At 64.7% G+C, this 225,166-nt stretch carries 217 protein-coding genes and 10 tRNA genes (1 of these 227 only partly in view); 127 read left to right on the top strand and 100 right to left on the bottom strand.

Translation table 11 applies throughout. The features are described 5' to 3' along the window. The first annotated feature begins 52 nt into the window (after positions 1 to 52). Positions 53 to 793, top strand: a complete 741-nt coding sequence (locus tag QOL79_RS08370) for a hypothetical protein (protein ID WP_283419301.1) — start codon at positions 53 to 55, stop codon at positions 791 to 793. Positions 794 to 911: 118 nt separating this feature from the next. Continuing rightward, positions 912 to 1,784, top strand: coding sequence for a hypothetical protein (locus QOL79_RS08375; protein ID WP_283419302.1), 873 nt, complete (start codon positions 912 to 914; stop codon positions 1,782 to 1,784). Between the two features lie 54 nt (positions 1,785 to 1,838). On the opposite strand, the gene hemF is transcribed toward QOL79_RS08375, so the two are convergent. Both hemF and QOL79_RS08385 read right to left on the bottom strand, forming a co-directional pair. Next, positions 1,839 to 2,699: an oxygen-dependent coproporphyrinogen oxidase gene (gene hemF / locus QOL79_RS08380; protein WP_283419303.1), complete on the bottom strand. Its 861-nt coding sequence runs from the start codon at positions 2,697 to 2,699 to the stop codon at positions 1,839 to 1,841. Then, the gene (locus QOL79_RS08385; protein WP_283419304.1) at positions 2,696 to 3,154 is read right to left on the bottom strand and encodes a tRNA (cytidine(34)-2'-O)-methyltransferase; all 459 of its coding nucleotides are present in this window, start codon (positions 3,152 to 3,154) and stop codon (positions 2,696 to 2,698) included. Before QOL79_RS08385 ends, hemF begins: the two co-directional genes overlap by 4 nt. 225 nt (positions 3,155 to 3,379) lie before the next feature. On the opposite strand from QOL79_RS08385, the gene petA reads away from it, so the two are divergent. The 4 genes from petA to QOL79_RS08405 are packed head-to-tail and all read left to right on the top strand — an operon-like array spanning position 3,380 to position 6,653. Next, the gene (gene petA / locus QOL79_RS08390) at positions 3,380 to 3,937 is read left to right on the top strand and encodes a ubiquinol-cytochrome c reductase iron-sulfur subunit (RefSeq protein WP_204992699.1); all 558 of its coding nucleotides are present in this window, start codon (positions 3,380 to 3,382) and stop codon (positions 3,935 to 3,937) included. A 13-nt stretch (positions 3,938 to 3,950) separates the two neighbouring features. Continuing rightward, positions 3,951 to 5,231: a cytochrome b gene (locus tag QOL79_RS08395; RefSeq protein WP_283419305.1), complete on the top strand. Its 1,281-nt coding sequence runs from the start codon at positions 3,951 to 3,953 to the stop codon at positions 5,229 to 5,231. 31 nt (positions 5,232 to 5,262) lie between these two features. Beyond that, positions 5,263 to 6,072: a cytochrome c1 gene (locus tag QOL79_RS08400; RefSeq protein WP_058457151.1), complete on the top strand. Its 810-nt coding sequence runs from the start codon at positions 5,263 to 5,265 to the stop codon at positions 6,070 to 6,072. Between the two features lie 26 nt (positions 6,073 to 6,098). Next, positions 6,099 to 6,653: an adenine phosphoribosyltransferase gene (locus QOL79_RS08405; RefSeq protein ID WP_283419306.1), complete on the top strand. Its 555-nt coding sequence runs from the start codon at positions 6,099 to 6,101 to the stop codon at positions 6,651 to 6,653. Between the two features lie 620 nt (positions 6,654 to 7,273). On the opposite strand, the gene QOL79_RS08410 is transcribed toward QOL79_RS08405, so the two are convergent. Further along, positions 7,274 to 8,029 carry a DUF1134 domain-containing protein gene (locus QOL79_RS08410; protein ID WP_082657732.1) on the bottom strand — a complete coding sequence of 252 codons (756 nt, stop codon included), beginning with the start codon at positions 8,027 to 8,029 and terminating at the stop codon, positions 7,274 to 7,276. Between the two features lie 242 nt (positions 8,030 to 8,271). Here QOL79_RS08410 and QOL79_RS08415 point away from each other — a divergent pair. From QOL79_RS08415 to QOL79_RS08435, 5 genes are all read left to right on the top strand, one after another. Beyond that, positions 8,272 to 8,364: transfer RNA gene (locus tag QOL79_RS08415), tRNA-Ser, on the top strand. 169 nt (positions 8,365 to 8,533) lie between these two features. Then, positions 8,534 to 9,175: a PepSY-associated TM helix domain-containing protein gene (locus QOL79_RS08420; protein ID WP_283419307.1), complete on the top strand. Its 642-nt coding sequence runs from the start codon at positions 8,534 to 8,536 to the stop codon at positions 9,173 to 9,175. Between the two features lie 11 nt (positions 9,176 to 9,186). Beyond that, complete coding sequence (locus QOL79_RS08425) at positions 9,187 to 9,714, top strand: DUF2271 domain-containing protein (protein ID WP_283419308.1); 528 nt, start codon at positions 9,187 to 9,189, stop codon at positions 9,712 to 9,714. A 20-nt stretch (positions 9,715 to 9,734) separates the two neighbouring features. Further along, the gene (locus QOL79_RS08430; RefSeq protein WP_283419309.1) at positions 9,735 to 10,562 is read left to right on the top strand and encodes a DUF4198 domain-containing protein; all 828 of its coding nucleotides are present in this window, start codon (positions 9,735 to 9,737) and stop codon (positions 10,560 to 10,562) included. Positions 10,563 to 10,588: 26 nt separating this feature from the next. Beyond that, a complete protein-coding gene (locus QOL79_RS08435) occupies positions 10,589 to 11,518 on the top strand; it encodes an FAD:protein FMN transferase (protein WP_283419310.1) in 930 nt (309 codons plus the stop codon). On the opposite strand, the gene QOL79_RS08440 is transcribed toward QOL79_RS08435, so the two are convergent. The 4 genes from QOL79_RS08440 to QOL79_RS08455 form a co-directional block, all read right to left on the bottom strand. After that, complete coding sequence (locus QOL79_RS08440; protein WP_283419311.1) at positions 11,515 to 12,198, bottom strand: Fe2+-dependent dioxygenase; 684 nt, start codon at positions 12,196 to 12,198, stop codon at positions 11,515 to 11,517. The genes QOL79_RS08435 and QOL79_RS08440 overlap by 4 nt on opposite strands. A gap of 61 nt (positions 12,199 to 12,259) precedes the next feature. Further along, positions 12,260 to 14,650, bottom strand: coding sequence for a TonB-dependent receptor (locus QOL79_RS08445; protein WP_283419312.1), 2,391 nt, complete (start codon positions 14,648 to 14,650; stop codon positions 12,260 to 12,262). A 131-nt stretch (positions 14,651 to 14,781) separates the two neighbouring features. Beyond that, the gene (locus QOL79_RS08450) at positions 14,782 to 15,510 is read right to left on the bottom strand and encodes an energy transducer TonB (RefSeq protein WP_283419313.1); all 729 of its coding nucleotides are present in this window, start codon (positions 15,508 to 15,510) and stop codon (positions 14,782 to 14,784) included. 46 nt (positions 15,511 to 15,556) lie between these two features. Further along, the gene (locus QOL79_RS08455; RefSeq protein WP_204992722.1) at positions 15,557 to 16,423 is read right to left on the bottom strand and encodes an alpha/beta fold hydrolase; all 867 of its coding nucleotides are present in this window, start codon (positions 16,421 to 16,423) and stop codon (positions 15,557 to 15,559) included. Positions 16,424 to 16,517: 94 nt separating this feature from the next. Here QOL79_RS08455 and QOL79_RS08460 point away from each other — a divergent pair, with 94 nt between their 5' ends. Continuing rightward, positions 16,518 to 17,309, top strand: coding sequence for an SDR family oxidoreductase (locus tag QOL79_RS08460; protein ID WP_283419314.1), 792 nt, complete (start codon positions 16,518 to 16,520; stop codon positions 17,307 to 17,309). A 43-nt stretch (positions 17,310 to 17,352) separates the two neighbouring features. Here QOL79_RS08460 and QOL79_RS08465 read toward each other — a convergent pair. Together QOL79_RS08465 and cpdR are read right to left on the bottom strand one after the other, a co-directional pair. Continuing rightward, positions 17,353 to 17,427, bottom strand: a tRNA-Val gene (locus QOL79_RS08465). Between the two features lie 71 nt (positions 17,428 to 17,498). Continuing rightward, positions 17,499 to 17,876, bottom strand: a complete 378-nt coding sequence (gene cpdR / locus QOL79_RS08470; RefSeq protein ID WP_058456696.1) for a cell cycle two-component system response regulator CpdR — start codon at positions 17,874 to 17,876, stop codon at positions 17,499 to 17,501. Between the two features lie 207 nt (positions 17,877 to 18,083). Here cpdR and QOL79_RS08475 point away from each other — a divergent pair, with 207 nt between their 5' ends. Further along, positions 18,084 to 18,890, top strand: a complete 807-nt coding sequence (locus QOL79_RS08475; RefSeq protein ID WP_283419315.1) for an N-formylglutamate amidohydrolase — start codon at positions 18,084 to 18,086, stop codon at positions 18,888 to 18,890. Positions 18,891 to 19,057: 167 nt separating this feature from the next. Here QOL79_RS08475 and QOL79_RS08480 read toward each other — a convergent pair. Together QOL79_RS08480 and QOL79_RS08485 are read right to left on the bottom strand one after the other, a co-directional pair. Beyond that, positions 19,058 to 19,134, bottom strand: a tRNA-Pro gene (locus QOL79_RS08480). 104 nt (positions 19,135 to 19,238) lie between these two features. Further along, positions 19,239 to 19,679, bottom strand: coding sequence for a JAB domain-containing protein (locus QOL79_RS08485; protein WP_283419316.1), 441 nt, complete (start codon positions 19,677 to 19,679; stop codon positions 19,239 to 19,241). 129 nt (positions 19,680 to 19,808) lie between these two features. Between QOL79_RS08485 and thyA the strand changes: the two genes are divergently transcribed. The 4 genes from thyA to QOL79_RS08505 all read left to right on the top strand — a co-directional run bounded on the left by thyA (position 19,809) and on the right by QOL79_RS08505 (position 24,438). Then, positions 19,809 to 20,744: a thymidylate synthase gene (thyA, locus tag QOL79_RS08490; protein WP_283419317.1), complete on the top strand. Its 936-nt coding sequence runs from the start codon at positions 19,809 to 19,811 to the stop codon at positions 20,742 to 20,744. A gap of 93 nt (positions 20,745 to 20,837) precedes the next feature. After that, positions 20,838 to 22,133: a 3-methyl-2-oxobutanoate dehydrogenase (2-methylpropanoyl-transferring) subunit alpha gene (locus QOL79_RS08495; RefSeq protein ID WP_283419318.1), complete on the top strand. Its 1,296-nt coding sequence runs from the start codon at positions 20,838 to 20,840 to the stop codon at positions 22,131 to 22,133. A gap of 20 nt (positions 22,134 to 22,153) precedes the next feature. Next, the gene (locus QOL79_RS08500; protein ID WP_283419670.1) at positions 22,154 to 23,158 is read left to right on the top strand and encodes an alpha-ketoacid dehydrogenase subunit beta; all 1,005 of its coding nucleotides are present in this window, start codon (positions 22,154 to 22,156) and stop codon (positions 23,156 to 23,158) included. Between the two features lie 5 nt (positions 23,159 to 23,163). Continuing rightward, on the top strand, positions 23,164 to 24,438 hold the full coding sequence (locus tag QOL79_RS08505) for a dihydrolipoamide acetyltransferase family protein (RefSeq protein WP_283419319.1): 1,275 nt from the start codon (positions 23,164 to 23,166) through the stop codon (positions 24,436 to 24,438). Here the strand turns inward: QOL79_RS08505 and QOL79_RS08510 are convergent. The 4 genes from QOL79_RS08510 to QOL79_RS08525 form a co-directional block, all read right to left on the bottom strand. Beyond that, positions 24,435 to 29,513 carry a hypothetical protein gene (locus QOL79_RS08510; RefSeq protein WP_283419320.1) on the bottom strand — a complete coding sequence of 1,693 codons (5,079 nt, stop codon included), beginning with the start codon at positions 29,511 to 29,513 and terminating at the stop codon, positions 24,435 to 24,437. The genes QOL79_RS08505 and QOL79_RS08510 overlap by 4 nt on opposite strands. Before the next feature lie 88 nt (positions 29,514 to 29,601). Continuing rightward, positions 29,602 to 30,660 carry a hypothetical protein gene (locus tag QOL79_RS08515; protein ID WP_283419321.1) on the bottom strand — a complete coding sequence of 353 codons (1,059 nt, stop codon included), beginning with the start codon at positions 30,658 to 30,660 and terminating at the stop codon, positions 29,602 to 29,604. A gap of 74 nt (positions 30,661 to 30,734) precedes the next feature. Then, complete coding sequence (locus QOL79_RS08520) at positions 30,735 to 31,199, bottom strand: hypothetical protein (RefSeq protein ID WP_283419322.1); 465 nt, start codon at positions 31,197 to 31,199, stop codon at positions 30,735 to 30,737. Beyond that, on the bottom strand, positions 31,199 to 32,119 hold the full coding sequence (locus tag QOL79_RS08525; protein WP_283419671.1) for a hypothetical protein: 921 nt from the start codon (positions 32,117 to 32,119) through the stop codon (positions 31,199 to 31,201). Before QOL79_RS08525 ends, QOL79_RS08520 begins: the two co-directional genes overlap by 1 nt. A 278-nt stretch (positions 32,120 to 32,397) precedes the next feature. On the opposite strand from QOL79_RS08525, the gene QOL79_RS08530 reads away from it, so the two are divergent. Together QOL79_RS08530 and QOL79_RS08535 are read left to right on the top strand one after the other, a co-directional pair. Then, the gene (locus QOL79_RS08530) at positions 32,398 to 33,597 is read left to right on the top strand and encodes an AI-2E family transporter (protein WP_058456702.1); all 1,200 of its coding nucleotides are present in this window, start codon (positions 32,398 to 32,400) and stop codon (positions 33,595 to 33,597) included. Positions 33,598 to 33,640: 43 nt separating this feature from the next. Beyond that, positions 33,641 to 33,717, top strand: a tRNA-Asp gene (locus QOL79_RS08535). 78 nt (positions 33,718 to 33,795) lie between these two features. Here the strand turns inward: QOL79_RS08535 and QOL79_RS08540 are convergent. The 4 genes from QOL79_RS08540 to QOL79_RS08555 form a co-directional block, all read right to left on the bottom strand. After that, entirely contained in the window at positions 33,796 to 34,026 is a 231-nt protein-coding gene (locus tag QOL79_RS08540) for a DUF2842 domain-containing protein (RefSeq protein WP_269433235.1), read from the bottom strand. Then, on the bottom strand, positions 34,023 to 34,661 hold the full coding sequence (locus QOL79_RS08545; RefSeq protein ID WP_349306415.1) for a 5-formyltetrahydrofolate cyclo-ligase: 639 nt from the start codon (positions 34,659 to 34,661) through the stop codon (positions 34,023 to 34,025). Before QOL79_RS08545 ends, QOL79_RS08540 begins: the two co-directional genes overlap by 4 nt. A 177-nt stretch (positions 34,662 to 34,838) precedes the next feature. Further along, complete coding sequence (locus tag QOL79_RS08550) at positions 34,839 to 35,261, bottom strand: cell division protein ZapA (protein ID WP_282949655.1); 423 nt, start codon at positions 35,259 to 35,261, stop codon at positions 34,839 to 34,841. After that, positions 35,254 to 35,454, bottom strand: coding sequence for a hypothetical protein (locus QOL79_RS08555; RefSeq protein WP_058456705.1), 201 nt, complete (start codon positions 35,452 to 35,454; stop codon positions 35,254 to 35,256). Before QOL79_RS08555 ends, QOL79_RS08550 begins: the two co-directional genes overlap by 8 nt. 157 nt (positions 35,455 to 35,611) lie before the next feature. On the opposite strand from QOL79_RS08555, the gene tkt reads away from it, so the two are divergent. The 5 genes from tkt (at position 35,612) to QOL79_RS08580 (ending at position 41,594) form a co-directional block, all read left to right on the top strand. Continuing rightward, on the top strand, positions 35,612 to 37,579 hold the full coding sequence (gene tkt, locus QOL79_RS08560) for a transketolase (RefSeq protein ID WP_283419324.1): 1,968 nt from the start codon (positions 35,612 to 35,614) through the stop codon (positions 37,577 to 37,579). 36 nt (positions 37,580 to 37,615) lie between these two features. After that, positions 37,616 to 38,623 (top strand): type I glyceraldehyde-3-phosphate dehydrogenase, encoded by a 1,008-nt coding sequence (gap, locus tag QOL79_RS08565; protein WP_282949657.1) that lies wholly within the window; start codon positions 37,616 to 37,618, stop codon positions 38,621 to 38,623. Positions 38,624 to 38,769: 146 nt separating this feature from the next. Continuing rightward, positions 38,770 to 39,963, top strand: a complete 1,194-nt coding sequence (locus QOL79_RS08570; RefSeq protein ID WP_282949658.1) for a phosphoglycerate kinase — start codon at positions 38,770 to 38,772, stop codon at positions 39,961 to 39,963. Positions 39,964 to 40,042: 79 nt separating this feature from the next. After that, a complete protein-coding gene (locus tag QOL79_RS08575; RefSeq protein WP_502957479.1) occupies positions 40,043 to 40,933 on the top strand; it encodes a fructose bisphosphate aldolase in 891 nt (296 codons plus the stop codon). A gap of 1 nt (position 40,934) precedes the next feature. Continuing rightward, on the top strand, positions 40,935 to 41,594 hold the full coding sequence (locus tag QOL79_RS08580) for an O-methyltransferase (protein WP_283419325.1): 660 nt from the start codon (positions 40,935 to 40,937) through the stop codon (positions 41,592 to 41,594). On the opposite strand, the gene QOL79_RS08585 is transcribed toward QOL79_RS08580, so the two are convergent. Then, entirely contained in the window at positions 41,591 to 41,992 is a 402-nt protein-coding gene (locus QOL79_RS08585; protein ID WP_283419326.1) for a hypothetical protein, read from the bottom strand. The genes QOL79_RS08580 and QOL79_RS08585 overlap by 4 nt on opposite strands. A 35-nt stretch (positions 41,993 to 42,027) precedes the next feature. Here QOL79_RS08585 and thiE point away from each other — a divergent pair, with 35 nt between their 5' ends. Beyond that, a complete protein-coding gene (thiE, locus tag QOL79_RS08590) occupies positions 42,028 to 42,663 on the top strand; it encodes a thiamine phosphate synthase (protein WP_204992736.1) in 636 nt (211 codons plus the stop codon). On the opposite strand, the gene QOL79_RS08595 is transcribed toward thiE, so the two are convergent. After that, positions 42,648 to 42,812 carry a hypothetical protein gene (locus tag QOL79_RS08595; protein WP_156416627.1) on the bottom strand — a complete coding sequence of 55 codons (165 nt, stop codon included), beginning with the start codon at positions 42,810 to 42,812 and terminating at the stop codon, positions 42,648 to 42,650. The two genes, thiE and QOL79_RS08595, sit on opposite strands and share 16 nt — an antisense overlap. A gap of 136 nt (positions 42,813 to 42,948) precedes the next feature. Here QOL79_RS08595 and QOL79_RS08600 point away from each other — a divergent pair, with 136 nt between their 5' ends. The 3 genes from QOL79_RS08600 to QOL79_RS08610 all read left to right on the top strand — a co-directional run bounded on the left by QOL79_RS08600 (position 42,949) and on the right by QOL79_RS08610 (position 46,435). Beyond that, the gene (locus tag QOL79_RS08600) at positions 42,949 to 44,904 is read left to right on the top strand and encodes an OPT family oligopeptide transporter (RefSeq protein WP_283419327.1); all 1,956 of its coding nucleotides are present in this window, start codon (positions 42,949 to 42,951) and stop codon (positions 44,902 to 44,904) included. Between the two features lie 106 nt (positions 44,905 to 45,010). Beyond that, positions 45,011 to 45,574 carry an elongation factor P gene (gene efp, locus QOL79_RS08605; protein WP_283419328.1) on the top strand — a complete coding sequence of 188 codons (564 nt, stop codon included), beginning with the start codon at positions 45,011 to 45,013 and terminating at the stop codon, positions 45,572 to 45,574. Between the two features lie 42 nt (positions 45,575 to 45,616). After that, the gene (locus QOL79_RS08610) at positions 45,617 to 46,435 is read left to right on the top strand and encodes an inositol monophosphatase family protein (RefSeq protein ID WP_058456714.1); all 819 of its coding nucleotides are present in this window, start codon (positions 45,617 to 45,619) and stop codon (positions 46,433 to 46,435) included. 122 nt (positions 46,436 to 46,557) lie between these two features. On the opposite strand, the gene QOL79_RS08615 is transcribed toward QOL79_RS08610, so the two are convergent. Next, complete coding sequence (locus tag QOL79_RS08615; RefSeq protein ID WP_058456715.1) at positions 46,558 to 47,040, bottom strand: YbjN domain-containing protein; 483 nt, start codon at positions 47,038 to 47,040, stop codon at positions 46,558 to 46,560. Positions 47,041 to 47,258: 218 nt separating this feature from the next. On the opposite strand from QOL79_RS08615, the gene QOL79_RS08620 reads away from it, so the two are divergent. The 22 genes from QOL79_RS08620 to QOL79_RS08725 all read left to right on the top strand — a co-directional run bounded on the left by QOL79_RS08620 (position 47,259) and on the right by QOL79_RS08725 (position 66,911). After that, complete coding sequence (locus QOL79_RS08620) at positions 47,259 to 47,633, top strand: NADH-quinone oxidoreductase subunit A (protein ID WP_058456716.1); 375 nt, start codon at positions 47,259 to 47,261, stop codon at positions 47,631 to 47,633. A gap of 17 nt (positions 47,634 to 47,650) precedes the next feature. Next, positions 47,651 to 48,196, top strand: a complete 546-nt coding sequence (locus QOL79_RS08625) for a NuoB/complex I 20 kDa subunit family protein (protein WP_374395133.1) — start codon at positions 47,651 to 47,653, stop codon at positions 48,194 to 48,196. After that, positions 48,196 to 49,116 carry an NADH-quinone oxidoreductase subunit C gene (locus QOL79_RS08630; protein WP_283419329.1) on the top strand — a complete coding sequence of 307 codons (921 nt, stop codon included), beginning with the start codon at positions 48,196 to 48,198 and terminating at the stop codon, positions 49,114 to 49,116. Before QOL79_RS08625 ends, QOL79_RS08630 begins: the two co-directional genes overlap by 1 nt. Positions 49,117 to 49,151: 35 nt before the next feature. Next, positions 49,152 to 50,369: an NADH-quinone oxidoreductase subunit D gene (locus QOL79_RS08635; RefSeq protein WP_204993054.1), complete on the top strand. Its 1,218-nt coding sequence runs from the start codon at positions 49,152 to 49,154 to the stop codon at positions 50,367 to 50,369. After that, a complete protein-coding gene (locus QOL79_RS08640) occupies positions 50,366 to 50,581 on the top strand; it encodes a hypothetical protein (protein ID WP_283419330.1) in 216 nt (71 codons plus the stop codon). The genes QOL79_RS08635 and QOL79_RS08640 overlap by 4 nt, the downstream gene beginning before the upstream one ends. Further along, positions 50,574 to 51,242, top strand: a complete 669-nt coding sequence (locus tag QOL79_RS08645; RefSeq protein WP_283419331.1) for a complex I 24 kDa subunit family protein — start codon at positions 50,574 to 50,576, stop codon at positions 51,240 to 51,242. The genes QOL79_RS08640 and QOL79_RS08645 overlap by 8 nt, the downstream gene beginning before the upstream one ends. 112 nt (positions 51,243 to 51,354) lie before the next feature. Then, a complete protein-coding gene (nuoF, locus tag QOL79_RS08650; RefSeq protein ID WP_283419332.1) occupies positions 51,355 to 52,647 on the top strand; it encodes an NADH-quinone oxidoreductase subunit NuoF in 1,293 nt (430 codons plus the stop codon). Beyond that, on the top strand, positions 52,644 to 53,345 hold the full coding sequence (locus QOL79_RS08655; RefSeq protein WP_282949669.1) for a hypothetical protein: 702 nt from the start codon (positions 52,644 to 52,646) through the stop codon (positions 53,343 to 53,345). Before nuoF ends, QOL79_RS08655 begins: the two co-directional genes overlap by 4 nt. Beyond that, positions 53,345 to 55,357: an NADH-quinone oxidoreductase subunit NuoG gene (gene nuoG, locus QOL79_RS08660; RefSeq protein WP_283419333.1), complete on the top strand. Its 2,013-nt coding sequence runs from the start codon at positions 53,345 to 53,347 to the stop codon at positions 55,355 to 55,357. The genes QOL79_RS08655 and nuoG overlap by 1 nt, the downstream gene beginning before the upstream one ends. Further along, positions 55,354 to 55,494: a hypothetical protein gene (locus tag QOL79_RS08665; RefSeq protein ID WP_283419334.1), complete on the top strand. Its 141-nt coding sequence runs from the start codon at positions 55,354 to 55,356 to the stop codon at positions 55,492 to 55,494. The genes nuoG and QOL79_RS08665 overlap by 4 nt, the downstream gene beginning before the upstream one ends. Continuing rightward, positions 55,491 to 56,537, top strand: a complete 1,047-nt coding sequence (gene nuoH, locus QOL79_RS08670) for an NADH-quinone oxidoreductase subunit NuoH (RefSeq protein ID WP_283419335.1) — start codon at positions 55,491 to 55,493, stop codon at positions 56,535 to 56,537. Before QOL79_RS08665 ends, nuoH begins: the two co-directional genes overlap by 4 nt. Further along, positions 56,534 to 57,016 (top strand): hypothetical protein, encoded by a 483-nt coding sequence (locus QOL79_RS08675; RefSeq protein WP_058456725.1) that lies wholly within the window; start codon positions 56,534 to 56,536, stop codon positions 57,014 to 57,016. Before nuoH ends, QOL79_RS08675 begins: the two co-directional genes overlap by 4 nt. Then, positions 57,013 to 57,531, top strand: a complete 519-nt coding sequence (gene nuoI / locus QOL79_RS08680; RefSeq protein ID WP_283419336.1) for an NADH-quinone oxidoreductase subunit NuoI — start codon at positions 57,013 to 57,015, stop codon at positions 57,529 to 57,531. The genes QOL79_RS08675 and nuoI overlap by 4 nt, the downstream gene beginning before the upstream one ends. 12 nt (positions 57,532 to 57,543) lie before the next feature. Continuing rightward, entirely contained in the window at positions 57,544 to 58,155 is a 612-nt protein-coding gene (locus QOL79_RS08685) for an NADH-quinone oxidoreductase subunit J (RefSeq protein WP_204992746.1), read from the top strand. Then, positions 58,152 to 58,457 (top strand): NADH-quinone oxidoreductase subunit NuoK, encoded by a 306-nt coding sequence (gene nuoK, locus QOL79_RS08690; protein ID WP_058456728.1) that lies wholly within the window; start codon positions 58,152 to 58,154, stop codon positions 58,455 to 58,457. Before QOL79_RS08685 ends, nuoK begins: the two co-directional genes overlap by 4 nt. A 4-nt stretch (positions 58,458 to 58,461) precedes the next feature. After that, positions 58,462 to 60,513, top strand: coding sequence for an NADH-quinone oxidoreductase subunit L (gene nuoL, locus QOL79_RS08695; protein WP_283419337.1), 2,052 nt, complete (start codon positions 58,462 to 58,464; stop codon positions 60,511 to 60,513). Further along, complete coding sequence (locus tag QOL79_RS08700) at positions 60,510 to 62,066, top strand: NADH-quinone oxidoreductase subunit M (RefSeq protein ID WP_283419338.1); 1,557 nt, start codon at positions 60,510 to 60,512, stop codon at positions 62,064 to 62,066. Before nuoL ends, QOL79_RS08700 begins: the two co-directional genes overlap by 4 nt. Then, positions 62,063 to 63,496 carry an NADH-quinone oxidoreductase subunit NuoN gene (gene nuoN, locus QOL79_RS08705; protein ID WP_282949675.1) on the top strand — a complete coding sequence of 478 codons (1,434 nt, stop codon included), beginning with the start codon at positions 62,063 to 62,065 and terminating at the stop codon, positions 63,494 to 63,496. The genes QOL79_RS08700 and nuoN overlap by 4 nt, the downstream gene beginning before the upstream one ends. Then, the gene (locus QOL79_RS08710) at positions 63,418 to 64,218 is read left to right on the top strand and encodes a biotin--[acetyl-CoA-carboxylase] ligase (protein ID WP_502957480.1); all 801 of its coding nucleotides are present in this window, start codon (positions 63,418 to 63,420) and stop codon (positions 64,216 to 64,218) included. The genes nuoN and QOL79_RS08710 overlap by 79 nt, the downstream gene beginning before the upstream one ends. Before the next feature lie 12 nt (positions 64,219 to 64,230). Continuing rightward, the gene (locus QOL79_RS08715) at positions 64,231 to 65,016 is read left to right on the top strand and encodes a type III pantothenate kinase (protein WP_283419674.1); all 786 of its coding nucleotides are present in this window, start codon (positions 64,231 to 64,233) and stop codon (positions 65,014 to 65,016) included. Further along, positions 65,013 to 66,647, top strand: coding sequence for a ribonuclease J (locus tag QOL79_RS08720; RefSeq protein ID WP_283419339.1), 1,635 nt, complete (start codon positions 65,013 to 65,015; stop codon positions 66,645 to 66,647). Before QOL79_RS08715 ends, QOL79_RS08720 begins: the two co-directional genes overlap by 4 nt. A gap of 3 nt (positions 66,648 to 66,650) precedes the next feature. Continuing rightward, the gene (locus tag QOL79_RS08725; protein WP_058456733.1) at positions 66,651 to 66,911 is read left to right on the top strand and encodes a DUF1467 family protein; all 261 of its coding nucleotides are present in this window, start codon (positions 66,651 to 66,653) and stop codon (positions 66,909 to 66,911) included. A 239-nt stretch (positions 66,912 to 67,150) separates the two neighbouring features. On the opposite strand, the gene QOL79_RS08730 is transcribed toward QOL79_RS08725, so the two are convergent. Then, positions 67,151 to 69,514 (bottom strand): coiled-coil domain-containing protein, encoded by a 2,364-nt coding sequence (locus QOL79_RS08730; protein ID WP_283419340.1) that lies wholly within the window; start codon positions 69,512 to 69,514, stop codon positions 67,151 to 67,153. Positions 69,515 to 69,582: 68 nt separating this feature from the next. Here QOL79_RS08730 and QOL79_RS08735 point away from each other — a divergent pair, with 68 nt between their 5' ends. Then, positions 69,583 to 69,879: an Hpt domain-containing protein gene (locus tag QOL79_RS08735; RefSeq protein WP_283419341.1), complete on the top strand. Its 297-nt coding sequence runs from the start codon at positions 69,583 to 69,585 to the stop codon at positions 69,877 to 69,879. Positions 69,880 to 70,038: 159 nt separating this feature from the next. Continuing rightward, positions 70,039 to 71,313, top strand: a complete 1,275-nt coding sequence (locus tag QOL79_RS08740; protein WP_283419342.1) for a tetratricopeptide repeat protein — start codon at positions 70,039 to 70,041, stop codon at positions 71,311 to 71,313. A gap of 74 nt (positions 71,314 to 71,387) precedes the next feature. Here the strand turns inward: QOL79_RS08740 and QOL79_RS08745 are convergent, their stop codons facing one another. Then, positions 71,388 to 71,861: an Lrp/AsnC family transcriptional regulator gene (locus tag QOL79_RS08745; protein ID WP_058456737.1), complete on the bottom strand. Its 474-nt coding sequence runs from the start codon at positions 71,859 to 71,861 to the stop codon at positions 71,388 to 71,390. Between the two features lie 167 nt (positions 71,862 to 72,028). Here QOL79_RS08745 and QOL79_RS08750 point away from each other — a divergent pair, with 167 nt between their 5' ends. The 4 genes from QOL79_RS08750 (at position 72,029) to QOL79_RS08765 (ending at position 76,386) form a co-directional block, all read left to right on the top strand. After that, positions 72,029 to 73,669 carry a sensor histidine kinase gene (locus QOL79_RS08750; protein ID WP_283419343.1) on the top strand — a complete coding sequence of 547 codons (1,641 nt, stop codon included), beginning with the start codon at positions 72,029 to 72,031 and terminating at the stop codon, positions 73,667 to 73,669. A 25-nt stretch (positions 73,670 to 73,694) separates the two neighbouring features. Then, positions 73,695 to 74,717, top strand: a complete 1,023-nt coding sequence (locus QOL79_RS08755; RefSeq protein ID WP_283419344.1) for a polysaccharide deacetylase family protein — start codon at positions 73,695 to 73,697, stop codon at positions 74,715 to 74,717. A gap of 60 nt (positions 74,718 to 74,777) precedes the next feature. Continuing rightward, positions 74,778 to 74,853, top strand: a tRNA-Ile gene (locus tag QOL79_RS08760). A gap of 57 nt (positions 74,854 to 74,910) precedes the next feature. After that, the gene (locus tag QOL79_RS08765) at positions 74,911 to 76,386 is read left to right on the top strand and encodes a M20 family peptidase (RefSeq protein WP_283419345.1); all 1,476 of its coding nucleotides are present in this window, start codon (positions 74,911 to 74,913) and stop codon (positions 76,384 to 76,386) included. A 6-nt stretch (positions 76,387 to 76,392) separates the two neighbouring features. Here the strand turns inward: QOL79_RS08765 and QOL79_RS08770 are convergent. The 3 genes from QOL79_RS08770 to QOL79_RS08780 all read right to left on the bottom strand — a co-directional run bounded on the left by QOL79_RS08770 (position 76,393) and on the right by QOL79_RS08780 (position 77,375). After that, positions 76,393 to 76,469 (bottom strand) — tRNA-Pro (locus QOL79_RS08770). Continuing rightward, the gene (locus QOL79_RS08775) at positions 76,460 to 76,837 is read right to left on the bottom strand and encodes a hypothetical protein (protein WP_156416629.1); all 378 of its coding nucleotides are present in this window, start codon (positions 76,835 to 76,837) and stop codon (positions 76,460 to 76,462) included. Before QOL79_RS08775 ends, QOL79_RS08770 begins: the two co-directional genes overlap by 10 nt. Positions 76,838 to 77,042: 205 nt before the next feature. After that, positions 77,043 to 77,375 carry a hypothetical protein gene (locus QOL79_RS08780; RefSeq protein WP_283419346.1) on the bottom strand — a complete coding sequence of 111 codons (333 nt, stop codon included), beginning with the start codon at positions 77,373 to 77,375 and terminating at the stop codon, positions 77,043 to 77,045. Between QOL79_RS08780 and ettA the strand changes: the two genes are divergently transcribed. From ettA to QOL79_RS08795, 3 genes are all read left to right on the top strand, one after another. Continuing rightward, positions 77,364 to 79,043 carry an energy-dependent translational throttle protein EttA gene (ettA, locus tag QOL79_RS08785; protein WP_058456740.1) on the top strand — a complete coding sequence of 560 codons (1,680 nt, stop codon included), beginning with the start codon at positions 77,364 to 77,366 and terminating at the stop codon, positions 79,041 to 79,043. The genes QOL79_RS08780 and ettA overlap by 12 nt on opposite strands. 59 nt (positions 79,044 to 79,102) lie before the next feature. Continuing rightward, positions 79,103 to 79,507 carry a PaaI family thioesterase gene (locus QOL79_RS08790; RefSeq protein ID WP_283419347.1) on the top strand — a complete coding sequence of 135 codons (405 nt, stop codon included), beginning with the start codon at positions 79,103 to 79,105 and terminating at the stop codon, positions 79,505 to 79,507. 76 nt (positions 79,508 to 79,583) lie between these two features. Next, positions 79,584 to 80,033 (top strand): hypothetical protein, encoded by a 450-nt coding sequence (locus tag QOL79_RS08795; RefSeq protein WP_283419348.1) that lies wholly within the window; start codon positions 79,584 to 79,586, stop codon positions 80,031 to 80,033. 342 nt (positions 80,034 to 80,375) lie between these two features. Here QOL79_RS08795 and QOL79_RS08800 read toward each other — a convergent pair whose 3' ends face one another. Together QOL79_RS08800 and QOL79_RS08805 are read right to left on the bottom strand one after the other, a co-directional pair. Then, positions 80,376 to 80,954 (bottom strand): DUF2846 domain-containing protein, encoded by a 579-nt coding sequence (locus QOL79_RS08800; RefSeq protein WP_283419349.1) that lies wholly within the window; start codon positions 80,952 to 80,954, stop codon positions 80,376 to 80,378. Between the two features lie 22 nt (positions 80,955 to 80,976). Beyond that, positions 80,977 to 81,615, bottom strand: a complete 639-nt coding sequence (locus QOL79_RS08805) for a carbonic anhydrase (RefSeq protein WP_283419350.1) — start codon at positions 81,613 to 81,615, stop codon at positions 80,977 to 80,979. 62 nt (positions 81,616 to 81,677) lie between these two features. Between QOL79_RS08805 and lipA the strand changes: the two genes are divergently transcribed. Both lipA and QOL79_RS08815 read left to right on the top strand, forming a co-directional pair. Then, complete coding sequence (lipA, locus tag QOL79_RS08810) at positions 81,678 to 82,622, top strand: lipoyl synthase (RefSeq protein ID WP_349306416.1); 945 nt, start codon at positions 81,678 to 81,680, stop codon at positions 82,620 to 82,622. Then, a complete protein-coding gene (locus QOL79_RS08815; RefSeq protein WP_058455894.1) occupies positions 82,623 to 83,102 on the top strand; it encodes a type II toxin-antitoxin system RatA family toxin in 480 nt (159 codons plus the stop codon). Here QOL79_RS08815 and QOL79_RS08820 read toward each other — a convergent pair. Both QOL79_RS08820 and QOL79_RS08825 read right to left on the bottom strand, forming a co-directional pair. Continuing rightward, a complete protein-coding gene (locus tag QOL79_RS08820) occupies positions 83,045 to 83,602 on the bottom strand; it encodes a CinA family protein (RefSeq protein WP_058455893.1) in 558 nt (185 codons plus the stop codon). The genes QOL79_RS08815 and QOL79_RS08820 overlap by 58 nt on opposite strands. Before the next feature lie 2 nt (positions 83,603 to 83,604). Continuing rightward, positions 83,605 to 84,780, bottom strand: coding sequence for a bifunctional 2-C-methyl-D-erythritol 4-phosphate cytidylyltransferase/2-C-methyl-D-erythritol 2,4-cyclodiphosphate synthase (locus QOL79_RS08825; RefSeq protein WP_283419351.1), 1,176 nt, complete (start codon positions 84,778 to 84,780; stop codon positions 83,605 to 83,607). A 97-nt stretch (positions 84,781 to 84,877) separates the two neighbouring features. Between QOL79_RS08825 and dusB the strand changes: the two genes are divergently transcribed. The 7 genes from dusB (at position 84,878) to hflX (ending at position 94,087) form a co-directional block, all read left to right on the top strand. Beyond that, entirely contained in the window at positions 84,878 to 85,876 is a 999-nt protein-coding gene (gene dusB / locus QOL79_RS08830; protein ID WP_283419352.1) for a tRNA dihydrouridine synthase DusB, read from the top strand. Beyond that, on the top strand, positions 85,873 to 86,967 hold the full coding sequence (locus QOL79_RS08835) for a two-component system sensor histidine kinase NtrB (RefSeq protein ID WP_283419353.1): 1,095 nt from the start codon (positions 85,873 to 85,875) through the stop codon (positions 86,965 to 86,967). The genes dusB and QOL79_RS08835 overlap by 4 nt, the downstream gene beginning before the upstream one ends. After that, on the top strand, positions 86,964 to 88,379 hold the full coding sequence (gene ntrC, locus QOL79_RS08840; protein ID WP_283419354.1) for a nitrogen regulation protein NR(I): 1,416 nt from the start codon (positions 86,964 to 86,966) through the stop codon (positions 88,377 to 88,379). Before QOL79_RS08835 ends, ntrC begins: the two co-directional genes overlap by 4 nt. A gap of 86 nt (positions 88,380 to 88,465) precedes the next feature. Continuing rightward, on the top strand, positions 88,466 to 90,757 hold the full coding sequence (locus tag QOL79_RS08845; protein WP_283419355.1) for a sensor histidine kinase: 2,292 nt from the start codon (positions 88,466 to 88,468) through the stop codon (positions 90,755 to 90,757). After that, the gene (ntrX, locus tag QOL79_RS08850) at positions 90,747 to 92,126 is read left to right on the top strand and encodes a nitrogen assimilation response regulator NtrX (RefSeq protein WP_058455887.1); all 1,380 of its coding nucleotides are present in this window, start codon (positions 90,747 to 90,749) and stop codon (positions 92,124 to 92,126) included. The genes QOL79_RS08845 and ntrX overlap by 11 nt, the downstream gene beginning before the upstream one ends. A gap of 118 nt (positions 92,127 to 92,244) precedes the next feature. Then, positions 92,245 to 92,745, top strand: a complete 501-nt coding sequence (hfq, locus tag QOL79_RS08855; protein ID WP_502957481.1) for an RNA chaperone Hfq — start codon at positions 92,245 to 92,247, stop codon at positions 92,743 to 92,745. A gap of 10 nt (positions 92,746 to 92,755) precedes the next feature. Continuing rightward, complete coding sequence (gene hflX, locus QOL79_RS08860; RefSeq protein ID WP_283419356.1) at positions 92,756 to 94,087, top strand: GTPase HflX; 1,332 nt, start codon at positions 92,756 to 92,758, stop codon at positions 94,085 to 94,087. A 10-nt stretch (positions 94,088 to 94,097) separates the two neighbouring features. Here the strand turns inward: hflX and mazG are convergent, their stop codons facing one another. Genes mazG through QOL79_RS08910 form a run of 10 tightly spaced genes read right to left on the bottom strand, consistent with a single transcriptional unit; the run spans position 94,098 to position 103,055 of the window. After that, the gene (mazG, locus tag QOL79_RS08865; RefSeq protein WP_283419357.1) at positions 94,098 to 94,880 is read right to left on the bottom strand and encodes a nucleoside triphosphate pyrophosphohydrolase; all 783 of its coding nucleotides are present in this window, start codon (positions 94,878 to 94,880) and stop codon (positions 94,098 to 94,100) included. 56 nt (positions 94,881 to 94,936) lie between these two features. Continuing rightward, the gene (locus QOL79_RS08870; protein WP_283419358.1) at positions 94,937 to 95,119 is read right to left on the bottom strand and encodes a hypothetical protein; all 183 of its coding nucleotides are present in this window, start codon (positions 95,117 to 95,119) and stop codon (positions 94,937 to 94,939) included. Beyond that, on the bottom strand, positions 95,116 to 95,880 hold the full coding sequence (locus QOL79_RS08875; RefSeq protein WP_283419359.1) for an MBL fold metallo-hydrolase: 765 nt from the start codon (positions 95,878 to 95,880) through the stop codon (positions 95,116 to 95,118). Before QOL79_RS08875 ends, QOL79_RS08870 begins: the two co-directional genes overlap by 4 nt. 13 nt (positions 95,881 to 95,893) lie before the next feature. After that, positions 95,894 to 96,670: a TatD family hydrolase gene (locus tag QOL79_RS08880; protein WP_204992771.1), complete on the bottom strand. Its 777-nt coding sequence runs from the start codon at positions 96,668 to 96,670 to the stop codon at positions 95,894 to 95,896. Continuing rightward, entirely contained in the window at positions 96,670 to 98,238 is a 1,569-nt protein-coding gene (metG, locus tag QOL79_RS08885; RefSeq protein ID WP_283419360.1) for a methionine--tRNA ligase, read from the bottom strand. The genes QOL79_RS08880 and metG overlap by 1 nt, the downstream gene beginning before the upstream one ends. A gap of 38 nt (positions 98,239 to 98,276) precedes the next feature. After that, a complete protein-coding gene (locus QOL79_RS08890; protein ID WP_283419361.1) occupies positions 98,277 to 99,260 on the bottom strand; it encodes a DNA polymerase III subunit delta' in 984 nt (327 codons plus the stop codon). Continuing rightward, positions 99,248 to 99,877 carry a dTMP kinase gene (tmk, locus tag QOL79_RS08895; RefSeq protein ID WP_283419676.1) on the bottom strand — a complete coding sequence of 210 codons (630 nt, stop codon included), beginning with the start codon at positions 99,875 to 99,877 and terminating at the stop codon, positions 99,248 to 99,250. The genes QOL79_RS08890 and tmk overlap by 13 nt, the downstream gene beginning before the upstream one ends. Further along, positions 99,871 to 101,094, bottom strand: a complete 1,224-nt coding sequence (locus tag QOL79_RS08900) for a D-alanyl-D-alanine carboxypeptidase family protein (protein ID WP_283419362.1) — start codon at positions 101,092 to 101,094, stop codon at positions 99,871 to 99,873. Before QOL79_RS08900 ends, tmk begins: the two co-directional genes overlap by 7 nt. Positions 101,095 to 101,101: 7 nt before the next feature. After that, positions 101,102 to 102,079: a septal ring lytic transglycosylase RlpA family protein gene (locus QOL79_RS08905; protein ID WP_283419363.1), complete on the bottom strand. Its 978-nt coding sequence runs from the start codon at positions 102,077 to 102,079 to the stop codon at positions 101,102 to 101,104. Further along, complete coding sequence (locus QOL79_RS08910; protein WP_283419677.1) at positions 102,063 to 103,055, bottom strand: lytic murein transglycosylase; 993 nt, start codon at positions 103,053 to 103,055, stop codon at positions 102,063 to 102,065. The genes QOL79_RS08905 and QOL79_RS08910 overlap by 17 nt, the downstream gene beginning before the upstream one ends. A gap of 226 nt (positions 103,056 to 103,281) precedes the next feature. Between QOL79_RS08910 and QOL79_RS08915 the strand changes: the two genes are divergently transcribed. Next, positions 103,282 to 103,371, top strand: a tRNA-Ser gene (locus QOL79_RS08915). Between the two features lie 4 nt (positions 103,372 to 103,375). Here the strand turns inward: QOL79_RS08915 and QOL79_RS08920 are convergent. After that, on the bottom strand, positions 103,376 to 104,092 hold the full coding sequence (locus QOL79_RS08920; protein ID WP_283419364.1) for a 2OG-Fe(II) oxygenase: 717 nt from the start codon (positions 104,090 to 104,092) through the stop codon (positions 103,376 to 103,378). Positions 104,093 to 104,266: 174 nt separating this feature from the next. On the opposite strand from QOL79_RS08920, the gene QOL79_RS08925 reads away from it, so the two are divergent. The 4 genes from QOL79_RS08925 to QOL79_RS08940 all read left to right on the top strand — a co-directional run bounded on the left by QOL79_RS08925 (position 104,267) and on the right by QOL79_RS08940 (position 111,661). Further along, positions 104,267 to 107,470: an autotransporter outer membrane beta-barrel domain-containing protein gene (locus QOL79_RS08925; RefSeq protein WP_283419365.1), complete on the top strand. Its 3,204-nt coding sequence runs from the start codon at positions 104,267 to 104,269 to the stop codon at positions 107,468 to 107,470. Between the two features lie 250 nt (positions 107,471 to 107,720). After that, positions 107,721 to 108,239 (top strand): RNA polymerase sigma factor, encoded by a 519-nt coding sequence (locus QOL79_RS08930; RefSeq protein ID WP_283419366.1) that lies wholly within the window; start codon positions 107,721 to 107,723, stop codon positions 108,237 to 108,239. Further along, positions 108,232 to 109,167 carry a FecR family protein gene (locus QOL79_RS08935; protein WP_283419367.1) on the top strand — a complete coding sequence of 312 codons (936 nt, stop codon included), beginning with the start codon at positions 108,232 to 108,234 and terminating at the stop codon, positions 109,165 to 109,167. The genes QOL79_RS08930 and QOL79_RS08935 overlap by 8 nt, the downstream gene beginning before the upstream one ends. Before the next feature lies 1 nt (position 109,168). Further along, a complete protein-coding gene (locus tag QOL79_RS08940) occupies positions 109,169 to 111,661 on the top strand; it encodes a TonB-dependent receptor (protein WP_283419368.1) in 2,493 nt (830 codons plus the stop codon). A gap of 22 nt (positions 111,662 to 111,683) precedes the next feature. Here the strand turns inward: QOL79_RS08940 and QOL79_RS08945 are convergent, their stop codons facing one another. After that, positions 111,684 to 112,823, bottom strand: coding sequence for an acyl-CoA dehydrogenase family protein (locus QOL79_RS08945; protein ID WP_283419369.1), 1,140 nt, complete (start codon positions 112,821 to 112,823; stop codon positions 111,684 to 111,686). A 111-nt stretch (positions 112,824 to 112,934) separates the two neighbouring features. Next, complete coding sequence (locus QOL79_RS08950; protein WP_058455870.1) at positions 112,935 to 114,128, bottom strand: acyl-CoA dehydrogenase family protein; 1,194 nt, start codon at positions 114,126 to 114,128, stop codon at positions 112,935 to 112,937. Between the two features lie 153 nt (positions 114,129 to 114,281). Here QOL79_RS08950 and QOL79_RS08955 point away from each other — a divergent pair, with 153 nt between their 5' ends. Then, a complete protein-coding gene (locus QOL79_RS08955) occupies positions 114,282 to 115,358 on the top strand; it encodes an MBL fold metallo-hydrolase (protein WP_283419370.1) in 1,077 nt (358 codons plus the stop codon). On the opposite strand, the gene QOL79_RS08960 is transcribed toward QOL79_RS08955, so the two are convergent. The 5 genes from QOL79_RS08960 to QOL79_RS08980 form a co-directional block, all read right to left on the bottom strand. Further along, complete coding sequence (locus QOL79_RS08960) at positions 115,355 to 116,374, bottom strand: PAS domain-containing protein (protein ID WP_283419371.1); 1,020 nt, start codon at positions 116,372 to 116,374, stop codon at positions 115,355 to 115,357. The two genes, QOL79_RS08955 and QOL79_RS08960, sit on opposite strands and share 4 nt — an antisense overlap. Beyond that, complete coding sequence (locus QOL79_RS08965; RefSeq protein ID WP_283419372.1) at positions 116,350 to 117,972, bottom strand: TadG family pilus assembly protein; 1,623 nt, start codon at positions 117,970 to 117,972, stop codon at positions 116,350 to 116,352. Before QOL79_RS08965 ends, QOL79_RS08960 begins: the two co-directional genes overlap by 25 nt. Before the next feature lie 2 nt (positions 117,973 to 117,974). Further along, complete coding sequence (locus QOL79_RS08970; RefSeq protein ID WP_058455915.1) at positions 117,975 to 118,421, bottom strand: TadE/TadG family type IV pilus assembly protein; 447 nt, start codon at positions 118,419 to 118,421, stop codon at positions 117,975 to 117,977. A gap of 158 nt (positions 118,422 to 118,579) precedes the next feature. Further along, positions 118,580 to 119,461, bottom strand: coding sequence for a glutathione-dependent disulfide-bond oxidoreductase (gene yghU, locus QOL79_RS08975; RefSeq protein ID WP_058455866.1), 882 nt, complete (start codon positions 119,459 to 119,461; stop codon positions 118,580 to 118,582). Positions 119,462 to 119,536: 75 nt separating this feature from the next. Further along, complete coding sequence (locus QOL79_RS08980) at positions 119,537 to 120,730, bottom strand: CaiB/BaiF CoA transferase family protein (RefSeq protein WP_058455865.1); 1,194 nt, start codon at positions 120,728 to 120,730, stop codon at positions 119,537 to 119,539. A 126-nt stretch (positions 120,731 to 120,856) separates the two neighbouring features. Between QOL79_RS08980 and QOL79_RS08985 the strand changes: the two genes are divergently transcribed. Both QOL79_RS08985 and QOL79_RS08990 read left to right on the top strand, forming a co-directional pair. Then, positions 120,857 to 124,090 (top strand): amidohydrolase family protein, encoded by a 3,234-nt coding sequence (locus QOL79_RS08985; RefSeq protein ID WP_283419373.1) that lies wholly within the window; start codon positions 120,857 to 120,859, stop codon positions 124,088 to 124,090. A 91-nt stretch (positions 124,091 to 124,181) separates the two neighbouring features. Further along, positions 124,182 to 124,271, top strand: a tRNA-Ser gene (locus tag QOL79_RS08990). A gap of 62 nt (positions 124,272 to 124,333) precedes the next feature. Here the strand turns inward: QOL79_RS08990 and QOL79_RS08995 are convergent. After that, on the bottom strand, positions 124,334 to 124,963 hold the full coding sequence (locus QOL79_RS08995; RefSeq protein WP_283419374.1) for a Yip1 family protein: 630 nt from the start codon (positions 124,961 to 124,963) through the stop codon (positions 124,334 to 124,336). A gap of 186 nt (positions 124,964 to 125,149) precedes the next feature. Here QOL79_RS08995 and hspQ point away from each other — a divergent pair, with 186 nt between their 5' ends. Beyond that, the gene (gene hspQ, locus QOL79_RS09000; protein WP_204992804.1) at positions 125,150 to 125,536 is read left to right on the top strand and encodes a heat shock protein HspQ; all 387 of its coding nucleotides are present in this window, start codon (positions 125,150 to 125,152) and stop codon (positions 125,534 to 125,536) included. 21 nt (positions 125,537 to 125,557) lie between these two features. Here the strand turns inward: hspQ and QOL79_RS09005 are convergent, their stop codons facing one another. Further along, complete coding sequence (locus QOL79_RS09005) at positions 125,558 to 126,430, bottom strand: ABC transporter permease (RefSeq protein WP_283419375.1); 873 nt, start codon at positions 126,428 to 126,430, stop codon at positions 125,558 to 125,560. Between the two features lie 125 nt (positions 126,431 to 126,555). Between QOL79_RS09005 and QOL79_RS09010 the strand changes: the two genes are divergently transcribed. Beyond that, on the top strand, positions 126,556 to 127,242 hold the full coding sequence (locus QOL79_RS09010) for a GcrA family cell cycle regulator (RefSeq protein WP_058455860.1): 687 nt from the start codon (positions 126,556 to 126,558) through the stop codon (positions 127,240 to 127,242). Positions 127,243 to 127,252: 10 nt separating this feature from the next. Further along, positions 127,253 to 127,651 carry a PaaI family thioesterase gene (locus QOL79_RS09015; RefSeq protein ID WP_204992807.1) on the top strand — a complete coding sequence of 133 codons (399 nt, stop codon included), beginning with the start codon at positions 127,253 to 127,255 and terminating at the stop codon, positions 127,649 to 127,651. A 60-nt stretch (positions 127,652 to 127,711) separates the two neighbouring features. Here the strand turns inward: QOL79_RS09015 and QOL79_RS09020 are convergent, their stop codons facing one another. Next, positions 127,712 to 128,551: an outer membrane protein gene (locus QOL79_RS09020; protein ID WP_283419376.1), complete on the bottom strand. Its 840-nt coding sequence runs from the start codon at positions 128,549 to 128,551 to the stop codon at positions 127,712 to 127,714. 169 nt (positions 128,552 to 128,720) lie between these two features. Between QOL79_RS09020 and parE the strand changes: the two genes are divergently transcribed. Both parE and QOL79_RS09030 read left to right on the top strand, forming a co-directional pair. After that, positions 128,721 to 130,700: a DNA topoisomerase IV subunit B gene (gene parE / locus QOL79_RS09025; protein WP_283419377.1), complete on the top strand. Its 1,980-nt coding sequence runs from the start codon at positions 128,721 to 128,723 to the stop codon at positions 130,698 to 130,700. Positions 130,701 to 130,893: 193 nt separating this feature from the next. Continuing rightward, complete coding sequence (locus QOL79_RS09030; RefSeq protein ID WP_283419378.1) at positions 130,894 to 132,027, top strand: serine hydrolase; 1,134 nt, start codon at positions 130,894 to 130,896, stop codon at positions 132,025 to 132,027. On the opposite strand, the gene QOL79_RS09035 is transcribed toward QOL79_RS09030, so the two are convergent. The 7 genes from QOL79_RS09035 to uvrC are packed head-to-tail and all read right to left on the bottom strand — an operon-like array spanning position 132,028 to position 138,628. Beyond that, entirely contained in the window at positions 132,028 to 132,819 is a 792-nt protein-coding gene (locus QOL79_RS09035) for a LysR substrate-binding domain-containing protein (protein WP_058455855.1), read from the bottom strand. After that, positions 132,816 to 133,217 carry a Co2+/Mg2+ efflux facilitator ApaG/CorD gene (apaG, locus tag QOL79_RS09040; protein ID WP_058455914.1) on the bottom strand — a complete coding sequence of 134 codons (402 nt, stop codon included), beginning with the start codon at positions 133,215 to 133,217 and terminating at the stop codon, positions 132,816 to 132,818. The genes QOL79_RS09035 and apaG overlap by 4 nt, the downstream gene beginning before the upstream one ends. 17 nt (positions 133,218 to 133,234) lie before the next feature. After that, positions 133,235 to 134,440 (bottom strand): trans-sulfuration enzyme family protein, encoded by a 1,206-nt coding sequence (locus QOL79_RS09045; protein WP_058455854.1) that lies wholly within the window; start codon positions 134,438 to 134,440, stop codon positions 133,235 to 133,237. A 16-nt stretch (positions 134,441 to 134,456) separates the two neighbouring features. After that, on the bottom strand, positions 134,457 to 135,503 hold the full coding sequence (leuB, locus tag QOL79_RS09050; RefSeq protein ID WP_058455853.1) for a 3-isopropylmalate dehydrogenase: 1,047 nt from the start codon (positions 135,501 to 135,503) through the stop codon (positions 134,457 to 134,459). 48 nt (positions 135,504 to 135,551) lie between these two features. Continuing rightward, on the bottom strand, positions 135,552 to 136,289 hold the full coding sequence (recO, locus tag QOL79_RS09055; protein ID WP_058455852.1) for a DNA repair protein RecO: 738 nt from the start codon (positions 136,287 to 136,289) through the stop codon (positions 135,552 to 135,554). Beyond that, complete coding sequence (locus QOL79_RS09060; protein WP_058455851.1) at positions 136,277 to 136,669, bottom strand: PaaI family thioesterase; 393 nt, start codon at positions 136,667 to 136,669, stop codon at positions 136,277 to 136,279. The genes recO and QOL79_RS09060 overlap by 13 nt, the downstream gene beginning before the upstream one ends. Positions 136,670 to 136,693: 24 nt before the next feature. Then, positions 136,694 to 138,628: an excinuclease ABC subunit UvrC gene (uvrC, locus tag QOL79_RS09065; protein WP_283419379.1), complete on the bottom strand. Its 1,935-nt coding sequence runs from the start codon at positions 138,626 to 138,628 to the stop codon at positions 136,694 to 136,696. Between the two features lie 70 nt (positions 138,629 to 138,698). Between uvrC and QOL79_RS09070 the strand changes: the two genes are divergently transcribed. Together QOL79_RS09070 and QOL79_RS09075 are read left to right on the top strand one after the other, a co-directional pair. Beyond that, the gene (locus QOL79_RS09070) at positions 138,699 to 139,418 is read left to right on the top strand and encodes an SDR family oxidoreductase (RefSeq protein WP_283419380.1); all 720 of its coding nucleotides are present in this window, start codon (positions 138,699 to 138,701) and stop codon (positions 139,416 to 139,418) included. A gap of 11 nt (positions 139,419 to 139,429) precedes the next feature. After that, a complete protein-coding gene (locus tag QOL79_RS09075) occupies positions 139,430 to 140,080 on the top strand; it encodes a glutathione S-transferase family protein (protein WP_283419381.1) in 651 nt (216 codons plus the stop codon). Between the two features lie 52 nt (positions 140,081 to 140,132). On the opposite strand, the gene QOL79_RS09080 is transcribed toward QOL79_RS09075, so the two are convergent. From QOL79_RS09080 to QOL79_RS09115, 8 genes are all read right to left on the bottom strand, one after another. Then, positions 140,133 to 140,675, bottom strand: coding sequence for a F0F1 ATP synthase subunit B family protein (locus QOL79_RS09080; protein WP_283419382.1), 543 nt, complete (start codon positions 140,673 to 140,675; stop codon positions 140,133 to 140,135). Continuing rightward, complete coding sequence (locus QOL79_RS09085; protein ID WP_204992819.1) at positions 140,668 to 141,168, bottom strand: F0F1 ATP synthase subunit B family protein; 501 nt, start codon at positions 141,166 to 141,168, stop codon at positions 140,668 to 140,670. Before QOL79_RS09085 ends, QOL79_RS09080 begins: the two co-directional genes overlap by 8 nt. 82 nt (positions 141,169 to 141,250) lie before the next feature. After that, a complete protein-coding gene (locus QOL79_RS09090) occupies positions 141,251 to 141,478 on the bottom strand; it encodes a F0F1 ATP synthase subunit C (protein ID WP_003044110.1) in 228 nt (75 codons plus the stop codon). A gap of 41 nt (positions 141,479 to 141,519) precedes the next feature. Then, positions 141,520 to 142,305, bottom strand: coding sequence for a F0F1 ATP synthase subunit A (locus QOL79_RS09095; protein ID WP_204992820.1), 786 nt, complete (start codon positions 142,303 to 142,305; stop codon positions 141,520 to 141,522). Between the two features lie 67 nt (positions 142,306 to 142,372). Next, positions 142,373 to 142,693, bottom strand: a complete 321-nt coding sequence (locus QOL79_RS09100; RefSeq protein WP_058455844.1) for an AtpZ/AtpI family protein — start codon at positions 142,691 to 142,693, stop codon at positions 142,373 to 142,375. 205 nt (positions 142,694 to 142,898) lie between these two features. Beyond that, positions 142,899 to 143,210: a YdbL family probable chaperone protein gene (locus QOL79_RS09105; RefSeq protein ID WP_349306418.1), complete on the bottom strand. Its 312-nt coding sequence runs from the start codon at positions 143,208 to 143,210 to the stop codon at positions 142,899 to 142,901. Between the two features lie 100 nt (positions 143,211 to 143,310). Next, a complete protein-coding gene (locus QOL79_RS09110) occupies positions 143,311 to 143,526 on the bottom strand; it encodes a YnbE family lipoprotein (protein WP_349306417.1) in 216 nt (71 codons plus the stop codon). Beyond that, positions 143,523 to 146,681, bottom strand: a complete 3,159-nt coding sequence (locus QOL79_RS09115) for an intermembrane phospholipid transport YdbH family protein (protein ID WP_283419383.1) — start codon at positions 146,679 to 146,681, stop codon at positions 143,523 to 143,525. The genes QOL79_RS09110 and QOL79_RS09115 overlap by 4 nt, the downstream gene beginning before the upstream one ends. Before the next feature lie 196 nt (positions 146,682 to 146,877). On the opposite strand from QOL79_RS09115, the gene radC reads away from it, so the two are divergent. Then, positions 146,878 to 147,567, top strand: coding sequence for a RadC family protein (gene radC, locus QOL79_RS09120; RefSeq protein ID WP_283419384.1), 690 nt, complete (start codon positions 146,878 to 146,880; stop codon positions 147,565 to 147,567). Between the two features lie 218 nt (positions 147,568 to 147,785). Further along, positions 147,786 to 148,199: a nucleoside diphosphate kinase regulator gene (gene rnk / locus QOL79_RS09125; RefSeq protein ID WP_058455841.1), complete on the top strand. Its 414-nt coding sequence runs from the start codon at positions 147,786 to 147,788 to the stop codon at positions 148,197 to 148,199. 71 nt (positions 148,200 to 148,270) lie between these two features. On the opposite strand, the gene QOL79_RS09130 is transcribed toward rnk, so the two are convergent. Beyond that, positions 148,271 to 148,708, bottom strand: coding sequence for an EF-hand domain-containing protein (locus QOL79_RS09130; RefSeq protein ID WP_283419385.1), 438 nt, complete (start codon positions 148,706 to 148,708; stop codon positions 148,271 to 148,273). Between the two features lie 198 nt (positions 148,709 to 148,906). Here QOL79_RS09130 and purB point away from each other — a divergent pair, with 198 nt between their 5' ends. The 8 genes from purB to QOL79_RS09170 all read left to right on the top strand — a co-directional run bounded on the left by purB (position 148,907) and on the right by QOL79_RS09170 (position 156,468). After that, positions 148,907 to 150,223 (top strand): adenylosuccinate lyase, encoded by a 1,317-nt coding sequence (purB, locus tag QOL79_RS09135; RefSeq protein ID WP_283419386.1) that lies wholly within the window; start codon positions 148,907 to 148,909, stop codon positions 150,221 to 150,223. Between the two features lie 60 nt (positions 150,224 to 150,283). Next, positions 150,284 to 150,634, top strand: a complete 351-nt coding sequence (locus tag QOL79_RS09140; protein ID WP_058455838.1) for a lipopolysaccharide assembly protein LapA domain-containing protein — start codon at positions 150,284 to 150,286, stop codon at positions 150,632 to 150,634. Then, on the top strand, positions 150,631 to 151,305 hold the full coding sequence (gene pyrF, locus QOL79_RS09145) for an orotidine-5'-phosphate decarboxylase (protein ID WP_058455837.1): 675 nt from the start codon (positions 150,631 to 150,633) through the stop codon (positions 151,303 to 151,305). The genes QOL79_RS09140 and pyrF overlap by 4 nt, the downstream gene beginning before the upstream one ends. 10 nt (positions 151,306 to 151,315) lie before the next feature. Further along, on the top strand, positions 151,316 to 151,948 hold the full coding sequence (locus QOL79_RS09150) for a phosphoribosylanthranilate isomerase (protein ID WP_283419387.1): 633 nt from the start codon (positions 151,316 to 151,318) through the stop codon (positions 151,946 to 151,948). Between the two features lie 97 nt (positions 151,949 to 152,045). Beyond that, positions 152,046 to 153,266: a tryptophan synthase subunit beta gene (gene trpB, locus QOL79_RS09155; RefSeq protein WP_283419388.1), complete on the top strand. Its 1,221-nt coding sequence runs from the start codon at positions 152,046 to 152,048 to the stop codon at positions 153,264 to 153,266. 199 nt (positions 153,267 to 153,465) lie between these two features. After that, positions 153,466 to 154,260: a tryptophan synthase subunit alpha gene (gene trpA / locus QOL79_RS09160; protein ID WP_283419389.1), complete on the top strand. Its 795-nt coding sequence runs from the start codon at positions 153,466 to 153,468 to the stop codon at positions 154,258 to 154,260. Next, positions 154,257 to 155,108, top strand: a complete 852-nt coding sequence (gene accD, locus QOL79_RS09165) for an acetyl-CoA carboxylase, carboxyltransferase subunit beta (RefSeq protein WP_058455834.1) — start codon at positions 154,257 to 154,259, stop codon at positions 155,106 to 155,108. Before trpA ends, accD begins: the two co-directional genes overlap by 4 nt. Before the next feature lie 19 nt (positions 155,109 to 155,127). Further along, complete coding sequence (locus QOL79_RS09170; RefSeq protein ID WP_283419390.1) at positions 155,128 to 156,468, top strand: bifunctional folylpolyglutamate synthase/dihydrofolate synthase; 1,341 nt, start codon at positions 155,128 to 155,130, stop codon at positions 156,466 to 156,468. Here the strand turns inward: QOL79_RS09170 and QOL79_RS09175 are convergent. The 4 genes from QOL79_RS09175 to QOL79_RS09190 form a co-directional block, all read right to left on the bottom strand. Then, on the bottom strand, positions 156,465 to 157,208 hold the full coding sequence (locus tag QOL79_RS09175; protein ID WP_058455832.1) for a tetratricopeptide repeat protein: 744 nt from the start codon (positions 157,206 to 157,208) through the stop codon (positions 156,465 to 156,467). The genes QOL79_RS09170 and QOL79_RS09175 overlap by 4 nt on opposite strands. Positions 157,209 to 157,212: 4 nt before the next feature. After that, a complete protein-coding gene (locus QOL79_RS09180) occupies positions 157,213 to 158,559 on the bottom strand; it encodes an AmpG family muropeptide MFS transporter (RefSeq protein WP_283419391.1) in 1,347 nt (448 codons plus the stop codon). A gap of 106 nt (positions 158,560 to 158,665) precedes the next feature. Continuing rightward, positions 158,666 to 159,409, bottom strand: coding sequence for a DUF1223 domain-containing protein (locus tag QOL79_RS09185; protein WP_283419392.1), 744 nt, complete (start codon positions 159,407 to 159,409; stop codon positions 158,666 to 158,668). Positions 159,410 to 159,469: 60 nt separating this feature from the next. Next, entirely contained in the window at positions 159,470 to 159,907 is a 438-nt protein-coding gene (locus QOL79_RS09190; RefSeq protein ID WP_058455829.1) for a response regulator, read from the bottom strand. Positions 159,908 to 160,062: 155 nt separating this feature from the next. Between QOL79_RS09190 and QOL79_RS09195 the strand changes: the two genes are divergently transcribed. Further along, on the top strand, positions 160,063 to 160,911 hold the full coding sequence (locus QOL79_RS09195) for a pseudouridine synthase (RefSeq protein WP_283419393.1): 849 nt from the start codon (positions 160,063 to 160,065) through the stop codon (positions 160,909 to 160,911). Beyond that, positions 160,908 to 161,450, top strand: a complete 543-nt coding sequence (rsmD, locus tag QOL79_RS09200) for a 16S rRNA (guanine(966)-N(2))-methyltransferase RsmD (RefSeq protein ID WP_283419394.1) — start codon at positions 160,908 to 160,910, stop codon at positions 161,448 to 161,450. The genes QOL79_RS09195 and rsmD overlap by 4 nt, the downstream gene beginning before the upstream one ends. Here the strand turns inward: rsmD and QOL79_RS09205 are convergent. Continuing rightward, on the bottom strand, positions 161,437 to 162,705 hold the full coding sequence (locus QOL79_RS09205; protein ID WP_283419395.1) for an MFS transporter: 1,269 nt from the start codon (positions 162,703 to 162,705) through the stop codon (positions 161,437 to 161,439). The genes rsmD and QOL79_RS09205 overlap by 14 nt on opposite strands. Before the next feature lie 110 nt (positions 162,706 to 162,815). On the opposite strand from QOL79_RS09205, the gene QOL79_RS09210 reads away from it, so the two are divergent. The 3 genes from QOL79_RS09210 (at position 162,816) to QOL79_RS09220 (ending at position 167,029) form a co-directional block, all read left to right on the top strand. Next, positions 162,816 to 163,685, top strand: a complete 870-nt coding sequence (locus tag QOL79_RS09210; RefSeq protein WP_283419396.1) for a Rossmann-like and DUF2520 domain-containing protein — start codon at positions 162,816 to 162,818, stop codon at positions 163,683 to 163,685. Between the two features lie 78 nt (positions 163,686 to 163,763). Beyond that, positions 163,764 to 166,046 carry an ATP-dependent helicase gene (locus QOL79_RS09215; protein WP_283419679.1) on the top strand — a complete coding sequence of 761 codons (2,283 nt, stop codon included), beginning with the start codon at positions 163,764 to 163,766 and terminating at the stop codon, positions 166,044 to 166,046. Positions 166,047 to 166,075: 29 nt separating this feature from the next. Further along, positions 166,076 to 167,029 (top strand): DUF4349 domain-containing protein, encoded by a 954-nt coding sequence (locus tag QOL79_RS09220; protein ID WP_082657763.1) that lies wholly within the window; start codon positions 166,076 to 166,078, stop codon positions 167,027 to 167,029. Positions 167,030 to 167,148: 119 nt separating this feature from the next. Here the strand turns inward: QOL79_RS09220 and QOL79_RS09225 are convergent. After that, a tRNA-Ala gene (locus QOL79_RS09225) sits at positions 167,149 to 167,224 on the bottom strand. Positions 167,225 to 167,325: 101 nt separating this feature from the next. Between QOL79_RS09225 and QOL79_RS09230 the strand changes: the two genes are divergently transcribed. Then, positions 167,326 to 168,342, top strand: coding sequence for an NADP-dependent oxidoreductase (locus QOL79_RS09230; RefSeq protein WP_283419397.1), 1,017 nt, complete (start codon positions 167,326 to 167,328; stop codon positions 168,340 to 168,342). Positions 168,343 to 169,110: 768 nt separating this feature from the next. Here QOL79_RS09230 and QOL79_RS09235 read toward each other — a convergent pair. Both QOL79_RS09235 and QOL79_RS09240 read right to left on the bottom strand, forming a co-directional pair. Then, on the bottom strand, positions 169,111 to 170,475 hold the full coding sequence (locus tag QOL79_RS09235) for a DEAD/DEAH box helicase (RefSeq protein WP_283419398.1): 1,365 nt from the start codon (positions 170,473 to 170,475) through the stop codon (positions 169,111 to 169,113). Positions 170,476 to 170,588: 113 nt separating this feature from the next. Continuing rightward, positions 170,589 to 171,119, bottom strand: coding sequence for a hypothetical protein (locus tag QOL79_RS09240; protein ID WP_058455821.1), 531 nt, complete (start codon positions 171,117 to 171,119; stop codon positions 170,589 to 170,591). Positions 171,120 to 171,303: 184 nt separating this feature from the next. On the opposite strand from QOL79_RS09240, the gene QOL79_RS09245 reads away from it, so the two are divergent. From QOL79_RS09245 to QOL79_RS09255, 3 genes are all read left to right on the top strand, one after another. Beyond that, positions 171,304 to 172,728 carry an FAD-binding oxidoreductase gene (locus QOL79_RS09245; RefSeq protein WP_283419399.1) on the top strand — a complete coding sequence of 475 codons (1,425 nt, stop codon included), beginning with the start codon at positions 171,304 to 171,306 and terminating at the stop codon, positions 172,726 to 172,728. Between the two features lie 109 nt (positions 172,729 to 172,837). After that, entirely contained in the window at positions 172,838 to 173,614 is a 777-nt protein-coding gene (locus QOL79_RS09250) for a SapC family protein (RefSeq protein WP_058455820.1), read from the top strand. Positions 173,615 to 173,627: 13 nt separating this feature from the next. Then, positions 173,628 to 174,170 carry a cytochrome b gene (locus tag QOL79_RS09255; protein WP_283419400.1) on the top strand — a complete coding sequence of 181 codons (543 nt, stop codon included), beginning with the start codon at positions 173,628 to 173,630 and terminating at the stop codon, positions 174,168 to 174,170. A 17-nt stretch (positions 174,171 to 174,187) separates the two neighbouring features. Here QOL79_RS09255 and QOL79_RS09260 read toward each other — a convergent pair whose 3' ends face one another. After that, positions 174,188 to 174,394 carry a DUF1674 domain-containing protein gene (locus QOL79_RS09260; RefSeq protein WP_058455818.1) on the bottom strand — a complete coding sequence of 69 codons (207 nt, stop codon included), beginning with the start codon at positions 174,392 to 174,394 and terminating at the stop codon, positions 174,188 to 174,190. Positions 174,395 to 174,452: 58 nt separating this feature from the next. On the opposite strand from QOL79_RS09260, the gene QOL79_RS09265 reads away from it, so the two are divergent. Beyond that, positions 174,453 to 175,751 carry an RsmB/NOP family class I SAM-dependent RNA methyltransferase gene (locus QOL79_RS09265; RefSeq protein WP_283419401.1) on the top strand — a complete coding sequence of 433 codons (1,299 nt, stop codon included), beginning with the start codon at positions 174,453 to 174,455 and terminating at the stop codon, positions 175,749 to 175,751. Here the strand turns inward: QOL79_RS09265 and QOL79_RS09270 are convergent. From QOL79_RS09270 to QOL79_RS09280, 3 genes are read right to left on the bottom strand one after another with little or no spacing between them, the layout of a single operon-like run. Then, positions 175,743 to 177,518 carry an adenylate/guanylate cyclase domain-containing protein gene (locus QOL79_RS09270; RefSeq protein ID WP_283419402.1) on the bottom strand — a complete coding sequence of 592 codons (1,776 nt, stop codon included), beginning with the start codon at positions 177,516 to 177,518 and terminating at the stop codon, positions 175,743 to 175,745. The two genes, QOL79_RS09265 and QOL79_RS09270, sit on opposite strands and share 9 nt — an antisense overlap. Next, positions 177,515 to 178,684, bottom strand: coding sequence for a TIR domain-containing protein (locus tag QOL79_RS09275; RefSeq protein WP_283419403.1), 1,170 nt, complete (start codon positions 178,682 to 178,684; stop codon positions 177,515 to 177,517). Before QOL79_RS09275 ends, QOL79_RS09270 begins: the two co-directional genes overlap by 4 nt. A gap of 54 nt (positions 178,685 to 178,738) precedes the next feature. Next, entirely contained in the window at positions 178,739 to 180,460 is a 1,722-nt protein-coding gene (locus QOL79_RS09280) for a DUF885 domain-containing protein (protein ID WP_283419404.1), read from the bottom strand. 127 nt (positions 180,461 to 180,587) lie between these two features. On the opposite strand from QOL79_RS09280, the gene QOL79_RS09285 reads away from it, so the two are divergent. From QOL79_RS09285 to QOL79_RS09300, 4 genes are all read left to right on the top strand, one after another. After that, complete coding sequence (locus QOL79_RS09285; protein ID WP_283419405.1) at positions 180,588 to 181,898, top strand: MFS transporter; 1,311 nt, start codon at positions 180,588 to 180,590, stop codon at positions 181,896 to 181,898. Positions 181,899 to 182,062: 164 nt separating this feature from the next. Further along, positions 182,063 to 182,719 (top strand): RBBP9/YdeN family alpha/beta hydrolase, encoded by a 657-nt coding sequence (locus tag QOL79_RS09290; protein WP_283419406.1) that lies wholly within the window; start codon positions 182,063 to 182,065, stop codon positions 182,717 to 182,719. Beyond that, positions 182,716 to 183,636, top strand: coding sequence for a cysteine synthase A (cysK, locus tag QOL79_RS09295; RefSeq protein ID WP_204992853.1), 921 nt, complete (start codon positions 182,716 to 182,718; stop codon positions 183,634 to 183,636). The genes QOL79_RS09290 and cysK overlap by 4 nt, the downstream gene beginning before the upstream one ends. Positions 183,637 to 183,645: 9 nt before the next feature. Continuing rightward, a complete protein-coding gene (locus tag QOL79_RS09300) occupies positions 183,646 to 184,800 on the top strand; it encodes a cell wall hydrolase (protein ID WP_282948132.1) in 1,155 nt (384 codons plus the stop codon). A gap of 49 nt (positions 184,801 to 184,849) precedes the next feature. On the opposite strand, the gene QOL79_RS09305 is transcribed toward QOL79_RS09300, so the two are convergent. Next, on the bottom strand, positions 184,850 to 185,587 hold the full coding sequence (locus QOL79_RS09305; RefSeq protein ID WP_283419407.1) for a glutathione S-transferase C-terminal domain-containing protein: 738 nt from the start codon (positions 185,585 to 185,587) through the stop codon (positions 184,850 to 184,852). A 91-nt stretch (positions 185,588 to 185,678) separates the two neighbouring features. Here QOL79_RS09305 and QOL79_RS09310 point away from each other — a divergent pair, with 91 nt between their 5' ends. Next, a complete protein-coding gene (locus tag QOL79_RS09310; RefSeq protein WP_283419408.1) occupies positions 185,679 to 186,389 on the top strand; it encodes a helix-turn-helix transcriptional regulator in 711 nt (236 codons plus the stop codon). Here the strand turns inward: QOL79_RS09310 and QOL79_RS09315 are convergent. The 5 genes from QOL79_RS09315 to QOL79_RS09335 form a co-directional block, all read right to left on the bottom strand. Next, on the bottom strand, positions 186,386 to 187,519 hold the full coding sequence (locus tag QOL79_RS09315) for a zinc-binding dehydrogenase (RefSeq protein ID WP_283419409.1): 1,134 nt from the start codon (positions 187,517 to 187,519) through the stop codon (positions 186,386 to 186,388). The genes QOL79_RS09310 and QOL79_RS09315 overlap by 4 nt on opposite strands. A 76-nt stretch (positions 187,520 to 187,595) precedes the next feature. Continuing rightward, the gene (locus tag QOL79_RS09320; protein ID WP_283419410.1) at positions 187,596 to 188,345 is read right to left on the bottom strand and encodes a 3'(2'),5'-bisphosphate nucleotidase CysQ; all 750 of its coding nucleotides are present in this window, start codon (positions 188,343 to 188,345) and stop codon (positions 187,596 to 187,598) included. A gap of 3 nt (positions 188,346 to 188,348) precedes the next feature. After that, entirely contained in the window at positions 188,349 to 190,250 is a 1,902-nt protein-coding gene (cysN, locus tag QOL79_RS09325; protein WP_283419411.1) for a sulfate adenylyltransferase subunit CysN, read from the bottom strand. Next, positions 190,250 to 191,155: a sulfate adenylyltransferase subunit CysD gene (gene cysD, locus QOL79_RS09330; protein WP_283419412.1), complete on the bottom strand. Its 906-nt coding sequence runs from the start codon at positions 191,153 to 191,155 to the stop codon at positions 190,250 to 190,252. Before cysD ends, cysN begins: the two co-directional genes overlap by 1 nt. A gap of 75 nt (positions 191,156 to 191,230) precedes the next feature. Beyond that, the gene (locus QOL79_RS09335; RefSeq protein WP_283419413.1) at positions 191,231 to 192,127 is read right to left on the bottom strand and encodes a LysR family transcriptional regulator; all 897 of its coding nucleotides are present in this window, start codon (positions 192,125 to 192,127) and stop codon (positions 191,231 to 191,233) included. A gap of 100 nt (positions 192,128 to 192,227) precedes the next feature. Between QOL79_RS09335 and QOL79_RS09340 the strand changes: the two genes are divergently transcribed. From QOL79_RS09340 to QOL79_RS09355, 4 genes are read left to right on the top strand one after another with little or no spacing between them, the layout of a single operon-like run. Beyond that, positions 192,228 to 193,397: an isovaleryl-CoA dehydrogenase gene (locus tag QOL79_RS09340; protein ID WP_283419414.1), complete on the top strand. Its 1,170-nt coding sequence runs from the start codon at positions 192,228 to 192,230 to the stop codon at positions 193,395 to 193,397. Continuing rightward, complete coding sequence (locus QOL79_RS09345) at positions 193,394 to 193,744, top strand: hypothetical protein (protein WP_283419415.1); 351 nt, start codon at positions 193,394 to 193,396, stop codon at positions 193,742 to 193,744. The genes QOL79_RS09340 and QOL79_RS09345 overlap by 4 nt, the downstream gene beginning before the upstream one ends. 1 nt (position 193,745) lies before the next feature. Next, positions 193,746 to 194,159, top strand: a complete 414-nt coding sequence (locus tag QOL79_RS09350; RefSeq protein WP_283419416.1) for a VOC family protein — start codon at positions 193,746 to 193,748, stop codon at positions 194,157 to 194,159. Further along, a complete protein-coding gene (locus tag QOL79_RS09355) occupies positions 194,156 to 194,434 on the top strand; it encodes a hypothetical protein (protein ID WP_283419417.1) in 279 nt (92 codons plus the stop codon). The genes QOL79_RS09350 and QOL79_RS09355 overlap by 4 nt, the downstream gene beginning before the upstream one ends. Positions 194,435 to 194,451: 17 nt before the next feature. Here QOL79_RS09355 and QOL79_RS09360 read toward each other — a convergent pair whose 3' ends face one another. Beyond that, positions 194,452 to 196,536, bottom strand: coding sequence for a M13 family metallopeptidase (locus QOL79_RS09360; RefSeq protein ID WP_283419418.1), 2,085 nt, complete (start codon positions 196,534 to 196,536; stop codon positions 194,452 to 194,454). A gap of 170 nt (positions 196,537 to 196,706) precedes the next feature. On the opposite strand from QOL79_RS09360, the gene QOL79_RS09365 reads away from it, so the two are divergent. From QOL79_RS09365 to QOL79_RS09390, 6 genes are read left to right on the top strand one after another with little or no spacing between them, the layout of a single operon-like run. Next, positions 196,707 to 198,341 carry a carboxyl transferase domain-containing protein gene (locus tag QOL79_RS09365; RefSeq protein ID WP_502957482.1) on the top strand — a complete coding sequence of 545 codons (1,635 nt, stop codon included), beginning with the start codon at positions 196,707 to 196,709 and terminating at the stop codon, positions 198,339 to 198,341. 5 nt (positions 198,342 to 198,346) lie between these two features. Next, positions 198,347 to 198,661, top strand: a complete 315-nt coding sequence (locus tag QOL79_RS09370; protein ID WP_283419420.1) for a hypothetical protein — start codon at positions 198,347 to 198,349, stop codon at positions 198,659 to 198,661. Next, positions 198,654 to 200,534, top strand: a complete 1,881-nt coding sequence (locus QOL79_RS09375) for an acetyl/propionyl/methylcrotonyl-CoA carboxylase subunit alpha (protein WP_283419421.1) — start codon at positions 198,654 to 198,656, stop codon at positions 200,532 to 200,534. Before QOL79_RS09370 ends, QOL79_RS09375 begins: the two co-directional genes overlap by 8 nt. Beyond that, positions 200,531 to 200,989 carry a GNAT family N-acetyltransferase gene (locus QOL79_RS09380; protein WP_283419422.1) on the top strand — a complete coding sequence of 153 codons (459 nt, stop codon included), beginning with the start codon at positions 200,531 to 200,533 and terminating at the stop codon, positions 200,987 to 200,989. The genes QOL79_RS09375 and QOL79_RS09380 overlap by 4 nt, the downstream gene beginning before the upstream one ends. A 2-nt stretch (positions 200,990 to 200,991) precedes the next feature. Next, on the top strand, positions 200,992 to 201,444 hold the full coding sequence (locus QOL79_RS09385) for a MaoC family dehydratase (protein ID WP_058455797.1): 453 nt from the start codon (positions 200,992 to 200,994) through the stop codon (positions 201,442 to 201,444). After that, on the top strand, positions 201,444 to 202,295 hold the full coding sequence (locus QOL79_RS09390) for an HpcH/HpaI aldolase/citrate lyase family protein (RefSeq protein WP_058455796.1): 852 nt from the start codon (positions 201,444 to 201,446) through the stop codon (positions 202,293 to 202,295). Before QOL79_RS09385 ends, QOL79_RS09390 begins: the two co-directional genes overlap by 1 nt. On the opposite strand, the gene QOL79_RS09395 is transcribed toward QOL79_RS09390, so the two are convergent. From QOL79_RS09395 to hisI, 5 genes are all read right to left on the bottom strand, one after another. Next, positions 202,292 to 203,782 (bottom strand): phospholipase D-like domain-containing protein, encoded by a 1,491-nt coding sequence (locus QOL79_RS09395; protein WP_283419423.1) that lies wholly within the window; start codon positions 203,780 to 203,782, stop codon positions 202,292 to 202,294. The two genes, QOL79_RS09390 and QOL79_RS09395, sit on opposite strands and share 4 nt — an antisense overlap. Before the next feature lie 45 nt (positions 203,783 to 203,827). Beyond that, the gene (locus tag QOL79_RS09400; RefSeq protein ID WP_283419424.1) at positions 203,828 to 205,630 is read right to left on the bottom strand and encodes an acyl-CoA dehydrogenase C-terminal domain-containing protein; all 1,803 of its coding nucleotides are present in this window, start codon (positions 205,628 to 205,630) and stop codon (positions 203,828 to 203,830) included. 63 nt (positions 205,631 to 205,693) lie between these two features. Further along, the gene (locus QOL79_RS09405) at positions 205,694 to 206,125 is read right to left on the bottom strand and encodes a MerR family transcriptional regulator (RefSeq protein WP_058455793.1); all 432 of its coding nucleotides are present in this window, start codon (positions 206,123 to 206,125) and stop codon (positions 205,694 to 205,696) included. Positions 206,126 to 206,190: 65 nt separating this feature from the next. Further along, the gene (locus QOL79_RS09410) at positions 206,191 to 206,730 is read right to left on the bottom strand and encodes a hypothetical protein (RefSeq protein WP_283419425.1); all 540 of its coding nucleotides are present in this window, start codon (positions 206,728 to 206,730) and stop codon (positions 206,191 to 206,193) included. Further along, positions 206,723 to 207,097: a phosphoribosyl-AMP cyclohydrolase gene (gene hisI, locus QOL79_RS09415; RefSeq protein ID WP_283419426.1), complete on the bottom strand. Its 375-nt coding sequence runs from the start codon at positions 207,095 to 207,097 to the stop codon at positions 206,723 to 206,725. The genes QOL79_RS09410 and hisI overlap by 8 nt, the downstream gene beginning before the upstream one ends. A gap of 154 nt (positions 207,098 to 207,251) precedes the next feature. Between hisI and purF the strand changes: the two genes are divergently transcribed. Genes purF through QOL79_RS09430 form a run of 3 tightly spaced genes read left to right on the top strand, consistent with a single transcriptional unit; the run spans position 207,252 to position 209,901 of the window. Next, positions 207,252 to 208,709, top strand: coding sequence for an amidophosphoribosyltransferase (purF, locus tag QOL79_RS09420; RefSeq protein ID WP_215350911.1), 1,458 nt, complete (start codon positions 207,252 to 207,254; stop codon positions 208,707 to 208,709). A gap of 10 nt (positions 208,710 to 208,719) precedes the next feature. Further along, on the top strand, positions 208,720 to 209,448 hold the full coding sequence (locus tag QOL79_RS09425; protein WP_283419427.1) for an SDR family NAD(P)-dependent oxidoreductase: 729 nt from the start codon (positions 208,720 to 208,722) through the stop codon (positions 209,446 to 209,448). 60 nt (positions 209,449 to 209,508) lie between these two features. Continuing rightward, on the top strand, positions 209,509 to 209,901 hold the full coding sequence (locus QOL79_RS09430; protein WP_282948073.1) for a hypothetical protein: 393 nt from the start codon (positions 209,509 to 209,511) through the stop codon (positions 209,899 to 209,901). A gap of 6 nt (positions 209,902 to 209,907) precedes the next feature. Here the strand turns inward: QOL79_RS09430 and QOL79_RS09435 are convergent, their stop codons facing one another. The 6 genes from QOL79_RS09435 to QOL79_RS09460 all read right to left on the bottom strand — a co-directional run bounded on the left by QOL79_RS09435 (position 209,908) and on the right by QOL79_RS09460 (position 216,673). Next, positions 209,908 to 210,981, bottom strand: a complete 1,074-nt coding sequence (locus QOL79_RS09435) for a serine hydrolase domain-containing protein (RefSeq protein WP_283419428.1) — start codon at positions 210,979 to 210,981, stop codon at positions 209,908 to 209,910. A gap of 134 nt (positions 210,982 to 211,115) precedes the next feature. Then, on the bottom strand, positions 211,116 to 212,396 hold the full coding sequence (locus tag QOL79_RS09440) for a class I SAM-dependent methyltransferase (protein ID WP_282948069.1): 1,281 nt from the start codon (positions 212,394 to 212,396) through the stop codon (positions 211,116 to 211,118). 141 nt (positions 212,397 to 212,537) lie between these two features. After that, entirely contained in the window at positions 212,538 to 213,488 is a 951-nt protein-coding gene (locus tag QOL79_RS09445) for a metal-dependent hydrolase (protein ID WP_282948067.1), read from the bottom strand. 40 nt (positions 213,489 to 213,528) lie between these two features. Continuing rightward, the gene (locus QOL79_RS09450; protein WP_282948065.1) at positions 213,529 to 214,566 is read right to left on the bottom strand and encodes a 2-oxoacid:ferredoxin oxidoreductase subunit beta; all 1,038 of its coding nucleotides are present in this window, start codon (positions 214,564 to 214,566) and stop codon (positions 213,529 to 213,531) included. After that, positions 214,563 to 214,814: a CPCC family cysteine-rich protein gene (locus QOL79_RS09455; protein WP_197410153.1), complete on the bottom strand. Its 252-nt coding sequence runs from the start codon at positions 214,812 to 214,814 to the stop codon at positions 214,563 to 214,565. Before QOL79_RS09455 ends, QOL79_RS09450 begins: the two co-directional genes overlap by 4 nt. Next, positions 214,811 to 216,673 carry a 2-oxoacid:acceptor oxidoreductase subunit alpha gene (locus tag QOL79_RS09460; protein WP_058455783.1) on the bottom strand — a complete coding sequence of 621 codons (1,863 nt, stop codon included), beginning with the start codon at positions 216,671 to 216,673 and terminating at the stop codon, positions 214,811 to 214,813. The genes QOL79_RS09455 and QOL79_RS09460 overlap by 4 nt, the downstream gene beginning before the upstream one ends. 187 nt (positions 216,674 to 216,860) lie before the next feature. Between QOL79_RS09460 and QOL79_RS09465 the strand changes: the two genes are divergently transcribed. Then, positions 216,861 to 217,802: an alpha/beta hydrolase gene (locus tag QOL79_RS09465; protein ID WP_283419429.1), complete on the top strand. Its 942-nt coding sequence runs from the start codon at positions 216,861 to 216,863 to the stop codon at positions 217,800 to 217,802. After that, a complete protein-coding gene (locus QOL79_RS09470; protein ID WP_058455782.1) occupies positions 217,799 to 218,272 on the top strand; it encodes an RNA pyrophosphohydrolase in 474 nt (157 codons plus the stop codon). Before QOL79_RS09465 ends, QOL79_RS09470 begins: the two co-directional genes overlap by 4 nt. Here the strand turns inward: QOL79_RS09470 and QOL79_RS09475 are convergent. Next, positions 218,233 to 218,922, bottom strand: a complete 690-nt coding sequence (locus tag QOL79_RS09475; RefSeq protein ID WP_204992885.1) for a uracil-DNA glycosylase — start codon at positions 218,920 to 218,922, stop codon at positions 218,233 to 218,235. The genes QOL79_RS09470 and QOL79_RS09475 overlap by 40 nt on opposite strands. A gap of 23 nt (positions 218,923 to 218,945) precedes the next feature. Here QOL79_RS09475 and folK point away from each other — a divergent pair, with 23 nt between their 5' ends. Further along, positions 218,946 to 219,467 carry a 2-amino-4-hydroxy-6-hydroxymethyldihydropteridine diphosphokinase gene (gene folK, locus QOL79_RS09480; protein ID WP_204992886.1) on the top strand — a complete coding sequence of 174 codons (522 nt, stop codon included), beginning with the start codon at positions 218,946 to 218,948 and terminating at the stop codon, positions 219,465 to 219,467. Between the two features lie 43 nt (positions 219,468 to 219,510). Beyond that, positions 219,511 to 219,586: transfer RNA gene (locus QOL79_RS09485), tRNA-Lys, on the top strand. Between the two features lie 10 nt (positions 219,587 to 219,596). Here the strand turns inward: QOL79_RS09485 and QOL79_RS09490 are convergent. After that, positions 219,597 to 222,227 (bottom strand): LuxR C-terminal-related transcriptional regulator, encoded by a 2,631-nt coding sequence (locus QOL79_RS09490; RefSeq protein WP_283419430.1) that lies wholly within the window; start codon positions 222,225 to 222,227, stop codon positions 219,597 to 219,599. 177 nt (positions 222,228 to 222,404) lie between these two features. Between QOL79_RS09490 and QOL79_RS09495 the strand changes: the two genes are divergently transcribed. Together QOL79_RS09495 and QOL79_RS09500 are read left to right on the top strand one after the other, a co-directional pair. Continuing rightward, a complete protein-coding gene (locus tag QOL79_RS09495) occupies positions 222,405 to 224,990 on the top strand; it encodes a TonB-dependent receptor (RefSeq protein ID WP_283419431.1) in 2,586 nt (861 codons plus the stop codon). Positions 224,991 to 225,066: 76 nt separating this feature from the next. Continuing rightward, positions 225,067 to 225,166, top strand: partial view of a glucose 1-dehydrogenase gene (locus tag QOL79_RS09500; protein WP_283419432.1) — the 5' end (the start) only. It continues 671 nt past the right edge of the window; 100 of the gene's 771 nt are visible here — the first part of the coding sequence; it begins with the start codon at positions 225,067 to 225,069; the stop codon falls past the right edge of the window.

Raw genomic sequence — 225,166 nt, forward strand, 5'->3', positions numbered from 1 at the left:
GAACAAGGTCAGTCTCCGGTTTCGGGCATGTGCCGATAAATATGGGGTATCAATGGCAAAATTCGACATGGGTGCAGCGTGGGAGGACAGCGTTGCATTGCTGAAGTCGCATACGACGCTGACCGGGACTATCGCGGCAGTTTTCCTGTTTCTGCCTGCGCTCGCCGTTGCATGGTTCGGACCCGCCCCGATCGAACCGCCTCCGGGCGCGACGCTCGAGCAGATATCGACAACGTTCCAGCAGAATGCCTGGCAGATGCTGCCCTATCAGCTGACGGTCGCGGTGTTCGCGATTGTCGGAACGGTCGCGATCTTGCGGCTCTGGCTGTCGCGTACCGCGACGAGCGTCGGCGAGGCGCTGGCCTTTGCCGCGCGGATGATCCCGACGCTGATCGGCCTGCAGATCCTGACCGGGCTGATCGTCGGGATCGGCTTCGTTGTTCTGATCATTCCGGGCCTTTACCTGATCGGGCGCCTCGCGCTCGTCTCGCCGCTGGTCGCCGACCGCGGTATCGGCAATCCGGTCGAGGCGATCCGCACGAGCTGGGACATGACGCGCGACAATGGCTGGGCGATCTTCTTCTTCCTGCTGCTGGTGACGATCGTGATCGTGATCATCATGCTGATCCTGATGGGCGTCGTGAGCGTCGTCACCGGAACGGGGCCCGGGATCGGGCATATCGTGAGCGGTTTCCTCGAATCGGCGCTCGGCGTCGCCGCAACGATGGTGACGATCGCGATTTCCGCAGCGGCCTACCGGCAACTCGCGACGCGGGCGTCGACCTTCGAATAAGGGCATTACCCCGTCCGCGCCGGGGAAGGATGCGCGACTGGATGTGAATAGAACATAGGAGGTTTGGGGTCGCCTGACGTGACGCAACAACAAGGTCAGGTATGAAAGGGGGAATGAGATGAACAAGATGAGTATCGGTGCGGCTTTTTCGGAGACGTTCGCGTTCCTGAAGGCCAATTGGGTGCAGATGTTGATCTGGTTCGGCGGCGCGTTGCTGCTTCTAGGGCTGCTCGGCTATCTGCTTTTGGGCTCCACATTCTCGGCCATGGCAATGTCGCCGGGCGATCCATCGGTGGCGATGGGGGCATTCGGCAAGATCGGGCTTTTCTCGTTGCTTGCCGCCGTCATCCTCTATGGCGTCTGTATGCTGATATGGCGCGGCGGGATGTATCCGGGCGAGGCGCCAAACTTCGGCTGGGCGTTCCAGGCGGGGCCGGCCTTCGCGCTCGGGATGATGGTGGTGATGATCGCCGCCTATATCCTGATCTTCATCGTGATGCTGATTTTCGGGCTCGTCTTCGGCGCGGCGCTCGGCGGGGCAGGGGCATTTTCGCCGGGGGCGCTTGAATCGGGCGCGGTCGGCGGCGGCGCCATCTTCGTCGGCGTCATTCTATATATCGCGCTGATCCTGTTCCTGCTCTGGGTGCAAGGCCGGTTTATCGTCGCCGGACCGGTGATGGCGGATCGTCTGACGCGCAACCCGATCACGGGCTTGAGCGAATCGTGGCGGCTGACGCAGGCGTCGCAATGGACCATCGTCGGCTTCTACGTCGTCTTCGCGATACTCGTGTTCGTCTATGCGATCGTGGTCGGCATGGTCGTGGGCGGGATTTTCGGGTCGCTCGCGGGCGGGTCGATGGCCGGCGCGATGATCTCGCTGATCATCTCGGCAGCGCTGATCTACCTCCCGCTGATCATGGTGTCCTTCTCGGTGCCGGTCGGCGTCTATCGGGCGATTGCGCCGAAGGCATCGGCCGACGTTTTCGCCTGAACGAGGCCCGTCGAGAAAGGGGCGCTCCTGAAAACGGGGTGCCTTTTTCCTATATCAGCTCCACTTGGCGAGCGGTGGCAGGCTCATCAGGATCGCGTCGATATTGCCGCCGGTCTTGAGCCCGAACAACGTCCCGCGATCATAGACGAGGTTGAATTCGGCGTAGCGGCCGCGCCACACGAGCTGCTCCTCGCGCTCCGCCTCGGTAAAAGGCTGGCCCATCCGCCGGCGGACGATCTGCGGGAAGACGTCAAGAAAGGCCTCGCCGACCGCTTGCGTGAAGGCGAAGTTGCGATCGAACTCGGGATCGTCGCCGCATTCGAGATGGTCGTAGAAGATGCCGCCGACGCCGCGATGTACACCGCGGTGTGGGATGAAGAAATAATCCTCGGCCCATTTCGAATAGCGTTGATAGACGTCGGGACCGTAAGGCGCACATGCCGCGCGCAACCGCGCGTGGAAGGCGTCGGTGTCTTCCTGGTAGGGAATCGGCGGGTTGAGGTCGGCGCCGCCGCCGAACCAGCGCCTCGTCGTCGCAAGGAAGCGCGTGTTCATATGGACGGCGGGGACATGCGGGTTCGCCATATGCGCGACCAGGCTGATGCCGGTCGCGAAGAAATTCGGATCGTCGCCCGCGCCGTGGATCGATTTGGCGAAGTCGGGCGCGAACTCGCCGCCGACGGTCGACACGTTGACCCCGACCTTTTCGAAGACCTTGCCGGTCATCACGCCGCGGACGCCGCCGCCGCCTTCGCCCGGCGCGGTGCCTTCGGCCTCGCGGTCCCACGGCGTATAGGTGAAGGCGGCATCGCTGCCCGCCTCGCGCTCGATGGCTTCGAATTCGGCGCAGATGCGGTCGCGGAGCGATTCGAACCAGGTGCGCGCAGCCTGCTGCTGGGGATCGAGCGGGATCATCGGGGAAAGCCTTTCGTCTGCCGGAGCGCCTCGGCGAGCGCGATGCCAGCCGCGACCGCGACATTCAAGGATCGAAAGCCCGGCTGCATCGGAATCGCGACCCGCGCGGCCACGGCCTCGTGAACATGGTGCGGAACGCCGGCGCTCTCTGATCCGAACAGCAGCACGTCGCCATGACCGAAATCAAAGTCGGAAAGCGGCGTGGCGCCCGCGGTCGTCAGCAGCACGATGCGCTGTCCGCCGATCTGCGACCATTGCCGGAAGGCCTGCCAGTCGGGGTGGCGCCGGACATTCGCGCGCACCGCATAATCCATCCCGGCCCGCTTCAGCGCGGCGTCGCCGAACGGGAATCCGCAGGGTTCGATGATATGCGCGGGGACGCCGAAACAGGCGGCAGTGCGCAATATCGTGCCGACATTGCCGGCGATGTCGGGCTGGAACAGGGCGATTTCCATGCCGCTCCCATAGCGCCGGAAGGGCCGGGAATCGAGGGGAGGACGGCGAAGCGCAAGCCAGCATGGACAAAGCGGAAATTGCCTGTTGGCAAGCCCGGACAGTGCGGCTATCAGGCCCGCAATTCCCGGAGGGGCCGCCGGGCTGCGCCATTTCGCGTGCGCGTTGGCAGGGGCGGGTCATCCTTCTGGGGAGCTATGTCAGTTCACCCATGCAAGGGCAGTCGAATGACCAGTGAAACCGATATTTCCGCCGGCATCGAAGATGGCGTGCGGCGCCGGGACTTCATCAACATCGCAGCAGTGAGTTTTGCCGGTGTCGGTGCGGCCGCGGTGGTGCTTCCCCTGGTCAATCAGATGAATCCGTCGGCCGACGTGCTTGCGCAGTCCACCACCGAAATCGACATTTCGGCGATCCAGTCCGGGCAGGCGATCAAGACGAGCTGGCGCAAGCAGCCGGTGTTCGTCCGTAACCTGACGCCCGTCGAAATCGCGGAAGCGAAAAAAGTGCCGCTTTCGGATCTGCGCGACCCGCAGACGATCGACGAGCGCACGAAGCCCGGCAAGGAAAACTGGCTGATCACGCTGGGCGTCTGCACCCACCTCGGCTGCGTGCCACTCGGCGCCGCCGAGGGCGAGAATCGTGGCGATTTCGGCGGTTATTTCTGCCCGTGCCACGGTTCGCACTACGACACCGCGGCGCGCATCCGCAAAGGTCCGGCGCCCAAGAATCTGGTCGTGCCGCCCTATGAATTCAACAGCGACACCGTCGTGACGATCGGCTGAGGAGCGAGATAAGATGAGCTTTCCCTGGGCCAAGAACTACGAACCCAAGCAGCCGCTGATGAAGTGGCTGGACGAGAAGCTGCCGCTGCCGCGTCTCGTCTATAACGCCATCGGCGCCGGCTATCCGGTGCCGCGCAACCTCAACTATTTCTGGAACTTCGGCGTTCTCGCGGGCGCCGCGCTGGTTATCCAGATCGTCACCGGCATCGTGCTGGCGATGCATTATGCCGCCAACGCGGGCGTCGCGTTCAACTCGGTCGAGCATATCATGCGCGACGTGAACGCCGGCTGGTTCATCCGCTACGCGCACATGAACGGCGCGAGCATGTTCTTCATCGTCGTCTATCTGCACATCTTCCGCGGCCTTTATTATGGTTCGTACAAGGCGCCGCGCGAAATGGTGTGGCTGCTCGGCGTCGTGATCTTCCTGCTGATGATGGCGACCGCCTTCATGGGCTATGTCCTTCCCTGGGGCCAGATGAGCTTCTGGGGCGCGCAGGTGATCACCGGCTTCTTCTCGGCGATACCCGTCGTGGGCGAGCCGATCCGCGTCTGGCTGCTCGGCGGCTTTGCGCCGGACAATGCCGCGCTCAACCGCTTCTTCTCGCTGCACTATCTGCTGCCCTTCGTGATCGCGGGCGTCATCATCCTGCACATCTGGGCGCTGCACATCCCGGGCTCGTCGAATCCGACCGGTATCGAGGTGAAGGACGAACAGGACACCGTCCCGTTCCACCCCTATTATACTGCGAAGGACGGCGTCGGCGTCGGCGTGTTCCTGCTGCTGTTCGTCGCGCTGACCTTCTTCAGCCCGAACCTGCTCGGTCATGCCGACAACTATATCGCCGCGAACCCGCTTTCGACGCCTGCGCATATCGTGCCCGAATGGTATTTCTGGCCTTTCTACGCGATCCTGCGCGCCTTCACCTTCAACTTCCTGTGGATCGATGCGAAGCTGTGGGGCGTCATCGCGATGTTCGCGGCGATCGCTTTGCTGTTCTTCCTGCCCTGGCTCGACAGCTCGCCGGTGAAGTCGTCGAACTATCGCCCGCTCAACCGCATCTTCTTCTGGGTGCTCGTGGTCGACGTGCTGATCCTCGGCTATTGCGGCAAGAGCCCGGCCGAACAGCCCTATGTGCTGCTAAGCCAGCTCGGCGCGATCTACTACTTCGCCCACTTCCTGATCATCCTGCCGATCGTCTCGCGGATCGAACGTCCGCTGCCGATGCCGAATTCGATCACCGAAGCGGTCCTCTCAAAGCATGCCGACGACACGTCGGCGGCCACGGCCTGAGCGCCGGACTTTAATAGGAGCTGATACAGCCATGGTTCGTCCGCTCGGTTTCCTCGTCGGCCTGGGTTTCATTGCCGCGCTGCTGTTCGCGATCTTCACGACGCCGCTGACCAATGAGCCCAACGCTTCGCACGAGTTCCACAAACATCCGAAGCATCTGAAGCTGGCCAGCGATGGCCTGATGCCGCACTGGGACAAAGCCCAGCTGCAGCGCGGTCTTCAGGTGTACAAGGAGGTCTGCTCGGCCTGCCACAGCCTGCACCTCGTCGCCTTCCGCGATATTCAGGATCTGGGCTACACCGAAGGCCAGGTGAAGACCTTCGCCAAGGGTTTCCAGGTCCCGTCGGTCAACCCCGACACGGGCGAACCGGCGACGCGTGACGGCCTGCCGTCGGATTATTTCCCCGGCCCTTATGCGAACGAAGTCGCCGCGCGCGCAGCCAACAACAATGCGCTGCCGCCCGATCTCTCGCTGATCACCAAGGCGCGCGAGGGCGGCAAGGACTATGTCTATTCGCTGCTGACCGGTTTCCAGAACCCGCCGGCGAACCTGCCGAAGGAACTGAAGCCGGGCACGGGCCTGCACTTCAACCCCTATTTCGCGAACCTCAACCTTGCGATGGCGCCGCCGCTCACCAAGGGCCAGGTGACCTTCGCCGACGGCTCGCCGAACACGGTCGATGCGATGGCCAAGGACGTTACCGCGTTCCTGGTGTGGACCGCCGAGCCCAAGCTGGTGAAGCGCGTGCAGGTGGGCTGGGCGGCCTTCCTCTTCCTGCTCATCTTCACCACGCTGACCTATCTGTCGTACCGCAACATCTGGGCCGACAAGAAGCATTGAGGACATAAGGGAGGGCGGCCACCACAATGATCGCCCTCCCGCCTCAGCCCGACCTCGACCTCGCGTCGCTCGTCCGTACCATCCCGGACTTTCCGAAGCGGGGCATCCAGTTCCGCGACATCACCACCCTGATCGGCGACGCGGCCGGTTTCTCCGAAAGCGTCCGGCGTCTGGCCGCGCGCGCTGCCGCCTATCGTCCCGACTTCATCGTGGCGGTCGAGGCGCGGGGCTTCCTGTTCGGCGCGGCGATGGCGACCGCCTTGGGGATCGGCCTCGTCCCTGTGCGCAAGGCGGGCAAGCTGCCCGGTGTGACGATCGGCGTCGACTATGAGCTGGAATATGGCACCGACCGGCTTGAGCTACACGAAGGCGCGATCCTGCCGGGGCACCGCGTCGTGCTGGTCGACGACCTGCTGGCGACGGGCGGAACGATCCTCGCCACGGCCGCGCTGATGCGGAGCGTCGGCGCCGAGGTCGCGGCGGCGCTGTTCGTCATCGACTTGCCCGACCTCGGCGGCTCGCAGCGGCTGGAGGCCGCCGGACTGGCATGCGAGACGCTGATCGCCTTTGACGGGGATTAGGATAGCTGTCCGCTTCGGCGTGAAGTGCCGTCACGCCTGCCTTGGTCATCGCGGCATAGTTGGCAAAGTTCAGGAAAGTTCAGCCCATTGCAGCGCCCGTTTGGGGCCGGGAGGGTTGCCGAACGCATTTCGCGTGCCTTGCCGCGGCCGCAAGCCGAGCCGGACCACAACCGGGTTTGTCCGCCAGATGAAAGAGCCGGACGAAGGCTGGCATAGCGGGATAATGTAGGAAAGGCCTATTTGAGGGTGGTGGCGGCTTTGGGGTGGTGAGCGGTCACAGCCCGCCACCCCTCGTCACCCCGGACTTGATCCGGTGTCCATGACTTCGACGCCGCGATGGATCCCGGATCAAGTCCGGGATGACGAAGCGAGAAGCATCCTCCCTGTCGCGTAGCGATGGGGAGGGGGACCGTCGCCGTAGGCGGTGGTGGAGGGGCAGCAACGTCGCGCCATCGCCCCTCCGTGAGCGCTTTGCGCTGCCACCTCCCCATGGCTGCGCCACAGGGAGGAACGAATGTCCACCTTCGGTCGAAACCAGCCGCGCACCACCCCCTGGCCACAAAAGAAAAGCCCGCGCCGGAGCGCGGCTGCGTTCGCCCCCTTGGCGCGATCCCTGGCCCTTAGAAGGGGATCCAGTTCTGCTTCTTGCGAATCTTCATATAGCCGGCGTTGATGCCCAGCCGCGCGCCGACGCCGACGCGGATCGGGATCAGCACCACGTCGCCGCGGCGCAAGTAGCTCGCGTTGAAGCCGCCAACGAGATAGGCGGCGCCTTCGCCCGCCGGATAGCGCTTGTAGAGATCCTCGGTGTCGAAGAGGTTATAGACGAGGACGAAGGTATTGCCCGCATTGGCACCCGCGTCGAAGCCGATCGACGGGCCGGTCCAGTAAGCGGGCTTTTCCCCCTCGACCTTGTGATGGAGCGTGCCCGAACCGTAGCGCAGCCCGATGCCGAGCGCGCCGCCGGCCTCGCGCCCGACGATATAGGCGTTGGGCTGGCCCTGCTTCTTGAGGATATCCTCGATCAGTCCGGCGAGGCCCTGCGCGCCCTTGCCGAACACGCCCTCCGCCGCCCCGATCAGATCGTCTTCCTTGTAGGTCGCGCTGGAATCGGCGGTTGTCACCGTTGCCGGCGGCGTTGCCGCGCCAGTGTCGGGGGTCGCGTCATATTGCTGGCTGCCCGTCGCAAGGTCGCTGCTGTAGCTGTCGTTCGCGGGCGGCGTCGACGGTGGAGGCGGCGAGGGATTGTTGAGATCGGCATCGATCGCCGTGTTCGGGTCGACCGAGGTCATCTGCGCGGCCGCCGGGAGCGGCGACAGCGCAAGGCCGATCGCGGCGATGGCCGCGGCGGTGAAGGTGGCAAGGGCTCTACGCATAAATTCCCCCAAAATCGGTCGGCGCCCGCGGCGCGTTACAGCTTAACCATGACTCGGACAGTGAATCCTCGGCAATGAACCGGCGATGACCCGAGTCGATTTTGCGCCAGACCGAATCATTTTTGCTGCGAACGGCGCAATCGGGGATCAAAAAAGAGCAATGTTTGACGTTGCGGGGCGCGAAACGCATGGCTATAGCGACCCGCCTGAGGCCAGCCTGTCGTTAGCGCGACAGACCATGCGGAGACGTGGGTGAGTGGCTGAAACCAACGGTTTGCTAAACCGTCGTACTGGTAAATCCGGTACCGAGGGTTCGAATCCCTCCGTCTCCGCCACCTTCCTTCAAACCCTTTTGATCCTGCCGACGGGGCTCCGGTCACGGTTCTGGCGATCCGCGCCGCACGTCTCCGCCCACAATGTCTTGTCGGGCCGCCCCCTTTTTTATTGTAATTGCGAATCGTTCTCGATAATGGCGGGCCTCCTTTTTCGATAGATTCTGTCCCGATGCACGCACCCCAATCCCGGCAATCGACAGCAAAGAAGGGCCGGAAGGCCTTCTGGTTGAAACAGTTGCACATGTGGCACTGGATGAGCTCGGCGATCAGCCTGATCGGGCTCGTGCTGTTCGCGATCACCGGCTTCACGCTTAATCACGCCGCCGATATCGAGGGAACGCCCAAGGTCGTCGAGAAAACGGCGCAGATGCCGCCCGCCGTGCTCGGCGAGCTTGACGCCGATCCGGCGGGCGGCAAGGGCAGGCTGCCAGCACCCGTCGCCACATGGGTCGAGGATCATTTTCCGGTGAAGGCATCGGGCGAGGCCGAATGGTCGGCGGACGAGGTCTATCTGCCGGCGCCGCGTCCGGGGGGCGACGCCTGGGTCGCGATCGACCGTGCGACCGGCACGGTGACCAGCGAGGTTACCGATCGCGGCTGGATCTCGTACCTCAACGACCTCCACAAGGGCCGCAATTCGGGTGGCGAGTGGAGCCTGTTCATCGATATCTTCGCCTTTGCCTGTCTGGTCTTCGCGATCACAGGCCTGTTCCTGCTGTGGCTGCATTCGGCGAAGCGCAAGAGCACCTGGCCGCTCGTCGGCGCGGGGCTCGTCCTGCCCGCGGCCATCGCCATTATCTTCATCCATTAGGGAGAAACTTCATGCAGTCGCCATCGCGAACGATCCTGATCGGCGGAACGCTGGGCGCGGCGCTCACCGCACCCGTCATGGCCGCCGCCGCGCCCGCCACGATGGATGTGACAATCACGATCCCGCAGCTGAAAGTGGCTGAATATCACCGGCCTTACGTCGCGATCTGGGTCGAGAAGGCAGGGGCGCCCGCAAAGACGGTCGCGGTCTGGTACGACTATGACATGAAGGGCAATGAGGGCACCAAATGGCTGCGCGACGTGCGGCAATGGTGGCGCGCCTCGGGCCGCACGATGACCTTCCCCGCGAATGGCATCACCGGCGCGACGCGCGCACCGGGGGCCCAGAAAATCTCGTTCAGCCGGGCGCAGCTCGGCGCGACCGCGGCGGGCGACTATACGCTCGTCATCGAGGCGGCCCGCGAAGTCGGCGGGCGCGAACTGCTCCGCATCCCCTTTACCTGGCCGGCCAAGGCGGGCGTGGGCGGGCGCGCGGCGGGCAAGGCCGAACTTGGCGCCGTCACGGTTGCCTTCCGCTGAATTTTCGAAAGGGCAGGGACATGAAAAAGCAGATCCTGGGTTTGGTCGCGACGGTCGCGATCGCGGCAATGGCGGCGGTTCCCGCGAGCGCGCATCGCCAGTGGATGATGCCGTCGTCGACGGTGCTGTCGGGCGACGATGTGTGGGTGACGGTCGACGCCGCGGTGTCGAACGATCTCTTCTATTTCGAGCACCAGCCGCTGCGGCTCGATGCGGTCAAGGCGTGGGCGCCCGATGGCACCGAGGTCACGATCGAGAACAAGGCGACGGGCCGCTATCGCAGCACCTTCGACGTCCATCTGACGCAGAAAGGCACCTATCGCATTGCGTCGGTCGCCGACATGCTGATGGGCAGCTATGACCTCAACGGCAAGACCGAGCGCCTGCCGCGCGGCACGACCGCCGCGAATCTTGCCGAGCGGGTTCCCGCGGGCGCGACCAACGTGAAGACCGCCGAGGCGAACAACCGCAACGAGATTTTCGTGACGGTGGGCGAGCCGACGACGACGCTGTTCAAGCCGACCGGCAAAGGCATCGAGCTCGTTCCGGTGACGCACCCGAACGACCTGATCGCGGGCGAGGCGGCGACCTTCCAGTTCCTGCTCGACGGCAAACCCGCGGCCGATCTGCCGGTGACCGTGATCCCCGGCGGCATCCGCTATCGCGACCAGCTGGGCGAAATGCACCTCAAGACCGGCGCCGACGGCAAGGTCGAGATCAGGTGGGCCGAACCCGGCATGTACTGGCTCAACGTCACGACGCCGCAAGCGGGCGGCGAAGAAGGCGCGCCGCCGCCGATCGCGCGCCGGGCAAGCTATGTGACGACGCTGGAAGTCCTGGCGCCCTGACCGACCGCATCCTGATTCCGCGCGCGTTGACGCCTGCGGCTTTCGCGGGGCGCGAGGCATGCGCGGCGATCACCAGCTTCGCCGGCGAGACCATGGGGACAAGCTGGTCGCTGCACGCGGTTTCGCCGCCGGCAGGAACGATGGCGGGCGTGCAGGCGGCGTTCGACCTTGTTGTCGCGCAGATGAGCCAGTGGGAGCCGGAATCGGACCTATCGCGCTTCAATCGCGCGCCTGCGGGCGAATGGCGCCGCGTGCCCGCCGAACTCGCGCATGTCGTCTCGGCGGCGCTCGAGATTACGGCGGCGAGCGGCGGGGCGTTCGACCCGTGCTTGGGCGATCTGACCGAGCGCTGGGGCTTCGGCAGCACGGGGCCGGTGAACGGGGTGCCCGCCGATGGCGAGGGAGCGGACCGCAGCATCGAATGGGACGCCGGCGCGTCGCGACTGCGCCGCGGCGAAGGGGCGTTCCTCGACCTTTCGGGCATCGCCAAGGGCTATGGCGTCGATCTGGCGGCCGAGTGGCTGCTTGGTAACGGCGTGCGGCATTTCCTGCTGGAAGCCGGCGGCGAGCTCAGGGGCGAAGGAATCCGGCCCGACGGTCAGCCCTGGTGGGTCGATACCGAAACGCCGCCGACGTCGTCGGCGCAGCCATGGCGCATCGCGCTGCACGATTTGTCGGTCGCGACGTCGGGCAGCTACCGGCGGGGCCTTGCGGTCGGCGACCGGCATTATTCGCACAGCTTCGACCCGCGCTCGGGCCAGCCGATCGTCAACGGTGTCTCGTCGGTGACCGTGCTCCATCGCAGCTGCATGATGGCGGATGGCTGGGCGACCACGCTTACGGTGCTCGGTCCGGATCAGGGAATTGCGCTGGCGGACGCGCGCGGTCTGGCGGCATCGATCCTCCGCGGCGACCGGGAGTTCACCTCGTGCGCGTGGCGCGATATGCTGGGTTAGCTGTCAGCCCAGCGCCGCAGCAGATTGTGATAGACGCCGGTCAGCCGCACGACGGTCGCGTCGCCCTGGCCCAGCGTCATCGCCGCGCCCTGTACCCCCATGTCGAGGTCGAACAGCAGGTCGCGCTGCCCCTGGTCGCGCACCATCGACTGGATCCACATGAAGCTGGCGACGCGCGCGCCGGCGGTTACCGGCTCGACGCGATGGACGGTGCTCGACGGGTAGAGGACCATATGCCCGGCGGGAAGCTTGAGCCCCGGGGGCGCGGTCATGCCTTCGATGACGAGGCCACCGCCTTCGTAACTGCCGGGATCGGCGAGGAAGAGCGTCGCCGAGAGGTCGGCGCGCATCCGGAAATCGCTGCCGCGCCGCATCCGGATCGCATTGTCGATATGATCGCCGAACGTCTCGCCGCCCGAGTAGCGGTTGAAATAGGGCGGGTAGATTTTGAGCGGAAGCGCTGCCGCGATGAACATTGGCGTGCGGCCGAGCGCATCGAGGACCAGGCGTCCTGCCTCGGCCGCGGCTTCGCCCAATTCGGGGAGTTGCTGGTTGCGTTTGACGAGCGCCGCCTGCGGGCCGGAGGTTTCGTTGCCGTCGATCCAGTCGGCGGCGTCGAGGATGGCGCGGAGCCGGGCGACGCCGTCGGCGTCGAGTACGTCGGGAATGATGCGGATCATGGCGCCGCTTCTAGGCAGAAAAGGGCGGGAACGGCAATGCGCCGTGCCCGCCCGTTTGCGATCAGAAGGTGTAGAAGAGGCTGAACACCGCCGAGCGTGCATCGCCGGGGGTGGCCCAGCCGCCGGTGACGACGCCGGTCGTCGCGTTCACATTGTTGCGGACGCCGGTGTAAAAATCCTCGTTGGTCAGGTTGGTCACATTGAGCTGCGCGACCAAGCCGTTGTTGAAGTCATACGACACAAACGCACGATGGATGAGATAGTCGTCGACCATGAATTGCGTACGCTGGAGCAGGTTGCGCTGGTTGGTTGCAAACCTGTCCTGATAGGTCAGGCCGTAACCGATCTGGAGGCCGAACGGAAAGGCGTAGGTGGTGAACAGGCTGCCCGAATGTTTCGGGGTCTGGATCAGGCGATCGCCGGCCTGCGGGTCGGGGATCGCAACGCTGTTGCTGCAGCCTGTCGCGCCCGGCGAGGTGAGGCAGAAGTCGGAGACGCTCTGCTTTACCTTGCTGTCGAGGTAAGTGTAGTTGGCAAAGATCGCCCATTCGGGAGTGAGATTGCCGGTCACGCCAATAGCAACTCCGTCGACGCGCGATTCGCCGTCAAGAACCTGAAGCGAGTTCGGCAGCGACGGGTCGTTCGAAGGCGTGCGGAAGTTGGTGCGTTCGTTGCGGAACAGAGCGGCGGTCAGCAGAAGCTTCTTGTTCGCCAACTCGGCTTTGGCACCGATTTCATAAGTGCGCGCCTTTTCCGGGGCGACAGCGCAGGGATCGGCGGCGCCCGTCGCGGGGATCACGCCGCAGCCGAGACGCACCGTAGCCGAGGACGGCGTCCTGGCGTTGCCATAGGCGCCATAGAAGCTGACGTTCTCGATCGGGTGGAACACGGCGCCGAAGCGATAGGAGAAGAGATTTTCGTCGCTGATCTGCGGTTCGCGCTGCGCCGGCGTTAGCGCGGTCGTGCCCGGCGGGACGACGAGCAGCGGAATGTTCCGGAACTCTGCGCGATTGCTCTCGTAGCGCAGGCCCGCGTTCAATTCGAACATCGTGCCGAGTTCGAGCGTATCGAAAGCGTAGATCGCCTTGTTGTTGCTGCGGCCCTTCGACCGTGCCGTAACGGTGAAGTTGATCGGGCCGGAGTATGTGGTTTCGGGATTGAAGAGATTGATCGGCGGCAGCGTCACCGCCGAACCATCGGGGTTTCGCGCCAGCGACGCGGTCGTGATTTCATAGTCTTCGCGTGAGATGGAGGCGCCGATTACCAGTGTGTTACGCGTGCCTCCCGTTTCTCCGGTTACGACGGTGAGGTCGGTCTGGTTGTGGAGCAGGTCGTTGACCTGATCGCGGACGAGGCCGCGCGGACCGCTGGGATAATAGGTGCCGGGCGTGTTCCGGTCTGTGGGGCAAGCGATGCCGACTGTCGACGTCGGGCCCGAGCCCACGGGCTGCAGGCCGTTGGCAAGACAGAATACGCCCTGCGGTGCGCTCGTCTGGCTATACTGGTGGACACGCTGCCAGCGGGTAAGGTTGCGGATCGACACATTCTCGCTGAACGCATGGCGAAAGGTCGCGGTCAGGCGATTCACCTTCGTCTTCTGTTCGTCGAGATTGACGATGCCGAAATAGTCGCTGTCGTCGACCCCCGGCAGCGGGCCGTCGTTCACGCCGCTGAGGAAGAAGGGCACGCCATAAATCGGCGTGTTGTCGTCGTCCTGGTGGATATAGGCGAGCGTCAGGCTGGTGTCGCTGTCGACACCGATCGTGATCGACGGCGCGACCCCCCAGCGTTGATAGGATTCGACGTCGCGGCCCGGAACGTCATTCTCGTGATACATGGCGTTCAGGCGGACGGCGATCAGGTCGTTCAGGCGCCAGTTGCTGTCGACCGACGCACGGTAATAATTGTCGGTGCCGACCGCAGCCTGCACGGTCGTCGCGCTGCGCGAGAACGGGATCTTGCTGACGAGATTGATCGTGCCGCCGACGCTTCCCGATCCGTTGAAGACCGAGTTGGCGCCGTTATAGACTTCGATCTGCTGCAGGTTGAAGGGGTCGGTGCGGCTGTACTGGGCGCTGTCGCGGACACCGTCGACGGTCAGGTCGTTGTTCGCCGAATAGCCGCGCAGGTTGATCGAGTCGCCATAGCCGCCACCGCCCTCGCCGGCGCCGAAGGTGATGCCGGGGATCGTGGCGAGCGCATCGCGCAGCGTGAGCAGATTCTGCTGGCGCAGCGCCTCCTGCGTCACGACGGTGATGGTTTGCGGCGTATCGACGAGCGGCGCCGTCGACTTGGGCGATTCGACTTCGGTCGCGAGCCTGCCGGTGACGACGATGTCGGTGCGGCCGCCGGGTGCGTCCTGCGCGGCATCGGCCTCGGTAGCGAGCGCGGGAGCACTGATCAGGCTGCCCACGCAGGAGAGAGCGAGGAACGAGGCGGACGAAGTTTTCACGGATAACCCCCTTGTTTTGGTTTGGTCGTCCACGCCGCTATTGAGAGTCGTTCGCAGTGTCAATCGCTATTGATAATGGTTCGCGATATTGTCGCAATTTCTGTGGGTGCTGAGGCCGCCGTCGAAGGGCTTCAGTTACGTCGCTCGAGCCACCAGGTCTGCCGCCAGCCATAGGGGCTGCGGATCGCTTCGCCCGCAGCGTTGGTCGCGGGCTTGAAACGAAAGCGCTCTTCGATCAGCCGACAGGTCGTCGCATCGAGCGACGCATCGCCGCTCGATCGGCTGACGCGGCATCCCGTCACCCGTCCGGTCGCTTCTATGGTGAAGCGAACCTCGACCTCGCCGCCGACCCTGGCGCGGCTGGCTTCGCGCGGATAGTCGCTGTCGCGGATCGTGCCGCTGCGCCAGGCCGCCTTGCTGCCGCCACCGGTGCCGCTGCCCGAACCGCCGGCGCCGGTCCCGTCGCCGCGCCCGCCGGCGCCCGATCCGGGGCCGGGGACGGGGGTAGCCCCGGCCGACGCATCGCTGCCCGTGCCTGGCCGGGGGGCGGCGCTGACCGGAGGCGGTTCGGGTGGTGGCAGCCTGGGTTCGGGGGCGGCGACGGGGGCTGCTCTTGCAAATCTGTTGGCGGCCGATGCCTTGGCGCTTGCCTTCTCGTGCTGCGTCTTGGTGGGCACGATGACGCCTTGCGGAGGTTTCGGCGCGGGGATGGCGATGGCGCTGATCGCCTCGCTGGCGGCGCGAACGACATGGAGGTCGAGCCCGCCGACAAGCCCGGCCCCGATCGCGAATGCCGCGAGCAGCGCAGCGCTGCCAGCGATAAGCCGCTGACGTCCGGTTATCTGCCCCGTATAGGCCATGACAACATCCGCGGCGAACGCCCTTCGTCCGCCTTCGCCATGCCGTTTATAGGAAGTCCTCTAGCGTGGACATGAACCGGTCGAACTGGTCGTGATGCAGCCAGTGACCGGCATTCTCGAATTCGATCACTCTAGCGGTATTGAAATGCGCGATGCGTCCGTCTTTTTCGGGGTTGGAAGCCCAGCTGTCGGCGCCATAAAGAAGAAGCGTCGGGCAGCTGATCGCTGCCCAGAGCGATTCGAGTTCGCTTTGCGGAAGGTCGACCACCGGCCAGACGTTCAGATAATTGTCGAACTTCCAGCTCCAGCTGCCGTCCTCGTTGCGGTTGATGCCATGGATCGTCAGGTGGCGCGCCTGATCGGGGGTCAGATAGCTGTTCTCGGCGATCATCCGCGCCAGCGCGTCGTCGAGCGTCGCATAGCGGCGCGGCGTGCGGCCCGCCGCCTGGCGCTTCTTGTCGATCCAGCCGCGAAAACGTTCGGCGAAGGGCGTCTCGGCACGCTCGGCCAGAACCTTGGGCGAGGGGCCGAGTCCTTCGATTGCGACGAGCTTGCGGACGTTATCGGGATAGAGGCCGGTATAACGCAACGAGACATTGCCGCCCATCGAGTGCGATACGATCGTCACCGGCGCGAGATCGAGCTGGTGGATGAGCTGCGCGAGGTCATAGACGAAGGCGCCCATCTCGTAATTGCCGTCGGGCGCCCAAGCGCTGTCGCCATGGCCGCGCAGGTCCGGCGCGATGACATGATAGCGATCGGCGAGCTTTTCGGCGACCCAGTCCCAGCTTCGGCAATGGTCGCGGCCGCCATGGACAAGCAGGAGCGGCGGCGCGTCGCGATTGCCCCAATCGACATAATGGAGCTTCAGCCGCTGCGAAATGATGCTGTTCGAGGTCGGGCCGCTTGCCATCTTGTCGTCCTTGCTGTCTGATCGGGTTTCAAAAGGCGACTGAATGGCATCCGTCAAGCCCGGTCGCGATCATCGGGAAGGGAGCGGCAGGCGCATGACGACATTTCGGGACAATCTGCTTGCGGGCAAGACGGCCTTCGTCGCCGGCGGCACGAGCGGCATCAACCTGGGCATTGCGAAGCGCTTCGCCGAGCTTGGCGCCAAGGTCGCGGTCGCGGGGCGCGACCCCGACAAGGCGCGCCGCGCCGCAGACGAGATCGGACCGGGGGCAATCGGCCTGTCGGGCGATGTGCGCGACTATGCCGCGATCCGCGGCGTGATGGAGACCGTCGTCGACAGACTCGGGCCGATGGATATCGTGATCTCTGGCGCAGCGGGCAATTTCCTGGCGCCGGTGCTCGGCATGTCAGCGAACGCTTTCCGCACGGTGGTGGATATCGATCTCAATGGCACATTCAACGTGTTCCGGGGATGCCATGACCTGCTGAAGCGGCCCGGGGCATCGCTGATCGCGATCACGGCGGGGCAAGCGGTCAACGCTTCGGCGCTGCAGGCCCATGCCTGCGCCGCGAAGGCCGGGATCAACCAGCTGATTCGCGTCCTGGCGCTCGAATGGGGCCCCGACGTGCGCGTGAACGGCATTTCCCCGGGGCCGATCGCCGACACCGAAGGGATGAAACGCCTCGCGCCCGACGCCGGGACGCGTCAGGCGCATTATGACCGCATTGCGATGAAGCGCTGGGGAACGATCGCCGAGGTCGCCGAATCGGCGGTGTTCCTCTGTTCGCCGGCCGCGGGCTATATCACCGGCACGATCCTCGACTGCGACGGCGGCAGCCAGATCGGCGACGCCTCGCGCGGCGATCTGGCGAAGGGCATGGCCTGAACGCAAAAACGCCGCCAACCCATTGGGTCGGCGGCGTTTTTAATGGTGGGCGTGGCAAGGATTGAACTTGCGACCCCTGCGATGTCAACACAGTGCTCTACCACTGAGCTACACGCCCATCCCTTGGGGTGACGCGCCCCCTAATCTCCTCCGCCGGGCTTTGCAACCCCTTCGCGCGAAGAAGCGTCGTTATTGTTGGTGCGACTGGTCGGCGCGCCCGAACAGGCTGTCGACCTCGCGCACCAGATCCTTGAGGTGGAAGGGCTTCGACAGCAGCTTCGCCTGCGGCACATTTTCCTCGGCGCGGAGCGACACGGCGGCAAAACCGGTGATGAACATCACCTGCGTTTGCGGCGCGACTTTGGCGGCGTGCTGCGCCAGCTCGATACCGTCCATCTCGGGCATCACGATATCCGACAGCAGCAGGTCGAAGGTGCCCGATTCGACATAGGGCACGGCCTCGGTCCCGCGATCGACGGCGGTCACATGATAGCCGGCGCTGGTCAGCGCGCGCGCCAGATACTCGCGCATCACATCATCATCTTCCGCGAGCAAAATGCGAATCATGGCCCGAAATACGCTCCCTGGTCCTTCATGGCGCCCGTTCCCGGCGCCGTCCGTGGTGAAACTGTCCTATAGCGGGAGACATTTAACAAATTGCGGCGCGGCTGGATTTGCTTCTCCTTTTTTGCCACGCTTCCCGCAATGACCCTTTTCAGCATTCCGTCCAGCGCCATCGCTGTCAATCGGCCCGCGTCGGGCGGCCCCGTTATCGTGTCGATTCCCCACGCCGGGCGCATCTATCCGCCCGAGATACTGGCGGCCGCGCGTGTCGGGCGGGAGCAGCTAGAACGGCTCGAAGACAGTTGGTGCGACCTGATCGCGGGGCAAGCCGCCGATCGCGGGGCGACGGTCGTCCAGGCGGTATGGGCGCGTGCAGTCGCCGATTGCAATCGCGGCGAAGGGCAAATGGCGCCCGGAGATGTCGCGTTACCGCTGCGCGCGCAATTTTCCGCACCTGGACGGAAGGAACGCGCCGGGCTCGGCGTCATCCCGACGCGACTTGCCGATTGCGGTTCCCTCTGGCGATTTCCGATCGACCGGCATGGATTGAACTGGCGGCTCGAATCCTTTCATCGCCCCTATCATCTGGCGCTGTCGCGCGAACTGGTGCGCGCACGCGCCAGGTTCGGCCATGCCGTTCTCATCGACCTGCACAGTATGCCGGCGATTCCCGCCGGTCAGTCGGGGCACGGCGCGCGGATCGTCATCGGCGACCGTTTCGGACGAACCGCCGATGAACGGATTACGGACGCTGTCGTCGAGCATGCCGAGAGGCTGGGCGTCGCGGTGACGCGGAACCAGCCCTATGCCGGGGGGCATATCGTGTCGGCGCACGGCCGGCCGGACCGGTCGATCCACGCGGTGCAGATCGAGATCGACCGCAGTCTCTATCTTCGCTCGGACCGATCCCCCGATCATGAGGCGGTTGTCCGGATGTCCGAGTGGTTCGGTGGGCTGATCGACCGGCTGGCGAGCATTGCGCCCGGCGAAGACGAGGTGCCGCTCGCTGCCGAATAAAAAACCACCTCGTACCGAAGTACGAGGTGGCCAGGGTCCAGGGAGGACGCGCCCGCGTCGAACGACGGGGCACTCGCCGAAATGGAAAGGGGGAAAACCACGACGGCGTGGGGACAATCTAGGGATAGTCGCCGCGCGTTACAAGGTCTGTTGATTACAAAAGATACTGGTCGGGGAGAGAGGATTCGAACCTCCGGCCCCTGCCTCCCGAAGACAGTGCTCTACCAGGCTGAGCTACTCCCCGACCGATCCGGCGCCGGCAGTCCGGCGCGAGGGCAGGGCGGTCCTCTAGACGCGCATTTTGCGAACATCAAGCGCCAATCGGCATAGTGGTCACGATTGTTCGGTCTAGATCAGCAGGGCATTGCGGAAGCTGAAATGTCCGCTTTCGACGAAAATCAGATGATCGGTGAGATCGATGCCGACAAGCCGCAGGAACTGCGCGGCTTCGCGCGTGCATTGCAGGTCGGCGGCGCTCGGCCGCGCTATTCCCGACGGGTGGTTATGCGCCATCTGCACCGCCACGACACGGCCGCCGAGCAGCCGGTGCCAGCATTGCGGCGTGATGACGCATCGGTCGGTTGCCTCGCCCGCAATGCGCTGGAAGCTGGCAAGCCGGGCATAGGCGTCGAAGCCTGCGAGGATCACGATTTCGCGATCGGCGGGGATCGTCGGGCGGTACAGCAGGCGCGCGATCTCGTCCTCCGCCTCGCGCGGTATGAAGCCGGCCGCGATCGTCGATCGGGACAGCTTGCCGATGGGCTCGATCAGGGTCACCGGGCTGCTCATGCGGCCGATAACGAAGCGGCGAAAGACGGGATTGGGCCGTATCGGACGATAGGTCCGTCCGCGAGGCCGCGCCCCTTGTCGCGCGGCGCGGCGCGGCCTAGCAAAGACGATGAAAGCGAGGAGCGAGTCTTGCCCGAATCCATCCATTATGAACTGCAATATCTCGACCTGATGCGGCGCATCTGGGTCGAGGGCGACGAGCGCGTCGACCGCACGGGGGTTGGCACGCGCTCGCTGTTCGGCGAGACGATGCGATTCTCGCTGGCGGACGATGCGATCCCGCTCCTGACCACGAAGCGCGTCTATTGGAAAACCGCGCTGCGCGAGATGCTGTGGTTCCTGACCGGCGACACGAATATCCGGTCGCTGGTGGCGCAGGGGGTCCGGATCTGGACCGACTGGCCGCTCGACAAATATCGCCGCGCGACCGGCGACGAGATCAGTGCCGAGGATTTCGAGGCACGGATCGTCGCCGACGAAGATTTCGCGGCGCAATGGGGCGATCTCGGCCCCGTTTACGGCCATCAATGGGTGAATTGGCCGCGCTACGAACCGGTGGGCGACGGGCTCTTCCGCCGCGCGGGCCAGGGCTACAACCAGATTGCGACGCTGATCGACTCGCTGCGCACCAATCCGGGGTCGCGGCGGCACATCTTTAGCGGCTGGAACGTCGCCGACCTCGACCGCATGGCCTTGCCACCGTGCCACATGACCTATCAATTCCACGTCCGCAGCGACGGGGGATTGTCGTGCCTGCTGTTCCAGCGCTCGTGCGATCTGGGGCTGGGATTTGCCTTCAACATTTTCGAGGCCGCGCTGCTGACGCGGATGATCGCGCAGCAATGCGATCTCACCGCGCACGAAGTCGTCTGGACCGGCGGCGACGTTCATCTCTATCTCAATCATGCCGAGCTGGTCGAACAGCAGCTGCGACGCGTTCCGCAGGGGGCGCCCAAGCTGCGCATCCTTCGCCAGCCCTCGAGCATTTTCGGCTACAGGTTCGAGGATTTCGCGGTCGACGCCTATGCACCGCAAGCGCATATTCCCGCCCCTGTCGCGGTCTGATCGCTGCCGTTGCATTCGTATGGCGACCGTAATAATATGTCGCCACGCTGAAATATAACTAGGCGCGCGATTCGCGGCCGAAGGGAAGAAGATATGCCTGAGTCGGACAGCCGACCGGCGAGCAATCTGCCGCCGCTCTCGCTCCATATTCCCGAACCTCGCTATCGCCCCGGCGACACGCCCGACTTCGGCGATATCGTCGTTCCGGCGGTCGATGCGACGCCGCGCCCGGGTGAAGATACGAAGCCCGATGCGATGCGCGACATGTGCTACGGGCTGGTCCGCGTGCTCGACTTCGACGGGGTTGCGAAGGGGCTGTGGGATCCCAAGCTTTCGACCGAGCGCTTGCGTGCGATGCTGCGCTACATGATGCTGACCCGCGCCTTCGACGAGCGGATGTTCCGTGCGCAGCGGCAGGGCAAGACGAGCTTCTACATGAAATGCACCGGCGAAGAGGCGACTTCGGTCGCTTCGACGATGGCGATCGACCGGTCGGACATGTGCTTCCCGAGCTATCGCCAGCAGGGCATTTTGATCACGCGCGATTATCCGCTGATCCAGATGATGAACCAGATCTACTCGAACCGCGGCGACCACCTCCTCGGCCGCCAGTTGCCGATCATGTATTCGGCGCCCGAGCATGGTTTTTTCAGCGTGTCGGGCAATCTGGCGACGCAATATCCGCAGGCGGTCGGCTGGGCGATGGCGTCGGCGTCGAAGGGCGATACGCGGATCGCGACCGTGTGGTGCGGCGAGGGCTCGTCGGCCGAGGGGGATTTCCATTCGGCGCTGACCTTCGCGACCGTCTATAATGCGCCGGTCATCTTCAATGTCGTGAACAACCAGTGGGCGATTTCGAGCTTTTCCGGCTTCGCCGGCGGGGAGCGGACGACCTTCGCGGCGCGCGCGGTGGGCTATGGTATCGCGGGCCTGCGCGTCGACGGCAACGATCCGCTTGCGGTCTATGCCGCGACGCAGTGGGCGGCCGATCGCGCGCGCACCAACAACGGCCCGACCTTGATCGAGCATTTCACCTATCGTAGCGAAGGACACAGCACGTCCGACGATCCGAGTGCCTACCGCGCCGCCGACGAGGCGACCGCGTGGCCGTTCGGCGATCCGATCGCGCGGCTGAAGCAGCATCTGGAAGTGCTGGGCGAATGGGACGATGAACGTCATCAGGCGCAGGCCCGGGAGCTCGAAGATCTGGTAAAGACGACCCAGAAACAATCGGAAAAGCTCGGTGTTCTTGGTCACGGAATGCACCAGCCGTTCGAGACGATGTTCGAGGACGTGTTCGAGGAGATGCCCTGGCACCTCAAGGAGCAATGCGATCAGATGCTCGCCGAGCAAGAGGCCAAGTTCGGCCCGAACTGGAAGCCCGAATGATGAGCGCCGATACCAAGACCATGAACATGATCGAGGCGATCAACAGCGCCATGGATATCATGCTCCAACGCGACCCCAACACAGTCGTGATGGGCGAGGATGTCGGTTATTTCGGCGGCGTCTTCCGCGCGACCGCGGGCTTGCAGAAAAAGCACGGAAAGACGCGGGTGTTCGACACACCGATCAACGAATGCGGCATCATCGGCGTCGCGGTCGGGATGGGCGCATATGGCCTCCGCCCGGTCCCCGAAATCCAGTTCGCTGACTATATCTATCCAGGGCTCGACCAGCTCGTCAGCGAGGCGGCGCGGCTGCGCTATCGGTCGGCGAACGACTTCATCTGCCCGATGACGGTGCGCACCCCCTTCGGCGGGGGCATTTTTGGCGGTCAGACGCACAGCCAGTCGCCCGAGAGCATAATGACCCACATTTGCGGCGTGAAAACCGTCATTCCTTCGAATCCCTATGACGCAAAGGGCCTGTTGATCGCGGCGATCGAGGATAATGACCCGGTCGTGTTTCTCGAACCCAAGCGCATCTACAACGGCCCGTTCAGCGGCTATTACGACCGGCCGGTCGAGCCCTGGTCGAGGCATGAGGCGAGCGCGGTGCCCGAAGGCTATTATCGCATCGACCTCGGCAAGGCGGCGACGGTGCGTGCGGGCGAGGCGGTGACCGTGCTCGCTTACGGCACGATGGTTCATGTCGCGAAGACGGTGGTCGAGGAACGCGGCATCGACGCCGAAATCCTCGACCTGCGCACGCTGCTGCCCCTCGATATCGACGCGATCGAGGCCTCGGTAAAGAAGACCGGACGCTGCCTCATCATCCACGAAGCGACCCGAACCTCGGGCTTCGGCGCCGAGCTTGCCGCCTTGGTGCAGGAGCGCTGCTTCTATCATCTCGAGGCGCCGGTGGAACGGGTCACGGGCTTCGACACGCCGTATCCGCACAGCCTTGAATGGGCCTATTTCCCTGGACCGGTGCGCATCGCGACCGCGCTCGACAAGATTCTGAAGGACTGATCGCCATGGCTCGTTTTTCGTTCCGTCTGCCCGACATCGGCGAAGGCATCGCCGAGGCCGAAATCGTCGCCTGGCACGTGCGGGTCGGCGACCGCATCGAGGAAGATTCGCAGCTCGCCGACATGATGACCGACAAGGCGACCGTCGAGATGGAATCGCCGGTTTCGGGGATCGTCGTCGAACTCGCGGGCGAAGTCGGCGACATGGTGTCGATCGGCTCGACGCTCGCGGTGATCGAGACCGAAGGCGAGGGCGTTGACGACGCGCCGCCGGCAGATACGCCGGTCGAGGAAGAAATCGTCGCGGAAACACCGGGAACCGAGGAGGTTACGGTTGTCGAGGTTGCGCCTGCTCCAGCACCCGCGCCCGCTACGGCGCCCGAGCCAGTTCCGGCTCCTGAAACTCCGGCGGCTCATAGTCGCGCTGTTCTTGCATCTCCGGCCGTCCGCGCGCGCGCGCGCGATCTCGGGGTCGATCTCGGCCAGGTTCATGCCGAGGGCGACCGTATCCGCCACGCCGACCTCGACGCCTTCCTGCGTTACAGTGGCGGGCAGGGCTATTATGCCCCGGGCGCCTCGCGCGCCCGCGCCGACGAACCGATCAAGGTCATCGGGATGCGCCGCAAGATCGCCGAGAATATGGCGGCTTCGAAGCGCACGATCCCGCACTTCACCTATGTCGAGGAAATGGACGTCACCGCGCTCGAGGATATGCGCGCCGACCTCAACGCCAACCGCGGCGGCCGTCCGAAGCTGACGATGCTGCCCTTCCTGATCGTCGCGATCTGCCGCACAATCCCTGAGTTTCCGATGATCAACGCGCGCTACGACGACGAAGGCGGCGTGGTGACGCGTTACGGCGCGGTGCATCTCGGCATGGCGACGCAGACCGACGCAGGGCTGATGGTTCCGGTCATCCGCGACGCGCAAGACAAGAATGTCTGGCAACTCGCGAGCGAAATCAGCCGCTTGGCAGAAGCTGCGCGCACCGGAAAGGCGAAGGTCGAGGAACTGACCGGCGGCACGTTGACCGTCACCTCGCTCGGCCCGCTCGGGGGCATCGCGACGACGCCGGTGATCAACCGCCCCGAGGTTGCGATCATCGGCCCGAACAAGATCGTCGAACGCCCCGTGTTTGACGGCGACGACATCCGCCGCGCCAAACTGATGAACCTGTCGATCAGTTGCGACCACCGCGTCGTCGATGGCTGGGACGCCGCAAGCTATGTGCAGGCGCTCAAGAAGCTGATCGAGACGCCGGTTTTGCTGTTCGCCGATTAGAGGCCGAGCCCCGCAAAGCTCGTCTGGTCGAACTTCAGCTTGAAGGTGACATAGGCCCCCGACCGCGAGAAGCGCGCGTCTTCGAAGTCGCGGTCGTGGAAGCCGGCGAAATTATAGCCGAAGGTGATGTTGGCGTTCTTCATCGGCGCCAGCGTCACCGTCGGACCGCCCGCCCACGCGAGGGTGTCGCCGCCGGTGCCGATGCGCGCGGTGCCCGAGGCGCCGACATCGACATTCTCGGTCAGGTTGAAGCGGAGGTCGGCGCCGAGCAGGTTCGACCAGCCCTCGACATCGTCGGCGCCGAAGCGGTCGAAATTGTAGCGCGTGCCCCAGAACAGGCCGATTTCGGCGCGTTCGTACCAATTGTTGCCGCTGCCGATCCCGCGGTTGCCGAGCGGGGTCCAGTTGATCGACAGGCTGTTGAGCAGGCGGCGGCTCGTCGCGTCGCCGTCGATCGTCAGCACGGCGCCGCCGATCGGCCCGGCCTGACCCGCAATGGCATCGCGAACCTTGTCCGAGCGGAACTCGCTCTTGTTGAGCCACGAAATCTGCGAGTCGGCGGGGCGGTGCGCCCAGCTTGCCTCGAAGGTGATGACTTCGGTCGTCGGGGTCGAGCCGCTGCCGCTGGCCTTCGCATAGGTGAAGAGCGCGCCGAGGGCCTGGCCCTCGCCGAGCTGGCGGAGGCCGCCGAGCGTCAGGCCATAGCGGTTGGCCAGCTCGCCATCGCGATATTCGGCGCGGCCGGTGATCGTCCAGCGCTGCGTACGATACGTCGCCCCCGCGCTGATCGCGGTGAAATCCTCGGTCAGCGTGCCGTTGTCGCCCAGGAAGCCGCCCGATGCGACCGGCTGGTCGACATTGAGCACGTCGCTGGCGCGAATGCCGCCGATCGTGCGGTTGCCGTCGAGCGACAGGTCGACCGACCAGTGCTCGTCGAGCTTCAATGACTGCGACAGGCCATAGGCGGCGAAGCTGCGCGGCCCATATTCGCCGATTTCCTGCTGGTTCGCAGTCGCGAGAAGTCGTGCGCCAGCCCACGGCGCAAGATCGAAGCCGATGCGGGCGGTGCGGGCGCGCACTGTGTCGCCATCGGCGATTTCATAGCTGCCGACGAGGTTCACGTCGCGCGTCACCGCATAGCGCGCACCGATGCGGTGGCGGGTCGGAAAATCGACGCTCGCGTCCTTGCTTCCGAGGGCGAATTCGGTCTGGGCGTCGAGTTCGAGCTTCTTGTCGAATAGCCGCTGCGTCGCGCCGAGCTGGACGATGTTCGAGGTGTTGCGCGAGCCGTCCGACAGGTGGTCGTCGGCGTGCGTCAGGCCGGCCCGGATCAGCGTCGTGCCGTTGTCATATTCGACAAGCGCGCGTGCGGCGCGGCGGCGCGCATCGACGTCGAGATAGTCTTCCTGCCAGGCGCTGCCGGTCACCGACAGATTGCGCGTTGCCTTCAGGCGCGCGTCGAAGCCGAACTTGCGTGTGCCATCCTCGCCGCTGTTAAGCTGGCCCGTGCCGAAGCCCGCTTCGCGTTCGCGGACGTAGGCCAGGAAGTCGGCGTTGCGGCTGTGATGCTCGGCCTCGATCAGCCACGCCTTGGCAGTGCCGACCGCAGCGGTGCTGCTGCCATTCTTCGCCTTTGCGTCGCTCACCGCATATTCAGCGCGTACTTCGGTATCGACGTTCGGACGATAGCGGGCGTCGACGCCGCCGAGGTTCGTCTTGGCGCTATTGTCCTCGTCATGGATGAAGGTCGCGCCAACGCGCAGCTTTTCGTCGCTCGACTGGTAGCTGACCCGCCCGCCTGCATTCAGGACGCGCTCACCGACACCGTCGACCTCGTATTCAGCGACGATGAACTGCGGGTCGAGGTTCGACGAGCGGCTGAGGACGGGGCTGCGGAAGCGCAGCGTGCCGGCCAGATAATCGATATCATAATCGACGTGGCGCGTCAGCGTGACGCTCTCGACAATCCGCTCGCTGTGCAGCCGGTCGCGCGTTTCGATGACGATGCGCTCGCTGTTCGGCAAGATGTCGCGTGCGCCGAGCTGGTAGGGACCGGTCAGGCCATTGCCCTGAATCTCGTCGCGGCGGAAGCGGTACGGCGTGTCGGCAATGAACGCGGTGGCGGCGAGGTTGCGGCCGCGATACTCGGCCTTGCCGCCATTCAGCGCGCGCTGGTAGCGGGCGAGCTGCGGTTCGGCGATGCCGGTCTCGATATCGCCGAACATCGCATAGAATTGCGGGCGTTCGAGGCGCAGATAGAGTTTGCGCACCGATGCGGCGTCATAGCGTGTCTCGTTGCGATCGGCGTAGATGGTGTAATAGGCGCGCGGATCGATCACACCGCCGAAGCGTGCGTCATCCTTGTCCTTGTCGCTGTCGTACGACAGCGTCATCAGCCATTTACCCTGCACGCGGCCCTTCGCATAGAGCGCGAGGCGGGCGTCGGCATTGAGATCGTCGAGCGTCTCGGCGACGGGCTCCATGCGGTCGTCGAGCGTGTTGTAACCGATCGTGCCGGCAGCGAAGCCGACGACGGTCCACGGACGATTGCCGGGATCGAGCCAGGTTTCGATCGTCTGCTTGCGCGTCACCTTGTCGTCGCGGAAATTGAAATCCATCGTCAGTGTGCCCGACGCGGTCGTCGGTTCGAGCTCGATATAGGCGATGCCGTCGTCGCCATCGATGCGCCAGACCGGCTGCGCGCGTTCGAGGCCGGCGAGTTGCCGCGCCTGCTGCGCATCGGCCTCGACGGCGGGATAATAGGGGGCAGGGACGCTGAAATCGCCGGTCAGGCCCGAACGGACCGGTTTGCCGTCGCGGTCGGTCAGGCGCACCGCGATCACCGGACGCGTCACGCCGTCGGCGATCAGTACCGACTTTTCGCGGATCAGCGTCGCGCGCATCGCGGTGATCGAATAATGGACGCTGCGTTCGAGCGTTTCGAGCACCGCGCCATTCTCGTCCGTCACCTGCGCGACTAGTCTGTTCTCGCCTTCGCGGATCTCGACGGCGCGCCACAGGCTGACCGCGACCAGCCCGTCGGCCGACTTGCTCGTGCCTTCGAACGTGAGCGGATCGACGGGTTTGCCGTTGATCGTCAGCGTCACCTTCTGGCCCGGTGCGTGCTTGATCGCCGCGCGGATCGCCTTGGTGCGCGGATTATGGCCGGCTTCGGGGAAGAGCCAGCCGATGCCCGGCGCCTGACCCGCAAGCCAATTGCGGTTCGCGCCTGCGGCTTCCGGGTCGCCGACCGGCTTGGGCGCTTCGAAGGCCGCGGTTTTTGGCGCTGCTCGCGGGGCGACCGCAATGGCGCGGAAGTCGGCGCGCTCCAGCGAGCCCCCGCGCCCCTCGACGAAGCGCGAGATCGTGCTGCCCGCGCTTGCGGTCGAACGCGCGCAATCGATGGCCTCGCGGTCGAGCGGCAGGGTCGACGGATCGATCTGGACCACATGGAGCCCGGGACGAACGCCCTCGAAATGGTAACGGCCATCCTCGTCGGTGACGGTGTAACTGCCGTCCTGCAGCATCACGCGGACGCCCGCGATGCCCGGTGCCTTGCCGGGGTTCACGCTGCAGCCGCCATCGGTGATACGGCCGATGATCGTCATGCGGTCGCCGAGCTGGTCGCGTTTGATCGCGATGGTCGCTTCGGCGATGTTGCTTTCGGTGCGGCGGTTGTCGACGGCGCTTGCGCGGTTGAGCGCGTTGCCGGGCTGGGCGGAGACCGTCACTTCGGCGATATAGGTCAGCAGGGCAGTCGCGCCGGGCGCGAGCGGGGGCAGGCTGACGGTGAAATCGCGGCCGTTGGCGGTCGCGACGGCGTCGATCCGTTGGCCGTTGGCGCGCACGGTATCGGGGCGCAGACGCATCCCGGCGGGCAGAGCGTCGCTGACGGTGACAGCGCCGGTCGAGCGGCGCGCATCGCGGTTCGTGACCTCGATACGATATTGGACGACGTCGCCCGGCGCGGCGGACTGTGTCGAGGTCGTCTTGCGCAGGATCAGCGGCAGGCCGGGCTGGTCGACGGGAAGGTCGACGCGAACAGGCGCGGGGCTGTCGAGCGTGAATGTGCGGCTGTAGCTCGCGTCGCTGATGGTGAAGGGCAGGCCATCGTCGGGACGGCGCAACGGCGCGAGGTCGGCAGGGCTTGACGTCGACGGTGCGGTGTAGGGCGCGGGGGGCTCGACGATCAGGCGATAGGAGCCGGGCGCGACGAACGGAAAGCGATAGTCGCCCGGCGGATAGCTGTAGAGCCTGCCGCTGGCATCGGTGACGGTCTGACCCGTAACGACGGTCGATGGGTAAGCGGATACGCCGTCGTCGCCGAACACCTGCGCGGGCTGGCCGGTCGCGGCGTCGATCAGCGTGACGCGGCTGCCCGCGACCGCCGATCCGTCGCCGCTGTCGAACACGATGCCGAAGGGGTCGACAAGGAAATCGATCGTCGCGGTGGCGACGAGGCTGGCGTTCGCCTGATCGGTGACGCGAAGCTGGAGCGGCGATCCTGGATTGACCGACAGGCGGCAATCGCCCTGGACGACGACGGGCGGCACGCCGATCGTGTTGATGAAGCCGGTGAATTCGCCGCTGTTCGATGCGGTCTCGGTAAGCGTGATCTGTTCGCGATCGCCGTTGGCAAGATCAAGGACGACCGGCAGGGTATCGACCGCGTTCGGATCGGTATTGGCCGAGGCGAGGGTGAGGCCGACGACCAGCACTTCCCCGGCGCGAAACGCGTTGCTGCTCTGGAGTGACGCCGGGTTGGTCGGCACGCTGGCATAGACACCGGCGAGCTGGATGAGATTGCCGGTACTGGCGCTTGCGGCGATGATCGAGCCCCCGCATTGCGTGGGACGCAGCGGCGCCGATTTGTTGCCGCCGTTTTCGAGCAGGCGATAGGTCTGGATCACCGGCTGCTCGGGCGGGCGTGACCGGACGGTCACGTCGACGCGGTTCGACAGCGTTTGACCGGCGCGGCCATTGTCGGTCCAGTCGGCCGTGGCGGTATTGGAAATGACCTGCGCATGGGCCGCCGGCGCCGCGGGCAGCAGCGCTGCCGCGACCGCGGCGGTCACGAACGACAAATATTTCCGGTGAAACTGCATCGCTGGCCTAGAGGCGGGCAGCGGAAGCACGTCGGACGCCTTCCGCTGCCCCGCCCGATCAGTTGACCGTCGCGCGGAAGACGAGCGTGCGCGTGGCGCCCGCCGCGATCGTTGCGATGGTGCCCGACACGTTCGGCGCCGCGTAGCTGCCGCCGGCAGTGCCGTCGGCGTTGCAGGTGCCGCCCGTGACCGTGCCGTTCAGCAGGATGGTGCCTGCGTTGAACGTCAGCTGGCCCGGGACCGGGTCGGTGATCGCGACCGAAGTCGCCGCCGCGCTGCCGCTGTTCGCGACCGCGATGCAATATTCGACGACGGCGCCTGGGATCAGCTTCGGATTCGTCGTAGTGTTGAACGGATCCGAAATGACGCGGCTGGTCTTGGTCACCGCCAGTGTCGCCGTCTGCACCGTATAGTCGTCGTTATCGCTGTGCGACCCGTCGCGCGCGGCGTCGCCGGTGACACCGGCGGTGTCGGCGAACACCGTGTCCTTGCCCGATGTATTCGCACCCGCCGTCTCGGTGATCGCAGCGCCCTGCGTGCTCGCGGTGCCGCCCTCGCGCGCTGTCGCGCGGAGCGTGACCCCGGCGACAGCATTGTTGGCGAGGCCCGTCGGAATGTCGGCGACGACGAACAAGGTCGCCGACGCATCGGCGGCGAGTTCGTCGACATAGGTGACGAGCGTGTCGGCCGCGTCCCAGCTGCCGACGGTGCCGCTGGTGCTGTCGCGATAGATGCGGACGTTCGTGGCGTCGAACGTGTCGGTGCCGCCGTGCGAGGCGGTGCCGCCGGTGATCTGCGACGCGACGAGCGCGAAGTCGAGCACCTCGTTCGAATTGTTGGTGAGCTGGAAGGTTGTGACCGCGTTGGTCTGTCCCGGTACGACATTGGTCGTGACGGTCCCCACCTCGGCGACGGTCAGGTTGATCTTGCGGTCGACCGTGAACGTATCCGAAGCGGTCTGCGCGCCTTGAGCGACGCCGCCCACCTGATAGTTGACGGTTGCTGTATTCGTGATCGAGGTTCCCGCGGTGGTCCCGGCCGCATAGGCCGGGCTGGCAGCAGCGCCGAACGCCACTGCCAGACCGATGGAACCCCAGTAAGTCAGCTTGCTGGTCATAGCTGAATCCCCAGGCTTTGCTGGTCGCCAAATTCCCCACCGCCGGCAACCGTTAAGCGGCTTACTTCAAAAGATTATTTGACGACCCCCCGAAACATGAGCTTTCCGGTGCCCCCCGCCGGAATGGGTTTCTGGAACGCCCAGCGGATGTGCGTGACATCGGCGGGCTGCGCCGGACGGCGGGTGCCGTCGGGCTGGATGACCGAGAGCGTATCGAGCGGTCCCCATGCCTTGCCGCCGTCGACCGAGACGATCGGGCTGGCGTCGGCCGCGCCCGCGAAGCGTACCGCCGACGGCATCGGATTGGTGATGACGAACTTGTCGGCAGGCTCGCCACCCGCGTTGCGATAGTTGAGCACGAACACCAGCCGGTCGCCGGGAACGACGACCTTCGGTTCTTCGAGCAATACGCGCTGCTTGCCGCTGGCGTCGGTCGAGACGCGTTCGACGAACACATTGTTGTCGAGCGCGACCTGGTTGGCGGCGAATGCCGGTGCCGGCGCAAGTGTCGCGAGCAACAGGATAAGGAGCTTTCGCATCAGTTGATCCTCGTGCGGAAGGTGACGGTACGGGTCTGGCCGCCGGCGACGGAGCCAAGGCCGACGTGAATGCGGGTGCCGTTATAGTCGCCCGCGTCGGCGTCTGCGGCGTCGGTCAGCGGACTGCCGCCGAGCGTGATCGATCCGGCGACATAGGCAGTGTCGGGGGGAATATTATCGTTGATCGCCAGCCCGCTCACCGACCCCGACCCGGCGATGGTAGTGGTGATCGTGTAGGTGATGATCGCACCGGGAACCGGTTCGCTGCCGCCGAAGGGATCGACGATCGTCGCCGATTTGACGAGCGAGACGGTCGCCGCGGAAACGAGGAAATTGCCATTGTCCTGACCGTCTGCGCCGGTAGAGCCGACAATCGCATCGCCGCCGCCTTCGCCCTGACCGGCAAAGGGTGTCCCGGGGGCGCCGGTTCCTGTCTTCGCGGCCGCGACGAGCGTAACGATGCCGCGATTTCCGTCAGTGACGCTGCCCGGGGTCGTCGCGAGGACAAAGACGGTCATCGTCGCGTCGGGCTGCAGCGCGCTTTCCGATCCCGCGACATAGAGGGTGTCGGTCCCGGCGTCATAGGTGCCGTTGTTGTTGGCATCGATGTAGATCTGGGTGACAACCGGATCGTAGTCGTCGCCGCCGACATTCGCGATCGTGCCGAGCGCAAAGGCTTCGGGGCCGTTACCGGTGTTCGTGACGCGGTAGGTCAGAACCTGGTTCGTCGCGCCGGGGGTCGTCGGGACGTCGGTTGCCTGGTCGGCGACCACGACGTCGAGCACCTCGTCGACGCGCATGTCGACGGTGTTCGAATTGATCGTCTGGTTCCCCGAGCCATTGTCGAAGCTGGCGCTTGCGGTGTTGCTGATGGTCGTGCCCGCGAGCGTGCCGGCTGCTTCCGCCGACACGGGCGTCATCAGCGCCACGGCGAGCGCAAGGGTTGAAGAGGGAAGTAGAAGCGTATGATGCCTCGCGCCCCCCACAGGCGCTTTCACCATGATCTTTGACTCCAAATGCTGGTCCTTGGTGTTTGGCATCGGCGAAAAAGGGTAATTTCTGGTTAAAATTCCGGTAGAAATCAGCAATCTGCTTCAAATGGGGACAGACGGCATGCGCATTTCGCGGCAAATACGGCCGGGTGGCGCGGCGGCCGAAGCTCGCGTAAGGAGAAGCGGTTAACCGGGAGGCTCGAGGCGTGGCTGAAGACAGGGGGAGGACGAAGGCGGATGCTGCGCGCGCAAGTACCCTGCGCCAGATCGAGGTCGACGATTTCCGGCGCGACCGGCTGCTCGCCGCGCTTGCGCTGATCCTTGGTGCCAGCTTCTGCCTGGGTTTTCCCTTTGCGCTGAAGGCTGGAGCCGAATTCTTCCTGCCGCTCACCGCCGCCATCGTGGTCTCGATTGCGCTCGTTCCGCTGCTCGAGTGGCTCGAGCGGCGGGGGTTGCCGTCGGCGCTCGCTGCATTTCTGGCGCTCGCGGGATTCGTGGCGCTGGTGAATGCGGCGCTGGCGATCATCGTCCTGCCTGCGACCGGCTGGTTCGCCCGCATTCCCGAATCGATCCCGCGCATCCAGAGCAATCTGGCGCCGCTCATCGATTTCTATTCGAGCCTGCAGAAGTTCGTCGACCGGACGCTGACCTCGGTCGCGACGGGGACCGAGGCGACCGCGCAGGCGGTAGCGGCGACCGCGCCGTCGTCGGTCGTCGATTATTTCATCTCCGCGGCGCCGTCGGCGGCGATCCAGCTCTTCTTCGCTGTGCTCGTGATCTTTTTCTTTCTGTCCGGGTGGACGCGATTACGGCGCGCGACGATCCGCCGCCGCGGCAGTTTCGACGGCGCGATGCAGACCGCGCGCGTGATCCAGAATGTCGTCGATGCGACCGCGGACTATCTGGCGACGATCACGATGATCAACGCGATCCTGGGGCTTGTCGTCTCGCTGCTGCTCTGGGCTCTCGGCATGCCGTCGCCCTTCATGTGGGGCGGGATCGTCAGCATCTGCAATTTCGTGCCCTATCTGGGACCGATCGTTGCGGCCGCGTTGCTCGGGCTCGGCGGTCTGATGACCTTCGATGCCGTCGGATTCGCGCTGTTGCCGGCCTTGCTCTTCATCGGCGTCCATCTGGTCGAGGCGAATCTCGTCACGCCGCTGGTGCTCGGCAAGCGGCTGACGATCAATCCGCTGCTGATTCTCGTGTCCTTGAGCTTCTGGGGATGGGTGTGGGGAACACCGGGGGCGCTGCTCGCGGTGCCGCTTCTGCTGATTCTGCAGACCATCCTCGCATCGACAGGAACGCCCGATCTGGCGGGTTTCCTGTTCGAACATGGCACGCTGACTACCGCCGAAGAGGTACGCGATCGGCTAAATCGAAAAAAGGAGGATGGCGACGGTTGACAGGCCGGAGCGCGGCGCATATTGGCGCCTCTCCCAAGCACACGCGGGTGTAGCTCAGTTGGTTAGAGTGCCGGCCTGTCACGCCGGAGGTCGCGGGTTCGAGCCCCGTCACTCGCGCCATTTCCTGCCCTTCGGGGCGAAATGGCCACCGCAGCTTGGGACATTCCCCGATCGGAATTTATGGACTGGCGCGGCTTCTCAGCCGCGCCACCGTCCGAGCTCCATCCAGCGCAGCAGCGGCTTCAAGGGCAGCACCCAGATGATGCCTGCGACAAGATAAAAGACCGCCTGGACGAGCATCGGCCATTCGCCGACCCAGGGCGACAGCGCGACGACACCCGTCGCCCAGATCGCGATCAGCAGCAGGATCAGGAACATGCCCGCGGGCTTGCGCCAGCTTGGCTGCGGGTCGGGAAGGGGCGGGGTCACAGGCGGTCTCCGGTCACGATGAATTCCTGTTCGGTCAATATGGCGTCGAGCCGCGCGTCGGTCGGCTCGGTCGGAACGGTGTCAACTTCCTGCACCGACCATGCGATTCCGATGCGCGGGATGCCGGGGTGGGCGGCGAAATAGCGATCATAGTGTCCGCCCCCCTGCCCGAGCCGCCCTCCGGCGCGATCGAAACCGAGAAGGGGGCAGAAGATGAGGTCAGGGACGACGGATTCGCCGGTTTCCGCGGGTTGTTCGGTGCCCCACGGCCCGCGCTCCAGCGCGTCGCCCGGCCGCCAGTGGCGAAAGCTCATCGTGGCGACGCGCCCTGCGTGATGGGGCAAGGCGAGCATCTGGACGCCTGTTAACATCGGGAGAATGTCCGGCTCGTCGCGCCACGCGATATAGGCGGCGATGCACCGGGCGGCTGCGGTCAAATCCGCGAGTGGGGCCGGCAAGCTCCTGAACGCCGCAAACCGCGCTATAGGGTCGAGATTCGCCGCGAAATGTTTACAACGAAATCGAAGTTTTTCCCGTAATGCGTTCTTTTTATTTGAAAGACTATCGGATCGGTCTGTCATCGCCCTGATCCGGTCTTTCTGCCGCGCTTGGCGGGTGGGTGGCGGGACCACCATGGGTCGGTTGCCGGAAGATCCTCTGACGCCAGTAACGTCAGGTGGGGGCCATGTACGTCGGACCAGGGTCCGGGCAGGGACAGCTCCCTTGGATGATGTATCGCCTCAGGGATTTTCGCAACGGCTCGTGCCGGGCAGTTCCCGCCGCCTCCTATGTAGGGTGCGCGGGCCCTCGGCTCAAGGGATTTGCTCGACCTTTTCGGCCAGCGCCTCGATACGATCGGCGATCTGCAGCAGCGCGCGGTCGTTGCGCGTCGGGGTGTTGACGGCGTCAGCATTGGCTTTTTTGAGTGCGTTGAGCTCGCTGAGGGCCGATTTGAGTTCGTCGCGCGCTTGCGCTTCGCGGCTTTCGGCGAGCGCCACGGCGGCGCGGAGCGAGTCGGATTGAGGTTCGGCCTTGTCGGCCTTGCCCTTCGCCTCGATCGCCTCGTCGGCCAGCATCAGCGACGCGAAGAGCAATTGGCGCGTTTCGGTGCCGCCGGGCATGGCGCGCACCTTTTCGTCGACGATGGCGGCAAGCCCTATAAGCTGCTGCTCCTGGCCGTCCTCACAGTGAACGTCATAGATGCGCCCGGCGATGTTGAGCTTTACGTCACCCATGCTTCGCCTCCGATATCAGCCGGTCGAGTTCGCCGATCACGGCAACGACCTCGGCCTTCAGCGCCGATTGGTCATTCGCTGCGGGTTCGGGGGCGGGACGGTTCGCGCGTTCGGTCAGCGCCTTTTCGATCCGGCTGAGCGCCCGTTCGATGCGGCCAATGGCGAGGCTGGATTCGTCGAGATCGAGTTCCATGTCCAAGGGTTAGCAGCGCCGGCGGAGGGGTGCAATCGCCTCTCCGTACCGAAATGCGCGCTATTTTATGCCGCGGGCGGTTGACTCCTGCCCCTCCCGCCGCAAAGGGCTGTCCCCACCGAATCCCGTCATCTTCACTTCCTGTCCCGGGGGACCCATGACACTGCCCGAACGCCAGCTCGCCAACGCCATCCGGGCGCTTGCGATGGATGCCGTACAGGCCGCGAACAGCGGTCATCCGGGGATGCCGATGGGCATGGCCGATGTCGCGACGGTCCTCTATTCGGACTATCTGAAGTTCGACCCGACCGATCCGAAATGGGCCGACCGCGATCGATTCGTCCTCTCGGCGGGCCATGGTTCGATGCTCGCTTACGCGACGCTTCATCTCGCGGGCTATGCGCACCCGACGATCGATGAGATCCGCAATTTCCGCCAGCTGAGCAGCCCGTGTGCGGGGCACCCCGAGAATTTCGAGCTCGCGGGCGTCGAGACGACGACGGGGCCGCTGGGCCAGGGGCTGGCGACCGCGGTGGGCATGGCGATCGCCGAGCGGCATTTGAACGCGATCTATGGCGACGATCTTGTCGATCATCGCACATGGGTGATCGCGGGCGACGGCTGCCTGATGGAAGGCATCAACCACGAAGCCATTGGTTTAGCTGGGCATTTGCAGCTCGGACGGCTGATCGTGCTGTGGGATGACAACAAGATCACGATCGATGGCGCGACCGACCTGTCGACGAGCGAGGATGTGAAGGCGCGCTATGCCGCCACCGGCTGGCATGTCGAGAGCTGCGACGGGCATGATCCGGCCGATATCCGCCGCGCGATCGACGGTGCGCTGGCTGACAACCGCCCGTCGCTGATCGCGTGCAAGACGCTGATCGGCTTCGGGGCTCCGAACAAGCAGGGCACCTCGGCGACGCACGGTTCGCCGCTGGGCGCCGATGAGGTTGCCGCTGCTCGCGCGACGCTGGGCTGGACGGCCGAGCCGTTCGTCATTCCGGCCGATGTCGCGGCGACGTGGGCGGGCTTTGGCGAGAAGGGCAAGAAACTTCACGCCGAATGGAATGATCGCCTCGCAAGCAACGAAAAGAAAATGGAATTCGAGGATCGCCTGAGCGGCAAGATAGCGCCGGGCGATGCGTTCAAAGCCTATCTCGACGGGCTGGTCGCCGAGCCGCCGAAGGTCGCGACCCGCAAGGCGTCGGAGAACACGCTGACCGCGCTGACGGCCGATATCGCGTCGCTGGTCGGCGGCAGCGCCGACCTGACCGGCTCGAACAACACCAAGACCGCGTCGACCAAGCCGCTGACCAGGAATGATTATGCGGGCCGCTATATCTATTACGGTATTCGCGAGTTCGGCATGGCCGCGGCGATGAACGGCATGGCGCTGCACGGCGGCGTCGTGCCCTATGGCGGCACCTTTCTGGTCTTCGCCGACTACTGCCGCGCGGCGATCCGCCTGTCGGCGCTCCAGAAACAGCGTGTCGTCTATGTGATGACGCACGACAGCATCGGCCTCGGCGAGGACGGGCCGACGCACCAGCCGATCGAACATCTCCAGTCGCTACGCGCGATGCCCAACCTGCTCGTGATGCGCCCCGCGGATGCAGTCGAGACCGCCGAATGCTGGGCAATCGCGCTGGCGCAACAAAGCCGTCCGACGCTGCTCGCGCTGACCCGGCAGAACCTCCCGCCGCTGCGTCATGACGTCACGAAAAATCTTAGCGCGAAAGGCGGTTACCGCCTGCGCGGCGCTTCGGCGGCGCGCAAGGTGGTGCTGGTCGCAACCGGGTCCGAAGTGTCGCTCGCGCTCGAAGTCGCCGACAAGCTCGAAGCCGCCGGCCATGGTGCCGACGTCGTGTCGATGGTCTCGACCGAGCTGTTCGACGAACAGGCCGCCGCCTTTCAGGCCGATATCCTGCCCGACGATACGCTGATCGTCTCGATCGAGGCGGGCACGACCTTCGGCTGGGAGCGCTACACCGGCCGTCACGGCCTCCGCTTCGGCATCGACAGCTTCGGCGCCTCGGCGCCGATCGAAGACCTATTCAAGCATTTCGGCCTTACCGCCGATGCTATCACACCCCAGATCCTGGCACGGCTCGGCGCGTAAGACCCAAGCCTCCACACGCAGAAAGGACTCCTCGACATGGCAGTGAAAGTCGCAATCAACGGTTTCGGACGCATCGGCCGCAATGTGGCGCGCGCCATTCTGGAGCGGACCGACCACGACCTCGAACTTGTGTCGATCAACGACCTGGGCGATGCCAAGGCGAATGCCCGCCTGCTTCGCCATGACTCGGTGCATGGTCCGTTCAACGGCAGCGTCGAAGTCGACGGCAACGACCTGATCATCAACGGCAAGCGTATCCAGGTGACCGCCGAGCGCGATCCCGCCGCGCTGCCGCACGCCGCGAACGGCATCGACATCGTGATGGAATGCACCGGCTTCTTCACCGACAAGGCCGGCGGACAAAAGCATCTCGACGCTGGTGCGAAGCGCGTGCTGATCTCGGCCCCCGCCAAGGAAGTCGACCTGACCGTCGTCTATGGCGTCAACGACGACAAGATCACCGCCGATCACCGGATCATCTCGAACGCCTCCTGCACCACCAATTGCCTCGCGCCCTTCGCCAAGGTTCTGCACGAGGCAATCGGGATCGAGCGCGGCCTGATGACGACGATCCACGCCTATACCAACGACCAGAAGATCCTCGACCAGATCCACAGCGACCCGCGCCGCGCCCGCGCCGCCGCGATGTCGATGATCCCGACCTCGACCGGTGCGGCCGTGGCCGTCGGCCTGGTGCTGCCCGAACTCAAGGGCAAGCTCGACGGTTCGTCGATCCGCGTGCCGACCCCGAATGTTTCGGTCGTCGACCTGACCTTCACGCCGTCGCGCGACACGACGAAGGAAGAGGTAAACGCGGTGCTGAAGGCGGCGGCCGAAGGCCCGCTGAAGGGCGTGCTCGGCTATACCGACGAGCCGCTGGTTTCGATCGACTTCAACCATAATGCCGCGAGCTCGACCATCGACAGCCTCGAAACCGCGGTCATCGACGGCAAGCTGGTGCGCGTGCTGAGCTGGTACGACAATGAATGGGGCTTCTCGAACCGCATGGTCGATACCGCGGGCGTGATCGCCAAGTTTCTGTAAGTCGATATTTTGATGTTTCCCCGCGAAAGCGGGGGCCCATCTCCGACCATATCGAAATCGCGCGAACCGCAGTGGGCAACGAGAGCGCAGGTGATGGACCCCCGCTTTCGCGGGGGAGCATTTCAGGATTGGAGCGAGGAAAAGTGGTGAACTTCAAGACCCTCGACGATATCGGCGACGTCACCGGCAAGCGCGTGCTCGTGCGCGTCGACCTCAATGTCCCGATGATCGATGGCGCGGTCAGCGACGCGACGCGGATTCAGGCGGCGATGCCCACGATCCGCGAGCTTTCGGACAAGGGCGCAATCGTCCTGCTCCTCGCCCATTTCGGGCGACCCAAGGGCGCGAAGAACCCGACGCAATCCTTGAGCCTCGTCATGGGCGGGGTCGAGGATGTGCTCGGCCATTCGGTGATGTTCATCCCCGAAGCAGTCGGCGAGGGCGCGAAGGCGGGCGTTGCCGTCCTCGCGCCGGGCGACGTCGCGGTGCTCGAAAATACCCGCTTCTATCCCGGCGAAGAGACGAATGATCCGGCTTTCGCCGACGCGTTGGCCGAGGTCGGCGATCTTTATGTCAACGACGCTTTTTCGGCGGCGCACCGCGCGCATGGCTCGACCGAGGGCGTCGCGCACCGCCTGCCCGCCTATGCCGGCCGCGCGATGGAGGCCGAATTGAAGGCGCTCGACGCCGCGCTCGGCAATCCGGCGCATCCGGTGGCGGCGGTCGTCGGCGGCGCGAAAGTGTCGAGCAAGATCGATGTGCTGCGCAACCTTGTCGGCAAGGTCGACCATCTGATCATCGGCGGCGGGATGGCGAACACCTTCCTGGCCGCGCGCGGGGTCGATGTGGGCAAGTCGCTGTGCGAGCATGACCTTGTCGATACCGCCAACGCGATCTTCGACAGCGCCGATGCCGCGGGTTGCACGATCCATCTTCCGTATGATGTCGTGGTGTCGAAGGAATTCGCGCCCAATCCGCCGACGCGTACCGTCAACGTCCATGAAGTCGCGGCCGACGAGATGATCCTCGACGTCGGCCCCGCCGCGGTCGAAGCGCTGGCGGACGTGCTCAAGAACTGCCGCACGCTCGTCTGGAACGGCCCGCTCGGCGCGTTCGAGACGCCGCCTTTCGACACCGCGACCGTCGCGCTCGCCAAGACGGCAGCCGCGCTGACCCGCGAAGGCTCGCTGATTTCGGTCGCGGGCGGCGGCGATACCGTTGCGGCGCTGAACCATGCCGGCGTCGCTGATGATTTCTCTTTCGTCTCGACCGCGGGTGGTGCTTTCCTCGAGTGGATGGAAGGCAAACCGCTGCCGGGCGTCAACGCGCTCAAAATCTAGTTGTTTTCTCGCATTTGCATCCCCGGAGCGGGGAAGCTATGCGCGCCACCGCATACCTATGCAAAATCACGGAGAGTTTATGACGACCGCCAATGCCGAGATGCTGGAACAGATCAAGTCGGGGCAGGGATTTATCGCCGCGCTCGACCAGAGCGGCGGTTCGACCCCGAAGGCGCTCAAGGGCTATGGCATAGAGGAAGATGCCTATTCGAACGACGAGGAGATGTTCGGCCTGATCCACGACATGCGCAGCCGCATCGTGACCGCGCCCTGCTTCAACGGCAAGAAGGTGATCGGTGCGATCCTGTTCGAGCGCACGATGGACGGCGAAGCGGGCGGCAAGCCGGTCCCGGCGCTGTTGTGGGAACGCGGCGTGGTGCCGTTCCTGAAGGTCGACAAGGGTCTTGAGGATGAAGTCGACGGCGTCCAGCTGATGAAGCCCAATCCGGGGCTCGATGCGCTGTGCGAACGTGCGGTTGCCAAGGGCGTTTTCGGCACCAAGATGCGCAGCGTCGTCAATCTTGCCAACCCCGCCGGGATCAAGGCGATCGTCGCGCAGCAGTTCGCCGAGGCGGCGCGAATCGCGGCGCATGGGCTGGTTCCGATCATCGAGCCCGAGGTGAACATCAAGAGCGCCGAGCGCGGCGCCGCCGATCGCCTGTTGCTCGAGGAAACGCTGGCCGCGCTCGACGCCTGGACCGGCGCGCCGGTCATGCTGAAGCTGTCGCTGCCGACCGAGGCGGGACTGTTCCAGCCGCTGGTCGATCATCCGAAGGTGCTGCGCGTCGTCGCGCTGTCGGGCGGATTTGCGCGGCCCGAGGCCTGCGTCGAATTGGCCAAGAACCCCGGCATCATCGCGAGCTTCAGCCGCGCGCTGTTGGAGGACCTGCGCCACCAGATGAGCGATGAGGAATTCAATGCGTCGCTGGGCGGCGCGATCGACGAAATTCACGCGGCCTCGGTGGCCTAATGTGAAGGGAGAGGGATGGCAAGCCGTCGACGAGTATATCGTCGGCAAACTGCTGGGCGCCGACGATGCGCTTGCCACCACCCTCGCCAACAATGAGAAGCAGGGCCTGCCGCCGATCGACGTGTCGGCGCCGCAGGGAAAGATGCTGTTCCTGCTCGCGCAGATGGCGGGCGCAAGCCGCATTCTCGAAGTCGGAACGCTGGGCGGCTATTCGACGATCTGGCTGGCGCGGGCGCTGCCCGCGGGCGGCCTGCTGGTGACGCTGGAGATAGACCACACGCACGCGCGCGTCGCCGCCGAAAATGTCGAGCGCGCCGGGCTGGCCGACCGGGTCGATATCCGCGTCGGTCCGGCGAAGGATAGTCTGGCCGCGATGGTGCCGGGCGAGCCGTTCGATTTCATATTCATCGACGCCGACAAGCAGGGCAACGCCCATTATGTGGCCGAGGCGATCCGGCTCGGCCGCAGCGGCACGACGATCGTCGTCGACAATGTCGTGCGCGAGGGCGGGGTACTCGACGCGAACAGCGGCGATCCGCGGATCGACGGCACGCGCGCCTTGTTCGAGATGCTGCACGGCGATTCGCGCCTCGACGCGACCGCCGTGCAGACGGTCGGATCGAAGGGGTGGGACGGTTTCGTGCTGGCGCGGGTGCTCTAAAGGCCGCCGGCGAAGCGGAAGCTGAACCGATAGTCGCCGGGTTTGATCGTTGCGTCGGTGCGCTTTTCGGGCCGGACCGATTCGAGAGTGAATTGGCCATCGGCAAGCTGGACAGGTTCGCCCAGCGTCGCCTCGAATGGCTGCTTGTCGCCATTGCCGCGAATCCACACCATCTGCACCTTCACGCGGCCCGCCCAGATGCAGCGCGCGTTCATCGGGCAGCGGCTGTCCTCCAGCACCGCGACCGGCTGAACCAGCGGGCCATCGACATAGGCGCGCTGGCCGAGCGCGACGTCGCTGCCGTCGGCAAGCGGCGCATCGCGGCCCGCCGTGGCGCAGGCCGAAAGCGTGAGAAGGGCGGCGAGGGCCGGGGCGGCAATGCGGGTCAAGTTCTGCATTTGCCCACGTCTGGCGCCGTCGCTATGAACCCGCCATGACCACGACTTGCCAGCTTTACCTGATCTCGCCGCTCGACGTCGGCGGCGACTTTCCCGACCGGCTCGATGCCGCGCTGTCCGCCGCCCCCGTTGCGGCGTTCCAGTTTCGCGTCAAGGGTCTCGACCAGCATGAGGCGGCGCGGCTTGCGGCGCCGTTGCAGGCGATCTGCGCGGCAAAGGATGTCGCCTTCATCGTCAACGACGATATGGCGCTCGCAAAACGTCTCAAGGCTGACGGCGTACATCTGGGACAGGGCGACGGCGATCCGAAAGAGGCACGGAGCCTGCTCGGCCCCGGGGCACAGATCGGCGTGACTTGTCACGCGAGCCGTCACCTCGCGATGGAAGCGGGAGAGGCGGGCGCCGACTATGTTGCGTTCGGCGCCTTCTTTCCGACGACGACCAAAGAGGTCGAGCACCGCGCCGACCCCGAGATCCTGACCTGGTGGCAGGGATTGTTCGAATTGCCGTGCGTCGCGATCGGCGGGATCACGCCTGACAACGCGAAGCTGCTGGTCGATGCGGGCGCGGATTTTCTCGCGGTGTCGGGCGCGGTCTGGAACCATCCCGAGGGGCCTGCCGCCGCAGTGAAGGCTTTTGCCGCGATCCTTAAGGGTCAACCGACCGGATAGTCGCGGCCCGGCGATTTTTCCGGCTTCGCTTCCCGCGGCGGCGCGCCCTCCTTGCGCCAGCCGAACAGCCCGGCACAGGGAGCAGAACGCTTCGGTGGCTTGGCTGCCCGGAGACCGGACGGCTGGTCAGGGATATCCACGTTCATCATGGGCCGCCTTTTGCTCCGGGGCGACGGAAAGGGATTGGATCGATACGTCAAATCATCCTCGTCTCGTCGGTTTTTTGCTTGTGCGGGGCGCCAAGTCACCCCAACACGGCGGAATTGAAGAGGCGGAAGGACGATTATGAGCCGCGATGGCACGGCAATGCGCGAACTGACGGTCCGGGCGATCCTATTGGGCGGATTGCTAACTTTCCTGTTCACCGCCGCCAACGTCTATTTCGGGCTCAGGGTCGGCCTGACCTTCTCGACCGCGATTCCCGCTGCCGTCATCTCGATGGCGGTGCTGCGGACGCTCGGCGGGTCGAACATGGTCGAGAATAACATCGTCCAGACGATCGGCAGCGCTGCGGGCGCGGTTGCGACGATGATTTTCATCCTGCCGGGACTCGTCATCGTCGGCTGGTGGACGAATTTCCCATACTGGACGACGATGCTGACCTGCGCAGCGGGCGGCGTGCTCGGCGTGATGCTGTCGGTGCCGCTGCGCCGGGCGCTCGTCATCAATTCGGACTTGCCCTATCCCGAAGGCGTCGCGGGTGCCGAAATCCTGCGTGTCGGCATGGCCGGCGATGAAGGCGCGCGCGAAAACAAGCTTGGCCTATCGACGATCGTCCTTGGTGCGCTGGTCGCCGCTTTCTATGGCATAATGACCGCGCTCAAGGTCGCGGCGGGCGAGGTTGCGAAGAATTTCAAACTCGGTGCGGGCGTGAGCGGGGTGGCCGGCACGATGTCGCTCGGTCTGGTCGGGGTCGGTCATCTGATCGGTCTCGCGACCGGGATCGCGATGGCGATCGGCGCGAGCATCTCCTGGTTCATCCTGCTGCCCTGGCTGAGCGCTGGCAAAGCCGGTCCGGTCGATGATGTGGTCGGCACTGTGTTCAGTCAGGAAGTGCGGTTCGTCGGCGCGGGCGCGATTGCAGTTGCCGCAATATGGGCGCTCGTCCGGATCGCGGGTTCGATCGCGCACGGGCTGCGCGGGATTGCCCGCGCGGCGGAGGCGCGCAAGAGCGGGCAGGCGCTCGAACTGACCGAGCGCGACCTTCCCGGTTCGATCGTCCTTGGGACCAGCCTGCTCCTGATGATTCCGATCGGGGTGCTGATCTGGAACTTCGTTCAGGGCGGGCCGCTGGCGGGAGAGATCGGTGCGGCGCTGACGCTCGCGTCCCTGTTCATTCTCGTGATCGGCGTCGCGACCGCGATCGTCACCGGCTATATGGCGGGCCTCGTCGGCACGTCGAACAGTCCGGTTTCAGGGATCGGTATCCTGTCGATCCTCGTCGCCTCGGTGCTCGTCGCCGCGATCTTCGGAGGGCAGGTGGCGGCCGCCGACCGCGCGCCGCTGATCGCCTTCGCGCTGTTCGTCACCGCATTCGTCTTCGGCATCGGGATTGTCGCGAATGACAATCTTCAGGATCTGAAGACCGGCCAGCTCGTGGGTTCGACGCCCTGGAAGCAGCAGGTCGCGCTTGTCATCGGCGTCGTCGCGGGCTCCTTCATCATTCCGCCGGTGCTGGATCTGCTCAACACCGCCTTCGGTTTCGCCGGCGCGCCGGGAGCCGGGCCGAATGCGCTCGCCGCGCCGCAGGCTTCGCTGATCTCGTCGATCGCGCGGGGCGTGCTCGGCGGGACGCTCCGCTGGGATCTGATCGGACTCGGCGCGGGTATCGGCGTGGTGGCGATCATCTTCGATGAAATCCGCGGGCACACGAACAAGACGCGCTGCCCGCCGCTCTCGGTCGCGATGGGCATGTATCTGCCGATGTCGGTGACGCTGCCGACGATCATCGGCACCGTCATCGGTCACGTCTGGAACCGCGGCGCCGACCGTACCGCACGGCCCGAATTCGCGCGGCGCATGGGCGTGCTGCTCGCGACGGGCCTCGTTGTGGGCGACAGCCTCTACGGTCTGGTTTTCGCAGGCACGGTGGCGGCGGTGGGCGATGCCGACCGGCTCGCGATCGTCGGTGACGGGTTTGGAACGGCATCGCAGTTCATCGGCCTCGGCCTGCTCGCGGCGCTGGGCTGGTTCGCCTATTCGCGCACGAAGAAGCGCGTCGAAGCGGCACCTGCCGAATAAGCACCGCTTGCCCTTCGCCGCACACGCGGCTAAGGGCGCGCTCCTGTGACCGGCGCATGCGATGCGCCGGCGGCTCTTTCCATCCTTGAACTAGCGAGTGTGCGCGATGAAAATCACCGGCGTTGAAATCCGTCCCGGCAATATTATCGAATTTGAAGGTGGCATCTGGAAGGTCACCAAGATCCAGCACACCCAGCCGGGCAAGGGCGGCGCCTATATGCAGGTCGAGGCCAAGAATCTGATCGACGGGCGCAAGCTCAACAACCGTTTCCGCAGCGCGGACACGGTCGAGAAGGTCCGCCTCGACACCAAGGATTTCCAGTATCTCTATGCCGAGGGCGACGATCTCGTCTTCATGGACAAGGATAGCTACGAACAGATCAGCATCTCGAAGGATGTCGTCGGCGACGCGCACGAATTCCTGCAGGACGGCATGGAAGTCGTCCTCGAGCTGTGGGAAGAACGCCCGATCTCGGTCGAACTGCCCGAGCAGATCGAAGCGACGATCGTCGAGGCCGATGCGGTGGTAAAGGGCCAGACGGCGTCGTCGTCGTACAAGCCCGCGATCCTCGACAATGGTGTGCGCGTCATGGTGCCGCCGCACATCACCAGCGGGACGCGCATCGTGGTCAATGTCTATGACCGCGAATATGTTCGCCGCGCCGACTAATTGAATACGCCGCCCGCATTTCGGGCGGGTGGAGATTTTGACATGGCCATTTCCGGCATCATCACCGTCATGGAACGCGCCGCGCGCAAGGCCGGCACGAAACTGCGCCGCGACTTCGGCGAGATCGAGCATCTGCAGGTCTCGCAAAAGGGGCCCGCCGACTTCGTGTCGAAGGCGGATCAGGCCGCCGAGCGCACGCTCTATGACGAACTGACCCACGCGCGTCCCGGCTGGGGCTTCCTGATGGAAGAAGCCGGCGAGATCGAGGGCGAGCCGGGCAAACCGCGCTTCATCATCGACCCGCTCGACGGCACGTCGAACTTTCTCCACGCGATCCCGCAATTCGCGATCTCGATCGCGGTGCAGGAGCCGAAGCTCGGCGGCGGCTGGGGCGACGTGACCGCGGCGCTGATCTATCAGCCGGTCACCGACGAAAGCTATTGGGCCGAGCGTGGCCGCGGCGCGTGGCTGCACGACCGGCGCCTGCGCGTCGCGTCGCGTCGCCACCTCAACGAATGCCTGATCGCCACCGGGATTCCGTTCATGGGCCACGGCGACATGGCGCAGTGGAGCCGCATTTTCGGCGCGGTCGCGCCCGAAGTCGCCGGCATCCGCCGCTTCGGCGCCGCCAGCCTCGATCTAGCCTGGGTCGCGGCGGGCCGTTTCGACGGTTTCTGGGAAAGCCAGCTCAACATCTGGGACGTCGCCGCCGGCATGTTGCTGGTGCGCGAGGCGGGCGGCTTCGTCAGCGATTTCCGCGGCGGCGATCGCGCGATCGAGCGCAGCGAATTCATCGCGGGCAGCGGCGCGGTCCATTCCAAGCTTCAGAAGCTGGTCGCGGGCGCGCTGCGCAACGCCTGACGGGCCGTAGCTCTTCCATCGTCATACCGGACTTGATCCGGCATCCATCTCGGCGTCGAAGCCATGGACCCCGGATCAAGTCCCGGGTGACGAAGGAGGGGCGGGGCCGACCTAGGTGGCCATCACTTTTCGAAAACATACTCGCGGAAACTGTCCATCAGCGATGACCAGGTGTTGAGCGTCTCCCCCAGATTTTCGCGCGGGATCCCGGCAAAATCGACATCGACGTCCATTTCGAGCACCGGGTCGCCTTCGTCATCGCGATAGGCGCGGGCGAAGCGCTTGGTCCGGTTCCATTGGTTGAGTCGGTCGAGCGACACATCCTTCGCGTCGCTGAAACCCATATAATATTGCAGGGTCTTGCAGTTCCGGTTGTCCTCGCAGTTCATGAACAGGACGAGGAATTTCAGGCCGTTCCGGTTGCTTTCGATATAGGGATCGTCGCCGTCCTTGGTGACAAGCGTCGCCGGCCAGCCCTGCGACTCGAGGATCGCCTTGATCGTCGCGGGATTCTTCGCATTCACCAGTTCGGCATGGGCTGGCGCCGCCGACAGTGCCAGTGCGGCGGCCGCTGCGACGATGGCGCGATGAAAAATTGGTCCCATAAAAGCTCCCCAGTTTCGAAACGGGCGCCAAAGGCCCGAAATATCGACCCCTGCCGCCCGCGTATCATGAGGATAGGGGCGCGTTCCAGCGCCGTTTGTGCTTTTGGTCACAACGGCAACGAATTTCCTCGCCGCAGCGCTTGCGAGGCGCGGCTTGCTGGCCTAAAGCGCGCCCAACAAAGGGGTGGTAAACGCCTTAAAACAGACTGCGAGCTCCCATGGTCGATCTGACGCAATATCTGCCGATCCTGATCTTTCTGGTCATAGCCGTTGGCCTTTCCTCGGCCTTCGTCTTCCTGCCGATGGGCGTCGCGCGCCTGACCGGCGCGCACAAGCCCGATCCGGCGAAGCTGACCGAATATGAATGCGGCTTCCCCGCGTTCGAGGATGCCCGCAGCCAGTTCGACGTGCGCTTCTATCTCGTCGCTATCCTCTTCATCATCTTCGACCTCGAAGCCGCCTTCCTCTTTCCCTGGGCGGTCAGCCTCAAGGAAATAGGCTGGGCCGGTTGGGCCACGATGATGATCTTCCTTGCCGAACTCGCGATCGGCCTTGTGTACGCGTGGAAAAAAGGCGCGTTGGATTGGGAATGAGCAGCTCCAGCATCATCATGCCCGGCCAGATGCCGGTCGCCAGCCCTGTCGCTCCGGGAACCAACCCGGATCAGAGCTTCTTCGACGATCTCAACAGCGAGGTCGGCGACAAGGGCTTCCTCGTCACCACGACCGAGGATCTGTTCAATTGGGCGCGTACCGGCTCGCTGTGGTGGATGACCTTCGGCCTCGCATGCTGCGCGGTCGAGATGATCCACGTCAACATGCCGCGCTATGACATGGAACGCTTCGGCGTCGCGCCGCGCGCCAGCCCGCGCCAGTCCGACGTGATGATCGTCGCGGGGACGCTCTGCAACAAGATGGCCCCGGCGCTGCGCCGCGTGTACGACCAGATGTCGAACCCGAAGTACGTCATTTCGATGGGCAGCTGCGCCAATGGCGGCGGCTATTATCATTACAGCTATTCGGTGGTGCGCGGCTGCGACCGCATCGTGCCCGTGGACATCTATGTCCCCGGCTGCCCGCCGACCGCCGAGGCGTTGCTCTATGGCGTGATGCAGTTGCAGCGGAAGATCCGCCGCACCGGGACGATCGAACGCTGATGGCCAGTCCCGCTCCCCTGATCGCTGCCCGCGAGGGCGTTGGCCCCGCACTGCACAAGCTGCTCGGCGACGACCTGATCGAGCATGTCTTTGCTGTGGGCGAGGACAGCATAACCGTGCGCCGCGAAGCGGTCGCCGGTGTGATGGTCATGCTGCGCGACGAACTCGACTATCAGCAGCTGATGGAAATCGCCGGGGTCGACTATCCCGAACGCGCCGAGCGCTTCGAGGTCGTCTATCACCTGCTCAGCGTGACGAAGAACCACCGCCTGCGCGTCCGCGTGTCGACCGACGAAACGACGCCGGTACCGAGCATCGTGCCCGTCTGGCCCGTCGCCGCTTGGCTCGAGCGCGAAGTTTTCGACATGTACGGCGTGTTGTTCGCGGGCAATCCCGACCTCCGCCGCATCCTGACCGACTATGGCTTCCAGGGGCATCCGCAGCGCAAAGACTTCCCGCTGACCGGCTATATCGAGCTGCGTTATTCGGAAGAGGACAAGCGCGTCGTCTATGAACCGGTGAAGCTGGCGCAGGATTTCCGCAACTTCGACTTTCTCAGCCCCTGGGAAGGCGCCGACTATGTGCTGCCGGGCGACGAAAAGGCCGGCGGCACCGGCGAAGCGCCGGGCAAGGGTGCGCCGTCGCCGATGACCGCGCAGCAGGTCAAGGTCGCCGACGAAAAGGCGGAAAAGAAGGCGCCGCCGCCGACCCCGAAGACCACCGAGAAGCCCGAACAGACCGGCGCGGGCGCGAAGGCGAATTTCAAGGCCGCGAAGACGAGCCGCGACGGCGCCAAGGCGACGACGGCCGCCAAAGCCAAGACTCCGGCCACAAAGAAGGCCGAAAAGGCGCCTGCCAAGCCCAAGGCGCCCGCGAAGCCGCGCGCGCCGCGCAAGCCCAAGACAGGAGGTGACGCATGACCGACTCTCCTCAGGTCAAGCACCACGGCAGCGACATGTTCGAAGGCTATCCGGTCGACACCGCCGATACCGCGGGCGACCAGGCCGTCACCAACTACACGATCAACTTCGGCCCGCAGCACCCCGCGGCGCACGGCGTGCTGCGCATGGTGATGGAACTCGACGGCGAGATCATCGAGCGCGTCGATCCGCACGTCGGGCTGCTCCACCGCGGCACCGAGAAGCTGATCGAGTACAAGACCTATCTGCAGGCGCTGCCCTATTTCGACCGGCTCGACTATTGCTCGCCGCTCGGCATGGAACATAGCTATGTGCTCGCGATCGAGAAATTGCTCGACCTCGAGGTGCCCGACCGCGCGCAGTACCTCCGCACGATGTTCGCCGAGCTGACGCGCATCTGCAACCACATGCTCAACATCGGGTCGCACGTCATGGACGTCGGCGCGATGACCCCGAACCTCTGGATCTTCGAGCTGCGCGAGGATTGCCTGAACTTCTTCGAGCGCGCGTCGGGCGCGCGGATGCACAGCGCCTATTTCCGTCCGGGCGGCGTCCATCAGGACGTCCCCGAAAAGCTGCTCTACGACATCGGCAAATGGTGCGAGACGCGGCTGCCGAAGCTGTTCGGCGACGCGATGAGCCTCGTCATCGACAATCGCATCTTCAAGCAGCGCAATGTCGATATCGCGACCGTAGCGAAGGAAGACGCGCTGGCGTGGGGCTTCTCGGGCCCGATGATCCGCGGCAGCGGCATTCCGTGGGATCTGCGCAAGTCGCAGCCCTATGACGCCTATGCGAAGATGGACTTCGACATTCCCGTCGGCACGCGCGGCGACTGCTACGACCGCTTCATGGTCCGCGTGCAGGAAGTCTATCAGTCGCAGCGGATCATCCTGCAGTGCATCAACGCGATGCCTTCGGGCCCGATCGCGAGCCTCGACCGCAAGGTCGTGCCGCCGAAGCGCGGCGAGATGAAGCAGTCGATGGAATCGCTGATCCATCACTTCAAGCTCTATACCGAGGGTTTCCACGTCCCGGCGGGCGAGGTTTATGTGGCGACCGAAAGCCCCAAGGGCGAGTTCGGCGTCTATCTGGTCAGCGACGGCACCAACAAGCCGTACCGCTGCAAGATCCGCCCGACGGCGTTCAGCCACCTCCAGGCGATGGACATGATGTGCAAGGGCCACATGCTCGCGGACACGACCGCGATCATCGGCGCGATCGACGTCGTGTTTGGGGAGTGCGACCGGTGAGGATAGTTGCGGCCTTCCGCATCGCGCTCGCGATCAGCGGGCTGAGTTACCTGTTAACGCTTGCTGTCGGGGTCAGCGCATTGATTCCGGGCGAACTGGCTTTGGCGATCGGCATTTATGCCGGAGCGGCAATGGGGCTGTCGGCGCTGGGTTGCGTCGTGACACAACTCGTTCTCTTTATCTCTCACAAGCGGCACATCGCTCATGGCTGACGCACCCCAAATCCCCGACGAAGCCGAAACCCGCGCGCGCTGGGGCGCTTTTGCGTGGACGGCGGGAAATGCCGAGAAGGCGAAGGCGATCATCGCGCGCTATCCCGCGGGGCGCCAGCGTTCGGCGGTGATGCCGCTGCTCGACCTCGCGCAGCGACAGGTCGGCGCCGAGACCGAGACGCAGGGCTGGCTGCCCGTGCCGGTGATCGAGTTCGTCGCGGCCGAGCTCGATATGCCGTTCATGCGCGCCTATGAAGTCGCGTCCTTCTACACCATGTACAATCTGGCGCCGGTCGGCCGCTATCATGTGCAGGTTTGCGGCACGACGCCGTGCCTGCTGCGCGGATCGGACGACGTGATGGCCGCGTGCAAGAACCGCGGGATGACCAAGGGCAAGACCACGCCCGACGGGCTGTTCACGCTGACCGAGGTCGAGTGCATGGGCACCTGCGCCAACGCGCCGATGGTCCAGATCAACGACGATAATTACGAAGACCTCGACTATGACTCGATGGTCCGCATCCTCGACGATCTGGCCGCGGGCAAGCAGCCGAAGACCGGTCCCCAGAACCCCAAGCGCCACACGAGCGAGCCCGAGGGCGGCCCGACGACGCTGAAGGAAATGGTCAAGGCCAACCATGACTATCGGAAGGAGTGGTGATGATGACAAACGCCTCATTCCTTCGTCATGCCGGACTTGATCCGGCATCCATCGCAGCGCTGAAGTCGTGGACCCCGGATCAGGTCCGGGGTGACGAATTGGGAGCGGCCCGATGAGCCTCGCCGACAAGGATCGCATCTTCACCAATCTCTACGGCTTCCAGCCGTGGAACCTCAAATCCGCGCAGGCGCGCGGGGATTGGGACAAGACGAAAGACCTGATGAAGCGCGGGCAGGACGCGATCATCGAGGAGATCAAGGCGTCGGGCCTGCGCGGCCGCGGCGGCGCGGGCTTCCCGACCGGGCTCAAATGGTCGTTCATGCCGAAGGAACCGCGCGCCGACCGCCCGAGCTTCCTCGTCATCAACGCCGACGAATCCGAGCCGGGGTCGTGCAAGGACCGCGAGATTATCCGCCACGATCCGCACAAGCTGATCGAAGGCGCGCTGATCGCGGGCTATGCGATGCGCGCACGCGCCGCCTATATCTACATCCGCGGCGAGTTTATCCGCGAGGCCGAGACGCTCTTCGCCGCGGTGCAGGAGGCGTATGACGCCGGCCTGCTCGGCAAGAACGCCGCCAAGTCGGGTTACGACTTCGACGTCTTCGTCCACCGGGGCGCCGGCGCGTACATCTGCGGCGAAGAAACCGCGATGATCGAAAGCCTCGAGGGCAAGAAGGGCCAGCCGCGCCTGAAACCCCCGTTCCCGGCGGGTGCGGGCCTCTATGGCTGCCCGACGACGGTCAACAATGTCGAGAGCATTGCGGTCGTCCCGACGATCCTCCGCCGAGGCGCGGTCTGGTTCTCCAGCTTCGGGCGCGAGAATAACAAGGGCACCAAGCTCTTCCAGATTTCGGGCCATGTCGAGCGCCCGTGCGTGGTCGAGGAAGAGATGGGAATCAGCTTCCGCGAGTTGATCGAAAAGCATTGCGGCGGCATCCGCGGCGGCTGGGACAATCTCCTCGCGGTGATCCCCGGCGGCTCGTCGGTTCCGCTTGTCCCAGCGGCCGAGATCATGGACGCGCCGATGGACTTCGACGGGCTGAAGGCGCTCGGCTCCGGCCTCGGCACCGCCGCCGCGATCGTGATGGACAAATCGACCGACGTCGTCCAGGCGATCAGCCGGATCAGCTATTTCTACAAGCATGAAAGCTGCGGCCAATGCACGCCGTGCCGCGAAGGCACCGGCTGGATGTGGCGCGTCATGGAACGCCTGCGCACCGGCGACGCCGACATCAGCGAAATCGACACGCTCTATGACGTCACCAAACAGGTCGAAGGGCACACCATCTGCGCACTCGGCGACGCGGCTGCCTGGCCGATCCAGGGCCTGATCCGCCATTTCCGCCCCGAAATCGAACGCCGTATTCGCGAGAATGGCGGCGCGCTGGAGGCGGCCGAATGAAGACGAAGCTGCTTCTCCTGATCGCGGGCGCAACGCTCGCGGCCGCTCCGGCTTTCGCCCAGCGCGAGGTCCACGCCTCGGGCGCAAATCCTTTCGACCGGACTTTGGCGGCAAATGCCGGTCAGTCCGAGCCAAAGAGCGATGAAGATACGGCGCCAAAGATCGATCCGCTCGCGGCGCAGGCGATGTATAATTTCGCCGGCTGCGTAGCCAAAACCAGCCGTCCGGGCGCGACCAAGCTGCTCGCGAAGGATTATCGGTCGAAGGATTATCGGGATCAGATCCGCGCGATCGCGAAGGGGCATGATCGCTGCGCGCCGAACAGCAAGCTGGCCTTTTCCGGTCTGGTCTTTGCGGGCAACCTTGCCGAGCATCTGCTCTCCGACAAGTTCACCGACGCCGCGCTCTCGGCCGATCTTGGCCGCGACCGGACAGCGACCCCGATCGCCTCGCGCGGCACCCTCGAGACGATCTCGATGTGCATCGTGATGAGCGCGCCGCAGCAGAGCGTCGCGCTGTTTCGTACCGAAGTGATGAGCGACGCCGAGCGCGACGCGATGAAGGCGCTGGCACCGCAACTGTCCGCCTGCATCAAGCAGGGTTCGGAGTTGCGGACGAATCGTCCGGGTCTCCGCGCGCTGATGGCGCTCGCGGCCTATCGCGTCGCGGTGACGAGCAAAGAAGGGTCCGCGGGCTGATGCCTAAAGTAACCGTAGATGGCGTAGAAATCGAAGTTCCGCAGGGCGCGACGGTCTTGCAGGCGTGCGAGATGGCGGGGAAGGAAATTCCGCGCTTCTGCTATCATGAGCGCCTGTCGATCGCCGGCAACTGCCGCATGTGCCTCGTCGAGGTCGCCCCCGGCCCGCCGAAGCCGCAGGCATCGTGCGCGCTGCCGACCGCCGAGGGGCAGGTGATCAAGACCGACAGCCCGATGGTGAAGAAGGCGCGCGAGGGGGTGATGGAGTTCCTGCTCATCAACCACCCGCTCGACTGTCCGATCTGCGACCAGGGCGGCGAATGCGACCTGCAGGACCAGTCGGTCGCCTATGGCCGCGGCGCGACGCGCTATGACGAGAACAAGCGCGCGGTCACCGAGAAATATATGGGTCCGATCGTCAAGACGGTGATGACCCGCTGCATCCAGTGCACCCGCTGCGTCCGCTTTGCGGAGGAAGTCGCCGGCGTCGAAGACATCGGCGCGATCTATCGCGGCGAGAATATGCAGATCACCTCCTACCTCGAACATGCGGTCGCGAGCGAACTGTCGGGCAATATCGTCGATCTGTGCCCGGTCGGCGCGCTGACCAGCAAGCCCTATGCGTTCGAAGCGCGCCCGTGGGAGCTGACCAAGACGCTGGGCATCGACATGATGGACGCGGTCGGCACCAATGTCCGCATCGACAGCCGCGGCCGTCAGGTGCTGCGCGTGCTGCCGCGCGTCAACGACGATGTGAACGAGGAATGGGCGAGCGACAAGACGCGCCACCATGTCGACGGCCTGATCCGCCGCCGCCTCGACCGGCCCTATATACGCAAGGGCGGACAGCTCGTCGAAGCGACGTGGGCCGAAGCGTTCGATGCAATCAAGGGGGCAAAGGCGGGCAAGTCGGTCGCCGCGATCGCGGGCGATCTCGTCGATTGCGAAACGATGTTCGCGGCGAAGGCCTTGGTGAATGCGCTGGGCTCGACGCTGCTCGAAGGCCGCCAGACCGGCCTCGACTATGACGTGTCGAGCCTGTCGGCGGTCAATTTCAATACCACCATCGCCGAGGCCGAGAATGCCGACGTCATCCTGCTGATCGGCACGAACCTGCGCTGGGAAGCGCCGCTGATCAACACGCGCATCCGCAAGGCAGCGTGGAAGAAGGGCGCGAAGGTTTTCGCGATCGGCCCCGAGAAGGACCAGACCTACAAGGTCAATTGGCTCGGCGACGACGCCTCGCTCGTCGCCAAGCTGCCCGCCTCGGCGCTCGACGCGCTGAAGAGCGCCGAGCGTCCCTTGATCATCCTTGGCGGCGGCGGCCTTGCCGTTCCCGGCGTCCATGGCGCGGCGCTGGCGCTGGCCAAGTCGGTGAACGCGGTCAAGGACGGCTGGAACGGTTTCAGCGTCGTCCATATGGCGGCGAGCCGCATGGGCGGGCTTATGCTCGGCTATGCGCAACCGGGCGGCATCAAGGACATAGTGGCGGCGAAGCCGAAGCTCGCCTTCTTCCTCGGCGCCGACGAGGTCGATTTCACCGCCTTCGCCAAGACGCTGAAGGTCTATGTCGGCCATCATGGCGACAAGGGCGCGCATGCCGCCGACGTCATCCTGCCGGCTGCGGCGTGGACCGAAAAGGACTTCACGACGGTCAATACCGAGGGCCGCGTCCAGCGCAGCGAGAAGGCGGTGTTCGCGCCCGGCGACGCGCGCGAGGACTGGAGCATTTTCCGCGCGCTCGCCGATGCGCTCGGTGTGTCGGTCGGCTTCGACAGCTTCGACCAGTGCCGTGCGGCGATGATCGCCGCGGTGCCCGCGCTCGGGATCGAAGGCCTTGCCGGTTACGGCTGGTCGGTGCCGAAGCTCGACGCCAAGCCTGCCAAGGGACCGATCCCGTCGCCGATCAAGGATTTCTATCTCACCAACGCCATTTGCCGCGCGTCGCCGACGATGCAGCGCTGCTCGGAAGAGCTGGTCCATGGCGCGGACTTTGCGGAGGCGGCGGAATGAGCGGCGCACCTATCGTCGCCGGCGCGCTGTTCGTCGGCATGGGCTATGCGGTGTGGCGCGGCTTCAATCCGCGCAGCAAGTCGGATGTGCCCGGTCCGCACAATGGCTGGCGTAATCAGGACGGGGCCAAGAAATGACCGAGACCTTCATCTCGTGGGGCATGGACCCGAACTGGGCGTGGGGCGTCGCGACGGTCGCGGGCATCCTGCTCATCGCGCTGCCGCTGATGCTCGCGGTCGCGATGATCATCTATGCCGACCGCAAGATCTGGGCGGCGATCGCGTTGCGTCGCGGCCCGAACGTCGTCGGCCCCTTCGGCCTGCTCCAGAGCTTCGCCGACGGTCTGAAAGTGTTCCTGCAGGAAACGATCATTCCGTCGAGCGCGAACCGCGGGCTGTTCCTGATCGCGCCGATCATCACCTTCACGGTGGCGCTGATGGCGTGGGCGGTGATCCCGTTCAACTCGGGCGCGATCCTCGCCGACATCAACGTCGGGCTGCTCTACATCCTCGCGATTTCGTCGCTCGGCGTGTACGGCGTGATCCTGTCGGGCTGGTCGTCGAACTCGAAATATCCTTTCTTCTCGGCAATGCGCGCTTCCGCGCAGATGATCAGCTATGAAGTCTCGATCGGCTTCATCCTGATCGGCGTCGTGCTGTTTGCCGACAGCTTCAACATGAACGATATCGTCAAGGCGCAGCAGGGCCATGGGCTCGGCTTCGTCAACGCCTTCGGCTTCAACCTGCTGCTGTTCCCGCTCGCGGTGATGTTCCTCATTTCGGCGCTCGCCGAAACCGCGCGCGCGCCGTTCGACCTGACCGAGGCCGAGAGCGAACTCGTCGCGGGCTATCAGACCGAATATTCGTCGATGAGCTTCGCGCTGTTCTGGCTCGGCGAATATGCCAACGTGCTGCTGATGTGCGCGCTCAACGCGATCCTGTTCTGGGGCGGCTGGCTGCCTCCCGTCGACTGGGCGCCGCTCTATGCCGTGCCCGGCATCATCTGGCTGTTCGCGAAGATCCTGTTCTTCTTCTTCGTCTTCAGCTGGGTCAAGGCGACCGTGCCGCGCTACCGCTATGACCAGCTGATGCGGCTGGGCTGGAAGATTTTCCTGCCGATCTCGCTCTTCTGGGTCTTCCTGATCTCCGGCTATCTGATGCTGACGAGGTATGGGGCATGATGCTCGTTGGGCTATTATTGGCAAATGCGGTTGCTACCGCGCCGACACAGCGTGACTATTCTTGCGTGCCAACCGCGATGAATGCCGCCGAGGGAGGCACGGAATTTACACTGTCGTCAGTCGAAGCTGATGCGTTCAGTGTCTTGGTGAGGATTAAGTCATCTTCCGGGGACGTTACCGTTAGCCCAGCCACGAGCGCATCGTTGTTGGAATCCAAGAAACAGACATTTCTGCATGTTAAGCATTTCTCGAAATTGTCCAAGGACCAGAAAAGTCGTCTTAATCTGATGGTTATTTTGGAAGCTCGAAATTTGCCGCGCGAACTGTCGAAGCCGATAATCTCCATGAAATATCGCGGTTTGGAACAAAAAATGTCGTTCAATATCCAAAATGTCAAAAAGAGCTATGCGACTGGCCAGCATGTTGAGAGCGACGAATATGTGATGTTGTCGGGAGAATGCTTGGAGCAGTCGTCATGACCACTGTCGTCCACCTCCTCAAAAGCTTCACCTTGTGGGAATTCGTCAAAGCCCATTGGCTGACACTGAAATATTTCTTCAAGCCCAAGGCGACGATCAACTATCCGTTCGAGAAGAACCCGCTGAGCCCGCGTTTCCGCGGTGAACATGCGCTGCGCCGCTATCCGAACGGCGAGGAGCGCTGCATCGCGTGCAAGCTGTGCGAAGCGGTGTGCCCGGCGCAGGCGATCACGATCGAGGCCGAGCCGCGAGTCTGGACGAATTCCGACGGTACCATCGGGGGGGACGGCTCGCGCCGCACGACGCGCTACGACATCGACATGACGAAGTGCATCTATTGCGGCTTCTGTCAGGAAGCGTGCCCGGTCGACGCGATCGTCGAGGGGCCGAACTTCGAATTCGCGACCGAAACGCGCGAGGAGCTGCTCTATGACAAGGCCAAGCTGCTCGCCAATGGCGACAAATGGGAACGCGCGATCGCGGCGAATCTTGCCGCCGACGCGCCCTATCGATAAGGGCGCGCGCACATGATTCAGCTCATCGCCTTTTACCTCTTCGCGACCATCGTCATCGCCTCGGCGGCGATGGTGATTTTCGCGCGCAATCCGGTCCACAGCGTCATGTGGCTGATCCTCGCCTTCTTCAACGCTGCGGGGCTGATGCTGCTGACCGGCGCCGAATTCATCGCGATGCTGCTCGTCATCGTCTATGTCGGCGCGGTCGCGGTGCTGTTCCTCTTCGTCGTGATGATGCTCGACATCGATTTCGCCGAACTGCGCAGCGGTTTCGTGCGCTATCTGCCGCTTGGCGCGCTGGTCGCGATCGTCCTTGCCGCAGAGCTGGTATTCGCGGTGGGCGCCTGGCAGGCCGGCGGGGTCGATCTTGCGGCGCGCGCGGCGCCCGCCGCGACCGATACCAGCAACATCCAGCAGATCGGCGAGCTGCTCTACACGCGCTACATCTTCCTGTTCGAGGCGGCGGGGATCGTGCTGCTCGTCGCGATGATCGGCGCGATCGTGCTGACGCATCGCCAGCGCGGCGGGGTGCGCATCCAGAATATCTCGGCCCAGAACCGCCGCCGTCCCGAGGACGCGACGCGCCTGGTCGATCCGGGCGTCGGGCAGGGGATGGAATTGTGATTTCGGTCGGCCACTATCTCGCCGTTTCGGCGGTGCTGTTCACGCTCGGCGTGCTCGGCATCTTCATCAATCGCAAGAATATCATCGTCATCCTGATGGCGATCGAACTCATCCTGCTCGCGGTGAACATCAATCTCGTCGCGTTCAGCGCCGCGCTGAACGACCTCGTCGGGCAGGTCTTCTCGATGTTCGTGCTGACCGTCGCCGCGGGCGAAGCCGCGATCGGTCTTGCAATCCTTGTCATCTATTTCCGCGGCCGCGGCACGATTGCCGTCGACGATGCCAACCGGATGAAGGGGTAAGCCGGTGATCCAGGCGATCGTTTTCCTGCCGCTCTTGGCGGCGCTTGTTGCAGGGCTGGGCCAGCGCGCCATCGGTCCGTTCGCATCGAAGCTGGTCACGACCGGCGCGCTGTTCACCAGCTGCGCCCTGAGCTGGCCGATCTTCCTCTCGTTCGTCATGGGGACGGGCGAGGCCGGCGTGACGCCGGTGCTGCACTGGGTCTCGTCGGGCGCGCTCCAGTTCAATTGGGAGTTGCGGGTCGACACGCTGACTGCGGTGATGCTCGTCGTGATCACGACGGTGTCGGCGCTCGTCCACCTCTATAGCTGGGGCTATATGGAGGAAGATCCGGACCAGCCGCGCTTCTTCGCCTATCTCTCGCTCTTCACCTTCGCGATGCTGATGCTCGTGACCGCGAACAACCTCGTCCAGATGTTCTTCGGCTGGGAAGGCGTCGGTCTCGCATCCTATCTGCTCATCGGTTTCTGGTACAAGAAGCCGAGCGCCAATGCCGCCGCGATCAAGGCGTTCGTCGTCAACCGCGTCGGCGATTTGGGCTTCATGCTCGGCATCTTCGGCACCTTCCTTGTGTTCGGCACGGTCTCGATCCCCGAAATTCTGGCCGCTGCGCCGGGCACGGCGGGCAGCACGATCACCTTCATGGGGATGCGTCTCGACACGATGACGATCCTCTGCCTGCTGCTGTTCATCGGCGCGATGGGCAAGTCGGCGCAGCTTGGCCTGCACACATGGCTTCCCGACGCGATGGAGGGTCCGACCCCGGTGTCGGCGCTGATCCACGCCGCGACGATGGTCACCGCGGGCGTGTTCATGGTGTGCCGCCTGTCGCCGATGTTCGAGACCGCACCGGTCGCATTGGGTGTCGTCACGTTCGTGGGCGCAGCGACCTGCTTCTTCGCCGCGACGGTCGGCACGACGCAGTGGGACATCAAGCGCGTCATCGCCTATTCGACCTGTTCGCAGCTCGGTTACATGTTCTTCGCCGCGGGCGTCGGGGCCTATGGCGCGGCGATGTTCCACCTGTTCACGCACGCCTTCTTCAAGGCGCTGCTGTTCCTCGGCGCGGGCTCGGTCATCCACTCGATGCACCATGAGCAGGACATGCGCTATTACGGCGGCCTTCGGAAGCACATCCCGATCACCTATTGGGCGATGCTGATGGGCACGCTGGCGATCACCGGTGTCGGGATCGCGGGCGTCGCGGGCTTCGCCGGCTTCTATTCGAAGGATGGCATCCTCGAAGCGGCGTTCGCTGCCGGCGGCGGCGGTCAGGTCGCGTTCTGGGTCGGTATCTTCGCCGCGCTGCTCACGAGCTTCTATTCGTGGCGCCTCGTCTTCCTGACCTTCTTCGGCAAGCCGCGCTGGGAGCAGAGCGAGCACATCCAGCATGCGGTGCATGGCGATCATCACGATCATCCCTCGGATGAGGACGCGGGTCACGATCACACTCACGCGCATCATCACGAGGCGCATGGTGACGGTACCGCGGGCTATCATCCGCATGAAAGCCCGCTGAGCATGCTCATCCCGCTGATCGTGCTGTCGATCGGTGCGGTGTTCGCGGGCATCGTCTTCCACCACCAGTTCATCTACCCCGAGGAGGGTGCGGCGTTCTGGAAGGGCAGCCTCGCGTTCGACGAACATCTGATGCACGCCGCACACGAAGTGCCGCTGTGGGTGAAGTGGATGCCGTTCACGGTGATGGCGATCGGGCTGTTCCTCGCGTGGAACAGCTATATCCGGAACACCAGCCTGCCGGCGAAGTTCGTGGCGCAGTTCCGGCTGCTGCACCAGTTCCTGTACAACAAATGGTATTTCGACGAGCTCTACACCATCCTCTTCGTGAAGCCCGCCTTCTGGATCGGCCGCTTCTTCTGGAAGAAGGGTGATGAGGGCACCATCGACCGCTTCGGTCCCGATGGCGCCGCGGCGCTCGTCGCTGGGGGGACCCGTCTCGCGGTCCGGCTGCAATCGGGTTATGTTTATGGATATGCGTTCGTGATGCTGCTCGGTCTTGTCGGCCTCGCCAGCTGGGCGATGGTGAGGTTCCTGTGAGCGGTGTTCCTATCCTTTCGTTGATGCTGGCGATCCCGACGGTCGCCGCCATCGCGTGCCTCTTTGCGGGCGACCGCAATGCACGCCTGATCGCGCTGGTCGCGACGCTGATCGACTTCGCGCTCGGCGTCATGCTGTGGGCGAATTTCGATATCGGCGGCGCGCAGTGGCAGTTCGTCGAGTCCGCGCCCTTGTTCGGCCGCTTCAACTATGCGCTTGGCATCGACGGCATGGCATTGATGCTGACCATGCTCAGTGTCTTCCTGATGCCGCTCTGCATCCTTGCGAGCTGGGAATCGATCACCAAGCGCGTCGGGCTCTACATGGCGATGTTCCTGATCATGGAGGTCGTCATGATCGGCGTCTTCATGGCGCAGGATCTGCTGCTCTTCTACGTCTTCTTCGAGGCAGGCCTGATCCCGATGTATTTCATCATCGGTATCTGGGGCGGGGCGAACCGCATCTATGCGGCGTTCAAATTCTTCCTCTACACGCTGCTTGGTTCGGTGCTGATGCTGATCGCGATGATCGCGATGATTCGCGAAGCGGGCACGACCGACATTCCGACCTTGCTCAACTACAACTTCCCGCCGGAAATGCAGACCTGGCTGTGGCTCGGTTTCTTCGCCAGCCTTGCGGTCAAGATGCCGATGTGGCCCGTCCACACTTGGCTTCCCGACGCGCATGTGCAGGCGCCGACCGCGGGGTCGATGATTCTGGCCGGCGTGCTGCTCAAGCTCGGCTCATACGGTTTCATCCGGTTCATGATGCCGATGTTCCCCGAAGCCTCGGCGCAGTTCATGTGGGTCGTCTTCGCGCTGTCGATGGTCGCGGTGGTTTACACCAGCCTCGTCGCACTGGTGCAGAGCGACATGAAAAAGCTGATCGCCTATTCGTCGGTCGCGCACATGGCGATCGTCACCGCAGGTCTCTATGCGCTGAACCAGCAGGGGATCGAGGGCGCGCTGATCATCATGCTCAGCCATGGCGTCGTCTCGGCCGCGCTCTTCTTCTGCGTCGGCGTGATCTATGACCGGCTCCATACGCGCGAGATCGACCGTTACGGCGGGCTTGCCGTGAACATGCCGGCCTATGCGCTGTTCTTCATGCTGTTCACCATGGCGTCGATCGGCTTGCCGGGCACCAGCGGCTTCGTCGGCGAGTTTCTGAGCCTTGCCGGCATCTACGAAGCGTCGAGTACGGTCGCGTTCGTCTGCACCACCGGCATCATCCTCGGCGCCGCCTATATGCTCTATCTCTATCGCCGCATCGTGTTCGGCGAACTCACCAAGGACGATGTGAAGGCGATGCCCGACCTCAACCCTCGCGAATGGGCGATCCTTGCGCCGCTTGCCGCCGTGGCGCTGTGGATGGGTGTCTATCCCGAAAGTTTCCTCGCGCCGATGCGCGGTGACGTGACGACCGTGGTCGCGCGCCTCGCGCCCGCCAAGCCTGCCGGCGACGCGCATCTTGCCGCGGGCAAGCCCAAGCCGGCCGCTGCAGGCCACGGAGAAGCATCGGGCGAAGCGCATCATGCGGGAGGCGTCCAATGACCGCCGATCTCGCGCTCATCTGGCCCGAACTGATCCTGACGATCGGCGGGCTGGTCACGCTGATGCTCGGAACCTATGCGGGTGATCGCCAGGTCGGGCTCTATCAGCTCGCCGCGATGGTGACGCTGGCGGCGGCCGCCGCAGCGGTGCTGGCGCTGTTCGGGACCGACGCCACGGTCTTTTCGGGCACGCTGTCGGTCGACAGCTTCGGCGGTTTCGCCAAGCTGCTGATCTATGCCGCGAGCTTCATCTGCGTCGTCATCGCGCCGCGGTTCTTCAAGGATGCGATGCGCGCCGAATATCCGGTGCTGATCCTGTTCGCGGCGCTCGGCATGGGGATCATGGCGTCGTCGCGCGACCTGATGACGCTTTATGTCGGGCTCGAGCTCAACAGCCTGGCCTCCTATGTGCTCGCGAGCTTCATGCGCAGCGACGAGCGGTCGAGCGAAGCGGGGCTCAAATATTTCGTCCTCGGCGCGCTCGCGAGCGGAATCCTGCTCTATGGCATCTCGCTGCTCTATGGCTTCACCGGTTCAACCGATTTTGCCACGATCGCGGCCGCGCTGGGCGGTGAGCTGAACATCGGCATCATCTTCGGCATCGTGTTCGTGATCGCGGGCCTTGCGTTCAAGATCAGCGCGGTACCGTTCCACATGTGGACCCCCGACGTGTACGAAGGCGCGCCGACCCCGGTGACGGCCTTTTTCGCCACCGCGCCCAAGGTCGCGGCGATGGCGCTGATGACGCGTGTCGTGATCGGCGCGGTGGGCCCGGCGGTGGGCGCATGGCAGCAGATCATCATCTTCCTCGCGCTCGCGTCGATCATCCTCGGCGCGGTTGGCGCGATCGGGCAGAAGAATATCAAGCGCCTGCTCGCTTACTCGTCGATCAACAACGTCGGCTATATGCTGATCGGCCTCGCCGCGGGGACGCAGCAGGGGGTCGAGGGCGTGCTGACCTATTTGCTCGTCTATATGGTGACGACAATCGGAAGCTTCCTGATCGTGCTGCAACTGCGCGACGACCGCGGCAACCAGATCGAAAGCATCCCGGCGCTCGCAGGTTATTCGCAGCGTCGCCCCGGCCTCGCCGCGGCGATGGCGGTGTTCCTGTTCAGCCTTGCCGGCATCCCGCCGCTCTTCGGCTTCTGGCCGAAGTATCTGGTCTTCGAGGCCGCGGTGAACGCCAACCTGGTGCCGCTGGCGGTGGCCGGTATCGTCGCTTCGGTGATCGGCGCCTTTTATTATATCGCCATCATCAAGACGATGTATTTCGACGAAAAGTCGGACACCGAATTCCCGCGCGGAACGGGCACGGTGGTCGAGGATGCGGTGATCACCGCGAGCGCGCTGTGGCTCTCGGTCATCGGCTATCTCTTCATCGGCGTCCTCGCCGCGCTGTCGGCGACCGCGGCGGCGGTGCTGTTCTGATCCCGCCGATCGAGCGGATCGCGGAGACAGGTTCGACCAACGCCGACCTGCTGGCGCGACTGGCCAGCGGCGAGCATGTCGGCGAGGGGCATTGGCTCGTCGCCGACCGCCAGACCGCCGGGCGCGGCCGTCTGGGCCGGGCGTGGGGCGATGGACACGGCAATTTCATGGGATCGACGGTCGTTCACCTGACCGCGGGCGACCCGTCTCCCGCGACCCTTGCGCTGGTCGCCGGGGTTGCGCTGGCGAAAGCCGTCGCAGCGCTGGCACCGGCTGTCACCGCAACCCTCAAATGGCCGAACGATCTGCTGATCGACGGCGCGAAATGCGCCGGCATATTGATGGAGCGGACGGGCAACAGCGTCGTCATGGGTATCGGGGTCAATCTGGTCTCCGCTCCCGAACTCCCCGATCGCGCCACTGCATCGCTCGCCGGCAAGGGGGCGCTCCTCGACCGCGACCGCTTCGCCGAGGCGCTGGCGATCGCGATGACGGACGCTTTGTGGACGTGGCGGCAGGAAGGCGTCGGCAGCATCGTCAACGCCTGGCTGCCGATGGGGCATCCGGTCGGCACGCCGCTGCATGTTTCCGAACAGGGGATCGACGGCCTATTCGACGGTCTCGCGCCCGATGGCGCGCTGCGCTTGCGCGTTGCGGGCGGGGGGACCATGCTGGTTCACGCGGGCGACGTCGAATTGCAGCGGCCCGTGGAGGGGAATTAGGTGTCCATGCAAATTCTGCTCGCGATCGATGTCGGCAACACCAACGCCAAATTCGCCCTGTTCCGGGGAACCGAACTGCTCGCGCGCTGGCGCATCGCGACCGACGACCGGCGCACGGCTGACGAGTATATGGTCTGGCTCGACCAGCTCATGCGGATCGAGGGGCATGACCGCGCCGAGGTTGGCGCCGTGATCATCTCGACCGTGGTGCCCCGGGCGCTCCACAACCTGCAACTGCTCGCGGTCAAATATTTCGGCGTCGACGCGCTCGTCGCGGGGCGCGATCCGGTGAGCTGGGGCATCGCGCTAAAGGTTGACGAGCCGCAGTCGGTGGGCGCCGATCGCGCGGTCAACGCGATCTCGGCGCAGGCGGTCGAGCCGGGCAAGGACAAGCTCGTCATCAGTTTCGGCACCGCGACGACGCTCGACCATATCGGCCCCGAGGGCGCCTATCTCGGCGGGATCATCGCGCCCGGCGTCAACCTGTCGCTCGAAGCGCTGGTTGCCGCGGCCGCCAAGCTGCCGCGCATCGCGATCGAGGCGCCGGCGACCGCCAGCGTCATCGGCCGCACGACCGAAAGCCAGATGCTGATCGGCGTCTATTGGGGCTATGTCTCGATGATGGAGGGGCTGATCGCGCGGATGAAGGCCGAGATCGGCAGGCCGCTGACGGTGATCGCCACGGGCGGCCTTGCGACGCTGTTCCAGGAACAGGCGCACCTGTTCGACCGCATCGAACCCGATCTGACGCTGAACGGGCTGATGCATCTCTATCATCAACGAAAGCCGACATTATGACGACTCCGGGCAAGGAGCTGCTTTTCCTCGCATTGGGCGGATCGGGTGAGATCGGCATGAACGCCAATCTCTATGGCTGCGACGGCAAATGGATCATGCTCGACCTCGGCGTGACCTTCGGCAGCCAGGATTATCCGGGGATCGAGATCGTGATGCCCGACCTCGAATTCATCGAGGACCGCAAGGACGACCTGCTCGGCATCGTGCTGACGCACGGGCATGAGGACCATATCGGCGCCATCCCCTATCTTGCCGCTGACCTCGGCGTACCACTCTATGCCAATCGCTTCACCGCCGGGCTGATCGCGCACAAGCTCGCCGAAGAGGGGCTGGAGAAAGAGGTCGAGATCAGGGTCGTCGATATCGACGAAAGCTTTCGCATCGGCCCCTTCGGTATCCGGCTGGTGCCGCTGGCGCATTCGATCCTCGAGATGAGCGCGGCGGTGATCGACACGCCCTATGGGCGCGTTTTCCACACCGGCGACTGGAAGCTCGACGACGACCCGATCCTCGGAACGCCGGCAAGCGCGGCGGCGCTGACCGCGATCGGCGACGAGGGGGTCGACGTGCTCGTCTGCGATTCGACCAATGCCTTCAATGCACAGGCATCGGGCAGCGAGGGCAGCGTGCGCGACGGGCTGATGGCCGCGGTCGGCGCGGCAAAGGGCAGGGTGGTCGTCACGACCTTCGCGTCGAACGCGGCGCGGCTCGCGACCCTTGGCGCGGTTGCCAAGGCGACGGGGCGGACTTTGTGCGTCGCAGGACGCTCGCTCGACCGCATTCTCGGTGTCGCGCGGACGGTCGGTTACCTCAAGGATTTCCCGCCGACGGTCGATTTCGACGAGGCGATGCGCCTGCCGCGCAACAAGGTGATGGTGATCGCGACCGGCGGGCAGGGCGAGCCGCGCGCCGCGCTGGCGCGCATGGCGGCCGACATCCACCAGATCAAGCTGGAGGCGGGCGACACGGTCGTCTTTTCGTCGAAGCAGATCCCCGGCAACGAGGTTGCGATCGGACGGATCATGAACCAGCTTGCCGCGAAGGACGTGCTGACCGTCACCGAGAAGCAGGCGCATATCCATGTCAGCGGCCATCCGGGGCAGCCCGAACTCGCCGCGCTCTATGGCTGGTTGCGGCCGAAGCTCGTGGTGCCGGTGCATGGCGAGATCCGCCATATGCACGAACAGGCGCGCTTTGCGCTCGAACGGGGCGTGCCCGACATGCTGGTGCAGGAAAATGGCGACCTTGTCCGCCTCGCACCGGGGTCGGCGCGGATCGTCGAACGCGTGCGTTCGGGCCGCCTGATCCTCGACGGCGACGTGATCCTGCCCGCCGATGGCGAGACGATCAACGAACGGCGCAAGCTCGCCCTTTACGGCCAGATTTCGGTCGCCGTCGTGCTGTCGGACGGCAAGTTCGAGGGTAGCGCGATCCAGTATCGCGGCGTGCCGGTCGAGGATGACCGCGAAAGCTTCCTCGAGGAAATGAACGAAGCCGCCGAGCAGGCGGTGAAGGGGCCGGCGCGCGACCGCGAGGCGCTGAAAGAGGCGATCCGCCTCGGCGTGCGGCGGGTCGCGACCGACTGGACCGGCAAGAAGCCGATTACCGACGTGCTGATCGTGGATGTCTGAGTCATGAAATGGACGTCTATCCTGGCAATCTACACGCTTTTCTGGGCTTTCAGCGCCTTTTTCGTGCTGCCCTTCCACGGCCGCCGCGCCGAGGATGATGCGACGCCGCTGGTGCGGGGGCAGGATCGGGGCGCGCCGGCCACCGTTCGACCGGGACGCATCCTGCTGCAGATGACGATCGTCGCGACGATCGGCTTCGTGCTCTATTACATCGCTTATGTGAACGGCTGGGCCGACCCCGATGTGCTGAGCGGGCGGGCCTGAGCGGTAACCTGATTTGGCGGCTTTGGAGTGGGGAGCGGTCGTATAATCCTCCCTGTCGCGATGCGATGAGGAGGGGGACCGCCCCGCCTTAGGCGGTGGTGGAGGGGCCCGCGACGGTGGCGGCATTGCTCCTCCGTCAGCGCTTCGCGCTGCCACCTCCCCATGGCTGCGCCACAGGGAGGAACGAATGTTCCCAACCGGTCGAAGGCTGCCGGGCCAACCGGGCTGCTTCAGCGCAATCAGCCCCGCAGGCGGTCGATCGCCTGCGCCAGCGCCACATAGAGCTTGCCGATATCCGACGAGAGCAGGGTGACGCTGATCGCCGACCCGTCGCGCGCACCCATCAGCAGGCGCAGCATCGCCTCGAAATCGTGAATGAACTGGTTCACCGCGGCGTGGAAGCCGTCGTCATTCTGGTAGAGGCGCAGGATTTCCTTCGCCTCGCCATTTTCGATCAGCTTGACCGCACGCCGCGCGAAGACGCCGCGGTCGCCCTTGAGATAAGCGTCCCACGCCGTGTCGCTGACCTCGCTCGACAAAATTTTGGTCATGTCGATCGCGGTCGATTTGAGCGCCTCGGTCAGCACGCCGACCTGCTTCGCCATCGAATCGCGGTCGGAGGCGGCGATCGCCTGTTCGGCCTCGATCGCGCGCGCCTCGACGCTGGCGCTCGTGTCCATGATCGTGATCAGCTGGCGCATCAGCCGGTCGGTTGCAGCGTTGGCGGCTTCGACCGCGCGGCGCGAGGCTTCCTCGATCGCGGTGAGCTGCGTCATGATCTCGGTCTTGAACGAGGCGTCGATCGCTTCGCTTGCCGTCGCCTTCATCGCATCGCGGGCACCCGAGACAAGCTTTTCGAGCGTCTGGCGCGCTTCCTCGGCCGCGCTGTCCGCGGTCGCGCGGACTTCGCCGAGCGTCGCGATCATTCGTGCGCCGCCCTGTTCGGCAAATTCGTCAGCGCCGCTGCGCAGCCGGGCGAGCGCGGTGTCGGCGTCGGCGAGCGATGCCTTGATGCGATCGGCGAGCGCCTGCTGGCTGTCGGCGTGCGCCGCCATCTGCTCTTCGTTCGACTGCAGCGTCGATTTGACAGCGTTCACGTGCGACAGCGTCGATTGCGCGACGAGCTCGGAGGCTTCGAGCATCGGCTTCATTTGCGACAGCGCGGTCTGCGTCGCCTTGCCGTGCGAATTCAGGCGGTCGATCGCGTGCGGCAGCGTCTCGTCGAGCTCGCGCGTTACCGCGTCGAGCGCAAGCAGCAGCGACTCCGCCTGCGTGATCAGTTGGTGCGCCGATCCGTTGCTCTTTTCCGCTTCGGCCATGAAGGCGGCGAGCTGGCCCTTGGTGTCGTCGATCGCGCGGCCGATGACGCCGGTGCTGGACGTAACGCTGGTGTCGAGCGCCGCGAGTTGTTCGCCGACCGTTGCCACATGCGAGCTGATCTGCCGGGCGAGCGCGTCGCTCGTTTCGCCATGTGCGGCGAGCTGGGCGCCGAGTGTGTCGCCGGCTTCGCGTGCGGCGGCAAGGCGCGCGTCGAGCAACTCGGCCGCAGAAGCGACACTATCGCGGAATTGGCGCCAGCTGCCGTCCATCTGCCCCGTCACCGCAGCGATCGTCGCCTTGAGATCGTCGCGCGCGGTTGCCGAGGCCTGCGTCATCTGCGCCAGCGCGACGCCATGCGCGTCGGTCACCTGCGACGCGACCGCGATCAGGCTCATCTCGGCGTCGCTGGCCTGTTGCCGCAACACGCCGATGGCTTCGCTCAGGCTGGTAGCCGAGGCTTCGCCGATCTGCGCCGTCTTGCCGGCTTCCTCGGCAAGCGCGGCGAGCTTGGCCTCGAGGTTCGCGCCCTGCTGGTGCGCAACAAGGCCCGCCTCGCGGAAATTGACAGCAAGCCGCTGTGCGACGTCGTCGATCCGCGGCAGGCCTGCGAGCAGGCCGTCCATCCGCTGCATCGCCACATCGCCCGAGCGCGCGAGCTGGTCGTGCGCGTTGGCGATGACCGACGCGTTCGTCGCGAGCTTGTCGCTGCTTTCGTTGAGGCGCAGAACGGTATCGACGCCGAGCTGCTGCACCGTGCGCGCCTGTTCGCCGAGCTGGCGCTGCGCATCGGCAAGATTTTCCGCGAGGGCCCGCATCGAGGCATTGAGCGCCATATTCTCATCGCGAAGCGCGCCGGCAACCCGCGCAAAACGCGCCTGTTCGGACCGGCTCGATCGCAAGAGGGCCATCCAGAGCACGGCGATCAGGGTGAGCGGCATCGCGATCGTCGCGAGCAGCACCGGCCATGCGGCGAAGGCGGGCGCGCGGGTGAAGCGGTCGGTTCCGGCCGCAGCCGCGAAGGCGACCCAGCCGATGGCCACAATAATCAGAAGCGCCGGAACGATCCTGTCCGTCCACGACGAGCCTGCCGCATCGGTTTCGTCACAGTCCTGGGCGGCATGGGTGATGGCTGACATATCGAGCCAGTCGCGCTCCTCGGGAAGGGCGGTTTCAACCACAGGCGCGGTCTCAGCCGCCGCGGCGGCCGCCTCGTTCTGCGCTTCGGCATCCGGATTGGCGGCGGAATCCCGCCACAGTCCGACGATCTTCTTTTCCCCCGTCATCCGGCCATATTAGCATCAAATCGCGTTCATGGAACGGAAACTTAACCACAATCCGGCAAGGTTGTGGAATGTCGTTCGATAGTGGGCCCCTGGATCGGTATCTTCATGCGGCGGTCGGAGACGATCCCGCGGTAGCCCGAGAGCTGCGGGAGAGCTTTGCCGCGAACACGCGCGAACTGGCGGACCTGATGCGGCGCGCGCGGTGCGACGCCAACTGGCGCGTCGCCGCCGAGCGGATGAAGAGCCTTGCCGCGACCTTCGGGGTGATTCCGCTGATCCAGCTCGCAGAGGTCGCGATGGACGGCGTGCCGGGCGATCCCGCGATCCTGCGCGACATCAACGCGGCGATCGACAGCCTCGCCTGAGCGTTTTCGGGTTCAATCCCCGTTCAGCCATCTCCTGTCATTGCAAATATCGATCCCGGCCGTCTTGCCTTGGCAACGCTACGGGGCTAGCCGCGTTGTGAACCGCGGCTGACCCCCGCTTGCTTCTGGCAAGGCGGCCGTTTCAGAGGAGAGATATCGATGTTCACCCGTTTCCGCCCGACGACCGCGACCGCTGTGGCCGCCGTTTTGGGCTGCGCGCTGATGGCGACGGCCACCCCCGCCATGGCGAAGGAAAAGCCGAAGAAGGAAGAGGCCGCGCAGGGGCCGAAGGTTTCGCCCAGCAAGGCATTCATGCCCGCTGTGAAGAAGATGGGCGACGCGACCAAGGCCAAGGATGCCGCCGCTTTGCAGGCGGCGCTGGCCGAGGGGCAGGCGACGGCGACCTCGAACGACGACAAATATCTGATGGGTTTCTACACGCTGCAGCTCGGTATCCTGAACAAGGATGAGGCGACCCAGAGTCAGGGCCTGGAGACCGCGCTCGATTCGGGCCTCGTTCCGGCGGCCGACCTTGGCAACTATAATTTCTATTCGGGCCGTTTCGCCTATGTGAAGAAGGACTATGTCAAGGCCGCGACGCGGTTCGAGGCGGCGAAGGCGGCGGGATCGACCGATTCCGCGCTGCCGCTGCTGCTGATGGACAGCTATCTGAACTCGGGGCGCGTCGATCAGGGGATCGCGCTCGCCAAGGCGACGATCGATGCCGAGCGCGCGGCGGGCCGGGTGCCGTCGGAGGAATTGTACGTACGTCCGGCGAAGGCGCTCCAGGCCGCGAAGCGCACCGACGAACTGCTCGACATTCTGACGCTTCGCGTCCGTGACTATCCGCAGCCCGCGGTCTGGCGCAATACATTGTACATCCTGCTCCAGCAGGCGGGTCCAGACAAGGAACTCAACCTCGACATCCTTCGCCTGATGCGAGCGTCGGGCGCGATGACCGATCGCGGCGAATATCTGGAATATGCGGCAATGGCGACCGAAGCCGGCTATCCGGGCGAGGTGGTGTCGCTGGTTCAACAGGGCATCGCGAACAAGGTTTTCACCGACCGGGATGAACGCTTTTCGCAGATCCTGAGCTCGCAGACCGACCGGGCCAAGGCCGACCGCCCCGGGCTCCTTGCGGACGCCAGCAAGCCGGTGACGAACCCCAAGGCGGCGCGCGCAACCGCGGATGCCTTGGTCGGCATCGGTGAAATCGCCAAGGCGATCCCGCTTTACGAGGCGATCGCGGCGAGCGATCCCATCGCGCAATATCGCCTCGGCGTGGCGCAGGCGCTGTCGGGGCAGAATGACGCTGCGCTCGCCACCCTGGCGAAGGTGCAGGGCAATCGTGCGCGGCTCGCCAAGCTGTGGACGGTCTATGTCCAGACCAAAACGGCTCCGGCCGCCGTGGCGGCGGCCCCCGCCACCTGATCCAGCGCGATACGGCACAGAGGGGGCGCCATTCCATCGGGGGTGGCGCCCTTTTTTTGGCGTCTCGACCGCTCTCAGGTCTCGACCGGGATTCCGGCGAGCTGTTTCGCGGTACGAATCGTCAGCGAGGTCTTCACGCTCGTCACGTTGGGCGCCGACGTCAGGTGCGCGGTCAGGAAGGACTGGAAGCTCTGCAGGTCGCGCGCGACGACCTTGAGCAGAAAATCTATTTCGCCGTTCAGCATGTAGCATTCGCGAACTTCGGGAAGCTTTCCGACATAGTCCTCGAATGCCTTGAGGTCGGATTCGGCCTGGCTGCGCAGGCTGACCATCGCGAAGACGGTGATGCCATAGCCGAGCTTCGCGGCGTCGAGATCGGCATGATAAGAGCGGATGACACCCGATTCTTCCAGCGCGCGGACGCGGCGCAGGCACGGCGGCGCTGTGAGTCCTACCATTTGCGCCAGTTCGACATTGGTCATCCGCCCGTTTTTCTGCAGCTCCCCGAGGATCTGGAGGTCGATCTGATCAAATTTCTGACTGGCCATATTTGAAACATCCGCTTTCCAAAAGTGCAGCGACCATAATATTATTTCAGCCGATTGCAATTGTCCCACAATGTGACGTGGTCGACGATGGCACTTTCATGACCAGCGGATTCACGCTAGCCGGTAAACATACGCTAACCAACAAACTGGGTGTGGGGCCGGCCCGCGTGACTGCTGACTCGATGATCGCGACCATCTTGCGCCAAGCCCCGAAAGACGGCCGTGCGAGCATCGCTGCGTGGCGTCAGCTCAGCGATATCCTTGCCCAGCGCGGCAATCAGCTAGCCGGCGAGGATGTGCGCCGCGCTTTCCATGCCCTTGCTCTGCTGCGGCCGCAAGTCCCCGAAAAGATTCGCCGCGATTGCGCCGAGGCGATCGCGCATCATGGCCGTTTTGCGCCGCTGGTTGCCTTTTATGCCAATGACGTGCCGGCGGTTTCGGCGACGATGCTGAGCCGCGCGCGCCTGTCGGAGGGAGACTGGCTCGCGGTGCTTCCTGCGACCGCTGCGACGGCTCGCTCGGTCCTTGCAGGGCGCAAGGATCTTCCCCAGACGGTTCGTCGCGCGCTTGAAAGTCTGGGGGCCGGATCGGTCGCGCTGCCGCAGCCCACGGCCGTCGCCGTGCCGGAGCCCGAGGCCGCCGCTGCCGGGCCGGTTCCGGCCCTCGAGGGAGCTCCCAGCCAGATCAGCGAGCTCGTCCGCCGCATCGACAAGTTCCAGTCGACCCGCACGCAGCCGCCGCCGCGTCCGGCACGCACCGGATTCCTGTTCGAGACCGGGCCCGACGGTCTGATTCGCTGGGTCGACGGCATTACGCGCGGCGCCGCAATCGGCTTGTCGATCGCCGATGCGGCGTTCGGGGGCGAGCCCGGCGCCGACGGCGCGGCAGCGGGCGCGTTCCGCCAGCGCGCCGAGATCGTGAACGCGCGCATGATCCTTGAAGGCGCGGCGTCGGAGGCGGGCGAGTGGCGCTTCTCGGCGATGCCTTGGTTCGACCCGGCGACGGGGCAGTTTCGCGGGTATCGCGGCAGCGCGCGGCGCCCGCAGCGCAACGAGATGCCCTACGGCCGTCCGGCAGCCAGCCAGAATTCAGGCGACTCGATCCGTCAGCTGATTCACGAACTGCGCAGCCCGCTCAACGCGATCTCCGGCTTTTCGCAGATCATATCCGGTCAGATGTTCGGCCCGGTGAGCAACTCCTATCGCAAGATGGCGGAGGCGATCGTTACCGACGCGACGTCGATCCAGTCGATTATCGAGGATCTGGACACCGCCGCGCGCGCGATCGACCCCAGGCCCGCTCCGCTGGCGCCGGAGGAGGTTGCCGACCTGGGCATGGTGATGACGCGCGTCGAGGAGGATCTCGCGGCGCTTCTTGCCGACCAGCGCGTCGACCTTAGTATCTCGCGCGTCGGCGGCCCCTTTCTCGCACAGGGCGGCGACGCCAATTCGCGGCGGATGATCGGGCGGATGCTGACCGCGCTCGTCGACATTTCGGAGCCCGGAACCATCCTCGTCGGTCAGCTGGTGACCGAGCCGGGCGCGGACGACATGCTGCAATTGCGCATCGTTCGTCCGCTGGCGATCCGCTTCGCCACGGCGGCCGAACTGCTGGATCCGGGCTTCAGCCCCGAAGGGGAGGCGCCGGGGGCTGCGATCCTGAGCCTCGGCTTTTCGCTGCGGCTTGTTGACAGTCTCGCCCGCAGCGTCGGCGGTCGGCTCGACATCGGACATAACGCCTTGACCTTGCATTTGCCCTCGGCCAACCCGAGAGTCGATACCGAACTCGGTGTTCAGCAGGGCGAATAGCCCCCGGGGGCAAAGGGGAACGAAAGTGCAGCCCGCGGGCAGCTTTCAGACATATCCGGAGACGGCCGAGCAGATTGGTCTCGGCCATGACGGACGCCCGCGTTTCTGGGTCACGATCGATACCGAAGAGGATTTCGACTGGTCGGCGCCCTTCGCGCGGAGCGGCTACCGGCTCGATTCGGTCCCGTCGCTTGCCGAATGCCAAGGCTATTTCGAGCGCTCCGCGGTCGTTCCGATCTATCTTGTCGACTGGCCCGTCGTGCAGGACGATCGCGCCGTCGAGATCCTTGCGCCGGCGCGCGCTGCCGGCCGCTGCGACGTCGGGGCCCAGCTTCATCCCTGGGTCACGCCGCCGCATGAAGAAGAGGTGAGCGAGCGCAACAGCTATACCGGCAATCTTCCTCCTTCGCTCCAGCGGGCGAAGATGGCGGCGCTGCGCGACGCCATTCGCACCCGCTTCGGCGCCGCACCGCAAGTCTATCGCGCCGGGCGTTACGGCCTCGGCCGCGATACCGCCGAGATGCTCGCCGAACTAGGCTTTGTCTGCGACACGTCGGTAAGGCCGGGTTTCGATTATCGCAAAGGGCATGGGCCCGATTATCGCGGCGCCCCGCTTCGACCCTGGTGGGTGGCGACGCGTCACGGGCCAGTGCTCGAGGTTCCGGTGACGACGGTTTTCGGCGGGCTCATGGGACCGAAGGGCGAGGGACTTTATCACCCGATCGCGCGGAACGGCCGCTATGCCGGCTCGGTGCTGGCGCGTCTCGGGCTTGTCGAGCGCATCGCACTGACGCCCGAAGGCATTCCCGTCGATCGCGCGTGCCGGGCGGTCGACATCGCACTCGATCAGGGGGTTCCCGTCCTCAACTTCTCGTTCCACTCGCCGTCGCTGCGTCCCGGTAATACCCCTTATGTGCGGACGGCGGCCGATCTCGACCGTTTCTATCGCTGGTGGGACGCGGTGCTCGACCATCTGGCGCGCCGCGGCGTCGTTCCAACCGATACGGCGGGCCTGCTGATGCTAGCGACCGCGAAGAGGCCGGCATGAGCGCAACCGGCTTGCCAACGCCCGCTGCGCTCCGCTATCGCCCGCACATCCCCGGAACGGGGGCCTGTAGCTCAATGGTTAGAGCTGGCCGCTCATAACGGCTAGGTTGCGGGTTCGAGTCCTGCCGGGCCCACCATTCCCCTTGCAAATCGAAACCGATCGCTGTCCATTGCCCGCCGAAAAGGAGAGGGGAATGGGAAAGCTTCGGATTGCCTTGATCGGCGGCCTATCGATCCTTGTCGTGGGGGCCGCCGTTGTCGGCGTGCGCACGTCGACCTTCGCGCCGGCGAATGTCGCCGACGGCCGCGACGTGAAGCTTGCGGCGGCGCCCGTCTATGATCTGGACGCGGCGGTTCGCCATTTGAGCGAAGCCGCACAGATTCGCACGATATCGAATCAGGATCCGGCCGCCAACGACGTCGCCGAATGGGACCGGCTTCATGCGTGGCTCGCGTCCACCTATCCCGCCGGGCATGGCGCGATGCAGCGCACGATCCTGCCGAACCGGACGCTCGTCTATCATTGGCCGGGCAGCGATGCTTCGCTCGCGCCGGTGATCCTGATGGCGCACCAGGATGTCGTGCCGGTGACGCCCGGCACCGAAGGCGACTGGAAATATCCGCCCTTCGCGGGGACGATCGCCGACGGGGCGGTGTGGGGTCGCGGCACGGTCGACGACAAGGGCTCGCTTGTCGGTCTGTTCGAAGCGCTCGACGCGCTGGCGAAAAGCGGGTTCAAGCCGAAGCGCGGCATCTATCTGGTATCCGGCCATGACGAGGAGGCGGGCGGCTCTGGCGCGCTAGCCGCCGCCGCGAAGCTGAAGGCCGAGGGTGTGAAGGCGATCTATACCCTCGACGAGGGGAGCATTGTCCTGACCGACACGCCTGTCATCGACGGGCCCGCGATCATGATCGGCATCGCGGAGAAGGGCTATGGCACGCTGAAGGTCACTGCCCCCGCGCCCGGCGGGCACAGTTCGATGCCGCCCGCCGAAACCGGCGTGACGACGCTCGCGAAAGCGGTGCTGGCGATCGCGGGCAAACCGTTCCCGCTCGAATTCCGCGGCCCCGGGGCGTCGATGATCGAGGCGCTCGCCGCGAAAAAGGGCGGCGCGACAAAGATGGCGGTTGCAAACCAGTGGCTGTTCGGGCGCAGCCTCAAGAACCGTCTCGGCGCTGCACCCACGACCGCCGCGGCTTTTCACACGACAATCGCGCCGACGATGCTGGAAGGCAGTCCCAAGGAGAATGTCCTGCCGCAATCGGCGAGCGCCTTGATCAACTATCGCATCGCGCCGTGGAACAGCTCGGCCGATGTGATGGCGCGCGCGAAGGGAGCGGTGGGCGACATCAAGGTCGACCTCGCCTGGGTCAAGCCGCCGCGCGAACCCTCGCGCGTGTCGTCGACGAGCTCGCAGGGCTGGAAATGGATCGCCGCGGCCGCGCGCGCCGACGCGCCCGATGCGGTGCTCACGCCGACGCTGGTCGTTGCGGGGACCGACAGCCGGAGCATGGAGCCGGTGTCGGAGGACGTCTATCGCTTCATGCCGATGCATTTCTCGCTGAAGGAATCGGCGATGATCCACGGGACCAACGAGCATATGGCGATCGACAGCTTCAAGCGGATGATCGATTTCTACGCGCGGCTGATTGCGACATCGACGGGATAGGGGGATTGGTCGGGGAGACAGGATTCGAACCTGCGACATCCTGCTCCCAAAGCAGGCGCGCTACCGGGCTGCGCTACTCCCCGACCGGCCTCGCGGCCTTAGACAGGCGCGCGTGCGAAGTCCACCCGCAGGTGACGGGCAAAGAAAAAGGCGGCCTTCCCGAAGGAAGACCGCCTCTTTTCGTTTCGGTCATTGCCCCGAGGGGCTGTGACTTACTTCTTTTCTTCAGCCGGAGCAGCAGCGGCGTCAGCAGCCGGAGCAGCCTTGGCGTCAGCGGCCGGAGCAGCAGCGGCGTCAGCAGCCGGAGCAGCAGCAGCGTCGGCGCCAGCAGCGGCAGCGTCAGCACCAGCAGCGGCAGCGTCGGCGCCAGCAGCAGCAGCGTCAGCGCCTTCTTCAGCAACAGCTTCAGCAGCCGGAGCTTCGGTGGTGGCTTCTTCAGCAGCCTTTTCACCGCAAGCGGCGAGGGCGAACATGCTGGCAGCAACGGCGATAGCAGCAAACTTCTTCATGATGTGTGGGCTCCCTAAAATGCCTTTCCGCGCTGGGGAAACTTTCCCGTCCCGCGAGCGGCGGGATTTAGCCGTTCCGCGTGAATCGTCAACAAAAATAATTGAGATGGTCGGGGCGGGCGGAATTCTGTCATTTGACCGAAACAATCACGGCAACTCGCTGTCCTCGCCGGTGGCGAGAATCGCCGGAGTCGCGGCCCAGACCACGACACTCCGCCGCAATTGAGCGGAATCGAGCTTGTCGGGCGTGTCGTCGGGCGCTTGGTGGATGTCGAAACAACGCGTGCCATCGCAGGCCAGGTCGACCGCAGGAACGCCTGCCGCGAGCAGTGCGCCGACGTTGGTCCCGCCGCCGGCGGGCGGCTTCGCGCGCGCAAGCGTCGATTGCCAACCGCGCGCCCATTCGCTAACCGGCGCCCAACTCTCCCGGCCGCACGACCGCGGCCCAGCCTCTACCGGAGCATATCCATGGCCGCCCAATATAGTTTCGTGATGAAGGGTCTGACCAAGACCTATCCCGGCGCGCAGAAGCCGACGCTCAACAACCTGAGCCTGCAATTCTATCCCGATGCCAAGATCGGTATCGTCGGCCCGAACGGCACGGGTAAATCGACGCTGATGAAGATCATGGCCGGCATCGACAAGGATTTCACCGGCGAAGCATGGCCGGGCGAGGGGATTACCGTCGGCTATCTGGCGCAGGAGCCGCAGCTCGACCCGACGAAGACGGTCAAGGAAAATGTCATGGACGGCGTCCGCCCCGTCGCCGACATGATGGACCGCTTCAACGAGATCAGCGCGCTGATGGCCGATCCGCCCGCGGACGCCGATTTTGACGCGCTCATGGAAGAGATGGGGACGCTGCAGGAAAAGATCGACGCGGTCGACGGCTGGACGCTCGACAACCAGCTCGAAATCGCGATGGAAGCGCTTCGCTGCCCGCCGGGCGACTGGAGCGTCGAGAACCTCTCGGGCGGTGAGAAGCGCCGGATCGCGCTGACCCGCCTGCTGCTCGAGAAGCCGTCGATCCTGCTGCTCGACGAACCGACGAACCATTTGGACGCCGAAAGCGTCGCCTGGCTCGAAAAGCACCTCGTCGACTATCCGGGCAACGTCATCCTCGTCACCCACGACCGTTATTTCCTCGACAATGTGGTGAACTGGATCCTCGAACTCGATCGCGGCCGTTACTTTGTCTACGAAGGCAATTATTCGACCTACCTCGACAAGAAGGGCAAGCGCCTCGAACAGGAAGCGCGCGAGGACCAGGGCCGCCAGAAGGCGATCCGCGACGAGCTCGAATGGATCCGGCAATCGCCGAAGGCGCGCCAAGCCAAGTCGAAGGCGCGTATCAAAAGCTTCGACCAGCTCGTCGAGGCGCAGGAAAAGCGTACCCCCGGCAAGGCGCAGATCGTCATCCAGATTCCCGAACGCCTTGGCGGCAAGGTGATCGAGGTCGCCGGCATCTCGAAGGCCTATGGCGACAAGCTGCTGTTCGAGGATCTGTCCTTCACCTTGCCGCCGGGCGGCATCGTCGGCGTCATCGGGCCCAACGGCGCGGGCAAGTCGACCCTGTTCAAGCTGATCACCGGACAGGAAACCCCCGACAGCGGCAGCGTCACAATCGGCGACACCGTGCGTCTCGGCTATGTCGACCAGAGCCGCGACGCGCTCGACCCGAACAAGAATGTCTGGGAGGAAATTTCGGGCGGCCACGAACTGATGAACATCGGCAAGCACGAAATGCAGACGCGTGCCTATGTCGGCGCGTTCAACTTCAAGGGCGTCGACCAGCAGAAAAAGGTCGGCCAGCTCTCGGGCGGCGAACGCAATCGCGTCCATCTCGCCAAGATGCTCAAGGAGGGGGGTAACGTCCTCCTGCTCGACGAACCGACCAACGACCTCGACACCGAAACCCTCGCCGCGCTCGAGGAGGCGCTGGAGAATTTCGCCGGCTGCGCGGTGGTGATCAGCCACGACCGCTTCTTCCTCGACCGCCTTGCGACGCACATCCTGGCGTTCGAGGGCAACAGCCATGTCGAATGGTTCGAAGGCAACTTCGAGGCTTATGAGGAGGACAAGATCCGCCGCCTCGGCGACGAGGCGACGCGTCCGCACGCGACGACCTACAAGAAGTTGACGCGCTGACCGGTATGGCGGGGGACGCGGCACCGGTGTCGGCGCCCATATCGTCTGGCGCAATCCGCATGGACGCTGACGCGCTCAACGCCTTCCTGGCGGACGCCTTCCCGCATTCGAAGCCGGGCTCACGCGGCCATGTCGTCTTGGCCGAACCCGGCCATATCCGCGCGCGGATCGATCCGAACGAACAGGCGCTCCGCCCGGGCGGGCTGATTTCCGGCCCGACACAGATGGGGTTCGCCGACATGGCGGCCTATGCGCTCGTCCTCGCGCACATCGGGCCCGTCGCGATGGCGGTGACGAGCGCGCTCAACTACCAGTTTCTGCGGCCCTGCCGCCCCGGACCGCTTTTCGCCGATGCGCACATGCTCCGCCTCGGCAAGCGGCTTGCGGTGATGGACGTCAGGATCTGGACCGACGACGCCGACAAGCCCGTCGGTCAGGCGAATGTGACCTACGCGATACCGTGAGGGTTGCGGCGATTGGTACCTATGGCGGCTTTTTCGACCGATTGCGGACAATTAGGCAATGGTGCAATCTGGGACAATGACGCTAAACCGAACCTCCTCGCTTCTTTTGATTGTCGCGCTCTCAGGATGCAGCAATGCGAACGAAGGGACGGCGCGGGAGCAGATTGTTCACAGTCAAAATGCTGACCCTTCGGACGACCCCAGTTACGGCAATCCACAGCATATTGCGGCGCCATTTCGATATGTATTCGAGGAAAGTTCAGTCGAACTTTGCTCGGCATCGGTAACCCAAGACGCGCCAGCATGTCTTCATGATAGCCAACGATGCTGGCTGGTTTTCGATGACAAAGCCAATAAGGATATGGATCTGATAACTAACCAGCATTTTATCGCTGAAGAAGGAACATATTGGATCGAAGGCGTTGGCAAGATCACCACAGCCAACGGTGGTTTCGGTCATCAAGGTGCGTATGGATGCCAAGTCGAAATGACCAGTGTGAGCCGATTTGTTAAGATGCATAGCTAGGGGGGAGAGCCTTAACCCTATTACGTGATGTCCGCTTCCCACTCCAAAACCGACACCGCCCTCAAATAGGCCTTTCCTACATTATCCGGCTATGCCAGCCTTCATCCGGCTCTTTCATTTATGCGGTTGTTTGCGGGCGCGGCGACGGCGCGACGTACGGGGTGCTCGCAGCCTAGGGTGGGGTTCGAAGCAGCGCCGCACAGGGCTGAACTTTACTGAACTTTGGACCATCGCACGGCCCTCGGGCGGGCCGGATTCCGGGTCCAGACCGGAACGATAACAGGAGGCCAGGGCGGTTTGCCGCCGCTGAACGATCATTACCTCACCCCGGCACATCGGCTGTCACGCCGGCGCCACCTCCCACAGGATCAGCGCGGTCGCGTTGACATTCTCGCGCGCCTTCGCCGCGTCGAGCCGGGTCAGCTTCACGCTGCCCTTGAGCGCTCCCATCTCGATCATCGCGTCGATGACGACCACGCCGCCCGCGCCGATTTCGACATCCATCTCGGCCGCATTGGCGAGCTTCGCCTTCGCGGTCCCGACCTGAATGCGATGCGTGCCGGGTTCGACATCGGCCATCAACATCTGCCCCGACTTGATCTGGCCCGTCGCCGTGCCGTCCAGCGTGACGTTCATCCCCTGCAGCGCGGCGACGAAGCCGCGGCGGGTGATGTAGATGCGGCCCTTGCCTTCGGGCGCGCGCATTGCGCGGGCTTCGCCCAGCGCAGCGGTATCGCCCTTCTTGCCGCTCTTGTTGTTCGACAGCGCCCAAATGCAGAAGACGATCACGCCGATGAGGAGGAGGGGGGCGAGGATCAGCATCGTCGTCTCGCCGAGCAGGCTACCGAGCGACGGCCCCAGAAACGCCCCGAAGATCGCGGCTGCGAAGATGATCGTCAGCCACATCGCATTCTTGCTCATCGCGTCCTCCCTGTTTGTGCCCTCAGGCTGGCGCAAAATCTCCCGTCGCGTCGTCCATCACATGCAGCACGCCGTCGCTGATCGCGAAGAAGGCGCCGCGCAGTTTCAGGGTTCCGCGCTTTTCCTTCTCCTGGATACAGGGGAAAGTGCGCAGATTGGCTATGCTCACGCGCACAGCGGCCATTTCCATCGCACGTCCTGCCTCGCGATTGTCGATGTCGGGATGCGCAGCGCGAACCTCGGCGCCCGCGTCGTCCAGCATCGCAATCCAGTCGGCGATGAAGCCGCCACGACCGGGCTCTGCCCCTTCCATTGAGCGGTGAAGCGCCGCGTGGCAGCCGCCGCAGAGGCCGTGACCCATCACGACGATTTCCTCAACCTTCAGAAACTGCACCGCGAACTCGAGCGCGGCCGAAACGCCGTGACGGCCCGGCGTCGTCTCGAACGGGGGGACCAGCGCGGCAACGTTGCGCACGACAAAGATTTCGCCCGGATTCGTGTCGAAAATCTGCGAGGGCTCGACGCGGCTGTCGGAGCAAGCGATCACCATCACCTTGGGCGATTGCCCCTCGGCCAGCTCGTCCCAGCGGTCGCGCTGCTGCTGCCAGCCGCCGTTCCGAAAGCGGCGGTATCCATCGATCAGGTCTGCAAAGTGAGTCATGTCCGCCCCTTAGCATAGGTAGAGAGGTTGAGAAGAGGCGCGCACACGACTATGTGGGCGCCATGAACGCTCCCGCATCTACTCCCAGCCAGCGCGCGCGCAAGCCCGACTGGATCCGCGTCAAGGCTCCGACGAGCCCCGGCTACGCCGAAACGCGCAAGCTGATGCGCGAACTCAACCTGCACACGGTGTGCGAGGAAGCGGCGTGTCCGAACATCGGCGAGTGCTGGACCAAGAAGCACGCCACGGTGATGATTCTCGGCGACACCTGCACGCGCGCCTGCGCCTTCTGCAACGTCAAGACCGGGATGCCGCGTCCCGTCGATCTGCTCGAACCGGAGCATACGGCTGCGGCGGCAGCGAAGATGGGACTGACGCACATCGTCATCACCTCGGTCGACCGCGACGACCTGCCCGACGGCGGCGCCAGCCAGTTCGTGAAGGTGATCGAGGCGCTGCGCCGCGAAACTCCGCAGACGACGATCGAAATCCTGACCCCCGATTTCCGCAACAAGCCCGAAAGCGCGGTCGCGGCGATCGTCGACGCGCGTCCCGACGTTTACAATCACAATCTCGAAACCGTTCCGCGGCTTTATCCGACGATCCGTCCCGGCGCGCGCTATTATGCGTCGCTGCGACTGCTCGAAAGCGTCAAGCGCCGCGATCCGTCGATCTTCACCAAGTCGGGCATCATGCTCGGGCTTGGCGAGGAGCGGATGGAGGTCCACCAGGTGATGGACGATATGCGCAGCGCCGATATCGATTTCATGACGATGGGCCAGTATCTCCAGCCGACGCCGAAACATGCGAAGGTCGCCGAATTCGTGACGCCCAGGGCGTTCGATGCCTATGCGCAGATCGCCCGTGCCAAGGGCTTCCTGCAGGTCGCCTCATCGCCGCTGACACGGTCGAGCTATCATGCCGGCGACGATTTCGAGCGGATGCGCGCGGCGCGCGAGGAACAGCTCGCGCGCGATGCCCGGCCGGGACGGGTTGGGGCGGACTGATTGCCGCGGCATCACGAGACGCGCGAACTGCCGCACAGCGCCGAACAGATGTTCGCGCTGGTAACGGATATTGCGCGCTATCCCGAATTCCTGCCGTGGGTTATCGCGCTGCGCGTCCGCAGCGACAGTGAACATGAATCGGTGGCCGACATGATCGTCGGCTTCAAGGGGCTGCGCGAAAGCTTCTCGTGCCGCGTCCACAAGGAACGGCCGCGGACCGTGACTGTCAGCTATATCGACGGCCCGATGCGCCATCTGGAGAATGAATGGCATTTCGCGCCGCTCGAAAACGGCGGCTGCCGCGTCGATTTCATGGTCGATTTCTCGTTCCGCAGCCGCGTCTTCGAAACGCTCGCCGGGCAGATGTTCGACAAGGCGCTGCGCAAGATGATCGCCGCGTTTGAAACGCGCGCGGGCGAACTCTATGGCGCCGGAAGCGCGATATCCTCCGACGGTCGCAGCGCGTCCCTTTCGGGCTGAAGCAGGTCGAGCGCAAAGAGAGTCGCGGCCTGGCGGATCGCGGCGCGGTCGGTCGCTTCGAACTGAACACGCTGGGTGAAATAATCGTCGGGATCCTGGCCGCGCAGCGCGCGCGCGAAGACGACGAGGCCGACTGGCTTGCGTTCCGACCCGCCGCCGGGGCCAGCGATTCCGGTGATTGCCACCGCGACATCGGCGTCGCTGTTCGCGAGCGCGCCGGCGGCCATCGCCCATGCCGTCGCCAGCGCTACCTCGCCGAAGGTTTCGAGTATCTCGCTACTGACATCGAGCTGCTTCTGCTTCGCGTCGGCCGAATAGGTGATGAAGCCCGCCGAAAAGACGTCCGAGCTTCCGGCAATGTCGGTCAGCGCGGCGCTGACCATGCCGCCGGTGCAGCTTTCGGCGACTGCAATCCGCCTGCCCGCCGCACGGTTGGCGGCGAGGACCGCCGTGGCCAGTTGGTCGCGCTCGGCAAGGCGCGCTTCTGCGTCGAAAACCACTCTCAATTCTCCGGAAGTTCCAAGGTCGCTACGGCCTGCGCGGCGATCCCCTCGCGGCGGCCGGTGAAGCCCAGCCGCTCGGTCGTTGTGGCTTTCACACTAACGCGTTCGACCGGAATCGCAAGGATTTCGGCAATCCGTGCCCTGATGGCGGGGCGGTGCGGGCCGATTTTCGGGGCTTCGGCGATGATCATCAGATCGACGTGCGCGATATGACCATTGCGCGCCGCGACGCGCTCGCCGGCAAAGGCAAGGAAGCGGTGCGACGCCGCGCCGCGCCATTGCGGATCGCTGGGCGGGAAGTGGTCGCCGATATCCCCGTCCGACAGGGCGCCGAGGATAGCGTCGGTGATGGCGTGAAGCGCAACATCGGCATCGCTATGCCCTTCAAGTCCATGACTATGCGCGATTTCTATCCCGCCGATCCACAGCGGCTTGCCTGCAACCAGGCGGTGAACGTCATAGCCCATGCCGACCGCGGTTCGCATCGTTCCCGCTCCCAAAAGTCCCGCGAGGATTACCATATCCTCGGCATATGTCAGTTTGTGAAGCCGCGGGTCGCCCGGGACGGCAGCGACGGCAATGCCGAGCCGCCGGACCAGCTGCGCATCGTCGGTCGCCGCCGCTTCGACGGCCGCGGCGTGCGCGCGTCTGAGGATGCCCAGGCGGAATGCCTGCGGCGTCTGGACGCGCGCGAGGGCGCTGCGGTCGATGACCTCTCCCGCTTCGCCATGCGCCTGTTCGACGAGTGTATCGGGAACAGGCAGGGTCGGGATCGCCGCCGCCGAGGTTTCGAGCGCCGCAAGCAGCCGGTCGATGACATCGGTCGTCAATCCGGGGCGCGCGGCGTCGTGAACGAGGACCAGCGCCTCGTCCTCCCAATCGGCAAGGGTCTGCAAGGCATTGCCAACCGATTGCTGGCGCTCGGCGCCCGGTTCGGCGGAAATCCAGCCTTTCCCGATGCCATCCACGGCCGCCATGACGTCGCCATTCGCCACCAGTACGCCCAGTGAAATCGCCGGATGCGCGTCGAATGCATCGACGCTCCAGCGCAGCACGGCCTTGCCACCGAGCAATTCGAGTTGCTTTGGATGATCGAAACCCGCGCGCGTGCCAGAGCCCCCGGCAAGCAGGATCGCCGCGACGCGCGGAACGGTGGACGGCGTGGAGTCGGTCATCAGCCGCGCCGGTTAGCGCAGCCGCGCCTTGCGGGAAAGCCGCTTAGCGTGTAGGGGCTGCTCAAAATTTAGGCAATTCGAACGAAAGCTCCCCGCCATGGCGCCGCTCAGGCCCATTCAGATCGGCAATATCACCATCGCGGATCCCGTGATCCTCGCGCCGATGACGGGCGTCTCCGACCTGCCGTTCCGCAAGCTCGTCCGCTATTATGGCTCGGGGCTCAACGTCACCGAGATGATTGCCAGCCAGGCAGCGATCCGCGAGACGCGCCAATCGATCCAGAAGGCGGCGTGGGATCCGGTCGAAGAACCGGTGTCGATGCAGCTTGTCGGCTGCACTCCCTATGAGATGGGAGAGGCGGCGAAGCTCAACGAAGACCGCGGCGCCGCGATCATCGACATCAACATGGGCTGCCCGGTGCGCAAGGTGACCAACGGCGACGCAGGGTCGGCGCTGATGCGCGACCTGAAGCTCGCGGCGGCGTTGATCGACTCCTGCGTCAGAGCGGTGTCGGTTCCGGTCACGGTCAAGATGCGCATGGGTTGGGACCATGACAGCCTCAACGCCCCCGAGCTTGCGCATATCGCCGAGGATCTCGGCGCCAAGCTGGTCACGGTCCACGGCCGCACGCGCAACCAGATGTATCGCGGCGAGGCCGACTGGGCCTTTGTCCGCAAGGTCAAGGATGCGGTGTCGATCCCGGTGATCGTCAATGGCGACATCTGCTCGCCCGACGATGCCAAGACAGCGCTGGCGCAAAGCGGCGCCGACGGCGTGATGATCGGCCGCGGCGCCTATGGTCGCCCCTGGCTGCTCGGGCAGGTGATCGCGGCGCTGCGCGGCGAGGCCGAGCGGCCCGACCCCGGCATCGACGAACAATATGAAGTGATTACATCGCATTATCGTGCGATGATCGATCACTATGGCGAAATGACCGGCGTCAATATGGCGCGCAAACATCTGGGCTGGTACGTCAAGGGGCTGCACGGCTCGGCAGAGTTTCGTAACAAGGTCAACCAGATCCCCGACAGCAAGGGCGTCCTCGACGCGCTCGCAGCCTTTTACGGTCCATATCTGAGCAAGGCCGCTGCGTGAGCGCGCTGACGTCGAGCATCCCGACGTTTGACCATGACGAAATCATCCAGTCGCACCCGATCGCCACGCTGCTGATCGACAAGGGCGGAGTGATCCTGTTCGTCAACGCCGCCGCCGAGCAACTCTGCAATATCGGCCGCGCCGCGATGGTCGGGCGCGTCGTCTATGACGTCATCGGAATGGATCGCAGCTATCGCCAGCGGATGAACGACCCCGCGACCTCGGCGCTGTTCGCACACCGCGCGGAAATCTCGCTCGGCGGGCGCAAATCGGCGTTCGTCGACATGCAGATGGCGCCCTATGGTCGCAGCGGTCACCGCATCCTGACGCTTGTGCCCTCGCAGAGCGATGCCGAGCTGATGGGCGGTGCGATCGGACGGTCGGGCCGCGCGGCGGGGGCCGCGGCGTCGATGCTGGCGCACGAGATCAAGAACCCGCTCGCTGGGATCAAGGGCGCGGCGCAGCTTCTGGCGCGCAAGACCGACGCCAGCGGCGAGCGCTTTACGACGCTCATCTGCGCCGAAGTTGACCGGATTACCACCCTGATCGACCAGATGGAGCATTTCTCGCGCGGCCAGCCGATCGCTTGTGCGCCGCTCAATCTGTATCAGCCGATCCACCAGGCGATCGAAACCGCACGTGCACGGCAGTTTCCGGGCATTCGCTTTGCCGAGGATTTCGACCCCTCGCTGCCGCTCGTCCATGGCAATCATGACGCGGTCGTGCAGATACTGCTAAACCTGATCACCAATGGCTGCGAGGCGCTCGGCGGGCGCGACGACGGCGTGGTACGCGTCGCGACGGCATTCCGCCACGGCCTGTCGATCGACAATGGCGACGGCCGCGGCCGCATCGCGTTGCCGATCGAGGTCAGCGTCAGCGACAATGGCCCCGGCGTGCCCGCCGACATCCGCGGCGACCTGTTCGATCCCTTTGTGACCACCAAGCGCGAGGGCAGGGGGCTTGGCCTCGCGCTCGTCGCCAAGCTGGCGCGCGACATGGGCGGCACCGTCCAGCATATGCGCGACGGGGAATGGACCCGCTTCCGCGTCCACCTGCCGGCCGTGCCCAAGAAAGGCCGCGGCGAATGACCGGCAAGACGATCCTGCTCGTCGAGGATGATCCCGCGATCGCGCTGATCATCCGCGAGACGCTGACCGGCGAGTGCGGTACGTTCGTGTCTGTCGGCAGTGTCGGCGAACGCAACGCGTGGCTTGCCGACAACCGGCCCGATCTCATCATCACCGATGTCGTGCTGCCCGATGGCGACGGCATCGACTCGCTTCCCGGTGCCGGGGTCGATCCAGAGACGCCGGTGATCGTGCTGTCGGCGCAGAATACCCTCGATACCGCGGTGCGCGCGACGGGGATCGGCAGCTATGATTATCTGCCCAAGCCCTTTGACCTCGAAGAACTGACCGCAAGCGTCCGCGCTGCGCTCGAACGCAGCAACCAGCCGGCGGCGAAGGTCGATCCGGGGCAAGCCGACAGCCATGGTCTCGTCGGCCGTGCGCCGTCAATGCAGGCGGTCTATCGGACGATCGCGCGGCTCGCGACGAACGATCTTGCGGTGCTGATCCTCGGTGAATCAGGGACGGGCAAGGAAGTCGTCGCGCGCGCCATCCATGCGACGGGGCTGCGCCGCGCCGGTCCCTTTGTTGCCATCAACATGGCGGCGATCCCGCGCGAGCTGATCGAGGCCGAACTGTTCGGCCATGAAAAGGGAGCGTTCACCGGCGCGCACAGCCGCAACGCCGGCCGTTTCGAACAGGCAGCGGGAGGCACGCTCTTCCTCGACGAGATCGGCGACATGCCGCTCGAGGCGCAGACGCGGCTGCTGCGCGTGCTCCAGAGCAATGAATATTCGACCGTCGGCGGCAGCCATGCGCTGCGCGCCGACGTGCGCGTCATCGCCGCGACGCACCGCGACATGCGGACGCTCGTCGCCGATGGCCGCTTCCGCGAGGATCTTTTCTACCGGCTCAACGTCATTCCCGTGACTTTGCCGCCGCTGCGCGACCGGCGGAGCGATATCGCGGCGCTGGTGCGCCACTTCGTCGATGCCGGGCGCCATTCAGGGCTCCCCGACCGCCAGTTTGCGCCAGAGGCCATGCAATTGCTCGAACGGCACGACTGGCCGGGTAACGTCCGCGAGCTGGGCAACGTCGTCCAGCGGCTGGCCGTGCTGTCGCGCGATACGACGGTGACCCAGCGCGACGTCGAATCGGTGCTCCACGACAGCGGCGAGGGCGCGATGCCCGCCGACCCCGTCGACCTGATCGCGCGTGCGGTCGACGACTGGGCGCGCGAGCAGCTGGCCGCCGCGGATCATGACGGCGAGATTCACGAGCGGCTGGAGGCGATCGTCGAGGCCGCGCTGCTTCGCCGGACGCTGCGCGAAGTGCGCGGAAATCAGCTCGAAGCCGCTCGCCGGCTGGGAATTAATCGCAATACGTTGCGCAAGCGGCTGGGCCAGCTCGATATCGATCCCGCACAACCCTGACGATCTGATCGGCCGGAGCCGGTAATCGATCGCCGAGCGCACTTTGTGTGTTTTCTATGCAACAGCTTTGTCGTAACAAGGCAACAATGGAGCCCGCCGCTTCCCCCCTTCAAGCAAGTGAACTACCCGCCGCGGGCGCCAGTTCGCGCGGTTGGCACTTTGCCGCGCCCGAATATTACACGCTGGCGGTGATCGTCAGCGTCGCACTCGCGACTTATATCTTCGTTACCGGCGACGCGCAGAGCGAGAGACTGCTGACTCCGGGACTGGTTGCGGCGATCATGATCGTGAACCTTGTCCCGGCGATGGCGCTGATCGTCCTCGTCGGCAGCCGCGTCGCGCGTGCGCGCGCCGAGCGATCGATGGCGGGAGGCAACGGACGGCTGCACGTCCGGCTGGTCGCGCTCTTCTCGCTGATCGCAGCGGCCCCGACGCTGCTGGTGGTGATCTTCGCGTCGCTGCTCTTCCAATATGGCGTCGATTTCTGGTTCTCCGATCGATCGCGCGGCATGTTCGAAAATGCCGCGGGCCTCGCGCAAGGCTATTATCAGGAAAACCAGCGCGAAGTCGGCGCGAACACCATCGCAATGTCCAAGGATATCGGGGCGTTCCTGCAGCGGGTTCCGATCGACGATCCGGCCTTCTCCAACTATTATCTGCAGCAGGTCGTCGTCCGGAACCTCAATGAATCGGCGATAATTGAGATCGGTGCCGATGGCGTTGCCCGCACGCCGGCGATGATCGACCCGGACAACCGCGCGGCCGAAAGCCGTATCTCGCCCTCGATGGTCGAACGCCTCGATCGCGGGCAGGATGTCGTCGTCGTCCGGCGATCGGACCGGATCGAGGCGGCGACGCGCTTGCCAGGGACGCGGCGCGCCTATCTCTATGCCTCGCGCGACGCCAATGTGCTGGGTTTCCAGCAGTCAGAACGCGCGCGGACCGTCCTCGCCGATTACAACGGGCTGTTCCAGCGCTCGCAGCAGTTGCAGCTTCAGTTCAACGGCGCGCTTTATCTTGGATCGCTGCTGCTTCTCGCGCTCGCGGTGATCGCCGCGATCGTCGTTGCCGACCGCATCGTGCGCCCGCTCGGTACCTTGATCGGGGCGACGCGGACCGCGGCGGGCGGCGATCTGTCGGTGCGCGTGACGCCGCCGGCGCGCGATGACGAAATCGCGGTGCTGACGCGCGCATTCAACCGGATGACCGAACAGCTCGAGGGGCAGACGGGGGCACTCGTCAGCGTCAACGAACAGCTCGAAACGCGCCGCAGCTTCATCGAGGCGGTGCTGTCCGGCGTCTCGTCGGCAGTCGTCTCGGTCGATGCCGAACACCGCATCCTGCTCGCCAACTCAGCCGCCGAGCATCTGATCGGGCAGAGCGCCGGGGAATTGACCGGCCAGCCCCTCGCCGATGTCGCGCCGGAACTCGCGCGGCTGCTGACCAGCGAAGAGCATGAGGCGATCGTGCAACTGGCGCGGCGCGACGCGGAGCCGGCGACGCTTGCGGCAAAGGCGGTGGCGCAGGGCGACGGCTATGTGCTGAGTTTCGAGGATATCACGCAGCAATTGCTCGACCAGCGCCGCGCGGCCTGGTCCGACGTCGCGCGCCGGATCGCGCACGAGATCAAGAATCCGCTGACCCCGATCCAGCTTGCGGCCGAGCGGCTCCAGCGGCGGTTCGGCGCGAAGGTCGAAGGCGACGAGGCGACCTTCCGCCGCCTGACCGACACGATCATCCGTCAGGTTCACGACATGCGCCGCATGGTCGACGAATTTTCGAGCTTCGCGCGAATGCCCAAACCGACCTTCGGCGTCGAGGATGTTCGCGATATCCTGCGCCAGGCGGTGTTCCTGTTCGAGGTTGCGAAGCCCGATATCCAGTTCAGCGTGAAGACCCCGAACGAGATCGAACCGCTGGTGTGCGACCGCCGGCTGTTGTCGCAAGCCCTTACCAATATCGTCAAAAACGCTGTGGAAGCGATTGAAGAAAATTCGAAAGATTCAGAATCTCCTCCAATCGGCCATATCCGCGCCGAGCTGGACATCGGGCGCGACGATGCCATTGTCATCCGCATTTCCGACGACGGAATCGGATTGCCGGAGGCACGCGACGCGATCGCCGAACCCTATATGACGACGCGGCAGGGCGGCACCGGGCTCGGTCTCGCGATCGTGAAGAAGATCGTCGAGCAGCATTATGGCGAGCTCGATTTCTGCGACAATCCGGCGGGGCAGGGGACGTGCGTGACGCTGACGCTGCAACCCGACCGGCTGCGACCGCTCGCGGGTAAGGGCGGCGACTTGGTGACAGGGCAGATTGAATCGGTTCCGGGGCGGATCCGGAACCGGCAAGGCAAAGAAGAATATGGCGCTTGATATACTGATCGTCGACGACGAGCGTGACATCTGCGAACTGGTGGCCGGCGTCATGGAGGACGAGGGCTATGAGGCGCGCACCGCGTCCGACAGCGACGCCGCGCTGGAAGCGATCCGCCAGCGCAGGCCTTCGCTCGCGCTGATCGACGTGTGGCTGCAAGGATCGCGTCTCGACGGGCTGGGGCTGGTCGAGGCGATCAAGGCGTTCGATCCGACGTTGCCGATCATCGTCATATCGGGGCACGGCGGGCTCGACACCGCGGTCGCGGCGATCCGCCGCGGGGCGTTCGATTTCATCGAAAAGCCGTTCGAGGCCGAGCGGCTGCTGCATCTCGTCGCGCGCGCGACCGAGAGCGAGCGGTTGAAATTCGAGTATGAGCAACTTCGCGAAAAGGCCGGCCCCGCCGACGAACTGACCGGAACCAGCGCTGCGATCAACAATGTCCGCGCGACACTGAAGCGCGTTGCCGGCACCGGTAGCCGCGTGCTCATCACGGGTGCGCCGGGGGTGGGGAAGGAGGTTGCCGCGCGCGTCCTTCATGGCTGGAGCGGGCGGCAGAATGCCCCGTTCCGTGTCATTTCCTCCGCCCGGATGGATCCCGAGACGGTCGAGACCGAGCTGTTCGGGTCGGAGGCCGAGGACGGTTCGATCCGCGTCGGCCTGCTCGAACAGGCGCATGGTGGAACGCTGTTCCTTGACGAGGTCGCGGACATGCCGCTGACCACGCAGGGCAAGGTTCTGCGCGTCCTGACCGACCAGAGCTTCACCCGCGTCGGCGGACGGACGATGATCCGCGTCGACGTCCGCATCATCTCGGGCTCGGCGCGCGACCTCAAGACCGAGATCGCGGAGAGCCGGTTTCGCGAGGATCTCTATTACCGGCTGAACGTCGTGCCGGTGCATATCCCGCCGCTGCGCGAACGGCGTGACGATATCGCCAGTCTCTGCGACCATTTCGTCCGGCGCTACGCCGCCGACCGCCGCGCGCCGCCGCCCGAAATCAGCGCCGAAGCAATGGCTGCACTGCAAGCCCACGATTGGCCGGGAAATGTCCGCGAACTGCGCAACGTGATCGAACGTGTGATGATCCTCGCGCCGAGTGACAGGCTGGGCCGGATCGACGCCGACATGCTGCCCTCCGAGCTGGTTCGCGGCGGCACCGACATATTGCCCGGCAGCGAATCGATCACCGCCATTCCGCTCAAGGAAGCACGCGAGAATTTCGAGCGCGAATATCTGCGCATCCAGATCAACCGTTTTTCGGGCAATATCTCGCGCACTGCGACCTTCATCGGCATGGAGCGGTCGGCGCTGCACCGCAAACTGAAGCTGTTGGGATTGACGGATAATCCCGAAGGCGAGGGGTGACGGCTTTGCGCTAGACCTGCGGCAAGCTTTGCCGCATATTGCCGCCTGCGATGAAGGCTAGAATGCCGGAGAACCGGCGCCGCACCCGCGGTCCTACCGCCAAGAACAGGAGGCAAATGTGTCCGATAAAAATCAGAATCTCCAAGATCTTTTCCTCAACGCCCTTCGCCGCAGCAAGACGCCCGTCACGATGTTCCTCGTCAAGGGCGTGAAGCTTCAGGGCATCATCACCTGGTTCGACAATTTCTCGCTGTTGCTGCGCCGCGACGGCCAGTCACAGCTCGTTTACAAACATGCGATCTCGACGGTGATGCCGTCGCACGACTTCGACGTCGGCGCGCTCGGCGCGGACCTTCGCGAAGCGCCCGCGAGCAAGGGCAAGGCGTTGCAGGACGTGTTCCTGAACGCGGTGCGCCGCTCGGACGAGTCGGTGACGATGTTCCTTGTCAACGGTGTGATGCTGCAGGGCGATATCGTGGCGTTCGACCTCTTCTGCATGTTGCTCGAGCGCGAGCGGCAGGTGCAGCTCGTCTACAAGCACGCGATCTCTACCGTGCAGCCCAACGGGCCGATCAACCTGACCGATAATGGCGAAGAGGACGGCGAAGCCGGCGCCTGACCTTGGGACGATGACCGCCAGCGAAGATGAAGTGACGCGCGGCGCCGCCGCGCTGCTCGTCGTGCCCGAATGGCACGCGCAGCGCCTGTCGCGCGACCTCGACGCGCGCGTCGAGGAAGCGAAGGGGCTGGCGGTAGCGATCGGACTCAATGTCGTCGCGGTGCACCCGCTGCGGCTGCGCCAGACCCGCGCGGCAACCCTGCTCGGTGTCGGCCAGATCGAAGCGATCAAGCCCGACATCGCGATGGAGGGCGTGCAGCTCGTCATTGTCGATGCGGCGCTCACCGCGATCCAGCAGCGCAACCTTGAAACCGAGTTCGGGACCAAGGTGATCGATCGTACCGGGCTGATCCTCGAAATCTTCGGCGAGCGTGCCGCGACCGCCGAAGGGCGGTTGCAGGTCGAACTCGCGCATCTCGACTATCAGGCGGGGCGGCTGGTGCGCAGCTGGACCCACCTCGAGCGCCAGCGCGGCGGCTTCGGCTTCCTCGGCGGGCCGGGCGAGACGCAGATCGAGGCTGACCGCCGGATGATCCGCAACCGCATGGCGCGCATCCGCCGAAGCTTGGAGGATGCGCGCCGGACGCGGCAATTGCAGCGCGCCAAGCGGCAACGCGCGCCTTGGCCGGTAATCGCACTGGTCGGCTATACCAATGCCGGAAAATCGACCTTTTTCAATCGCCTGACGGGAAGTGACGTCATGGCGGAAGATATGCTTTTCGCGACCCTCGATCCGACGATGCGCGAAATCCGGCTACCCGGCATCGACAAGGCGATCCTGTCGGATACCGTGGGCTTCGTGTCCGACCTGCCGACCGAACTCGTCGCCGCGTTCCGAGCCACGCTGGAGGAGGTCACCACCGCTGACCTGATCGTTCATGTCCGCGACATCGTCCATCCCGACAGCGACGCGCAATATGACGATGTGCGGGCGATCCTCGATTCACTCGGCGTCAATGGACCGCGCGACGGGGAGGGGGAGGACGCTCCCGATGCGGTTCCGCAGATCGAAATCTGGAACAAGATCGACACCGCCGACGCCGACCGCCGCGCGCAGATCGAGGAGATGGCGGCGCGGCGTCCCGACGTCGCGATCATCTCGGCTGTGAGCGGCGAGGGCGTCGAGGCGGCGCGCGCGCTCATGGCGTCGCAATTGACTGCGCAGCACAAGGTGGAGCGCATCTTCCTCCGTTTCGATCAGGGCGAAGCGATGGCGTGGCTCCACGCGCGCGGAGAAGTCCTGTCCGACCTGCCCGAGGGCGAGGGGCATATGCTCACGGTGCGCCTCGACCCGGCCGATCGCGCGCGGTTCGAGCGGCTGTGGCCGCCGAGCGTCGCGTAGGGGCCCGACCCTAGGAGCGCTCCGACGCCTTGACCGCCTGCCAATGCATTTCGAGCGTATCGAGCGGCAGTTTCGCAATATCGGGTCCGGCACGGTCCTCGACAGCCTGGAAGCGGCGTGCAAACTTGTCGTTGGCGGCGCGCAGCGCGCTTTCGGCATCGACACCAAGATGGCGCGCATAGTTTACGACCGCGAACAGCAGGTCGCCGATCTCTTCGGCGCGCGCTGCATCGTCGGGTGCCGTCACGACTTCAGCAAGTTCTTCGGGGATCTTTTCACGCGGCCCGTCGGCGTCGGGCCAATCGAAGCCGACGCGCGCGGCGCGGCCCTGCAGCTTCTGCGCGCGTAACAGGGCTGGCAGCGAAAGCGCGACGCCGTCGAGCGCACTCTTGGGGCCGTCCGATGCGCGTTCGGCTGCCTTGATCGTTTCCCATTGGACGCGCACATCGTCCGTCCGCACATCGCCGAAGATATGCGGGTGCCGGCGCTCCATCTTGTCGCTGATCGCGGTCGCGACATCGTCGAATCCGAACAGGCCTCCATCGGTCGCGATCTGGCTGTGGAATACGACCTGGAGCAATAAGTCGCCAAGCTCGTCGCAGATCGCGGCAGGGTCGCCGCCGGCGATCGCGTCGGCGACCTCATAGGCTTCCTCGATCGTATAGGGCGCGATCGTCGAGAAGTTCTGCGCGAGATCCCATTCGCATCCACCATCGGGGTCACGCAATTTTGCCATGACGGCAAGCAGGCGGTCGATGGGGGACTGGACCAGGGGGGCCGCGGATTCGCTCATCTATTTATCCGATAATATATATTATGTTAAATATGATATGTCGGGGAGCGAGGGACTTAACCCCCTCGTGCCACTTGAAACGTCCAGATCGCCAGAAACACCAGCGCGAAAATCGCCGCCCACGCGAGCGCCATCTTGACGCCATCGGCCAGCTTGATCCGGCGCGCGACGAGCGCGCTGATCACTAGGGTTAGCGCGCCGGCGAACCAGATCAGCTCGACCGTCGTGTCGCCGCTCATAATTGGACCTCTAACCCATCATAGCCGGGTTCGACACCCGGTGGCAGTTCGGCCGCAAGGTCGTCATAATCCATCGTGTTGTCCATATGCGTGATGATAGCGCGCGGATTGCCGACCTTGGCAAGTCCTTCGAGGCTCATCGCCAAATGCGGATGCGTCGGATGCGGATAGCGGCGGAGCGCGTCGATGACGAACAGGTCGACCCCTTGAAAGAACTCAACCATTTCGTCCGTAAATTTAGAGAAATCAGTGGCATAGCCGATCCTGTGCGCACCATCGCTGAAGATAAGCCCGGTCGCCTTGATCGGGCCGTGCGGCATTTCGAGCGCCGAGACTTCGATCGGGCCGATCGATTGATGGTCGTGAAGGTCGATCGGATCGACCGACGCCGGATAGCCGGCATTTCCCGCGAACGCATAAGTGAATCGCCACTTCAGAATGTCGAGTACATGGTCGCGGGCATAGACCGGCACCGCGGAGCGCCGCAGATGCATCACCTGACGCAGATCGTCGAGCCCGTGCGTGTGGTCGGCATGTTCGTGCGTCCAGATCACCGCGTCGATTTCGCCGACGCATGCGTCGAGCAGCTGCAGGCGCATGTCGGGGCTGGTGTCGACAAGGATACGAAAGCCACCCAGCGACACCATGATCGATGCGCGACTGCGCAGGTTGCGCGGATTGTCGGGATCGCACGCGCCCCAGTCGTTGCCGATCCGCGGCACGCCCGAGGACGTCCCGCAGCCAAGAATTCTCAGTTTCATGGGCGCTGCGACGTCATGGTGCGGCCTTGTTGAAAAGCGCATAGAAATTGGCGCTGGTCGCCGCCGCCAGGGCCTCACGATCCTCGTCGCGCAGCTCGGCCAGGAAAGCCAGCGTATCGGCGACGAACGCGGGTTCTCCTGTCTTGCCGCGATGCGGGACGGGGGCGAGGAAGGGGGAGTCGGTCTCGATCAGCAGCCGGTCCTGCGGCAGCCATTTCGCGGTCGCTTGCAGGTCGGCGGCGTTCTTGAACGTCACGATGCCCGAAATCGAGATGAAGAGCCCGAGGTCCAACGCTTGCCGCGCGAAATCGTCGCTCGCGGTGAAGCAATGGATCACGCCGGGGAAGGTCGCCCTGCCCATCTCCTCGCCGAGCAAAGCGAGCGTGTCGGCCTCGGCATCGCGCGTGTGGACGATCACCGGCAGGCCCGTTTCCTGCGATGCGTGGATATGGCGGCGGAAGCTGTCCTGCTGCCGGACGCGGTCGCTCTTGTCGTAATAATAGTCGAGCCCGGTCTCGCCGATCCCGATCACGCGCGGATGCGCCGCGCGAGCGACGAGCTTCGCGGTATCAACGTCGGGATGATGATCGGCGTCGTGCGGATGGATGCCGACACTCGCCCAGACGTCATCATTCGCCTCGGCGGCGGCGAGGACATCGTCCCATTCGCTCTCGCGCGTCGCGATGTTGAGCATCGCGGTAACCCCCCTCTCCCGCGCGCGCGCCAGCACCTCGCCCTGCTGCTCGGCGAGCCCCTTGTAGTTGAGGTGGCAGTGCGAATCGACGAGCATCAGCCCTCCCCCTCTCCTTCCGGCAGTTCGAGGCGCGGGAAGATGGGGACAGGCTGGCCAACGGTGAAACCGCCAGCGGCGAGTTTGGCGAACCAGTCCTTGTCGGCGAGCGACGTGAAATCGCGCGCATCGGCGGCGATGCCCATCTGGTCGAGCAACTTGTCGGCGGCGTCGGGGACAACCGGACGGATTGCGATCGCGAGGGTACGGACCGCCTGGAACAGCGTCATCAGCACCGCGCGCATCCGCTCGGGGTCGGTTTTGCGGAGCGCCCAGGGCGCTTGCGTGTCTACATATTGATTGCAGGCGAAAACGGCGCGGATCCAGTCCTCGATCCCGACCGAGAAGGCGAGCTGCTCGAATTCGCGTGGAAGTTGCGTCCGAGCCATGTCATTGACAGCGTGCATCAGCGTGAGATCGTCTTGCGCCGGCGTGTAATCAGCCGACACTACACCATTCAAATTCTTGAAAATCATCGATAAGCTGCGCTGTGCGAGATTGCCGAAGCTGTTCGCCAAATCGGCATTCGCGGTGCGGACGATCGCCTCGGCCGAATAGCTGCCGTCCTGCCCGAAGCTGACTTCGCGAAGCAGATAATAGCGAAGCGCGTCGACCCCGAACCGTTCGGCAAGCTCCATCGGATCGACGACATTGCCGAGCGACTTCGACATCTTTTCGCCGCGGTTGAGCAGGAAGCCGTGACCGAAGACCTGCTTGGGCAGGGGCAGATTGGCGCTCATCAGGAAAGCCGGCCAGTAAACGGTATGAAAACGCACGATATCCTTGCCGATCATATGGATATTCGCGGGCCAGAATTTGCCCCACTCGCCGTCGAGGTCGGGATAGCCGAGCGCCGACATATAAGTGGTGAGAGCATCGACCCAGACATACATGACATGCCCCGGCGAGTCCGGCACCGGCACGCCCCAGTCGAAGCTGGTCCGCGAGACGCTGAGATCCTTGAGCCCGCCCTCGACGAAACGCAGCACCTCGTTGCGCCGGCTTTCGGGGCGGATGAAGTCGGGGTTTTCATTATAGAGCGCGAGCAATTTATCCTGATAGGCGGACAGTCGGAAGAACCAGCTTTCCTCGACGGTCCATTCTACCGGTGTGCCCTGCGGCGAGAGCTTGCTCTCCCCTTCCCCCTGCACGAGTTCGCTTTCGTCGTAGAAGGCCTCGTCGCGGACCGAATACCAGCCCTCGTAGCGGTCGAGATAAAGGTCGCCATTCGCTTCCATCGCGCGCCATAGCGCCTGCGATGCCGCATGGTGCGCGGGGTCCGATGTACGCATGAAATGATCGAAGCTGATATTCAGTTTTCTGTACATCTCACGGAAATACCCCGACATTTCATCGGCGAGTTCGATCGTTGGGCGCCCTTGGTCGCGCGCCGTCTGGTACATTTTCAGGCCATGTTCGTCGGTCCCCGTCGTCAGCCGCACGTCGCGCCCGCGCATCCGCTGAAAGCGCGCCATCACGTCGGTCGCAATGGCCTCATAGGCATGGCCGATATGGGGGCGGCCGTTGGGGTAGCTGATGGCGGTGGTGATGTAGAAAGGTTCAGACATGCGCGCGCCTTAGCGGGTGGCGCGCGCGAGGGGAAGCGTCAGCGCGCGGCCTGCGTTTCGCGGGGCGCGAGTTCGGCGAGGCAGTTGCCGATTTCGAAGCCGACCATCGAGCCGTCATAGGAGCCGCGGATCGCGTCGCGCACCGTGCGCTGCACCCTGTCCCACTGCGCGAGGACCGGTGCGATGTCGGCAATCGGACGCTCGCGGGCGATCCGCGAAAGCAGGCCGGGAACGATGTCGATCACCAGTTCGAGCCGTTCGCGGTTGCTCGATCCACCCACTTCCCGCGCGAGCGCGTCGCGGAGGCGGTTGCCGGGGTCGCCGGTGGTCGCGATCGCGAGCAATTTCTTCTCCATCGCCGCGACATCGCTGTCGATCAGCACCAGCGCCTTGCCGGGAACACCGCCCGACGCTGTGACGATCGCGCGCACCTCGGCCATGTCCAGCATCGGGCGCAGGTCGTGCAGCCACGATGTCATGACGTCACGATCAACGGGTTGAAAACGCAGGATTCTGCACCGCGATCGGATCGTGGGCAGCAAGCGCCCGGGCGAATGGCTGACGAGCATGAACAAGGTTCGCGCGGGCGGCTCCTCAAGCGTCTTGAGCAACGCATTGGCGCCGTCGGTTTCGAGATCGTCGACCGCGTCGATGATGACCACACGCCATTCGCCGAGCGAGAGCGAGAGGTGCAGGCGCCGGATCATCCCGCGCACCTGCTCGATCGTGATGTTGCGCGCGAGTTCCTTGCCCTTGTCCTTGGGCTGGCGCGTAAGATGAATGATCTCGGGATGGTTGCCCGCATCGACCAACCGGCTCGCTGCGCCGTCGCCGGGATCGTCGAGCGTCGCCGCATCGCCGCTGCGTCCATGGGTGGCGAGGAACCGCGCGACACGCGTGGCGAAACTGCCCTTTCCCATGCCCTGCGGCCCTGCGAGCAGCCAGGCGTGGTGCAGCCGGTCGGCCTGCCATGCCTCCAGAAAGGCGGCTTCGGCATCCGCATGGCCGATCATGGCAGCCATTCGGTGAGTTCGGCGAGGATCGTGGCAGTCACCGCGTCGGCGGGCGCGTCGGCGCCGACCACCCGCCAGCGCGCGGGTTCGGCCGCCGCCATTTCGAGGAAGCGCGCATTAAGGCGCATCTGATAGTCGGCGGGCTTGCTGCCCATGCGATCGGCACTGCCGGCGTCGCGGACCGCAAGCCGCCGTGCAGCTTCGTCGGCGCCGACCGTGAGGAGGAAAGTGCGGTCGGGCATCAGCCCGAGCGAGCCAAAAGAATGGAGCGCCAATATGTCGGCGTCGGTGATGCCGCCGCCGCCGCCCTGATAGGCGCGCGACGAATCGATGAAGCGGTCGCACAAGACCCACGCGCCGCGGTCGAGCGCGGGGCGGATGGCGCGGGCGACATGGTCGGCGCGCGCAGCGGCAAACAGCAAGGCCTCGCTCCGCGCATCCCAACGGTCGTCATTCCCTTCCATCAGCAACGTGCGGACCGCCTCGGCGCCCGCGCTACCGCCCGGTTCGCGTGTCGCGACGACCTCGATTCCGCGCTCCGCAAGCGCGGCAGCGAGAGCACGAATCTGGGTAGACTTGCCGACCCCTTCCCCGCCCTCGAGCGTGATGAACCGCCCGCTCACCAGCCGGTCAACCGGTAGAAACCTGTCCGCAACCGGGCGAGCCAGCCGCCACGCCCGACGTCGGCTGCTGCAATCAGCGGCGTGGTTTGAGGCGGCAAGCCGTCGGGCGTCACGATCAGGTCGGCGACGGGCGTCCCGCGGGCGACGGGCGCGGGCAGCGGGGCACGGCTGCGCATGACGGCGCGGTAGCCGCCCGAATAGCCTTTGGGAACCGTCATCTGGACTGCCACGCCGGGTTCCGCCCCGACCATCGGAGACCTCCCCTTGCCGACCTCGACATGGCCCACCTTGGCGCCGGCAGAGACGATCTTGCGCCCCTCCCACTGTTCGAACCCCCAGGTCATCAGCCGCTCGGCCTCGTCGCGTCGTGCCTTTTCGCTTTCCATACCGGCAACGACCATGATCAAGCGGCGCCCACCGCGCTTTGCCGAGCCCAGGAAGCAATAGCCCGCCTCTGCCGTGTGGCCCGTTTTCAATCCATCGGCGCCCGCGAAACGGCCGAGAATCGGGTTGCGGTTCGGCTGGACGATCGGCTTGCCGGCGGGCGACTTGCCGTGCTGCAGCCTGGGAATCGAAAAATAGCGGGCGTATCCGTCGGGATGCTCGCGGATCAGGCGATCGGCCAGGGTGACGAGATCGTCGGCGCTGACCTTGGTCACTCCCCCATCGGGCCAGCCATTTGGCGTACCGAATCGACTCGATTTCATCCCAATTTTGCTCGCCATATCATTCATTCTTTTGACGAAAACTTCTTCACTACCGTCGATTCCGACTGCGAGGACCGCGGCGGCGTCATTGCCCGAAACAGTGATCAATCCCTTCAGCAAGTCGTCGACCGACACTTTTTCACCCGATCGCAGGAACATCGTCGACCCGCCCGTGCTGCCGTTCCATTTCTTCCATGTCGCTTCGCTGACGGTGAACAGCTTTTCGCTCGATAATTCGCCCTTCTTGATCAGGTCGAGCACGACATAGGCGGTCATCACCTTCGCCATCGAAGCGGGGGCGAAACGCTTGTCGGCGCCGCGCGAAAAGAGGATCGCGCCCGAATGCATGTCCTTCAGCAATACGATCGGCGCTTGGGTGACATAGATCGGGCGGGTGACCGGGTCCTTCGTGCCCGGCGCCGCGTCCGCGGCGGCGATCGGCAGCGATGCCGAAAGGACGAGCATCACAAGCGTTACCGTGCCAGCTTTCAGGATCGACGACGCTCTTTCCATGGCGGCGTCAGCGGTCGCGAACCACGACAGCGTCGCGGAATCCCTTCCCCTTCACCCTTCCGAGCGCCGCGCGCGCCTCGGCGTCGCTGGCGAAGGGGCCGGCGCGGACGCGCCAGAGATTGCCCGCCTTCACGACCGAGCCGCCGACGGACTTCGCCGCCGCACTGGCGCGTTCCTCACTGCTGAACGCGCCTACCTGCACAAAATAGCTTCCAATTGCGGGTGCGGGCTTTGCTGGCGACGCGGGTTTCATGGGTGCCGGCTTGGCGACCGGCGCGGGCTTTGAGGGCGCGGCGGGCGTCTTCACTTCGAGCCTGTCATCGCCGGGCTTTTGCGTTCCCGATGCGACCGGCGCCGCTGGCTGCCCACCCGGAACAGGAAGCGTTTTCAATTTGTTGCGAAGGATTGCGAGCAATGAGTCGGGGGTTGCGATGCGTTCGGGAACCGGGCGTCCGGCGCGCAGTTGCGCGCGTTCTGCCTGCGGCGGGTTCGTGCGGCGGACGCGCACCGCGGCGACGCCTTCGGTGATGCCAAGCTGCGCCGCGGCGCCGCGCGACAGGTCGATCAGCCGGTCGTTCGCCATCGGCCCACGGTCGTTGACCCGGACCAGGATTGTGCGTCCGGTGTCGAGCGCAGTCACCTCGACATAGCTTGGCAGCGGCAACGTCTTGTGCGCGGCGCTGATCGTGTCGGGGTTGAAGGTCTCGCCGTTCGCCGTCGGCCGGCCGCCGAGTTCCTCGCCGTACCAGCTCGCATAGCCGACATCGTCATAGTCGGGGATATCAGCGGGCGTGTAAGTCGTGCCGCCGATCGTATAGGGATCGCCGATCTTGACCGGCGTATCGGCGACAAGCTCGGCCGCAGGGGCCGGAGTCGGTGGTGCTGCGACGGGCTCGCCGTCGCGCGTGCCATCGAAACTACCGCAACCGCCAAGCAGCAACGCCGCCCCGGCCATCAGCACACCGCCCCTACCGATCGATTTCATCTGCCAGCAACCCCACCGAAAGCGCGTAAAAGTTGGAACAATTATAGTCCAATATCGCACGATAGTTGCCAGTCAGCAAATAGGCGGTTTTTCCTGGACCATCGGGTTCCAGCAGGGTCGCCTGCACCTGCCCGTCGGGCCAGCGCCCATCGAGCGTCTGGAAACCGTCGGCGCGCCATTCGGCCATCGAACGCCAGCGGCTGTAGCGCGCGAACACGCGCGAACAGCGCGTCGGCTGGAGCCGGCTGGCCATCGCCGCGCGATTATAGCCGTCGGGCACGCGAACCGCGACGCCCCACGGCTGGCCGGCGCGCCAGCCGGCGCGGCGCAGATAGGCGCCGATCGATTCGATCGCATCGGCTTCGCTCGACCAGATGCGCGCGACGCCGTCGCCGTCGCCGTCTTCGGCGACCTGGAGATAGACCGAGGGCAGAAATTGCGGATAGCCGAAGGCTCCGGCCCAACTTCCCTTGAGCACATCGCGCGGTACACCCTTCTGGACCATCTCCAGCGTCGCGAGGAATTCGGGTTCGAACAGGGTTCGGCGGCGCCCCTCGTAGGCCAGCGTCGCCAGCGCTTCGGGAAGGTCGAAATTGCCCGTGACCGCGCCATAAGCGGTTTCGTGGCCGTAGATGGCGATCATGATGCTCGTCGGCACCCCGGTGCGCTGCTCGATGCGCGAGAGAAGCGGCAGCAGCCGATCGTGGACGCGGCGCCCGCCATTGATCCGCGAGGCATCGACGTGCTTCGCCTTGTAGGGGGCGAAATTGGGGATCGGTGTGTCGGGGCTCGGCGGCGCCCCGAGATTGTCACGGTCGAGCGCGACGACACGTGCGTTATAGCGCAGCCCCGCCGTTACGCGGTCGAAGGTCGCCCGCGAGACGCCGCGCGCCTGCGCTTTCGGCCAAAGCGACTGGACATAGGCATCGAAGCCGGCGTCGGCGCTCTGGGCGTACACGGGAGCCGAGGCCACCATCGCCCACGCCGAGGCGATCACGCCCGAAAGTCGGAAAATCTGCTTGATTCTGAAACGTCCAGCGTCGGTCATGTCCCACCCCATAGGGTGCCTCTGTCACAGATGCACGCGGCTTGGCCACCCCATCCTCCCCTGGTAGAGCGACAGACCGAGTCATATGCGCGGCGGGCCGTGCCGCCATGTTTTGCTTGCCGCAAAGCTTGCGGACGCTATGGCGGCGCCGTGCGGACAGGTGGCCGAGTGGTTTAAGGCAGCGGTCTTGAAAACCGCCGTAGCGGCAACGTTACCGTGGGTTCGAATCCCACCCTGTCCGCCATTTACTACATCGCGTCGTGAAAGATTACGCCCAGGGTGACGCGTTCGCCGCTGCGGATTTCGCTGACGCCATGGCGCAGCTTGACGCGGTAGGTGCCACGCGTGCCCTGCCGCGGCGCTTCGTCGACCGCGAAGATGACGGCATCACCCTGCCGCAGTGGCACGACGTGCGGACGCGACTGCATCCGCGGGCGCTGTTCGGTCATCACGAACTCGCCGCCGCTGAAATCCTCGCCCGGCCGCGAGAGGAGGATCGCGACCTGGAAGGGGAAGTGCAGCGCGCCGTACAGATCCTGATGCAGGCAATTATAGTCGCCGGCGCCATAGCGCAGGATCAGCGGGGTCGGCCGCGATTGACCGCGGAGCACGCATTGCGCGAGAAAGCTGTCGTGATCGGCGGGAAAGAGCGTTGTCCGGCCCATCGCCTCCCACCAGTCGTTCGCGATCCCGGCGAGGAGCGGATAGAAGGCGCTGCGCAGCGTCGCTACCGGAGCGGGGAGCGGGTAGCGGAAGTAGCGATATTCGCCGCGGCCGAAGCCATGACGCTGCATATGGACGGTGCTGCGGTACAGGCCGTCGCTGCCATAGTCCGCTTTCAAGGCCTCGCACTGCGCGTCGTCCAGCAGGCGCGGAACGACGGCCCAGCCCTTGTCGCCCAGATTGCGCGCGATGTTTGCGGTGTCGAGGTCGGCAATGCGGGTTTTAAGGTCCGGCAAGATCATTTGGTCGTCCTTCGATCGGAGAGCGGACCGCGCTTAGCTTCCGTCCGCCTCCCCGGCGTTCCATTTCTTGCGGTCAAAATGGGCGGCCTGACTTTTTTCCAAGGCTGTCGAACGGGGGTTCCGTCTTGTGGACAGTTCCGGGCGTCCGTCCGGCTCAGACCCAAGAGGATTTTCATGCGCAACACCTTGCTGGCCACCACCTGTCTGGCCGCGATCGTTTCGGTTCCCGCCTTTGCCGAAACCAGCATCACCACCGCCACCACCGCCCCGGTTCGTACCTCGACGATCAAGTCGGGCGCCCCTGACGATATCAAGATCAGCTCGACCGGCTCGATCAAGCCCACGAGCGGCACGGCGGTAACGGTCGACAGCAACCACAAGGTCGTCAACGACGGCACGATCGAGATCGGCAACGCCAATGGCGCGACCGGCATCTTCGCCAATGCCGGCACGGCGGGCGGGATCACCAACAGCTCGACCGGCAAGATCATCATCGACGAACCCTATGCGCCGACCGACATCGACAATGACGGTGACCTCGACGGCCCGTTCGCGATCGGCAACGGCCGCACCGGCATCGCGACCGGCGGCGCCTTTACCGGCAACATCGTCAATTCGGGTACGATCACGATCGAAGGTAATAACTCGGCGGGCATTCGCCTCGGCGGTCCGCTGACGGGCAATTTCACCAATGACGGCACGATCTCGGTGCTTGGCGACAATGCGCTTGGCGTCGGTCTGCAGGATGTCACCGGCAATGTTCGTCTTGCCGGGACGATCACCGCGACCGGACAGAATGCCACCGCCGCGCGGCTGGCGGGCAATGTCAACGGCTCGCTTGTCGTGCAGGGCACGCTGACCGCGACCGGCTATCGCCTCACCACGCCGCCCGCCGATCCGTCGAAGCTCGACGCCGACGATTTGCTGATCGGCGGCCCGGCGCTATCCATCGAGGGCAATGTCACGGGTGGCGTCATCGTCGCCGTTCCCCCGAAGGACACCAAGCCCGAGGACAAGGATGAGGACAAGGACGGCATCGACGACGACAAGGAAGGGTCGGGTTCGATCCGTTCCTTCGGTTCGGCGCCCGCACTGCGCATCGGCTCCGCCACACAGGACATCGCGATCGGTGCGGTTCCCGGAACGGGTACCGGGCTCGGCCTGATCATCGACGGCGGCGTCGTCGGCAACGGGCTCTATGCAGGCAAGGATGCACTCGCGATCCAGCTCGGCGGCATGGGCCGCAACGTGACGATCGCAGGCGGCATCGGCATCGGCGGCACGGTCGGCGCACAGTCGAACGGCGCATCGGCGACCGCGATCCGCGTCGGCGCCGGCACCTCGACCCCCGAAATCCGCAACGCAGGCAAGATCGAGGCGGCGGGCGGCAGTGCTGCGACCGCGATCACGACGGCAATCGTCGTCGAGGCGGGCGGCAACGTCCCGCTCATCCGCAACAGCGGCTCGATCACCGCAAAGGCAGGCGGCGACAACGGCACCGCGCGCGCTATCGTCGACCTGTCGGGCACGGTGACGACGATCGAAAACAGCGGCACGATCAGCGCCACCGGCGCGCTTGCCACCTCGGACCGCAACATCGCGATTGACCTGTCGGCGAACAATGCCGGAACCACCGTCAAGCAGACCGCCGTGGCGGCGGGCATCGCGGCGCCTTCGATTGTCGGCGACGTGCGCTTCGGCGGCGGCAACGACGTCTTCGACATCGCCGATGGCTCGGTGAAGGGGAACAGCTTTTTCGGTGCAGGCAACAACCGCCTCGCGCTGGCGGGCGACGCCACCTACGCCGGCACTGCGCGCTTCGGCGGCGGGAACGATACGCTGGCGCTGTCGGGCAGCTCGGTCTTCACGGGTACGGCGGACTTCGGCGGCGGCATCGATGCGCTGACGATCGCCGGCACGTCGGTCTTCTCGGGCAAGCTGCTGAACGCCCAGGGGCTCTCGGTGTCGGTCGACGGCGGGATGTTCGACGTTTCGGGTGCGACGAGCATTGCCTCGCTGGCGGTGACCAACAAGGGCACGGTCGCGGTGCTGCTCGATAATGGCGCGACGGGCACGGCGCTCAACGTGTCGGGGACCGCGAGCTTCGGCGCGGAGTCGAAACTGGCGCTCAAGCTGACGAGCATCGAAAATGCCGAGGGCAACCACGTCGTTCTGACCGCGGGTACGCTGACCGGCGCGAGCAACCTGACCGCGACGTCGACGTTGCTTCCCTATCTCTACAAGGGCGTGCTGAGCTCGAACGCGAACCAGCTTATCGTCAACGTCTCGCGCAAGAGCGTCACCGAACTCGGTCTCAACCGTTCGGAAGCGAGCGCGTTCGATGCCGTGATCGATGCGGTGACGGCAGACCAGAAGATCGAGGACGTGTTCCTCGGCATCACCGATGGCGCGCAATTCCGCAACCAACTCGGCCAGATGCTGCCCGAGCACGAAGGTGGCGTGTTCGAAACCGTCACCTCGGGATCGCGCGCCCTCGCCCGCTATCTCCAGGATCCCAACGCGCCGTTCCAGGACGAAGGCAAATGGCGCTACTGGGTCAACCAGGCGGTGTGGGGCACGTCGAAGGGCGTCGGCCAGACCGCCGGTTACGACGTCAGCGGATGGGGCATCTCGCTCGGCGCCGAGATCAAGAGCGACATCGGCAACTTCGGCGGCTCGATTGCCTTCCTGAACGGCAAGGACGGCAACAGCAGCAACGACAGCGAAGTGCAGTCGAGCCAGTTCGAGGGCGCGCTGCACTGGCGGCTCCAGTCGAACGGCTGGCTGGCGCACGCCCGCGTGTCGGGCGCGCCGATCAGCATGAAGGGCACGCGCTCCTTCCGTGCCGAAGCCGGTGCGGAGGACATCGACAAGACGATGCGTGGCAAGTGGGATGCGACGCTCTATTCGGCGTCGGGCTCGATCGCCAAGGACGCGCGTGTCGGCGGTCTGACGCTGCGCCCGACCGTTGCGGTCGATTATTACAAGCTGAAGGAAGACGGCTACACCGAAACCGGCGGCGGCGACGCGCTCGACCTGACGGTCGAGAGCCGCGACAGCGATGAACTGGCGGTCACGGGCAGCGTCGCGGTGGGCCTCGAGTTCGGTGGGACCGACGAATATGACGGTTGGACGCGCTTCGAACTCGAAGGTGGCCGCCGCCAGATCGTCAGCGGCAATCTGGGCGCGACGACGGCGTCGTTTAAGGACGGCACGCCCTTCACCCTGGTTCCTGAGGATCGCACGAGCGGCTGGGTCGGCCGCTTCCGCGGCATCGCCGGCAACTCGGCCTTCCAGGTCGCCGGCGAAGTATCCGCGGAAGAACAGCAGAGCCATATCGGCTGGGCGTTCCGTGCGAGCCTGCGGATCGGCCTCTAGCCCCCTCGGCTGGTCCGCAGCAAGGGGGAAGCACCTCCCTACCCCGCTTCCCCCTTGCCAAGGCTCGAAAGAAATGAAGGAGCAGATGCAGTTAGCAGCAACCGCCCGTCCTGATGCCGGTATCGCCATGCCAATGCGGTTGCACGGCGCGCGCATGGCGCTATATGACGGCGCCATCAGGGGGCCGTATGACGGGCGCCGTCGGGGCGTGTGTCGACAGCAGATGGCATTCCGTAGCAACAATTTTCCCATGACCGAGGCGAGTGATCGAAACGAGGCCGCACAGGGCATCGAGGGCGTGTTGCTCGCCAACCGCGATCGCATTCTGCGTTTTCTCGAGGTGCGCGGCGCGGGCGATTCGGCCGAAGATATCTTTCAGGATCTTTGGATGCGCCTGACCGAACGCCGGACGGGACCGATCGCCGATCCGCTGCCTTATGTAATGCGCGCCGCGAACAATCTGATGCTCGACCGTTATCGTTCGGCGCGCCAGAGTTCGCTGCGCGATGCCGCGTGGACCGAGGCTTCGTCGGCGCAGAGACCGTCCGCCGAAACCGCGCTGATCTCGCGCGAGCAGCTGGCGCTGGTCGAGCAGGCGATCATGGCGAGCGGCGAGCGTGCGGCCCGCATCTTCCGCCGGTTCCGCGTCGATGGCGTCGCCCAGCGCGATATCGCGGTCGAGGTCGGCGTCAGCCTGAGCACCGTCGAGGCCGACTTGCGCAAGGTTTATGCCGCCATCGCCAAGCTGAGGAAGCAGTTCGATGCATGACGCTGCGAACAGCGCGGCCGAAGCGCAGGCCATCGACTGGATCATCCGTCAACGCGATCCGGCTTTCGGCGACTGGGACGATTTTGCCGACTGGCTGGCCGAAGACCCCGCCCACGCGGACATTTATGACGCGCTTGCCAGCCTCGATCAGGATCTGGACGCGCTGCCGCCCGAAAGCACGCCGTCGGTCGTGATCCGGCCGCGCGAGCAGGTCCGCCCGTCGCGGCGCCTGTGGTTCGGCGGAGCAGTTGTGGCGGCGCTCGTCGCGATGATCAGCCTGCCCAACCTCGGCCTGTTCGGAAATCCGGACCGGATCGAGACCGCCGCCGGCGAGCATCGCACGATCGAACTCGCCGACGGGTCGAAGATCGAGATCAACGGTGCGTCGATCCTCGAACTCGACAAGGACCGGCCCCGCTTTGCGCGGCTGGAAGCCGGCGAGGCGATGTTCCATGTCGTTCACCGCGAAAAGGACCCGTTCGTGGTCGAAGCGGGGCCGTCGCGGATCGTCGACCTGGGTACGGCCTTCAATGTGGTGCGCCGCGACCGGCAGATCGCGGTGGCGGTTTCCGAAGGCATCGTCCTTTATAATCCGCAGGGCGACAAGGTGCGGGTCACCGCCGGTCAGGCGATCGAGGCGAACGATGGTGACGCCACGCCGCCAAAGGTTCGCGATGTGGACATCGCAAACGTCGGCGCGTGGCGGTCGGGACTGCTGGTTTACAACGCAGCCTCGCTCGCGACCGTCGCCGACGACCTGCGGCGAACGGCTGGGATCGAGGTCACGATCAGCGCCGGGGCGGCCGATCGCTCGTTCAGCGGCGCGCTGGTGATCGACAAGGATCGCGCCCGGACCGTCGCCGATCTTGCCGCGCTTTCGGGGACGACCGCCGAACGGCGCGGCGATGGCTGGGTGTTGACGCGGTAGGATGACGCGGGGGACCTCCAGCCTGCTGGCGCTCGCGCTGTGCAGCCTGCCCGCGCAGGCGATGGCGGCGGAGGACCGCGTCTTCAACGTGTCGGGCGGCGCGCTGACCACGGCGCTGCCGATGCTCAGCCGGCAGGGCGGCGTCAGTATCAGCGTCGCCGATGCACGGCTGTGGCAGGTCGAGGTCAAGCCCGTTCGCGGCCGCATGGATATCGACGACGCGCTGCGGCGGATGCTGGCGGGCACCGGCGCGCGCGCGGTCAAGGTCAGCGCGACGAGCTGGCGGATCGAACGGCGCCGCGAGCCGCAAAGGCTGGTCCGGCAAAGCCCGCCGCCGGTCCGTGCTGCCCCGCAACCCAGGGCGCGCGAGCCATCGCACGACTATGTCGCTTCGGCCGATGAACAGATCATCGTCACCGCAACCAAGACCGACCTTCCCTATTCGCACTTCGCAGGCGTCGCCACCCGGCTGGATGGCGACGATTTGGCGTTCGGCGGCGAGCGCGGTACCGAATCGATCCTGTCGCGCATCGCGACCGTGTCCTCGACCCATCTCGGCTCGGGTCGCAACAAGCTTTTCATCCGGGGTATCGCCGATTCGAGCTTTACCGGGCCGACGCAGGCGACGGTGGGGCAATATCTCGGCGATATCCGCCTCAGCTACAATGCGCCCGACCCAGATCTGCGCCTCTACGACATCGACAGCGTCGAGGTGCTCGAGGGGCCGCAGGGAACGCTTTACGGCGCGGGCTCGCTCGGCGGCATCATCCGCACCATTCCCAAGGCACCCGATCCCCGCGAAAGTTCGGTGCAGGCGATTGCCGGTTTCTCGGTGACCCAGCACGGCGAACCGGGCGGGGACATTGCGGGGATCGCCAATGTCCCGGTCGGTGACGGACACGCCTTTCGCCTTGTCGGCTACATGATCTCCGACGGCGGCTATATCGACAACCCCTTGCGCGGACAGGATGACGTTAACCGCGTTCATGTCCGCGGAGGGCGCGGCACCTTTCGCCTTGATGCCGGTGACGACTGGACGATCGATATCGGCGGTGTCTATCAGGCGATCACCTCCGACGACGCTCAATATGCCGACAAGGATGGACCTCCGCTCACGCGCCGTTCGATGGTCGAGCAGAATGCGACCGCGCGCTACGGGTTGGGCACGATTGTCGTGATGAAGGATTGGGACGGCCTGCATTTCCAGTCGTCCAACGCCTATATCGACCACCGGCTCTTCGAGCGCTTCGATGCCAGCGTGCCCGAAGCGCGACAGGACGGCGGCAACGGTTCGGGTGTCATTGTCGGGTCGGTCGATGTGGTGCGGCTGTTCGCGCCGATCCAGATCGTGCCGCTGGGCGACGTTCCGCGTGTACTCGACCAGCATAACGCCACGCGCATGTTTGCCAGCGAAAACCGCCTGTCGCGCCCCTATCATGACGGGCTCGGCTGGGTAATCGGCGCCAGTTTCGTCGACAATCGCGCGCGGCAAAATCGCGACTACACCTATGGATCGCTCATCGCCATCTTGCCCGGCGTCACCAACCGCGTCACCGAATTCACTGGCTATGCCGAAGCGACCGTCGAGGTCTTGCCCGACCTCATTGCCTCGGGCGGGCTTCGTCTGTCGCACGCGAAGCTGGACGGCGAGGCCGAGGGCGTATCCTTCGCGCTGGCGCAGGCGGGACGGGCGACGACCGCATCGCGGACCGAGACCGACCTCCTGCCCTCCTTCTCGATCCTGGCGACGCCGCTCGACAATGTGCGGCTCTATGCCCGCTATCAGGAAGGCTTCCGTCCCGGCGGCCTTGCCGTCGACGGCAATTTCGTTCGGCGCTTCCTCAACGATCAGGTCCGCACCTGGGAAGCCGGGATGCGCTTCGGCGACAAGGGCAAGAGCCTCCTCGACGCAAGCATTTCGGTCTCGCATAGCCGCTGGAGAAATATCCAGGCCGATTTCATCGATAGCAACGGCTTCCCGACGACCGCCAATATCGGCGATGGGCGCATCACCAGCGTGTCGGGCGCCTTCGCGGTCCGGCCCAGCGCGGCGCTGACGTTTGATCTCAGCGCCGTCTATAACCACAGCCGGGTCGACGATCTCTCGCCGCAAATCCTGCCGGTATTCGCTGCCACCCCCGCCCGCCTTGGCCGCATCCCCAATGTCGCGAGCCACGCCGTGCGCGGATCGGTCAACTACGCCACCCTGCTCGGCGATCAGGATTTCCGCGTGAATGGCTGGGCGAGCTACATCGGCCCGTCGCGGCTGGGTATCGGTCCCGTGCTTGGCGAGAGCCAGGGCGACTATGTCGACACGGGACTTGCGATGCGCGTAGGAAACGACCGCCGCGGCCTGTCGCTGACGCTCACAAATCTGTTCGATTCGCGCGGCAACCGCTTTTCGCTCGGCACGCCCTTCGTCGAGGGCAATGAGGGGTTCCTGACCCCGCTACGCCCCCGCACGCTGCGGATCGCCGTCGACGTCAGCTACTGACGCCGACGGCCCGCACATCCGGTCAATCGGCCAAGGTGAGCTGTTCGTAGCGATCGAGGTGATAGTCGGCGCTGCCGAACTGCCCCTCGATCATCGTCGCGCGCTTGAAATAATGGCCGATGGCGAGTTCCTGTGTGATGCCGATGCCACCATGCGTCTGGACCGCATTCTGGCCGACGAACTTCGCGCCGCGGCTGACCTTCGACTTGGCGGCCGATACCGCGGCCTTGCGTTCGGCCGCAGGCAGGTCGAGCTTGAGCGTGCCCATGATTGTCATCGAGCGCGCCTGCTCGACCTCCATGAACATGTCGACCATGCGGTGCTGGAGCACCTGGAACTTCGCGATCGGCACGCCGAACTGCTTGCGCTGCTGCGTATATTCGAGCGTACCTTCGTGCAGCTTCTGCATCACCCCGGTGGCCTCGGCGCAGACCGCGACCGTCGCTTCGTCGACGATCTGTTCGATCAGCGGCAGCGCCGTACCTTCGCCGCCGAGCAGCGCGTCCGCGGGGATCGCGACATTCTCGAAATAGATTTCCGACGCGCGGCTGCCGTCGACGGTCGGATAATCGCGGCGGACGATGCCGGGCAGGTTCGCGTCGATCAGGAACAGCGACACGCCGTCGCGGTCGCGCTGGCCGCCGCCGGTGCGCGCGGTGACGAGCAGATGCGTTGCCCAGGGCGCCGCATAGACGACGCTCTTGTGCCCGCTCAATACATAGCCGGCGCCATCTTTCCTCGCGGTCGTGCGAAGGTTGGCGAGGTCGTAGCGACCTTGCGGCTCGGCATAGGCGAAGGCGACGATGACGTTACCGGCGATGATCTCGGGGATGAACTTGTCGGCCTGCGCTCCGCCGACGGCCTTCAACGCGCCACCTGCGATAACGACGGTGGGCAGATAGGGCTCGATGCCCAGCACCTTGCCGAGCTCTTCCATGACGATCGCATTTTCAAGCGCGCCGCCGCCAAGCCCGCCATGCTCTTCGGCAAAGGCAGCGCCCAGCATACCGAGTTCCTGCGCCAGCGCGGTCCAGATCGCGGGATCGCGGCCCGCGTCGCTATTGATGAACTTCTGGCGCGTTTCGAAATCATAGGTGTCGGCCAGGAAGCGCGACAGCGTGTCGCGGATCATGTCCTGCGTCTCGGTGTAAGTGAAATCCATTATCCCAGTCCTCAATTCCATCGTCATCCCGGCGAAAGCCGGGATCTCTCCATCGCTTTGTGCAGAGAGGTCGAGATCCCGGCCTTCGCCGGGATGACGTCAATTATGCGTTCAGAGCCCGAGCACCATCTTCGCGATGATGTTGCGCTGAATCTCGTTCGACCCGCCATAGATCGTCGTCTTGCGCGTGTTGAAATAGGTCGGGGCGGCGCGATGGGCATAGTCGGGCCCGATCGGATGCTCGTTGTCGCCCTCGCCGAAACCGCGGAAATAGGGCGCCCCATAATGGCCGACTGCCTCCAGCGTCAGCTCGGTCAGACGCTGCTGGATCTCCGATCCCTTGATCTTGAGCAGGCTCGATTCGGGGCCCGGTCCCTTGCCTGCATTCGCACCGGCAAGGCTGCGAAGCTCGGTGAATTCGAGCGCGGTCAGGTCGACTTCGAGTTCCGCGATCTTGCGTTTGAAGAAGGGGTTCGCAAGCAGCGGCTTGTCGCCGTCGAGCTCGGTGCGCGCGATCGCCTTCACCTTCTCGACCCCGCGCTTCGACGCCGCGACGCCCGCGATGCCCGTGCGTTCGTGCGCGAGCAGGAACTTGGCGCAGGTCCAGCCCTTGTTTTCCTCATAGACGCGCTGCTCGACGGGGACGCGGACGTCCTCGAGCCAGACTTCATTGACTTCATGCTCGCCGCCGAGCGTGATGATCGGCCGCACGGTGATGCCGGGCGATTTCATATCGATCAGCAGGAAGCTGATGCCTTCCTGCTGCTTTGCATCCTTGTCGGTGCGGACGAGGAAGAAGCCCCAGTCGGCGTGCTGCGCAAGCGTCGTCCAGGTCTTTTGCCCGTTGACGATATAGTGATCGCCGTCGCGAACTGCGGTCGTGCGGAGGCTGGCAAGGTCGGAGCCCGAGCCAGGTTCTGAATAGCCCTGACACCACCAGTCCTCGCCTGACAGAATCCGCGGCAGGAAATAGGCTTTCTGTTCGGGGGTGCCGAAGGTGTAGATCACTGGCCCGACCATCGCGAGGCCGAAGGGTAGCAGGCGGATGCAATCGGCACGCGCGGTTTCTTCCGACCAGATGAAACGCTGCGTCGGGGTCCAGCCCGTGCCGCCATATTCAACCGGCCATGCCGGAGCGACCCAGCCCTTCTTGTAAAGGATCTTGTGCCAGGCGAGGAAATCCTCCTTCGCCATCTCTTCGCCTTCATCCTGCTTTGCGCGCAGATCGGCGGGATAATTTTCGGCGATGAACTCGCGCACTTCCCTCTGGAAGGCGAGATCTTCCGGGCTGAATTCCATGTCCATTATGATTCTCCCAAGGGCACTGGCGCCCTTATAGAAGGCGCTCACGTTTACGTAAAGGTAAGTTGCGAGCCGCAACCCTTTCGGGCAGACTGCGCCGCGCGGCGCCGCTTGTCCAGCGGCGCTCTTTGAGAAAATCATGAACGGGAGGGGACGATGAAGAGGGGATTGCGCGCGCTGACGGCGTTGCTTGTGTTGATTGCCCTGGTGGGCGGGGCCGCCCTGCTATTCCAGCGCCAGATCGGGATCTGGATGTTCGATCGTGCGGTCGAGCGCGGTGCGGGCCGTGACAATCTGGCGAGCCTGCCCGACGGGCTCCATGTCGGTCTTTGCGGAACCGGATCGCCGCTCCCTAATCGCGACCGTGCAGGCGCCTGCACCGTGGTGATTGCCGGCAAGGCCATGTTCGTTGTCGATGCGGGCGAAGGCGGTGCGCGCAACATCGCGATGATGGGGCTTCCCAACGCCAAAATTCGCGGCCTTTTCCTGTCGCATTTTCATTCGGACCATATCGACGGGCTCGGTCCGATGATGCTGCTCCGCTGGACGGCGAGCGGCAACACGGCGCCACTTCCCGTCTATGGCCCGAACGGGGTCGAGGCGGTGATCGCCGGTTTTGGTACCGCCTATGCCGCTGACAATGGATATCGCACGGCGCATCACGGCGCCGCGATCGCACCGCCGGCAGCCGCCGGGGCGATCGCGATGCCTTTTGCCGCCCCGGTCGGCCCGGAGGTGGTTTATGAAGCCGACGGACTGAAGGTGACCGCCTTTCCGGTCGATCATCGCCCGGTCCAGCCCGCGGTTGGATATCGTTTCGACTACAAAGGACGGAGCGTCGTGATCAGCGGCGACACCGGTCCGTCGAAGATGGTCGAAACCGTGGCCAAGGGCGCCGACCTGCTCGTCCACGAGGCGCTTCAACCCGAAATGGTCAAGGCGCTCGCCGCCAGGCTGAAGGCCGCAGGGCGTCCGCAGACCGCGCAGATCATGCACGATATCATCGACTATCACGCGACCCCGGCACAGGCGGCGGCGAGCGCGAAGACTGCAGGGGTGAAGATGCTGGTGCTGAGCCATATCGTGCCGCCCTACCCTCTGCGCTATCTCGACGCGGCATTTCTGGGCGATGCGAAAGACAAATTCGATGGGCTGGTCATCGTCGGCGAGGATGGCGATTATTATTCCATGCCCGTCGGCGCCAAGGATATCCGGCGCGGAAACTGGTTCTAGGTTCGGGTCACGGCGATCATCGCGCCTTCGCTGGCATAGGCGCTGCGACGCTCGGCGATTGCCAGCATCACCGGAACCGCGTCCCCCTCGCGTGTAATCAGCGCGGAGGCCAGCCGTGTTGGCAGGCCAGTGCGGAACACTGTCTCCAACGCTTCACCAAAGCTCGTCCGCTCCTTCATCGCGACGAGAGCGGAGAAGCGGACGCGCCGGATCGCGGCCGGGTCGACCCCGACCCATGTGGTCAGTGCGTCATTCGCATCCTCGACCGCCTCGCGCACGGAAATCGCGGCACAGCCGATATCGCCATGCGCTCCGATAGCGTCGGCCAGCGCCCGCCGCGCATCATTCTCCGACAACTCCGCCATGGCTGTGCTGACGTCACGCAGCAACAGCGCCCCGCCGGCGGGGATCGGCACCAGTTCGGCATGTACCCATCGACGCGGGCTCAGCAGCCCCGGCACATCACCTGAAAAACGCTCGCGATGGTCGAGCAGCCGGTGGATATGCGCGAGCAGCAGGTGGCGGCCGAATTGGGGCAGCGCCTCGACGAGGTTGCGGCCGATCATTTCGGCCGCAGCGGTGGCGAACATGTCCGAGGCGGCGGGGTTGGCGGCGATGATCCGCCTTTCGCGATCGATGACCAGGATCCCGTCATGGATCGATTCGACCAGATCGGCCAACGATGCGCGCAAGTCCCTGACCGCCGGGCCGGTGTGGCCCAGTTGGCGATAATCGTCGAGCGAGATCAGCACATGGGCGTCCTTGCCGTGGTGCGTCACCACCACCGGCTTGCGTGCCGCCTGCAATCGCCAGTTCGCGAAGCCCCGGATAAAGTCCGCCGCCGAAACACGCTGGGGTTCCTGAGTTGCTGCCATTCGCGCCTCCCGGACCCATTCTAACCCTCCATCCAGCGATGCGGCGCCAATTTCGGTCCGGATAGCTGCGGAACGCGCCCTGTTATGTCCGGTTTGGTAGCGATCCTGATCGCGCGTCAGACCAGCTTGGCCTTGCTGCAACGAAGCGCGTTCACGCGGGCGTCGGCTTCGCCGATATGGACGCCGAGCAACCCGGTGACGCTCTCCAGAACCCCGTCGAGCACCGGGGCTGCAAGGCCGACGGCATCGCCCACCACTTTGGCCAGAGCCTTGGAATTCAGGCCGAGGCCGAGAATATTGACGGTAAGGTCCATGCGGTCGGCAAGCGACTTGGCTGCGCCAGCGACGAGGCCGGTGCTTTCCACCGTCTTGACTGTCCCGCGATCGATGTCGTCGCGCGAAAAGCCAGCCGCTTTGGGATTGAGATCGGAGAGGACAAGTTCGGCCTTACCCTCGACGCTGGCAAGCGGCAGCTTGAGCAGCTTTACCGGGGCCGGATCGATCGGGCGCTGCATGTTCTGGAAGTCGGCGGCGCCGACCTTCCCGAGCGCAAGCGTCGCGGGTGATGTCGTGACGCCAAGGCGCACGGCGTTGCTGCTTCCTCGCCTGCAGTCGATCTCGGTTATCCGCGCCGAAGCCGACCCAAGTTCGGCGAACACGGGGATTTCAACCGTGGCCAGCGGCGTCGCGACTTTCGTCTCCATCTTGAGTCGCACCTGCGCCGTGCGAACGATGACCTGTTGATTGTCGGTGACTGCGATCAGCGGCGACTGCGCCGGAGGCTCGCCGATCAGAAGCGCGACATCGACTCCCGACCCACCCGGCAAGCCGGTGGCGAGCGACAGGTCGACCTGGCGGTTGGCGTTGGCAAGCAGCAGCATCGAGCGGAGCAGACCGAGCGCGTTGACTTTTACCGGATTGGCCGGATCGACGCGGATGCTCGACGAGCGCGGCCCAAGGTCGATCGCGCGCGACGGGAGCAGGCTGCGCGGGAGCGCGCTGTCGGCGATCGTGCCGAGCGCCGACGCAACCTTTGCATCCGTGCTCGATTTCGACAGCGCCGACAGCACCTGCGGCAATGTTGCCTGCGTGTTCAGCGTCTGGCCGAAGGTCAGGACATCCGCATCGAGTTCGGTCCTGAGGGCGTCGGAAAAAGCAAGCAGGTCGATATCGGCGCTCGCGAGCGCGTCATAGTCCATGACCGAGAGATTGACCTGGCTGCCGGTCAGCGCCGACAGCAGTGCGTTCGGGATGCCGCCGTGGACCGCGGCGACGCGCGATCCCAGCGAGAAAGCCGCATATCCCCGTCGCGCACCGGTTGCCGAGGCGCCGATGACCGTACTCTGCCGCCCCGTCAGGAAGCTGCCGAAAAACATCGGGCGGTCGCGCGTCAGGACGATACGCACGGCGTTCGGCGTCGCCCCGCCCGCGTTGAAACGCTGCTCGGCGGGAATCGCGGCGTCGGGCCGATAGGTGCCGGCCTCGAGCGAGGCGATGACGATGTTGCAATTGCAGTTGGCGGCGATGACGCGCTCCGCCGCCGCCCGCTCCTCGCCGGGCTTGCCCGCGGCGGCGAGCGCAGCCGCATCGGCGATGCCCTGCAGTTTGCGGCGATCGAGCTGGAAGGAGCCGATGTCGACCGCCAGCGCCGCCGCGCCGATCAGCATCGTCAGCGCAGCGGCCGATGTAACGCCGATACCGGCGCGGCGGTCGGCGACAAGGTTTGTGAACAGGTGCATCGTCAATCCACCGGCAGTTCGAAGGTCGCGCGGGCGCGGATCACATGGCCTGGCGACGGGACGAAGGAAGAGCGGAGAAAGCTGGTCTGCGGCGCGGTATAAGTAACGGCGACGGTCACGGCGTCGGTCGTTTCGGCGACAGATACGCTGCGGCGGGCGACCGCATAACCGCGAACGCCCTGCATACTGCGGTCGACGGCGTGCGTGGCGATGGCGCGCCGGTCGGCGGCGTCGAGCCCGACGATCGCCGCTCGGGCTCCGTCATTGGCGGCCTGCTGCACGCTGTGCGCGAGCATGAAATATTGGCCATAGACCAATATGCCCATCATCAGCGCAAGAAAGAGCGGCAGCACGAGCGCCATCTCGACGATCGCGGCCGCCCGCTCGCTGCGGACCAGTCGGGCGGGCAGCGAGCGGGCAAACCGCAGGGGTAAGGTCGGTCGGGTCATGCGGCACAGCATGGCGTCGCCCGATGAATCCCGGGTCTCGGCGCGTGCGCCGCAATTTTCCGTACTTTATGTATTTTCGAGCGGCCCAATCGCCCGCAATTCTGCGGCCGTCGCCGAACCGTTAACGGCACGGCGACGGCGCCAAACGAAAAACCCGATTATTCGGCGGCTTCGGCTTCCAGCTTGTCCTGTGTACGCAGGTCAAAGTCGGACGCGTCATGGCGTTCGCGAAGCTGGCTCGACGGTTCGCCCATCACGCGGTTGACCATGCGTCCACGCTTCACCGCCGGGCGCGCCGCAATCTGGTCGGTCCAGCGCTGGACATTCTTATACTCCTGCACCTGCAGGAATTCCCCAGCATCGTAAACCAACCCCTTCGCGAGCGCGCCGTACCAGGGCCAGATTGCCATGTCGGCGATCGTATAGTCGGCGCCCGCGATATATTCGTTCTCGGCCAGGCGCCGGTCGAGCACGTCGAGCTGGCGCTTCACCTCCATCGCATAGCGGTTGATCGGATATTCCTGCTTCGTCGGGGCATAGGCATAGAAATGACCGAAACCGCCGCCGAGGAACGGCGCGCTGCCCATCTGCCACATCAGCCACGACAGAGTCTCGGCGCGCTTCGCAGGCTCGGTCGGCAGGAACTCGCCGAATTTTTCGGCGAGATAGATCAGGATCGCCCCCGATTCGAACACGCGGATCGGATCGGCGCCACTGCGATCGACGAGCGCAGGGATCTTGCTGTTCGGATTGGCGTCGACGAAGCCGCTCGAAAACTGGTCGCCTTCGCCGATGTTGATCAGCCAGGCATCATATTCGGCGCCGCTATGGCCGGCTGCCAGCAATTCCTCAAGCAGCACCGTGACCTTCACGCCGTTGGGCGTGCCGAGCGAATAGAGCTGGAGCGGATGTTTGCCGATCGGCAGATCCTTGTCGTGCGTCGGGCCGGCGATCGGGCGGTTGATGTTCGCAAACCGCCCGCCGCTGTCCTTGTCCCAGGTCCAGATTTTCGGCGGCACATATTCACTCTGGTCGGTCATCGGGAGGCTCCTGCTCATGATTTTGTACTGATCGGTACTTAATCGTCCCGGGCGCGGTCGTCCAGCGTCGGCCGCTCAAATAATGCTTTGCGCCCGCAAAGCGGAAATCGCGTCGGGGCTGTAACCGATCTCGGCGAGTATCATATCGCTATGCTCGCCGACGCGCGGAGCGCGTGCGGGATCGGCCTTGGCGCTTCCCGACAGATCTATCGGCGCCCGGATTATCGGAATATCCTGGGCTGCGCCGGGATAGGCAACCGGCTCGACGAGCGCCATCGCCACAACCTGCGGCTGCGCCAGCACCTCGCTGGACCGCAACACGGGTGCTGCGGGCACGCGCGCGGCGCCAAGTTCCGCGATTGCGTCGCTGCTGGTGCGGTCGATGCACCATTGCTGCATGATGACGCTAAGCTCCTCGCCATTGTCGCCGCGCAGGATATCGCTGGCGTAGCGCGGGTCATCGACCAGTTCGGGGCGACCCATCAGCCCGGCCCATCGCGCGAAGATGCTACCGCCGACAATCTGGGTGACGATCCAGCCATCGCGGGTGCGGAATATGTCGGTCGGCCCCGAACTGAAGCTGCGATTGCCGATGGGCTGCCGTTCTATGCCGTTCAGCGCATGGTCGATCGTCAGCGAATTGGTCATCGCAAGCGCGGTGCCGAGCAGCGACCCAGACACGCACTGCCCCACTCCCGTCGTCTCGCGTTCGCGCAGCGCGACCATAACGCCGAACGCGGTGTGGAGCGCGGTGCCGAAATCGACGAAATTGACCTGTGCGCGATAGGGCTGATCGGGCGTGCCGGTCAGATGCACGGACCCCGACATCGCCTGTCCAACCGCATCGAAACCGACGTTTTTCGCAAGCGGCCCCTCGCTACCGAAAGCCGATGCGGTGGCGAGGATGATGCGCGGATTGATCGCCGACAGGCTGTCATAGTCGAGGCCGAGCTTGACGAGCGCATCGTGCGGCAGGTTGGCGACGACGACATCGGCGGTCTCGACGAGCCGCCGGACGATCTCGCGGCCTTCGGGGCTTCCGGGCTTCAGGGTCAGACAGCGCTTGCCGCGGTTCATCTGCATGAACATCGCGCCAGAGCCGTCCTCCGCGACCGGAACGGTATAGCGATCGTCGTTGCCGCCCGGCGCCTCGATACGAATGACGTCGGCACCATAATCGCCGAGCAATGCCGCGCAGTAAGGGCCCGCGATGTAACGGCCGAAATCGAGTACCCTCATTCCCGTCAGCGGCACGTCGGCCCTCCCCATCTTTTCCGTCTTGCAACCGCGCTAGCAGTCGCCCGTCGACCGTGCCAGTTCTTCGTCGAAACCAGTCCCTTGCATGTGGCGCGGCAAATCATATGGTCGCTGCAAATTTCAACAGGGGATAATATAATGGCGCGCTTCGCACTCGCCTTCACGGCGGCTTTGGCCTGTTCGACTTCGGCTTGGGCGCAGTCCGCGCCGGCCGATGCCAAGCCCGAAAAGTGGGACGTCAACGCCCCTCCCGGCATGACGACGCACAAGGTGCCGATCGCGGTCGACGAGGGTAGCTGGATGAACGTCGACGTTGCGCCCGACGGCCGCACCATCGCGTTCGACCTGCTCGGCGACATCTATACCATGTCGATCGAGGGCGGCACGCCCACGCGGATCGCCGAAGGGCTTGCCTATGAGCATCAGCCGCGTTTCTCGCCCGATGGCAATCGTATCGCCTTCGTCTCGGACCGCGGCGGCGGCGACAATATCTGGCTGATGAACCGCGACGGTAGCGACAAGCGGCAGCTCAGCAAGGAGGAATTCCGCCTGCTCAACCAGCCGAGCTGGAGCCCCGACGGGCAGTTCATCGTCGCGAAGAAGCATTTCACGACCGGCCGCTCGCTCGGCACCGGCGAGGTCTGGATGTATCATGTCTCGGGCGGCGCGGGCGTGCCGCTGGTCAAGAAGCCGAACGAGCGCCACCAGAAGGAACTCGGCGAGCCGATCTTCGCGCCCGACGGCAAGGGGGTCTATTACACGCGCAACGTCACGCCCGGGCCGATTTTCGAATATGCACAGGACAGCAACGGCGACCTGTTCCACATCGAACGCTACGATCTGAACGATGGCGAGGTCACGACGGTGGCCGCTGGCCCCGGCGGCGCGGTGCGGCCCTCCCCGTCGCCCGATGGCAAGAAGCTCGCCTATGTTCGCCGCGAGGGAACGCAGTCGAAGCTCTATGTGAAAGACCTCGCCTCGGGCGCCGAGAAGAAGCTCTATGACGCGCTCGACCAGGATGTGCAGGAAACCTGGGCGGTGACCGGCGTCTATCCCAATATGAGCTGGACACCCGACAGCCGGGACATCGTCTTCTGGGCGGGGGGCAAGCTCCGCCGCGTAAACAGCACCGGCGGCGACGCGCGGATCATTCCGTTCACTATCGACGACGATCGCGTCATCATCGACGCGACCCATCCGGCGGTCGAGGTCGCGCCCGACAGCTTCGAGACGAAAATGCCGCGCTGGGCCGAAGTGTCGCCCGACGGGAGCACCGTCGTATTCGAAACGCTCGGCAAACTGTGGCTCAAGCCCGCAGCCGGCGGCACCGCGCGGCGCCTGACCGCGGCCAAGGACAATGCGTTCGAACTGTGGCCCAGCTGGTCGCGCGACGGCAAATCTGTTGTGTTCGTGCGCTGGACCGACGCCGGGCTTGGCGAAATCCACATAGCCGGAAGGGGCGGCGGATCGTCGCGCAAGATCACGGCCAGCCCCGGTCACTATGCCGAGCCGCGCTTCTCGCCCGATGGCAAGCTGATCGCGTTTGAAAAGCGCTCGGGCGGTGGCCTCCGGTCGGAACGCTGGGGCGATAATCCCGGCATCTACCGGATCGCGGTGAGCGGCGGCGCTGCCGAACGGGTCAGCGACAATGGCGCCAAGCCGCAGTTCGGCGCCGCCAGCGACCGCATCTTCATGATCGCGTCGGCCGACAGCAAGAATCAGCTGATCTCGACCGATCTGCACGGACAGGACAGGCGCGTCCACGCCAGCGGCGAACTCGTCAGCGACTATGAGGTGTCGCCCGATGGCCGCACGTTAGCCTTCCGGCAAAATTACGATGCCTATGTCACACCGCTGATGCCCGGCGGGCAGGATGTTTCGCTCTCGACCTCGGGCGGCCCGATGCCGGTGACGCGCGTGAGCGGTAGCGGCGCCGATTATGTGCATTGGTCCGACGGCGGCAAGCGCCTGCACTGGACCCGCGGGCCGACGCTGTTCAGCGCCGACCTCGGCAGCTTCTTCGCGAGTGCTCCGGCGGCGGGTGAAGACAAGCCGGCCAAATTCGTGCCGCCGACCAGCGGCGTGTCGCTCGCGATGACCGCGCCAGTCGCGAAGCATAAAGGCACCGTCGTCATCACCGGCGCGAAGATCCTCACCATGGCGGGCGCCGATGGCGGCATCATCGACAACGGCGCGATCGTGATCGAGGGCGATCGCATCGCCGCTGTCGGCGCGGCAGGCGCGATCGCCGTTCCCGCCGGCGCAGTGACGGTCGATGCCTCCGGCAAGACGATCGTCCCCGGCTTCGTCGACGCACACGCGCATGGCCCGCATGGCGACGACGAGCTTGTGCCGCAGCAGAACTGGTCGGAAATCGTCAACCTCGCGATGGGTACGACGACGAGCCACAACCCTTCGTCGCGCGCATCCGAAATATTTGTGTCGTCCGAGATGCAGCGCGCGGGACTGATCCTCGCGCCGCGCATCTTCTCGACCGGTGAGATCATCTACGGCGCGAAGGCGGCTGGTATCTACGCCGAAATCAATGGCTATGAGGATGCCCTCGCGCATGTCCGCCGCCTGAAGGCGCAGGGTGCGCATAGCGTCAAGAATTACAACCAGCCGCGCCGCGAGCAGCGCCAGATGGTTGTGAAGGCTGCGCAAGCCGAAGGCATGGAGGTCGTGCCCGAGGGCGGCTCGCTCTATACGATGGACGTCACGCTCATCCAGGACGGCAATTCGACCGTCGAGCACAACATCCCGCTCCACACCTTCTACAAAGATCTGGTGCAGCTCTGGGGCCAGACCAGGACCGACTACACGCCGACGCTTGTCGTGACCTATGGCGGTCCTGCGGGCGATCCCTATTGGCGCGCCCACACCAATGTCTGGGAGCAGCCGATCCTGTCGCGCCATGCGCCGCCCGCAGAGCTGGCGGCAAACAACAAGCGCCGCGTCATCGCGCCCGAGGGCGACTATGTCGACGACGATAGCGCGCGCGAGGCGAAGAAGATCGCCGATACCGGCCGCATGGTCTCGATCGGAGCGCATGGCCAGCAGGCGGGGCTCGGCGCGCATTGGGAGATCTGGTCCTTCGTGCGCGGGGGCTGGAGCAATATCGATGCGCTGCGGGCCGCGACGATCATGCCGGCGACGTCGCTGGGCTATGCAAAGGATGTCGGTTCCCTGGAAGTGGGCAAGCTCGCCGATTTGCTGATTCTCGACGCCGATCCGACGCAGGACATTAGCAATACCGAGAAGATCCATCGCGTCATGCTCGGCGGGCGCCTCTACGATCCGCTCACGATGGACGAGGTTGGCACGGGGACGCGCAAGCGCCAGCCCTATTGGTGGGAGGCCGAAAGACCCTGATTTATTGCGGATGCAGACGGCGGCCAACGATTTTGTGACGAGAGGGTTGCAAGACTCGACGGCCGCCGCTAGGGGCGTCTCCTCTCAGCGAGGAGAGTTGGCTGAGTGGTCGAAAGCGTCGCACTCGAAATGCGAAGTGCCGGCAACGGTACCGAGGGTTCGAATCCCTCACTCTCCTCCATTTTTCTCTTTTTTTGACCAAGGCGAACGCCGCCCCGGATGCACCGGGACGGCGTGTGCAACCTATCCCCTGATGCTGACCAGCGAGGGCGCGGCCAGCGCGCCGACCACCGCGCCGATGATCAGGAACAGCACGATATAGACGATGATCACGACCACCGTGTAACCGATCGCCTTGTCCTGCGGCGCCTTCATCACCACCGGCAGGCCGAGGTACAGCAAGTAAAGCCCGTACAGCGCGAACAGAAGGCTGATGATGCCGAGCGCCGGGATGAGCCCGAAGACACCGCCCACCCAGCCGGCCGTCCCGGCGTACGCGGCGACCTTCAGCGCCTGCACCTGATCCTTCTGGCCGCCGAAACTCGGCGCGAGGCCGTCGATGACGAGGGCGAGGATGAAGACCGTCGCGAGCGAGAGGCCGTAGGTCACGATTGCCGTCACGAGCGCGCCGACCAACGGCGGATGATAGGTGATCCCGAGCATCGAGATGCCGAAGAGCTGCCCGCCGATAAAGCCGGCCAGCGGCCCGATCGCTGCGAGCAAGACCACATAAGGCACATAGATCGACTGCGTCGTCGCGGGCTCGGCAGCGATGACGGGCCAGGTTTCCTTGGGCTTGAGAAGGATATCCTTCGCCCGGCTGATAACGCCCGCGGCCATCGGCGGAAGATTGTTCGAAGGTATTTCGGTCATGAAAAGCGCCTCCCCTGGGTCAAGACGGCCCGCAAACCCGAACCGGTCGGGCGAAGGCCGAGGGAGCAAGCTAGCCCGAACGGCCAACGCATCTGTAATCCCCGTCACAGGGCCGGAATCGGCCTGCCGCGGTACCCGCCAGTGTAACGGACTTGAAACGGGCGTAAATAGCCATAGATTGACGATATGACGTCAAAGACACCTTCCGGTTCGCCGGGCCAGATTCCCCCTCTCGTTGCCGCTCCGCTCATCGAACGCGCGCGCTTTGCCCCTGGCGATATCGTCCGCCACCGCCTGTTCGACTTTCGCGGCGTCGTTTTCGACGTCGATCCGGTCTTTTCGAACAGCGACGAATGGTACGAGGCTATCCCCGAGGCCATTCGTCCGGCAAAGGAGCAACCCTTTTACCACCTGCTCGCCGAAAATGAGGATTCATCCTATATCGCCTATGTCAGCCAGCAAAATCTGGTCGGCGATTCAGAGCAGGGTCCGGTCGATCATCCGCAGATCGAGGTGCTGTTCGACGGGATGGCGAAGGGCCGTTATCGCGTTCGTTCGATCCACCGGCACTGATCGCGCGACTTTGGGCGCGCGTCAGGCCTTCAGCTTCCATCCCGACACGAGCAGGCGATAGGTAATCACGCCGAGCACGATGTTGGTCGCGACCAGCACCAGCGCCGCGGTCAGCACAGGATGGGAGATCGTCGAGTCGACGGTCCCGATGAAGCCGAAACGAAAACCCATGATCGCATAATAGACGGGATTTGCGTGCGCGACGCCCTGAAACCACGGCGCGAGGCGGTCGACCGAATAGAAGGTGCCCGACAGCAGTGCGAGCGGCGTGACGACAAAATTGGTCACCGCAGCGGCATGATCGAACTTTTCGGCCCAGACAGAAGTGACGAGGCCCAGAAAGCCGAGCATCATCGCGCCCAGCACGCCGAACAGCGCGACCGCCCACAGATGGTCAGGCCCGACATGGACCCCGGGCCAGAGCAGCATCGCAAGCCAGAGGGCGAAGCCGACGAGGATCGCGCGGGTGACTGCGGCGCCGATCAGCGCGGTGACCAGTTCGCCGACGCCGAGCGGCGGCATCAGATAGTCGACGATCGTGCCCTGGATCTTGCCGACGAGCAGCGAGAAGCTGGAATTCGCGAAGCTGTTCTGCAGCATCGCCATCATGATCAGCCCCGGCGCGATGAAGTCGGCAAAGGGCACGCCGATGACTTTCCGCCCCGCGCCGCCCAGCGCAACGGTGAAAATGACCAGAAAAAGAAGGGTCGTTACCGCCGGAGCCCAGATTGTCTGGAGCTGGACCTTGAAAAAGCGCCGCACCTCCTTGACATATAGGGCCTGCAGGCCGGGCACGTTCAGCGTCCGGATATGCGGGACGCCGGGTTCGGCAAACGCCGGCGCCGCGGCGTTGTTGTTCGAGTCGGATCGCGAAATTTGGGGCTGGTCGTTCATGGCGTTCTCGCCTATCGCCTCCCCGATCTTACCGCAAGCTGGGCAGCGACTGGAACCGGTCCCCAAAAGGATCGGTAACGCGGATCGCCGGACGCCCCTTGCGTGGAATGATGAGGAATTGAAACATGTCATGGACCGATGAGCGCATCGAGCAGCTGCGCAGCATGTGGGAAAAGGGCCTGACCGCCAGCCAGATCGCCGACGAACTTGGCGGGGTCAGCCGCAATGCGGTGATCGGCAAGGCGCATCGCCTGGGCCTGAAGTCGCGCCCGTCGCCGGTGAAGGCGACCGAAAAGGTCGCGAAGCCCGTAAAGGCGCCCACCGCGCCCAAGCCTGCCTCGCCGGCGCCTGCCGCGCCGCGCGCAGCGGCGCCCGTCGCGCCCCGTCCGGCTCCAGCGGTGCCGAAACCTGAACCCAAGCCGGTCGTCGAAGCATCGGCCGAGGATGGCTCCGAAGCGCCGCCGAAGCCCGATGCGCCGCGCATCGTCTCGATCGGCCCCGGCGGCTTCATTCGCCAGGGTCCGGGCGACCAGCAGGCGCCGATCCCGCCCGCGCCGCCGCGGCGACTGGTGCCCGCGAAGCCGAGCCCCGAGATCGCCGACAAGACGAGCCTGCTCGACCTCAATGACCGTATCTGCCGCTGGCCGATGGGGCATCCGGGCGAGCCAGACTTCCATTTCTGCGGTGTCGCGGTGAACCCCGGCTTCCCCTATTGCGTCGAGCATTGCGGCCGCGCCTATCAGGCTCAGCTTCCGCGCGGCACGCGCCGTCCGCCCCCGCCCCCGCCGTTCGGTGGTCCCCGGGTTCGTTAAGACGCGTCCGGTGAAGCCGTTCGGGCAGGATTTCCACTTTGCCCGCACGCTCGGCCTGGAGTTGGTCGAGCGCGGCGATGGCCGCTGCGTGATGGGGATCGACATCGAACGCGAGCGGCACTTCAACCCGCAGGGCGCGGCGCATGGCGGGGTCGCCTATAGCCTCGCGGATTCGGCGATGGGCGGTGCGATCACCAGCCTGCTCCCCGACGATCAATGGTGCGCGACGCTGGAGATCAAGTTCAACTACCATGCGCGCGTCGTCGAGGGTCGGCTGACGTGCGAGGCCGAGGTGCTGCATCGGGGCAAGCGCGTCGCCAATATCGATGCCCGGCTCTACCAGGAAGGCAAGCTGGTCAGCAGCGCAAACGGCAATTTCGCTATTTTCCCGGCGCCGAGCCTGTCCTGAACAGGCGAAAGGCGCCGGAGCCCACACGGTCCGGCGCCTCCCCGTCCGCTTTCCGAGAGGTCAGAAACGGAAGCTCAATGTCCCGCGCACGCTGTGCGTGCGAAAATGCGCACCGCTGCGCTGGATATCCGTGCCGCCACTGTCGAGCAGGAAGGGGTTTGTCGCCGGCGCGGTGCCGGGGCCGACATTCACGGCATAATCGTCGTCCTTAACATCGGTGTAGAGATATTCGAGGCCGACCGCGATGCTGTTGGTGACCATGATTTCGGCACCGCCGCCCGCGGCATAGCCCCAGCCATTGGTCTTTCCGTTGTCTGCGAAGCTATTCGCGGCGTTGGTCGTTGCGAACTTGTTGTCCAGCCGCGCATAGGCCGGGCCGCCGGTTACATAGAAAAGCGCGCCGCCGCCGGGGGTATAACCCGCACGCAGGCGGAGACTGCCCTGATAATCGCCTTCGCGGCTCATTGTATAGCTGGCGGGGGTAGTCGAAAAGCCGCTGACGCTATCGCGCGCGACACTGTGGCCGCCCTCCAGCAAAGCGCCTACGACGAAATTGCCCATGCGCTGGTCGACGCCGATACGACCGAAGAATTCGGGCCCGTCCTTGTCATTGCGACACCCGATGTTCGCCGTGCCGGTCGCGGTGCCGTTGCAGAAACCCGGCGAGAATGCGTTTGCGCCAGCCACCGTCGTGACGGTATCGCCATAGGCGCCGTCGCGATCGGTGTCGAAGACCAACGTTTCACCGCGATCGCTGCCCTGCAGAGTGCCACCGCCGCCGATCGTGACATAGGCGCCGTTGAAGTCCTGCGACTTGTCGCGGCCACCGGTTTCCTGCGCCATCGCCGGGGCGGCGGTCAGAACCGCTGCGGAAAAAGCGAGGAGAGCTGTAAATTTCATATTATTCTCCACTTTTTGAATGACTTTGCAGTCGGTGGAGCAACCCCCGTAGGATGGACCGGTTTCATCGCCGTGCTGAAAACGGGACGAACCGAGGCCGCCAAATCGGGCCGTGGCGCCATGAAAAGCGCGCTTGCCAGCGGCCTTTATGGACCCGTATAGCCATATTATGAGTCACGATTTGTTCGACAGCAACCAGCCCGCGACCGAAAGCTACAACGCCTCGCAGATCGAGGTTCTGGAAGGGCTCGAACCTGTCCGCCGCCGTCCGGGCATGTATATCGGTGGTACCGACGAGCGGGCGCTCCATCACCTTGCTGCCGAAGTCATCGACAACAGTATGGACGAAGCCGTTGCCGGCCATGCGACGCGCATCGAGATCATTCTCGATGTCGGCAACCGCCTGACGGTAATCGACAACGGCCGCGGTATGCCGGTCGACCCGCACCCGAAATTCCCCGGCAAATCGGCGCTCGAGGTCATCATGACCATGCTCCATTCGGGCGGCAAGTTCGAGGGCAAGGCCTATGCTACCTCTGGCGGTCTCCACGGGGTCGGCGTCAGCGTCGTGAACGCGCTGTCGATTGAAACCACGATCGAAGTTGCGCGATCCAAGCAATTGTACAGACAGTCTTTTTCGCAAGGCGTTCCGCAAGGCCCGCTCGAGGAGCTCGGCCGTACCCCGAACCGCCGCGGCACCAGCGTGTCGTTCGTTCCCGACCCCGCAATCTTTGGCGAGCATGGCCGCTTCAAGCCGCAGCGCCTGTACCGGATGGCGCGGTCGAAGGCCTATCTGTTCGCGGGCGTCGAGATCCGCTGGAAATGCGCGCCCGAGCTGATCGGCGACGACACGCCCGCCGAGGCCGTGTTCCAGTTTCCCGGCGGCCTCGCCGACCATTTGAAGGAGCAGATCGGGACGCGCGAATGCGCGACCGCCGAACCCTTCGTCGGTCGGCAGGATTTTTCCGGCGAGCAGGGGCGCGCCGAATGGGCGATCGCCTGGCCGCTGTGGTCGGACGGCAGCTATAGCTGGTATTGCAACACCATTCCGACGCCCGCCGGCGGTACGCATGAGGCGGGGCTGCGGGCCGCGCTGACCAAGGGGCTGCGCGCCTTCGGCGAGTTGATCGGGCAAAAGAAGGCGGCGCAGATCACCGCCGAGGACGTGTTCAACGGCGGCGAGATGATGCTGTCGGTGTTCATCCGTGATCCGCAGTTTCAGAGCCAGACGAAAGACCGGCTTTCGAGCCCGGAAGCGGCGCGTTTCACCGAAAATGCGGTGCGCGACCATTTCGACCATTTTCTGTCGGACAATATGGATCGCGGCCGTGCGTTGCTCGGGCTGGTCCTCGAACGGATGGACGAGCGTTTGAAGCGCAAGGCCGAGCGCGAGGTCAAGCGCAAGACCGCGACGAGCGGCCGCAAATTGCGTCTGCCCGGAAAGCTCACCGACTGTGCCAACGATGGACCGGAAGGCACTGAATTATTTATTGTCGAAGGCGATAGCGCGGGCGGGAGTGCGAAGCAGGCGCGCGACCGCAAGACGCAGGCGATCCTGCCGATCCGTGGCAAGATCCTCAACGTGGCCAGCGCAAGCGCCGACAAGATCCGCGCCAATCAGGAAATCGCCGACCTCGCGCTCGCGCTCGGCTGTGGAATGCGCAAGGATTGCGACGCCGATCGGCTGCGCTATGACAAGATAGTGATCATGACTGATGCTGATGTCGACGGCGCCCACATCGCGACCTTGCTGATGACCTTCTTCTTTCAGGAAATGCCCGACATTGTACGCAACGGGCATGTCTATCTGGCGCAGCCGCCGCTTTATCGGCTGACGGCGGGCGCGACTTCGGCCTATGCGCGCGACGACGCACACCGTGCGGAGCTGGAAGCGACAGTTTTCAAAGGAAAAAAGGTCGACGTGGGGCGTTTCAAGGGTCTCGGTGAGATGAATCCGAACCAGCTCAAGGAAACGACGATGGACCCGGCGACGCGCTCGCTGCTCAAAGTCACGCTGCCGCAGGAATATGAGGAGCGTCAGGGCGTCAAGGATCTCGTCGACCGATTGATGGGCAAACATCCCGAGCATCGCTTCCAGTTCATCCAGGCAAACGCCGCGACGCTCGACGAGGCGTCGATCGACGCCTGATATGCGCGCAACGGGGTATCGCCGCTTTCTCTTCGCGATTGCGGCGCTGCCTTGCTCGTTGTTGTCGCTGTCAACATCGGCGCAGACTGCGGCTGAGCAGACCGCTCCGGCGACCACCGCGTTCGAGCGCCGGACCGCGCAATTGCCCGATGTTGTCGCCGGAAACATTGCATTTGACGACTATTTCGCACCCATGTTCCGGGCTGAGGTTCCGCAGTCCCGGTTTGCGGAGATCACCCGGAGCCTCATCGCGCAATATGGGCGTCCGCTAGGTGTCGAGTCCGCGCAATCGGCGGACGGCCGCTCGGGAACGCTCAAGCTTCGGTTTGAAAAAGGGACGGCGACAGTCAGGCTCGATGTCGGAGCGACCGCGGACGAGCGCGTTACCGGCCTGCTGATTACGGGCTTTACCGTCGATGGCGACGACTTCCATCGCATTGCCGGCGATCTGGCGGGCCTGCCGGGCGCCACAGGCTTTCTGGTCGCCGAAATCGACGGCGATGCCATCCGCACCATTGCGAGTGCGAACGCCGATCGACAATATGCGGTCGGCTCGACCTTCAAACTCTATATCCTCGACGAGCTTGCCGCCCAGATCGCGGCGGGCAAGCGGCGCTGGCGCGACGTGGTCCTCCTGTCGCATTCCAGTTTCTCGTCGGCCGCCACGGCAAACTGGCCGAAGGACACGCCCGTCACGCTGCAGACGCTGGCGAACTGGATGATTTCGGTGAGCGACAATGGCGCGGCGGATACATTGCTCCATCTTCTCGGCCGCGATGCGATCGAGGCGCGGATGCGAGCGGCGGGGCATAGCGAGCCCTCGCGCAATATCCCCTTTCTCTCGACCGTCGAGGCCTTCGCACTCAAGGGCAATAATTTCACCGCCGAACGTGCAGCCTTCATCGGCGCGGACGACAAGGCGCAGCGCAGGCTGATCGATGCCAACGCCGGCCGACTGACCCTCGCCAATGTCGACGGCGTCAGTTTTACGGCGGGGCCACGCTTCATCGGCGAGCTGGAATGGTTCGCGTCGCCGCGGGATATCGCACGGCTGATGGCCGACCTGCGCCGGCGCAATTCGGCACCGATGATGGCTGCGATGGCAATCAACAACGGCGTTGGACCGGTCGCGGCCGAGCCGTGGCGCTACCTCGGCTACAAGGGCGGATCCGAAAACGGCGTGTTATCGATGAGCCTGCTCGGCCAGCGCAAGTCGGACGGCAAATGGTTCGTCGTGACCGCGAGCTGGAACAATCCCGAGGCCAATGTCGAAACCGACCGGCTGGTCGGACTGGTGAGGCGCCTGCTGGCGCTCGCCGCCAAATGATCAGACCGTCAGCGCAGCGACCAGCGCCTTGACTTTGGTCTGCCGCCACTGCGGGGTCGGGGCGACGAGCCAATAGCCGCGTTTGACGGCAAAGGCCTCGCGCACCAGCCGGACGCGGCCAGCGGCGATATCGGCCTCGGCCAGCATCGCGGGGACGTTCGCATAGCCCAGACCGTTGGCTGCAGCGTCGATCGCAAGCCCGGCATCGCCGAGGCGCAAGGCCGGCTCGCCTTCATCGACCGGGCATCCGGGCCAGGCGATGCGCGTGTCGCTGTCGCTGCCGGGCCCCGCGACGGTCACCATCATCGCCTCGGCGAGCGGTACGCCTTCATGCTCGCCGGCTCCGTCGGTCCAGAAGATCGCAAGGTCGAGGTTCGCTTCGGTGAAGTCGATCCCGCCATCGGCCGAAACGAGCGTGAAGCGCACATCGGGTGCCTGCTGGCTGTAACGCGCGAGCCGGGGTGCGAGCCATTTTGCGGTGAGGTCGCGCGGCGCGGCAATCGTCAGCGACTGCGACGATTGCCCGGCCTGCATGGCGCGAACCGATTCCTCGAACTGCAGGAAGCCCTGGCGCAGGGCATCGAGGCCGGCATTCGCCTCGCCCGTCAGTTCGAGCCCCTTTGGCGTGCGGCGGAACAGCACCACGCCAAGCATGTCCTCGAGCGCGCGGATCTGCTGGCCGACGGCCGCGGGAGTCACGGCGAGCTCGTCGGCTGCGCGCGTGAAGCTCAAATGCCGGGCAGCGGCGTCGAAAACGCGAAGCGCGTTGAGCGGCAGGTGGGTGCGCTTCATGACGCGGTCGCAGGCGCCACGAGGGGAAAGTGCGGGATGGCAACGAGCATCTGCGAATCGTCGCCCAGCTCCATCGTATAGCTGCCGACCATCGACCCCTCGGGGGTCGGCAGCGGGCAACCGGAAACATAGTCGAACGCGCCGCCGGGCAGGATCAGCGGCTGTTCACCGACGACGCCCTCCCCCTCGACTTCGCTGATCTGGCCGCGCCCGTCGCTGATCCGCCAGTGACGGGTGAGGAGCTGCGCGGGTACCTCGCCATGATTCTCGATCCGGACATGATAGGCCCAGAACCAGCGACTGAGCGCCGGGTGCGACTGTTCGGGCAGATAGCTGACCGACACACGCACGGTGATCGGCCCCGTGGTCGCCGAGAAAGGGAAGAAGGAGTCGATCATCTCCATCGCAAAGTCGCCTAAAGCCCGACCTTGGTCAATGCCTGGTCCAGATCGGCGATCACATCGCGCGGATCTTCGAGGCCGACATTGATACGCAGCATCCCCTCGACGACGCCCATGTCCGCGCGTGCTTCGGCGCTGACGCTATAGTGGGTGGTCGATGCGGGATGGCAGCAAAGGCTCACCGCGTCTCCGATATTGTTACTGATATCGACGAGTTCCAGCGCGTTGAGCATCGCCATGGCCTGCGCGCGGTCCTCTAGGACGAACGAGAAGATCGGGCCGCACGCCTCCATCTGGCTCATCGCCAGATTATGCTGCGGGTGGCTGGCGAGGCCAGGGTGCAGGATGCGCGGGACGCGGCTCTCGACGAACTTGCCGACCGCGAGCGCGTTTTCCGATTGGCGCCGCGCGCGAAGATCGAGCGTCTCGAGTCCTTTCAGCACCACCCACGCATTGAACGGCGACAGGTTCGGCCCGGTGTTTCGCTGGAACGGCAGCAGCACATCGTTGATGAACTTCTCGCTCCCGCAAACGGCGCCCGCAAGAACACGGCCCTGCCCGTCCATCAACTTGGTCGCCGAGTAAGCGACGACGTCGGCGCCGAACTCGAGCGGCCGCTGGAGCACGGCAGTGGCGAACGCATTGTCGACAACGGTCGTGATGCCATGCGCCTTCGCGAGCGCGCAGACACGCTTCATGTCGACGATATCCATCGTCGGATTGGCCGGAGTCTCGAAAAAGAAGACCTTCGTGTTCGGCCTGATCGCCTTTTCCCACGCGTCGTTGTCGCGGCCGTCGACGACGGTCGTCTCGATCCCGAAGCGGGGGCACAGGCTGTCGACCAGCCAGCGGCACGATCCGAACGCTGCCTTGCCGGCGACGATATGGTCGCCCGCGGACAATTGGCACAGCAATGCCGTCGTCATCGCCGCCATCCCCGTCGCCTGGGCACGGCACGCCTCGGCACCCTCCATCAGCGCGATCCGTTCCTCCAGCATCGCGACGGTCGGATTCTGCAGCCGCGAATAGGTCATGCCCGGCGCTTCGCCGGCAAAGCGCGCCGCGACCTCTTCGGCGCTGTCATAGGTGTAGCCGGACGTCAGGAAGAGCGCCTCCGACGTCTCGCCATGTTCGCTGCGCCAGGTGCCGCCGCGCACGGCCTGCGTTGCCGGATGCCAGCCCCTTGTCTTGCTGCGATCGAAACCCGTGGTCTTTTTCATGCCATCGTCCGTAAAACTAGTTTGTCAGCGCGGCAACGACCGCGTCACCCAAGGCCGCGGTGCCCATATTGCCGCCGAGATCGGCGCCGCGGCAGCCTTCGGCAAGCACCCTGGCCACCGCTGCCTCGATCCGCGCGGCATTGGCTTCGTCGCCGCCCGAATGGCGGAGCAGCATTGCGAGCGACAGGATCATCGCCAGCGGGTTCGCGATCCCCTTCCCCGCGATGTCGGGCGCGCTGCCATGGATCGGCTCGTAAAGCCCCGTCGTTCCTTCGCCAAGCGATGCCGATGCGAGCAGTCCGATCGACCCCACGCACATCGACGCCTGATCCGACAGAATGTCGCCGAACAGATTGCCGGTCACGACCACATCGAACTGGCCGGGATTGCGCACCAGCTGCATCGCGGCATTGTCGACATACATATGGCTGAGCTCGACGTCGGGATAGTCCTTCGCGACTTCGATCACTACGTCGCGCCACAGCTGCGAGGTTTCGAGCACATTCGCCTTGTCGACCGAGCAAAGGCGCTTGCGGCGTCCTTGCGCCGCACGGAAGGCGACATGCGCGATGCGCCGTACTTCGCTCTCGCTGTACGACATGATGTCATAGCCTTCGCGCTCGCCGCTTGCCGTCTTGCGCGTGCCCTTCTCGCCGAAATAGACGTCGCCGTTGAGCTCGCGAACGATCAGCAGGTCGATCGCCGAGGCGACTTCGGGACGCAGCGCCGAACTGCCCTCCAGCCCCGGGAACAGTTTCGCGGGGCGAAGGTTGGCAAACAGCCCAAGCTCCGAACGCAGTCCGAGGATCGCCTGCTCGGGGCGCAGGTGGCGCGGGGCGCTGTCAAACCGCGCATCGCCGACGGCGCCGAACAGCAGCGCATCCGCGGCCTTTGCCTTCGCCAGGGTCTCGGGCGGCAGCGGATGGCCGGTCGCTTCATAAGCGGCGCCCCCGACAAGCGCGCGGTCGAGCATCACCGGCAGGGCAAGCGCCGCGATTACCTTCTCGGCTTCCGCCATGATTTCCGGACCGATACCGTCGCCGGCCAACAGCAGGATTTTCAATGCTTCGCCCTTTCGTGTCCCGCCAGCCGCTTAGACAGCGGCGACGCGTCACGCAACCGCCCTGCCCAGCCGGTCGACCAATCTTTCTCTTACCGTCAGCAAGTCACGGTTGCGCCCGTCGAGGACGTCACGGGCGAGGAAATGGCCGGTGATGGTCAGCGCGTCGAGCACATCGGTCATCGAAGGGCTGGCGTCGAGGCCGCGCAGGAAAGGTGGCAGTCGAAAAAGTCGCCCTTCATAGCCTTGCGCCGCCCCGATGCTGACCGCCCCGCCCGACTTGGGGCTGACGAAAGCGAGGTCGTCGAGTGCGCCTGTCACAACACATTGTTCGAGGTCGAGGCCAAACCCGAGTTCGGCGAGCAGCAACAGTTCGTACCGCGCCAAGGCGGCCGCCCATTGGCGTGCCGATGCCGCCACGCCGATTGCATCGAGGACCGCGGAAAGCGCCGCATGGAGCGCGGGATAGGGTTGGCTTTCGGGCAGCGTCGCGGCGGTCAGGCTTGTCGCCCAATCGATCGAAGCCGCCGCAAGCGGTTCGGCCAGCAGGGGCGCACGGCTCTGCAGCAGTTCAACCGTCGCACCGCCAAGCTGTTCCTCGGTTCGCGCGCGAAGGTCGAGCGCTACGAGATTGCCCGGTATCAGGATCGGTCGAAGCCGCCTCGACCGCCCGCCGCGGACATAACCCGCAACGAGCCCAGCCTCCTGCGTCAGCGCGCGCAGGATCGCGCCATGCTCGCCATGCGCGCGCACCGCGCAGACGATCGCATCGGCGGTCAGGCTGGCCAAAGCACCATCTGCGTTTGCGTCACCAGCGCAACCTCGGCGCCTTCTTCGGTTCGGATGCGGGTCTGCCAGACCGACAGGCGCTTGCCGATCTTCACCGGGGTGGCCTCGCCGACGAGGATCGAGCCAACCGGGCCACCGCCGAGAAAATTGGTCTTGCTCTCGATCGTCGTCGTGCCCGTGGCCCCCTCGGGCAAGGTCAGGAACGCCCCGACCGCACCGAGGCAGTCCGCAAAGGCCATAATCGCGCCGCCATGGACGATGTTGCCCGCGGTGCAGATCTCGGGTCGTACCGGGAGCTTGCCTGCGACCCGGTCCTTGCTGCCCTCGTGGATCGAGACGCCCAGCGTTCCAGCGAGCGGCATCGTTGCTGCGAAATCCATGTGCCTCTCCTCAGCCTGCCGGGTTCAATTGCCCGGATTATAGAAATCATAAACCGCCTGTGCGACGCCGGCGCTGACGCCCGGCGCCTTTTGCAGATCCTCCAGACTCGCGCTGCGGATCGCGCGCGCGGTGCCGAAATGCATCAGCAGCGCCTTCTTGCGGGCCGGACCGACGCCCGGCACCTCGTCGAGCGGCGAACTACCCATCGCCTTCGCCCGCTTCTGACGGTGCGCGCCGATCGCGAAGCGGTGCGCCTCGTCGCGCAGCCGCTGGATATAAAAGAGCACGGCATTGTTTGTCGGCAAGGTGAATTCGCGCCCATCGGGCAGGTAGAAGGTCTCGCGTCCGGCGTTGCGATCTGGCCCCTTGGCGACGCCGACATAAGGCAGGTCGTCGATGCCAAGCTCTGCGAGCACCGATCCCGCCGCCGACACCTGCCCCTTGCCGCCGTCGATCAGCACCAAGTCGGGCCATTCGCCCTTCGTCCTTTCGGGATCCTCTTCGATCGCGCGCGCGAAACGGCGCTGGAACACCTCGCGCATCATCGCAAAATCATCGCCCGGCTGCGTCTCCGCGCGCTTGATGTTGAACTTGCGGAATGCGCCCTTGATCCACCCCTCCGGCCCCGCAACGACCATAGCGCCGAGCGCGTTGGTGCCCTGGATGTGGCTGTTGTCATAGATTTCGATACGGTGCGGCGGCCCGTCGAGGTCGAACAGGTCTGCCAGCTCGCGGCCGAGCTTCGCCTGCGTGCTGCTTTCGGCAAGCCGCCGGTCGAGTTCTTCCCCCGCGTTGCGCACCGCCTGTTCGAGCAGCCGCTTGCGGTTGCCGCGCTGCGGCACGCTGATCTCGACCTTGCGCCCGGCGATTTCACCGAGCGCCTCGGCCAGCAGATCTGCCTCGTCGGGTTCACGATCGACGAGAATCAGCTTCGGCGGCGGCACGCCTTCATAGAATTGCATCAAGAAGCTCTCGAGCACCTCGCTCTCGGGCACGCCCGCGATGTGCGCAGGGAAGAAGCTGCGATGTCCCCAATTCTGGCCGCCGCGGATAAAGAAGCCCGCGATACAGAGCTGTCCGCCCTTGGCCGCGAGCGCAAAGACGTCCGCGTCTCCCAACCCGTCGGCGTGGACCGACTGCGTGCCCTGAATGAAAGTCAGCGCCTTCAGCCGGTCGCGAAGGACCGCCGCCTGCTCGAAATCCATCGCCTCGGCGGCGTTGGTCATGGCATCGCCTAGGCGTTTCTGCACCGCGGTCGAGCGGCCTTCGAGGAAATCCTGGGCGTCGCTCACCAGCCCGGCATAATCCTCCTTCGAGATGCGATCGACGCACGGCGCCGAGCAGCGGCGGATCTGGTAGAGCAGGCAGGGGCGCGACCGGTTCGCAAAGAAGCTGTCCGTACAGCTTCGCAGCAGGAAGGTCTTCTGGAGCGCATTGAGCGTGCGCCCGACCGATCCGGCGCTCGCAAACGGGCCGTAATAGCGTCCCTTGGCACGCCGCGCGCCGCGATGCTTCTGGACGCGCGGGAAATCATGGTCGGTGCGGAGCAGGATGAAGGGGAAGCTTTTGTCGTCGCGGAGCAAAACGTTGTACGGCGGGCGATAGCGTTTGATCAGCTGCGCCTCGAGCAGCAGCGCCTCGGCCTCGCTGTTGGTGGTGACAATCTCCATCGCGCGCGTCTGCGCCACCATGCGCTGAAGCCGCTGCGGCAGCCGCGCGACCTGCGTATAGTTGGTGACGCGATACTTCAGCGCGCGCGCCTTGCCGACGTACAACACCTCGCCGCGCGCATCGAGCATCCGATACACGCCGGGACGGACCGGCAGCTTACGCACGACGCCGCGGATCACCTCGGCGCCGCGTTCGAGGTCGGGCTTGTCGGCCCCCTCGCCGTCACCGCGGACGACATAGGCGGATTTCTCTTCGTTGAATCGGTCGGGAGCGTTCGGGCGAACCATGATTTTGCATGTAGGCGAGGACGATGCGACCCGCCATAGTGTCCAAGGTAAAACAGCGCGGGAGGGGCAAATGGATGTTCGCGGCAAAATCGCTTTGGTTACAGGTGGCAGCGACGGGATCGGGCGCGAGATCGCGCTGCAATTGCAGGGCGCGGGCGCGGATGTGACCGTCACCGGACGCTCGGCCGAGAAATTGCAGGCGATGGCGTCGCTCGGCTTCGGGACGATTGCGGGCGATCTGTCGACGCCAGCGGGTGTCGATGCAGTCGTCAACGGCGTGGCGGGCAAGCCGCTGGCGGTCCTCGTCAACAACGCCGGGGTCGGCAGCGACTACGATCTCGACACGCCCGACACGCTCGACAGCGCCGCGCACTGTATCCGCACCAATCTCGATGCGCCGATCGCGCTCTGCACCCGGTTGCTGCCGACGCTCCGCGCGCAGCCCGAGGCGGCGATCGTGAATGTCACCTCGGGCCTAGCCATTGCGCCGCGCGCCGGGGGTTCGATCTATTGCGCGACCAAGGCGGGGCTCCGCAGCTATACGCAGGCGATCCGGCACCTCCTGAAGGACAGTAATGTCCGCGTGATCGAGGCCCTGCCGCCCGTCGTCGAAACCAACATGACCGCGGGCCGCAGCGGCAAGAAGATGAGCGCACACGACTGCGCAGCGGAGATCGTCGCGGGCATTCGCACCGGCAAGCGCGAGGTCAACGCCGGAATGGTGAAGCTGCTCCAGCTGGTGAACAGCATCTCGCCCGCGCTCGCACGGCGGATCATGATCCGGTTCTGAGGACATAAGATATGATCACTGTCTATGGCGAAGGCCGCGGATTTCGGGTCGTCTGGTTGCTCGAGGAAATGGGCCTTCCCTATCGCGTGCGACAGGTCGACCTGCTCTCCGGGATCGAGAATGACGCCGAGTTTCTGGCGATCAATCCCGCCGGATTCATTCCGGCAATCGTCGACGGCGACACGGTGATGGTCGAATCCATCGCCATCATGGAATATCTGCTCGCGCGGCATGGGCCGTCGCCGCTCGCGCCTGCCCCGTCCGATGCCGATTATCCGGCCTATCTGCAATTTCTTGTGATGGGCGAAGCGGGTTTGGCCGGTCCGATCAACGCCATCGTCGCAACCAATATCCTAGCCCCGGAGGCCGAGAAGCCGAACTGGACCACTGGCTGGGCGCTGGGAACGTTCGAGAGTCGCCTCGATCTGGTGCGGCGCCAGCTCGCGCGATCGGCGTATATCGCGGGCGACAGCTTCACTGCCGCCGATATTTCGATCACCTACGCGCTCGAATTCGCCCAGCGCACCGGCTGCTTCAGGCTCTCTGACCTCGAAAAGGCCTATGTCGCGCGCACCACGGCGCGGAAAGCTTATGCGCGCGCGATGGACGGCTGCCCGGGAACCAAAGCATGGGCCGCCGAAGTGGCCGCGCGACAGGTATAAGAAAACGCCCGCGGAAATCCGCGGGCGCCTTGTCTCTGCGATATCGAAGGGCTCAGCCCTTCGCGACCGCTGCGATCGCGTCGTCGATCAGCGCTTTATCGGCTTTCGCGTCATGCTTGTCCGCGATCAGCCTTGCCGCCGCGTCGGTAGCTGCCTTTGCAGCTGCGGTGCGAACTTCGGCAAGGGCACTGGCTTCGGCCGCAGCGATACGGTCTTCGGCCATCTGCTTGCGCCGCGCGATCAGTGCGGTCGCGTCTTCCTTCGCCTTGGCTACAAGCGCTTCGGCTTCAGCGTCGGCGCGGGCGCGCATTTCGTCGGCTTCCTTCGCCGCGCGGGCAAGCCTGGCTTCATACTCAGCTTTCAGCGATTCGGCGTCGAGGCGAAGCTGTTCGGCTTCCTTGAGCTGCTTCGAAATCTCGGCAATCTTGTTGTCGAGCATGGCGCCAATCGCCGCCGGCACCTTCTTCCAGACCAGAATGCCCAGGAAGACGAGCATCGCGATCGAGACCCATACGGTCGCATTCAGGCCGAATGCGGTCGGATCGGCGTGCACTTCGCCTGCGGCTTCGGACAGGATGATGGAGACATTAGCCATGAAGCACCGCCTTTACCGCCGCCTTGGCGTCCGCCGCCGCGACCTTCGCACCCGACAGCTTGGCGACGAGGTCGCTTGCCGCTTCGGCCGCGACCGATTCGATTTCCGCCATCGCCGACTTGCGGGCAGCGGCGACCTCGGTTTCCGCCGCCGCAAGCTTGTCGCCAAGCTCGGCGTCGACTTTCGCCAGACGCTTTTCGGCATCCTTCACGGCCTTGTCTTTCGCGTCGGCAACCGCCTTCTGCGCGGCGGCGCGGCTCGCGTCGCTTTGCTGGCGGTAGCTTTCCTCGAGGTTATCGGCAGCCGCATGGGCCGCCTTCGCCGCCGCCAGATCGTCGGCAACCTTGCGGTCGCGCGCGTCAACCGTCGCTTCGATCTTGGGCAGCATGCCGCGGCCGATCACGACATAAATGCCGGCGAACACGACCAGCAGCCAGAAAAGCTGCGAGGCAAGATACCAATTGTCAGCGGTGAGCTGGGCTATCTGGGGCATGGAAGGCGAACCCTAAAACTTGAAAACCTGCGGATGGTGCAGCCGGCCCCGCAGGGAGGCCGGCGTCACCCGATCGTCGAAATCAGACGACGAAGAGCAGGATCATCGCAACGACGAACGCCAGCAGGCCAAGAAGTTCGGCAGCGGCGAAGCCGATGAACAGGCGGCCCTGCTGGCCGTCGGCGGCCGCGGGGTTGCGCAGTGCGCTTTCGAGGAAGCTGCCGAAGACATTACCCACGCCGATGGCGGCCATGCCGGCACCGATAGCGGCGAGACCTGCACCGATCAGCTTTGCTGCTTCTGCGTCCATTATACTACTCCTTGGGTGTAAGCGTTTATTGCGAAACGAAATTAGTGAAGGTTGACCGCGTCGTTGATGTACAGCGAGGTCAACAGGGCGAAAACATAGGCCTGGATGCCGGCGACGAGCAGTTCGAGCGCACTGATGCCGATCATCAGGGTGAAACTGAGCACCGACACGACCGAACCGATCACCAGATTGTCGGCGTTGAAACCGTTGATCACGAAGCCCGACAGCACCTTCAGCAGCACGTGGCCGGCGGTCATCGCGACGAAAAGACGCAGGCCGAGGCTGAACGGACGGATCATGAAGGAGATGAACTCGATAACCGCGATGAAGGGAATCATCGGCAGCGGCGTACCGTGCGGCACGAACAGCGAGAAGAAGTGCAGACCATGGCGCCAGAAGCCGACGACGAGGACGATCGAGAAGGACAACAGCGCCAGAACGCCGGTGATCGCGATGTGGCTCGTGACGGTGAAGGGATGCACGCCGAGCACGCCGAGCGGCAGCATGCCGAGCAGGTTGCAGAAGAGGATGAACATGAAGAGCGAAAAGACGTAGGGCGTATATTTGCGCCCTTCGGTCCCGATATTCGCGGTCATCATGTTCGAGATGAAGCCGGTGAAGCTTTCGACCGCGACCTGCCAGCGGCCCGGGATCAGCTGGCGGCGCATCCCGCCCCACATGAAGAGGCCGAGGACGACCGCTGCGATCACCATCCACAGCGCACTATTGGTGAAGAACACTTCATGCCCGCCAAGGTTGAAACCGCCGCCGAGCGGGGTCACCTCGAACTGGTGCATCGGGTCGATCTTGCCGGATTCCGCCGCCACTCTTCACTCCACGCGCATTGCGGGGCGGCGCGTTCGGCCGTCCCGCGGAAATTTCCTTTGCGACCCGCTATTTGCGGGGCGTCGATGTCAGGCGAATGATGTTCCGGAACGCCACGACGATCCCCAGGAACAACATCACCAACAAGCCCCAGGGCGACGTGTCCGCGAAACGATCGATCAGCCAGCCGAACAGCCCGCCCCCGATCAATCCGCCCAGCAGCTCCGCCAGAACGCGGTTCCCGAGCCGGTAGTTGGCATCGGACTCCGGTCCAGCATTCACTGCGGTCCGCTCCGCTTCTGCGGCTTCGGCCCGGTCCAATCGCTTTTCGAGCGAGACCAGGCGCGAATCCTCCGAAGCTGGTTCCGGATCGCTGCCATTCTCCGTCATTTTCCGCCATCCTCCTGAAACAGAGCCGAAATACTCGCCTCTGCCTGCAAAAAAAGGCCCGAAAATTCGGGAGACCCCTAAGGCGCGGCCCGTTTAGGAACGACGCCCGATTAAGTCAATGCTTGGCTGTCACACGCAAAAATGCCGCCGCGTTTAGGGGCGCGGCGGCATCTGCGGCCCGCGGGCCGCTTTGCAATCCATCATCTTACGGGCAGCGCGAATCCCGCACCGGCGCGCCGCTGTCGCGGGTCAGCCAGCGGCCATCGGGCGCCTTGTATTTTTCGCCCGGACGCGTCTTGGCGATCAGGTTGCACCCGGTGACGAAGGCGAATTGCTCGACCGTGCTGCCTGCCGGCGCGCCGCTGGTGTAGGCCGCCTTGCGCTTGATGTTGATGTCGTTGACCATGTCGCGCACCGCGGGGGTCGGGCTGGTGACAAAGCCCAGATAGCCGTCGGGCTGCTCACCGATCTGCCCCGCCGAACGCGCCGCCTCATACGCCGGATCGCGTTGCGCCATGGCGGAAGGTACCGCCAGCGCCACCGCTGCCGTCACGGCCACCGCCGCCATTGCCCATCCCGCCGGTTTTCCCAGTTTCAACATCGTCATTCCCATCTCGTCAGAATATTCCGCTATTCTGCTCAATCAGCTTTTTGGCATCTCCATCAAGCTTGTACACAATTTCCTGCTTGATGTTGATGTTGAGATTGATCTCGATCGGCTTGTCGGGCGTTTCGATCTGGACGCAGCCGCCAAGCGCCGCTGTCCCCATCATTATCACCACGAACCATCGTCCGATCATCAGCCTCCGTTCGCTATTCTCGTTTATGGTCATTGCACGGGCTCGCTTTCTGGGGGCTGAACAGGGTTCGGTTGACCTGCCGTGGCCGCTTCCTGTTGCTGGATCAACTGGGTGAGATTCTGTTCGATCCACACGGTGGGATCGTAAAGCCCCTTGGCGGAGGTCACGAGTTGCCGGAACGGTCCCGTAACCTTCACGTTGAACACGAGAGGGATTTTGGCGATCCGGCTGGTCAGAAAATTGCGCGTTGCGCCTGCGCCCTGCCCCACGCCGCCAAAACGGATATCGGTCACCATTTCGCCGTCGAGGTCCCCGTTCAATATGATCGTCAGATCGTCATATTTGAGGCTGCGCAGCGCGCCAAAGGCAAAATTCGCGATCGTGCCGAGATTGTGGTTCGACAGTTCGCCGACATAAGCGAGCGTACCGCCGCCATCGCGCGCATCGATCCTGCCGTCGACGATCCGCCCGCCGAGCCCGTCGAACTCGACGGGTAGCGTGCCGTCGAACTTGCCCGTCGCGTTGATATTATCGAACCCGAAATTCTGCAGGAACACCGCCGCTTCGACCCCGACGACATCGAAGGAGAGTCGACGGGGCTGATCGGCGGCGAAATTGAGCGTTGTCGGGTGAAGCAGCAATTCGCCGCCGGCAAAGGGCCAGCGCCCGCCCTCTATTCGCACCCGGTTGTCGCCGAGCAGCTCATATTCGATCGCGCCGTCGACCACGGGAATGCCGGGGTTGACCTCTTGCACCTGCGCCTGCTGACGCGGCGCGGTCTTCAGGCCGAGCAGATCGTCGAAGGTCAGGGTCGTAGTCAGGCCGGTCAAGGGGCCGAAGGCGGCCGCCAGATCGGTGTTCGCGGTGGCAAAGGTTCCGCGACTCTTCACACCGTCGGCGGTCCATTCGATATGCCCGTCCCCGACGACCGACCCCTGGACGTTTGCAACGACACCCAGCGCCAGATGCGTGAGCTGATCGGGTTGGAAACCTTCTCCGAAGCGTAGCTCGCGCACCAGAAGATCGGCCGAGCCGGCTCCATCGCCCAGCCGGTGTCGAATAACCGTGTCGAGGATCTTCGTTCCCGTCTTTCGCTCGCTGAACCCGGCGGTCGCGTCGATGACGCCGTCGGCGAACCGAAGGCTCGCATCGCGGCTGATCAGCGGCTCGAATCGGTCGATCTGCTCGGCGTCGGCAAGCGCCAGTCCACCGTCCAGCGTCAGCGCGCCGCCGGCCCAGCGCCAGCGACCGTCGATTTCGCTCATCTCGAGCGGGACGGCACCGATCTTCCCGCTCGCCCCGGCCAATTCGCCTACCATGCCGTGCGGTGCGTTCCGCCCGGCGATCCGCCGCGCCGCGAAACGCGTCACGCGGTCGCCCTGCCCAAGCCGGACGTCGGCGAGTGCAATCGCCCAGCGCATCGTGGCGAGATCGATCTCGGCACTGCGGGCATCGAAAGCGACGGGAGAGGAGCCGCTGGCCCCGCGGAGCCTGATTCCCGGAATGCGGATTGCACCGCGCAGGCCGCCCTGACCGGCGCTCAGCAATGGCGTGTCCGGGCGGCTGCACAGGTCCATGCCCGTCTTGTCGAGCCGGAACCCCGATAGGGCAATCCGGTCGATGCCGATCCGGGTACATCCACCGTTGAGCGCGAAACCGCCGGTCGGAGCGAGCGCGCCGGCGAGCGGAATGCTCAGCCGGTCGACGCGGCCATCGCCGATCGGCCCCGAAAGCTCGGCGCGTGTCGCGAAGCGCAGTGGGCCGCCCGGTTTCCCGGAAAAGCGGATCGCGTCGAGCGCAAGCCGGGCGCCTTCGGCCGCATAGGCGTCGAGGCGCGCGAGGCCGCTGACCGACCCGTCGGCGCTGCGATCGAGCGCCAGCGAACCCGACGGCAGATCGCCGCCGCCGAAGGTCCAGCTCCCGTTTGCGGTCACTGCGGGTTTGGGACCCCCGAAAAGATAGGCGATCCGGCTGCCGTCGCTGCCGATGAAGCGCCCGCCGCTGGCGCTCGTCAGCCTTGGCTCCAGCAGGTCTATTCGCGCCTCGGCGCCTGCGCCCTTCAATGCGAAGGCCGTTTCGCCGCTCGTATCGGCGAGCATGGCCGCCAGCGCCTTCGCCGCGCGGCTGGCCAGCGGGCCGATCGGGCTTCCGGACCATTCGTCGGCGCCATCGACGATCGACCGGCGAAGCGCGGCGCTGCCGCTTGCCTGCGAAAAGCGGAGGCTGCCTTCGATCGTCGGAGCCTGCTTGCCGACGATGCCCTTCGCGGTCAGCGTGACGCCGCGCGCCGCGAACGCTTCGCCATGAAGCCCGGCCATCGCTGCGTCGACGTCGATCGCGGTCCGGTCCGCGGTGCCGTCGAACGCGGCGTTGACGCCGAGCCGGTCGGCCGCAATCGCCATCGCGACAAGTTTCGCGATGCTCGCGTCCGCCTTGCCGCTCCAGCTTCGCAGATTTTCGGAGAGCGACACATCGAGCGCAATCTGCGGCGACACGGCGCTGACGCGGCCATCGGCGCAGCTGAGTAAGGAGCCGCGCAGCGGACCGTTGAGCCGCGGCCGTACATTCCGCACGTCGACCGTGCCATAAAAGCTCGCGTCGCGCACCGAGCAGCCGGCGGTGGCGATCCGGGGCGCCACCAGGGCCAGCTTGCCCGAAAAATCCCGGCGCAGGTTGCCGCTGCCGTTCAGCGCGGCGCCAACATTGCCCCACGGGGTTTCGACCCGCGCGCGGGCATCGGCAACCCTCACCCAAAGGTCGGGCAAGGCGAAGGGGGTAGTGTCCGTCGGATCACGGAACCTGTCGAGCGAGCCCAGCGACAATCGCCCGTCGACGAAGCGGCCGTAGAGGCGAACGCCATCGGCGATGACGCCCGATACATAGGGGCCCGACCAGCCATAGCCGATACGCACCTCGACATGGGTGGCGGTGAGGTCGGGCCGCGCCGGATCGCCGATGACCAGATGGGACAATTGTTCGGAGCCGAAGCCGATCTTGTCGATCGTGTAACTAGCCCGAATCCCGCGACTGTCGAACTGGTCTCGAATGATCCTGTCGGCGATCGGTTCGCGCGCCATCCACGCCACCGCCGCAAGCGCGACGACGGCGCCCGTCGTCATCCAGCGCTTCTTGAACAATATCCTGTGCATATGCAGCCGCCGTCGCGGCGCCGCTTCCCCGGCGGTCATGCCGGTACCGAAGCGGCTATAGTGGCGGATGACGTCACGACGCTTATGCTCTTTTCCTCATGCGCCCCGGCAGGTCTGTCCCTGCCCGCCAGATAACGCCAGAATGGCGCAATTGGCTGCAACAATAGGGACGTAGCCATAGGCCGGGAACCTTATGTCCGTTGAGTGCGCCCCACAAGCTGGTTATGCCCGCGCCATGGCCGATGCACCCGCACCCCTTCCCGACCACAGCGGCCACCGCGCGCGCCTGCGCTCCCGCCTGCTGACCGATCCCGAGGGCATGGCCGATTACGAGCTGGTCGAATATTTGCTCGCGCTGGCGATCCCGCGTCGCGACACGAAGCCGCTCGCGAAGGCGCTGCTCCACGAATTCGGTTCGTTGGCACAACTGGCAAGCGCCGATCCCGAATCGCTTCGCCGTGTCAGCGGCATGGGGGACACTGCCGTCGCCGCGCTGAAAATCGTCCAGGCGACGAGCCTGCGGATGCTGAAGGGCGAGTTCCGCGAGAAGCCTCTGCTGTCCAGTTGGGACGCGCTGCTCGACTGGCTGCGCGCCGACATGGGGCCGATCGATATCGAGCGCGTGCGCATACTCTATCTTAACTCGCGCAACATGCTGATCCGCGACGAGGTCGCGAGCGAGGGCTCCATCGACCAGTCGGCGATCTATGTTCGCGAGGTCGTGAAGCGCGCCCTCGAACTCGGTGCGGCGGCGATCATCGTCGTCCACAATCATCCGAGCGGCAATCCAGAACCGAGCCGGCAGGATATCGCGATCACGCGCGAGCTTGCGGCGGCCGCGGGCAAGCTTGGCATCGTCCTTCACGATCACATCATTATCGGCGGCGCCGACCATCGCAGCCTTCGCGGGCTCGGCCTGTTGTAGCCTGCAGGCTTTACTTGTCCGCGCGAGCAGCACATCATCGCGCCATGCAGATTCGGCAGCACCATCTTCGCTTCCGCCACCATGGGGGACAGCTTCTCGCGGGCATCTAGCCCCGGGTTCCGGCGCGTCACGCCCCGGCAGCCCGGGGTAAAACTTCCGAGATTTCCAGATGGGGCGCCTTCCGGGCGCCCGTCCCCTATTCTGCTGAAAGCATACCCATGACCAACGCAAAGGCCGTCAGAAAGCCGCCCGTCCATATGATCGATCGTGAGGCCGACGCGCTCACCGACCTCGCGATCGGCGTCGAAAAGCGCATGCCGCAAGTCAGCGAGCTTCTGCTCCGCGAGATCGGCCGCGCGACAATCCACAAGGAACGTCACGTCCCGCGCGACGTGGTGACGATGAACAGCGAGGTCGATTTCGTCGACGCGGCGAACGGCGCCGTCCGCAGCGTGCGCCTCGTCTATCCTTCCGACGCCGATATCGCGACAGGGCGCATTTCCATCCTCACGCCCGTCGGCGCCGGGTTGATCGGAATGCGTGCCGGTAGCGCGATTCTCTGGCCCGACCGCGACGGGCAGGAACGCGCGCTCACCATCCGTGCAGTCCTGCAGCCGCCGCGCGCGGCATGACCTGCCCGGTGCGAAGCAGCCGCCGGACTTCTCCGACGGCTGCGACGCTCCTTTACCAACGGCCCTGAAAATCAGGCGCCGCGCGACAGGAAGCCGGTCAGTTCGTCCTTGCTGACGGCACCCGATTTGTCGGCGTCCGCCGCTGCCCAAGCCTGGCCGACCCAGGTTTTGACCTGCTCCGATTCGGGATCGATCGACGGCTCGGTCGCGGTGCGCAGCTTCTTCATCCAGGCCGCGAATTCCGACTGGTTGAGGTCGCTGCTCTTGTCGGCGTCATAGGACGCGAACTCGTGATTGACGATCTGCGCAACCTGTGCGGGCGTGGCGGCCGCGCCCGAAGGTGCCGGCTTGGCGGCTTCACCCGTGGACGGAGCGCTCGCGGGAGCAGGCGCAGCCGGATCGGCCTGCTCGGCAGGCGGGGGCGCGGTCGGGTCGGCGGGCGGCGTATTCTGGGCCAGCGCCGGGAAACTGACAGCGACGGCGCCGATCAAAAGGACTTGCTTCAACATGATTATTCTCCTGTAGCGGCGGCCGACCAGCGGTTGCGATCGAGCGCCTTTGGGAACGGGCACAGGATCAACCGCGCGGGCTTCGGGGAAGTTGCGTGGTTGCCGCGATTGGCTAAACGCCCCGGCCCTGCTAGGGGGCGCCCCGTCGCGAATTCGCTGCCGATTTGCGACGAAGCGACACAAAAGGAAGGAATTTCAATGGTTCCGCGTTACGCTCGGCCCGACATGACGGCTATATGGTCGCCCGAGAATCGTTTTCGCATCTGGTTCGAGATCGAAGCGCATGCCACCGACGCGCTTGCCGAGCTGGGAACCGTTCCGAAATCGGCCGCCAAGGCCTTGTGGGAATGGTGGGCCACCAATCCGAAAATCGACGTCGAGGCGATCGACGCGATCGAGGCCGTCACCAAGCATGATGTGATTGCCTTCCTTACGTGGGTCGCCGAAAATGTCGGCGATGAAGCACGCTTCATGCATCAGGGCATGACGTCGAGCGATGTGCTCGACACCTGCCTCGCGGTGCAACTCAGCCAGGCGGCCGACCTCCTGCTCGCCGACCTCGACGCGCTGCTCGAGGCGATCAAGCGCCGCGCCTACGAGCACAAGCTCACGCCGACGATCGGCCGTAGCCACGGCATCCACGCCGAACCCGTCACCTTCGGGCTGAAGCTCGCCGAGGCCTATGCCGAATTCTCGCGCTGCAAAGCCCGCCTCGTCGCCGCGCGCGCCGAGATCGCGACCTGCGCCATCTCGGGCGCCGTCGGCACCTTCGCGAACATCGACCCGCGCGTCGAGGCGCATGTCGCGGCGAAGCTTGGCCTCGCGATCGAGCCGGTCTCGACGCAGGTCATCCCCCGCGATCGTCACGCGATGTTCTTCGCCGTGCTCGGCGTCATCGCTTCGTCGATCGAGCGTCTGGCGATCGAGGTCCGCCACCTCCAGCGCACCGAAGTGCTCGAGGCCGAGGAATATTTCTCGCCGGGCCAGAAGGGCTCGTCCGCAATGCCGCACAAGCGCAACCCGGTGCTGACCGAAAATCTGACCGGCCTTGCGCGCATGGTCCGCAGCGCCGTCATCCCCGCGATGGAGAATGTCGCGCTGTGGCACGAGCGCGATATCAGCCATTCGTCGGTCGAGCGCTTCATCGGCCCCGACGCGACTATCACACTCGACTTCGCGCTCGCGCGCCTGACCGGCGTCGTCGACAAGCTGCTCGTCTATCCCGAGCGGATGCAGAAGAATCTCGACCGCATGGGCGGCCTCGTCCATTCGCAGCGCGTCCTGCTCGCGCTGACGCAGGCGGGCGCGAGCCGCGAGGACAGCTACGCACTCGTCCAGCGCAACGCGATGAAGGTCTGGGAATCGGACGGACAGCTTTCGCTGCTCGAACTGCTCAAGGCCGATGCGGATGTGATGGCACGCCTGTCGGCCGAACAACTCACCGAATTGTTCGATCTCGGCTATCACATGAAGCAGGTCGACACGATCTTCGATCGCGTTTTCGGCAAGGCATAGGCTGGAAACGCTCGCAAATCTGTCATAGGGTCGAGGCCAGCCTGCGGAGGAGCGAAGCGAATGGGGACGTTGCGGACGATCATCTGGGTTCTGCTGACCGCGGTGCTGGTGATATTTGCGATGGCGAACTGGCGCGTCGTTACGGTCACGATCTGGCCCGGTTGGGAAGCGGAGACGAAACTTCCTTTGGTCGTGCTGGTCTCCTTCCTGATCGGTAGCGTGCCGATGTGGATCGCGCTTCGCACCACGCGCTGGTCGATGAAGCGTCGACTCGACACGAGCGAACGGCAGCTTTCGGACTTGCGTGCACTCGCCAATCGACCGGTCGAGCCGGCGTCGGCGCCCGCCCCTGCGGCGACGCCGCCCGCGGGCGGCACCAATTCCCCAACCCTGCCACTGGATATTCCATGACCTCCCCCATCTATCTTGCCATCGACACCCCGCATCTCGATGCCGCGCTGACGCTGGCGCAAAAGGTGCGGCATCATGTCGGCGGGCTCAAGTTGGGGCTCGAATTCTTCTGCGCCAACGGCCATCACGGCGTGCACGAAATGGCGAAATTCGGCCTGCCGATCTTCCTCGACCTCAAGCTGCATGACATTCCGAACACCGTGGCCAAGGCGATCCAGGCGCTGCGGCCGCTCGAAGCCGCGATCCTGACCGTTCACGCCGCCGGTGGCCGCGCGATGATGGAAGAGGCCAAGGCGGTGGCGGGTCTCAACACGAAGGTTGTCGCGGTGACCGTCCTCACCAGCCTCGATGCGCCCGACCTTGAAGATATAGGCGTTGTTGGAGCTCCCGACGATCAGGTCGTCCGTCTGGCCAAGCTTGCGCGCGAATCCGGGCTCGACGGCATCGTTTGCTCGGGCCGCGAGGTGAAGCTGGCGCGCAAGGTCTGGCCCGGCGGTTTCTTCGTCGTCCCTGGCGTCCGCCCGGCGAATGGCAAGGTCGGCGACCAGAAACGGGTTGTCACGCCCGCCCAGGCCATGTCGGATGGCGCCTCGATCCTTGTAGTCGGCCGCCCGATCAGCCAGTCGGCCGACCCCGATCTCGCCGCGCGCGAGATCGAAGCCACGCTCTAGAAAGTATTCCATGCCACCGTTGGTGAAGATTTGCGGGCTGTCGACGCCCGAAACGGTCGATGCCGCCATCCGTCTCGGCGCGACCCACATCGGCCTTGTCCATTATGAACCGAGTCCGCGCCATGTTGCGCTCGATCTCGCGGCCGAACTGCGTCAGCGTGCGCAGGGCAAGGTCAAGGTCGCGCTGCTGCTGGTCAATGCCTCGCAGCAATTGACCGGTGACGCGCTCAGCAAGGTCCGCCCGGACATCGTCCAGTTCCACGGCAACGAGACGCCCGAATGGCTCGCGCGGGTGAAAAGACTTGTACCCGCGGAGGTCTGGAAAGCCGTGGGACTGAGGGATGCCGGGACGCTGGAGCGTGTCCGGCAATATGAAGGCGCCGCCGATCGTATTCTCTACGACGCTCCTGCCGCATCGCTTCCGGGCGGTACCGGGACGCGTTTCGACTGGTCGCTGCTCAAAAATCATCGCCATGCAATCGACTGGGGTGTCGCGGGCGGCCTGACGCCCGCGAATGTCGGGCAGGCGATCGCCGAGACCGGCGCGCCGCTCGTCGATGTTTCATCGGGTGTCGAAAGTGCGCCGGGCATCAAGGATGTGGACAAGATCGCCGCTTTCCTTAAAGCGGTCGCCGCATGTTGACACGGTTCGCCTCCGTCACGGCTATCGGCAAACGATGGCGCTGATCGCTTGAGACTATCTCGAAGCGCGTGCCCCAACCTTGCCGATGGAAATGATCATGACTGAGACCACGACCCTCCCGAACAGCTTTCGCACCGGACCCGACGAGCGCGGCCATTTCGGCCAGTTCGGCGGCCGCTATGTCGCTGAAACGCTGATGCCGCTGATCCTCGACCTCGAACGCCATTATCGCGCCGCACAGGCCGACCCGGCGTTCAAGGCCGAGTTTGACCATCTGCTGAAGCATTATGTCGGTCGCCCGAGCCCGCTGTGGTTTGCCGAGCGGCTGACCGAACACCTCGGCGGCGCGAAGATCTATTTGAAGCGCGAGGATCTCAACCACACCGGCGCGCACAAGATCAACAATTGCATCGGTCAGATCCTGCTCGCGAAGCGGATGGGCAAGACAAAGATCATCGCCGAGACCGGCGCCGGCCAGCACGGCGTCGCGACCGCGACCGTCGCCGCGCTGTTCGGCCTGCCCTGCACCATCTTCATGGGCGCCGTCGACGTCGCGCGGCAGCAGCCGAACGTGTTCCGCATGAAATTGCTCGGCGCCGAAGTCGTCGCGGTCGAGAGCGGCGCCAAGACGCTGAAGGATGCAATGAACGAGGCGCTGCGCCACTGGGTCGCGAACGTCCACGATACCTTCTACATCATCGGCACCGTCGCGGGGCCGCACCCCTATCCCGAGCTTGTTCGCGATTTCCAGTCGGTGATCGGCGACGAAGCCCGTGAACAGATACTCGAAGCCGAAGGCCGCCTACCCGACATGCTGATCGCTCCTGTCGGCGGGGGATCGAACGCGATCGGGCTGTTCCATCCCTTCTTGGATGACGCCGAAGTCGAGATCATCGGGGTCGAAGCCGCCGGCGAAGGTCTGGAAGGCAAGCATGCCGCCAGCCTGGCGGGCGGCAAGCCGGGCATCCTCCACGGCAACAAGACCTATCTGCTGCAGGACGAGGACGGCCAGATCACCGAGGCGCATAGCATCTCGGCGGGGCTCGACTATCCGGGGATCGGCCCCGAGCATAGCTGGCTCCACGAAATCGGCCGCGTCCGCTACGAACCCGTCACCGACGCCGAGGCGCTCGCGAGCTTCCAGAAGCTGACCAAGCTCGAAGGCATCATCCCCGCGCTCGAAAGCGCCCACGCGATCGCCGCCGCCGAACGCATCGCGCCGACGCTGGGCAAGGACAAGCTCATCATCGTCAACTGCTCGGGCCGCGGCGACAAGGACATCATCACCGTGGCGGATGCGTTGGGGGTGAAGCTGTGAGCTCCCATGCAAACCCTTCTCCCTTGAAGGGAGAAGGATACGAAGCCTTGGCGGCGCAGCCGCCTAGGCGCAGTTGGATGAGGGTGAGCGAGCCTCTGGCTCGCGCGATCGCGCAGCGATCGCATACCCCTCACCCAGCTACGACTAGCGAGCAAGCTCGCAAGTCTGCGCAACCCTCTCCCCCAAAGGGAGAGGGGGAATGAGCACCCGCTTCGCCGCCACCTTCACCAAACCCCACCCCGCGCTCGTCGCCTTCATCACCGCGGGCGACGGAGACACCGCCGCGAACCTTGACGCGCTCGTCGCGGGGGGTGCCGATGTGATCGAGCTTGGCATGCCCTTCACCGATCCGATGGCTGATGGCCCGGCGATCCAGCAGGCAAATCTGCGCAGTCTCGCTAAGGGCACGTCCACAGCCGACATCTTCGGACAGGCCGCCGCTTTCCGCCAGCGTCACCCCGACACCCCGCTCGTCCTGATGGGCTATGCCAATCCGATGACCATCCGCGGCGGCGACTGGTTCGCCGGAGAATGCGCCAAGGCGGGTGTCGATGGCGTGATCTGCGTCGATGTTCCCGCCGAGGAAGATCCCGAACTCGGCCCCGCGCTGCGCGCCGCCGGGGTCGACCTCATCCGCCTCGCTACTCCGACGACCGACACCGCACGGCTGCCCGCAGTGCTCGATGGCGCGGGCGGCTTCCTCTATTATGTCTCGGTCGCCGGGATCACCGGCCAGCAACAGGCCGCACAGGCGAGCATCGACGAAGCCGTCGCGCGGCTCAAGGCCGCCACCGACCTGCCCGTTGCGGTCGGCTTCGGCGTCCGCACACCCGATCAGGCCGCGGCGATCGCGCGCGTCGCCGATGGCGTCGTCGTCGGGTCGGCGTTCATCGACATCATCGCCGAGCATGGCGACGCCGCGGCGCCGCATGTCGAGGCCTTCACCCGCTCGCTCGCCGATGCTATCCGCGGCGCAAAGGAGATCGCCGCATGAGCTGGCTCGACCGCGTTCGCAACGCCTTGCCCTTCACCGCCAAGCGCGACACCGCCGACAATCTCTGGCACAAATGCCGCCAGTGCCAGCAGATGGTGTTCGTCAAGGAATGGGAAGACAATCTGAACGTCTGCCCGCGCTGCGACCATCACGACCGCATCGGCGCGAAAGAGCGCTTTGCGCAGTTGTTCGACGGTGGCGTTCACGAACCGATCGCCTCGCCGCCTGCGCCCGAGGATCCGCTGAAGTTTCGCGACACCAAGAAATACGTCGACCGCATCAAGGCGGCGCGCGCGCAGACCGGCGACCGCGACGCATACAAGAACGCGTTCGGGCGCATTTCGGGCAAGGGAGCCGTGATCGGGGTTCAGGATTTCGCCTTCATGGGCGGATCGATGGGGGTCGCGGTCGGCGAAGCCTTTGTCACGGGCGTCGAACAGGCGATCAAGCGCCGTGTTCCCTATATCGCGATCACCGCGGCCGGCGGCGCGCGAATGCAGGAAGGCACGCTCTCGCTGATGCAGATGCCGCGCGCGACCGTCGCGCTCCAGCGGCTCCGCCGGGCGGGCCTGCCCTATATCGTGCTGCTGACCGATCCCACGACCGGCGGTGTGACCGCCAGCTATGCGATGCTCGGCGACATCCAGATCAGTGAACCCAACGCCCTGATCGGCTTCGCCGGCCAGCGCGTGATCGAGAATACGATCCGCGAAAAGCTGCCCGAGGGATTCCAGCGCGCCGAATATCTGCTCGACCACGGGATGATCGACATGGTCGTCCACCGCAAGGACCTGCCCGAAACGCTCGGCCGCCTGATCGGCTATCTGGCGCCCGAAAAGGCGGCCTGAGCCTCAAGCGGCCCTTCCGATGGCTGACTTCGCCCGTTCCGACGACCCGGCGGTTCAGGCGCAGCTGGACCGCCTTGGCGCGTTGTCGCCGGGCCGCGATATCCTGGGCCTCGAACGCATTGCGGAGCTCTGCCGCCGGCTCGGGGATCCCCAGAACCGGTTGCCGCGGACCTTCCATGTCGCGGGCACCAACGGCAAGGGGTCGACCTGCGCCTTCCTCCGCGCGATCCTTGAGGCGCAGGGGCGCCGCGTCCACGCCTACACCAGCCCGCATCTCGTCCGCTTCAACGAGCGCATCCGCCTTGCCGGGACCCTGATCGACGATGCGCTGCTCGCGCCGTTGCTCGCCGAGGTGCTCGACATGGCCGAGGGGCTGCAGGCGAGCTTCTTCGAGGTCACGACCGCGGCCGCCTTTCTCGCTTTCTCGCGCGTTCCGGCGGACGATTGCATCATCGAAGTCGGCCTCGGCGGCCGCCTCGACGCCACCAATATCATCCCCGCGCCCGCCGTCTGCGGCATTGCATCGCTCGGTATCGATCACGAGGCATTCCTGCTTGCGCCGGAAGATGGTGTCCCAACGGACGCCATAAAGCGCATCGCATGGGAAAAGACCGGCATCTTCAAGCCGGGTTCCGCCCTGGCCACGCTTCGCTACCCCGACGCCGTCATGAAGCTGGTCGGCGAGCGCGCCGCCGCGGTCGGCGGCACTTTGTTTTCCGAAGGCGATGGCTGGGCGATCGAGCCCGAGGGCAGCGGTTTTCGGTGGCAATCGAACTCGGGGTCGATCACCGAGGCTCTCGAGCCAAGGATGGCGGGCCTGCATCAGATGCGCAATGCCGGGCTGGCCATCGCGATGCTCCATATCGCCCCCGGCCCACGTCCGGGCGAAGCCGATATCGCGTCTGGCGTGTCGGCCGCTTTCTGGCCCGGACGGATGCAAAAGCTCGGACCCGGACCGCTGACCGCGCTCGTCCCCGGTAGCCGCGAAATATGGCTCGACGGCGGGCACAATCCCGACGCGGGGGCCGCGCTGGCGCGTGCGATGGGGGGTCGGTTGCCGTTCCACATCGTCTGCGGCCTGCTCCGCAACAAGGACGCAATGGGCTTTCTCAGCCCCTTTGCCGACCATATCGCATCGTTTCAGGCCGTTCCGATCCCCGGGCACGAGCATCACGATCCCAAGAATCTGTGCCAATGGGTTCAGTCGGACCTCGGTGTCGTCGACGCGCAGCCGTGCGACGACGTGAGCGCGGCGCTGCGCCACATCGCCGAGCGTCGTCCCGCGGGCGACGTGCTGATCTGCGGATCGCTCTATCTCGGCGGCGTCGTGCTCGATCTCAACGACGAGCCACCCGCCTAGCGCAGTTCGGCAAGCGTCCGTTTGGCCCAGTCGTACATCGCCGCTTCGGCCTTCAGCGTCACCGGCGGGGTGCGCTTCATTCGCTGCTCGACCTCTTGTAACAGGGCCCGGGCCCCGCGCCGGTCACCTTGAGCGATCAATAGCGCCGCAATGCGGCAACGTACTTCGTCGCCGGGTACGCGCTCGACGATATCGCGATAGAGCGGTAGCGCGTCATGTGGACGGTCATCGGCTTCGGCGACCTTCGCGCGCAGCAGCGTTCGCCGGTCGAGCTCGGTCTGCGAGATCGTCTCCGGCAGCCTGTCGATTGCTGCCAGCGCCTCGCTGAAACGTCCGGCTTCGTAAGCCGCTTCGGCTATCCGCATTCCGATTGCCCGATCGACGTGCGGAGACAGCCGTTCGGCCTCGCGAAACTGCTTCAGAGCTTCGTCATACCGCCCGCGCACCATCAGCGCGTCGCCAAGTTCAAGGCGGTTGCCCGCCGTATTGCTGAATTCGACTGCATCATTCGCAGCCCGCACGCGCCTCTCGGGATCCATCTTGTCGGCGACCTTCGTTCGGACATCGCGAACGCGTCGGTCGTGCCGCAGGCCGGGCAGGATTTCGACGATGAAATAGGCGAGCATACCGACCATCGGAAGAAAGGCGATTGCCATGATCCACGCAGTATTGCGCCCGGTGCGGAACACATGAACGATGCAGAGCAATTGCAACGCGATCGAGAGCAACAGAAAGTGCACGATCTCAACCCACGGGTTTGAGTGGTTTTTCTTCGCTGCCCTCGGCCTTGCCCGCCGAGCCGACCGACAGGTCGACCAGCCCGGTCCGCATCATCCACCAGAAGAGCAGAACGCCCGGCACCGCCGCGACGGTCGTGAGCAGATAGAATTGCACGTAGCCGAAGGTTTCGATGAGGCCGCCAGCTGTCGTGCCGGTGACGAAGCGTCCGACGATACTCGCCGCCGACGAGATCAGCGCATAGTGCGCTGCCGTGAAGCGAAGGTCGCAGAGTGCCGAGAAATAGGCGACCACGACAACGCCGCCGATACCGCTCGCAAAATTCTCGAAACCTATCGCACCGGCCATACCGAAGTTGCTCTTTCCCGTCGCCGCGAGGAGCGCGAAACTGAAATTCGATACCGCCATCAGGATCAGGCTGACGAGCACCGATCGTTTCATACCCATGCGCGCATACATGATACCGCCGACGAAGATGCCGATCAGATAGGCCCAGAAGCCGATCCCGACGTCATAGATCGCGATCTCGTCGTTGGTATAGCCCAGGTCGTCGAAGAGCAGGCGGAAGGTGAGATTGGCAAGCGTGTCGCCGATCTTGTGCACGAGGATGAACAGCAGCACGAGCAACGCGCCCTGCCGCTGGAAAAATTCGGTGAAAGGGCCGATAATCGATTGGAAGATCGCGCTCCCCCCCTTGCGCTGGGCGGGATCGCGATGCCGGTCGGGTTCGCCCAGCCACAGCACGGCGATGACCGCGGGCAAAGCAAAGAGCGCGCAGGCGAGATAGGCGGGCTGCCAGCCGAAGCGCGCAGCCAGAAAGAGCGCAAGGGCGCCGGCGCCCGCCGACCCGATACGCCAGCCGTACTGGCTCATCCCCGAACCGATCCCGAGCTGTTCGGGCTTGAGAATCTCGATGCGATACGCATCGATGACGATATCGAAGGTCGCGCCCGCCAAACCCACGAGAATGGCGGCGATCGCCGTCTGGTAGATGTCGGCCATCGGCTCCTGCAGGGCAAGATTCGCAACCGCCGCCATCACCAGCACCGCGGCCAGGATCATCCACGAAACACGCTGGCCGAGCGCGCCCAGCCCCGGCAGCCGGACGCCATCGACGATCCACGACCAGAGCGGCTTCAGATTATAGACCAGGAAGGCCAGGGTAAAAGCCGTCACCGTCTTCTTGTCGATCCCGTCCTGGGCCAGTCGGGTCGTCAGCGTCGCGCCGATCATCGCATAGGGAAAGCCCGACGACAGGCCCAGAAGGAAGGCGGCCAGCGGGGCGCGCTCGAAATAAGGCCGGATGCTGTCCCACCAGCCCTGCGGCGGCGGTGTCGTCGTATCTGGCTGCAACCCGGCTCTCCCCCTGCATCCGTCGGATGCTCGACCTGCGCTCATCCGGATGGATGTACGGCCCGAAGCGCCAACGCCTAATGGGTCGGGGCCAAATTGGAAGCGACTATTTGGCGCTTCGCCTGATCCAGCGCACGGCGCGCACGGTTCCGCCGTCGAGGTCCTGCAGCACCGCTACCCAGCGATCGGCGCCGCGGCGGTTCGCGATGCTGACGGGAATTGAGGATGCGCACGCGGCATCGCGCGCGCAGGGCACCACTATCTCGTCGAGCACCACGTTCGAATAAGTCAGCCGACGTGCGCTATTTTCGCCACTGCCGACCGGGACACTCGCGCGGCGGGCAATCGCCAGGAAGTGCAGTTCGACGCCCGTCTGCGCCCGCGATGCCGCGACGCGATCACCCGATTGCGCGAGCTCGATCGCCCCCGCCCGGCGCGCTGACGATGCGATCAGTTGGCGCAGCGCGCGCTCGTCGGATCCAACGGCCGCGGCCCGGCCCTGGACCACCGCCTCCGGCGTGTAGACCCCGCCGCCGGGCAGCCCGCGTGCGGCATAGCGGCGCTGCAAAAGGTCGTTCGCGGGGCTCGCCAGCGTGTCCTTCCAGCCAAGCCGATCCCAATAGGTCACCGGGCGGCTGACCGCCACGACCGCCCCCTCGCCGTCCAGCTTTTCGAGCAGTCGGTCGGCAGGCGGGCACGAAGAGCAGCCCTGTGAGGTAAACAGTTCGACTAGCACCGGGCGGGTCGCGACGAAGCCGGGCTTGGTCGAGTCGGCATGCGCGGACCAGACGCCCGCAACGGCGGCCGCGATAGCCATCGTCGAAAAGGCAGCGATATGTGAATATTTCATACTCGACCCCTGTCGGTCCCGAAGACTGTCAGGGCGGGTTCGTTCCTTGGCGCGTCTCGGTTACGCCGCCTGCGGCCGCCAGAAAGTCGTCAGTCCGCTCACCTTGCGCGGGGTCTTGTTTTTGCAGGTCATCGTCTCGACAGCCTTCAGCGCGGACACAAGCGCGGCGGCGCTGTGCGGTTTACCAAGGCAGGCGACCGCCATCTCCTCGGCATCGACAGGGCATTGGCCGGTGACAAGCAGCACCGCGATGCCGCGGTCGCGCGCGATGCGGGCGACTTCGCGGCCGCTCATATGCCCGGCGAGGCTGAGGTCCAGGACCAGCGCATCGATCTGTTCGGAGGCGATCACCGCGACCGCCGCTTCGCCCGAATCGACCGTCGCAACGACGTCATAACCGCTGTGCTTCAGCGTATGCTCGTTGTCGAACGCCGTCAGCGGATCATCCTCGATGACCAGAAGGCGCTTGATGCACGTAGGGCGGGACGCGAAGAGCATAAAAACTCCCTTTAAGGTCGCCATGACTCGCTCCGCCCCGTCCTGCAAGATCGCTTCTGCTTGCCATCGACGAAGCGACACTTTTCCGGCTATGAGCGTGATCACAAAGCCACAGTTACATGGCCTGAAACGCCAAGAAAGCAGTCCCCGTTCCCATGAATGACCGCCGCCCACCCCGCTCCGCGCCCCGTTCGGCCGCAAGGACCGATGCCCCCCGCGGTCGCCGCGCCGCGCGCGCCGACGCCCCGCCGCGCAAGCTGAAAGCCGAGCCCGAGCGCGAGGACGGGCCGCAGCGCATTGCCAAGCTGCTCGCCCGCGCCGGCGTCGGCTCGCGCCGCGACGTCGAACGGATGATCGAAGAGGGCCGGATCGCGCTCAACGGCGACGTCATCGTGCAGCCTGCGCCGCTGTTGGCATCGCTCGAAGGGCTGACCGTCGACGGCAACCCGGTCGCCAAGCCCGTCTCGACGCGCCTTTATCGCTTTCACAAGCCGTCGGGCTGCCTCACCGCGGCGCGCGATCCCAAGGGGCGCAAGACGATCTACGACATCCTGCCGAAGGGCCTCCCGCGACTCATGCCGGTCGGCCGCCTCGACTATAATACCGAGGGGCTGTTGCTGCTGACCAACGACGGTGAGTTCAAACGCCAGCTCGAGCTGCCGGCGAGCGGGGTCGAGCGCACCTATCGCGCGCGCGCGTTCGGCGACATCAGTCAGGAGCAGCTCGAAGAGCTGGTCATGGGCATCGAGATCGACGGCATCCGCTATGGCAAGATCGACGCCAATCTCGAACGCCGCACCGGACGCAACCAGTGGATCGAGCTGACGCTCACCGAGGGCAAGAACCGCGAAGTGCGCCGCGTCCTCGAACATCTCCGGCTGCAGGTCAGTCGCCTGATCCGTACGCGGTACGGCCAGTTCGCCATCGCCGACCTTGACGTCGGACAGGTCGAAATCGTCCCGCGCGACGAGCTGTTTCAGTTCCGGCGGCGCCTCGACAAATGAGGGTGATTTCGGGCGGATGGCGCGGCCGCAAGCTGCTCGCGCCGAAAAACGATGCGACGCGCCCCACCGCGGACCGCACGCGCGAAACGCTTTTCTCGATGCTGGCGAGCCGCCTTGGCAGCTTCGAGGGGCTGCATGTCGCCGATCTGTTCGCAGGATCGGGCGCGCTCGGTATCGAAGCGCTGTCGCGTGGCGCGGCGCATTGTGTGTTCGGCGAACAGGACCGCGAGGCCATCGACGCGCTCAGACAGAATCTTGCGGCGCTTGGCGCGGCGCCCCGCGCCGACGTGCGTGCCGGTTCGGTTCTGGCCGTTGGGCCCGCGCCGCGTACCTTCGACCTGCTGCTGTTCGATGCGCCCTATGGCACCGGCGCGGGCAGCGTCGCTCTCGACAAGCTGAACCGGCTTGGTTGGGTCGGCGCAGACAGCCTGATCTCGATCGAAACCGCCGATAAGGAAGCCGTCGAGGTCGCCGGGTTTGCAATCGATGCGATACGCAAGGTCGGCAAGGCGAAACTGACGCTGCTCAGGCCGGCTTAGGCCGACGGACCATCAGCAGGCCCAGCCAGCTCACCAGCCCCGCGAGCGCCAGGTAAAGCCCGACCACGGGCGTACCCCGCCATTCGGCGAGCGCCTGCGCAACAATCGGCGCCATCGCGCCGCCCAGGATGCCGCCCGCGTTGAACGCGACCGAGGCGCCCGTATAGCGGACGTGGACGGGAAACAGCTCGGTCAGCCAGCTCCCGAGTGGGCCATAGACAAGCCCCATCACGAACAGCGCGGCGGCGAGTCCCAGAAAGATGATCAGCCAGCTTCCCGACGCGAGCGACGGACCGAACAGAAAACCGATGAGAATTGTTGCGCCGCATCCCCGGCTCAGCACGCGCTGCGCGCTCGACGCATCGCTCCGATAACCCGCGAACACGATCCCCGCCGCCATGAACAGGATCGCGCCCAGCTGAATCAGCAGGAATTGCTCCTTCGGATAGCCGAGTTTGCTGGTGCCATGCGCAAGCGCAAAGCTGGTCGCGAGATAGAAGATCGCAAAGCAGGCGACGACCGCGAAGGTTCCCGCCAGCGTCGCGATCAGATGGTGGCGGAACAGTTCGCCGAGCGGCACGCTGACCGGCGCGTCCCGCTCGATCGCTTCGGCAAAGGCAGGCGTTTCGCCGATCTTGAGGCGGACCCACAGGCCGAGCCCGACCAGCAGCGCGGAAAACAGGAACGGGATTCGCCAGCCCCAGTTTGCAAAGTCCGCATCGCTGAGGCCGAGCCCGAGCAGCAGGAACAGCCCGTTTGCCGCGATGAATCCCACCGGCGCGCCAAGCTGCGGAAACATGCCGAACCGCGAGCGCCAGCCCGGTGGGGCGTTCTCCACCGCCAGCAGTGCCGCCCCGCCCCATTCGCCGCCGAGTCCGAAGCCCTGCCCGAAGCGCAGCAAGCACAGCAACAGCGGCGCGACCCAGCCCACCATCGCATAGGTCGGCAGAAAGGCGATCAGCAGCGTCGATCCGCCCATCAGCATTAGAGATGCAACAAGCGTCGACTTGCGCCCGATCCGGTCGCCGTAATGGCCGAAGACGATGGCGCCGACTGGACGCGCGAAAAAGGCGAGGCCGAAGGTCATGAAGCTGTACAGGAGCTGCGCGGACGCCGATTCGGTGGGAAAGAACAGCGGCCCGAACACCAGCGCCGCAGCGGTCCCGTAAATATAGAAATCATAGAACTCGACCGCGGTGCCAACCAGGCTCGCGGTCAGGATGCGCCGATGTGTCCGATAAGGTGTCAGATCCATGGGCCACGCCCCTCCCCCAACTGTGCCGGCGCGCTTTGAGCGCCTTTGCGGCCGCGGTGCAAGGCGTATCGATATTGGCGAAGCAACGCCGTCCGCGCTAAGCCGGCGCCATGGAAGGCACTTGCATAGAACAGTTCGGCGTCATCGGCGCCGGACGCGTGGCACAGGCGTTGGCTTTCGGTCTGGCGAGCCATTCGATCGAGCCACCGCTCATGTGGGGTCGGTCGTTGGAAAAACTCGGTGCCGCCTCGGCGGCGACCGGCAGCGAAGTGGCGGTGTCGCTCGACCGGCTGGCGAGCGACTGCGACGTCATCGCCATCGCGGTCTCCGACGATGCGATCCCGTCCATTGTCGGGGATCTGGCGCGAGAGTTGGTCGCGGACAGCTCGACCTTCGTGTTTCACGTCAGCGGGCGGAGCGGCGCGGCGATCATCGATCCGCTCCGTGACCGGGGTTCGCTGACCGCCGCCATTCACCCCGCCATGACCTTCACAGGCCATCCAGAGCGTGAAGTAGCGCAAATGGCGCAAGCGCGATTTGCGGTCACAGGCTCGTCGGCAAGCGCCACCGAGCAGGCGCGCGCCATCGTTGCGCTGCTGGGCGGTGTATCGATCGATATCGCCGAAGCGCAGCGCATGCTGTACCACGCCGCCCTTTGCCATGCCTCGAACCATCTGGTGACGCTTCTCACCGGCGCATCGCACGCATTAGCGCGCGCGGGCGTCGATGATCCGGCATCGCTACTGGCACCGCTGGTCCGCGCGGCGCTGCAGAATGGTCTCGATCGCGGTTTCGATGCCCTGTCGGGCCCCCTTCTGCGCGGCGACGAGCGGACTATCGAAGGCCATCTCGCGGCGCTTGCCACCGATTGTCCAGAGATCCTTCCCGCCTACCGCGCGATGGCGCTCGCCACGGTCGATGAACTCGAACGGACCGGCGCCGGCATCGACCTTGCCGCTCTTCGTGACCGGCTGGCCTGAGCGTCCCCGCACTGGACAGCGCGGCCGCTGTTCCCTAATCGTTCGCGCGTGACCGACCTCCCCGCCTCGACGCCCGACTTGACCCGCCCCGACCCTTCGGATCCGCCTTATTTGCACGGACTCAATGCCCCCCAACGGCAGGCCGTGTTGACGACCGAAGGCCCCGTACTGATGCTGGCCGGCGCCGGAACGGGCAAGACCGCCGCGTTGACCGCGCGGCTGGCGCATATCATCGCGACGCGGCGCGCCTGGCCGTCCGAAATCCTCGCGGTCACGTTCACGAACAAGGCGGCGCGCGAGATGCGCGAGCGGATCGGACGGATGATCGGCGACGCGGTCGAGGGGATGCCGTGGCTCGGCACCTTTCACAGCATCTGCGCGAAGATGCTGCGGCGCCACGCCGAACTGGTCGGACTCCAGAGCAATTTCAATATCCTCGATACCGATGATCAGCTTCGCGTCCTCAAGCAGCTCATCCAGGCCGAAGGGCTCGACGAGAAGCGCTGGCCGGCGCGCCAGCTTGCCGGCCTCATCGACAAGTGGAAGAACCGCGGCCTCACGCCCTCCGATCTCGACGCGGCAGACAAGGAGGCCTATGCCGATGGCAAAGGCCAGCATTTCTACGCCCTCTATCAGGCGCGGCTGAAGACGCTCAACGCCTGCGATTTCGGCGATCTGCTGCTCCACATGCTGGTGATCCTCAAGACGCACCGCGACGTGCTCGAACATTATCAACAGCGTTTCAAATATGTGCTCGTCGACGAATATCAGGACACGAACGCCAGCCAGTATCTGTGGCTGCGGCTGCTCGCGCAGGCGCGCAAGAATATCTGCTGCGTCGGCGACGACGACCAGTCGATCTATTCGTGGCGCGGCGCCGAGGTCGCGAACATCCTCCGCTTCGAGAAGGACTTCCCCGGCGCGACGGTGATCCGGCTCGAACAGAATTACCGTTCGACGCCGCAGATCCTCGCCGCAGCCTCGGCACTGATCGCACAGAACAGCGACCGGCTCGGCAAGACGCTGTGGACCGAGCTCGATGCGGGCGACAAGGTCCGCGTCGTCGGTGTCTGGGACGGCCCCGAAGAGGCGCGGCGGATCGGCGAGGAACTGGAAACGCTCCAGCATCGCAAGGTCAGCCTCGACCGCACCGCGATCCTCGTCCGCGCGCAGTTCCAGACGCGCGAATTCGAAGACCGCTTCATCGCGATCGGCATGCCGTACCGCATCGTCGGTGGGTTCCGTTTCTACGAACGCGCCGAAATCCGCGATGCCCTCGCCTATCTGCGGCTCGTGCAATCGCCGGCAGACGATCTGGCGTTCGAGCGCATCGTCAATGTGCCCAAGCGCGGGCTCGGCGACAAGGCATTGGCGCGCATCCACCAGTTCGCACGGATCGAGCGAGCCCCGCTGTTCCATGCGGCCTCGCGGATCACCGAAACCGATGAGCTGACCCCGCAAGCCCGCCGCCAGCTCGCCAATTTCATCGCGCAGATGCGAAATTGGCAGGGCAAGGCCAACGAGCTGTCGCACCCCGAGCTGACCCAGCTCATCCTCGACGAGTCGGGCTATACCGCGATGCTGCAGGCCGACCGCAGCGCCGAGGCTGCCGGGCGCCTCGAAAACCTTTCCGAACTCGTCCGCGCGATGGAGGAATATGAATCGCTCGAAGCCTTTCTCGAGCATGTCAGCCTCGTCATGGACCGCGACAATGACGATCAGGCGGAGACCGTCACGATCATGACGATCCATGCCGCCAAAGGACTTGAGTTCGATCATGTCTTTCTGGCGGGGTGGGAGGATGGCGTCTTTCCCTCGCAGCGCGCGATGGACGAGGGCGGCACCGCCAGCCTCGAAGAGGAACGCCGCCTCGCCTATGTCGCAATCACCCGCGCGCGTCACCGCGCGAGCATCTATCATGCCGCGAACCGCCGCATTTACGGCCAGTGGATGAGCAGCATCCCCAGCCGTTTCATCGCCGAAATTCCGCCCGAACATGTCGAAAGCGAGAACAGCTTCGGCGGCGGGCAAAGCCTGTGGCGCGCCAACTGGTCGGCGCAGGGCGACCCCTTCGCGCATGTCGCAGAGAGTAATCCCGCACGGACGACGACGCGCGGCCCCGCGTGGCAGCGTGCCGTCGCGTCGTCATCGACCATCCCGCGCGCCCTTCCCCCTAGCGAAAAGGGGCCCGCCGCTTCGGTCGGCGCCAAACCGCGCTCGGACCTCGCGATCGGCATGCGCGTGTTCCACGAGAAATTCGGCTATGGCGAGATCGTCGACATCGACGGCAACAAGCTGGACGTAGAATTCGACCAGGCAGGCAGCAAAAAGGTTCTCGACGGCTTCGTCCGCGCTGCCTGAATTCTATTGTCAACTGTATCAGTTATGATATGCCATCTCCTGCGATCACCGAGTCGCGTTTTGGGAGAATCTGCATGCTAAATAGGCTCTTAGCGGGCACGATGGCGCTCGCCCTGGTCGGCTGTTCTCAAAAGGCAGCCGAAGATGCAGCCACGACCGATAGCCCCGCTGCCGAAAGCGTCGCCGAAGAAGGCGGTTCCGCTGACGCCGCCAGCACCCCCCGTATTGGCGTCGAAGCCGCCCCCGGTGTGGCGTTTGACTATACTTACACCTTCCGCCTTGCCGACAAATCCATCTCGAAGGTTCAGGAAGAGCATGCCGCCGCCTGCGAGACGCTCGGCGTCCAGCGCTGCCGTATCGTCGATGTGCGATACCAGCTCAGCGATGAAAAGCTCGTCGAGGCGCAAACTCAGTTCAAACTGGACCCTGGCATTGCGCGCAAGTTTGGCGCCAATGCGATCGCCAGCGTCGAAAAGGCCGAGGGTGTCCTTGCCGATGCCAGTGTCGCGGGCGAAGACGTCGGCACCGAAATTCTCGCTTCCCAGCAGCGTAGTGCAGGCTCCGAAGCCGAAATTTCCCGCCTGGAGGATCGACTGAAAGCGGGCGGCCTTGGCAAGGCCGAGCGCGCTGAAATCCTTGCGCAGATCAGTCAGCTCCGCGGCCAGATCGGCGACGAACGTCAGAGCCGCCGCGCCGGCGAGGCCCGCATTGCGTGGACGAGCGTCGCGTTCAACTATGTCAGCGACGGCGGGCTGCCGGGTATCGGCCACGAAAATCCCTTTGCCAATGCGGGCGAGACGCTGATGCGGAGCGGCAGCACCGCCCTCACCTTCGTCCTGACGCTGGGCGCGGCGATTCTCCCCTGGGGCATCCTCTTCGCCCTGGCCCTGGCCTTCTGGCGCAGCCGCTTCATGACCGCGGTGCGTCAGCAGATGCGCGCGAATGCCAAGCGGAACGAATCATCGGCTCCACCGGCCGGTTGACGGCAGGGCGGGCGATCGCTCGCCGCGATCAGGTTCCTTCCCCCATGGCGAGGAGCGTGAGGCGCGAGCGACGTCCGTCGGTGCGGCAAGGGAGGACGAATGACGGGGGGAAGGGTCGCTGGTGGAGCCGAGGGGAATCGAACCCCTGACCTCTGCAGTGCGATTGCAGCGCTCTCCCATCTGAGCTACGGCCCCGCGACGGGCGGCTCTTAACGGCATGACTTGACAGTGGCAACGGCTTTTCTGACGATTGCCTGCATGGCGTGAATGAAATTGGGGAATTGGGGGAATTTCCAATGAGCAGGGCATGGCATCTGAGCAGTCGTCCGAATGGGCTGCCGACGCTGGACAATTTTGCGCTCCGCGAGCTGCCCGACGCGCCGCTCGACGCCGACCAACTGCGCGTCCGTAACCTGTGGCTGTCGGTCGACCCCTATATGCGAGGACGGATGAACGACGCCAAAAGCTACGCCGCGAGTTTCCAGATCGATCAGCCGATGACCGGCGGCGCAATCGGCGAGGTGCTGGAAAGCACGATGGACGGCTTCGTGCCCGGCGACCTGATCCTCCACATGGGCGGCTGGCGCGACGGCGGGATTATCGGGCTCGACATGATGCCGAACAAATTGCCTGCCGAGTTGCTGGCAGGCGGCATGTCGCCGCAGACCTTCCTGCACAATATGGGCCTGACTGGCGGCACCGCCTGGATCGGCCTGCTCCGCGTTGCGGCGGCTAAGCCGGGCGATACGGTTTTCGTTTCCGCCGCGGCGGGCGCTGTCGGCTCTGCAGTCGTCCAGATTGCCAAGGCGCGCGAAATGGCCGTCATCGGCTCGGCCGGCGGCGCCGGGAAAGGCGCATGGGTCACCGATCTCGGCGCCGACGCGGTGATCGACTACAAGGCGGGGCCGGTGCTGCCGCAACTCGCGGCGGCACTCGAAAAGCTCGGAAAGCCGGGGATCGATGTCTATTTCGACAATGTCGGCGGCGAGCATCTCGACGCAGCCTTTGCGGTCGCCAATGATTTCGCGCGCTTCGCAATCTGCGGGATGATCGACGTCTATAATGACGGCAAGCCGCAGGAGATGAAGTATATCATCCGCTCGATCCCCGCGCGCATCCGCATGGAAGGCTTCATCTACACCGACCAGTTTTTCGAGTGCATGGAAGAGTTCTACGCCGACATGGGCGGCCTGATCGCCAGCGGCGCGGTCACGATGCGCGAGACCGTGCACGACGGAATCGAAGCGGCGCCGGAGGCTTTCCTCGGGCTCTTCTCGGGCGCGAATATCGGCAAGATGCTCGTCCGACTGTAGGTTCCTGTGTCCGGAAACGACCGGAGGTGGACGTAGGACAATGGCTAGCGAAGAATTATCGCGACCGATCGTTTGCCGTCAGGTTCGCCCTCGCAAAAGCGCGGAAATCGCGAAAACTTTCGACAATGCATATCCCACTCCAAAAGACGAGGAATGCAAAGGTGAATAGATGGGGCGCTCTTATGTTGCCGTCTCGGGTCAAGGACGCAGTCCAAACAAATGACACCAAAAAGCCGATACCCACAATAGTCTTGAGTAATGAGAGGCCGCTTTTGAAACTATGGCGGGGAACGCGAGTCCCATCTGCTGAATCATCGTCTGCAGATAGGCCCAGCCACACGCGCCACCAGATCGCATAATGCAAACCGGCCAACAAGCTTATCGCTATGGCCAACGATGTGAGCCAGCTGATGACCATACCTTAACCCCGACGATCCTTGAAACCCCACTACCTGTAGATCCAAATTATTTCAATTCACACGATGTCCGCTTCCCACCGCAAAATGGACATTCGCCGCGCAAAATAACGCTGTCCTACATTATTCCGCTGTGTCAGCCTTTCCCTCAGCTCTTTGAATATGTGGACGCCGCGATCACAGCCCGTCTGCGCAGATGGGCCGGAGCCGTGAGCGGCGTGTCCACGAAGCATGGCAAATCGGGGCCCGCGAGAGGCTGAACTTTCCTGAACTTTGAAATCCACGTCGCCCGGATTAAAAAGGGCATGGCGGATGTCGGCCCAGAAGCCGGCACCGCCAATCGGCGTGCGGATCAGCTACCGAAACCCACCGACAGGAAGCCCGGCATCGGCCCGTTCCAGCCGTCGTCGGGACCATCGTCATCCTGCCGCGGAGCAGGCGCCGGCTTGCGCCCCTCGTCCCTCTTCGGTGCCGGCGAACGCTTTTCGCCGCCCCGCCGCGGCTCCTGCTCGGCCTTCGCAGGACGGCGGGCCCCGCGCTCGGAACGGCTGCTACGGCGCGGTTCGCGTTCCTCCGCATCCCGCCCCGGCTTGTCGGGGGCGCCCGCGGCCTCGTGAACCGGAATCGTGTAGCCCGTCAGCTTCTGGATATTGTCGATCGCCTCGTCGTCCGACGGGGTGATCAGCGTGAACGCGCGCCCCTGCGCACCCGCGCGGCCCGTGCGGCCGATGCGGTGGACATAGTCGTCGGGGTGCCAGGGCGCGTCGAAGTTGAAGACGTGGCTCACGCCCTTGACGTCGAGACCCCGCGCCGCGACGTCCGATGCGACGAGGATGTTGATCGTCCCGGCCTTGAAGCGGTCAAGCTCGGCGATGCGGCTCGACTGGTCCATGTCGCCATGGATTTCGCCGGCCTTGTAGCCGTGACGCTGAAGCGACTTGGCGAGTTCACGCACCGTCGTCTTGCGATTGCAGAAGATGATCGCAGTGCTGATGTCCTCCGACTCGATCAGGCCGCGGAGCGTATCGCGCTTGCCGCGTTCGGACGTCTTGACGACGAACTGCTCGATATTCTCGTTCCGGCTCGCGGGACGAGCGACCTCGATCGTCTTCGGGTTCGACAGGAATTTGTCGGCGAGCTTTTTGATCGGCGGCGGCATCGTCGCCGAAAAGAGCAGGGTCTGCCGATTCGCGGGCAGCTTGGTGCAAATATTCTCGATGTCCGGAATGAAACCCATGTCGAGCATCCGGTCGGCTTCGTCGATCACCAGCAGGTTGCAGCCGGTGAGCAAGATCTTGCCGCGCTCGAAAAGGTCCATCAGGCGGCCCGGCGTTGCGATCAGGACATCGACGCCCTTTTCGAGTGCCTTGACCTGATCGCCCATCTGGACGCCGCCAATCAGCAGCGCCATCGACAGCTTGTGGTACTTGCCGTATTTTTCAAAGTTTTCCGCCACCTGAGCCGCAAGTTCGCGCGTCGGCTCGAGGATCAGCGAGCGCGGCATCAGCGCGCGCGCTCGGCCATGCGCCAGGATGTCGATCATCGGCAGCACGAAGGACGCGGTCTTGCCCGTGCCCGTCTGGGCGATGCCGATCATGTCGCGCATCATCAGAACGGACGGGATCGCGCCCGCCTGAATCGCGGTCGGCTCGTCGTAGCCGGACTCCGTCACGGCGCGCAAAAGTTCATCGGAAAGGCCGAGGTCGGCAAATTTCATAAGGTCAAACTGTCCGGAAAATGTTTCAGCACGGCGTCCCACGCCAGCCGATCCTGCGCGGCCAATGGGGAAACAGCAGCGAAAAGTCAAGAAAAGGCCGACAATTCGGCTGATCAGTCGTCGCTTTTCGTGACGGGGACCATCAGGCGAAACTTGTCGATCTCGCACTTGGCGCCCGTTCGGGCATGAATCTGGTCGCGATCCTCGCAAAGCTGCCCGTCTTTCGAGCCCTGCATGTAAAAACCGGCATAGAAGTCGAGCGCACGGCAACCGCGGTTGAGCTGGGCGCGAAGGCGCTGTTTCTGACGCGTGATCAGGTCGATGCTGTCACGCTGTGCCCCCTGCATCCCCAGAATGTTGCGCATCGCGATGCATTTGGGCGCCTTTTTTTCCTTCCACTCGACGGGAGCCTTCCGAACCCGCAGTTCGGGGGCGGGTGCCGCCGAGAAATTGTTGAGCGACGACCGCTGCGCCGGAACGCGGATGATGATCTGCTGTTCGATCACCATTTGCCAGAAGGACGCGGTCGAATCTTCCGGTGACGGTATCGAGACGATCGAGAGGGGCTCCGGCCCCGGCGCCGGTCCCGGGGCTTCGGCGACGGGCGCCATCATCATCGTCCACAGGGCGGCAAGAGTCAGCACGAACGTACTGCCGCCCTTCCGGCGCCCCGATCGAAGATGTCGTTCACCCGCGTCTCCCGCATCGATGCTGGACGAAAAGCCTTTCTTCGTCCATCGCCCCTTTAACGGCCATGATTGAACATCAAATGAATTGCTGTCGACCCCGACCGGCGGCCGGACGGCGTTTTTGGGGAAATATTCGCAAGTGAGCCACCCACCCTCCCCCCGATTGCTTCAGGCCCTGGCCGATCTGCTGGGACCGAAGGGCTTCAGCGTCGATACCGATGCCATGGCGCCGTGGCTTACCGACTGGCGCGGCAAATATCATGGACAGGCTGCGGCGATGCTGTTGCCCGGGTCGACCGACGAAGTGGCCGAAATCGTCCGCCTCTGCGCCGCCGAGGCTGCCGCGATCGTTCCCCAGGGCGGCAACAGCGGCATGGTCGGCGGCGCGACGCCCGATGCCAGCGGACATCAGTTGCTGCTGAGCCTCCGACGCATGAACCGCATCCGGTCGATTGACGCAGCGGCACGGACGGCCGTCGCCGAAGCGGGCGTGGTTCTGGAGAATTTTCATCATGCGGCGCTCGACGTCGGTCTGCGCTTTCCGTTGACGCTCGGCGGCAAGGGATCGGCGACGATCGGCGGGCTCGTGTCGACCAACGCCGGCGGCACGCAGGTTCTGCGCCACGGCACGATGCGCGCGCTTGTCGCGGGGATCGAGGCCGTCCTGCCCGACGGCAGCATCTTCGAGGGACTGGCGCCGCTGAAGAAGGACAATCGCGGTTATGACCTGCGCCACCTGCTTTGCGGGGCGGAGGGGACATTGGGGATCGTTACCGCGGCTTGCCTGCATCTCATTCCCGCAAACGCGGCGCGCCAGACCGCGTGGGTCGGACTCAAATCGCCCGAGGCCGCGCTGGCGCTGCTGCGCCAACTCGACGACGGCGTTGGCGACGCGCTCGAAGGGTTCGAGATCGTGCCGAAAAGCAGCCTGGACGCCGTGCTGCGCCACATTCCGCAGACCCGTGCGCCGCTCGCCGATCCGGCGCCCTGGAACGCGCTGATCGAATTGGCTGGCGACGATGAAGTGGCGCTTGCAGTTCCACTCGAGGCGACTTTGGCGGCGGCGCTCGACGCCGGCCTGATCGACGACGTCGCCATCGCGAAGAACGAGCGCGAAAGCGAAGATTTCTGGAAGCTTCGCGATTCCATTTCGGAGGCAGAGCGCGCTGAGGGCCCCGCGCTCCAGCATGACGTCAGCGTTCCGGTCGACCTGATGCCGCGCTTCATCGCCGACAATCCGGCGCGTCTTGCCGCCGAATTCCAAGGCGTCCGCACGACGTCGTTCGGCCATCTCGGCGACGGCAATATCCACCATCATGTCCAGCCGCCCGCCGGCGTCGACGGCAAGGCCTGGCTCGCCCAGCATGGAGCGGCGCTCAGCCGCGCCGTCTATTTGCATGTCATCGAGCTCGGCGGGTCGATTTCCGCCGAACACGGGATCGGGCAGATGAAACGTGACATTTTGGCCGAGCTCGACAGTCCGGCGCGGTTGCACGCGCTGAGGGCCGTCAAGGCGGGCCTCGACCCGGCGAGCCTGTTCAATCCCGGGAAACTGATCGGCTGATTGCCGGGGCATCCCATGCAAACGCCCTTGCGCCGCGCCGCGCGGGCCAATAAGGCGCGCCATTATTCATTGCCCCGAACGGTCCGGGGCATGTAGCCGGAGTTCGATCATGGCCACTGCGCCCGCAAACAACCTGCCGCTTTTCTACAAGGACCTCGTTCCGCTCTCGAGCATCGATCACACCGATTATCATGCGCGCAGCCTCGACACCGCCGAGTTCCTGGTCGGCCAGCACGCCATTCCGCTGACGTCGGACGAGTTCGTGTCGGCAAGCCGGTACTTCCCGATCGTATTCTCGTCCGGCGAAAACCCGGTTCCGCTGGCGCTGATGGGCCTGAACGAGGGCGTCAACATCTTCGTCGACGACCAGGGCAAGCTGATCAATCCGGTCTATGTCCCCGCCTATGTCCGCCGCTATCCCTTCATGCTCGCGCGGCTCAACCCCGACAGCGAGGATCTGTCGCTGTGCTTCGACCCGACCTCGCCCGCGATCGGCAAGTTCGAGGAAGGCGATGCGCTGTTCGCCGATGGTCAACCGACCGAGCCGGTGAATTCGGTGCTCGAATTCTGCCGCACCTTCGAGGAAGCGGGTCAGCGCACCAGCATGTTCGTCGAAGAACTGAAAAAGGCCGACCTGCTGATGGACGGCGAAGTGGCGATCCAGCCCGAAGGCAATGACAAGCCGTTCATCTATCGCGGCTTCCAGATGGTCGACGAGAACAAGCTGCGCGAACTGCGCGGCGACGTGCTGCGCAAGATGATGCAAAATGGCATCCTCGCGCTGATCTTTGCCCACCTCTTCTCGCTGCAGCTGATGCGCGAAATCTTTGCCGAGCAGGTCCGCTCGGGTAAGGTTCCCGAACTGATCCAGGTTCCTGCCGTCTGAGGAGCATATGTCTATGGCCACCATCGACAACGCCCGATCGCGCTATTCGACGGTGGCCATAGGGCTGCACTGGCTCATCGGCCTCGCGGTGATCGCAAACATCTGTCTGGCGATGCTGACCGAAGGTCTGCCGCGCGACGTCCATCGTGCTGCGATGGGCGCGCACAAGGCGCTCGGCATGGCGATATTGGCGCTGACGCTGGTCCGCATCCTGTGGCGGCTGGTTAACAAGGTGCCGCCGCTACCCGAAACGATGCGCGCGTGGGAACGCCGGGCGACCCGCTTCGCGCACTTCTTTTTCTATGTGCTGCTGATCCTGCTGCCCCTGTCGGGTTGGGTCTGGATGTCGGCGGCGGATCGTCCGATCGATTTCTTCGGACTGTTCACCATTCCCGCGATCGTCGGACCCGACAAGCAACTCGCCGATGTCCTGCATGAACGGCACGAGATGCTGGGTCTGACGATGCTTGTGCTGGTCGTCCTGCATATCGCGGCGGCGCTGAAGCATCAGTTCATCGACCGTGATCGGCTTCTTTCGCGGATGAATCCCTTTTGACCGTTGCAGCCGGTGATTCAGAAATCGATTGCAAGCCCCTTGAGCTCCCAATCGCCGTAACGCACCGGGTTGCGTCCGCCCGGCTGGTCCTCGGCCTTGTCCTCGAGCAGGGGTTCGGGCGCTGGAACGGGGTCGTTCGTCCAGCCTTCGGGGGGCTTTACATGCGCGGGGCGTTTCGTCGCGCGCGGCGTGTCACCCATCATCGATTTGCTGTTGTCGGCCATGATGGCCGCAACATAGGCTTTCCTATGTCCGTCGCCAACAACAACTATGGCCAGCCGCATGGCTGACCGGCGCCCCCAGCGTCGGCGCGGAGCGAATGAGCCCGACCCGCCCGGCACAGCGCCGCGCCGTGCCGCGCTGCGTCTGATCGATGCGATCCTGCGTCGCGGCGATCCGCTCGACATCGCCGCGCATGCCGCGACGCAGGGGCTCGGCGGCGCCGATCGCGCCTTTGCGATCGCGATCGTGTCCGAAGCGCTGCGATGGATGGTCGACATCGACGCGCTGATCGATGGCGCGACGGCGCAGCAATTACCCGACGACGTGAAGTCGCGCGCGGTGCTGCGCATCGCGCTGGCGCAGATGCTTCTGCTGAAAAGCTCGCCGCACGCTGTGGTTTCGACGGCGCTGCCGCTCGTTGCCGGTGGGCCGCGGCGGCTGGTGCATGCACTGCTGTCGCGCGCGCAGCAGGAAGAATGGGCTCTGCCCGACCGGGCGAGCCTGCCGCATGACGTTGCCGCGCGTTGGGCGGCGCAGTGGGGGGATGGAGTTGCCGACGCCGCGGCCAAGGCGTGGAGCGCGCCGCCGCCGATCGACTTGAGCTTCGCGGCCGAGCCCCCGTCCGACAAGTGGAGCGATGGGGTCGCACTCGCGCCGAACCATCTCCGCCTCGCTCGCGGGCGAGCGGTCGAGAGCCTGCCCGGCTATGGCGAAGGCGGCTGGTGGGTGCAGGATCTTGCGGCCAGCCTGCCCGCGCGCCTGCTGGGAAAGGGCGACGGCCGGCGTGTCCTCGACCTCTGCGCGGCGCCCGGCGGCAAGACGATGCAGCTTGCCGCGGCGGGCTGGGACGTCGTCGCCGTCGATGCGAGCGCCAAGCGGCTTGGGCGGCTTTCCGACAATCTGGACCGAACCGGCCTGACGGCGCAGGTCGTGCAGGGCGACGTTCGCGTCTGGGAACCCGAGACGCCCGCCGATGCGATCCTGCTCGACGTGCCTTGCTCGGCGACCGGAATTTTTCGCCGCCATCCCGACGTGCTGCATCGCATCGAAGCGCGCCAGATTGCGGACATGGCCGAGTTGCAGGCGGCGCTGCTCGACCGCGCGGCGCACTGGTTGAGGCCCGGTGGAATCCTCGTCTATGCGACCTGCTCGCTCGAACGCGCCGAGGGGGAGGAGCGGATCGCGGCCTTCCTCGCCGATCACCCGGGCTGGGCCGTCGCCCCCGTCCTCGCCAACGAACTCCCTGGCGGCATCATTCCCGACCCGAGCGGCTTCGTCCGCACGCTTCCGGGGATGCTGGCCGATGTCGGCGGGCTCGACGGCTTTTTCGTAGCCCGCCTCCGCGCGCCGTCAGGCTGAGCGGCGCGAGAGGCGATAGAGCGCCAGTTCGCCATAATCCTTGGCCAGGCGGACCTTGCCGACATAGTCGCAGTCGAAATCGCGCGCATTTTCGAGCGCCAGCATCGCCGCGAGGGGCTGGGTGCAATAAACCTGCCCGACCAGCGTGACGGGTTCGATCCGCGCGGTGCGTGTGACTTCGGTACCGTACCACAGCTCGTTGCCGACGACGGGATCGACGCCGCGATAGATCGGGCCGAAATGGATGCCGGTCCGCATCCCGGCCTTGTGCCCTTCGAGGCCGAGGCCAGGCGGCAGGACGTCGAGCCGTTCCTGCATCGCGAGCGCGATTCGCGAGGCGGTCGCGGGATTGTCGATTACCGCGTAAACAGCATCGCCCCAGGTGTTGCGGAACAGTACCGCGTTGCCGAAATCGTCCAGGATGCGCCCGATCCCGCCCATCACCTCGGCCGCGAATACCGGAAGCTCGGCCTCGCCGAGTTTCGAGAAGCCGGCGAAGTCCGCAAAGAGAATCGCGTAAAGTCCCCGCTGCGTCCCTTCGGGTGGTTTGGGGGCTGGAGGAAAGTCGAGATTGCGGTCAAGGTTGCCGACGGGGATGGTGAGCGTCCGCTCGCCCCTGCCGCGCCACAGCGCGACATCGGCGTTCGTCCCGGCAATCTCGGCCCCCGATCGCGCGGCGAATTCGGGATCGACCACGGCGAGCTGGATCGCCTCGGTTTCGAGCTCGCGCGCCCGGAGCTTCGCGAGGCCCATCGCGGTGTGCGAGCCGAGAATGAACTGGCAATCGTCGCTGACATAGCGCGCGTTGCTCGCGAAATGGACCATCGCTGCTCCGTCGCGGCAGCGAAGATAGCGTGGCACCCACGCCTCGCCCCCCGATTGCACGGATTGGGCGATGAAATCATCCTCAGCAAAAGGCAGCACGATCGTGAGATCGATGCCGCGATCGAGCGCCGCTTCGGCGAACAATATGTCGGCCCCGCACGCGAGCGGGCCGATCAGCGCAGAGAGCGGCTGCGTATCGAGCGCTTCGGCGATCGCGCGCGCGGCACGTGCTTCGCCTTCGCCGCCCGCGCGAAACATGCGTCCGCAATAGACGCCGACGGGCGGCGGGCGCAGCAAGGCGACGATTGCAGCCGTCTGGGTGGTGTCGATCGCACCGCTTGCAGCGAGTCGCGCGATCTGGCGGCAGGTCGAAGCGCGATCCCCTGCCCGCGGAGCCGCCTGCGCGTCGGCGGCGGCCGCGGCGGCATGGGCCAGCGCTTCCTCACCGCGGCCGAGCAGCAACAACGCCTCGACGAGCGTCGCCCGATCCCAATAATTGTCGGACGCGCCATTGGCCGCGATCGGACCCGCCAGCGCGGCCGCGCGCTCGCGTTCGCCGAGCATCGCATAAAGGCTTGCGGCATTGATCGCCGGAAAGTCGGCACCCGACCTCTTGAACGCATTCTCGTAAGCCGCTGCGGCTTTGCGAAGAAACAACGCCCGTTCGGCGCCCTCATGATCGAACGCCTCGTCCTTCCATATCCGTCCGGCGAGCGCGAGACTATCGACGTCGCCCGTCGCCGCCAGGTCGAGTTGCTCGTAGAGGTGCATCGCGCCAAGGCTGTCGCCCGACGCTGCGAGCGCGCGAACCATCAGGTAACGGAGGCGCGGACTCTCGATCCCGTCACGGCGCGAAGCTGCCGCGCAATCGAAGGCGCTGAGCGCGTCGCCCTGGGCCAAGCGGTGCGCGACTTCCACCTCCACAGCGGCGCAATCGGTCATTGCGCCGCGTCTTCGGCCGATTTCAGCATCGCGACATTCGCCTTCTCGATCGGCGACAGTTCTACCACGTCGGAGGTCGGCCTGTACCAGGCGTAGCGACCGAATACCTCCCGTAGCTGGGGATCTTTGAAACGAAGCCCCTTTCGCGCAAATATTTCGTTCCGCGCCAAACGGGCTTGTTGCTTCGTCAGCGACGCAGCATCCGCAGGCGTCAGCTCGCGTGTCGAGGAGTCGGCGATAACCACTGGCCCATCCAGCTTCCATTCATAGCCTTCGGATGCCGACACCACCCCACCTTCGACCAATCGGATATATTTGCGGAACATGAAGCCGGTGGTGCCGTCGGCCTTGCGCACGCGCCACCACTGGCCGGACTGCCTATAGGTCAGGAATTTCTCGCCCTCGAGTATCTTGCCGACGATTTTTGTCTGCGTTCCTTGCCCCGAGCGGATGTTCGTGAACCCGTCGGGATCGTCGATCACCGCGGCAAGCGTGAAGGCTTCGGCCGGCGCTGATGCATCCGGCGCGGGGGCTGCCTCCGCATTTTCAGCAGCCGCCGTTTTTTCGGTCGGGGTCGAAGCCGCCGCGGGTGCCGGTGGCGGCTGGAGGAGCTTCCAGGCGAGTAGCGCAACGGCGATCACGGCGACACCGAGCAGCGCCCAGGGCAGGAAGGACGGCTTCCGGGCGGCGGGTTGCGCCGGCCAGTTGTTCGGGGCCGGCCTCGGCGGCTCGGGCGGGGTCGGAGATACGGGTGCCGCCGCTGCTGGCGCGGCTTCACGCCCGCACAGTTCTTCGAGGCTCATGAGCACCTTGCGCCAGCCGCGATGATCGGGCTCGCCGTTCCAGTCGGCGAGCTCGGCGAACTGGATCTGGTTGAAGGGGAGCGGCGGCATGACATCGTCGATCGCCGTCTGCACCAGCTTCTTCTGGTTGCGTGCGACGTCGGCTTCGGCGCGGACCCATTCGGACTGCGCCGACTGGTGCGACCAGACGACGATCGCGGCCTTTGCGCTGCCGATCTTTTCTGTGATGACATCGCCATAGGAGCGATGCGGCGGCAATTCGGCGTCCCACCACACAGCATAGCCGGCGGCAGAGACCGCCTGCGCGATCTGCGCGACGCGCGCCTTGTTGTCGCGCGAGTAGGAAATGAAGACGTCGACCATCGGCTAGCCCCCTGTTTCGGGGAGGCTAGCCGCGGGTCCGTCGATTCGCCAGCCTCACAAGACCGCCTTCGGCGTATCCTCCTTCATCATCGCCGCGCGCACCATCGGGATCGGCGGGCCGCCATAGGACAGGAATTCATCGTGAAAGGCTTTCCACTTCGTCCGGTCGCCTTTCGTCCAGTCGTCGCGGAGCTTGCGGATCATCAGCTTACCCATGGTGTAGTTGAGGTAGAGCGGATCGTAGGTGCCGCGCGCCGCCTGCTGCTTCGCGTTGCCGTCATCCTGATAGCATTGTTCCTTGAACAGCTTTTCGCTGTCCGCGACAGTCATGCCCTTGGTGTGCAACCCGATCGCCGAGAGATAGCGGCAATCGCGGAGCAGCGCGTTCGAGAGCTGGCCGATGTGCGTTTCAGGGTCGCCGTTGCCGAGCCCTGCATCCCACATCATCTCCTCGGTATAATGCGCCCAGCCTTCGGCGAAGGCGTAGCCGACGAACAGTTTGCCGAAGATGCTCTCCGCGCGGTTCGAGTGCAGGAAGTTCAGGAAATGCCCCGGCCACACCTCGTGCGCCGAGGTGAAGAGCAGATCCTTCTTGCCGGGAACGAAAGCATCCTGCGTCGCCTTGTCCCAGCTCGGATCGGGCGGCGAGATATAATAGACCGACGGCAGGCCTTTTTCATACGGCCCCGGAATGTCGATATAGGCACTGTTCTGCCGATTGTAGGGCGGTGATTCCTCGACCTGCGCCTGTTCGGTGCCGGGGATCGAGACAAGATCCTTCTCGACGAGAAAGGCGCGCAGCGTCGGGAGTTGGCGCCGCGCTTCGGCGACCGGACCGTCGGCGGGCTTGTCCGAATTCATCTTCTTCATGCAATCGGCGATCGTCATCCCTGCCGCATAGGTCGCGCAGGCGGCTTTCAGCGCGTCCTGATTGCGCTTGAGGTCAGCTTGTCCGATGCGTTCAAGCTCATCCAGCGGCGTGTCGACCGCTTCGTTGGTCAGGATCATCTTGGCGAACTTGTCGGCGCCGATCGCATAGCCGTAGGCCGTGCCGGGTTTCGACCCGATATAGGCGGCGAGATCCTTCATCGACGCGGCGGCCTTCGCGGCTGCGTCGTCGAACTGCTTCTGAAGTTCGGGGTCCTTGACCTCGGCGAACGCCTTCTTGGCGTCGCCGGTGTAATAGTCGGCGAACCCGCCGAAGCCTGCCGTGCCATATTTGACGAAGGTTGCGGGCAACGGCAGCTTGATATTCGCCTTGATCTGCTCGGCCGCCGCCGGAACTTTCTGGGCATAGGCGATGAAGGCCTTCATCCGCGTCGTCGCGTCGGCATAGGGGCGAGCGATATAGACGTTGGGATCGAGCTGGCCGACATAAAAAGCCGGGTTCTTGTGCGGGAAATCGGCGTCCTTCAGGAAGAAGAGTTGGCCCTGCGCCACGTGGACAAGGTAATCGCGTTCGAACTTTTCCGCATCTGTCATGTCGCCGTCGAACGCCTTGGCATCGGCGATCGTCTTTTCGAGGAAAGCGATCTGTTTGTTGAGCCCCTCGGGCGACCAGTCGGGGAGCTTGCCGTCGAATTCGTGCTTGCCCTGATAGACCGCGAAATTGGGGTTGAGCGGGAAATAGCCCGCGAGAAAATTATCGCGGAACTCGGTCCAGGTCTTCGCACCCGATCCCGATGCAGGCGCTTTTTCCGATGCGTTGCAGGCGGTCAGGACCAGCAGCGTCGCAGCCATCGCGGCGCCGCCAAAACGGGCAAATTTACGCGTCATTCGATGATCTCCCTCAATCGATGAGCGTTTAGTGCCACCATGATCGGTCGATGACATCCGCAAATCGACGAACGGCATCGGCAAGGGCGACTGGACACCTGCGAATTCTCCGATAGGGCGGAGGGCGATGGCAACGATACTCCCTCCCGACGGCGACGAACCGGTGATGCCGGAATCGACGCCGAGAGCCGCCTCCCCGCTCAGCTTTCCCGATTACCGCTATTATTGGGCGGCGCGCTTCACCGCGGTGATGGCAACGATCGCGATGGTCGTCGTGATCGGATACCAGCTCTATGACACCGCGCGCACCGACTATGGCATGTCGATCAGGGAGGCGTCGTTCCAGCTCGGACTGCTCGGGCTCGTGCAATTCGTCCCGCTTGCGCTGCTGACGCCGGTCGCGGGTTGGGCGGCCGATCGGTTCGAGCGCCGCAGCGTCGCGATCTTCTCGAACCTGATCGACATCACGATCGCAGCCACACTCGGTTGGTTCACATGGGCCGGCGGGCTGACGCTGCCGCTGCTGTTCGGCCTTGCTGCGCTGCATGGGGTGGCGCGCGTCTTTTCGGGCCCCGCGATGAGCGCAATCGCGCCAAATATCGTTCCGCCCGCGGTGCTGCCGCGCGCGATCGCGATGAGCAGCATCGCCTGGCAATCAGCTTCCGTTATCGGCCCCGCAGTCGGCGGCTTGATCTATGCTGCCCGTCCGACGTCGGTTTATATCTTCGCAGCCATCCTCCTCGCCGTCTCGGCGTTCACAATCAGCCGCGTCCGCCCTGTGCTGCCACCGCCCGTCGAGGTGCGCCGTCATCCTCTGCGCGAGATGCTCGACGGCCTGAAGTTCGTATGGATGGAGCGCTTCCTGCTCGGTACGATCACGCTCGACCTGTTCGCGGTGATCCTGTCGGGTGCGACCGCAATGCTGCCCGTCTATGCGCGCGACATCCTGCATGTCGGCTCGGAAGGGCTCGGGCTGCTGCGCGCGGCCCCCGCCTTGGGCGCGGCGGTTGTGGCGCTGGGACTCTCGTTTCGGCCGATCGAACGCAACGTCGGCGTGAAGATGCTGTGGGCAGTCGTGGTGTTCGGCCTCGCCACAGTGGCCTTCGGCCTGTCGACCAGCCTCCTGCTTTCGCTCGGCATGCTTGTCCTGCTCGGGGCCGCCGACATGTTCTCGGTCTTCGTGCGCGGGACGCTGATCCAGCTCAACACCCCCGATCATATGCGCGGCCGCGTCAGCGCAGCGTCGGGCCTCGCCATATCGGCGTCGAACGAACTCGGCGAAATGCGCGCGGGCGCGATGGCGGCCGCGCTCGGCCCCGTCAGCGCCGTCGTCGTCGGCGGCGCCGCAGCGGTGGGAGTGACCGCACTCTGGACTTGGCTCTTCCCCGAGCTGGGCCGCGCCAAGACCTTCGAGCCACAGTTCAAGCAGGCCGGCTGACGCATTTTCGCGGCCGCCCGAAAGGACGAAATCGGCTCGTCGCAAACTGCCTTCCTTTCGCCACAAATTTATTGCCAACTAAAATAGTTGAGTTATTTCGATTGCACCCGTCACCGCGGTTCCCCTTCCCTCCTTTCGATGGAGAACCCGACATGCCCAATGCAATGATACGCCACAAAATCCTTACGATTCCGGGCCTGCACAACAGCGGTCCAACGCATTGGCAAAGCCTTTGGGAGCATAAGTTCGCCGACTGCGAGCGAGTCGATCTCGGTCGATGGTCGAACCCCGACAAAGACGAATGGGTCAAGCGTATCGACGAAGCGATAGAGGCCGAAGGCGAGCCCGTCCTTATTGCCGCACACAGCCTCGGCTGCCATGCCTTCGCCCACTGGTTTGCCGCGACCAGCGCGCTGACGCGCACTCGCATTGCAGGGGCGCTGCTCGTCGCGCCGCCCGAACTGTCGCGCCTGCGGCACGAAAACCGCGTCTTTGGCTTCGGTGACGCGCCGAGCTTCACCTCGCGCACGCCGATGATCGTGGTCGCGAGCGACAACGATCCTTATGCGAAGACGCCGCATGTCTGGCGCCTGTCGCGGCAATGGGATGCGCGCTTCGTCAACGCCGGGCCGTTCGGTCACATCAACGCGGATTCGGGGATCGGCGACTGGCCTTATGGACAGTATCTGCTCGCCTCGTTACAACCCGCGCCGCTGCCCGCCCTGGCCGACGAGACCCAGTGGCTGCGCGCCGGGGACTGGCCGAACCGGGTCCGTCTCGACCCGCGGTTCGAGTATAAAGAAAGAGCGCATCGATCATGAAAGCCAATTCGATCCTGGAGACCATCGGGAACACCCCGCACATCCGCGTGGCCAAGCTGTTCCCCGACGCCGAAGTCTGGGTAAAGTCGGAACGCAGCAACCCCGGCGGGTCGATCAAGGATCGTATTGGCCTCGCCATGATCGAGGCCGCCGAACGCGACGGCAGCCTGAAGGAAGGCGGCACCATCGTCGAGCCGACGTCGGGGAACACCGGCATCGGCCTGGCGATGGCGGCCGCGGTCAAGGGCTACAAGCTCGTCCTCGTCATGCCCGAGAGCATGTCGATCGAGCGCCGCCGGCTGATGCTGGCTTACGGCGCGACCTTCGACCTGACGCCGCGCGAAAAGGGCATGAAGGGTGCGATCGAGCGCGCGATCGAACTCGTCGAGACGACCCCCGGCGCTTGGATGCCGCAGCAATTCGAGAATGAAGCGAATATCGACGTTCACGTCCGCACGACGGGGCCCGAGATCCTCGCCGATTTCAAGGACACGCCGATCGACGTACTGATCACCGGCGTCGGTACCGGCGGCCATATCACCGGCACCGCGCAATTCCTGAAACAGCACTGGCCGAACCTGAAGGTCTTCGCCGTGGAACCTGAGGCTTCGCCGGTGATCTCGGGCGGCCAGCCTGCCCCGCACCCCATTCAGGGCATCGGCGCCGGCTTCATCCCGCGCAACCTGCACACCGACCTGCTCGACGGCGTGATCAAGGTCGATGCCGCCGCCGCGAAGGATTTCGCGCGCCGCGCTGCGACCGAGGAGGGGATGCTCGTCGGCATCTCGTCGGGCGCGACGCTCGCTGCTATCCAGCAAAAGCTGGCAGAACTCCCCCCCGGTACGCGCGTACTCGGCTTCAACTACGACACCGGCGAGCGCTATCTGTCGGTTCCCGATTTCCTGCCCGAAATCTGACCTCCTCTGATGCGCGGTGAAGGCGAACAGGCGATGCCCCTGCGGCGCGACTGGACGGGCTGGTTGTTCGTCCTGATGATGGTCGTGGCGATCGTTACCGTCCTCTACGCGAGCAGCCACCCGGGGGCGGGCAAGCATGGCGCACGCCCGCATCCGATCGCTCCGCCCGCCGACGTCGTTCCCGAGGTGGCGCCGGTCGAATTGGCGCCGGTCACCGTGGCCGACGCCAAGGCGCAGAACGCCGAAATTCCTCTCATCACCAAGGGTTTCGTTGCTGCGCGCCCTTTCATCTACGCCGGTAGCGGCGACGGCCGCGCCCGCGCGCGCGACTGCCTTGCCGCAGCGATGCTCTATGAGGCCGGCGATGATGCGAAGGGCCAGCAGGCGGTCGGCCAGGTCGTCATCAACCGCGCGCGCCATCCCGCCTTTCCCAAGTCGATCTGCGGCGTCGTGTTCCAGGGATCGGAACGCACGACAGGCTGCCAGTTTACCTTCACCTGCGACGGCGCGCTGAGTCGGCGTTATTCGGATGCCGCCTGGGCGCGCGCGCAGGCAAATGCGGAGATGATGCTGTCGGGGACGACCTATCCCAAGGTCGGGCTAGCGACGCATTATCACACCGACTGGGTGCGCCCCTATTGGAGCGACAGCCTGGAGAAGATCGCGATCGTCGATACGCACCTCTTCTTCCGCTGGCCGGGCTTCTGGGGCACATCCGGCGCGTTTCGCGGTCTGGTGTCGGGCAACGACGCCGGAATCGCCAAGATGGCGGCGCTGTCGCCCGCGCACGCGCTGGCGATCGGAACGCTGCCGCCGGTCGAACTGGCCGGCGTCGATGCCAACGCTGCCGTCGGCGAGGCCAAGCTCGTCCCCGGCGCGGGCGAGAAGGCCGGACGCGACACCATCTATGTTTCGCTCGACCGCCGCGCGACGCCCGAGAGCTTTGTGACGACCGCGCTTAGGCTCTGCGGCGAGAAGCCCTATTGCAAATTCATGGGCTGGACCAACCCGATGCTGAAGCCCGACAGCGACGCGATGAGCGACATGCAGCGATCGGCAATGACCTTTTCCTACCTCCGCGACGACAAGGCGGGGTTCGAGAAGGCGCTGTGGAATTGCAGCGAATATAAGCGCGACGACACGCGCCAGTGCATGAAGCGCTGATAGCGCGAAACGAACGGTCGCGGGCTCGGCACGCGACCGTTCGTTTTCCTCAAGCGGCTTCGGCCTGCGGCATCATCGAAGGCCAACGGTCTTCGGAGAAGAAACGAGCCTCCATTCGCTTGAAATAGGCGCCGAGATTGCTGTGCGCCGCAACCAGACTCTTGAGTTCGGTGTCGAAGATCGGCGCCGTGCAGGCCGACAGCGCGCCATAGGCGATGCCGTCGATGGCCGTCGGGTAGTCGGCGAGGAAAAACGCCTTGTCGCCGAGCAAGGCGGCCGCCGCGTCTATGTCGCGCCGCGCAAGCTGCATCCGCTCGGCGCGGCTGTGGCGCCCGATCCCGCTGATCTCGTATCCGGTGCGGACCCGCTCGCGCGTTTCGGCGATGACAGCGGCGCGCACCGGTTCGGGAACCGCGCCGAAGAAGGCGGCCGGGCCGCGCTCGAAATTGTCGCCTTCGAGCCAGCGTTCGTGACCGACGATCGCGGTGAGCCGATCCTCGAACATTCGTTCGGCGGCAGCTGCGATCGCCCTTTGCTCCGCGCTCAGTCCATGATCGAGGTCGGCACCCAGCTTGGCTTCGAAATGCAGGCGAATGAAGGTCGAATCCTCGATGATGCGTCCATCGTCTTCCACATAGGGCGCCTTGTGTTTGGCCACGCTATCCAGATCGGCGATCGCGCGATCGAACGGCATGCCGAACATCTGAAGGTGGATGTCGGCCTTCATCACAAAGGGGCTGGGGCTATGGCAGCCGAACATCGGCCCCCATCCGAATAGCGTCGTCATGGCTCGTCTCCTGCTTTTCAAAAGGACATCGGGTCTATATCGAATGACTACTGACAGCATGATGTCAGCATAGGTTCGGCAGGATCGCCGCATGCGACGGACGGAACGACTTTTCGGCATCATCCAGACGCTGCGCACCGCGCGGCGCCCTGTGGCGGGTCATTTGCTGGCGGAACAATTCGAAGTGTCGCTGCGCACTCTCTACCGCGACATGGCCGAACTATTGGCGCAGCGCGTCCCGATCCGCGGTGAGGCCGGCACCGGCTATGTTATCGACAGCGAGTTCGACATGCCGCCGCTAATGCTGACGGTCGACGAGCTCGAAGCCGCCGCGCTCGGCGCGGCGTGGGTCGCGCAGCGCGGAGACGAAGCGCTCGCCCGCGGCGCCCGCGATCTGGTCGCCAAGCTGTCGGCTGCCGTCCCCGACCATCTTCGCACCGCGATCATCGACCCCGCGATTGCGCCCTTCCCCATCCGTGACGGCCATCAGGACGGCCACGACGTGTCGGTCGTGCGCGCGGCGATCCGCGACCGGCGCAAGCTGGCGATCGCCTACGCCGACGTCGAAGGTCGTGCCACCGAACGCGTGCTATGGCCGATCGTCATCGGCTATCAGGACGAGGTCCGCCTTCTCACCGCGCACTGCGAATTGCGCGGGACATTCCGCCATTTCAGGACAGACCGGATGCAACGCGTCGAGCGGATCGACGAGCGTATCCCCGAGCCCTTCGCACGGCTGCGCTCGCGATGGGAGGCGCACCAGCGCCGACGCCGTCACGAGTGCGCCGACGACAGGACTTAAGGCCGGATCAGATATTTCTCGCCGGTGCGCTTCGCATTGTAAGCCTGCGCCGTATCCACATCGAGCGCTTCGGTCAGCGAGATTTCGTGGCTGTAATGACTTTTGAAGGTCGTCGTCAGCTCGTCGACGACGCGCTTCCGCATCCGCCCCACCGTTTCCATCCCTGCCTTCGCCATGAACGGCGTGAGCAGGAAGCCGCCAAGCCCCCAGGTCAGGCCGAAACTGCGCGCCGAGAAGGTCGTCGGCGACAGGTCGAGCGCGCCATAGATATAGACCTGCTTGAACGTGTCCGAACCATAGCGGCTGTAGGTCGTCATCTTGCGCACCGCCGCAGCTTCCATAGCGGTCAGTATCTGCCCCGCCAGCTTGCCGCCGCCGGTCGCGTCGAAACCGATCGTGGCGCCGGTCTCGGCGATCGCATCGACGAGGCGATCCATGAAGTCGTCGGCGCTGCTGTTGACGACATGCTGCGCGCCGATGCCTTTGAGGATGTCGACCTGGGCATCGCTGCGCACGATGTTGACGAGCGGAATGCCGTCCTTCGCGCAAATCTTGACGAGCATCTGGCCGAGGTTCGACGCCGCGGCGGTATGGACGATCGCGCTGTGGTTCTCCATCCGCATCGTTTCGGTGAAGGCCAGGCTGGTAAGCGGGTTGACGAAGCAGGAGGCGCCGTCGACCGGGTCGGTGCCGTCGGGCAGCGGCATCGTCATCTGAACGGGAAGGCAGCGATATTCGGCGTACATCTCGCCGCCGAGCAGCGCGACGGTCTTGCCGACGAGTGCTTGTGCTTCGGGCGAGTCGCCGGCCTTGACCACGACGCCGCAGCCTTCGTTGCCGATCGCCAGCGCATCGCCGATGCGCCCACCCATCGCCCGCATTCCCGCGGGCGGAACGTCGGCGGTGATCATCGGGAGGCCATCGCGCTCACCCGCGCGCGCAGTCGTCATGTCGGCGCCGCCGAAGAGCAGGCCGAGGTCGGACGGGTTGATCGGCGTGGCGAGCACCTTCACCAGCACCTCGTGCGGCTTGGGCTCGGGCATCGGGCGGCGCTCGAAATAGACCTCGAGCTGCCCTTCGGGCTTCACCAGGGTCAGCATGACGGTGTTGGTGGTGGGCAAATCGGTCATCGCGCATCTCCCGTTGTTCGGTTTTTCGATGCAACCGAACTAGGGCGCGGCGGCTCAACTGGCAATGCCCGGAAGATCAACCCGGCGAATATTCCGCGGCGAACCGCAGTACTTCGTCGGCCAGTTCTTGCCGGCAGATCAGCAGGTCGGGGAGATACGGGTCCGCGCAATTATAGACGAGCGGCGAACCGTCGGCGCGGCTGACGTGAAGACCAGCGGCGATGGCGACGGCCGCGGGCGCGCAATTGTCCCATTCATACTGCCCACCGGTGTGCAGATAGATGTCGGCCTGCCCAAGCACGACCGCCATGGCCTTCGCTCCCGCCGATCCCATAGCGAGCAGCTCGGCGCCCATCTTCTCCGCGACATAGACGGCTTCGGCGGCGGGCCGGGTGCGGCTGACCAGCATCCTGAGCGGAACATTGGCGGGCGCGAGCGGCTTCGGCGATCCCGAGGTGAGCGTCAGACCGAGACCGGGCAGCGCCACTGCGCCCACCGTCGGTACTCCGTCGACCGCAAGCGCGACATGCACCGCCCAGTCGCTGCGTCCCTCGCTATATTCGCGCGTGCCATCAAGCGGATCGACGATCCACGCGCGGCTGACGCCGCAGCGCGCAACATTATCCTTTTCTTCCTCGGACAGGATCGCGTCGTCGGTGCGCGCGGCGCGGAGTTCGTCCATCAGCATGGCGTTCGCCCGAGCGTCGCCGACCTTGCCGAGCGCGCTGTCGACGAACTCGCCAGATGCCTGAAGGTCGAGCAAGATCCCACCCGCGGCATTCGCGAGCCGTTCGGCCAGCTGTTCGTCCGTTTCCCCCACAATCATACTCTATCCCAGCAAGCGATCGATGATCATGGCTGCAGCTTCATCCGGCGTCATCGTGGTCGTATCGATCCGGATTTCGGGCTGCTCGGGTGCCTCATAAGGGCTGTCGATGCCGGTGAAATTCTTGAGCTGGCCGGCGCGCGCCTTTTTGTAGAGGCCCTTCACGTCGCGCTTCTCGGCTTCGGCGAGCGGCGTGTCGATGAAGATTTCGAGGAACTCGCCTTCGGGAAGCATCGAGCGCACCATGTCGCGCTCGGCCTTGAACGGGCTGATGAACGCGGTGATGACGATGAGCCCCGCGTCGGTCATCAGCTTCGCCACCTCTCCGACGCGGCGAATATTCTCGATCCGGTCGGCCTCGGTGAAGCCGAGGTCGCGGTTGAGGCCGTGGCGGACATTGTCGCCGTCGAGCAGGAAGCTGTGGCGGTTCATCCGGTGCAGCTTCTTCTCGACGAGGTTGGCGATTGTCGACTTGCCCGAACCCGAGAGGCCGGTGAACCAGAGCAAGGCGGGCTTCTGGTTCTTTAGGTCCGCGCGCATCTCGCGGCTGATGTCGGTCGCCTGCCAATGGACATTCTGCGCGCGGCGAAGGCTGAAGTGCAGCATCCCCGCCGCGACGGTGGCGTTGGTGAGCTTGTCGATCAGGATGAAGCCGCCGAGCGTATGGTTGTCCGCATAAGCTTCGAAAACGATCGGCTTGTCGGTCGACAGTTCGACGACGCCGATGCCGTTGAGGTCGAGCGTCTTTGCCGCCAGATGGTCGAGCGTGTTGACGTTGATCTCGTACTTCGGCTGCTGGATAGTCGCCGAGACCGTCTGCGTCCCAAGCTTCAGCCAATAGGCACGGCCCGCGATCATCGCCTCGTCGGCCATCCAGACGAGCGTCGCCTCGAACTGGTCGGCCGCTTCGGGCGGATTATCGGCTGCCGCGATCACATCGCCGCGCGAGCAGTCGACCTCGTCCGCGAACGTCAGTGTTACGGACTGGCCGGAGACGGCCTCGCCAAGATCGCCGTCGAGCGTGACGATGCGGTCGATGGTCGTGGTCTTGCCGCTGGGCAGAATGCGCACCGAATCGCCGGGCTTGACGGTCCCGCTCGCGAGTTGGCCCGAGAAGCCGCGGAAATCGAGGTTCGGGCGGTTGACCCATTGCACCGGCATACGGAACGGCTTTGCGCCGTCGGCGGCTTCGCCAACCTCGACCGTCTCAAGATGCTCGATCAGCACCGGGCCCTTGAACCAGGGCGTATTGGCCGAAAGCGCCGTGATATTGTCACCCTTGAACCCCGAGATCGGGATCGCTGTGAAATGGGTGATCCCGATCTCGCTCGCGAACGCGCGGTAGGCGAGCGTGATGCGATCGAAGACGGCCTTGTCGTACCCGACAAGGTCCATCTTGTTCACCGCCAGCACGATGTGCCGGATCCCGAGCAGGTGCGCGAGGAAGCTGTGCCGCCGCGTCTGCGTCAGCACGCCCTTGCGCGCGTCGATCAGGATGACGGCAAGGTCGGCGGTCGAGGCGCCCGTGACCATGTTGCGCGTATACTGCTCGTGCCCCGGCGTGTCGGCGACAATGAACTTGCGCTTCTCGGTCGTGAAAAAGCGGTAGGCGACGTCGATCGTGATTCCCTGCTCGCGCTCGGCGGCGAGGCCGTCGACAAGCAACGCGAAGTCGATCTCCTGCCCCTGCGTGCCGACGCGCTTGCTGTCGGCTTCGAGCGCGGCGAGCTGGTCCTCGAAGATCATCTTGCTGTCGTAGAGCAGCCGGCCGATCAAGGTCGACTTTCCGTCGTCGACCGACCCGCAGGTGATGAAGCGCAGCAACGACTTTCTTTCGTGAGCCGCGAGATAGGCGTCGATATCCTCGGCGATGAGCGCGTCGGTGACGTAAACAGGATCGGTCATCAGAAGTACCCCTCCTGCTTCTTCTTTTCCATCGAGGCGTCACCGCCATCCTTGTCGATGATGCGGCCTTGCCGTTCGCTGGTAGTGGTCAGCAGCATTTCCTGGATCACTTCGGAAAGCGTCGTCGCCTCGCTTTCGACCGCGCCCGTCAACGGGTAGCAGCCGAGGGTGCGGAAGCGCACCGAACGTTCTACCGGAACCTCGCCATCCTCGAGCGGGAAGCGGTCGTCGTCGACCATCAGCAGCAGGCCGTCGCGTGTCACCGTCGGGCGCGGCGCGGCAAAATAGAGCGGTACGATCGGGATATTTTCGCGCGCGATATATTGCCAGATGTCGAGCTCGGTCCAGTTCGAGATCGGGAAGACGCGGATGCTCTCTCCCTTGGCCTTGCGGGCGTTGTAGAGGTTCCAAAGCTCGGGCCGCTGCTTCTTTGGGTCCCAGCCGTGGGTCGCGGTACGGAAGGAAAAGATGCGTTCCTTCGCACGGCTCTTTTCCTCGTCGCGGCGGGCACCGCCGAAAGCGACATCGAAACCGTGAAGGTCGAGCGCCTGTTTGAGACCTTCGGTCTTCCACATATCGGTGTGCAGCGGGCCGTGGTCGAACGGGTTGATCCCGCGCGCCTTCGCCTCGGGGTTCTGATAGACGATGAGCTCCATGCCGCTCTCGGTAGCCATGCGGTCGCGAAGCTCGTACATCGCCTTGAATTTCCACGTCGTGTCGACATGGAGCAAAGGGAATGGCGGCGGCGAGGGATAGAAGGCCTTGCGCGCGAGATGGAGCATCACCGCGCTGTCCTTGCCCACGGAATACAGCATCACCGGCTTCGCCGCATCGGCCATCACTTCGCGCATGATGTGGATGCTCTCGGCCTCGAGCCGGTCGAGATGGGTCAGTGTTTCGGTCATGCCCCGCCCTTGCCGCCCCGGCAGAGGGTGATCAAGCTGTATGGCCTTTCGGGGGGGCAAGCCAGACTTGAAAGCTCAGCCATTGACCTTCGCCTCCTGCCATTCGGCGGCGGTGCGTTGGATGGGCGGAAGAGCACGTGAAAGACGTTGCTCCATCTCGGGCTGGGCACGCCACGCGGGATCGATGACGAGGCCCAGTTCGCGGCGGAAGCCGTAGCCCCTGACCTTGATTGCAACAACACCGTCGATCGCCAGCGAAACGGGCGCGGTCGTGATCCCGACGCCCGCCGCGACCATGCGCAGGCAGCGGTCGTCGCTGTCGCTGCGGAGCGCGAAGCGCGGTCGGACGCGGTGGCGGGTGAAGAAGCGGCTCGTCGCGTCGAGAAACTCGCACGAGCGGCGCGCGATCATCGTCTCGGGCGCCAGCTCCTCGGGCGAGACCACATCCTGCCCCGCCAATGGATGACCCGTCCCGACGAACATCGCCATCGGTTCCTCGTACAGTGAAATGACATTAGCGCCGCGCTCGCCCGACCGCAGCGGGACGAGCGCCATGTTGAGGCGACCGCCGTGAAGGGCTGCGCGGAGTTCGGAATCGCTGTTCTCGCCGATCTCCAATGCGAAGTCGCGCGACAGCAAGGCCGCGACGGCTTGGAGAAACTCGCCGGGCACCGAGCGGATCGTCCCGAGCCTCAGCACCGGCTTGTCGCTCTCTTCGACCCGACCGAAGCCGTCGGCGGTACGAAAGCCCCGCTCAAGGTCGCGCGCGATCGGCAGGAAGCGGCCTCCGGCTTCGGTAAGGCGGATCTGGCGGCGGTTACGGATGAAGAGCGGCGCGCCGACAAGGCGTTCGAGGTCGGCCACGCCGGTCGACAGCGCCGGCTGGGTGACGCGGATTTGCTGCGCCGCGCGCGTAAAGCTGCCCGCGTCGACGACAGCGAGGAACTGGCGGATGTGCGAACGCTTTATCATAAATTTTGTTTATGCCTAAACGTGTGAAGTTTCAATTTTCATATGAAGAAGCTTTGAGGCACAACCGGGTCATGTTCCGCCCCTGACCGAAGGGATGCTCATGCGCGCCACCCCCGATTTCGATTTTGCGCTCGGCGAGACCGCCGACATGATCCGCGACACCACCGCCCGCTTCGCCGACGAACAGATCGCGCCGCTCGCGGCCAAGGCCGATGCCGAGGACTGGTTCCCGCGCGACGAGCTGTGGACGCAGATGGGCGCGCTCGGGCTGCACGGAATAACCGTCGAGGAAGAATATGGCGGGCTCGGCCTCGGCTATCTCGAACATGTGATCGCGGTCGAGGAAGTCAGCCGCGCGAGCGCCGCGATCGGCTTGTCGTATGGCGCGCATTCGAATCTTTGCGTCAACCAAATCCGCCGCTGGGGCAATGCCGAGCAGAAGGCGAAATATCTGCCCAAGCTGATCAGCGGCGAGTATGTCGGCAGCCTCGCGATGTCCGAAGCCGGCGCCGGCAGCGACGTCGTTTCGATGAAGCTGAAGGCCGACAGGGTCCAGGGCGGCTATGTCCTCAACGGCACGAAGTTCTGGATCACTAACGCAACCTATGCGGACACGCTGGTTGTCTATGCAAAAACCAGCCCCGACGCCGGGTCGCGCGGGATCACGGCATTCCTGATCGAGAAGGATATGCCGGGTTTCAGCATCGGACAGAAGATCGACAAGGTGGGGATGCGCGGATCGCCGACCGCCGAGCTGGTCTTCACCGACTGCGAGGTGAGCGAAGAACAGGTTATGGGGCCCGAAAATGGCGGCGTCGGCGTGCTGATGTCGGGGCTCGACTATGAACGCGTCGTGCTCGCCGGGCTTCAGCTCGGCATCATGCAGGCGTGCCTCGATACGGTCATACCCTATGTTCGCGAGCGCAAGCAGTTCGGCAAACCGATCGGCTCGTTCCAGCTGATGCAGGCGAAGGTCGCCGACATGTATGTCATGCTCCAGTCGGCGCGCTCCTATGTCTACAACGTCGCCAAGGCATGCGACGCGGGCCAGACGACGCGCTTCGACGCCGCGGGGGCGATCCTGCTCGCAAGTGAGAATGCGGTGAAGGTCGCGGGCGAGGCGATCCAGGCGCTCGGCGGCGCGGGGTACACGAAGGACTGGCCGGTCGAGCGTTACTGGCGCGATGCCAAGCTGCTCGACATCGGCGCGGGCACGAATGAAATCCGCCGCATGCTGATCGGCCGTGAGCTGATCGGCGCCGGCGCGTGATCTGGCTCTGGCTGTCGGCCGCCTGCATGGCGTCGACGGCCGCGGTTCACGGCTTTCTGGGCGAACGGCGGCTGATCCGGCCGCTGATGACGCTCGATCAGGGCGTGATGGGCATCGATCTGGCGCGCAGGGTGTTCCGGCTGGCGTGGCATGCGCTGTCGGTGCTGATGCTGGTGTCGGCGGCGGCGGTCATCTGGACCGGCACACCGCGCGATCTTATCCTGCTGATTGGCGTAGCGTGGATCGCGACCGGACTTTTCGACGCTATCTACACCCGCGGCAAACATATCGGCTGGCCGCTCCTGACCGCCTCAGGCATCTTCGCAGTCATCGGCGCGTTGGCTTAGTATGCGCGGGCTCATCCACCACATCGACCTCACGGTTACCGACAAGGAGCGGTCGCGTGTCTTCTACGACGCGGTGCTTGGCTTCCTCGGCTATCGCCGTGCGGCCGATTATGACCATGGCAGCGACTGGGACCGCGAAGGCGAGCCCTTCCATTCGATCGGGATTCTGGAGGCACGCGGCGCAGGTGCGGAGCGGCCACACGATCGCTACTCTCCGGGGCTTCATCACCTTGCATGGACCGCCGAAAGCCGCGACGATGTCGATGCACTCCACGATTTGCTGCGCAGCATCGATGCGACCGTGCTCGATGCGCCTGCCGACTATCCGCGCTACGGACCTACCTATTACGCCGTCTTCTTCGCTGACCCCGACGGACTGAAGCTGGAATTCGTGTTCGGGGCCACGGGCATATGAGCGATCCCCTGCTCGACGCGCTGCAATATTATGGCGCCGCCGCCTCGACGCTCGCGGCGCTGCTTGTCTCGCTCAATCTCGGCGAGCGGTGGACCGGCTGGGCCTTCGTGATCTTCGTGACGAGCAGCCTTGCACTGATCGCATGGGGATTCCTGCAACCCGACAGCGAGGGGATCGGCTGGCAGAATGTTGCGCTGCTCTGCATCAATCTCGTCGGCGTTTACAGCCACCTGATCCGCAAGAAGCCTGCCAAAAGGAATGAGGGCGGAGCATGACGTCCCGCCCCTTCGGATCAACCCCAGACTCGCACGCGTTGGTCGGGCGCGAGGTAGAGCTTGTCGCCTTCCTTGACGTCGAACGCCTTGTACCAGGCATCGAGGTTGCGGACGGTGAGCGCACGGTACATGCCCGGCGCATGGCCGTCGGTCGCGACGCGCGCGCGCAGCGCCTCGTCGCGCATCTTCGTCGCCCAGGTCTGCGCATAGGCGATGAAGAAACGCTGGTCGCCGGTGAAGCCGTCGATCACCGGCGCTTCCTGCCCGTTCAGCGACGCGCGGTACGCATCATAGGCCGCCTGGAGCCCGGCAACGTCGGCGATATTTTCGCCCAGCGTGAGCTTGCCGTTGACGGCAAGGTCGGGGAACGGCTTGTAGTTGTCGTACTGCGCGGCCAGCGCTGCACCCGCGGCGTTGAACTTCGCAAGGTCCGCAGCGGTCCACCAATTGCGGAGCGCGCCGCTTGCGTCGAACGCGGCACCATTATTGTCGAAGCTGTGGCTGATCTCGTGGCCAATGACCGCGCCGATCGCGCCGTAATTATAGGCCGGATCGGCCTTGGCATTGAAAAAGGGGGGCTGCAGGATCGCGGCGGGGAAATTGAGCGCATTCTGGACCGGCAGGTTCACCGCATTGACCGTCTGCGGGACCATCCACCATTCGCCCTTGTCGAGCGGCTTTCCTATCTTCGCGAGCTGGTGCGCATATTCGGCCTTCTCGCCCGCGACCATGTTCGCATAGGCGTCGGTCGCGCTGACCGTGTAGCGGCCATAGTCGCGCCAGGTTTCGGGATAGCCGACGCCGACGACGATCGTTTCGACCTTCTTGATCGCTTCCTTCTTGGTTTCGGGCGCCATCCAGTCGATCGTCTCGACGCGCTTCGCGAAGGCCGCCTTGATCCCCTTCACCATGTCGCCGACCTCGGCCTTCGCGGGGGCCGGGAAATATTTCTCGGCATAGACGCGGCCGACCGCGTCGCCGAGATAGATGTTCAGCGCGTCGAGCGCGCGCTTGTCGCGGCTGCGCTGCTCCGGCGTGCCCGCAAGCGCCGTCCCGTAAAAGGCGAAATGCGCCTTATCGAGCGCCGACGGCAGGACGTCGGTGTGCGAGTTAATCTGGTGGAACGCCAGCCAGTCCTTCCACGTATCGAGTGGCTCAGACGCCACAAGCGCCGACAGGCCGGTGATCGCGCGGGCATGGTAGGCGCCGAATTTCGGCGCATTGCCAAGGCCGGCGGCGGCGAAATAGGCATCCCAGTCGAGCCCCGGCGCCTTCTTCGCGAAATCGGCCTTCGTCCAGACGCCCGCCGACTTCGCGAAATCTTCGCTATCGGCGCGGTTGGCGTGCGCCTTTGCGATCTTGGCCTCGAGGTCGTAGATGCGTTTCGCCTTCGCCTCGGCGTCGCTCTGCCCCGCCGCGGTCAGCAGCTTGGCGATATAGGCCTGATATTGCGTGCGCAGCGCGGCCATTTTGGGGTCGGCCGACAAATAATATTCGCGCTCGGGCATACCGAGGCCGCCCTGCAGGACATAGGGAATGACCGCGCCCGGCGTCGCGAGACCCTGCGTCACGAAAATGCCGAACAGATTTTCGGTTTCGAAGTCGGTGGCGTTGAGCGGGTCGACGTCGGCGCGCGTCTGTTCGCCCAGCACTTTCGCCAGCCCCGCCTTGTCGGTGATCGCCGCAAAGCGGGCGAGATCGGCTTCGACCGGCTTCATGCCCGCTGCGTCGATCGCCTTGGTGTTGGTGTAGGCCTTGTAGAAAGCGGCGATGCGGCCGTCGTCGGTCGTGGGGTCGCCGCCGCTCTTGACGATCGCGTCGACCAGTTCGCGGGTGCGCTTCTCGGTTTCGAGGAACGCGATGTAGAAAGCGCCGGTGGACGAGCGATCAGCCGGGATTTCGGTCGTTTTCTGCCAGTTGCCATTGGCATAGGCGTAGAAGTCGTCGCCCGGTTTGACGCTGGTATCCATCGCAGCCTTGCTGATGCCAAGCTCGGTCCCGACGGTGTAGGCGGCGCTTTCCTTGTCGCCCTTCGTACAGGCGACGGGCCCCGCGACGATCGCGGCGGTCGAGAGCAAAATGGCAAAGACGGTTTTTTTCATAGGACTAACCTTGTTTTTCAGGGGGCGCGCGGCGGGCATAGGCCTGTGGCCAGATGGTTTCAATGCCAACCATTTTCGGCCTGTGGTGCTTGTTCGTCGACGAGCGGCAGGATAATCCGACCTGCCCACAAAGGAGAGATTGCGACGTGAGCGCACCAATATTGGGAACCATGATAAACCCCGACAGCGATGGCTTTCGCGCCAATGCCGCGCACAATCGGGCGCTGCGCGACGAGCTCTACGCCCGCGTCGCCGAGGCGGCGCTTGGCGGCAATGAAAAGTCGCGCGAGCGGCACACGAGCCGCGGCAAGCTGTTGCCGCGCGAGCGCGTCGAGCGGCTGCTCGATCCGGGCTCGCCCTTCCTCGAGATCGGCCAGCTTGCGGCGTGCGACATGTATGAGGGGGAGGTGCCGGGCGCCGGGATGATCGCCGGCATCGGCCGCGTATCGGGGCGGCAGACGATGATCGTCTGCAACGACGCGACCGTGAAGGGCGGCACCTATTATCCGATGACGGTGAAGAAGCATCTCCGCGCGCAGGAAATTGCCGAGACGAACCGCCTGCCCTGCATCTACCTCGTCGACAGCGGCGGTGCGAACCTGCCGCACCAGGATCAGGTGTTTCCCGATCGCGATCACTTTGGGCGCATCTTCTTCAATCAGGCAAATATGAGCGCCAAGCGCATCCCGCAGATTGCGTGCGTGATGGGAAGCTGCACCGCGGGCGGTGCTTATGTTCCGGCGATGAGCGACGAGACGGTGATTGTGCGCAATCAGGGTACGATCTTCCTCGCCGGCCCGCCGCTGGTGAAGGCCGCGACGGGCGAGGAGATCAGCGCCGAGGACCTGGGCGGCGGCGATCTTCATGCGAAGAAGTCGGGCGTGGTCGACCATCTTGCCGAGAATGACGAGCATGCGCTGACGATCGTCCGCGATATTATGGCGCACCTCTCTGGTCCGTTCTTGTCGAGCGAAGTCGAGACACCGGGAGGTCATGCGCGTGCGATAGGCATCTCGACTTCGCTCGATGCGAACGGGTTTAAGGAGCCAAGGCCGCCGAAATATGATCCGGAAGAGCTGTACGGGATCATCCCGCAGGATGTTCGCGCGCCTTATGACGTCCACGAGGTCATCGCGCGCATCGTCGACGGCAGCGAGTTTCACGAGTTCAAGGCGAACTACGGCAGCACGCTCGTCTGCGGCTTCGCGCATATCTGGGGCATCCCGGTCGCGATCCTTGCGAACAATGGCGTGCTGTTCAGCGAATCCGCGGTTAAGGGCGCGCATTTCATCGAACTGGCGCAGCAGCGCCGCATCCCCCTGCTCTTCCTCCAGAATATCAGCGGCTTCATGGTCGGCGGCAAATATGAGGCCGAAGGCATCGCCAAGCATGGCGCGAAACTGGTGACCGCGGTCGCGACGGCGACGGTGCCGAAGATCACCGTGCTGATCGGCGGCAGCTTCGGGGCGGGCAATTATGGCATGTGCGGCCGCGCTTACTCGCCACGCTTCCTGTTCAGCTGGCCCAACAGCCGGATCAGCGTGATGGGCGGCGAACAGGCGGCGTCGGTGCTGGCGACGGTGCACCGCGATGCCGACAAATGGACGCCCGAAGAAGCCGAAGCCTTCAAGGCGCCGATCCGCCAGAAATATGAGGACGAAGGCAATCCCTATCACGCGACCGCGCGGCTGTGGGACGATGGCATCATCGATCCCGCGCAGACGCGCGACGTGCTAGGGCTGGCCTTTGCTGCAACGCTGAACGCTCCGGTCGAAGACCGCGGGTTCGGCGTGTTCAGGATGTAATTCGGATGGATTTTCTGAAGAAGATTTTCGGCAAAGAAGGCAACGCCGCCGTCACTCCCGACGAACCGACGGAGCCGATCGTGCCGGTGCCCATTCCGCCGCTGATCAATCTTCTTTTCGATCTCGAAAAGAAGAAGGGAGTGCCGCTAACCGAAACCGAGGTCATCGAAATTCGTGACGGCGCAGTGTGCATGACGATGCGGATTAGCATGAGAGAGCAGCTTGCCGCGCAACGCGGCTATGCCGACATCGATCTAGAGAACCCTTGGCCGGAATGGCAAATCGTCCACCTGACAATGGAAGACCGCCTAAATGATTAAGTCTCTCCTCATCGCCAACCGCGGCGAGATCGCCTGCCGTATCATCCGCACCGCGCGCGAGATGGGCATCAGGACTGTCGCGGTCTATTCGGACGCCGACGCCAGGGCGCTCCACGTGCGCGAGGCCGATGAGGCCGTGCATATCGGGCCTTCGCCGGCGCGTGAATCCTATCTGGTCGGCGAGAAGATCATCGCCGCCGCCAAGGCGACCGGGGCCGAGGCGATTCATCCGGGTTATGGGTTCCTGTCCGAGAATGCCGAGTTTGCGCAGGCGGTCGCCGATGCGGGGCTTATATGGGTCGGGCCGAAGCCTTCATCGATCACCGCGATGGGGCTGAAGGACGCCGCGAAGAAGCTGATGGCCGATGCCGGGGTGCCGGTGACGCCGGGCTATATGGGCGAAAATCAGGATCCGACCTTTCTCGCCGAACAGGCCGCGCAGATCGGCTATCCTGTTCTCATCAAGGCCGTCGCGGGCGGCGGCGGCAAGGGGATGCGAAAGGTCGATGCCGCGGCGGATTTCCTAGACGCACTCGCCTCGTGCCAGCGCGAGGCCGCCGCTTCGTTCGGCAACGACCATGTGCTGATCGAGAAATATATCCTGACCCCGCGCCATATCGAGGTGCAGATATTCGGCGACACCCACGGCAATGTCGTCCATCTGTTCGAGCGCGACTGCTCGCTCCAGCGCCGCCATCAGAAGGTGATCGAGGAAGCCCCCGCCCCCGGCATGGACGAGGCGACGCGCGCCGAACTGTGCGCCGCGGCAGTGCGCGCCGCAAAGGCGGTCGATTATGTCGGTGCAGGGACGATCGAGTTCATCGCCGACGCCAGCGAGGGCCTGCGCGCCGACCGCATCTGGTTCATGGAAATGAACACGCGCCTGCAGGTCGAGCATCCGGTGACCGAGGAGATCACCGGCGTCGATCTGGTCGAATGGCAGCTGCGCGTCGCGTCGGGCGAGCCGATTCCGCTTCGCCAGGAGGATCTGGCGATCAACGGCTGGGCGATGGAAGCGCGCCTTTATGCCGAAGATCCGGCGAAGGGCTTCCTGCCGTCGATCGGCACGCTCGAGTATTTCGACCTAGGCGGATACCGCATAGATACGGGCGTCACAGTCGATGACGAAATATCGCCCTTCTACGATCCGATGATCGCGAAGCTGATCGTGCATGCCGACAACCGGCAGGAAGCCATATGGGATCTGGAGGCAGCCTGCCGAACCGCAGACGTCTGGCCGGTCCGCACGAATGCCGCATTTCTCACGAAGATCCTGAACGAACCCGATTTCGCTGCCGGGCAAATCGACACCGGCTTCATCGCCGCGCACCAGGAACGCCTGACCGATCCTCCCGAACTTTGCGAGGAGGCGTTGGATGTCGCCGTACATCTGCTGCTCGACGGGGACACAGGCATTGGTGGACTTGAAATGTCGGGCCTACGTTTGAATGCTGCTCCCGTCAGGCGGGTTCTTCTTGATATCGATGGCAACAAACGCGAGGCGATCATTCCGGACGACTGGAGCGAATATGCCAATTATATGGCCCGGGCCTATTGGGACGGCAGCAAACTGATAAAGTTCGACGAGGGCCATGCTTTCGTGACGTCGCTTTACGAGCCCCGCGGGACGGGCACTGGCGGCAGCGCTGGCGATGGCGCGATCCTATCGCCGATGCCGGGCAAGATCATCGCGGTCGATGTTGCGGCGGGCGACAAGGTCACCAAGGGGCAGAAGCTGCTGACCCTCGAGGCGATGAAGATGGAGCATAGCCTCACCGCGCCTTTCGACGGGGTGGTGGCCGAACTCAATGCAGCCGCAGGTGCACAGGTGCAGGTCGAAGCGCTGCTCGCGAAGATCGAGACGGCGGAATGAGCGACCTGATCCTCCGTGACGCGACGGCCGCAGAGCTACCGGCCATTCTTGCGATGCTCGCCGAGGATGTGATCCCGCCGGGCCGTGAAGCCGACCCGTCCGATCCACGGTACATGGACGCGTTCGCGGCGATCGATGCCGACCCCAACCAGCGGCTGATCGCGGCGGAACTCGACGGCAGAGTCGTGGGCACGATGCAGCTCAGCTTCCTGCCTGGGCTTTCCTTCATCGGAAGCTGGCGCGGGCTGATCGAGGCGGTACGGATTGCCGCCGACCTGCGCGGGCAAAAGCTCGGCGAACAGATGATCCTGTGGGCGGTCGAGCAATGCCGCGCGCGCGATTGCAAGCTGGTTCAGCTCACATCGTCGGCGAAACGCACCGACGCGCATCGCTTTTACGCCCGGCTCGGCTTCGTGCCGAGCCATGTCGGCATGAAATTGCATTTGAGGGACTGACAATGGCAGGCAAGTTTTTCGACGAGTGGCAGATCGGCGAGACGATCACGCACGAGATCCGCCGCACGGTGACCGAGACCGATAATCTGCTGTTCACCACGATGACGCATAACCCGCAACCGCTGCACCTCGACATCGAGGCGGCGAAGGCGTCGGAGTTCGGGCAGATCCTCGTCAACGGCACCTTCACTTTCAGCCTGATGGTCGGACTGTCGGTCGGCGATACGACGCTCGGCACGCTCGTCGCGAACCTCGGCTATGACAAGCTGGTGATGCCGAAGCCGGTGTTTATCGGCGACACGTTGCGCGCCGAGACCGAAGTCATCGGCCTGAAAGAGTCCAAATCGCGTCCCGGATCGGGTATCGTGACCTTTCTCCACCGCTGCATCAACCAGCGCGGCGAAATCGTCTGCCAGTGCGAGCGGGCCGCGCTGATCAAAGGAAAGGCCGCCTGATGCGCCTGCGCTCACTCCTTTTCGTTCCCGGGGATCGTCCCGAACGCTTCGCCAAGGCCGCAGCATCGGGCGCCGATGCGATCATCCTCGACCTGGAGGATTCGGTGTCGCCCGCCAACAAGGAAGCTGCACGCGCGGCGGTCGCCGAATATCTGGCCGGGGAACGCGAGGTCATCACGTTGGTGCGCGTCAATCCACTCGACGGCCATATGACCGCCGCTGACGTCACGGCAATCGTCGGTGGACGGCCCGACGCGATCATGCTGCCCAAGGCCGAAGGCGCGCCCAGCATCCAGCAACTCGACACGATTCTGCGCAGCGAATCCGCGCGCGACGCCTCGCTGCCGCCGATCCTGCCGATCGCGACCGAAACCCCCGCGGCGATCTTCACGCTCGGCAGCTATCGCGAAGTGAAGGATCGCCTCGTCGGCCTGACCTGGGGCGCGGAGGACTTGCCCGCTGCCATCGGCGCGACGACGAGCCGCACCGAGGATGGCAGCTACACGTCACCCTATGAGATTGCGCGCGCGCTCACGCTGTTCGCGGCGCACGGCGCGGGCGTCGCTGCGATCGACACGGTGTTCCCGGCGATCAAGAACGAGGCCGGGCTTGCCGCCTATGCCGCCAGCGCGCGGCGCGACGGCTTTACCGGCATGATGGCGATCCATCCTTCGCAGGTCGAACCGATCAACGCCGCCTTCACCCCCGCCGACGAAGAGGTTCAGCGCGCCCAGGCGATCGTCGATGCCTTCGCGGCCAACCCGGGCGTCGGGGTGCTGCAGGTCGACGGCAAGATGGTCGATGCGCCGCACCTTAAACAGGCACAGCATATATTGTCGCTGGCGGACTAGGCTTTTCGCCGGAAAGGCCGGTGCCGCCGCATCCAGTCACGACCGCGATGCCAGCTTTTCCTGAGGCCGCGTTCGGTCAGGCTTTCGAACATCGCATCGGGGCTCGTCGGATCGAGCAGTTCGTTCTCGGCAATGAACTCGTCCATCGGACCCGGCGAAACGAGGTCGAGCAGTTCGAGCGAGCGCCCCTGGCCGCGCAATCCCTCGATCGTCCCGATCAGCGAACCGCTGGCTTCGAACCGGCGCGCTACCTCTAGCGGATCGACACCCAGATGCTCGGCGATCAGCGATTCGCGCAGGCGGCGAATGACCGGCTCGATGCCGTGATTGGCCGGCAGCGCCGCGTCGATGGTCACGTCGCACTCGCTGTCGAGCCCCATCGAACGGTTGTTCAGATTGGCCGACCCGACACGGATCGCCCGATCGTCGACGATTGCGGTCTTGGCGTGAACGTAAATCGCCTCACCGCGCTTGGTGCGCGGATAATAGACCCGCAGCCGGTCGCCGTGTTTCGCCTTGGCGATTTCGCGCACCAGTTGCACGCGCGCGGCGTCCATCGCCATCTGCTCGAGCCAGCCGTCGGCGGTTTCCGGCATCACCATCACGAATTCCGGCGGATCATCCTCGTTGAGCCGTTCGGCGATGGCGGCGGCGATCTTGCCGCAGGTGAAATATTGATTCTCGAAATAGATGAAGCGCTTCGCGGCGGCGATCATGTCGAGATAAAGCTGCTCGACCTCGCGGATTTCCTCATAGCCGTCATACTCGGCGCGGGTCCGCGAGATCGCAACGTCGACACCCCCGAAATCGGCCTCCAGATCGTCGGGCCACCCCTCCCCTGATCCGTTGATTTCGCGGAGCGGCTTCTTCGTCGCGCGCTGCCAGCGTTCGTTACCCAGATCGGCAAGCGCATTGCCGACCGGCCCCGAGAGCAACATCGTGCTGTCGTGCCAGGGCATATAGGGCTTTCCGTCGGGGGCCGTCCGATGCAGATCGTCGTCCTTGTGCCCCCGCGTGTCCCAGCGTCGCGCCCCGACGTCGATGCCGCCGCATACCGCCAGATGGTCGTCGAAGACCGCAACCTTCTGATGATGACTGCACCCGACCGGATGCGCGCTGTCGAGCCGGAAACTGATCGAGCGCGTGATCTTCCACCGCGCGATCATCGCGACGATGCGCGGCATCGCGAACTGCTTCAGTCCCCCGAAATTCCAGCGGAGGATGTCGATGTCGCGGTCAGGACAATCTTTTGCGAGGCGCAGCAGATAGTCGCCAAGCGACTCGCCGTTGCCGTCCCTGTCGGGCTTCAGCGCGATCCGCGGATCGAAATCCCAACCGATAAGCAGGATGCGCTCCCTGGCATCGGCCATCAGCCGTTCAAGCAGCGCATAATAATCGGCAGCATCGACGATCATCCGCGCCTTGTCGGCGCGTTCGATCCGCCAGCAGTTGCGGCCTTCAATGACGATCGGGACGAGGTCGCTCATCGCCGCCTCCACGCATGGCGGCGGCGATGGTTGCAAAGGCGCCGGTCAAGCCGCGAAGAACTGCTCCGGCGTCAACGTCATCATCGCCTCGCTGCCCGCTTCGATCTTGCGGCGCAGCGCGCCGGCGTCGGGAACAAAACGTTCACCGAAGTGACGCGCAGTGACGAGCTTCGCTTCAAGGAAAGCCTTGTTGCCTCGCCCGTCGTCCAGCGCCTTCTGCGCCGCTTCGGCCATGCGCAGCCACATCAGCCCCAGCGCGACGATCCCCATGATGTGCATATAGTGATGCGCGCCCGCGCCGATGTTATTCGGGTTCGTCATGCCGTTCTGCATGAACCACATCGTCGCGGCCTTGAGTTCGCCGTTCGCCTTTTCAAGACGGCTCGCGAAATCCGCAAACGCCGGTTTGTCCTTCGCCGCGGCGCATTCCGTGTCGACGATGGCAAAGAAGGTCTGGATCGCGCGGCCGCCGTTCTGCGCAAGCTTGCGGCCGACGAGGTCCATCGCCTGCACGCCGTTCGCCCCTTCATAGATCATCGTGATGCGGGCATCGCGGACATATTGCGACATGCCCTGTTCCTCGATGTAGCCGTGACCACCGAACACCTGCTGCGCGTTGGTCGCGACCTCATAGCCCTTGTCGGTGCCATAGCCCTTGATCACGGGGGTGAGCAGGCTGACGAGATCGTCGGCATGCTGGCGCTCTTCCTCGGTCTCGGCGACATGCGCGAGGTCGACCTGCAGCGCACCCCACAAGCAGAGCGCGCGCAGCCCCTCGACAACTGCCTTGCCTTCCATCAACATGCGGCGCACATCGGGGTGGACGAACAGGGGGTCCGCCTTTTCCTGGGGATCCTGCGGCCCAGTCAGCGCGCGGCCCTGGCGACGGTCGTGCGCATATTGGACCGCGTTCTGGAATGCGATGTCGGCCTGTCCCAGCCCCTGGATGCCGACGCCGAGGCGCGCGGCGTTCATCATCACGAACATCGCGGCAAGCCCCTTGTTCTCCTCGCCGACCATCCAGCCCTTCGCGCCATCATAGTTCATCACGCAGGTCGAATTGGCGTGGATGCCCATCTTGTGCTCGATCGAGCCGCACTGGAGCGTGTTGCGCTGGCCCAGCGAGCCGTCTTCGTTGACGAGGAATTTGGGTACGATGAAGAGCGAGATGCCCTTGACGCTGTCGGGTGCATCGGGCGTCTTCGCGAGGACGAGGTGGACGATATTTTCGGTGAGGTCATGCTCGCCCGACGAGATGAAGATCTTGGTGCCGGTCACCGCATAGCTGCCGTCGGCATTCGGCACCGCGCGGGTGCGGATGAGGCCGAGATCGGTGCCGCAGTGCGGTTCGGTGAGGTTCATCGTGCCGCCCCACTCGCCCGAAATCATCTTCGGGACATAGGTCGCCTTCTGCTCCTCCGATCCCTTGACGAGGATTGCCGCCACCGCCGCCTGAGTAAGGCCGGGGTACATCGAAAAGGCCTGGTTCGCTGCCATGCGATATTCCTCGACCGGGAAACCGATGATGTGCGGCAAGCCCTGTCCGCCGAATTCCTCGGGCTGGGTCAGCGTCGTCCAGCCGGCGTCGCAATAGGCCTTATAGGCCTCCTTGAACCCCTTCGGCGTCGTGACCGATCCGTCTTCGTGTCGCGTGCAGCCCTCCTGATCGCCCGAATAGTTGATCGGGAACAGCACTTCTTCGCAGAATTTGCCCGCTTCGGTCAGCACCGCCTCAATCATGTCGGGGGTCGCATTGGCGAAGCCTGGCAGGTTGGCGTAGCGCTCGACGCCGAGGACGTCGTTGATCAGGAAGAGCGTATCCTGGATGGGGGCGCGGTAGGCGGGCATGACTCATCTTTCTGGAAAGCGGGGTTAGCAATATCTCGTCCGGGGAGGCGCGAGAGTCGAGGCTCAGCGCACTTTCTGACTGGCGTCGACCTTTTTGACCATATCGATGAAGCGCGTCAGTTCCTCGACCGCACTGTCGATATCGTCGCGCTGGCGTTGCAGCAGGTTGATGCGTTGCTCGCATTTCTCGATCGTCACCTGGCGCTGCAGCCTGCGGCCGTCACCGACGTCGTACAGATCGATCATCTCGCGAATGTCGGCAAGGCTGAAGCCGGTGCGCTTGGCGCGCAGGATCCAGGCGAGCCGAGCACGGTCGCGCTTCGAATAGATGCGCGACAGGCCGCGGCGCGACGGGCTGATCAGCCCCTCGTCCTCGTAAAAGCGAAGCGCGCGGGCGGTGACGCCGAATTCGGTCGACAGGTCGGTGATACTGAACTGGTCGCGGCCGAGATGATCGGGCGTATCGATGTGGGCGTGGCCGTATTCTTCGGTCATACGGGCCAGAATAGTTTCCGTTGACGTGAACGTCAAGGGCGGGAGGTGCCGGGAATCGGCGCGTCTCAACTGCCGCACGGTTGGATCATATTGCCGCGCGGATCCGCGACCTGCAAGCGTTTCGCGTCCTCCTCGGACCAGCTTGCGCGCGGCAGCCGCAACCCGGACAGCGACGCACGGGCGGAGCAGATCGTCTGGCATTGCGCGGGCAGGCTGCCGGGCAGTCGGAGTTCGTCCTCTTCCTCATGGACCAGCGCTTCGCACCCCTCGGCGTCCGCGAAGCGCATCCGCCATCCCTGCCCCTCGCGCACGATCGTCCCGCGCGCGGCGCAGCGCAGGCCAGGACCGAAAGACGCAGACAAGGCAAAGCGCCATTGACCCGCGCCGTCGGGCACCACGCACATCGCGTCACGCCCGAGTTCGTGCGAACGTTCGAACACGCCCGTCGGGCTGGCTGTATCGGGTCGCACGATCCCGCGCTCGCGCGCAGCCAGTTCGAGCAGGCTGTTCGCGTCGACCGTCCGGTCGCTGTCCGCCTGCGGGTGCCGATCGCAGCCCGCGAGCAACAGCGCGCCGAACAGGAAGGCGGCACGCACCCTACGCATCGTCGTGGAGAAAGGTCAGGCCACCATCTGCCTCGACACGGCGATAGAAGCAGGAGCGCCGGCCCGTGTGGCAAGCGGCCCCCGCGGGCGTTACGCGCAGCAGCAGGGCATCCTGATCGCAATCGACGCGCATCTCGACCAGCGTCAGTCCGTTGCCCGAGGTCTCCCCCTTGCGCCACAGTGCTTGCCGCGAGCGAGACCAGAAATGCGCCTGCCCGGTTTCCTGGGTCAGCCGGATCGCTTCGACATTCATATGCGCGACCATCAGCAGCGTGCCCGTCGCGGCATCGGTGACGATCGCGGTGACGAGACCGGCGGGGTCGAAGCGCGGCTGGAAGCGGTCGGTCGTATCGGCTTTCTGGTCCATGGTGGGCCTTTAGAGCAGCTTTGCTGCGCTTGTCACCCATCGGGGTCTGCCCTGTGACAATCATGTGAAGTTTGGGGGGCGACATTTGCGGCAAGCCTCCCTATATGCGCCCCAGTCACTGCCCCCGCCCCTTGGCCCCTGCCCCTGGAATGTCATGCTGACGACCCACCCTTTCGATGACGACAAGCTCCGCGAGGAGTGCGGCGTATTTGGTATTCACGGCGCCGAGAGCGCCTCTGCGGTCGTGGCGCTGGGTCTCCATGCCCTGCAGCACCGCGGCCAGGAAGCCGCGGGTATCACCGCCTTCGACGGCAAGGATTTCCATACGCATCGTGCGATGGGTCATGTCGCCGGCAATTTCGACCGCGACGACATCATCCGCCAGTTGGACGGCGCATCGGCGATCGGCCACGTCCGCTATTCGACGACCGGCGAGACGGCGCTGCGCAACGTCCAACCGCTGTTCGCCGACCTGTCGACGGGCGGTTTCGCGGTCGCGCATAACGGCAACATCTCCAACGCGACGGCGCTGAAGAAGATTCTCGTGCGACGCGGTTCGATTTTCCAGTCGACCAGCGATACCGAGGTCATCATTCACCTCGTCGCGACATCGAACTATCGTACCCTGCTCGATCGCTTCATCGACGCGCTGAAGCAGGTCGAGGGCGCCTATTCGCTGATCTGCCTGACCGCAGAAGGGATGATCGGATGCCGCGACCCACTCGGCATCCGCCCGCTCGTGATCGGCAAGCTCGGCGACGCGCACATCCTTGCATCCGAAACGGTGGCGCTCGACGTCGTCGGCGCGGAATTCGTCCGCTCGGTCGATCCGGGCGAGCTGGTGATCATTCGTGATGGCCAGCTTTCGTCGCACCGCCCCTTCGCCGAACGCTCGGCGCGACCGTGCATCTTCGAATATGTCTATTTCTCGCGCCCCGATTCGATCGTCGACGGCACCAGCGTCTATTCGGTGCGCAAGGCGATCGGCGCCGAACTCGCGCGCGAGAACCCGGTCGAGGCCGATCTTGTCATCCCGGTGCCCGATTCGGGTACGCCTGCCGCGATCGGTTATGCGCAGGAATCGGGCATTCCCTTTGAACTGGGGATCATCCGCTCGCACTATGTCGGCCGCACCTTCATCCAGCCGGGCGACAAGGTTCGCCACCTGGGCGTGAAATTGAAGCACAATGCGAACCGCGCGCTGATCAGCGGCAAGCGCATCGTGCTGATCGACGATTCGATCGTTCGCGGCACGACCAGCCTGAAGATCGTGCAGATGATGCGCGATGCAGGTGCCGCCGAGGTGCATATGCGCATCGCCAGCCCGCCGACCCAGCACAGCTGTTTCTATGGCGTCGACACGCCCGAGCGCGCCAAACTGCTCGCGGCGCAGATGACCGTCGGGCAGATGGCGAATTTCATCAACGCCGACAGCCTGTCCTTCCTGACGATCGACGGGCTCTATCGCGCGCTGGGCGAGGCGCGGCGCAACGACGACGTCCCGCAATATTGTGACGCCTGCTTTACGGGCGATTATCCGACCACGCTGACCGATTTCGACGAGCAAGCGGTCGATGACCAGTTTTCGCTGCTTGCCGAGCGCGTTGTCTAACGGAGTGATCATGGTATCTGAAGATTTGGCGGGTCAGGTCGCACTCGTGACCGGGGCGAGCCGCGGTATCGGCGCGGCGATCGCCGAAGCGCTTGCAGCCCGCGGCGCGCATGTCGTCATCACCGCACGTACTCCGGGCGGGCTCGAGGAACTCGAAGACCGGATTCACGAAGCCGGCGGCAGCGCAACGATCGCGCCATTGGACCTGACGGACGGCGACAGTATCGCGCGGCTTGCCACCGCGATGGCCGAACGTTGGCAGCAGCTCGATATGCTCGTCCTCAACGCGGCGATGCTGGGCACGCTGACCCCGGTCGGCGCGATCGACGGCAATGAATTCAACAAGCTGCTGACGCTGAACCTTGTCGCGCAGCAGGCGCTGATCGCCAATTTCGATCCGCTGCTCCGCCGCGCGCCGGGTGGCCGCCTGCTCGCGCTGTCGAGCAGCGTCGCGCGCGATCCGCGCGCCTATTGGGGCGCCTATGCCGCGTCGAAGGCGGCACTTGAAGTGCTGGTGACGAGCTATGGTGCCGAGATGCGCAATATCTCGAACGTCCGCACCGCGATTCTCGATCCCGGCGGCACGCGCACCCAGATGCGCGCGCGCGCTTATCCGGGCGAGGATCCGCAAAGCATCAAGGATCCCGCGGCCGTCGGCGAATATGTCGCGAAGCTGATGATCGCGGGCTTCGACAGCACCGCTTTCCATGCCTTGCCCAAAGTGATGGTCGATGCTTAACGCGATCTTTGCGTTCGGCCGTTAGGTTTCGGCCCGAAATATCTGGTCAAAGGCACGGTTATGGGTCGCAACATCCTGCGGACGGTCGCAGCAACCATCGTGGGGATCGTCGTCGCTTTCGCGCTGCTATGGCTCGCGCAATATGCGGGAAACGAGCTGTCGCCCGACGTCTATGACCTCGAAACCGGGGAGGTGCTTATCCCCCTCGCATCGACCATCGCCCTGTTGATCGGCTGGTTCGTCGGCACCTTTGGCGGAAGCTGGCTGGCGATGCGCATCTCCGCCAGCGCAAATTCCGGATGGACCGTCGCCGGGGCGGTGATCGGCGCCGGGCTCTATCGTGCCGTGACGCTGGCCGACACCTGGTGGATCATGGTGCTGGGCATCGCCATACCGCTTGCGGCGGCGTGGCTCGCCCAGCGCGCGGCGACGACGGCTCCCGTCGCCGCCTGACCCCGCTTATTTCGCCGCTTCGCGGTCGATCGCAGCCTGCACCGCCTTGTAAAAGGCCTCGCGCGCCTTGCCGACGCCTTCGGGGTCGGTCGCGGTCGGCCAATTGCCGTTCGAGGCAATCACGAGCCTGCGTTTCGGGTCGATGAAGATGCCCTGACCGAAAATTCCCTGCGCGGCGAAGCTGCCATCGTCGTTCGTCCACCATTGATAGCCATAACCGCGGCCGGGAATGTCGATCCCCGCCTGTTTGGTCGTCGCCGCGGCGAGCCAGTCGTCAGGCAGAACCTTTTTTCCGCCCGCGACGCCGCCGTTCAGGATGAACTGGCCGAAGCGTGCATAATCCTTGAGGCTCGCCGACATGCAGCAGCCGCTGATCTCGTGCCCCGTCGGCCCGAGCATCCAGACGCCGTCCTGCTCCATGCCGAACGGTTTCCAGACCTTCTCTGACAGATAATCCGAGAGTGTCTTGCCGGTCGCGCTCGACACCAGCACGCCGATCAAATTGGTCTCGCCGGTCTTGTACACCCATTTCGACCCCGCCGGCGCTTCGCGCGGCAGGGTCTTCATATAGCTGACCGTTATGTCTTCGCCCGGCACCGGCTTTTGCAGATTGAACTGCGCGACATCGGATTTGGGATCGGTATAATCCTCGTTCCATTTGACGCCCGAGGTCATCGTCAGCAATTGCCGCACGCTGACATCGTCATAGGCCGAGCCCCTGAGTCCCGGGATATAGACGGTAACCTTGTCGTCCAGGCTCTTGATATAGCCGTCCTTCACCGCCGCGCCGACAAGGGTCGAAGTGAAGCTTTTCGCCACCGAAAAGCTCGTCCAGCGGCCGGAGGCGCCATAGCCGAGCGCATATTTCTCCAGTCGCACCTTTCCGTCCTGGACGATGATCAGCCCCGCGTTGCGCTGCGCCGCCATATGGGCGTCGACATCGAGCCCGAGGTCGATCGGCTTGCCTTGCGGCATGGGATAGGCGCGACCGCCCGCCTTGATCGTGTGCACGACGACTTTCGGGACCGTCTCCATCGTCCGGAAGGCGGTGTCACGCTGGTCCTGGCTCCAAAACAGCACATTCAGATCCTTTGGCAGATTGTCGGTCGCCCGAGCCGCGGTGGTTTGCGTGGGTGCGGGGACAGCTATCCCCACGGCTGCGCACAGCAGCGCGCCTGCCAAAAATCTTCGCATTGCCTTCTCCCTGCTTGTTTTCAGGCTGTTTTTTCGAGTGTCACCTGCGCGACGTCGATACCGCCGCCGCGAAAGCCCCCCTCACAATATTGAAGATAATAGCGCCAGAGCCGCACGAAGCGGTCGTCAAACCCTGCCGGCAGGCGCCCGTCGGACACCGCGGCATCGAACCGCTCGCGCCACTGGCGCAGCGTTTCGGCATAGCCGAGCCCGAAATGGAGAACGTCGCGCCACACAAGCCCCCGCTCCTCGGCCAACGCGCGGAAACGGCTTTCGGAAATCAGGCAGCCGCCCGGAAAGATATAGGCCTGGATGAAGTCGGTACTGGCCGCGTAACGCTCGAACAGCGCGTCGCTGATCAGGATATACTGGATCGCCGCGCGGCCACCGGGGCGCAACAGGCGCGCGATGGTGTCGAGATAGACGGGCCAATAGGCCTGCCCGACCGCTTCGACCATCTCTACGCTCGCGATCGCGTCATAGGGGCCCTGCGCATCGCGATAATCGCAGAGCTCGATCCGCGATCGCCCCGACAGGTCGACCGCGTGCAGACGCCGATCGGCAATCTCGGCTTGCGACGGTGAGAGGGTAATCCCGGTGTAGATGACGTCGTGCCGCTCGACCGCGCGTTCGGCAAGCGCCCCCCAGCCGCAACCGATCTCGAGCAGGCGCCCGCCCGAGCGCAGGTCGAGCCGGTCGAGAATCGCATCGAGCTTCGATGTCTGCGCCTCCTCCAGCGTCTGCCCTGCATCGGCGAAGAGCGCGCTCGAATAGTTCATCTGCGCATCGAGCCACAGGCTGTAGAAGTCATTGCCAAGGTCGTAATGCGCGTGGATGTTCCGCCGCGCCCCGGTGCGATTGTTGCGGTTGAGGAAATGCGATGCGCGGTTGAGCCAGTGCAGCGGGCCGCGCGACCGCCCCGCATTGCCGAGCGTCTCGCCATTGCGCATGAACAGGTCGAACAGCGGGACCGGATCGGGCGAACTCCACTCCCCGGCCTCCCAGGCGCGGTACCACCCAACCGAACCCGACAGCACAAGCCGCACGAGCGCGGCCCAGCTTTTCAGGTGGACGATCGCGGTCGGCCCCTTGCCGCGACCGCCGAGGATGCGCACGCTGCCGTCGGGCAGATGACCTTCGAGCGTGCCATAGGCGAGCCCGGCGTCGATGCGGTCTAGCTGGCGGTGGAAAAAGTTCGCCGGCGCAAGCGCCATCAGGCGCGCCAGCCCCCCGCCGGTGCGAAACGCCCGGTCTGCGCGCAGTAGCGCCTTGCCGCGGCGGGGACTGACATGCGTGTTCATATACCGCTTTCTGCCGCAAAAGCAGCGGCCTGACAATCGGTTGTCGCGAGCCTTCATGGCGTCACAAGCCGCCGAGGCAGGCGTGCGAGCCTTTTGATTCCCAGAGATTTTATTGCGATAGGCGGCAGGATGAACGCGCGCCTATTCGACAATAGTTGCTGCGCGGGGATCCTCCACGCGGACCGTAAAACGGTCGCGCGCTACCGGCTGCATATAGCGCTGGTCATGTAGCACGATCGCGCTGCCCTCAGTTTCTGCGACGGGCATCCGCGACCAGAAGAGGAAGGCGAGCGCGGCAGGGTCGTTCTTTACCCACGCCCGGAGTCGTAGATCGCTCATCCCGTCTGGGATGCCGGGCTCGACCGTACTACCGGAACCCAGTGCATAGGCGCCGCCGCCGTAGTAGCCGTCGCGGCGCCAGGCGATGTCGCGCCTCCAGAACGCCAGCGGCGGCGGGCTGGCGACAACGAGCGCACCGTCTTGCCCCGCCTTTCGCAACAATTCGGCCGCCTGCGCTTCGGCGCGGCCCGTCATCAGCCCGTTGGTAAAAATATAGACGCAGACGGCGGTAAAACCGACCCATGCCGGGCGCTGCCAATTCGCCGTCCCGCGCCGTTCGCGGCGCAGCGACAGCCACAGCGACAGGCCGAGCGCGATCCATATCCAGAGATCGATGATGAACAGCGTATCGCCGTAGTACCAGCGATGGCTGAACGGCTCGAGCAGCCGGATGCCGTAATTGTTGAGCCAGTCGAGCGCCGGATGGCTGAGACAACCGATATAGGCGAGCGCGAGCAGCCAGCCCCTGTCGATCGGCAATCGGTTCGCGGGCCGCGTGCGTCGTCGTTCCTGCCCGCGGTCGAAGGCGATCATCAGAGCCCAAAGAGCAATAGGCAGAAGGACGAGCGCGATCGGCCCGTGCGTGATCCCGCGCCGCATCGACAGCGACTCGATGCCATAGACCGCACAGGCCGCGTCGATGTCAGGCAGGTTCGCCGCAATAATTAGCGTCGGCACGGCTAGCCCGGTCCTTTTCTTGAGACCGAGCTGACCGAGTACCGCGCCGACGAGGCTGTGCGTCAGGTTGTCCATCCGGGCCTATAAACCCGACCGGCAAGCCCTTCGCAAGACGTCAGAGTTCGGGACCGCCCTCGGTCACCGTCCAGGTCTGCCCCTTCTTGAGCAGGCCTTGCAGATCGGCCGTCTTGCCTTCGCTCGCCGCCTTGTTCTGGCGGACGACGTCGGCCTCGAAAGTCGGGCGCGGATCGTCGTAAAGGACGCCGAGCGCCATCGGGAATTCGCCGAAGCGCATTTCGACGAGCATGTGCGCGACGCTGCGGTTGGTCACGTCGTGGACGATCACGCCCGCTTCTTTCCAATCGCCATCGATGACGTCGACGGTCTTGAGGTGCAGTTCGTCGGCGTCGAGCGCGATGCCCTTGGTACCTTTGGCGTAAAGCATGGGTTCGCCCTGCTTGAGCCAGAGCTGGCGATCTTCGGCGCCCTTCGGTGCGGCGAAATCCTCGAACACGTCCTTATTGTAGACGATACAGTTCTGGAAAATTTCGATAAAGGCCGCGCCCTTATGGGCATGAGCGGCCTTCAGCACGTTGGGCAGCTCTTTCGATACGTCGAAGCCGCGCGCGACGAACCGCGCACCGGCGCCCAGCGCGAACGCCGCAGGCTGCGCCGGACGATCGACCGAGCCGTAAGGCGTCGACGGGCTTGTCGTGCCGACGCGGCTGGTCGGTGAATATTGCCCCTTGGTGAGGCCGTAGATCTCGTTATTGAACAGCATGATCTGGCAATCGAGATTGCGGCGGATGAGGTGCATCGTGTGGTTGCCGCCGATCGAGAGCCCGTCACCATCGCCGGTGACGATCCAGATATCGAGGTCCGGATTGGCGAGCTTCAGCCCCGTCGCGAACGCCGGCGCACGGCCGTGGATCGTGTGGAAGCCATAGGTTTCCATATAATAGGGGAAACGCGACGAGCAGCCGATGCCGCTGATGAACACGGTGTTCTCGGGCGCGGTGCCGATTTCGGGCATCGTGCGCTGCACGGCTTTGAGGATCGCATAGTCGCCGCAGCCGGGGCACCAGCGAACTTCCTGATCGGTTTCCCAATCCTTGAGCGTGGTCGTCCGCGCGATGGTGGTCATCTCGTTCATTTCGTCTTCTTCCCAGAATCTTGCCAAAGCTGACGGGCTTGGATCAACGAAAACTGATTTGCGCCTCCGGCCAAATCAGGCTGGTTCAGTTGGACGGGATCATCCTCCCAATTGCAAACTTCGCAAATCTCATAACTGCCCTGCTCGGAAAACTCGAACTCGCTGCACACAGGACATATGTGCGGGCCCGCAGCCAATTCCACATTGACCGCCGCATTAAAATACTCGGTGCTGGTGACCGTCGTCACGCCAGCGCCTCCTCGATCGCGGCCTCAATTTCGGCGATGGTGAACGGCTGGCCCGACACCTTGTTTACGGGCTTCGCGTCGACCAGATACTGGTCGCGCAGCACCGTCTTGAGCTGGCCGGTGTTCATTTCGGGCACGATCACCTTGTCATAGCTCTTGAGCAGCTCGCCCAGATTGGCGGGCAGCGGCCAGATATGGCGGATGTGGACATGGCTGACGTCGGCGCCCTCGGCGCGCTTGCGGCGCACCGCCTGATGGATCGGGCCGAAGGTCGACCCCCAGCCGACGACCGCCAGCTTGCCCCCCTCGGCGCCGAGTTCGACCACCTGGTCGGGCACCTTCACGCCATCGACCTTCGCCTTGCGGATATCGGTCATCGCCTGATGGTTGTCGGGCGCATAGTTGATGTGGCCGGTGTCGACTTCCTTTTCGATGCCGCCGATGCGGTGAAGCAGGCCGGGCGTGCCGGGCTTGACCCACGGGCGCTTGAGATTCGCGTCGCGGCCATAGGGCTTGAACCCGCCCTCGGGCACTTCGGTCAGAAACTCGACCGGGAAATCATCGTAGCTCTCAAGATCGGGCACCTTCCACGGCTCGGCCGCGTTGGCGATATAGCCGTCGGTCAGCAGCATCACCGGGGTCATATATTGCACCGCAATGCGGCACGCCTCGATCGCGCATTCAAACGCATCGCCGGGCGATCGCGCGGCAATCACCGGCATTGGCGCGTCGCCGTTCCGGCCATAGACCGCCTGATAGAGGTCCGATTGCTCGGTTTTCGTCGGCAAGCCGGTCGAGGGACCGCCGCGCTGCGAATTGACGATGACGAGCGGTAGCTCGGTCATGATCGCGAGACCCATCGCCTCGCCCTTCAGCGCGATGCCCGGACCCGACGAGCTCGTGACGCCGAGCGAACCGCCATAGCTCGCGCCGATCGCCGAGCAGATCGCCGCGATCTCGTCCTCGGCCTGAAAGGTCGTGACGTCATATTCCTTGAGCCGCGACAGGTGATGCAGGATCGCCGATGCCGGGGTGATCGGATAGCCGCCGAAGAACATTGGCAGTTTCGCAAGCTGCGCGCCCGCGACGAGACCAAGCGCGATCCCCTCGGCGCCCGTCAGCGTGCGATAGAGGCCCGGAGCGACGGGCGCGGGATCGACATGATGCTGCTTGAGCGGTCCCGCAAGCTCGGCGGTCTCGCCATAGGCATGGCCGGCGTTCAGCGCCGCAACATTGGCGGCCGCAAGGTTCGGGTCCTTCGCGAACTTGCCGTTGAGCCAGTCGATCAGCGGCTGGCGGTCGCGGTCGAACATCCAGAGCGCGAGCCCCAGCGTCCACATATTCTTGCAGCGTAGCGCTTCCTTGTTGCCGAGGCCGAAGGGTTTCACGGCATCCATGGTGAGCTGACTGATATTCAGCTTGAGCAACTGCCATTTCGCAAGGCTGCCGTCGTCGAGCGGGTTCGCGTCATATTTCGCCTTGGCGAGGTTGCGGTCGTTGAATTCGCCCTCGTCGGCGATGATCAGGCCGCCCGGCTTGAGCTGCGGAACGTTGGTCTTGAGCGCCGCGGGGTTCATCGCGACGAGTACGTCGGGCGCGTCGCCCGCGGTCTCGATCGCCGAAGACCCGAAATTGATCTGGAAGGCCGAGACGCCGAACAATGTCCCTTGCGGGGCGCGAATCTCGGCTGGAAAATCGGGGAAAGTCGCAAAGTCGTTGCCGGCAAGCGCCGACGACAAGGTAAACTGACCGCCGGTCAGCTGCATCCCGTCGCCACTGTCGCCTGCAAACCTGACTACAACTGCATCCGAAAGGGGGGACTGCCGATTGTCGGCCCGGTCCTCTACCGCTGTCGCCATTTTTCGTATCTGCCTTTGAATCTTGCGAACCTGTGACATTGGCCTAGGCCTGTACGGCACGAGCCGCAATTGAGAAAAAATTGTGCGCCGCAAAGCGGCAGGACGTGGTCGGTTTCGATTTGCGATTGAATTTGGCTGGCCGATGCCGAATATCCGGACGGCAGAAAACAACAAAGGGATGGACAGGATGACCGACGGCACGACCCACTACACCCGCCCCGACGTGGCCGATTTTCTCGCCTTCCTCAACGCGCAGGAAGGCCCCAAGATGGAGGAACTGCCTGCCGCCGGCGCGCGCGAGATGTTCCGGGTGATGACGCAAATGGCCGATTCTCCACGCGGCGACGTTGCGAAGGTCGAGGACCGCGTCATTCCGGGACCGGCGGGCGAGATTCGCGTCCGCTTCTATGACAATCGGCCCGATCGCGCGCCGGGACCGGTGCTCGTCTTTTTCCACGGTGGCGGCTGGGTGATCGGCGACCTCGACACGCACGACGCCTATTGTGCGGAAGCGGCGCGCATTCTCGACATTCCGGTAGTCGCAATCGACTACCGCCTGGCGCCCGAGCACCCCTTCCCCGCCGCCCCTGACGATTGCGAGGCCGCGGCGCGTTGGGTCGCCGACAATATCCCATGCACCGGGCTTGTGCTGGCAGGCGAGAGCGCGGGCGGCAACCTCACCATCGTCACCGCGCTTGCGCTGCGCGACAATCCCGCGTCGAAGCCGGTGATCGCGATCCACCCGATCTATCCCGCCGTGACGACCAGCGACGACTGGCAAAGCTATCGCGATTTCGGCGAAGGGCATCTGCTGACGGAGAGCAGCATGACCTGGTTCTCGGGCCACTATGCCCCCGACCCGACCGACCGCCGCGCCGCGCCGCTCGATTTCCCCGCGGAGGGGATGCCGCCGACGCTGCTCATCACCGCAGGACTCGACCCTCTCCGCGATCAGGGCCGCGCTTATGCGGCGAAGCTGATCGAGGCGGGCGTGCCCACGACCTATCGCGAAGCGCGCGGCACCATCCACGGCTTCATCAACCTGTCGCAGGGCATTCCGAGCGCGAAGGCCGATATTCGCGATGCCTTGACAGTGCTCAAGGCTATCGTCACCGAAGCCAGTGCATGAGTGACGACAATCTCCCCTACCGCCCCTGCGCCGGCGTGATGCTCGCGAACCGGGACGGCCTCGTGTTCGTGGGCCAGCGGCTCGATTCGTCCGAGGACGCCTGGCAGATGCCGCAAGGGGGAATCGATCCGGGCGAGGATGCCGAGGAAGCGGCGATCCGCGAGCTTGGCGAAGAGACAGGCGTCCATGGCGGGCTGGTCGAGATCATCGCGCGCAGCAAGACCGAGTATTTCTATGACCTCCCCGATCACCTCATGGGCAAAATGTGGGGCGGCAAATATCGCGGCCAGCGGCAGCAATGGTTCCTGATGCGCTTCATGGGCGAGGACAGGGATGTCGATATCGCAACCAAGCACCAGGAATTCCGGGCGTGGCGCTGGGCCGAGCTCGATGAGCTCGAAATGCTGATCGTGCCGTTCAAGCGCCAGCTCTATCGCGCCGTGGTCGAGGAATTCCGCTCGCTCGTCTGATCGCGGAGGATAAGCGCGGTACGGAACACATCGGCAAACATCGGCGGCGTCAAGCGCCCGGTGTTCGTATTGTAGCGCGAGCAGTGGTAGCTATCGACGAGATACCGTCCATCGGCCAGCGCATGGACCGCACCATGCGCGAAAGGGTAAGCCGCCAGTCGCGCACCGGCAGCACGAAGCGCCGCGTCATGCGCAATTCGGCCGAGCGCGATGATGACCCGCAGATTTGGCAAAGCGGCGAGCTGCCGCTCGAAGAAGGGGCGGCAGCTCGCGATTTCGGCGGGCGTCGGCTTGTTCTGGGGCGGCAAGCATTTGACGCTGTTGACGATAATCGCCCCTTGAAGGCGCAGCCCATCGTCGACGCGCGCGTCGTAAATGCCCTCACTCAATCCGAACTCGGCAAGCGTCGCGAACAACAGGTCGCCAGCATAGTCGCCGGTAAATGGACGCCCCGTCCGGTTCGCCCCATGCTTTCCGGGCGCGAGGCCTGCGAACGCGAGCCATCCATCTGGATCGCCAAAGGCGTAAACCGGGGCGTTCCACCAGTCGGGATGATCGACCCGACATTGGCGCCGAAACGCGACAAGCCGCGGACAGCGCAGGCAATCGCGGGACGGCTCGGTTCCCGGCAAGGGGCTTACAATCTCCACGCGGCTGCGATAGGCGCTCCGCCATGACCAGCGCAACGCCCCTTGCTCTATATGCCATCGGCCTCGGCTCAAACCGACGCCATGCGCGCCATGGCGATCCGCGCCACATTCTGGTCGCGGCGCTCGCGGCGCTCGAAAGCGAAGAGATCGAGCCGGTCGATGCCAGCCCGATCATCGCCAGCGATCCGGTGGGGCCGTCGCGCCGGCGCTATGCCAACGCCGTCGCGCTCGTCGCCTCGCCGCTCACGCCGCCCGAAATGCTCGCCCGGCTGCGCGAAATCGAAGCGCAGTTCGGCCGCCGCACCGGCCAGCGCTGGAGCGCGCGGACGCTCGACCTCGATATTCTGCTCTGGTCGGGCGGCGCGTGGAGCGACGCCGACGTCACCGTCCCGCACCCCGCAATGGCCGAGCGCGCCTTCGTTCTTGGCCCGCTCCGCACCGTCGCCCCCGAATGGCGCGATCCGGTCAGCGGGCGAACGGTCCGCCAACTCGCCGCACGCCTGATCCGCGCCAAGCCGGTTGACCGGAACGCCGAGGCGCACTAGGGCGACGGCTCTCTTCGGGCGTCGACGCTTTCGGCGCCACGATGGGCCCTTAGCTCAGTCGGTAGAGCAACTGACTTTTAATCAGTAGGTCGCTGGTTCGAACCCAGCAGGGCTCACCATATTTCGCAGCTACGGCGCGGGCGCCTTTTCGATCAGCTTCAGGCCAAGCATCGTCGCGTTGACGACCGCTTCCTCGCGGCTGCCCGCGCGCAATTTGCGCATCACATTCTTGAGGTGCCATTTCACCGTTTCGGGCGCGAGGTGCAGCGTTCGGGCGATTTCCTTGTTCGACTCGCCGACATTGAGCGCGCTGAGGATTTCGATCTCGCGCTCGGTCAGGAACGAAAATGCCTCGCCGGGCGCTGCGCTGTATCCGCCCTCGAGCGCGGGGTTGCGCCGTGATGGTTCGGCCAGTTTCAACAATGCGAGAAAACAGTCGGAGGAATAGGCTTCGCTGCAGAAATTCTGCACCGCCCGCACGCCGGTGACGTCGAGGACATCGACGATTGTACGCCGGAAGCCGCGGCTCGCCGCATGGTTGAGGAAGCGCACCGTTTCAAGTTCGACCATCTTGTCGCAGCGCCCGCTGAGTTGCGGCAGGATATTGAACAGCGTCGCGCTCGCGCGCAGTTCGGCGCTGTCGCTGCTCGACGCAAGTCGCAGCAGCCGGTCGGCGACGGTGGTGAGGCGCGGTCGGTCTCCGTTCGCAATGGCTTCGTAGGCGCGCCATTCCGACAGCAGGGCAAAGGCCCGCCCCTGCGCGGAAAGCGGGTCGATTATGGCGCGTTCCTCTTCACCGATCGCCACGACGGTCTCGGCATCGATCGTCTGCGGCAGGCGAAGCCGCGCGCGTTCGACGATGCACAGCGCCTTGAGCGGCGCCCAGTCGCGGCGGAAGGCGAGCAACTCGGCCCGGTCGATCAGCGATGCGGCGCGATCGCCCTGCCCTGCACTCGCCGCAACACGAATAGCGACCAAGAAAACGTCGATCAGCGCATCCTGAAAAATGCTGCCCTCGAGATGCGGCAACGCTTCGGCGGCAAGATCGGCCGCATCCTCCAACGCATCCCGTTCGTAGCAGGCCCGCGCAAGCGCTGCATTGATGAAGGCCGATGCAAGATCCGAACCGCCTTCCCGCGCCTTCGCTTCGCGCAGCAGCCGTTCGACTTCTCCCAACTGCCCTTGCGCGCGCGACACGCGGGCCTTCACCCTTGCGGCGAGCGCACCCGGCAGGTTGAGCGCCCGCCCGGCACCGTGCAGCATGACGGGACGCAGCGCATCGTGAACAAGCCCGAAAAGGCCGCGGCTGGCGGCGCCATCGGCCAGAGCGACCCTGACCATATCGGTGACGAAATCGTCTTCCTCTGCCGACGCGGCCAGCAACCGGTCGCTCGCCTCGACGATGTCGTCGGGCCGGTCCTCGGCATAGGCACGGCGCAGCAGCTGGAGCGCGCGCGCCTCATCCGGTCCCGCAAGGTCGGTCGAGCCGCTTTCGCCGCGCAACAGCGCAAGCCAGGCGCGTGCGCTTGCAAGACGCGGCGCCGCAGTGACCGTCTCCGGCGGCAGCTGGTCGATCCAGGCCGCCAGGCGATCGATCGCGCCACTCCTGATCATCGGCATCGCAAGGTCGGCGATGAGCCCCGCCGCATCGTCAAGATCGCCGCAGGCGAGAAGCTGGTCGACGGCGTCGGCTGTTCTTCCGTTTGCCGCGTAATAGCGCCCGGCGACACGGTGCAGCTGTAGCGCGTTCGCCGGATCGAGCCGAATCTTCAGCGCCGCCCTCAGGGCGGGGAGGATACCAAATCCGCCGTCGCCGTCCGCTTCCAGGAAGGGCGAATGCGACGCGAGGTCGCTAACAGAAGTCGTGCTGTCGCCGCCGGCCAGCAGCAGACAGAGCGCTTCGTCGAGCCGGGGCGCCACGGCGCTCCGCACCAGCATCTCGCGCATCGGGGCGGGCAACTCGTCGACCACCGGATCAACGATCGCCGCAAAGCGCCGTGCGAGCGGCCGCCAATCGCCCGCCGTTGCCATCGCGCGCAGATCGCCGCCAAACTGGGCCGCCATTCGCACGCCCGCGGGCCAGCCCAGCAGGAAGCGATTGAGCGCGCGCGCCTCGTTCGCATCGAGCGCGATGCCCGACGCGGCGAGGAACTGCTGGATAGCGGTATCGGAAAGCCCGAGATCGGTGCGTCCGATCGCCAGCGCCATGCCGCGCGCCTCCACATCGCCAAGCGGGATATCGGGTCGAGCCCGGCCGACGACCAACAGCCGCAGCCGGTCGGGCGGGTGCTGAACAAGCCGGGCGAGCATGTCGCGCGCCACGGGATCGGCAAGACGGTCGGCATTGTCGGCTACGAACAGCAGGGGACGCGGGTCCGCGTCGATGAGCCTCGCCAGTGCGTCGGCGCTCGCCGGCGCGCCAATGTCCTCCGAAAGATCGAGCCCAAAGGCGGCGAGCAGCATCGCGGCATCGGTTTCGGCATCGATCGACAACCACGCCGTCCGCCATCCCGCAGCGACCGCTTCGGTAAACAGCGTCGCGCACCATGCCGTCTTCCCGTACCCGACGGGGGCGCAGACGATGCCGATTTCATGCTGGAACAGCTTGTCCAGCCAAACCCGCTGCGTCGCCAGTCCGACAAGGTCGGCGGGAAAGCGGGGAGGCGCCGAATGGCGGGGACGCAAAGCGGATGCGCCTTCGTTCGGCACGGCCCGCAGGCGCGGTTTGGCGATATTCCCCGATCCCTGTTGGACGGTCATTCTGCCCCCCATCTATGATCGGAAGCTATCGCTTTGGCCATTCGGGGGCAAGCGGCAGGCACCTACCCCCCCATCGCTCCCCCCGACGCCTTGTCTATTGCCCGCCGCGCCGCCGCCATAGCCTCCCGAAGGACGAAGGTTCTGCACAGAACGGGACCGAGCGAAGGGAGAGAAAGCGTGACGCACAAAGCTTTTCTGGCGACCTGCCTGTCGACGACGATGCTGATGGGATGGCCGGGCGCCGCGTTCGCACAGGAAACCTCTGCCCCAGAAGAGACAAGTAGCGGCGGCATCGCCGAAATCGTCGTCACCGCACAAAAGCGAGCGCAGAACCTGCAGGACGTTCCCGTCGCCGTGTCCGCGCTGGCGGGCGAGGAGTTGGAATCGCGCGGGATCAGCGAGACGTCCGACCTGCAAGGCTTCGTGCCCAGCCTCCAGATCACCACACCCTATGGCCGCACCCAGCCGAACTTCTCGCTCCGCGGCGTATCGGTCGCGAACGAATTTTCCGCCTCCACCGCCTCGCCAGTCGGTGTCTATGTCGACGAAGTCTATCAGAGCTTCCGCGCGAGCCACGGCCAGCAGCTCTACGACCTCGAACGGGTCGAAGTGCTGCGCGGCCCGCAGGGCACGCTCTATGGCCGCAACACGACCGGCGGCGCGATCAGCTTTTTCAGCAACAAACCGAAACTCGACGGCAATGAGGGCATGATCACGCTCGGCTATGGCAATTACGACACCAAGACGGTCGAGGGCGCGGTCGAGGCGACGCTGATCCCCGACAAGCTGGGTATCCGCTTTGCGGGCACCTATGCCAAGGGCGACGGCTGGCAATATAATCCGGTGCAGGACCGCCATGTCGGCACGACGAACACGGTTGCAGGGCGCGCCTCGCTCCGCTGGAAACCGACCGAAACGGTCGACATCAACCTCAAAGGCTATTTCGCGCGCGACAATCCGCTGGCGCCCAATCCCTATGCCCTCGGCCAGCTGGCCGAGGGCCGCGACGTGCTCGGCTACTCGCGCTTCGACCCCGCGCAAAATGGCGGTGCCCCGCTCGGCAAGAACGACGTCGCCGCCGACACGGGCGGACGCTATTACACCTCGTCGCAGGGCTTTGCGCTCAATGTCGCGATCGAGGTCAGCGACAGCCTCTCGCTGACCTCGATCACCGGCTATGACACGGGCAAATATCGCAACTCGCCCTTCGACTGCGACGGCTCGCCCAACAGCGTCTGCGCGCTTCGCTACAATTCGTTCAGCAAGAATTTCAACCAGGATCTGCGCCTGAACTTCAAGGGCGACCGCTTCAACGCGGTGGCCGGGCTCTATTATGGCGTCGACAAGATCGACACGCGCAACGAGATCGACTTCTTCGGCGTGCTGAAGCCGATCCTGCAGGGCGCGGGGGTTCCCAACAGCTTCTTCAACGCCCCGGTGTCGGCGCCGCAGGCGGCTGCGTTCGTTCCCGCCTTCGCGGTCGATCCGACGCTCGACCCGACCAACCCGGCAAGCTGCGCTGCAGTGCCAACGGGCAACCCCAACGGTTTCCTCGATGCCCGCTCGCTGATCGCGCTGCTCACCGACATCCAGGTCAACAATTCGGGTGGCGGCGGTTTCGGCGGCGCGATTTCGGCCGCATGCCGCGCGGCGGGCGCACCGCCATTCGGTCCCATCGAGGGCGAACAGCGCTACACGATCAAGCGGCCTTCGGCGGCGATCTACTTCGACGGGAGCTATGACATCACCGATGCGCTGACGGTCAGCGTCGGCCTTCGCTACACGATGGACAAAGTCAAATATCTGAACGGGCGGACGGTGCTCTACGACCTTGGCGGCACGATCCGCGCGAGCACCATTCCTTATACCTTCCCTTATGATGCGAGCGTTCCGGCGCTGCGGCAGAAGGAAAAGGCCAATCGCCTGACCGGGCGGATCAACGTCAGCTATGATTTTGCCGACGATGTCATGGGCTATCTGAACTATAGCCGCGGCTATCGCAGCGGCAGCTTTAACGGCCTCGCCTATCAGGGCACCAATCAGGTCTATTATATCGAGCCCGAGCAGATCAACGCCTATGAAGGCGGGCTCAAAATGCGCTTCTTCGACCGGCGCGTGCAGCTCAATCTCGCGGGCTTCTATTACGACTACAAGAACCATCAGGTGACGCAGGTCATCGGCGCGACGACCTTCACCCGCAGCGCGAACGGGCGCCTCTATGGCGGCGAGGCCGAGCTGACGATCCAGGCCGCAGACAGCCTGCGCCTCGATGCCTCGATGAGTTTACTGCGCAGCAAATATAAGGGCAATGTCATCGATCCGACCGACCCGTCGAGCCCGACGCGCAACGTCAACGGCAACCCCTTCCCCAACGCGCCGCGCACCACTTTCTCGGCTGGCTTCGACTGGGATGTCTTTGAAAGCGGGGACAATAAGCTGACGCTGCGCGGCGACGCCGCCTATACGGGCAAATATTATTTCGACCCGTTCGGCGATTATGGTCAGACCCCGTGCGACCGTCCCGGCGCGCCCGGCAACGTCCGTCCGGCCGGCCCCGCGATCACGTGCGGCAACCCCGGATACTGGCTGGTGAACAGCCGCCTGACCTTCGAGCATGGCAACTATGCGGTCAGCGCGTGGGTCAAGAACCTGACCAACAAATATTACTACAGCTATGGGCTCAACATCGACATCTTCGGGCTCGACTATCTCAACCGCGGTACGCCGCGCACCTATGGTGTCGAGTTGACGGCCAAATTCTGAGGCACCCCCCTGGGGGCGGCGTCCCCTCCTCCCGCGCCGCCCCCGACCCTTTTTATCGTTTCGCAAGGAGCATCGGATGATGCGTTTTACCGGCAAGAGCGTTCTGATCACAGGCGCCGCGCGTGGGATCGGCCTCGCTGCCGCGCAGGAATTTGCCCGCGAGGGCGCATCGGTGA

This window comes from Sphingopyxis sp. Geo48 (assembly GCF_949769155.1).
GTDB lineage: Bacteria > Pseudomonadota > Alphaproteobacteria > Sphingomonadales > Sphingomonadaceae > Sphingopyxis.

Bases quoted from the DNA above. Each gene is read 5' to 3' on its own strand.
- QOL79_RS08370 (WP_283419301.1), top strand. From the start codon at position 53: ATGGCAAAATTCGACATGGGTGCAGCGTGGGAGGACAGCGTTGCATTG.
- QOL79_RS08375 (WP_283419302.1), top strand. From the start codon at position 912: ATGAACAAGATGAGTATCGGTGCGGCTTTTTCGGAGACGTTCGCGTTC.
- hemF (WP_283419303.1), bottom strand. From the start codon at position 2,699: ATGATCCCGCTCGATCCCCAGCAGCAGGCTGCGCGCACCTGGTTCGAA.
- QOL79_RS08385 (WP_283419304.1), bottom strand. From the start codon at position 3,154: ATGGAAATCGCCCTGTTCCAGCCCGACATCGCCGGCAATGTCGGCACG.
- petA (WP_204992699.1), top strand. From the start codon at position 3,380: ATGACCAGTGAAACCGATATTTCCGCCGGCATCGAAGATGGCGTGCGG.
- QOL79_RS08395 (WP_283419305.1), top strand. From the start codon at position 3,951: ATGAGCTTTCCCTGGGCCAAGAACTACGAACCCAAGCAGCCGCTGATG.
- QOL79_RS08400 (WP_058457151.1), top strand. From the start codon at position 5,263: ATGGTTCGTCCGCTCGGTTTCCTCGTCGGCCTGGGTTTCATTGCCGCG.
- QOL79_RS08405 (WP_283419306.1), top strand. From the start codon at position 6,099: ATGATCGCCCTCCCGCCTCAGCCCGACCTCGACCTCGCGTCGCTCGTC.
- QOL79_RS08410 (WP_082657732.1), bottom strand. From the start codon at position 8,029: ATGCGTAGAGCCCTTGCCACCTTCACCGCCGCGGCCATCGCCGCGATC.
- QOL79_RS08420 (WP_283419307.1), top strand. From the start codon at position 8,534: ATGCACGCACCCCAATCCCGGCAATCGACAGCAAAGAAGGGCCGGAAG.
- QOL79_RS08425 (WP_283419308.1), top strand. From the start codon at position 9,187: ATGCAGTCGCCATCGCGAACGATCCTGATCGGCGGAACGCTGGGCGCG.
- QOL79_RS08430 (WP_283419309.1), top strand. From the start codon at position 9,735: ATGAAAAAGCAGATCCTGGGTTTGGTCGCGACGGTCGCGATCGCGGCA.
- QOL79_RS08440 (WP_283419311.1), bottom strand. From the start codon at position 12,198: ATGATCCGCATCATTCCCGACGTACTCGACGCCGACGGCGTCGCCCGG.
- QOL79_RS08450 (WP_283419313.1), bottom strand. From the start codon at position 15,510: ATGGCCTATACGGGGCAGATAACCGGACGTCAGCGGCTTATCGCTGGC.
- QOL79_RS08455 (WP_204992722.1), bottom strand. From the start codon at position 16,423: ATGGCAAGCGGCCCGACCTCGAACAGCATCATTTCGCAGCGGCTGAAG.
- QOL79_RS08460 (WP_283419314.1), top strand. From the start codon at position 16,518: ATGACGACATTTCGGGACAATCTGCTTGCGGGCAAGACGGCCTTCGTC.
- cpdR (WP_058456696.1), bottom strand. From the start codon at position 17,876: ATGATTCGCATTTTGCTCGCGGAAGATGATGATGTGATGCGCGAGTAT.
- QOL79_RS08485 (WP_283419316.1), bottom strand. From the start codon at position 19,679: ATGAGCAGCCCGGTGACCCTGATCGAGCCCATCGGCAAGCTGTCCCGA.
- QOL79_RS08495 (WP_283419318.1), top strand. From the start codon at position 20,838: ATGCCTGAGTCGGACAGCCGACCGGCGAGCAATCTGCCGCCGCTCTCG.
- QOL79_RS08500 (WP_283419670.1), top strand. From the start codon at position 22,154: ATGAACATGATCGAGGCGATCAACAGCGCCATGGATATCATGCTCCAA.
- QOL79_RS08505 (WP_283419319.1), top strand. From the start codon at position 23,164: ATGGCTCGTTTTTCGTTCCGTCTGCCCGACATCGGCGAAGGCATCGCC.
- QOL79_RS08515 (WP_283419321.1), bottom strand. From the start codon at position 30,660: ATGACCAGCAAGCTGACTTACTGGGGTTCCATCGGTCTGGCAGTGGCG.
- QOL79_RS08520 (WP_283419322.1), bottom strand. From the start codon at position 31,199: ATGCGAAAGCTCCTTATCCTGTTGCTCGCGACACTTGCGCCGGCACCG.
- QOL79_RS08525 (WP_283419671.1), bottom strand. From the start codon at position 32,119: ATGACGCCCGTGTCGGCGGAAGCAGCCGGCACGCTCGCGGGCACGACC.
- QOL79_RS08545 (WP_349306415.1), bottom strand. From the start codon at position 34,661: ATGGTGGTCCCGCCACCCACCCGCCAAGCGCGGCAGAAAGACCGGATC.
- QOL79_RS08550 (WP_282949655.1), bottom strand. From the start codon at position 35,261: ATGGGTGACGTAAAGCTCAACATCGCCGGGCGCATCTATGACGTTCAC.
- QOL79_RS08555 (WP_058456705.1), bottom strand. From the start codon at position 35,454: ATGGAACTCGATCTCGACGAATCCAGCCTCGCCATTGGCCGCATCGAA.
- tkt (WP_283419324.1), top strand. From the start codon at position 35,612: ATGACACTGCCCGAACGCCAGCTCGCCAACGCCATCCGGGCGCTTGCG.
- gap (WP_282949657.1), top strand. From the start codon at position 37,616: ATGGCAGTGAAAGTCGCAATCAACGGTTTCGGACGCATCGGCCGCAAT.
- QOL79_RS08575 (WP_502957479.1), top strand. From the start codon at position 40,043: ATGACGACCGCCAATGCCGAGATGCTGGAACAGATCAAGTCGGGGCAG.
- QOL79_RS08585 (WP_283419326.1), bottom strand. From the start codon at position 41,992: ATGCAGAACTTGACCCGCATTGCCGCCCCGGCCCTCGCCGCCCTTCTC.
- thiE (WP_204992736.1), top strand. From the start codon at position 42,028: ATGACCACGACTTGCCAGCTTTACCTGATCTCGCCGCTCGACGTCGGC.
- QOL79_RS08595 (WP_156416627.1), bottom strand. From the start codon at position 42,812: ATGATGAACGTGGATATCCCTGACCAGCCGTCCGGTCTCCGGGCAGCC.
- QOL79_RS08600 (WP_283419327.1), top strand. From the start codon at position 42,949: ATGAGCCGCGATGGCACGGCAATGCGCGAACTGACGGTCCGGGCGATC.
- efp (WP_283419328.1), top strand. From the start codon at position 45,011: ATGAAAATCACCGGCGTTGAAATCCGTCCCGGCAATATTATCGAATTT.
- QOL79_RS08610 (WP_058456714.1), top strand. From the start codon at position 45,617: ATGGCCATTTCCGGCATCATCACCGTCATGGAACGCGCCGCGCGCAAG.
- QOL79_RS08615 (WP_058456715.1), bottom strand. From the start codon at position 47,040: ATGGGACCAATTTTTCATCGCGCCATCGTCGCAGCGGCCGCCGCACTG.
- QOL79_RS08620 (WP_058456716.1), top strand. From the start codon at position 47,259: ATGGTCGATCTGACGCAATATCTGCCGATCCTGATCTTTCTGGTCATA.
- QOL79_RS08625 (WP_374395133.1), top strand. From the start codon at position 47,651: ATGCCCGGCCAGATGCCGGTCGCCAGCCCTGTCGCTCCGGGAACCAAC.
- QOL79_RS08630 (WP_283419329.1), top strand. From the start codon at position 48,196: ATGGCCAGTCCCGCTCCCCTGATCGCTGCCCGCGAGGGCGTTGGCCCC.
- QOL79_RS08635 (WP_204993054.1), top strand. From the start codon at position 49,152: ATGTTCGAAGGCTATCCGGTCGACACCGCCGATACCGCGGGCGACCAG.
- QOL79_RS08645 (WP_283419331.1), top strand. From the start codon at position 50,574: ATGGCTGACGCACCCCAAATCCCCGACGAAGCCGAAACCCGCGCGCGC.
- nuoF (WP_283419332.1), top strand. From the start codon at position 51,355: ATGAGCCTCGCCGACAAGGATCGCATCTTCACCAATCTCTACGGCTTC.
- QOL79_RS08655 (WP_282949669.1), top strand. From the start codon at position 52,644: ATGAAGACGAAGCTGCTTCTCCTGATCGCGGGCGCAACGCTCGCGGCC.
- nuoG (WP_283419333.1), top strand. From the start codon at position 53,345: ATGCCTAAAGTAACCGTAGATGGCGTAGAAATCGAAGTTCCGCAGGGC.
- QOL79_RS08665 (WP_283419334.1), top strand. From the start codon at position 55,354: ATGAGCGGCGCACCTATCGTCGCCGGCGCGCTGTTCGTCGGCATGGGC.
- nuoH (WP_283419335.1), top strand. From the start codon at position 55,491: ATGACCGAGACCTTCATCTCGTGGGGCATGGACCCGAACTGGGCGTGG.
- QOL79_RS08675 (WP_058456725.1), top strand. From the start codon at position 56,534: ATGATGCTCGTTGGGCTATTATTGGCAAATGCGGTTGCTACCGCGCCG.
- nuoI (WP_283419336.1), top strand. From the start codon at position 57,013: ATGACCACTGTCGTCCACCTCCTCAAAAGCTTCACCTTGTGGGAATTC.
- QOL79_RS08685 (WP_204992746.1), top strand. From the start codon at position 57,544: ATGATTCAGCTCATCGCCTTTTACCTCTTCGCGACCATCGTCATCGCC.
- nuoN (WP_282949675.1), top strand. From the start codon at position 62,063: ATGACCGCCGATCTCGCGCTCATCTGGCCCGAACTGATCCTGACGATC.
- QOL79_RS08720 (WP_283419339.1), top strand. From the start codon at position 65,013: ATGACGACTCCGGGCAAGGAGCTGCTTTTCCTCGCATTGGGCGGATCG.
- QOL79_RS08725 (WP_058456733.1), top strand. From the start codon at position 66,651: ATGAAATGGACGTCTATCCTGGCAATCTACACGCTTTTCTGGGCTTTC.
- QOL79_RS08730 (WP_283419340.1), bottom strand. From the start codon at position 69,514: ATGACGGGGGAAAAGAAGATCGTCGGACTGTGGCGGGATTCCGCCGCC.
- QOL79_RS08735 (WP_283419341.1), top strand. From the start codon at position 69,583: ATGTCGTTCGATAGTGGGCCCCTGGATCGGTATCTTCATGCGGCGGTC.
- QOL79_RS08740 (WP_283419342.1), top strand. From the start codon at position 70,039: ATGTTCACCCGTTTCCGCCCGACGACCGCGACCGCTGTGGCCGCCGTT.
- QOL79_RS08745 (WP_058456737.1), bottom strand. From the start codon at position 71,861: ATGGCCAGTCAGAAATTTGATCAGATCGACCTCCAGATCCTCGGGGAG.
- QOL79_RS08765 (WP_283419345.1), top strand. From the start codon at position 74,911: ATGGGAAAGCTTCGGATTGCCTTGATCGGCGGCCTATCGATCCTTGTC.
- ettA (WP_058456740.1), top strand. From the start codon at position 77,364: ATGGCCGCCCAATATAGTTTCGTGATGAAGGGTCTGACCAAGACCTAT.
- QOL79_RS08790 (WP_283419347.1), top strand. From the start codon at position 79,103: ATGGACGCTGACGCGCTCAACGCCTTCCTGGCGGACGCCTTCCCGCAT.
- QOL79_RS08795 (WP_283419348.1), top strand. From the start codon at position 79,584: ATGACGCTAAACCGAACCTCCTCGCTTCTTTTGATTGTCGCGCTCTCA.
- QOL79_RS08800 (WP_283419349.1), bottom strand. From the start codon at position 80,954: ATGAGCAAGAATGCGATGTGGCTGACGATCATCTTCGCAGCCGCGATC.
- QOL79_RS08805 (WP_283419350.1), bottom strand. From the start codon at position 81,615: ATGACTCACTTTGCAGACCTGATCGATGGATACCGCCGCTTTCGGAAC.
- lipA (WP_349306416.1), top strand. From the start codon at position 81,678: ATGAACGCTCCCGCATCTACTCCCAGCCAGCGCGCGCGCAAGCCCGAC.
- QOL79_RS08825 (WP_283419351.1), bottom strand. From the start codon at position 84,780: ATGACCGACTCCACGCCGTCCACCGTTCCGCGCGTCGCGGCGATCCTG.
- dusB (WP_283419352.1), top strand. From the start codon at position 84,878: ATGGCGCCGCTCAGGCCCATTCAGATCGGCAATATCACCATCGCGGAT.
- ntrC (WP_283419354.1), top strand. From the start codon at position 86,964: ATGACCGGCAAGACGATCCTGCTCGTCGAGGATGATCCCGCGATCGCG.
- QOL79_RS08845 (WP_283419355.1), top strand. From the start codon at position 88,466: ATGGAGCCCGCCGCTTCCCCCCTTCAAGCAAGTGAACTACCCGCCGCG.
- ntrX (WP_058455887.1), top strand. From the start codon at position 90,747: ATGGCGCTTGATATACTGATCGTCGACGACGAGCGTGACATCTGCGAA.
- hflX (WP_283419356.1), top strand. From the start codon at position 92,756: ATGACCGCCAGCGAAGATGAAGTGACGCGCGGCGCCGCCGCGCTGCTC.
- mazG (WP_283419357.1), bottom strand. From the start codon at position 94,880: ATGAGCGAATCCGCGGCCCCCCTGGTCCAGTCCCCCATCGACCGCCTG.
- QOL79_RS08870 (WP_283419358.1), bottom strand. From the start codon at position 95,119: ATGAGCGGCGACACGACGGTCGAGCTGATCTGGTTCGCCGGCGCGCTA.
- QOL79_RS08875 (WP_283419359.1), bottom strand. From the start codon at position 95,880: ATGAAACTGAGAATTCTTGGCTGCGGGACGTCCTCGGGCGTGCCGCGG.
- QOL79_RS08880 (WP_204992771.1), bottom strand. From the start codon at position 96,670: ATGCTCGTCGATTCGCACTGCCACCTCAACTACAAGGGGCTCGCCGAG.
- metG (WP_283419360.1), bottom strand. From the start codon at position 98,238: ATGTCTGAACCTTTCTACATCACCACCGCCATCAGCTACCCCAACGGC.
- QOL79_RS08890 (WP_283419361.1), bottom strand. From the start codon at position 99,260: ATGGCTGCCATGATCGGCCATGCGGATGCCGAAGCCGCCTTTCTGGAG.
- QOL79_RS08900 (WP_283419362.1), bottom strand. From the start codon at position 101,094: ATGGAAAGAGCGTCGTCGATCCTGAAAGCTGGCACGGTAACGCTTGTG.
- QOL79_RS08905 (WP_283419363.1), bottom strand. From the start codon at position 102,079: ATGAAATCGATCGGTAGGGGCGGTGTGCTGATGGCCGGGGCGGCGTTG.
- QOL79_RS08910 (WP_283419677.1), bottom strand. From the start codon at position 103,055: ATGGTGGCCTCGGCTCCCGTGTACGCCCAGAGCGCCGACGCCGGCTTC.
- QOL79_RS08920 (WP_283419364.1), bottom strand. From the start codon at position 104,092: ATGATCTTGCCGGACCTTAAAACCCGCATTGCCGACCTCGACACCGCA.
- QOL79_RS08925 (WP_283419365.1), top strand. From the start codon at position 104,267: ATGCGCAACACCTTGCTGGCCACCACCTGTCTGGCCGCGATCGTTTCG.
- QOL79_RS08930 (WP_283419366.1), top strand. From the start codon at position 107,721: ATGACCGAGGCGAGTGATCGAAACGAGGCCGCACAGGGCATCGAGGGC.
- QOL79_RS08935 (WP_283419367.1), top strand. From the start codon at position 108,232: ATGCATGACGCTGCGAACAGCGCGGCCGAAGCGCAGGCCATCGACTGG.
- QOL79_RS08940 (WP_283419368.1), top strand. From the start codon at position 109,169: ATGACGCGGGGGACCTCCAGCCTGCTGGCGCTCGCGCTGTGCAGCCTG.
- QOL79_RS08945 (WP_283419369.1), bottom strand. From the start codon at position 112,823: ATGGATTTCACTTACACCGAGACGCAGGACATGATCCGCGACACGCTG.
- QOL79_RS08950 (WP_058455870.1), bottom strand. From the start codon at position 114,128: ATGGACATGGAATTCAGCCCGGAAGATCTCGCCTTCCAGAGGGAAGTG.
- QOL79_RS08955 (WP_283419370.1), top strand. From the start codon at position 114,282: ATGAAGAGGGGATTGCGCGCGCTGACGGCGTTGCTTGTGTTGATTGCC.
- QOL79_RS08965 (WP_283419372.1), bottom strand. From the start codon at position 117,972: ATGCACCTGTTCACAAACCTTGTCGCCGACCGCCGCGCCGGTATCGGC.
- QOL79_RS08970 (WP_058455915.1), bottom strand. From the start codon at position 118,421: ATGACCCGACCGACCTTACCCCTGCGGTTTGCCCGCTCGCTGCCCGCC.
- yghU (WP_058455866.1), bottom strand. From the start codon at position 119,461: ATGACCGACCAGAGTGAATATGTGCCGCCGAAAATCTGGACCTGGGAC.
- QOL79_RS08980 (WP_058455865.1), bottom strand. From the start codon at position 120,730: ATGGGGAGGGCCGACGTGCCGCTGACGGGAATGAGGGTACTCGATTTC.
- QOL79_RS08985 (WP_283419373.1), top strand. From the start codon at position 120,857: ATGGCGCGCTTCGCACTCGCCTTCACGGCGGCTTTGGCCTGTTCGACT.
- QOL79_RS08995 (WP_283419374.1), bottom strand. From the start codon at position 124,963: ATGACCGAAATACCTTCGAACAATCTTCCGCCGATGGCCGCGGGCGTT.
- hspQ (WP_204992804.1), top strand. From the start codon at position 125,150: ATGACGTCAAAGACACCTTCCGGTTCGCCGGGCCAGATTCCCCCTCTC.
- QOL79_RS09005 (WP_283419375.1), bottom strand. From the start codon at position 126,430: ATGAACGACCAGCCCCAAATTTCGCGATCCGACTCGAACAACAACGCC.
- QOL79_RS09010 (WP_058455860.1), top strand. From the start codon at position 126,556: ATGTCATGGACCGATGAGCGCATCGAGCAGCTGCGCAGCATGTGGGAA.
- QOL79_RS09020 (WP_283419376.1), bottom strand. From the start codon at position 128,551: ATGAAATTTACAGCTCTCCTCGCTTTTTCCGCAGCGGTTCTGACCGCC.
- parE (WP_283419377.1), top strand. From the start codon at position 128,721: ATGAGTCACGATTTGTTCGACAGCAACCAGCCCGCGACCGAAAGCTAC.
- QOL79_RS09030 (WP_283419378.1), top strand. From the start codon at position 130,894: ATGTTCCGGGCTGAGGTTCCGCAGTCCCGGTTTGCGGAGATCACCCGG.
- QOL79_RS09035 (WP_058455855.1), bottom strand. From the start codon at position 132,819: ATGAAGCGCACCCACCTGCCGCTCAACGCGCTTCGCGTTTTCGACGCC.
- apaG (WP_058455914.1), bottom strand. From the start codon at position 133,217: ATGATCGACTCCTTCTTCCCTTTCTCGGCGACCACGGGGCCGATCACC.
- QOL79_RS09045 (WP_058455854.1), bottom strand. From the start codon at position 134,440: ATGAAAAAGACCACGGGTTTCGATCGCAGCAAGACAAGGGGCTGGCAT.
- QOL79_RS09060 (WP_058455851.1), bottom strand. From the start codon at position 136,669: ATGGATTTCGCAGCAACGATGCCGCTCGCTGGAACGCTGGGCGTCTCG.
- uvrC (WP_283419379.1), bottom strand. From the start codon at position 138,628: ATGGTTCGCCCGAACGCTCCCGACCGATTCAACGAAGAGAAATCCGCC.
- QOL79_RS09070 (WP_283419380.1), top strand. From the start codon at position 138,699: ATGGATGTTCGCGGCAAAATCGCTTTGGTTACAGGTGGCAGCGACGGG.
- QOL79_RS09075 (WP_283419381.1), top strand. From the start codon at position 139,430: ATGATCACTGTCTATGGCGAAGGCCGCGGATTTCGGGTCGTCTGGTTG.
- QOL79_RS09080 (WP_283419382.1), bottom strand. From the start codon at position 140,675: ATGGCTAATGTCTCCATCATCCTGTCCGAAGCCGCAGGCGAAGTGCAC.
- QOL79_RS09085 (WP_204992819.1), bottom strand. From the start codon at position 141,168: ATGCCCCAGATAGCCCAGCTCACCGCTGACAATTGGTATCTTGCCTCG.
- QOL79_RS09090 (WP_003044110.1), bottom strand. From the start codon at position 141,478: ATGGACGCAGAAGCAGCAAAGCTGATCGGTGCAGGTCTCGCCGCTATC.
- QOL79_RS09100 (WP_058455844.1), bottom strand. From the start codon at position 142,693: ATGACGGAGAATGGCAGCGATCCGGAACCAGCTTCGGAGGATTCGCGC.
- QOL79_RS09105 (WP_349306418.1), bottom strand. From the start codon at position 143,210: ATGGCGCAACGCGATCCGGCGTATGAGGCGGCGCGTTCGGCGGGGCAG.
- QOL79_RS09110 (WP_349306417.1), bottom strand. From the start codon at position 143,526: ATGACCATAAACGAGAATAGCGAACGGAGGCTGATGATCGGACGATGG.
- QOL79_RS09115 (WP_283419383.1), bottom strand. From the start codon at position 146,681: ATGACCGCCGGGGAAGCGGCGCCGCGACGGCGGCTGCATATGCACAGG.
- radC (WP_283419384.1), top strand. From the start codon at position 146,878: ATGGCCGATGCACCCGCACCCCTTCCCGACCACAGCGGCCACCGCGCG.
- rnk (WP_058455841.1), top strand. From the start codon at position 147,786: ATGACCAACGCAAAGGCCGTCAGAAAGCCGCCCGTCCATATGATCGAT.
- QOL79_RS09130 (WP_283419385.1), bottom strand. From the start codon at position 148,708: ATGTTGAAGCAAGTCCTTTTGATCGGCGCCGTCGCTGTCAGTTTCCCG.
- purB (WP_283419386.1), top strand. From the start codon at position 148,907: ATGGTTCCGCGTTACGCTCGGCCCGACATGACGGCTATATGGTCGCCC.
- QOL79_RS09140 (WP_058455838.1), top strand. From the start codon at position 150,284: ATGGGGACGTTGCGGACGATCATCTGGGTTCTGCTGACCGCGGTGCTG.
- pyrF (WP_058455837.1), top strand. From the start codon at position 150,631: ATGACCTCCCCCATCTATCTTGCCATCGACACCCCGCATCTCGATGCC.
- QOL79_RS09150 (WP_283419387.1), top strand. From the start codon at position 151,316: ATGCCACCGTTGGTGAAGATTTGCGGGCTGTCGACGCCCGAAACGGTC.
- trpB (WP_283419388.1), top strand. From the start codon at position 152,046: ATGACTGAGACCACGACCCTCCCGAACAGCTTTCGCACCGGACCCGAC.
- trpA (WP_283419389.1), top strand. From the start codon at position 153,466: ATGAGCACCCGCTTCGCCGCCACCTTCACCAAACCCCACCCCGCGCTC.
- accD (WP_058455834.1), top strand. From the start codon at position 154,257: ATGAGCTGGCTCGACCGCGTTCGCAACGCCTTGCCCTTCACCGCCAAG.
- QOL79_RS09170 (WP_283419390.1), top strand. From the start codon at position 155,128: ATGGCTGACTTCGCCCGTTCCGACGACCCGGCGGTTCAGGCGCAGCTG.
- QOL79_RS09185 (WP_283419392.1), bottom strand. From the start codon at position 159,409: ATGAAATATTCACATATCGCTGCCTTTTCGACGATGGCTATCGCGGCC.
- QOL79_RS09190 (WP_058455829.1), bottom strand. From the start codon at position 159,907: ATGCTCTTCGCGTCCCGCCCTACGTGCATCAAGCGCCTTCTGGTCATC.
- QOL79_RS09195 (WP_283419393.1), top strand. From the start codon at position 160,063: ATGAATGACCGCCGCCCACCCCGCTCCGCGCCCCGTTCGGCCGCAAGG.
- rsmD (WP_283419394.1), top strand. From the start codon at position 160,908: ATGAGGGTGATTTCGGGCGGATGGCGCGGCCGCAAGCTGCTCGCGCCG.
- QOL79_RS09205 (WP_283419395.1), bottom strand. From the start codon at position 162,705: ATGGATCTGACACCTTATCGGACACATCGGCGCATCCTGACCGCGAGC.
- QOL79_RS09210 (WP_283419396.1), top strand. From the start codon at position 162,816: ATGGAAGGCACTTGCATAGAACAGTTCGGCGTCATCGGCGCCGGACGC.
- QOL79_RS09220 (WP_082657763.1), top strand. From the start codon at position 166,076: ATGCCATCTCCTGCGATCACCGAGTCGCGTTTTGGGAGAATCTGCATG.
- QOL79_RS09230 (WP_283419397.1), top strand. From the start codon at position 167,326: ATGAGCAGGGCATGGCATCTGAGCAGTCGTCCGAATGGGCTGCCGACG.
- QOL79_RS09235 (WP_283419398.1), bottom strand. From the start codon at position 170,475: ATGAAATTTGCCGACCTCGGCCTTTCCGATGAACTTTTGCGCGCCGTG.
- QOL79_RS09250 (WP_058455820.1), top strand. From the start codon at position 172,838: ATGGCCACTGCGCCCGCAAACAACCTGCCGCTTTTCTACAAGGACCTC.
- QOL79_RS09255 (WP_283419400.1), top strand. From the start codon at position 173,628: ATGGCCACCATCGACAACGCCCGATCGCGCTATTCGACGGTGGCCATA.
- QOL79_RS09260 (WP_058455818.1), bottom strand. From the start codon at position 174,394: ATGGCCGACAACAGCAAATCGATGATGGGTGACACGCCGCGCGCGACG.
- QOL79_RS09265 (WP_283419401.1), top strand. From the start codon at position 174,453: ATGGCTGACCGGCGCCCCCAGCGTCGGCGCGGAGCGAATGAGCCCGAC.
- QOL79_RS09270 (WP_283419402.1), bottom strand. From the start codon at position 177,518: ATGACCGATTGCGCCGCTGTGGAGGTGGAAGTCGCGCACCGCTTGGCC.
- QOL79_RS09275 (WP_283419403.1), bottom strand. From the start codon at position 178,684: ATGGTCGACGTCTTCATTTCCTACTCGCGCGACAACAAGGCGCGCGTC.
- QOL79_RS09280 (WP_283419404.1), bottom strand. From the start codon at position 180,460: ATGACGCGTAAATTTGCCCGTTTTGGCGGCGCCGCGATGGCTGCGACG.
- QOL79_RS09285 (WP_283419405.1), top strand. From the start codon at position 180,588: ATGGCAACGATACTCCCTCCCGACGGCGACGAACCGGTGATGCCGGAA.
- QOL79_RS09290 (WP_283419406.1), top strand. From the start codon at position 182,063: ATGATACGCCACAAAATCCTTACGATTCCGGGCCTGCACAACAGCGGT.
- cysK (WP_204992853.1), top strand. From the start codon at position 182,716: ATGAAAGCCAATTCGATCCTGGAGACCATCGGGAACACCCCGCACATC.
- QOL79_RS09300 (WP_282948132.1), top strand. From the start codon at position 183,646: ATGCGCGGTGAAGGCGAACAGGCGATGCCCCTGCGGCGCGACTGGACG.
- QOL79_RS09305 (WP_283419407.1), bottom strand. From the start codon at position 185,587: ATGACGACGCTATTCGGATGGGGGCCGATGTTCGGCTGCCATAGCCCC.
- QOL79_RS09310 (WP_283419408.1), top strand. From the start codon at position 185,679: ATGCGACGGACGGAACGACTTTTCGGCATCATCCAGACGCTGCGCACC.
- QOL79_RS09315 (WP_283419409.1), bottom strand. From the start codon at position 187,519: ATGACCGATTTGCCCACCACCAACACCGTCATGCTGACCCTGGTGAAG.
- QOL79_RS09320 (WP_283419410.1), bottom strand. From the start codon at position 188,345: ATGATTGTGGGGGAAACGGACGAACAGCTGGCCGAACGGCTCGCGAAT.
- cysN (WP_283419411.1), bottom strand. From the start codon at position 190,250: ATGACCGATCCTGTTTACGTCACCGACGCGCTCATCGCCGAGGATATC.
- cysD (WP_283419412.1), bottom strand. From the start codon at position 191,155: ATGACCGAAACACTGACCCATCTCGACCGGCTCGAGGCCGAGAGCATC.
- QOL79_RS09335 (WP_283419413.1), bottom strand. From the start codon at position 192,127: ATGATAAAGCGTTCGCACATCCGCCAGTTCCTCGCTGTCGTCGACGCG.
- QOL79_RS09340 (WP_283419414.1), top strand. From the start codon at position 192,228: ATGCGCGCCACCCCCGATTTCGATTTTGCGCTCGGCGAGACCGCCGAC.
- QOL79_RS09350 (WP_283419416.1), top strand. From the start codon at position 193,746: ATGCGCGGGCTCATCCACCACATCGACCTCACGGTTACCGACAAGGAG.
- QOL79_RS09355 (WP_283419417.1), top strand. From the start codon at position 194,156: ATGAGCGATCCCCTGCTCGACGCGCTGCAATATTATGGCGCCGCCGCC.
- QOL79_RS09360 (WP_283419418.1), bottom strand. From the start codon at position 196,536: ATGAAAAAAACCGTCTTTGCCATTTTGCTCTCGACCGCCGCGATCGTC.
- QOL79_RS09365 (WP_502957482.1), top strand. From the start codon at position 196,707: ATGATAAACCCCGACAGCGATGGCTTTCGCGCCAATGCCGCGCACAAT.
- QOL79_RS09370 (WP_283419420.1), top strand. From the start codon at position 198,347: ATGGATTTTCTGAAGAAGATTTTCGGCAAAGAAGGCAACGCCGCCGTC.
- QOL79_RS09375 (WP_283419421.1), top strand. From the start codon at position 198,654: ATGATTAAGTCTCTCCTCATCGCCAACCGCGGCGAGATCGCCTGCCGT.
- QOL79_RS09380 (WP_283419422.1), top strand. From the start codon at position 200,531: ATGAGCGACCTGATCCTCCGTGACGCGACGGCCGCAGAGCTACCGGCC.
- QOL79_RS09385 (WP_058455797.1), top strand. From the start codon at position 200,992: ATGGCAGGCAAGTTTTTCGACGAGTGGCAGATCGGCGAGACGATCACG.
- QOL79_RS09390 (WP_058455796.1), top strand. From the start codon at position 201,444: ATGCGCCTGCGCTCACTCCTTTTCGTTCCCGGGGATCGTCCCGAACGC.
- QOL79_RS09395 (WP_283419423.1), bottom strand. From the start codon at position 203,782: ATGAGCGACCTCGTCCCGATCGTCATTGAAGGCCGCAACTGCTGGCGG.
- QOL79_RS09400 (WP_283419424.1), bottom strand. From the start codon at position 205,630: ATGCCCGCCTACCGCGCCCCCATCCAGGATACGCTCTTCCTGATCAAC.
- QOL79_RS09405 (WP_058455793.1), bottom strand. From the start codon at position 206,125: ATGACCGAAGAATACGGCCACGCCCACATCGATACGCCCGATCATCTC.
- QOL79_RS09410 (WP_283419425.1), bottom strand. From the start codon at position 206,730: ATGCGTAGGGTGCGTGCCGCCTTCCTGTTCGGCGCGCTGTTGCTCGCG.
- hisI (WP_283419426.1), bottom strand. From the start codon at position 207,097: ATGGACCAGAAAGCCGATACGACCGACCGCTTCCAGCCGCGCTTCGAC.
- purF (WP_215350911.1), top strand. From the start codon at position 207,252: ATGCTGACGACCCACCCTTTCGATGACGACAAGCTCCGCGAGGAGTGC.
- QOL79_RS09425 (WP_283419427.1), top strand. From the start codon at position 208,720: ATGGTATCTGAAGATTTGGCGGGTCAGGTCGCACTCGTGACCGGGGCG.
- QOL79_RS09430 (WP_282948073.1), top strand. From the start codon at position 209,509: ATGGGTCGCAACATCCTGCGGACGGTCGCAGCAACCATCGTGGGGATC.
- QOL79_RS09440 (WP_282948069.1), bottom strand. From the start codon at position 212,396: ATGAACACGCATGTCAGTCCCCGCCGCGGCAAGGCGCTACTGCGCGCA.
- QOL79_RS09445 (WP_282948067.1), bottom strand. From the start codon at position 213,488: ATGGACAACCTGACGCACAGCCTCGTCGGCGCGGTACTCGGTCAGCTC.
- QOL79_RS09450 (WP_282948065.1), bottom strand. From the start codon at position 214,566: ATGAACGAGATGACCACCATCGCGCGGACGACCACGCTCAAGGATTGG.
- QOL79_RS09460 (WP_058455783.1), bottom strand. From the start codon at position 216,673: ATGGCGACAGCGGTAGAGGACCGGGCCGACAATCGGCAGTCCCCCCTT.
- QOL79_RS09465 (WP_283419429.1), top strand. From the start codon at position 216,861: ATGACCGACGGCACGACCCACTACACCCGCCCCGACGTGGCCGATTTT.
- QOL79_RS09470 (WP_058455782.1), top strand. From the start codon at position 217,799: ATGAGTGACGACAATCTCCCCTACCGCCCCTGCGCCGGCGTGATGCTC.
- folK (WP_204992886.1), top strand. From the start codon at position 218,946: ATGACCAGCGCAACGCCCCTTGCTCTATATGCCATCGGCCTCGGCTCA.
- QOL79_RS09490 (WP_283419430.1), bottom strand. From the start codon at position 222,227: ATGACCGTCCAACAGGGATCGGGGAATATCGCCAAACCGCGCCTGCGG.